This window comes from Youxingia wuxianensis (assembly GCF_014385085.1).
Classification (GTDB): Bacteria; Bacillota; Clostridia; order Oscillospirales; family Ruminococcaceae; genus Youxingia; species Youxingia wuxianensis.
In genome coordinates, this window is the sequence record NZ_JACRTD010000004.1 from 57,672 (window position 1) to 285,531 (window position 227,860).

General features: G+C 48.5%; 236 protein-coding genes and 4 tRNA genes (2 of these 240 only partly in view). 105 read left to right on the forward strand and 135 right to left on the reverse strand.

Annotation, left to right across the window (positions count from 1 at the left end; genetic code table 11):
* On the forward strand, window positions 1-4 hold the 3' portion of the coding sequence (locus H8705_RS06335; protein ID WP_262394991.1) for a helix-turn-helix domain-containing protein. 308 nt of this gene lie to the left of the window's left edge; only the last 4 of its 312 coding nucleotides appear in the window; its start codon lies beyond the left edge, outside the window; its stop codon occupies window positions 2-4.
* Complete coding sequence (locus tag H8705_RS06340) at window positions 1-1,623, forward strand: S-layer homology domain-containing protein (protein WP_262394992.1); 1,623 nt, start codon at window positions 1-3, stop codon at window positions 1,621-1,623. The genes H8705_RS06335 and H8705_RS06340 overlap by 4 nt, the downstream gene beginning before the upstream one ends.
* 223 nt (window positions 1,624-1,846) lie before the next feature.
* Window positions 1,847-2,287, forward strand: a complete 441-nt coding sequence (locus tag H8705_RS06345; RefSeq protein WP_262394993.1) for a hypothetical protein — start codon at window positions 1,847-1,849, stop codon at window positions 2,285-2,287.
* A gap of 47 nt (window positions 2,288-2,334) precedes the next feature.
* Here the strand turns inward: H8705_RS06345 and H8705_RS06350 are convergent, their stop codons facing one another.
* The 4 genes from H8705_RS06350 to H8705_RS06365 form a co-directional block, all read right to left on the reverse strand.
* Window positions 2,335-2,502 carry a hypothetical protein gene (locus tag H8705_RS06350; protein WP_262394994.1) on the reverse strand — a complete coding sequence of 56 codons (168 nt, stop codon included), beginning with the start codon at window positions 2,500-2,502 and terminating at the stop codon, window positions 2,335-2,337.
* On the reverse strand, window positions 2,492-2,875 hold the full coding sequence (locus H8705_RS06355) for a hypothetical protein (protein WP_087393651.1): 384 nt from the start codon (window positions 2,873-2,875) through the stop codon (window positions 2,492-2,494). Before H8705_RS06355 ends, H8705_RS06350 begins: the two co-directional genes overlap by 11 nt.
* A gap of 61 nt (window positions 2,876-2,936) precedes the next feature.
* Window positions 2,937-3,932, reverse strand: coding sequence for a hypothetical protein (locus H8705_RS06360; protein WP_262394995.1), 996 nt, complete (start codon window positions 3,930-3,932; stop codon window positions 2,937-2,939).
* Between the two features lie 399 nt (window positions 3,933-4,331).
* Entirely contained in the window at window positions 4,332-4,802 is a 471-nt protein-coding gene (locus H8705_RS06365; protein WP_262394996.1) for a hypothetical protein, read from the reverse strand.
* Between the two features lie 249 nt (window positions 4,803-5,051).
* On the opposite strand from H8705_RS06365, the gene H8705_RS06370 reads away from it, so the two are divergent.
* Both H8705_RS06370 and H8705_RS13690 read left to right on the forward strand, forming a co-directional pair.
* On the forward strand, window positions 5,052-5,351 hold the full coding sequence (locus H8705_RS06370; protein ID WP_262394997.1) for a cyclophilin-like fold protein: 300 nt from the start codon (window positions 5,052-5,054) through the stop codon (window positions 5,349-5,351).
* 262 nt (window positions 5,352-5,613) lie between these two features.
* Window positions 5,614-5,778: a DUF4368 domain-containing protein gene (locus H8705_RS13690; protein WP_392392077.1), complete on the forward strand. Its 165-nt coding sequence runs from the start codon at window positions 5,614-5,616 to the stop codon at window positions 5,776-5,778.
* A gap of 160 nt (window positions 5,779-5,938) precedes the next feature.
* Here the strand turns inward: H8705_RS13690 and H8705_RS06375 are convergent, their stop codons facing one another.
* The 6 genes from H8705_RS06375 to H8705_RS06400 all read right to left on the reverse strand — a co-directional run bounded on the left by H8705_RS06375 (window position 5,939) and on the right by H8705_RS06400 (window position 12,672).
* Window positions 5,939-6,694: an exodeoxyribonuclease III gene (locus tag H8705_RS06375; RefSeq protein ID WP_262394998.1), complete on the reverse strand. Its 756-nt coding sequence runs from the start codon at window positions 6,692-6,694 to the stop codon at window positions 5,939-5,941.
* A gap of 20 nt (window positions 6,695-6,714) precedes the next feature.
* Window positions 6,715-7,725 (reverse strand): PLP-dependent cysteine synthase family protein, encoded by a 1,011-nt coding sequence (locus H8705_RS06380; RefSeq protein WP_262394999.1) that lies wholly within the window; start codon window positions 7,723-7,725, stop codon window positions 6,715-6,717.
* 21 nt (window positions 7,726-7,746) lie between these two features.
* The gene (locus H8705_RS06385) at window positions 7,747-8,943 is read right to left on the reverse strand and encodes an iron-containing alcohol dehydrogenase (protein ID WP_262395000.1); all 1,197 of its coding nucleotides are present in this window, start codon (window positions 8,941-8,943) and stop codon (window positions 7,747-7,749) included.
* 165 nt (window positions 8,944-9,108) lie between these two features.
* The gene (locus tag H8705_RS06390; protein ID WP_262395001.1) at window positions 9,109-9,954 is read right to left on the reverse strand and encodes a sugar phosphate isomerase/epimerase family protein; all 846 of its coding nucleotides are present in this window, start codon (window positions 9,952-9,954) and stop codon (window positions 9,109-9,111) included.
* Between the two features lie 74 nt (window positions 9,955-10,028).
* Window positions 10,029-11,579, reverse strand: a complete 1,551-nt coding sequence (locus H8705_RS06395; protein WP_262395002.1) for a Na+/H+ antiporter NhaC family protein — start codon at window positions 11,577-11,579, stop codon at window positions 10,029-10,031.
* Window positions 11,580-11,658: 79 nt separating this feature from the next.
* On the reverse strand, window positions 11,659-12,672 hold the full coding sequence (locus tag H8705_RS06400; RefSeq protein ID WP_262395003.1) for an SIS domain-containing protein: 1,014 nt from the start codon (window positions 12,670-12,672) through the stop codon (window positions 11,659-11,661).
* A gap of 414 nt (window positions 12,673-13,086) precedes the next feature.
* On the opposite strand from H8705_RS06400, the gene H8705_RS06405 reads away from it, so the two are divergent.
* The 4 genes from H8705_RS06405 to H8705_RS06420 all read left to right on the forward strand — a co-directional run bounded on the left by H8705_RS06405 (window position 13,087) and on the right by H8705_RS06420 (window position 16,953).
* Window positions 13,087-13,797, forward strand: a complete 711-nt coding sequence (locus tag H8705_RS06405) for a GntR family transcriptional regulator (protein WP_262395004.1) — start codon at window positions 13,087-13,089, stop codon at window positions 13,795-13,797.
* Window positions 13,798-13,808: 11 nt separating this feature from the next.
* Window positions 13,809-14,531, forward strand: coding sequence for a GntR family transcriptional regulator (locus tag H8705_RS06410; protein WP_262395005.1), 723 nt, complete (start codon window positions 13,809-13,811; stop codon window positions 14,529-14,531).
* Between the two features lie 122 nt (window positions 14,532-14,653).
* Window positions 14,654-16,366 carry a hypothetical protein gene (locus H8705_RS06415; protein WP_262395006.1) on the forward strand — a complete coding sequence of 571 codons (1,713 nt, stop codon included), beginning with the start codon at window positions 14,654-14,656 and terminating at the stop codon, window positions 16,364-16,366.
* Window positions 16,367-16,383: 17 nt separating this feature from the next.
* Window positions 16,384-16,953, forward strand: coding sequence for a class I SAM-dependent methyltransferase (locus tag H8705_RS06420; RefSeq protein ID WP_262395007.1), 570 nt, complete (start codon window positions 16,384-16,386; stop codon window positions 16,951-16,953).
* Window positions 16,954-17,191: 238 nt separating this feature from the next.
* Here the strand turns inward: H8705_RS06420 and H8705_RS06425 are convergent, their stop codons facing one another.
* Window positions 17,192-17,908: a response regulator gene (locus H8705_RS06425; protein WP_262395008.1), complete on the reverse strand. Its 717-nt coding sequence runs from the start codon at window positions 17,906-17,908 to the stop codon at window positions 17,192-17,194.
* Window positions 17,898-19,457, reverse strand: coding sequence for a sensor histidine kinase (locus tag H8705_RS06430; RefSeq protein ID WP_262395009.1), 1,560 nt, complete (start codon window positions 19,455-19,457; stop codon window positions 17,898-17,900). Before H8705_RS06430 ends, H8705_RS06425 begins: the two co-directional genes overlap by 11 nt.
* 508 nt (window positions 19,458-19,965) lie before the next feature.
* Between H8705_RS06430 and H8705_RS06435 the strand changes: the two genes are divergently transcribed.
* Entirely contained in the window at window positions 19,966-22,047 is a 2,082-nt protein-coding gene (locus H8705_RS06435; RefSeq protein ID WP_262395010.1) for a sodium-translocating pyrophosphatase, read from the forward strand.
* A 307-nt stretch (window positions 22,048-22,354) separates the two neighbouring features.
* On the opposite strand, the gene H8705_RS06440 is transcribed toward H8705_RS06435, so the two are convergent.
* The 4 genes from H8705_RS06440 to H8705_RS06455 form a co-directional block, all read right to left on the reverse strand.
* Window positions 22,355-22,495, reverse strand: a complete 141-nt coding sequence (locus tag H8705_RS06440; RefSeq protein ID WP_262395011.1) for a FeoB-associated Cys-rich membrane protein — start codon at window positions 22,493-22,495, stop codon at window positions 22,355-22,357.
* A gap of 12 nt (window positions 22,496-22,507) precedes the next feature.
* Window positions 22,508-24,658 carry a ferrous iron transport protein B gene (gene feoB / locus H8705_RS06445; protein ID WP_262395012.1) on the reverse strand — a complete coding sequence of 717 codons (2,151 nt, stop codon included), beginning with the start codon at window positions 24,656-24,658 and terminating at the stop codon, window positions 22,508-22,510.
* 73 nt (window positions 24,659-24,731) lie between these two features.
* On the reverse strand, window positions 24,732-24,953 hold the full coding sequence (locus tag H8705_RS06450; RefSeq protein WP_262395013.1) for a FeoA family protein: 222 nt from the start codon (window positions 24,951-24,953) through the stop codon (window positions 24,732-24,734).
* Window positions 24,954-24,963: 10 nt separating this feature from the next.
* Window positions 24,964-25,173, reverse strand: coding sequence for a FeoA family protein (locus H8705_RS06455; RefSeq protein WP_262395242.1), 210 nt, complete (start codon window positions 25,171-25,173; stop codon window positions 24,964-24,966).
* Window positions 25,174-25,372: 199 nt separating this feature from the next.
* Here H8705_RS06455 and H8705_RS06460 point away from each other — a divergent pair, with 199 nt between their 5' ends.
* Entirely contained in the window at window positions 25,373-25,789 is a 417-nt protein-coding gene (locus H8705_RS06460; protein ID WP_262395014.1) for a metal-dependent transcriptional regulator, read from the forward strand.
* 119 nt (window positions 25,790-25,908) lie between these two features.
* Here H8705_RS06460 and H8705_RS06465 read toward each other — a convergent pair whose 3' ends face one another.
* Genes H8705_RS06465 through H8705_RS06545 form a run of 17 tightly spaced genes read right to left on the reverse strand, consistent with a single transcriptional unit; the run spans window position 25,909 to window position 39,948 of the window.
* Complete coding sequence (locus tag H8705_RS06465; RefSeq protein WP_262395015.1) at window positions 25,909-27,312, reverse strand: sensor histidine kinase; 1,404 nt, start codon at window positions 27,310-27,312, stop codon at window positions 25,909-25,911.
* Window positions 27,313-27,324: 12 nt separating this feature from the next.
* Complete coding sequence (locus tag H8705_RS06470; protein WP_262395016.1) at window positions 27,325-27,762, reverse strand: EutP/PduV family microcompartment system protein; 438 nt, start codon at window positions 27,760-27,762, stop codon at window positions 27,325-27,327.
* 12 nt (window positions 27,763-27,774) lie between these two features.
* Window positions 27,775-28,122: a BMC domain-containing protein gene (locus H8705_RS06475; protein ID WP_262395017.1), complete on the reverse strand. Its 348-nt coding sequence runs from the start codon at window positions 28,120-28,122 to the stop codon at window positions 27,775-27,777.
* 26 nt (window positions 28,123-28,148) lie between these two features.
* A complete protein-coding gene (locus H8705_RS06480; RefSeq protein WP_262395018.1) occupies window positions 28,149-28,694 on the reverse strand; it encodes a BMC domain-containing protein in 546 nt (181 codons plus the stop codon).
* Window positions 28,691-30,046 carry a 4Fe-4S dicluster domain-containing protein gene (locus H8705_RS06485; protein ID WP_262395019.1) on the reverse strand — a complete coding sequence of 452 codons (1,356 nt, stop codon included), beginning with the start codon at window positions 30,044-30,046 and terminating at the stop codon, window positions 28,691-28,693. The genes H8705_RS06480 and H8705_RS06485 overlap by 4 nt, the downstream gene beginning before the upstream one ends.
* Before the next feature lie 12 nt (window positions 30,047-30,058).
* Window positions 30,059-30,331, reverse strand: coding sequence for a EutN/CcmL family microcompartment protein (locus tag H8705_RS06490; protein ID WP_262395020.1), 273 nt, complete (start codon window positions 30,329-30,331; stop codon window positions 30,059-30,061).
* Between the two features lie 12 nt (window positions 30,332-30,343).
* Window positions 30,344-31,006 (reverse strand): hypothetical protein, encoded by a 663-nt coding sequence (locus tag H8705_RS06495; RefSeq protein WP_262395021.1) that lies wholly within the window; start codon window positions 31,004-31,006, stop codon window positions 30,344-30,346.
* A gap of 53 nt (window positions 31,007-31,059) precedes the next feature.
* Entirely contained in the window at window positions 31,060-31,914 is an 855-nt protein-coding gene (gene pduL, locus H8705_RS06500) for a phosphate propanoyltransferase (protein WP_262395022.1), read from the reverse strand.
* A 16-nt stretch (window positions 31,915-31,930) separates the two neighbouring features.
* Window positions 31,931-32,797 (reverse strand): ATP-binding protein, encoded by an 867-nt coding sequence (locus tag H8705_RS06505; RefSeq protein ID WP_262395023.1) that lies wholly within the window; start codon window positions 32,795-32,797, stop codon window positions 31,931-31,933.
* Window positions 32,798-32,832: 35 nt separating this feature from the next.
* Window positions 32,833-33,120, reverse strand: coding sequence for a BMC domain-containing protein (locus H8705_RS06510; protein WP_262395024.1), 288 nt, complete (start codon window positions 33,118-33,120; stop codon window positions 32,833-32,835).
* Between the two features lie 28 nt (window positions 33,121-33,148).
* Window positions 33,149-33,439: a BMC domain-containing protein gene (locus H8705_RS06515; protein WP_262395025.1), complete on the reverse strand. Its 291-nt coding sequence runs from the start codon at window positions 33,437-33,439 to the stop codon at window positions 33,149-33,151.
* 18 nt (window positions 33,440-33,457) lie between these two features.
* Window positions 33,458-34,948: an acetaldehyde dehydrogenase (acetylating) gene (locus H8705_RS06520; protein ID WP_262395026.1), complete on the reverse strand. Its 1,491-nt coding sequence runs from the start codon at window positions 34,946-34,948 to the stop codon at window positions 33,458-33,460.
* A gap of 12 nt (window positions 34,949-34,960) precedes the next feature.
* Window positions 34,961-35,614, reverse strand: a complete 654-nt coding sequence (gene eutL, locus H8705_RS06525) for an ethanolamine utilization microcompartment protein EutL (protein WP_262395027.1) — start codon at window positions 35,612-35,614, stop codon at window positions 34,961-34,963.
* 13 nt (window positions 35,615-35,627) lie between these two features.
* Window positions 35,628-36,494 (reverse strand): ethanolamine ammonia-lyase subunit EutC, encoded by an 867-nt coding sequence (gene eutC / locus H8705_RS06530; RefSeq protein WP_262395028.1) that lies wholly within the window; start codon window positions 36,492-36,494, stop codon window positions 35,628-35,630.
* Window positions 36,491-37,873 carry an ethanolamine ammonia-lyase subunit EutB gene (locus H8705_RS06535; protein ID WP_262395029.1) on the reverse strand — a complete coding sequence of 461 codons (1,383 nt, stop codon included), beginning with the start codon at window positions 37,871-37,873 and terminating at the stop codon, window positions 36,491-36,493. Before H8705_RS06535 ends, eutC begins: the two co-directional genes overlap by 4 nt.
* 24 nt (window positions 37,874-37,897) lie before the next feature.
* Complete coding sequence (locus H8705_RS06540) at window positions 37,898-39,328, reverse strand: ethanolamine ammonia-lyase reactivating factor EutA (RefSeq protein ID WP_262395030.1); 1,431 nt, start codon at window positions 39,326-39,328, stop codon at window positions 37,898-37,900.
* Between the two features lie 29 nt (window positions 39,329-39,357).
* Window positions 39,358-39,948 carry an ANTAR domain-containing response regulator gene (locus tag H8705_RS06545; RefSeq protein ID WP_262395031.1) on the reverse strand — a complete coding sequence of 197 codons (591 nt, stop codon included), beginning with the start codon at window positions 39,946-39,948 and terminating at the stop codon, window positions 39,358-39,360.
* A gap of 1,244 nt (window positions 39,949-41,192) precedes the next feature.
* Between H8705_RS06545 and H8705_RS06550 the strand changes: the two genes are divergently transcribed.
* Window positions 41,193-41,693: a GNAT family N-acetyltransferase gene (locus H8705_RS06550; RefSeq protein ID WP_262395032.1), complete on the forward strand. Its 501-nt coding sequence runs from the start codon at window positions 41,193-41,195 to the stop codon at window positions 41,691-41,693.
* Window positions 41,694-41,881: 188 nt separating this feature from the next.
* A complete protein-coding gene (locus H8705_RS06555; RefSeq protein WP_262395033.1) occupies window positions 41,882-43,006 on the forward strand; it encodes a DNA adenine methylase in 1,125 nt (374 codons plus the stop codon).
* Window positions 43,007-43,110: 104 nt separating this feature from the next.
* Here H8705_RS06555 and H8705_RS06560 read toward each other — a convergent pair whose 3' ends face one another.
* The 9 genes from H8705_RS06560 to H8705_RS06600 form a co-directional block, all read right to left on the reverse strand.
* Entirely contained in the window at window positions 43,111-43,827 is a 717-nt protein-coding gene (locus H8705_RS06560; RefSeq protein ID WP_262395034.1) for a DNA-methyltransferase, read from the reverse strand.
* A gap of 3 nt (window positions 43,828-43,830) precedes the next feature.
* A complete protein-coding gene (locus H8705_RS06565; RefSeq protein WP_262395035.1) occupies window positions 43,831-44,697 on the reverse strand; it encodes a TdeIII family type II restriction endonuclease in 867 nt (288 codons plus the stop codon).
* A gap of 10 nt (window positions 44,698-44,707) precedes the next feature.
* On the reverse strand, window positions 44,708-45,064 hold the full coding sequence (locus tag H8705_RS06570) for an arsenate reductase family protein (RefSeq protein ID WP_262395036.1): 357 nt from the start codon (window positions 45,062-45,064) through the stop codon (window positions 44,708-44,710).
* A gap of 5 nt (window positions 45,065-45,069) precedes the next feature.
* Window positions 45,070-45,270: a YwbE family protein gene (locus tag H8705_RS06575; RefSeq protein ID WP_262395037.1), complete on the reverse strand. Its 201-nt coding sequence runs from the start codon at window positions 45,268-45,270 to the stop codon at window positions 45,070-45,072.
* Window positions 45,257-45,997 carry an alpha/beta fold hydrolase gene (locus H8705_RS06580; RefSeq protein WP_262395038.1) on the reverse strand — a complete coding sequence of 247 codons (741 nt, stop codon included), beginning with the start codon at window positions 45,995-45,997 and terminating at the stop codon, window positions 45,257-45,259. The genes H8705_RS06575 and H8705_RS06580 overlap by 14 nt, the downstream gene beginning before the upstream one ends.
* Before the next feature lie 15 nt (window positions 45,998-46,012).
* On the reverse strand, window positions 46,013-47,173 hold the full coding sequence (locus tag H8705_RS06585; RefSeq protein WP_262395039.1) for an alanyl-tRNA editing protein: 1,161 nt from the start codon (window positions 47,171-47,173) through the stop codon (window positions 46,013-46,015).
* A 21-nt stretch (window positions 47,174-47,194) separates the two neighbouring features.
* Window positions 47,195-47,857, reverse strand: coding sequence for a B3/B4 domain-containing protein (locus H8705_RS06590; RefSeq protein WP_262395040.1), 663 nt, complete (start codon window positions 47,855-47,857; stop codon window positions 47,195-47,197).
* Between the two features lie 117 nt (window positions 47,858-47,974).
* Window positions 47,975-48,370, reverse strand: coding sequence for a hypothetical protein (locus H8705_RS06595; RefSeq protein WP_262395041.1), 396 nt, complete (start codon window positions 48,368-48,370; stop codon window positions 47,975-47,977).
* Window positions 48,371-48,569: 199 nt separating this feature from the next.
* On the reverse strand, window positions 48,570-48,944 hold the full coding sequence (locus tag H8705_RS06600) for an ACT domain-containing protein (RefSeq protein WP_262395042.1): 375 nt from the start codon (window positions 48,942-48,944) through the stop codon (window positions 48,570-48,572).
* Between the two features lie 336 nt (window positions 48,945-49,280).
* Here H8705_RS06600 and H8705_RS06605 point away from each other — a divergent pair, with 336 nt between their 5' ends.
* Both H8705_RS06605 and H8705_RS06610 read left to right on the forward strand, forming a co-directional pair.
* A complete protein-coding gene (locus tag H8705_RS06605; protein WP_262395043.1) occupies window positions 49,281-49,844 on the forward strand; it encodes a sigma-70 family RNA polymerase sigma factor in 564 nt (187 codons plus the stop codon).
* Window positions 49,841-50,416, forward strand: coding sequence for a hypothetical protein (locus tag H8705_RS06610; protein ID WP_262395044.1), 576 nt, complete (start codon window positions 49,841-49,843; stop codon window positions 50,414-50,416). Before H8705_RS06605 ends, H8705_RS06610 begins: the two co-directional genes overlap by 4 nt.
* 233 nt (window positions 50,417-50,649) lie before the next feature.
* Here H8705_RS06610 and H8705_RS06615 read toward each other — a convergent pair whose 3' ends face one another.
* Window positions 50,650-51,138 carry a CYTH domain-containing protein gene (locus H8705_RS06615; protein ID WP_262395045.1) on the reverse strand — a complete coding sequence of 163 codons (489 nt, stop codon included), beginning with the start codon at window positions 51,136-51,138 and terminating at the stop codon, window positions 50,650-50,652.
* Between the two features lie 101 nt (window positions 51,139-51,239).
* Window positions 51,240-51,503 (reverse strand): DNA methyltransferase, encoded by a 264-nt coding sequence (locus tag H8705_RS06620; RefSeq protein ID WP_316248649.1) that lies wholly within the window; start codon window positions 51,501-51,503, stop codon window positions 51,240-51,242.
* A 164-nt stretch (window positions 51,504-51,667) separates the two neighbouring features.
* Between H8705_RS06620 and H8705_RS06625 the strand changes: the two genes are divergently transcribed.
* Both H8705_RS06625 and H8705_RS06630 read left to right on the forward strand, forming a co-directional pair.
* Window positions 51,668-52,558 carry a hypothetical protein gene (locus tag H8705_RS06625; protein WP_262395046.1) on the forward strand — a complete coding sequence of 297 codons (891 nt, stop codon included), beginning with the start codon at window positions 51,668-51,670 and terminating at the stop codon, window positions 52,556-52,558.
* A gap of 91 nt (window positions 52,559-52,649) precedes the next feature.
* The gene (locus H8705_RS06630; RefSeq protein WP_262395047.1) at window positions 52,650-53,033 is read left to right on the forward strand and encodes a helix-turn-helix domain-containing protein; all 384 of its coding nucleotides are present in this window, start codon (window positions 52,650-52,652) and stop codon (window positions 53,031-53,033) included.
* A gap of 43 nt (window positions 53,034-53,076) precedes the next feature.
* On the opposite strand, the gene H8705_RS06635 is transcribed toward H8705_RS06630, so the two are convergent.
* The 9 genes from H8705_RS06635 to H8705_RS06675 form a co-directional block, all read right to left on the reverse strand.
* Window positions 53,077-53,400, reverse strand: a complete 324-nt coding sequence (locus H8705_RS06635) for an MGMT family protein (protein WP_262395048.1) — start codon at window positions 53,398-53,400, stop codon at window positions 53,077-53,079.
* The gene (gene yaaA / locus H8705_RS06640; RefSeq protein ID WP_262395049.1) at window positions 53,375-54,148 is read right to left on the reverse strand and encodes a peroxide stress protein YaaA; all 774 of its coding nucleotides are present in this window, start codon (window positions 54,146-54,148) and stop codon (window positions 53,375-53,377) included. The genes H8705_RS06635 and yaaA overlap by 26 nt, the downstream gene beginning before the upstream one ends.
* The gene (locus H8705_RS06645; protein ID WP_262395050.1) at window positions 54,145-54,747 is read right to left on the reverse strand and encodes an NUDIX hydrolase; all 603 of its coding nucleotides are present in this window, start codon (window positions 54,745-54,747) and stop codon (window positions 54,145-54,147) included. The genes yaaA and H8705_RS06645 overlap by 4 nt, the downstream gene beginning before the upstream one ends.
* Window positions 54,748-54,916: 169 nt before the next feature.
* Window positions 54,917-55,552, reverse strand: coding sequence for a class II aldolase/adducin family protein (locus H8705_RS06650; RefSeq protein ID WP_262395051.1), 636 nt, complete (start codon window positions 55,550-55,552; stop codon window positions 54,917-54,919).
* Between the two features lie 5 nt (window positions 55,553-55,557).
* On the reverse strand, window positions 55,558-56,388 hold the full coding sequence (locus H8705_RS06655) for an L-ribulose-5-phosphate 3-epimerase (protein ID WP_262395052.1): 831 nt from the start codon (window positions 56,386-56,388) through the stop codon (window positions 55,558-55,560).
* A 19-nt stretch (window positions 56,389-56,407) separates the two neighbouring features.
* The gene (locus tag H8705_RS06660) at window positions 56,408-57,061 is read right to left on the reverse strand and encodes a ribulose-phosphate 3-epimerase (protein WP_262395053.1); all 654 of its coding nucleotides are present in this window, start codon (window positions 57,059-57,061) and stop codon (window positions 56,408-56,410) included.
* 88 nt (window positions 57,062-57,149) lie between these two features.
* The gene (locus H8705_RS06665; protein WP_262395054.1) at window positions 57,150-58,649 is read right to left on the reverse strand and encodes an FGGY-family carbohydrate kinase; all 1,500 of its coding nucleotides are present in this window, start codon (window positions 58,647-58,649) and stop codon (window positions 57,150-57,152) included.
* Window positions 58,650-59,022: 373 nt separating this feature from the next.
* A complete protein-coding gene (locus H8705_RS06670) occupies window positions 59,023-59,754 on the reverse strand; it encodes a GntR family transcriptional regulator (protein ID WP_262395055.1) in 732 nt (243 codons plus the stop codon).
* Between the two features lie 41 nt (window positions 59,755-59,795).
* Window positions 59,796-60,515 (reverse strand): GntR family transcriptional regulator, encoded by a 720-nt coding sequence (locus tag H8705_RS06675; RefSeq protein WP_262395056.1) that lies wholly within the window; start codon window positions 60,513-60,515, stop codon window positions 59,796-59,798.
* A 614-nt stretch (window positions 60,516-61,129) separates the two neighbouring features.
* Here H8705_RS06675 and H8705_RS06680 point away from each other — a divergent pair.
* The 22 genes from H8705_RS06680 (at window position 61,130) to H8705_RS06785 (ending at window position 82,389) form a co-directional block, all read left to right on the forward strand.
* Window positions 61,130-61,804, forward strand: a complete 675-nt coding sequence (locus H8705_RS06680) for a FadR/GntR family transcriptional regulator (protein ID WP_262395057.1) — start codon at window positions 61,130-61,132, stop codon at window positions 61,802-61,804.
* 96 nt (window positions 61,805-61,900) lie between these two features.
* On the forward strand, window positions 61,901-63,316 hold the full coding sequence (locus tag H8705_RS06685) for an ABC transporter substrate-binding protein (protein WP_262395058.1): 1,416 nt from the start codon (window positions 61,901-61,903) through the stop codon (window positions 63,314-63,316).
* An 86-nt stretch (window positions 63,317-63,402) separates the two neighbouring features.
* Complete coding sequence (locus H8705_RS06690) at window positions 63,403-64,296, forward strand: carbohydrate ABC transporter permease (RefSeq protein ID WP_262395059.1); 894 nt, start codon at window positions 63,403-63,405, stop codon at window positions 64,294-64,296.
* Window positions 64,289-65,161 (forward strand): carbohydrate ABC transporter permease, encoded by an 873-nt coding sequence (locus H8705_RS06695; RefSeq protein WP_262395060.1) that lies wholly within the window; start codon window positions 64,289-64,291, stop codon window positions 65,159-65,161. Before H8705_RS06690 ends, H8705_RS06695 begins: the two co-directional genes overlap by 8 nt.
* 29 nt (window positions 65,162-65,190) lie before the next feature.
* A complete protein-coding gene (locus H8705_RS06700) occupies window positions 65,191-66,144 on the forward strand; it encodes an acetamidase/formamidase family protein (protein ID WP_262395061.1) in 954 nt (317 codons plus the stop codon).
* An 82-nt stretch (window positions 66,145-66,226) separates the two neighbouring features.
* A complete protein-coding gene (gene dgoD, locus H8705_RS06705) occupies window positions 66,227-67,375 on the forward strand; it encodes a galactonate dehydratase (protein ID WP_262395062.1) in 1,149 nt (382 codons plus the stop codon).
* A 12-nt stretch (window positions 67,376-67,387) separates the two neighbouring features.
* Complete coding sequence (locus H8705_RS06710; RefSeq protein WP_262395063.1) at window positions 67,388-68,170, forward strand: HpcH/HpaI aldolase family protein; 783 nt, start codon at window positions 67,388-67,390, stop codon at window positions 68,168-68,170.
* 233 nt (window positions 68,171-68,403) lie between these two features.
* Complete coding sequence (locus H8705_RS06715) at window positions 68,404-69,123, forward strand: GntR family transcriptional regulator (RefSeq protein WP_262395064.1); 720 nt, start codon at window positions 68,404-68,406, stop codon at window positions 69,121-69,123.
* Between the two features lie 212 nt (window positions 69,124-69,335).
* Entirely contained in the window at window positions 69,336-70,454 is a 1,119-nt protein-coding gene (locus H8705_RS06720) for a galactose ABC transporter substrate-binding protein (RefSeq protein ID WP_262395065.1), read from the forward strand.
* A gap of 83 nt (window positions 70,455-70,537) precedes the next feature.
* Window positions 70,538-72,043, forward strand: coding sequence for an ATP-binding cassette domain-containing protein (locus H8705_RS06725; RefSeq protein WP_262395066.1), 1,506 nt, complete (start codon window positions 70,538-70,540; stop codon window positions 72,041-72,043).
* Between the two features lie 19 nt (window positions 72,044-72,062).
* Window positions 72,063-73,103 (forward strand): galactose/methyl galactoside ABC transporter permease MglC, encoded by a 1,041-nt coding sequence (gene mglC, locus H8705_RS06730; RefSeq protein ID WP_262395067.1) that lies wholly within the window; start codon window positions 72,063-72,065, stop codon window positions 73,101-73,103.
* Window positions 73,104-73,120: 17 nt separating this feature from the next.
* Window positions 73,121-74,896, forward strand: coding sequence for an adenine deaminase C-terminal domain-containing protein (locus H8705_RS06735; RefSeq protein ID WP_262395068.1), 1,776 nt, complete (start codon window positions 73,121-73,123; stop codon window positions 74,894-74,896).
* 12 nt (window positions 74,897-74,908) lie between these two features.
* Window positions 74,909-75,592: a cyclase family protein gene (locus tag H8705_RS06740; protein WP_262395069.1), complete on the forward strand. Its 684-nt coding sequence runs from the start codon at window positions 74,909-74,911 to the stop codon at window positions 75,590-75,592.
* 16 nt (window positions 75,593-75,608) lie between these two features.
* Window positions 75,609-76,640, forward strand: coding sequence for an alcohol dehydrogenase catalytic domain-containing protein (locus H8705_RS06745; RefSeq protein WP_262395070.1), 1,032 nt, complete (start codon window positions 75,609-75,611; stop codon window positions 76,638-76,640).
* Window positions 76,641-76,661: 21 nt separating this feature from the next.
* Entirely contained in the window at window positions 76,662-77,420 is a 759-nt protein-coding gene (locus H8705_RS06750; RefSeq protein WP_262395071.1) for an SDR family NAD(P)-dependent oxidoreductase, read from the forward strand.
* 165 nt (window positions 77,421-77,585) lie between these two features.
* Entirely contained in the window at window positions 77,586-78,692 is a 1,107-nt protein-coding gene (locus tag H8705_RS06755) for an SIS domain-containing protein (protein WP_262395072.1), read from the forward strand.
* Entirely contained in the window at window positions 78,689-79,096 is a 408-nt protein-coding gene (locus H8705_RS06760) for a PTS sugar transporter subunit IIA (protein WP_262395073.1), read from the forward strand. Before H8705_RS06755 ends, H8705_RS06760 begins: the two co-directional genes overlap by 4 nt.
* 11 nt (window positions 79,097-79,107) lie before the next feature.
* Window positions 79,108-79,572 (forward strand): PTS sugar transporter subunit IIB, encoded by a 465-nt coding sequence (locus H8705_RS06765; RefSeq protein ID WP_262395074.1) that lies wholly within the window; start codon window positions 79,108-79,110, stop codon window positions 79,570-79,572.
* 21 nt (window positions 79,573-79,593) lie between these two features.
* Window positions 79,594-80,367: a PTS mannose/fructose/sorbose/N-acetylgalactosamine transporter subunit IIC gene (locus H8705_RS06770; protein ID WP_262395075.1), complete on the forward strand. Its 774-nt coding sequence runs from the start codon at window positions 79,594-79,596 to the stop codon at window positions 80,365-80,367.
* Window positions 80,354-81,157 (forward strand): PTS system mannose/fructose/sorbose family transporter subunit IID, encoded by an 804-nt coding sequence (locus H8705_RS06775; RefSeq protein WP_262395076.1) that lies wholly within the window; start codon window positions 80,354-80,356, stop codon window positions 81,155-81,157. The genes H8705_RS06770 and H8705_RS06775 overlap by 14 nt, the downstream gene beginning before the upstream one ends.
* Window positions 81,158-81,173: 16 nt before the next feature.
* Window positions 81,174-81,662 carry a UTRA domain-containing protein gene (locus H8705_RS06780; protein WP_262395077.1) on the forward strand — a complete coding sequence of 163 codons (489 nt, stop codon included), beginning with the start codon at window positions 81,174-81,176 and terminating at the stop codon, window positions 81,660-81,662.
* A gap of 1 nt (window position 81,663) precedes the next feature.
* Window positions 81,664-82,389, forward strand: coding sequence for a GntR family transcriptional regulator (locus H8705_RS06785; protein ID WP_262395078.1), 726 nt, complete (start codon window positions 81,664-81,666; stop codon window positions 82,387-82,389).
* Window positions 82,390-82,531: 142 nt separating this feature from the next.
* Here the strand turns inward: H8705_RS06785 and H8705_RS06790 are convergent, their stop codons facing one another.
* From H8705_RS06790 to H8705_RS06815, 6 genes are all read right to left on the reverse strand, one after another.
* Window positions 82,532-83,059 carry a cysteine hydrolase family protein gene (locus H8705_RS06790; protein WP_262395079.1) on the reverse strand — a complete coding sequence of 176 codons (528 nt, stop codon included), beginning with the start codon at window positions 83,057-83,059 and terminating at the stop codon, window positions 82,532-82,534.
* Window positions 83,060-83,157: 98 nt separating this feature from the next.
* Window positions 83,158-84,276, reverse strand: coding sequence for an N-acetylglucosamine-6-phosphate deacetylase (gene nagA / locus H8705_RS06795; RefSeq protein ID WP_262395080.1), 1,119 nt, complete (start codon window positions 84,274-84,276; stop codon window positions 83,158-83,160).
* 17 nt (window positions 84,277-84,293) lie between these two features.
* On the reverse strand, window positions 84,294-85,019 hold the full coding sequence (nagB, locus tag H8705_RS06800) for a glucosamine-6-phosphate deaminase (RefSeq protein ID WP_262395081.1): 726 nt from the start codon (window positions 85,017-85,019) through the stop codon (window positions 84,294-84,296).
* 36 nt (window positions 85,020-85,055) lie between these two features.
* Window positions 85,056-85,913, reverse strand: a complete 858-nt coding sequence (locus H8705_RS06805; RefSeq protein WP_262395082.1) for a MurR/RpiR family transcriptional regulator — start codon at window positions 85,911-85,913, stop codon at window positions 85,056-85,058.
* A 6-nt stretch (window positions 85,914-85,919) separates the two neighbouring features.
* Entirely contained in the window at window positions 85,920-86,807 is an 888-nt protein-coding gene (locus H8705_RS06810; RefSeq protein WP_262395083.1) for an ROK family protein, read from the reverse strand.
* Between the two features lie 6 nt (window positions 86,808-86,813).
* Window positions 86,814-87,572, reverse strand: coding sequence for an N-acetylmannosamine-6-phosphate 2-epimerase (locus H8705_RS06815; RefSeq protein ID WP_262395084.1), 759 nt, complete (start codon window positions 87,570-87,572; stop codon window positions 86,814-86,816).
* Window positions 87,573-87,768: 196 nt separating this feature from the next.
* Between H8705_RS06815 and murQ the strand changes: the two genes are divergently transcribed.
* The 7 genes from murQ to H8705_RS06850 all read left to right on the forward strand — a co-directional run bounded on the left by murQ (window position 87,769) and on the right by H8705_RS06850 (window position 94,999).
* Complete coding sequence (gene murQ, locus H8705_RS06820) at window positions 87,769-88,674, forward strand: N-acetylmuramic acid 6-phosphate etherase (protein WP_262395085.1); 906 nt, start codon at window positions 87,769-87,771, stop codon at window positions 88,672-88,674.
* A 27-nt stretch (window positions 88,675-88,701) separates the two neighbouring features.
* Complete coding sequence (locus tag H8705_RS06825; RefSeq protein ID WP_262395086.1) at window positions 88,702-89,820, forward strand: ABC transporter ATP-binding protein; 1,119 nt, start codon at window positions 88,702-88,704, stop codon at window positions 89,818-89,820.
* Between the two features lies 1 nt (window position 89,821).
* Window positions 89,822-90,940, forward strand: coding sequence for an ABC transporter ATP-binding protein (locus H8705_RS06830; RefSeq protein ID WP_262395087.1), 1,119 nt, complete (start codon window positions 89,822-89,824; stop codon window positions 90,938-90,940).
* 64 nt (window positions 90,941-91,004) lie between these two features.
* Window positions 91,005-92,426 (forward strand): ABC transporter substrate-binding protein, encoded by a 1,422-nt coding sequence (locus H8705_RS06835; RefSeq protein WP_262395088.1) that lies wholly within the window; start codon window positions 91,005-91,007, stop codon window positions 92,424-92,426.
* 174 nt (window positions 92,427-92,600) lie between these two features.
* On the forward strand, window positions 92,601-93,527 hold the full coding sequence (locus H8705_RS06840; RefSeq protein ID WP_262395089.1) for a carbohydrate ABC transporter permease: 927 nt from the start codon (window positions 92,601-92,603) through the stop codon (window positions 93,525-93,527).
* Window positions 93,528-93,536: 9 nt separating this feature from the next.
* Complete coding sequence (locus H8705_RS06845; protein WP_262395090.1) at window positions 93,537-94,469, forward strand: carbohydrate ABC transporter permease; 933 nt, start codon at window positions 93,537-93,539, stop codon at window positions 94,467-94,469.
* 17 nt (window positions 94,470-94,486) lie between these two features.
* Window positions 94,487-94,999 carry an L-2-amino-thiazoline-4-carboxylic acid hydrolase gene (locus tag H8705_RS06850; protein WP_262395091.1) on the forward strand — a complete coding sequence of 171 codons (513 nt, stop codon included), beginning with the start codon at window positions 94,487-94,489 and terminating at the stop codon, window positions 94,997-94,999.
* 44 nt (window positions 95,000-95,043) lie between these two features.
* Here the strand turns inward: H8705_RS06850 and H8705_RS06855 are convergent, their stop codons facing one another.
* On the reverse strand, window positions 95,044-95,604 hold the full coding sequence (locus H8705_RS06855; protein ID WP_262395092.1) for a sugar O-acetyltransferase: 561 nt from the start codon (window positions 95,602-95,604) through the stop codon (window positions 95,044-95,046).
* Window positions 95,605-95,857: 253 nt separating this feature from the next.
* Here H8705_RS06855 and H8705_RS06860 point away from each other — a divergent pair, with 253 nt between their 5' ends.
* Window positions 95,858-96,388, forward strand: a complete 531-nt coding sequence (locus H8705_RS06860) for a CarD family transcriptional regulator (protein ID WP_262395093.1) — start codon at window positions 95,858-95,860, stop codon at window positions 96,386-96,388.
* Here H8705_RS06860 and H8705_RS06865 read toward each other — a convergent pair.
* Entirely contained in the window at window positions 96,380-97,534 is a 1,155-nt protein-coding gene (locus H8705_RS06865; RefSeq protein WP_262395094.1) for an aldo/keto reductase, read from the reverse strand. The two genes, H8705_RS06860 and H8705_RS06865, sit on opposite strands and share 9 nt — an antisense overlap.
* Window positions 97,535-97,745: 211 nt before the next feature.
* On the opposite strand from H8705_RS06865, the gene H8705_RS06870 reads away from it, so the two are divergent.
* The 3 genes from H8705_RS06870 to H8705_RS06880 all read left to right on the forward strand — a co-directional run bounded on the left by H8705_RS06870 (window position 97,746) and on the right by H8705_RS06880 (window position 100,018).
* Window positions 97,746-98,135, forward strand: a complete 390-nt coding sequence (locus H8705_RS06870) for a MerR family transcriptional regulator (protein WP_262395095.1) — start codon at window positions 97,746-97,748, stop codon at window positions 98,133-98,135.
* 703 nt (window positions 98,136-98,838) lie between these two features.
* Window positions 98,839-99,054, forward strand: coding sequence for a helix-turn-helix domain-containing protein (locus tag H8705_RS06875; protein WP_262395096.1), 216 nt, complete (start codon window positions 98,839-98,841; stop codon window positions 99,052-99,054).
* Window positions 99,055-99,388: 334 nt separating this feature from the next.
* Window positions 99,389-100,018, forward strand: coding sequence for a zinc ribbon domain-containing protein (locus tag H8705_RS06880; protein ID WP_262395097.1), 630 nt, complete (start codon window positions 99,389-99,391; stop codon window positions 100,016-100,018).
* Here H8705_RS06880 and H8705_RS06885 read toward each other — a convergent pair.
* The 7 genes from H8705_RS06885 to H8705_RS06915 form a co-directional block, all read right to left on the reverse strand.
* Window positions 99,997-100,073: transfer RNA gene (locus tag H8705_RS06885), tRNA-Met, on the reverse strand. The genes H8705_RS06880 and H8705_RS06885 overlap by 22 nt on opposite strands.
* Before the next feature lie 225 nt (window positions 100,074-100,298).
* Window positions 100,299-100,568, reverse strand: coding sequence for a hypothetical protein (locus H8705_RS06890; protein WP_262395098.1), 270 nt, complete (start codon window positions 100,566-100,568; stop codon window positions 100,299-100,301).
* 158 nt (window positions 100,569-100,726) lie between these two features.
* Window positions 100,727-102,241 (reverse strand): 2,3-bisphosphoglycerate-independent phosphoglycerate mutase, encoded by a 1,515-nt coding sequence (gene gpmI, locus H8705_RS06895; RefSeq protein WP_262395099.1) that lies wholly within the window; start codon window positions 102,239-102,241, stop codon window positions 100,727-100,729.
* Window positions 102,242-102,258: 17 nt separating this feature from the next.
* On the reverse strand, window positions 102,259-103,026 hold the full coding sequence (gene tpiA / locus H8705_RS06900) for a triose-phosphate isomerase (RefSeq protein WP_262395100.1): 768 nt from the start codon (window positions 103,024-103,026) through the stop codon (window positions 102,259-102,261).
* 92 nt (window positions 103,027-103,118) lie between these two features.
* Entirely contained in the window at window positions 103,119-104,309 is a 1,191-nt protein-coding gene (locus tag H8705_RS06905; protein ID WP_262395101.1) for a phosphoglycerate kinase, read from the reverse strand.
* A gap of 330 nt (window positions 104,310-104,639) precedes the next feature.
* Window positions 104,640-105,572 carry a DegV family protein gene (locus H8705_RS06910; protein WP_262395102.1) on the reverse strand — a complete coding sequence of 311 codons (933 nt, stop codon included), beginning with the start codon at window positions 105,570-105,572 and terminating at the stop codon, window positions 104,640-104,642.
* 4 nt (window positions 105,573-105,576) lie between these two features.
* Window positions 105,577-106,074: a tRNA (cytidine(34)-2'-O)-methyltransferase gene (locus tag H8705_RS06915; protein WP_262395103.1), complete on the reverse strand. Its 498-nt coding sequence runs from the start codon at window positions 106,072-106,074 to the stop codon at window positions 105,577-105,579.
* Window positions 106,075-106,376: 302 nt separating this feature from the next.
* Between H8705_RS06915 and H8705_RS06920 the strand changes: the two genes are divergently transcribed.
* The 21 genes from H8705_RS06920 (at window position 106,377) to H8705_RS07020 (ending at window position 119,628) form a co-directional block, all read left to right on the forward strand.
* Entirely contained in the window at window positions 106,377-106,877 is a 501-nt protein-coding gene (locus H8705_RS06920; protein WP_262395104.1) for a terminase small subunit, read from the forward strand.
* A complete protein-coding gene (locus H8705_RS06925) occupies window positions 106,870-108,120 on the forward strand; it encodes a PBSX family phage terminase large subunit (RefSeq protein WP_262395105.1) in 1,251 nt (416 codons plus the stop codon). The genes H8705_RS06920 and H8705_RS06925 overlap by 8 nt, the downstream gene beginning before the upstream one ends.
* Before the next feature lie 147 nt (window positions 108,121-108,267).
* On the forward strand, window positions 108,268-109,356 hold the full coding sequence (locus tag H8705_RS06930) for a serine/threonine protein phosphatase (protein ID WP_262395106.1): 1,089 nt from the start codon (window positions 108,268-108,270) through the stop codon (window positions 109,354-109,356).
* Entirely contained in the window at window positions 109,353-110,336 is a 984-nt protein-coding gene (locus H8705_RS06935; protein ID WP_262395107.1) for a hypothetical protein, read from the forward strand. The genes H8705_RS06930 and H8705_RS06935 overlap by 4 nt, the downstream gene beginning before the upstream one ends.
* 13 nt (window positions 110,337-110,349) lie before the next feature.
* A complete protein-coding gene (locus tag H8705_RS06940) occupies window positions 110,350-110,697 on the forward strand; it encodes a hypothetical protein (protein WP_262395108.1) in 348 nt (115 codons plus the stop codon).
* Between the two features lie 46 nt (window positions 110,698-110,743).
* Window positions 110,744-111,754: a phage major capsid protein gene (locus tag H8705_RS06945; protein ID WP_262395109.1), complete on the forward strand. Its 1,011-nt coding sequence runs from the start codon at window positions 110,744-110,746 to the stop codon at window positions 111,752-111,754.
* A 159-nt stretch (window positions 111,755-111,913) separates the two neighbouring features.
* Window positions 111,914-112,273: a hypothetical protein gene (locus tag H8705_RS06950; RefSeq protein WP_262395110.1), complete on the forward strand. Its 360-nt coding sequence runs from the start codon at window positions 111,914-111,916 to the stop codon at window positions 112,271-112,273.
* Window positions 112,274-112,275: 2 nt separating this feature from the next.
* Entirely contained in the window at window positions 112,276-112,620 is a 345-nt protein-coding gene (locus H8705_RS06955; RefSeq protein ID WP_262395111.1) for a hypothetical protein, read from the forward strand.
* Window positions 112,613-113,083 (forward strand): hypothetical protein, encoded by a 471-nt coding sequence (locus H8705_RS06960; RefSeq protein ID WP_262395112.1) that lies wholly within the window; start codon window positions 112,613-112,615, stop codon window positions 113,081-113,083. The genes H8705_RS06955 and H8705_RS06960 overlap by 8 nt, the downstream gene beginning before the upstream one ends.
* A 6-nt stretch (window positions 113,084-113,089) precedes the next feature.
* The gene (locus tag H8705_RS06965; RefSeq protein ID WP_262395113.1) at window positions 113,090-114,112 is read left to right on the forward strand and encodes a hypothetical protein; all 1,023 of its coding nucleotides are present in this window, start codon (window positions 113,090-113,092) and stop codon (window positions 114,110-114,112) included.
* Between the two features lie 25 nt (window positions 114,113-114,137).
* Window positions 114,138-114,515 carry a hypothetical protein gene (locus H8705_RS06970; protein ID WP_262395244.1) on the forward strand — a complete coding sequence of 126 codons (378 nt, stop codon included), beginning with the start codon at window positions 114,138-114,140 and terminating at the stop codon, window positions 114,513-114,515.
* The gene (locus H8705_RS06975; protein WP_262395114.1) at window positions 114,516-114,866 is read left to right on the forward strand and encodes a hypothetical protein; all 351 of its coding nucleotides are present in this window, start codon (window positions 114,516-114,518) and stop codon (window positions 114,864-114,866) included.
* A 15-nt stretch (window positions 114,867-114,881) separates the two neighbouring features.
* A complete protein-coding gene (locus H8705_RS06980; protein WP_262395115.1) occupies window positions 114,882-115,247 on the forward strand; it encodes a hypothetical protein in 366 nt (121 codons plus the stop codon).
* Window positions 115,244-115,609, forward strand: a complete 366-nt coding sequence (locus H8705_RS06985; protein ID WP_262395116.1) for a hypothetical protein — start codon at window positions 115,244-115,246, stop codon at window positions 115,607-115,609. The genes H8705_RS06980 and H8705_RS06985 overlap by 4 nt, the downstream gene beginning before the upstream one ends.
* A 3-nt stretch (window positions 115,610-115,612) precedes the next feature.
* Window positions 115,613-116,578: a hypothetical protein gene (locus tag H8705_RS06990; protein WP_262395117.1), complete on the forward strand. Its 966-nt coding sequence runs from the start codon at window positions 115,613-115,615 to the stop codon at window positions 116,576-116,578.
* Window positions 116,579-116,592: 14 nt separating this feature from the next.
* Window positions 116,593-116,946 carry a hypothetical protein gene (locus H8705_RS06995; RefSeq protein ID WP_262395118.1) on the forward strand — a complete coding sequence of 118 codons (354 nt, stop codon included), beginning with the start codon at window positions 116,593-116,595 and terminating at the stop codon, window positions 116,944-116,946.
* Complete coding sequence (locus tag H8705_RS07000; RefSeq protein WP_262395119.1) at window positions 116,943-118,028, forward strand: baseplate J/gp47 family protein; 1,086 nt, start codon at window positions 116,943-116,945, stop codon at window positions 118,026-118,028. Before H8705_RS06995 ends, H8705_RS07000 begins: the two co-directional genes overlap by 4 nt.
* On the forward strand, window positions 118,029-118,496 hold the full coding sequence (locus tag H8705_RS07005) for a hypothetical protein (RefSeq protein WP_262395120.1): 468 nt from the start codon (window positions 118,029-118,031) through the stop codon (window positions 118,494-118,496).
* Between the two features lie 69 nt (window positions 118,497-118,565).
* On the forward strand, window positions 118,566-118,829 hold the full coding sequence (locus H8705_RS07010; RefSeq protein ID WP_262395121.1) for a hemolysin XhlA family protein: 264 nt from the start codon (window positions 118,566-118,568) through the stop codon (window positions 118,827-118,829).
* 274 nt (window positions 118,830-119,103) lie between these two features.
* Window positions 119,104-119,370, forward strand: coding sequence for a 30S ribosomal protein S20 (gene rpsT, locus H8705_RS07015; protein ID WP_262395122.1), 267 nt, complete (start codon window positions 119,104-119,106; stop codon window positions 119,368-119,370).
* 90 nt (window positions 119,371-119,460) lie between these two features.
* A complete protein-coding gene (locus H8705_RS07020; protein WP_262395123.1) occupies window positions 119,461-119,628 on the forward strand; it encodes a hypothetical protein in 168 nt (55 codons plus the stop codon).
* Window positions 119,629-119,837: 209 nt separating this feature from the next.
* Here H8705_RS07020 and H8705_RS07025 read toward each other — a convergent pair whose 3' ends face one another.
* On the reverse strand, window positions 119,838-120,701 hold the full coding sequence (locus tag H8705_RS07025) for a pyridoxamine kinase (protein ID WP_262395124.1): 864 nt from the start codon (window positions 120,699-120,701) through the stop codon (window positions 119,838-119,840).
* Window positions 120,702-120,822: 121 nt separating this feature from the next.
* Here H8705_RS07025 and H8705_RS07030 point away from each other — a divergent pair, with 121 nt between their 5' ends.
* Window positions 120,823-121,008 (forward strand): hypothetical protein, encoded by a 186-nt coding sequence (locus H8705_RS07030; protein ID WP_262395125.1) that lies wholly within the window; start codon window positions 120,823-120,825, stop codon window positions 121,006-121,008.
* A gap of 53 nt (window positions 121,009-121,061) precedes the next feature.
* Here H8705_RS07030 and H8705_RS07035 read toward each other — a convergent pair whose 3' ends face one another.
* Both H8705_RS07035 and H8705_RS07040 read right to left on the reverse strand, forming a co-directional pair.
* A complete protein-coding gene (locus tag H8705_RS07035) occupies window positions 121,062-122,435 on the reverse strand; it encodes a TrkH family potassium uptake protein (protein ID WP_262395126.1) in 1,374 nt (457 codons plus the stop codon).
* A 9-nt stretch (window positions 122,436-122,444) separates the two neighbouring features.
* Window positions 122,445-122,867 (reverse strand): bis(5'-nucleosyl)-tetraphosphatase, encoded by a 423-nt coding sequence (locus tag H8705_RS07040; RefSeq protein WP_316248645.1) that lies wholly within the window; start codon window positions 122,865-122,867, stop codon window positions 122,445-122,447.
* Window positions 122,868-123,110: 243 nt separating this feature from the next.
* Here H8705_RS07040 and H8705_RS07045 point away from each other — a divergent pair.
* A tRNA-Arg gene (locus H8705_RS07045) sits at window positions 123,111-123,185 on the forward strand.
* Window positions 123,186-123,234: 49 nt separating this feature from the next.
* Here H8705_RS07045 and H8705_RS07050 read toward each other — a convergent pair.
* Together H8705_RS07050 and malQ are read right to left on the reverse strand one after the other, a co-directional pair.
* Window positions 123,235-125,568: a glycogen/starch/alpha-glucan phosphorylase gene (locus tag H8705_RS07050; RefSeq protein WP_262395127.1), complete on the reverse strand. Its 2,334-nt coding sequence runs from the start codon at window positions 125,566-125,568 to the stop codon at window positions 123,235-123,237.
* Window positions 125,569-125,586: 18 nt separating this feature from the next.
* A complete protein-coding gene (gene malQ / locus H8705_RS07055) occupies window positions 125,587-127,086 on the reverse strand; it encodes a 4-alpha-glucanotransferase (protein ID WP_262395128.1) in 1,500 nt (499 codons plus the stop codon).
* A gap of 239 nt (window positions 127,087-127,325) precedes the next feature.
* On the opposite strand from malQ, the gene H8705_RS07060 reads away from it, so the two are divergent.
* Window positions 127,326-128,387 carry a CPBP family intramembrane glutamic endopeptidase gene (locus H8705_RS07060; RefSeq protein WP_262395129.1) on the forward strand — a complete coding sequence of 354 codons (1,062 nt, stop codon included), beginning with the start codon at window positions 127,326-127,328 and terminating at the stop codon, window positions 128,385-128,387.
* 10 nt (window positions 128,388-128,397) lie between these two features.
* Entirely contained in the window at window positions 128,398-128,862 is a 465-nt protein-coding gene (tadA, locus tag H8705_RS07065; protein ID WP_262395130.1) for a tRNA adenosine(34) deaminase TadA, read from the forward strand.
* Between the two features lie 215 nt (window positions 128,863-129,077).
* On the opposite strand, the gene H8705_RS07070 is transcribed toward tadA, so the two are convergent.
* The 3 genes from H8705_RS07070 to H8705_RS07080 form a co-directional block, all read right to left on the reverse strand.
* Window positions 129,078-130,166 carry a nitrilase-related carbon-nitrogen hydrolase gene (locus H8705_RS07070; RefSeq protein WP_262395131.1) on the reverse strand — a complete coding sequence of 363 codons (1,089 nt, stop codon included), beginning with the start codon at window positions 130,164-130,166 and terminating at the stop codon, window positions 129,078-129,080.
* 9 nt (window positions 130,167-130,175) lie between these two features.
* Window positions 130,176-130,880, reverse strand: a complete 705-nt coding sequence (locus H8705_RS07075; RefSeq protein WP_262395132.1) for a nitrilase-related carbon-nitrogen hydrolase — start codon at window positions 130,878-130,880, stop codon at window positions 130,176-130,178.
* A gap of 652 nt (window positions 130,881-131,532) precedes the next feature.
* On the reverse strand, window positions 131,533-131,787 hold the full coding sequence (locus H8705_RS07080; RefSeq protein WP_262395133.1) for a hypothetical protein: 255 nt from the start codon (window positions 131,785-131,787) through the stop codon (window positions 131,533-131,535).
* 146 nt (window positions 131,788-131,933) lie between these two features.
* Between H8705_RS07080 and H8705_RS07085 the strand changes: the two genes are divergently transcribed.
* Entirely contained in the window at window positions 131,934-132,092 is a 159-nt protein-coding gene (locus tag H8705_RS07085) for a DUF6364 family protein (protein ID WP_262395134.1), read from the forward strand.
* A 71-nt stretch (window positions 132,093-132,163) separates the two neighbouring features.
* Here the strand turns inward: H8705_RS07085 and H8705_RS07090 are convergent, their stop codons facing one another.
* Window positions 132,164-133,441 (reverse strand): adenylosuccinate synthase, encoded by a 1,278-nt coding sequence (locus H8705_RS07090; protein WP_262395135.1) that lies wholly within the window; start codon window positions 133,439-133,441, stop codon window positions 132,164-132,166.
* A gap of 158 nt (window positions 133,442-133,599) precedes the next feature.
* On the opposite strand from H8705_RS07090, the gene spoVAC reads away from it, so the two are divergent.
* From spoVAC to spoVAE, 3 genes are read left to right on the forward strand one after another with little or no spacing between them, the layout of a single operon-like run.
* Complete coding sequence (gene spoVAC, locus H8705_RS07095) at window positions 133,600-134,043, forward strand: stage V sporulation protein AC (protein WP_262395136.1); 444 nt, start codon at window positions 133,600-133,602, stop codon at window positions 134,041-134,043.
* Window positions 134,044-134,058: 15 nt separating this feature from the next.
* Window positions 134,059-135,087: a stage V sporulation protein AD gene (spoVAD, locus tag H8705_RS07100; RefSeq protein WP_262395137.1), complete on the forward strand. Its 1,029-nt coding sequence runs from the start codon at window positions 134,059-134,061 to the stop codon at window positions 135,085-135,087.
* A complete protein-coding gene (spoVAE, locus tag H8705_RS07105; protein ID WP_262395138.1) occupies window positions 135,088-135,456 on the forward strand; it encodes a stage V sporulation protein AE in 369 nt (122 codons plus the stop codon).
* 50 nt (window positions 135,457-135,506) lie between these two features.
* Here spoVAE and H8705_RS07110 read toward each other — a convergent pair whose 3' ends face one another.
* From H8705_RS07110 to H8705_RS07150, 9 genes are all read right to left on the reverse strand, one after another.
* On the reverse strand, window positions 135,507-136,169 hold the full coding sequence (locus H8705_RS07110; RefSeq protein ID WP_262395139.1) for an RraA family protein: 663 nt from the start codon (window positions 136,167-136,169) through the stop codon (window positions 135,507-135,509).
* Between the two features lie 18 nt (window positions 136,170-136,187).
* Window positions 136,188-136,937 carry an MBL fold metallo-hydrolase gene (locus H8705_RS07115; protein WP_262395140.1) on the reverse strand — a complete coding sequence of 250 codons (750 nt, stop codon included), beginning with the start codon at window positions 136,935-136,937 and terminating at the stop codon, window positions 136,188-136,190.
* Window positions 136,938-136,951: 14 nt separating this feature from the next.
* On the reverse strand, window positions 136,952-138,100 hold the full coding sequence (locus H8705_RS07120) for a mandelate racemase/muconate lactonizing enzyme family protein (protein WP_262395141.1): 1,149 nt from the start codon (window positions 138,098-138,100) through the stop codon (window positions 136,952-136,954).
* 17 nt (window positions 138,101-138,117) lie between these two features.
* Window positions 138,118-139,134: a zinc-dependent alcohol dehydrogenase gene (locus H8705_RS07125; protein WP_262395142.1), complete on the reverse strand. Its 1,017-nt coding sequence runs from the start codon at window positions 139,132-139,134 to the stop codon at window positions 138,118-138,120.
* Between the two features lie 13 nt (window positions 139,135-139,147).
* On the reverse strand, window positions 139,148-139,990 hold the full coding sequence (locus H8705_RS07130; protein WP_262395143.1) for an amidohydrolase family protein: 843 nt from the start codon (window positions 139,988-139,990) through the stop codon (window positions 139,148-139,150).
* A 16-nt stretch (window positions 139,991-140,006) separates the two neighbouring features.
* Window positions 140,007-140,720 carry a PIG-L deacetylase family protein gene (locus tag H8705_RS07135; protein WP_262395144.1) on the reverse strand — a complete coding sequence of 238 codons (714 nt, stop codon included), beginning with the start codon at window positions 140,718-140,720 and terminating at the stop codon, window positions 140,007-140,009.
* Window positions 140,721-140,733: 13 nt separating this feature from the next.
* A complete protein-coding gene (locus H8705_RS07140; RefSeq protein ID WP_262395145.1) occupies window positions 140,734-141,579 on the reverse strand; it encodes a carbohydrate ABC transporter permease in 846 nt (281 codons plus the stop codon).
* Window positions 141,580-142,506, reverse strand: coding sequence for a carbohydrate ABC transporter permease (locus H8705_RS07145; protein ID WP_262395146.1), 927 nt, complete (start codon window positions 142,504-142,506; stop codon window positions 141,580-141,582).
* Window positions 142,507-142,601: 95 nt separating this feature from the next.
* Window positions 142,602-143,918 carry an ABC transporter substrate-binding protein gene (locus tag H8705_RS07150; protein WP_262395147.1) on the reverse strand — a complete coding sequence of 439 codons (1,317 nt, stop codon included), beginning with the start codon at window positions 143,916-143,918 and terminating at the stop codon, window positions 142,602-142,604.
* Window positions 143,919-144,122: 204 nt separating this feature from the next.
* On the opposite strand from H8705_RS07150, the gene H8705_RS07155 reads away from it, so the two are divergent.
* On the forward strand, window positions 144,123-145,940 hold the full coding sequence (locus H8705_RS07155) for a sensor histidine kinase (RefSeq protein ID WP_262395148.1): 1,818 nt from the start codon (window positions 144,123-144,125) through the stop codon (window positions 145,938-145,940).
* Window positions 145,918-147,459, forward strand: coding sequence for a response regulator (locus tag H8705_RS07160; protein WP_262395149.1), 1,542 nt, complete (start codon window positions 145,918-145,920; stop codon window positions 147,457-147,459). Before H8705_RS07155 ends, H8705_RS07160 begins: the two co-directional genes overlap by 23 nt.
* Window positions 147,460-147,503: 44 nt before the next feature.
* Here H8705_RS07160 and H8705_RS07165 read toward each other — a convergent pair whose 3' ends face one another.
* From H8705_RS07165 to H8705_RS07175, 3 genes are all read right to left on the reverse strand, one after another.
* The gene (locus H8705_RS07165) at window positions 147,504-148,880 is read right to left on the reverse strand and encodes a glycine--tRNA ligase (protein WP_316248646.1); all 1,377 of its coding nucleotides are present in this window, start codon (window positions 148,878-148,880) and stop codon (window positions 147,504-147,506) included.
* Window positions 148,881-149,025: 145 nt separating this feature from the next.
* Complete coding sequence (locus H8705_RS07170) at window positions 149,026-149,922, reverse strand: ribokinase (protein WP_262395150.1); 897 nt, start codon at window positions 149,920-149,922, stop codon at window positions 149,026-149,028.
* Between the two features lies 1 nt (window position 149,923).
* Window positions 149,924-150,874, reverse strand: coding sequence for a nucleoside hydrolase (locus H8705_RS07175; RefSeq protein WP_262395151.1), 951 nt, complete (start codon window positions 150,872-150,874; stop codon window positions 149,924-149,926).
* Window positions 150,875-150,997: 123 nt separating this feature from the next.
* Here H8705_RS07175 and H8705_RS07180 point away from each other — a divergent pair, with 123 nt between their 5' ends.
* Entirely contained in the window at window positions 150,998-152,065 is a 1,068-nt protein-coding gene (locus tag H8705_RS07180) for a LacI family DNA-binding transcriptional regulator (protein ID WP_262395152.1), read from the forward strand.
* A gap of 169 nt (window positions 152,066-152,234) precedes the next feature.
* Window positions 152,235-152,310, forward strand: a tRNA-Pro gene (locus H8705_RS07185).
* A gap of 307 nt (window positions 152,311-152,617) precedes the next feature.
* Here the strand turns inward: H8705_RS07185 and H8705_RS07190 are convergent.
* Together H8705_RS07190 and H8705_RS07195 are read right to left on the reverse strand one after the other, a co-directional pair.
* The gene (locus H8705_RS07190) at window positions 152,618-153,967 is read right to left on the reverse strand and encodes an MATE family efflux transporter (protein WP_262395153.1); all 1,350 of its coding nucleotides are present in this window, start codon (window positions 153,965-153,967) and stop codon (window positions 152,618-152,620) included.
* Window positions 153,968-153,997: 30 nt separating this feature from the next.
* Window positions 153,998-154,432: a MarR family winged helix-turn-helix transcriptional regulator gene (locus tag H8705_RS07195; protein ID WP_262395154.1), complete on the reverse strand. Its 435-nt coding sequence runs from the start codon at window positions 154,430-154,432 to the stop codon at window positions 153,998-154,000.
* A gap of 438 nt (window positions 154,433-154,870) precedes the next feature.
* Between H8705_RS07195 and H8705_RS07200 the strand changes: the two genes are divergently transcribed.
* From H8705_RS07200 to mgtE, 4 genes are all read left to right on the forward strand, one after another.
* Window positions 154,871-155,878 (forward strand): alpha/beta hydrolase family protein, encoded by a 1,008-nt coding sequence (locus H8705_RS07200; protein WP_262395155.1) that lies wholly within the window; start codon window positions 154,871-154,873, stop codon window positions 155,876-155,878.
* A gap of 302 nt (window positions 155,879-156,180) precedes the next feature.
* Window positions 156,181-157,182 (forward strand): glycoside hydrolase family 25 protein, encoded by a 1,002-nt coding sequence (locus H8705_RS07205; protein WP_262395156.1) that lies wholly within the window; start codon window positions 156,181-156,183, stop codon window positions 157,180-157,182.
* Window positions 157,183-157,313: 131 nt separating this feature from the next.
* Window positions 157,314-159,035: a GGDEF domain-containing protein gene (locus H8705_RS07210; RefSeq protein WP_262395157.1), complete on the forward strand. Its 1,722-nt coding sequence runs from the start codon at window positions 157,314-157,316 to the stop codon at window positions 159,033-159,035.
* Between the two features lie 388 nt (window positions 159,036-159,423).
* Window positions 159,424-160,773 (forward strand): magnesium transporter, encoded by a 1,350-nt coding sequence (gene mgtE, locus H8705_RS07215; RefSeq protein ID WP_262395158.1) that lies wholly within the window; start codon window positions 159,424-159,426, stop codon window positions 160,771-160,773.
* Window positions 160,774-160,823: 50 nt separating this feature from the next.
* Here the strand turns inward: mgtE and H8705_RS07220 are convergent, their stop codons facing one another.
* The 17 genes from H8705_RS07220 to H8705_RS07300 all read right to left on the reverse strand — a co-directional run bounded on the left by H8705_RS07220 (window position 160,824) and on the right by H8705_RS07300 (window position 178,729).
* Window positions 160,824-161,795, reverse strand: coding sequence for an ABC transporter permease (locus H8705_RS07220; RefSeq protein WP_262395159.1), 972 nt, complete (start codon window positions 161,793-161,795; stop codon window positions 160,824-160,826).
* Window positions 161,796-161,817: 22 nt separating this feature from the next.
* Window positions 161,818-162,801, reverse strand: coding sequence for an ABC transporter permease (locus H8705_RS07225; protein WP_262395160.1), 984 nt, complete (start codon window positions 162,799-162,801; stop codon window positions 161,818-161,820).
* Window positions 162,798-164,318, reverse strand: coding sequence for a sugar ABC transporter ATP-binding protein (locus tag H8705_RS07230; RefSeq protein WP_262395161.1), 1,521 nt, complete (start codon window positions 164,316-164,318; stop codon window positions 162,798-162,800). Before H8705_RS07230 ends, H8705_RS07225 begins: the two co-directional genes overlap by 4 nt.
* Before the next feature lie 91 nt (window positions 164,319-164,409).
* On the reverse strand, window positions 164,410-165,543 hold the full coding sequence (locus H8705_RS07235) for an ABC transporter substrate-binding protein (RefSeq protein WP_262395162.1): 1,134 nt from the start codon (window positions 165,541-165,543) through the stop codon (window positions 164,410-164,412).
* A 66-nt stretch (window positions 165,544-165,609) separates the two neighbouring features.
* Entirely contained in the window at window positions 165,610-166,302 is a 693-nt protein-coding gene (locus tag H8705_RS07240; protein WP_262395163.1) for an HD domain-containing protein, read from the reverse strand.
* A gap of 494 nt (window positions 166,303-166,796) precedes the next feature.
* Window positions 166,797-168,464: a hydantoinase B/oxoprolinase family protein gene (locus H8705_RS07245; protein WP_262395164.1), complete on the reverse strand. Its 1,668-nt coding sequence runs from the start codon at window positions 168,462-168,464 to the stop codon at window positions 166,797-166,799.
* 2 nt (window positions 168,465-168,466) lie between these two features.
* The gene (locus H8705_RS07250) at window positions 168,467-170,506 is read right to left on the reverse strand and encodes a hydantoinase/oxoprolinase family protein (protein ID WP_262395165.1); all 2,040 of its coding nucleotides are present in this window, start codon (window positions 170,504-170,506) and stop codon (window positions 168,467-168,469) included.
* Window positions 170,507-170,716: 210 nt separating this feature from the next.
* Window positions 170,717-171,115, reverse strand: coding sequence for a D-ribose pyranase (gene rbsD, locus H8705_RS07255; protein ID WP_262395166.1), 399 nt, complete (start codon window positions 171,113-171,115; stop codon window positions 170,717-170,719).
* Between the two features lie 61 nt (window positions 171,116-171,176).
* On the reverse strand, window positions 171,177-171,581 hold the full coding sequence (gene rbsD / locus H8705_RS07260) for a D-ribose pyranase (RefSeq protein WP_262395167.1): 405 nt from the start codon (window positions 171,579-171,581) through the stop codon (window positions 171,177-171,179).
* Window positions 171,582-172,277: a deoxyribose-phosphate aldolase gene (gene deoC / locus H8705_RS07265; RefSeq protein WP_262395168.1), complete on the reverse strand. Its 696-nt coding sequence runs from the start codon at window positions 172,275-172,277 to the stop codon at window positions 171,582-171,584. It abuts the gene before it with no gap.
* Window positions 172,278-172,298: 21 nt separating this feature from the next.
* Window positions 172,299-173,816 (reverse strand): xylulokinase, encoded by a 1,518-nt coding sequence (locus H8705_RS07270; RefSeq protein WP_262395169.1) that lies wholly within the window; start codon window positions 173,814-173,816, stop codon window positions 172,299-172,301.
* A gap of 11 nt (window positions 173,817-173,827) precedes the next feature.
* Complete coding sequence (locus H8705_RS07275) at window positions 173,828-174,811, reverse strand: aldo/keto reductase (RefSeq protein ID WP_262395170.1); 984 nt, start codon at window positions 174,809-174,811, stop codon at window positions 173,828-173,830.
* A 31-nt stretch (window positions 174,812-174,842) separates the two neighbouring features.
* On the reverse strand, window positions 174,843-175,754 hold the full coding sequence (locus H8705_RS07280; RefSeq protein WP_262395171.1) for a substrate-binding domain-containing protein: 912 nt from the start codon (window positions 175,752-175,754) through the stop codon (window positions 174,843-174,845).
* 439 nt (window positions 175,755-176,193) lie between these two features.
* The gene (locus H8705_RS07285) at window positions 176,194-176,391 is read right to left on the reverse strand and encodes a hypothetical protein (protein ID WP_262395172.1); all 198 of its coding nucleotides are present in this window, start codon (window positions 176,389-176,391) and stop codon (window positions 176,194-176,196) included.
* 393 nt (window positions 176,392-176,784) lie between these two features.
* Window positions 176,785-177,810: a LacI family DNA-binding transcriptional regulator gene (locus H8705_RS07290; protein WP_262395173.1), complete on the reverse strand. Its 1,026-nt coding sequence runs from the start codon at window positions 177,808-177,810 to the stop codon at window positions 176,785-176,787.
* A 369-nt stretch (window positions 177,811-178,179) separates the two neighbouring features.
* The gene (locus H8705_RS07295) at window positions 178,180-178,410 is read right to left on the reverse strand and encodes a hypothetical protein (protein WP_262395174.1); all 231 of its coding nucleotides are present in this window, start codon (window positions 178,408-178,410) and stop codon (window positions 178,180-178,182) included.
* A gap of 94 nt (window positions 178,411-178,504) precedes the next feature.
* A complete protein-coding gene (locus H8705_RS07300; RefSeq protein ID WP_262395175.1) occupies window positions 178,505-178,729 on the reverse strand; it encodes a hypothetical protein in 225 nt (74 codons plus the stop codon).
* A 117-nt stretch (window positions 178,730-178,846) separates the two neighbouring features.
* Here H8705_RS07300 and H8705_RS07305 point away from each other — a divergent pair, with 117 nt between their 5' ends.
* Window positions 178,847-179,041, forward strand: a complete 195-nt coding sequence (locus H8705_RS07305) for a ribbon-helix-helix protein, CopG family (protein ID WP_262395176.1) — start codon at window positions 178,847-178,849, stop codon at window positions 179,039-179,041.
* A gap of 108 nt (window positions 179,042-179,149) precedes the next feature.
* Here H8705_RS07305 and H8705_RS07310 read toward each other — a convergent pair whose 3' ends face one another.
* Both H8705_RS07310 and H8705_RS07315 read right to left on the reverse strand, forming a co-directional pair.
* The gene (locus H8705_RS07310) at window positions 179,150-180,673 is read right to left on the reverse strand and encodes a phosphomannomutase/phosphoglucomutase (RefSeq protein ID WP_262395177.1); all 1,524 of its coding nucleotides are present in this window, start codon (window positions 180,671-180,673) and stop codon (window positions 179,150-179,152) included.
* A gap of 22 nt (window positions 180,674-180,695) precedes the next feature.
* On the reverse strand, window positions 180,696-182,195 hold the full coding sequence (locus H8705_RS07315) for a M20/M25/M40 family metallo-hydrolase (protein ID WP_262395178.1): 1,500 nt from the start codon (window positions 182,193-182,195) through the stop codon (window positions 180,696-180,698).
* A 193-nt stretch (window positions 182,196-182,388) separates the two neighbouring features.
* On the opposite strand from H8705_RS07315, the gene H8705_RS07320 reads away from it, so the two are divergent.
* Window positions 182,389-182,928, forward strand: coding sequence for a phosphatase PAP2 family protein (locus H8705_RS07320; protein ID WP_262395179.1), 540 nt, complete (start codon window positions 182,389-182,391; stop codon window positions 182,926-182,928).
* Between the two features lie 16 nt (window positions 182,929-182,944).
* Window positions 182,945-184,507 (forward strand): ASKHA domain-containing protein, encoded by a 1,563-nt coding sequence (locus tag H8705_RS07325; RefSeq protein WP_262395180.1) that lies wholly within the window; start codon window positions 182,945-182,947, stop codon window positions 184,505-184,507.
* A 74-nt stretch (window positions 184,508-184,581) separates the two neighbouring features.
* On the opposite strand, the gene H8705_RS07330 is transcribed toward H8705_RS07325, so the two are convergent.
* The 4 genes from H8705_RS07330 to H8705_RS07345 are packed head-to-tail and all read right to left on the reverse strand — an operon-like array spanning window position 184,582 to window position 187,116.
* Window positions 184,582-185,724: an AI-2E family transporter gene (locus tag H8705_RS07330; RefSeq protein ID WP_262395181.1), complete on the reverse strand. Its 1,143-nt coding sequence runs from the start codon at window positions 185,722-185,724 to the stop codon at window positions 184,582-184,584.
* Window positions 185,725-185,743: 19 nt separating this feature from the next.
* The gene (locus tag H8705_RS07335) at window positions 185,744-186,634 is read right to left on the reverse strand and encodes a DMT family transporter (RefSeq protein WP_262395182.1); all 891 of its coding nucleotides are present in this window, start codon (window positions 186,632-186,634) and stop codon (window positions 185,744-185,746) included.
* A 14-nt stretch (window positions 186,635-186,648) separates the two neighbouring features.
* Window positions 186,649-186,846, reverse strand: coding sequence for a hypothetical protein (locus tag H8705_RS07340; RefSeq protein WP_262395183.1), 198 nt, complete (start codon window positions 186,844-186,846; stop codon window positions 186,649-186,651).
* Between the two features lie 33 nt (window positions 186,847-186,879).
* The gene (locus H8705_RS07345; RefSeq protein WP_262395184.1) at window positions 186,880-187,116 is read right to left on the reverse strand and encodes a hypothetical protein; all 237 of its coding nucleotides are present in this window, start codon (window positions 187,114-187,116) and stop codon (window positions 186,880-186,882) included.
* 301 nt (window positions 187,117-187,417) lie between these two features.
* Between H8705_RS07345 and H8705_RS07350 the strand changes: the two genes are divergently transcribed.
* A complete protein-coding gene (locus H8705_RS07350; RefSeq protein ID WP_262395185.1) occupies window positions 187,418-188,014 on the forward strand; it encodes an FUSC family protein in 597 nt (198 codons plus the stop codon).
* 406 nt (window positions 188,015-188,420) lie between these two features.
* Window positions 188,421-188,882: a hypothetical protein gene (locus tag H8705_RS07355; protein WP_262395186.1), complete on the forward strand. Its 462-nt coding sequence runs from the start codon at window positions 188,421-188,423 to the stop codon at window positions 188,880-188,882.
* Window positions 188,883-188,972: 90 nt separating this feature from the next.
* Here the strand turns inward: H8705_RS07355 and H8705_RS07360 are convergent, their stop codons facing one another.
* Entirely contained in the window at window positions 188,973-191,147 is a 2,175-nt protein-coding gene (locus tag H8705_RS07360) for a sodium-translocating pyrophosphatase (RefSeq protein WP_262395187.1), read from the reverse strand.
* A gap of 765 nt (window positions 191,148-191,912) precedes the next feature.
* Between H8705_RS07360 and H8705_RS07365 the strand changes: the two genes are divergently transcribed.
* Complete coding sequence (locus H8705_RS07365) at window positions 191,913-193,205, forward strand: MATE family efflux transporter (protein ID WP_262395247.1); 1,293 nt, start codon at window positions 191,913-191,915, stop codon at window positions 193,203-193,205.
* A 49-nt stretch (window positions 193,206-193,254) separates the two neighbouring features.
* Here the strand turns inward: H8705_RS07365 and H8705_RS07370 are convergent, their stop codons facing one another.
* From H8705_RS07370 to H8705_RS07385, 4 genes are all read right to left on the reverse strand, one after another.
* A complete protein-coding gene (locus H8705_RS07370; protein ID WP_262395188.1) occupies window positions 193,255-193,638 on the reverse strand; it encodes a desulfoferrodoxin family protein in 384 nt (127 codons plus the stop codon).
* A 96-nt stretch (window positions 193,639-193,734) separates the two neighbouring features.
* Entirely contained in the window at window positions 193,735-194,490 is a 756-nt protein-coding gene (locus H8705_RS07375; RefSeq protein WP_262395189.1) for an SIS domain-containing protein, read from the reverse strand.
* Window positions 194,491-194,544: 54 nt separating this feature from the next.
* Entirely contained in the window at window positions 194,545-195,303 is a 759-nt protein-coding gene (locus H8705_RS07380; RefSeq protein WP_262395190.1) for an amidohydrolase family protein, read from the reverse strand.
* Window positions 195,300-196,061: an amidohydrolase family protein gene (locus H8705_RS07385; protein WP_262395191.1), complete on the reverse strand. Its 762-nt coding sequence runs from the start codon at window positions 196,059-196,061 to the stop codon at window positions 195,300-195,302. The genes H8705_RS07380 and H8705_RS07385 overlap by 4 nt, the downstream gene beginning before the upstream one ends.
* 215 nt (window positions 196,062-196,276) lie before the next feature.
* Between H8705_RS07385 and H8705_RS07390 the strand changes: the two genes are divergently transcribed.
* The 8 genes from H8705_RS07390 (at window position 196,277) to nagA (H8705_RS07425) (ending at window position 205,117) form a co-directional block, all read left to right on the forward strand.
* Window positions 196,277-197,323 (forward strand): LacI family DNA-binding transcriptional regulator, encoded by a 1,047-nt coding sequence (locus tag H8705_RS07390; protein ID WP_262395192.1) that lies wholly within the window; start codon window positions 196,277-196,279, stop codon window positions 197,321-197,323.
* 17 nt (window positions 197,324-197,340) lie between these two features.
* On the forward strand, window positions 197,341-198,129 hold the full coding sequence (locus tag H8705_RS07395) for a glucosamine-6-phosphate deaminase (protein WP_262395193.1): 789 nt from the start codon (window positions 197,341-197,343) through the stop codon (window positions 198,127-198,129).
* 185 nt (window positions 198,130-198,314) lie between these two features.
* On the forward strand, window positions 198,315-199,658 hold the full coding sequence (locus H8705_RS07400; protein ID WP_262395194.1) for an ABC transporter substrate-binding protein: 1,344 nt from the start codon (window positions 198,315-198,317) through the stop codon (window positions 199,656-199,658).
* Window positions 199,659-199,817: 159 nt separating this feature from the next.
* The gene (locus H8705_RS07405) at window positions 199,818-200,699 is read left to right on the forward strand and encodes a carbohydrate ABC transporter permease (protein WP_262395195.1); all 882 of its coding nucleotides are present in this window, start codon (window positions 199,818-199,820) and stop codon (window positions 200,697-200,699) included.
* 21 nt (window positions 200,700-200,720) lie between these two features.
* Entirely contained in the window at window positions 200,721-201,566 is an 846-nt protein-coding gene (locus tag H8705_RS07410) for a carbohydrate ABC transporter permease (protein WP_262395196.1), read from the forward strand.
* A gap of 59 nt (window positions 201,567-201,625) precedes the next feature.
* On the forward strand, window positions 201,626-202,657 hold the full coding sequence (locus H8705_RS07415; RefSeq protein ID WP_262395197.1) for an alpha/beta hydrolase: 1,032 nt from the start codon (window positions 201,626-201,628) through the stop codon (window positions 202,655-202,657).
* A 13-nt stretch (window positions 202,658-202,670) separates the two neighbouring features.
* On the forward strand, window positions 202,671-203,942 hold the full coding sequence (locus H8705_RS07420) for an AGE family epimerase/isomerase (protein ID WP_262395198.1): 1,272 nt from the start codon (window positions 202,671-202,673) through the stop codon (window positions 203,940-203,942).
* Window positions 203,939-205,117 carry an N-acetylglucosamine-6-phosphate deacetylase gene (gene nagA / locus H8705_RS07425; RefSeq protein WP_262395199.1) on the forward strand — a complete coding sequence of 393 codons (1,179 nt, stop codon included), beginning with the start codon at window positions 203,939-203,941 and terminating at the stop codon, window positions 205,115-205,117. The genes H8705_RS07420 and nagA (H8705_RS07425) overlap by 4 nt, the downstream gene beginning before the upstream one ends.
* Window positions 205,118-205,263: 146 nt before the next feature.
* Here nagA (H8705_RS07425) and H8705_RS07430 read toward each other — a convergent pair whose 3' ends face one another.
* The 3 genes from H8705_RS07430 to H8705_RS07440 are packed head-to-tail and all read right to left on the reverse strand — an operon-like array spanning window position 205,264 to window position 208,140.
* Window positions 205,264-205,929 carry a DUF6320 domain-containing protein gene (locus H8705_RS07430; protein WP_262395200.1) on the reverse strand — a complete coding sequence of 222 codons (666 nt, stop codon included), beginning with the start codon at window positions 205,927-205,929 and terminating at the stop codon, window positions 205,264-205,266.
* Entirely contained in the window at window positions 205,926-207,215 is a 1,290-nt protein-coding gene (locus H8705_RS07435) for a hypothetical protein (RefSeq protein ID WP_262395201.1), read from the reverse strand. The genes H8705_RS07430 and H8705_RS07435 overlap by 4 nt, the downstream gene beginning before the upstream one ends.
* Window positions 207,208-208,140, reverse strand: coding sequence for an alpha/beta hydrolase (locus H8705_RS07440; RefSeq protein ID WP_392392078.1), 933 nt, complete (start codon window positions 208,138-208,140; stop codon window positions 207,208-207,210). The genes H8705_RS07435 and H8705_RS07440 overlap by 8 nt, the downstream gene beginning before the upstream one ends.
* 306 nt (window positions 208,141-208,446) lie before the next feature.
* Here H8705_RS07440 and H8705_RS07445 point away from each other — a divergent pair, with 306 nt between their 5' ends.
* From H8705_RS07445 to H8705_RS07455, 3 genes are all read left to right on the forward strand, one after another.
* Window positions 208,447-208,629 carry a hypothetical protein gene (locus tag H8705_RS07445; RefSeq protein ID WP_262395203.1) on the forward strand — a complete coding sequence of 61 codons (183 nt, stop codon included), beginning with the start codon at window positions 208,447-208,449 and terminating at the stop codon, window positions 208,627-208,629.
* A complete protein-coding gene (locus H8705_RS07450; protein ID WP_262395204.1) occupies window positions 208,613-208,801 on the forward strand; it encodes a ferredoxin in 189 nt (62 codons plus the stop codon). The genes H8705_RS07445 and H8705_RS07450 overlap by 17 nt, the downstream gene beginning before the upstream one ends.
* A gap of 209 nt (window positions 208,802-209,010) precedes the next feature.
* Window positions 209,011-209,859, forward strand: a complete 849-nt coding sequence (locus H8705_RS07455) for a class B sortase (RefSeq protein WP_262395205.1) — start codon at window positions 209,011-209,013, stop codon at window positions 209,857-209,859.
* Between the two features lie 166 nt (window positions 209,860-210,025).
* On the opposite strand, the gene H8705_RS07460 is transcribed toward H8705_RS07455, so the two are convergent.
* From H8705_RS07460 to H8705_RS07500, 9 genes are all read right to left on the reverse strand, one after another.
* The gene (locus H8705_RS07460) at window positions 210,026-211,480 is read right to left on the reverse strand and encodes an ATP-binding cassette domain-containing protein (protein ID WP_262395206.1); all 1,455 of its coding nucleotides are present in this window, start codon (window positions 211,478-211,480) and stop codon (window positions 210,026-210,028) included.
* A 22-nt stretch (window positions 211,481-211,502) separates the two neighbouring features.
* Entirely contained in the window at window positions 211,503-212,519 is a 1,017-nt protein-coding gene (locus H8705_RS07465; protein WP_262395207.1) for a sensor histidine kinase, read from the reverse strand.
* Between the two features lie 23 nt (window positions 212,520-212,542).
* A complete protein-coding gene (locus H8705_RS07470) occupies window positions 212,543-214,135 on the reverse strand; it encodes a response regulator (protein WP_262395208.1) in 1,593 nt (530 codons plus the stop codon).
* A gap of 198 nt (window positions 214,136-214,333) precedes the next feature.
* Window positions 214,334-215,149, reverse strand: coding sequence for an N-acyl homoserine lactonase family protein (locus H8705_RS07475; protein ID WP_262395209.1), 816 nt, complete (start codon window positions 215,147-215,149; stop codon window positions 214,334-214,336).
* A 42-nt stretch (window positions 215,150-215,191) separates the two neighbouring features.
* Complete coding sequence (locus H8705_RS07480) at window positions 215,192-216,184, reverse strand: ABC transporter permease (protein WP_262395210.1); 993 nt, start codon at window positions 216,182-216,184, stop codon at window positions 215,192-215,194.
* Window positions 216,184-217,716 (reverse strand): sugar ABC transporter ATP-binding protein, encoded by a 1,533-nt coding sequence (locus H8705_RS07485; RefSeq protein WP_262395248.1) that lies wholly within the window; start codon window positions 217,714-217,716, stop codon window positions 216,184-216,186. The genes H8705_RS07480 and H8705_RS07485 overlap by 1 nt, the downstream gene beginning before the upstream one ends.
* A 122-nt stretch (window positions 217,717-217,838) precedes the next feature.
* Window positions 217,839-218,972 carry a substrate-binding domain-containing protein gene (locus tag H8705_RS07490; protein ID WP_262395211.1) on the reverse strand — a complete coding sequence of 378 codons (1,134 nt, stop codon included), beginning with the start codon at window positions 218,970-218,972 and terminating at the stop codon, window positions 217,839-217,841.
* A gap of 245 nt (window positions 218,973-219,217) precedes the next feature.
* Window positions 219,218-220,432: a Gfo/Idh/MocA family protein gene (locus tag H8705_RS07495; RefSeq protein ID WP_262395212.1), complete on the reverse strand. Its 1,215-nt coding sequence runs from the start codon at window positions 220,430-220,432 to the stop codon at window positions 219,218-219,220.
* Window positions 220,433-220,526: 94 nt separating this feature from the next.
* On the reverse strand, window positions 220,527-221,315 hold the full coding sequence (locus H8705_RS07500) for a hypothetical protein (protein WP_262395213.1): 789 nt from the start codon (window positions 221,313-221,315) through the stop codon (window positions 220,527-220,529).
* A gap of 145 nt (window positions 221,316-221,460) precedes the next feature.
* Here H8705_RS07500 and H8705_RS07505 point away from each other — a divergent pair, with 145 nt between their 5' ends.
* The gene (locus H8705_RS07505; RefSeq protein ID WP_262395214.1) at window positions 221,461-224,652 is read left to right on the forward strand and encodes a UvrD-helicase domain-containing protein; all 3,192 of its coding nucleotides are present in this window, start codon (window positions 221,461-221,463) and stop codon (window positions 224,650-224,652) included.
* A gap of 192 nt (window positions 224,653-224,844) precedes the next feature.
* Here the strand turns inward: H8705_RS07505 and H8705_RS07510 are convergent, their stop codons facing one another.
* The 4 genes from H8705_RS07510 to thrC form a co-directional block, all read right to left on the reverse strand.
* A complete protein-coding gene (locus H8705_RS07510; protein ID WP_262395215.1) occupies window positions 224,845-225,177 on the reverse strand; it encodes a hypothetical protein in 333 nt (110 codons plus the stop codon).
* Between the two features lie 443 nt (window positions 225,178-225,620).
* Window positions 225,621-225,707, reverse strand: a tRNA-Leu gene (locus tag H8705_RS07515).
* Between the two features lie 384 nt (window positions 225,708-226,091).
* Window positions 226,092-227,303, reverse strand: a complete 1,212-nt coding sequence (locus tag H8705_RS07520; protein ID WP_262395216.1) for a cofactor-independent phosphoglycerate mutase — start codon at window positions 227,301-227,303, stop codon at window positions 226,092-226,094.
* 16 nt (window positions 227,304-227,319) lie between these two features.
* A protein-coding gene (gene thrC / locus H8705_RS07525) for a threonine synthase (RefSeq protein WP_262395217.1) crosses the window boundary here: on the reverse strand, window positions 227,320-227,860 show its end. The gene runs 953 nt beyond the window's last position; 541 of the gene's 1,494 nt are visible here — the last part of the coding sequence; the start codon falls outside the window, past its right edge — the gene reads right to left on this strand; the stop codon is at window positions 227,320-227,322.

A 227,860-nucleotide genomic window follows, 5' to 3' on the forward strand; every position in this document is an offset into this window, starting at 1 on the left:
ATGAAAAAAGTGATAAGCCTGCTGTTGGGACTAACAATGTTGCTGTATTGTTCCATACCCGCTTTTGCCACAGACAGTGAAATAGCGGAAAACCCGTTGACTGTTTCCGACCCTGCACCGCCCACTCAACAAGAGCCACCCGCCGCCCCTGTTACCGTTTCCACGCTGGACGAGTTAAAGACTGCGATTGCCGCCGCTCCTAATGTGGCAATCATCTATATCGACAACTGTATTATGATTTCAGACGAAACTGTAAGCACAGAGAAGATAATCACGCTTGCCCGTGCAGATGGATATGCTGGCGACTTAATCTCTCTTGGCAGTAACGGCGGGATTTCTGGCTTTACTTTTTATGACACCAGAGATTTCAGCAATACGATAATCGTGGGTGTAGACGCAGAAAACGCAATGATTGAGCGGTGTATTTTCTCTGGAAATGAAAACGCCCTCACATGGTTTATCTGCGTATGTGGCAGCGCATCTGTTGTCAACTGCTATTTTGCAGACGGCGGGTTTGCAATACAGAATACCGATATTGGCACTGTTACCGTCCGTGACTGTACTGTTGTCGGCGTTTCTTTGCCCGATGGCGAAAGCCCCGTACTCAACAATGGCACTATGACGATGGAACACACAAATGTTTATCAAAATACAAGCGGAGTCTTGAATAACGGCAATCTTACAGTAAACGGCTGTGAGATTGCGGATAATATCAGCACTGGTGGAGTTGATATTGATAACCGTGGTACATTGAGCATATCGGCTGATACCGCAGACAGAGGATTTTATAAAACGGACACAGGCGAAGAAGTGACCTTGCCTCTGTCTGAATATTCCGACCCGACTATGTTTTTATGCTTAACCGAGGAACAAGCGAAAGAATATTTTGCGCCGCCTACAACGCCTGATGAAGAACCGACACCCACGCCCGAGCCTACACCCGAACCAGATGTAGAAGAACCTACTACTACCCCAGAGCCTACACCAGAACCAGAGCCTACACCAGAACCCAGCGAGGATGATAATTATACGCCGCCGAGCCGCCCCAGCAGGCCCAGCCGCCCCGCACAGCCTACCACTGAAAAAGAGCCTGTGACCGAGCAGGACGCCGCCCCTGTGTTTGCCTGTGGTGACGCTGTGATTGATGTTTCCCGCTCCGTAGCGTTGCAAGGATATGGTGACGGACTTCTTCATTTGGAGGACTACTTAACAAGAGGGCAGATGGCAACCATTATCTACCGCCTGTTAGATGATGATACACTGGAAAAATACGATACAGCGGAAAGCGTCTTTTCCGATGTGCCTAAAGATAGTTGGTGCTGCCGCTATGTTTCCACGATTGCCAATGCCGGAATTGTGGCAGGCGTTGGCAACGGAAACTTTAGCCCGAACAGCCGCTTGACATGGGCGCACATTCTCACCGTTTTAACCCGCTTTGTCACGGCGCAGGACTATGCCCTGCAATCTATACGCTATGACGGCTGGGCGCTGAAATCTGTAAAGACAGCCGTTGCTCTCGGCTGGATTGAAGATACTGCAAACTTTAACCCTAATGCGCCCATTACCCGCGGCGAGTTCACCGACCTTGTAAATGGCGTACTTGCCCTGTATCAAACTATATGATTAACGATGAAATGATACAGTACCTTAAAACGGTGCAGGAGAAGAATGTCATAGAGCGCAGAGAACGCCTTGCCAAAATCATATACAAATATCCCAATATTGATATTTGCAGTGGCCGGATTCCAACGCAAGAAGAAATCTATGCAATACAACGGTGTCCGCTATATGACGGTATGTTAATTATCTTCAATCCTTTAGAAAATGAAGAAAAGGAGTAGTAAATATGAGTAGAAGTGTTGCCGTAAGAAGAAAATGGAATAAGCCTGTTGAACTTGCACCCGATGTTCCAATCATCGGAACAAATGGAGCAAAAATTCGTGAAATTGTAGGAGAAACAATTAGACAATGTCCTAAGTTAATTCTTTCGGTTGTCTATCTGCCGTCCTTAGAAGAACTTAGAGCATGGAGAGATGAGGGGGTTTATGATGGTGTGTTAATTATCTATGACCCCATAAAAGGATATGAAAACGGTATAATCAAAGACCTACCTGTTGAAGAACTTGTTGCCATAGCGAAAACCTTTTATAATATGATGGTATATACTACCGATGTCCCCTTGCCCTCTAATAACTGCCTAAAACGCTTTCGTCAAATAAATTATATGCAGGGCGGATTGGTAATTTTTCACAAGAGCGGTAAGGAAATTCCATATGGAAATAGTTAAAGTTAAGAGCGGCTATACAGTATTGCCTACTGTGTAGCCGCCCTTTTTTAGTCCGGTATTTCATCTTCCCCGACAAAGATAATGACCCTTGCGCCCTCTGGCAGTTTTGCCAACTCTGCTCGGCTTGGCTTGCCGAAAAAGACATACTGCCGCCTTTTGCCGTTGGCTTTCCGCTCCATCTGTTTCAGTTTTTTCAAGAGGACTTTACTCTGCATTGAAACATTCCTCCAAACGCTCCATTCTCGCTAAAATATCCCGGCTTTCTGCATAGCGTGAAGTGTAGTTAAAAATCAGCTCCGTTGCCCTCAATCTGGCGTTGATGGTCGCTTTTGGGTCGTTCAGCACCGCAACTACATTTTCAACCGCCGTTTCCAAACTGCTGGATAACTTCGTCCACGCCGCATTGACGATTTTCTCTTTCATATCCTGCAAAGCGGCCTGGAAGTCCTCGTTCTGCAAATACTTGTAGCCCGTATTTCGGTTAATATGGGCTTCTCTGCAAGCGTGAGCGAGGTTATCCGTCCTGGCATACTCAATAAGAAAAATGGATTGTTTTGTGGTCAATCCTGCAATTTTTTCAATCTCCATAAAATCACCCCCTAAAAAGTTTCCTGTTGGTTTATGCTTACTCTGTCCCGTTTCTCTATGCTCACAGTATGCTTACATTCGCAAAGTTGGACTTGCTCTGCCTGCTCTCGTGGCGTTTCTCGCTGTTTTCTGTGCTGTCGGTGGTAGTAACAGCAGAAATATCCTCAACGGCGATCTCGCTTGTTTCTCGCTGTGAGAGCGTGGAGTTTACACTGTCCTCATGTGGACTTTGCTGTGGAACAGCCGTACTTTCTGCCTGTTTTGCACATTCTCTCGTAATCTGCTGGTCTACCGCATAAGGAATATACCCCCATCTGCCGCCCACTTCATTTTTCGCTCTTACAGCATTATCCACTGATACGCTGGTATCTTGGAAATAGATAGTCCCCGCTCGTTCTGACATATCGCGGCTAACCTGTTGCTCTGCTCTCTCTAACATCTTGTTGCCAATAACAGCCGCTTGCATATAAGGCAGTAACTGAGATTGCAGACTATCCAGTTTCGCCGCCTTATCTGCGTCAAAAGCCCTTTCTGCCGCTGTTTTTGCGTTTTTTGACGCAACCTCATAGCGCACCTTTGCATACTTGCCCACCTCATTGTCAGCAGACAAGAACATAATCGCCCTTGCGCCCTCCTGCGTGTCAATATATTCGTCTAAAATACAAAGTGACTGTGTAAGGTCGTTCTTTCCCTCGTTCAAAATGCGAGTTTTGATAAGCGTCTGCATAAACTGCAAATCAGCAAGTTCCTTTTCCGTATAGTTGTATCGAAATCTTGTGTCATTCACTTTGACAATCTTCTGATTGAGTTCTGCAATACACCGATTATTTTCTATAACCGCTCTCTGCACCTTAGACAGCCACTGTCTATTCAGTTCCCACAAATGCTCCCTATACCATTCGTCTGTGTAGCCGTGGTCTTTCTTTGACTGCTGTAAAGCGGCAAGTGCAGACGGATAAGGCTTTTCATCAATAAGCCTTTGCAAAGTAGTCTGCTTGCTGGAAAAAAGTTCGCCCTTAAAAAGTTTCCAGCCTTCAACAATAAACTTTTCACTCATAGTTCCTTATTCTCCTTTCGCTCTTTCCATCATGTTGCTTGTAGTAACTGTCCTCTCTGCCGAGGGGTAAGGCGTGACAGTACATCTTTTCAACGCTTCATCAAAAGACAGTTCCTTTCTTTTCTGCCTGTATATACGCATATACTCCCGTCTGCGTTTTCGCTTTAACTCCTCTGGCTTTTTTGGCCGCGCCAAATTTTTTCGCCCCTTTCTTTTTTTCGCTGTTTATACTGTTTCGAGTTAAAAATAGTCTGTTTACCCAGCCGCAAGCCTGCGAGCCGTAAACGCTCTATTGTTATTACATAACACTTCACCGCCTTTTGCAGACTTCCGCAAAAGCCCCACAGCACAACGGCTTTAGAAAATGCTCCCTAAATGAGAAGCGTACAATTTTGCCCGTTATACACGACGCAAAATTGTACTCTGCCTCTCGATATATTCTGTTGTCTGCGCTATCCGTTCCGCTGTTTTCAAGTGCTGTTTGGAATATTTGCAGTCTGGATGGCTTTTCCTCATGCTCTCTATAATGCGCTCGGCGCAACTGCTTGCCCCGTAGCCCTCCACCATGATATGAAGGTGCGGCGGTTCGTCTGTGCAGGGCGTTACCCGCTCGCCGTTGTGTATGCGCTTTTCAGAACAGATAAAGCGTTTCCTGCCGCCCTCGCTCTTTGGCTTGTCATAACCCATTTTGCCGTACCACTGTGAACTCGTGACAGATAGGCCGAGCAGAAAGGTTATGTCCTCGTCCTGTTTCTTCTTTAGCCTAATACAAACAGCCCGAAGTCGGTTTAATTCTTTCTCTGCCTGTTCTACGCTGTCAAACTTGCGAGGGTCGTTCAGAAAATAGGCTGTATCGACTTTCCTGTTCATTTCACCCCCTCCTGTTTGCTTGGCGTAATACTATTTTACAATCTGAAAAGGGAGAAATAAAGCGGATTTTGCCATATTCCAGCAAGTTCTACGATTACAACAACCGTCCCTCTCATTTTCCTAAGAAAAAAATAGAGCCGAAAACAGCACCTTGCACAAAAGCAAAAAGCAAGCCGCAAATATCTCTGCGACTTGCCTTTAGACCCATTGAGAATACTGCTTTTTTAGCCGTTGATAAACACCGTTGAAATGCAATATAAAACCAATGATATGTTGCCGCTGGAACTGTCCTTTGAAGATTTTAACGGCACAGAGAAAATTGCTTATTTGCCGGACGGACAAAATTTAAGTACTGACGGAATAAATGGCGGTCATGAACCTGCCGTTGGCGATTTGTGTCTCTATGCACCTTGGGGGAATCTCTGTATTTTTTATAAGAATTTTCGTTATTCTGATGATCTCTATTCCATCGGTCATATAGACAGTGGCATGGATGTTCTTTCAGGCATGGACGGCAATTTTACTGTTATGCTGGAAAAAGGGAACTAACTGATGTTGAGGAGAAATCATATGGAATATCGCAATCTACTGAAAGGTAAAAAAATCCGTATGCTGGCTGTTTTACTGTGCATGGGTTTGGGATTAACCGCTTGCTCTACATCGAAATCCGAAGCAGAGCAGACGGAACATACCAAATCTTTTTTTGCAACGGTACGATGTGATATCTGGTAGATATGGGCAGAAACCGTCAGAACTTGGACAGGGGTTAAAATCCATTACCGAGCGCATCAGTGAAATGGGTATGGGGGAAATGTGCATACGTGAGTTTATTGATAAGGCGAAATCTTATATGGAGATGCCAAATCCGACACCCAAACTGCTACGGGTATTTATCCGCAGGGTTGAGGTATACGAAAAGTTCGAAAATTATTCACGCGCTTGCGGAAACCCAATCGTTATCCGCCTTGTGTTCTAACTGCCCGAACAAAACGGTATGCCTGCCTTAGAAAAGGTTATGTTGCCAATGCAAATGCCTGTCTAAAAAGCAGTAACCGGAAGGCGCAAAGCCTTCCGGTTACATACTACATTCAATTACTCCCTAACAACACGAACCATTTTTCGTCAGGGTGTTTTATTTAAAGTTCCATATCCAGTTCTACCGGGCAGTGATCGCTGCCAAACACATCATCCCGAAGGAGGATATCCTTTACTGCGTCTTTTATCCGCCGGGAAACGATAAAATAATCGATACGCCATCCCGCATTGTTGGCCCGGGCGTTAAAACGGTAAGACCACCAGGTGTACCTGCCGGTAGTTTCAGGGTATTTGTCCCGAAATACATCGATAAATCCGCTTTCCAGCAGCTGGGTCATTTTCGCCCTCTCCTGATCGGAAAATCCCGCGTTTCCCCGATTGGTTTTCGGATTTTTCAGGTCGATCTCCTCATGGGCAACGTTTAAATCCCCGCAATAGATCACCGGCTTTTTTTCGTCCAGCCCCAGCAGATATTCCCGCAGAGCGTCCTCCCATTCCATCCTGTAATCAATCCGGGCAAGTTTTTCCTTAGCATTGGGGGAATAGGCATTGACCAAATAAAACTTTTCGTACTCCAAGGTCAGTACTCTTCCTTCATCGTCATGGCCTGGTCTGTCAAAATGACGCTTTACCGCAAGAGGAGAAGTCTTGGTAAATACCGCCGTACCGGAATACCCTTTGCGCACCGCGCTATTCCAATACTGCTCATATCCAGGCAGCTGAATATCCGCCTGCCCCTCCTGCATTTTCGTTTCCTGCAGACAGATCATATCCGCTCCGCTTTGGGACGCATACTCATAAAAGCCTTTGGTGATACACGCCCGCAGACCGTTGACATTCCAGGTAACAATTTTCATTAAACTTTCCTCCCAATGGACTACCGATAGGCTTTCGCACTTACCAGCTGAATATCTTTGGATAGATATTCCTCTTTCATTTTCTGCGGATCGCTGTAATCGGTGGACAAATACTTTTTATTATCATCCGCGAAGGTGGTAGTCATTATACTCTCCCCGCCCAGAAGATTCTGCGCTAGTACGCAGCCCACAAAATTAGCGCCTGAGGAAACCCCTACCCCCAGCCCCAGTTGCTGGGAAAGCATCCGAGCCATAATGAGGGCGTCTCCATCGTCTACAGAGATTACCTGATCCAGTTCCTTTAACTTCAAAAGCTCCGGAATAAACTCATCGGAGATCCCCTGTATCCGGTGGCTTCCAATTTTATATCCGGTGGACAGGGTAGGCGAGCTGAGCGGTTCCAGAGGAAACCCTTTGGCGTTGGGGTTTTCATCCCGCAGCCGGCGGGTAATTCCCATAACCGTACCGCCGGTGCCTACTCCAGCTACCACCCCGTCCGGCACAAGCCCCAGCCGCGCCAGCTGGGAAACAATCTCTTCCCCGGTAGTAAGATAATGGGTCTGGGTGTTATCCTCATTGGAGAACTGGCGGGGTAAAAATACTCCGCCCTTTTTCGCCAGCTCCTCCGTCATCTCAATGGAACCTAAAAAGCCCCCTTCTTCCCGGGATACCAGGCGTACTTCTGCCCCATAGCTCAGCATCAGGTTTTTTCGCTCGGCGCTCATCCAATCGGGCATATAAATCACCACGGGATGCCCTAAAAATCGCCCCATAGCGGAAAAAGATATCCCCGTATTTCCGCTGGTGGCTTCCACAATGGTATCTCCCGGATGAATTTCTCCCTGTTCGTAAGCTTTTTTTAGCACATGAAACGCAACCCGGTCTTTGATGCTTCCGGTAAGATTGTAGTATTCCGCCTTGGCAAAAATCCGTCGAAGTTCTCCTCGATACCGGTAGCAGATTTCCACCATTGGGGTATGGGAGATCATCGGCGCAATACTGTCAAATTTCTTTTGTATCGACTGGTCCATGAAAAGTCTTCCTCTCGCAAATCATTCTTCGTTGGCCGCACAGTAAATATGGTATACATCCTCCATGTCCAGCACCTGAAACGCACCGATTCTGCGGGTGTTTTCATAGGTACAGCGGAAACTTAATTCTCTTAAATCTTCCTCGGTCAGTTCTCCCAGGTTAAGCTCCGGCAGGCATACCGGCATATCCAAAGATTTAAAATATTCTACTGTCTTTTCAATCCCCATGCGGGCTGCTTTCACATCGTCCGTCTCGCACACGCCCCATACCTTCCTGGCATACCGGGCGAAACGGGAGGGCTTTGTCATATATACATAGTTGGCCCAGGCCTTCCATACCGCTGACAGGGACGCTCCATGGGCTACGTCGTATTTGGCGCTGAGTTCATGCCCCAACTGATGGCACGAAAAATCCGTCGCCGCAACTCCCAGGCCGGTAAGGCCGTTATGGGACAGGCTGCCCGCCCACATCAATTCCGACATCGCCTCATAATTATGGCTGTCCTGGATCGCTGTGCTGCCATTTTCGATAGTTACCCGGAGCACTGCCTCCGCCAGCTGGTCGGTAAGCTCATTTCCCTCTTCCTGGGTAAAATAGCGCTCTGTGGTATGCATCATGATATCCACAATTCCGCAGCCAATCTGGTATTTAGGCAGGGTATAGGTGTTTTCCGGATTCATTAAAGCGAACACAGGACGGTTGATATCCAAGTTGCAGGAGCGTTTCAGGTTTCCATCCTGGTTGGTCAGTACGCTGGAGTTGCTGGTTTCGCTGCCCGCTGCGGGAATGGTCAGCACCGCCCCCACCGGAGTAGAGACCGTCGGTACTTTTTTACGCAGATAGTAGTCCCAAATATCATCCTGCGGGTTGGCAAGTCCCAGGGCAACCGCTTTGGCAGTATCCAAAACACTTCCTCCGCCTACCCCTAAAAGGAAATCCACCTTCTCTTTCCGGGCCTCCTCCAGCGCTTCCTTTGCAAATGCAAGGTAGGGGTTGGCGTGTACGCCTCCTTTTACTATATAGCGTATGCCCGCCGCCTTTAAAGAGTCCTCCACCCGGCCAAGCACGCCGTTTCTCACAGCACTGCCTCCGCCGTAAAGAACCATAACGGATTTTTTATTCATCTGGCGGATCAGTTCTCCCGCCCTGGTTTCGGCGCCTTTTCCAAAGTATATTTTTGTTGGTGTATAAAACTCAAATTTTTGCACGCAGTTCATCCTCCCCAGAATGTCATTTCAGTATAATAAACATTAGTTTTCATTATACCATATCCCCCCTCCCTATTCCAGTCCTTCTCCCTCAAAACGGCGAAAACCCGGAGAAAGTTTTCAAAGAAAAACTTTCTCCGGGTTTTTCAGGGGGAGTTGGGTGGAGTGTACCCTTTATTTTGCTGTGTAAGGCAAGTATTTTTTAAGGGTATTAAGTCCCCGAAGCAGATCTTCTTCCGGATGGGGATAGTATGCCTCGTCTCCCAGCTCTAAGGTCATATAGCCTTTGTATCCATGTTTGGACAGAGCTTTGAGATGTTCTTCCAAGGGCTGTTCCCCGTCGCCCCAGGTCATATGTCCCGTAGGAGTACCGTCGTTGAGATGGATATGGGTAATCTTATCCCCCAATACCTGGAAAAACTCCTCCAGAGATTTTCCTTCATTACATACAGGTACCGTATCAATACAGCATTTTGCCATGGGAGAATCCAGCTCCGCCAGCATTTTCTGGGTAGTAGCCAGATTATTCACCAAGTTGGATTCCTCCGGCAGAAGGATTTCAAAAGCGATTTCAACTCCTTCTTTTTCCGCCGTTTTTAAAATTTCCCGAATACTGTCCGCAGAGCGCTTCCACGCCTCGTCTACCGTTTCGTCAAAATTGCCCCAGCCGGAGGTAAGAAGCATCCGCTCCACTTCCAGTTCCGCGGTCTGCTGGACATATTTTTTAAAGTATTCTACGCTGCGTGCGCGGAGAATATCGTCCGCCGCCGCAATATTCACCGGGTACAAGCATTGTTCCGGGGTGACGCATACAATTTTCATCCCTCGCTGCGCTACCATTTTTTTCATTTTAGGAACCGGATTTTCCCAGCTGTCACTGTTGCAAAAATGGGGAGAACCCGCCCACAGCTCAAAGTTTTTTACTCCTAGTTTATCGATAGAATTAATAAAGGTTTCAAAAGAAGTGCGCTGATAATGCATATTCATCGCCGCGACCTGATCAAAGGTAATCGTTTTCATCCACAATATCCTCCCTTATAATAAAGTTTCTCAGCCCGCCCGCACTGCCGGCGGGCGGGCTTAAATGGTTTTAATTAAAAGATAAATCCTGCTACTAAGAAGCAGACAGCTGAAAGGACTACCGCAATTACCGTATATTGAATGGCTGTGGTAGATGCCTCGTATACGTCTGTTTTCGTAGCGGCGGCCGCTACCAGCGCACCGTCAGAGTACAGACATCCCTGACTGCCCCAGATACCCGCGCAGATCAAAGCCGCGATGGTTAAGTAAGGATTGGCTCCTGTGGCTGCCGCCAACGGAATAACAATCGGCAGCGCCATCATGTACAGCGACCAGTTGAAGCTTACCAGGAACTCGGTAATAGCAAATACCACGAAAATGATAAACGGCAGAAGTTTCGGAGAAAGAACATGGGCGGTCAGTCCTACGATATAAGGAGCAAAGCCCATAGCGTCCAGCTGATTTACCAGTACCAAAGAAACTCCGAACAGTACGGTCAGCATAGTCATATCTTTCATTCCGCCTAAAAGGATCTCATTGATGAACTGTTTCGGGGTACAAACTCCCTGAAGCACAAACAGAAGGAAGGTGACCACCAAAGAAGCGATGATACCGACCATAATATCCAGGCCAGCCATCAGAGCGCCCACCAACAGAGCGATTACCGGCAGGAAGAAATTGATCATACGGGGTTTCATATCTGGATTAAGATCTTCCGCTTCGATCTCAGTTTCATCTCCCATTTCCTTGCCGCTGGCCGCCGGAGCAACCGGACCGCCGTCTTTGACACGCTGAACCGCTTTTTTCATCTTGCCAAAGTCCGGAATAATACCCAAGGCGCTCAGAAGACCAATCAGCAGAATGATAATCGGAAAGAACATGAAAGGAACGCATTTCATATATTCGATAACGCCTTCCCCGGAAGCGGCAAATCCACTGGTTTCCAGAAGCACGGCCACGAATACCACCCATGCGCCCAAAGGCCACAAGGTTGCGGAGGCAACGGCGGAAGAACGAATAACAAAAACCGTTTTTTCTCTGGGGATTCCATAGCTGTCCGCCAGCGGGGTGATTGCCGCACCAGCGGTAAAGGCGCTCAACTCGTCGTCCACGGAAAGCCCGCAGTCAAGCAGCCAGATGATAAGCAGAGCCAGCTTGGAACTTTTTGCTTTTTTCTTTGCCCAGTTAGCGAACGCCGTAGCGCCGCCGCCTCTGGACACCGCCGCCAGTACGCTTCCGATGAGGAAATACAGCAGTATCATACGCGCGTTGTCATAATTCAGCAGCGCTCCGATCTGCTCCTCCGTAAAGGCTAATATCACCTCGGATCGGAACCTCATAAATACTGTTAGGAATGAGCTCCAGATAAATGCCTCCAAAAAACTCTTGGTCAGAAGAACAAAGATGAACATCAAAGCCGGTATCATCAGTGTCCATGCACCGTAATCCACCTGGAGTTCTTCCGGAAGCTCTTCGCCCGCATCGAAATCGACTGCTTCCACCGCTTCGGCATAATCATAATAGGACGCTTGCTCATGGGGAGCAAAAAAACCTACAATGATAAATGCCACCAGCATAATGGCGTAGGCCGCAACTCTTTTTCGATCGCTGAAAAAACTAGACATACATATCCCCCTTTTGTTTTTATTAAAGCGGCATACCAAAAGTTCTATATGCCGCAACTCCAACACAGCTCAAACAGTATCAGTACTCTACTACCTTATAATATCTGCGGATATCCAGCGAATGGCCTCTTTGGGCCTCCAGATGGATGCTTACCCGGTCCAAAACCGCTGTCATTATAATAGGGGACAAATACTGACGGAACTCGTCGCTAATCCCCGCAAGCCGGTAATCCGCTGTATCAAATACGGTTAAATTCTTGGTATATCGTTTTGCAAAGTCGATTACCCGCTGGCACATGGGCCGGGTTTCATCCTCGCCCATGATGACAATTAAGCTCATATTATCGTCCACCAGCTCCAGAGAACCGTGGAAAAATTCCGCCGCTTTCACCGACTTTGTTTTGATCCACTGCATCTCTTCCATAACGCACATAGCGTAGGAATATGTCTCTCCCCACACGCTGCCCGCGCCGGTCAGCATATGATAAGGGGCGTCTTTATAACGAATAGCAAACTGCTGCGCCTTTTCATCGCACTGTTTTTTTACCTCTACCAAAGCGTCCGGCAGCTTTGCCAGATTTTCACAGAACTCCTCGTATTTTTCAAAATCCCCATGTTTGTGCATCAGGGAAAAATACAGCATATAAAGAACGATATAATCCGCATCCGAAGCGGAAAAATCGTCCATTTCATTGACAATGGCATAGCTTGCGTCTTTTACAAACGGAACGTCCTCTTTCCCGGAAATACAGATGGTGGTAGCGCCTTTTTCCTTGCAGTATTTGGCCGCCGCCACGGTTTCGCTGGTGGTGCCGGAAGAGGAGGTAAAAATGCAAACCGACTCTTTTCCCAGCTGATTGTGTCCGGAAACTACCAGTTCCGCCGCGATTTCCAGATAGGCGGGAATGGTAGATTTGGTTTTAAGAAAATGCTCAAAGGGCATAAACATAGCCGCCGATCCGCCGGAACCGATTAAAAACAGGTTTTTATATCCTTTTTGTGTTACCGCCGCAGTAATCTCGTCAATGCGGCTTTTCAGCTTCATAGCCCCTTTACCAATACGAAGGTACGTTTCCTCATTAAAATTGATCATCCGTGATCCCCCTACTCAAAATAATGACCTTAAATGGTCGATAATGTATACATTTATTATATTTAACATACCACTTAAGGTTTTATTTGTCAATAACTATATATATTTATAATTCTCTAATAATTTGCATAATTTTTTTGTTGAATTGTACAGTTTCGTTTTAAAGATCAATAAAAATATTTTAATATTTTATTATACCAGTTGCTTTTTTTCTTAAATTGGTATACTATAGTGTCAGTGGTAGTTTAAATATACCATTTTTTCCTATTTCCAGTTTTTTCCCAGCTGACTTGCAATATCGGCCGATTTTTTTCGTTTTTGTTTTTTACGCAACGCATACCACCCCCAGTATTTCTGAAAAAGGTTAGCCTAATTGGTCTTTTCCTCTATACCAACCATAACAGGAGGTGCCCTATGTATAAAAAAATACCTATTTATCAGCAGCTGGCTGAGCTGCTGCGGGAAAAAATCGAAAAGGGTGAATACGCTTTTGGCAGTTCTCTTCCTTCCGAGCGGGAAATCGCAGAAACTTACGAACTTAATCGTATGACGGTTCGTAAGGCGTTGGATCTTTTAGAAAAAGAGGGCCTTCTTGTCCGGATCCAAGGAAAAGGCACCTTTATAAACACTCCTAAAATTGACACCCGGCTGGACACTATCCAAAGTCTGGGCAAATTTTTAACACAAATGGGCATCAGCGTCACCAATAGGGTGCTTTACTGCGGCAGACGCAAAGCGGATTATAAGTTTTCAAAAATTTTTGGGGTCTCGCCGGAGGATGAAATTTATCAAATTTTCCGGCTGCGGCTGGGAAATGGGGAGCCCTTCGCTTTAGAATATTCATATGTACCCTTCGCTTATATTAACGACTGCGAGCAATATGATTTTAAGGTGTATTCTTTACATGATCTGTATGACAAGCATGGGATTGTTTTAATGGAGGACCATCAGCAGCTGGAGATCGTTACCGTCCACAATCCCCAGGCAAAGCTGCTAGATCTGCCGGAAGGAGGACAGGTGTTTATGCTTACCAACGTAAGTATAGACAAGGACGGACGGGTGATTGAGTATACCCGATCCTATCACAGCAGTAAAAAATTCTCTTTCTCCACAATAATGAGTTAGGAGGCGTCCAGATGAGTAAATATACCCAGTTGTTAAGCGAGCAGGCCAGGGAAAAAATCGAGGAATATATTGACAGACAAAAAATTGCCCCTCATACGGCCCTGCCCGCCGAGCGGGAACTGGCGAAAATTTTAAATTTCAACCGGCTCACCCTGCGGACAGCCTTGCGTCAGATGCGGGATGAAGGGGCGATTTATACGATCCATGGAAGGGGAAACTTCCTATCCAGTCCAAAATATCTGGAGGATTCCAAAAGCTTTATCTCCTATACCGCCGGCTGGGAAAGCGACGGATACCAGGTTCACAGCAAACAGATCAGCCTGAAGGTAATGGAGGCCACCAAACGAATCTCCGATAAACTTGACCTTCCTTTGGGAACGCCGGTATATGAACTAAAAAGGGTGCGGTATCTGGATGGAAACGCTTTGTTTTTGGAGACCGCCTATCTGCCGATAAAATACTGCGAGGGACTCCATAACTATCGTTTTGAAAACCGCTCTCTGTATAAAACTTTAGAGACGGAATACCATATCAAGCTGGTGCGGCAGAATCATGTGATCAGCGTTGCCGCCCTCACTCGGGAGGAAAGCGCCTATCTGGAGGCTCCGGAAGGGACAAGCGCTTTCTTTATCCGGGGCGTCACCTACGACGATACCGGACGGGCAGTGGAGTACTGTGTGTCTTTAAATCGAGCGGATCTTTACGCCATCACCAGTTGTTTAGTACCAGAATAATACAAGCCGCTGGAATATATTCCAGCGGCTTTTTGCTGTCGAAAGCACCTGTCCCCCTTGAGTTTTTTCCCTATTGCCACTATACTGAAGGAGTGTATTCTGGTTTGGAAAGGAGTTATTTCATGCGTCAATCTATTGTGCAGCCTCTGATAGCTGTTAGTTTATGTCTGTGCCTTCTGCTGGGAGCCTGTGCTCCGAGAAACGAGACGCCCGGCGCTCCGTTCTTGCCGGAAGCTTCCTCCACTATTTCTCAGCCTTCTCCGGAAAGCTCTTTTGCAGTACAGCCTTATACTCAAAGGGAGATGAATTTGGAGGACTGGTGGGACGAATATCTGTTTGACGCCGCTTACAGTCTGCAGAGCGACTATCCCACTATTCCCCAAATGGATACTGGGGTTATGATCGAATACTGCGGAAAAAAGATGTATCGGGACGGTGTGCTTGCCCAGGCGGGCAAGGGCGTGGGGGACAGTCTTCTTCCAAAAGATACTCTTAATGAATATATGCTTCGTTATTTTAACCGTCCTTTGTCCCAGCTGGATACTTTAAAGCTGGAAAATGAGGATGCAACCGCGCTGCTTTATTATATTAATACCCACGGGATCGATGAGACAGACGAATCTGTGGGCTACTTAAAAAACGGACCTTTCACCCTTACCGACGCTCAGCCGGCAGAGGATGGGAAGTTTCACCTTACCATAGAGGTGGAGGGCTCCCAAACCGAAACCTTTGTAATGGCGCCCCACTTAGACCGGGAAGGGTATTACTTTGAGCAGGTGATTATAGATTATGGCCAAACGCCCGAAAGCATCACCCTGTCTGGAAATTATCTCCAGGTGCCTTCTCTGCTGGGCTTTTCCCCCAGTCACGGATCCGGGCGTTTGTACTCTTACGGGGAAATCGCAGGCAGGATTTTGTTGGTCAGCAGCCAACGGGATTCTTCCCTGGTATCTATGTCCCTTGTAAGTTCTCAGGACCTAAGCGAGATAAAAAAAGAAATTTCCCTTTCTAAAGAGGAAACCTTTATTTCCGCTACCGCTTGTGAAAGTCGAATACTGTTTGTTACCAGCCAGCGGCTGATCACCATGGGGGCGGATTTCTCCGATTACAAGGAAGTTTCTCTGCCCCAGACTTTAATGCGGTCGATACACATGGGAAGTGATGACTATGCCCGCCTGACGTTTAATACGGATCTGAGTCAGGCAGTATACTGTAATCACCAAGGGGTTTGTCTGTATGATTTTCCCACCGATCAGGCGACCCTGCTGTTGGAGCATCCTGATTACAATCCCAATGCCCAAGGAAAAGAAATGATAGCGAATAAAACTTATGGTTCCGCCCAGTTTATCGAAAATGATACAAAAATTCTCGCCAACATCTACGGTTATGAGCATACCGCCGGGCGCACTATTTATGATCTGGCCACGAAAGAAGCTAAAACAGTAGAGGACCCCTGGCTTGCCGATTATCTGGTGGTAGAGGATGGAAAAGGTCTTTCTTTTAATGCGTACGACGAAAACACCGCGGCGGTTTATCACCATTGGACAGATATGGAAACCGGCGAGGAACATCCTATCACCTTTCCCTCCGGACTCAAAGACATCCAGACGATTGTATCTGAGGATAAAGGAACTGTTTTAATCTTTGGCTCCACAGGCAACCGGCATTATGAGCTGTACAAAATGAATTTGCAGACGATGGAACCGGAAAAAACGGATTTTCTCTTTACCGGGACAGATCCTTATATCATCGGCGCCTGCAACAATGGCAATTTCATGTTTCTGTATTTTGATCTTGACGGAGGCCCGGGGGCTTATATTTTAGCTAAAACATAAGAAAGGAGTATCTGATGATGCCGGACAGTTTAAACACCCTAGCGGTAGCTCACCGGTTTATCTCCGAACATGTAAAGCCCGGGGATTTTTGTATTGACGCTACTGCCGGCCGGGGACACGACACCGCTTTTCTCTGTTCCCTGGTAGGGGATACGGGAAAAGTACTCGCTTTTGACATTCAGCAGGAAGCGATAGACAGCACCAACCAAAGATTATCAGAAAACGGATTTTCCCATATCGCTCAGACGCTTTTGGAAAGTCATGCCAATATGGCCCGCTATGCACAGAAGGAATCTGTGGACTGTATCGTTTTTAATTTTGGATATCTCCCCGGCGGCGACCACCATATTTTTACCCGGCCTCAAACCAGTATTCAGGGGATTGAGGCTGGCCTTGAGCTGCTAAAGCCCCGTGGCATTATGAGCCTTTGTATTTATTACGGCGGCGACAGCGGCTTCGAAGAAAAGGACGCTCTAATGGAGTATCTCAAAACCATCGACAGCAAGCGGTTCACCGTGCTTGTAAGTGAGTTTTACAACCGGCCCAACTGCCCTCCCATTCCAGTGGCAATTTTAAAAGAAGGGTAAAAAGCGTTTTAAGGGAAAGAAAATCCTTCTATATATTTAAAAAAAGCAGCGCGGCCTTAAGCCGCGCTGCTTTTCTCTTCTTGCAGATTATTTCGCAGGCGGTTCTCGCCTGTCCAAATGCCTGCGCCTCCCCGAACGCTCAAAGGACATATTCCCGCTCCCTAAAAATCATATTTTACCCTACGACAAATAACAGAAAAAGGACGGGGAAAAGCGGCCGCTTTTCCCCGTCCTTTTTTTATCCTCTTGTCTCACTGTCATTGTCAGTCATTCGGTATCCCACGCCTACCTCGGTCAGAATATACTCCGGCTCGGCTGGATTTTTTTCCAGCTTACGGCGGATATTCGCCATATTAACCCGCAGGATCTGATTGTCTTTCGAAGCGTGGGGGCCCCACACGTTTTGAATGATATAGTCGTAGGTAAGCACCCGCCCCACATGCTGGGCAATCAAAGTGACAATTTTATATTCCACCTGGGTTAAATGCACATCCTTATCGTCTACCAATACCAACCGCCGGTCAAAATCAATAGTTAAACCGCCGGTGGTAAATTCTCCCTGGATAATCTGCGCTTCCCCCCGGGCAGCTTTATGGCGCAGGGCGGTGCGAATTCTAGCCAAAAGCTCCGCTGTGCCAAACGGCTTGGTCAAATAGTCGTCCGCCCCCAAATCCAAGGCCTCCACCTTTTCCCGTTCATGACTGCGGGCCGATACCACAATTACAGGCACCGACGTCCATTTGCGAACAGAAGACAGTACCTCCAGACCGTCAATATCCGGAAGTCCCAGGTCCAAAAGAACCACATCCGGGCAATAAGAGGAGATCAGCGATTGCGCCTCGCTTCCTTTGCCCGCCTTGATTACCTGATAGTCGTTGGCTTTTAGGATCGTGGCGATAAAATTGCTGATAGCCGCCTCGTCTTCTACAATTAAAATGGTTGCTTTATTGTTCATGAACCGTATCCTCCTTGGGAAGCGTAAAATAAAATGTACATCCCTGCCCTGGAGAGGTAATTACCTCAATTTCTCCTCCATGGGCTTTGACAATGGAACGGCAGATAGAAAGTCCTATCCCCATTCCCCGCTTGCCGTCGCTTCGGGTATTGTCCTTTAAGGAGTACCCTTCAAACAAATAGGGAAGCTCCTGTGAAGCAATCCCTTCTCCGTAATCTCTCACAGAAAAAACCACGTCTTGTTTCTCCTGTTTTACTGTCATCTCAATAGGCAAGGGGCTTTTTCCATGTAAAATTGCGTTTTCTATCAGGTTGATAATCACCTGTTCAATCAATGTGCCGTCCATTGGGATCATCAAAAACTCCTCTGGAACCTTTACATTGATTTTCTGTTGGGGATAACGCGCCTTTATCCGTCCTACCGCTTCTGCTACAATCTCTTCTACCGCCTCTGGCTTTTTGTTTACCTTCGCGGTATCTCCCGCGCTGATACGGGTGACAGACAGAAGGTTTTCTACCATGCGGATCAGCCATTGGGAATCTGTCTTAATATCGGAAATCAGCTCCCGAAGAGTTTCCTCGTCCAGCATCCCTCCGCTTTCCAAAATCACCGAGCTGGACCCCTGTATACTGGTAAGGGGCGTGCGCAGGTCGTGGGAAATTGCCCGAAGCAAATTGCTTCTCATTTTTTCTTTTTCCGCTTCCACCAAAATTTCCTGCTGCTGTTTGGTCAGACGCTGGTGTTCCATTGCCATTTCTATTTGAGTAATTACCATGTTTAGGAGGATTTTTCCTTCCGGGTCCTCCCATTGGCGGACATCCCCGCAAAGCCCGATCACTCCCAATGCCCGGTCGGCGAACGTCACTGGGATATAATATCCCATAACGTCACTGCTCACCTTTGTATGACTGCCGGTAATTTCTTGATTTAAATATGCTCTCGCCGCGGCAGGAACTTCTTCTATGGCCTGCAGTTTTTCTTTTTGCTCTTTGGTGCCTTCCATCTGGATCTGGGTGGGCTGGGAGGGATCTCCCAGATAAAAAACCACGCCGCAGCCGTATAGTTTGCTTATATACTCGGTGACAAGGCTCATGATATCCTCAAATCCCCCTGCGGTCACCAAGTTTTTTGTAATTTCATATACCGCGTTGGTCCGGCTTTCCCGGATAGCGGACAACCGGGCCTGTTCTTTGCTTTTTGTGGTTAAGGCGCTGATCATAATAGAAACTATCAGCATTGTGGCAAAGGTCAGAGGATACCCGGTTCGGGTAAAATCGAAAGCCAGATAAGGGTAGGTAAAAATATAATTTACCCCCACTACGCCCAGGATGGAAGCAAGTACCCCCGGCAGATAGCCAGTGGTAAAACAGGAAACAACAGCCACCGCCAAAATATAAATGACCGCCACATGTATTCGTTCAATAAACTGATTATTAAGCAGCGCCGCCAGCAAGGTTGCCAGCGCCATAATCAATCCGGTATAAAGCATATCTACCGGTTTCAAACAAAAAGAGGTATCATCCATCCAATTGCGAATCCCCTCAAACATAATATTACCGCCTCCCGCTCCATTATATTTCTTTTTTATACACTTGTCGAGCGGAAGAAAGGATGATTTTTGCCCACATAAATTTTATTTTATCTCCATGAGGAATTTCTTTCATTATACTGCAAGCCGCTCTCAAGAAACTGTTAAGTATTTTTTTCTCTTATTAAAAAATCGTTAAGAAATGTTTATTTTTATTGAAGGGTTGCCCTTCCAGTGCTATAGTAAAATCAATTTCGGAATTTTTTAAAAGTTGAAAAGATGCTTTCCTATTTCTGGATTTCTGCAGCGCCGTAGCATCTTAAGTTTAGGTATTTCCAGTATTGATTATCTTTTTTAAAAAGGAGGGTATAGGGGATATATTTACTGATTTTATGTGGGGAATAATCGGTCTGTCGGTGTGCGGCAATAAATCCGACCGGCCGGTAGTAGTTGGGTACTGGAGATTAGATGTGACTGCCTGAATAGAAAGCATTCATTCATATATTAAGATTTTTAATGAGGTGTACAAATGAATGCGTTTATGTTCGAAATTATTTCCATTGTAATTGCCTTTATCGCCTTCATTTTTGCTGGTTGGCTGTATAAATGGGTGGAAAAACAGCCTTCTTCCAACGCGAAAATAGCACAGGTAGGCGGATTGATCCGCCAGGGCGCAAAAACTTTTTTAAATAAGGAATATCGGGTCCTTGCCCGCTTTGCCGGGGTTGCGGCTGTTTTAATTTTGGTTTTCCTTCCCAGCCCGATCTGGAAAGGGGAATATATGCAAAATATTCTGATGGCCCTTTCTTATATTGCTGGTACTGTCTTTTCCGCAATCGCAGGAAAGATAGGGATTCAAATTGCTACCATTGCCAATATTAAAGCGGCAGAAGCTGCCAAAAATGGAATTAAACCGTCCTTTATGGCTGGATTCCGGGGCGGCGCCGTTATGGGTATGGCTGTAGTGGGAAGCAGCCTGCTGGGCGTTTCCGCCGTCTTTATGATCACCGGAGATACCACCGCTTTGTTGGGCTTTAGTTTCGGCGCCTCTTCTCTGGCTCTCTTCGCAAAAGCGGGGGGCGGTATTTTTACCAAAACCGCTGATATCAGCGCGGATCTGGTTGGAAAAGTGGAGCTTGGCATCCCAGAGGACGATCCGAGAAACCCAGCGGTTATCGCGGATAATGTGGGCGATAACGTTGGCGACGTGGCCGGTATGGGCGCGGATCTGTTCGATTCCAACGTGGCTTCCATGGCTGCTGCTTTGGTAATGGCAGGGGCTTTGGATGCTCTGTCCGGCGCAGCGATTAATGTAAGTATGGTATTTTGTTACGCTGCCATTGGTCTGCTGGCCTCCATTATTGGCGTTGCTATGGCCAAGATTGGTAAACACGGCAGTCCCACCCGGGCGCTTAACAGCAGTACTTATGTTACCACTGCCATTTACGGCGTTTTGACCGCGGCAGCTACCTATCTTTTTGATTTTTCCTGGCGGATTTGGGGCGCTTGTATTGTAGGGCTATTAGTAGGCGTAATTATTGGTATTGCCAGCGACTACTTCACTGACGACACCAAAAAACCAGTTCATTATGTTGCTAGAGCTTCCAAATCAGGCCCGGCGTTTACAGTGCTTTCCGGTATTTCTTATGGCCTTCTCAGTGTGCTTCCTGCAATGATTGGTATTGCTGTGGCTGCTCTTGCCGCCTATAAGCTTTGTGAGCCTATGGGGGATGGATACGCTATGTTTGGTATCTCCATGGCGGCGGTAGGAATGCTCTCCATTGTAGGTATGATTATCTCCAATGACGCTTATGGTCCTATTGTAGATAATGCCCGCGGGCTTGCGGAAATGGGCAATTTAGGCGATAAAGTTCTGGATATTACAGATGAACTGGACAGTGCCGGCAACACGGTCAAGGCGGTTACCAAAGGGTTCGCTATCGCGGCGGCTGGGCTGACCGTAATTGCTTTGCTGGGCGCTTTCATGAGTGAAGTAAATACAGCGGCGGCCGAACTTGGAGTAGAAGGCCTCGTAGGATTTGATATTATCAACCCGATGGTCTTCTTTGGGCTTCTGATCGGCGCGGCTATCCCGGCGGTATTCTCCGCTATGCTGATGCTTGGAGTGGATAGAAACGCCCAGCGGATGGTGGGAGAAATTCATCGTCAGTTTGATACTATTCCAGGATTAAAAGTAGGGGATCCAAATGCTGTTCCGGAATATGACAAATGTATCGAAATCGCTACCAACGGCGCTATTAAAGAGTTAATTCCCGCTGGACTGATGGCAATTATCGCTACTTTGGGTGTTGGATTCATCGGCGGTGTACAGGCCATCGGCGGCTTTTTAACCGGCAATATTGTCAGCGGTCTGCTTCTTGCTTTGTTTATGTCCAACTCTGGCGGGCTGTGGGATAACGCGAAAAAATATGTGGAATCCGGCCATGAAGGCGGCAAAGGCTCCGACGCCCATAAATCTGCTGTTGTAGGCGATACCGTCGGAGATCCCTTTAAAGATACTGCAGGTCCTTCCATCAACACTCAAATCACTGTTGTTTCCTTGGTATCTTCCCTGCTTTCCACACTGTTTTTGACTATGTCCTTATTCTAATTTCCTTCCCTTTTCCATTGGCATAAAGGGAGGACTGCAATTACATCCTTGATAATTATTTCTCTAGTGGTTAAAAAGCTCTCCCGGCAAACTTGCCGGGAGAGCTTTTTTATGCACAAGACAGGCGGAGTTTTGCAACAAAAAGCAGACGTTCCCAACAGCCGGACGACCATCAGCAAAGGGACAGGCGGACCCAATGGCAAAAACCAGCCGTCCGGCAACCAGGCAGCAAAAAGACAGGCGGTCCCCGGCAGCAGAGAAGCTGCCGGGGACCGCCTGTCTTGTGTTTTAGGGAAGTTGCTTTATCTTAACTTTTGTGGCAAGTCTGTGAATGAGGGCATCCGCTGCAGCCACAGCCGCATCCGCCGTCCTTGTGATTTTTAAAGCTCTTATAAGCTGCGAAAATCATCGCGCCGATCACAATGGTCCCTATAATCCATGTTGCCATAAATAAGCCTCCTTAATTGACCTGCTGTACTGTTTTTACAGGAATATTCCTGTTTGGATTATAGCTTCTAAACATCAGCCATAGGATAGCGATGATACAGACGCATCCCAGAACCGCTCCCATACCAAACCCTTTACCTAAGAAAATCACAGAGCCTAATTGGTTGATAATAAACGCCATAACATATGCAAGCCCGGTTTGGTAAGCCAGGGTAATCCCGGTCCATTTCCAGCCGCCCATCTCACGTTTGATCGCTCCGATTGCCGCAAAACAAGGGGCGCACAACATATTGAACACCATGAAAGAATAGGCGCTTACCATTGTAAACATTCCCGCTACGCTCTGCAACAGCATCGGATCTTCTTCTGTCGCCTCACCAAGCCCAAACAGAACCCCAAATGTACTCACTACATTTTCTTTTGCCACCAGCCCGGTCACAGTGGCAACCGCCGCCTGCCATGTTCCAAATCCCAACGGAGCAAAGATCGGCGCGATAAAAGAGCCAACTGCCGCCAAAAGACTTTGGCTTTCTTCCACCATCCCGAAGTTACCGTTGGCAAAGCCGAAGCTGCTCAAAAACCAAATCACGCCGCAGGCCACAAAGATTACCGTACCCGCTTTGATAATAAAGGCTTTTCCTCTCTCCCACATGTGGATAAAAACGCCTTTGGGAGCTGGGAAATGGTATTGGGGAAGCTCCATGACAAAAGGAGCCGGATCGCCTGCAAAGAGTCTTGTCTTTTTTAGAATAATTCCCGAAAGGATTACCATAGCAATTCCTAAAAAATACATGGAAGGCGCTACCCAGGAAGCCTCTGGGAAGAGAGCCCCGGCAATTAAAGCGATGATCGGAAGTTTGGCGCCACATGGGATGAATGTGGTCACCATAATCGTCATTTTACGATCCTTTTCATTTTCTATGGTTCTAGTCGCCATAATACCGGGGACTCCGCATCCGGAGCTAATGAGCATTGGGATGAAGCTCTTGCCGGACAGTCCAAATTTGCGGAAGATGCGGTCCATAATAAAAGCAACCCTGGCCATATAACCGCAGTCCTCCAGAATGGAAAGAAAGAAGAACAATATGAACATCTGAGGCACGAAGCCGAGGACGGCTCCCACGCCGCCAATGATTCCATCTACAATCAACCCTTCCAGCCAGGGCGCCGCCCCTACTGCCGCCAGGCCCGCAGTTGCCCACTCGGTAATATATCCGCCGAACAGAACATCGTTGGTCCAGTCGGTGACAATAGTACCCAGGGAGGTAACCGACACATAATATACCAGCCACATAACTGCCGCGAAAATGGGAAGAGCCAGCCAGCGGTTGGTCACCACCCGGTCAATCTTATCCGAAAGGGTCATTCCCGGGCGTTTTTTATGTACACAGTTCTGGATTAATTGGCGAATATATTCATACCGCTCATTGGTAATGATACTTTCGCTGTCGTCGTCCAATTGTTTTTCACAATCTGCAATAATATCATCAATCCGCTGTTTTATATCAGAAGAAAGGGTAAAGTAGTCCCCCACCTTTTCATCTCTTTCAAACAGTTTGATCGTGTACCAACGCATCAGTTCCGGTTTCACCTGCTGGCTAATCTGATCCCCTATCGCTTCTAATGCATCTTCTACTACGCGACTGAAGTTATGCTGGGGGGGAGTGTGCGCCCCCTTTTGAGCCAGCATAATCGCTCGGTTAGCTACTTCCATGGATCCAACGCCTTTCAGTGCGGAGGTTTCAACAACCGGGCAGCCAAAGGCTGCCGCCAGTTTTTGAGCATCAATACGATCCCCGCTTTTTTTAACAATATCCATCATATTCAAAGCGATTACCATGGGGATTCCCGCTTCTGCAAGCTGGGTAGTCAGATACAAATTGCGTTCAATATTGGTAGCGTCTACAATATTGATAATCGCATCCGGGCGTTCTCCTAAAAGGAAATCCCGACTTACGACTTCTTCCAGAGTGTAAGGAGAAAGAGAATAAATTCCCGGAAGGTCTACAATCCGTACATCCTTATGATCGCGCAGTTTTCCTTCCTTTTTTTCTACGGTTACCCCAGGCCAGTTTCCCACATATTGGGAACTTCCGGTAAGATCGTTAAACATTGTCGTCTTGCCGCAGTTGGGGTTACCCGCCAATGCTATTTTTATTGACATGGTGCTCCTCCTTTTAGTTAGTTTGCACTAACTTTAGCTTCTAAAATAAACACAGCCTCTGGTCGTGTTTTATCTACTTAACCTCAATCAGATCTGCATCCGCTTTTCGGATAGAAAGCTCATAATTTCTTACCGTAATTTCAATCGGGTCCCCTAACGGCGCTACCTTCCGGACAAAAATCGGAGTGCCCTTGGTGATCCCCATATCCATAATTCTCCGCTTGATGGCTCCGCTGCCATTAATCTTGGTCACTGTCACCGTACTGTTGCAGCCGGTAGTCTTGAGTGTTTTCATATTATGCCTCCTACACCATAATCCGATTTGCCATACTTTTACTGATAGCGATCCTGGCGTCTTTCACATTTACAATCATGTTGCCGCCCATTTCCGCAACCACCGTAACATCACCACCAATAGTAAATCCCAATTCACCTAAAAACCGCCGGGTATCATCTTTACCCTTAATCTGTTTAATCTTATTGATTGTCCCTTGGGGCGCAAATGTCAGCGGCATGATAATAATTCCTCCCTCCAAATTAGCCATAGCTAACCACCATCCCTAAAATTATGAGTTAGTTTTCCCTAACTCATTTAACAGCACTAGTTTACCACGGCTAACTCGACTTGTCAAGCGTCTTGCAAGGAATAATTGTGATCGGAGAAAATTTGTGTTATGATGTACATAAATTCATTGTGCGGAGGCGTCATTTCTCATGAAATTGCAAGAATCTGGGGAAAATTACCTGGAGACAATTTTTATTTTGCATAAACGGACAGGCTTTGTTCGGTCGATTGATATTGCCATGGAGCTGGGTTTTTCCAAGCCCAGCGTCAGCCACGCAGTGGGGCTTTTGAAAAAAGACGGTTATCTTGTGGTAGGCGGAAAAGGGGAAATTTCCCTGACGGAAAAAGGCCGCTTTGTAGCGGAAAAGATTTATGAACGCCATCGTCTATTGCGCCAGTACCTGGTGGCGCTGGGCGTCAGCGAACAGACCGCTGAGAAAGACGCCTGCCGGATTGAGCATGTGATCAGCGAAGAAAGCTTTGAGAAAGTAAGACAGCACGTCCAAAAAGCCTGTGGTCTGTTGGAAAAAGCAGACGGCGGCTATTCCCCGGTTTCCAAAGTATAAAACTAAATTACCGCCGGCCTTTGCGCCTGCGCCGACGGGAACGTTCCTTTCTCTGTACCGCGCCTGCTGTCTGCTGCCTATAAATCAAAAGCCGCCTGGTTTCTCAGGCGGCTTTTCTATTATTCCAGTTTAAAATCGAAGTACGTCTGGGTTCCCCTCTCTCCAGTGGTTACGCGCAGTTTTCCATGAAGATTGTCTTCCACCATGGTTTTGATAATCTCCAGCCCCAGATGATTTTTCCCAATAAGCTCGGGAGTATAACCGCATCCGTCGTCCAATACCGCTGCGGAGCAGTATAAAATTCCCTTGGTCAGCTGGATTTCCACCCGCCCCTTATCCTTTTTGGAAAAACCGTGCTCCAGAGAGTTGGATATCAGCTCGTTTAGAACAATTGCAATGGAAACCGCTCTATCGCTGTCCACAAGCAGATCGTCCCCGCCTACCGAAATTTCAATCTCTTTCCCCTCCGGAACCGCATACCGCAGCAGGTTCTCCCGAATACGCTGAGCAAGGGCAAGCAGACTTATCCGTTCATTGTCCACACTGCCGCACAAAATTTCATGGATTGCGCTGATACTGCCTACCCGCCCGATATTTTCCTGCAGAGCGGCTATCGTTTCCGGGCAGGAGCTGCGTCGGGCCTGCATACTAAGCATGCTGACAATCGTTTGCAGACTGTTTTTAATCCGATGATGCATCTCCTGCACTACCACGGATTTGGAAATCAGCTCCTTTTCCTTGCGTTTAATATCCGTTACGTCCTCTAAAAGCATCACCAGACTAATATCGCTCTCCTGAGAGGGAAGCTTGTATTTTATCTTTAGGGTTCTCTCCCCCACTTCAGTTTCATACTCAGTAATCCTTCCCGCAAGAATGTCGTCGATTTTCCCGCCGCAATCCAGCGACAAGTCGTCAAAGCAAAATCCTACGATTACCTCGCCGAATCCCAGCTCGCCATAAATTTTCCGAGCCTCCGAATTGACAAAAGAGGCCACTCGGTTTTTATTAAAAATTACTATCCCGTCGCTGACATGATTGGTAATAAGGCTGGAGCTTTGCGCGCCGCTCAACAAGTTATCGGTCAACTGTTCGGCAGTTTCTTTGAGCTCCCGAAGTCTTTCGTTCTCTATATAAATATTGGTAAAATCTTTCTCTTTTACAATTACAGCGATAATTTTTCCCTGGTTGTTTTTCACCGGCACAGTGTATTGCTTCACAATCCGATTTTCCTGGGTCACCCCTTTTAAATCCCGTACTACCATATTATTTTTTAACGCGTGAAATACCGCCGGCTCGTTTCGGGGCAATACAATTTCCCCCACAATACGGTTATGATACAAGGATTTCGCCGGTTTGGCGTGGGCGGCTACCACTCCGTATTCTTCCCCAGGAGCAAAACAGTCGATAAATAAGTCTGTCCCCGAAAGATCGGCAAAATACTGCATCTGTTCTTCCAGCCGCTCCAGCTGAAGGATCTCCTCCTGGGTTAGCTGCGTGTACTGCAAACACAGTTTTCTCAGCATCGCTCTCTCCCCTTACTCGGCAATTCCAAGATATTTTCTGACCTCATCCACACCAATGTTTTGAGTACTGCTGATTTTGAACACTTTTTCACATCCGGCCAATTCCAATTTTGCCATGGCCTGCAAAACTTCCTCTTCATTTTGCACCAAATCAATTTTTGTTGCAAGCCCTATTGTGGGACGATTAAACATTCCGCTAATATTGGGGGCGAAAAAGCACTGCGGATCCGTACAGTCCTGCACTAAAATCACCACATCCGCATCGGCGGCGGTAACTACCAGCGCCCGGTAAAGGGCCCGGTTTTCCACATATTCCCCAGGGGTGTCAATCGCGTTGTCGATAATTTCAATCGCCTGGGTCTTTTTATATTTTATCTCATGATGATGCAGCACCTGACAAAAACTGGTTTTGCCGGCGCTGGTGCGTCCTATAAGCATAATTCGTTTCATAAAGGCCACTCCTTAACTGCGGGTCATTGGAGCAGGGGTAAACCCAAGCTGACTGCATAAAACATCCAGCACCGCCGCCAGGGAGGCCTGTACGCTTTCCACATCCCCAGAAATAACCACCGAACCGCTGAACCGGTCTACAAAAGCAATGCTCACCGCCGCGGCCTTGGTAGCTACGTCGGCGGCGATAATCGCCGCTTCACTTGGAGTGATCGTGAGAATGCCGATAGCGCCCTGCGTACCATCTACAATTCCGAGTTTTTTATATAAGTCGGCCACCGGATTGGCGATCAAATGAGCCAGCGTTACCTGTTTTCCAGGAACAAATTCCTGTATTATCCGCTGTTTTTCTTCACTCATCGGCGTTCCCTCCTTTTTAAATTAACTTAGTACAGCGTCTGGAAAATTTCCATATGGGGGCTAGGGATAACCACCTTGCTTACCAGCATCCCGTTCTCTTCTCCCTGTTTTGCTCCAGCATCCACGCTGGCTTGCACCGCGGCCACCTCGCCGGTCATAATCACATAGGACTTTCCGCCGATTCCCGTACCCAGACGTACTTCCAACAGGGTGACATCCGCCGCTTTCACCGCCGCATCCGCACCTTGAATAGAGGCCGTTACGCTGAAAAATTCCAATACCCCCACCGCATTGACCTGTTGGGGCAGGGTTGTCATATTAATCGCCTCTATCACCTGGGGATGAACCCGCGGGATAATCAGTTTATCCACCACGTTCGCCTGGCCGATCGTCTCCCCCGCGTCCAGAGAGGATTGTACCGCCGCTACTTCCCCGCTGATAAGAATATGATATTTCCCTGGGCAACTGGGTTTTGCGGTCACTAGGCGCACCTGGGCCGTCTTGAGCATGGCGTCCGCCGCTTCAATACCTTTGGCGATACTGTTCAGTTCCAAAAAACCGATGGTAATCATTTGGTTTCCCTTCTTTCAATCACAACTCTTTCCCCTACGGATACCACCGTCCCGTCGATACTGGCATGGATATTGGCGCCCAGCGCTTTTTGTGGTTTTTTCCCGATCAGCTGGCCGCATACAACCTTTTCCCCTGCCTTTACTACAGCTTCGCTGGGCGCGCCAATATGCTGTCTCAAAGGAATTTCTACATGGGAGGGCTGTATCTCCTTTAGTTCATCGATCTGGTAATCATAGTATTTTACCACGCCTAACCGGGCGGCGATACGTTTGGAAGGGATCCGCCGGTATTCCCGCTCATCCCGGGCGAAAACCGGCTCTTCCTGAGATTTTTGATATTTGATTTTGGCCTGGGCCAAAGCTTGTTTCACATAAACGTTCACCTGCCGGGGATGAAGCCCCATAGGACAGGCAAAGGTTTCACATACGCCGCATTCACTGCAGATTTGGGCCTGGCGAATATCAAAATCCTCCAGCAGCTCGGTTACGTCTGCATTATAGGCGAGTTTTCGCATAATCTTATGGGGCCGCAGGGGATGTCCGGTTAAGTACCGGGGGCACATCTCTGTGCAGTTGCTGCATTGGATACAAGCGGATTTCGCCCGGTTGAGAATACTGCGCAGCGGCGTCTCCCGCCCGGATACCAGGGCCGCCTGCTTGGGAAGCAGGATAATTCCCGAGGTGGTTTTACTCACCACTTGTGCGCGGGCCTCTTCTTTCCCAAACAATTTCCCCATCAAGGGGCCTCCGGCAATCACCATATAATCCTCCAGCAAAGCGCCTCCCGCCGCCTGAATACAATCCTCAAATCCTGCGCCTAAAGGGGCATACACCACCGTCGGGTGGGCTACCTCTCCGGTAACCGTCAGATATTTATGGGTGAAGTTCTTTCCCTGCATGGCCTCAAACACAGCGTACATGGTGGCAATATTGGAGACCACCGCACCCACATCCAGCGGTATCCCCGCGGGTGGGACCGTACGTCCGGTCACATCGCACACCATGATTTGTTCATCTCCGGCAGGGTAGAAGTTTTTCATTTCATACAAATGAACCGAGCTGTTTTTTTCCTGGATCGCTTTCGTAAGAGAGGCAATCTCTTCTTTGTAAGTGCATTTTAAAGCGATAAATATTTTTTCTGCCCCAATCTGTTTGGCTGTTTCTTCCACCGCCTGGATAATCTGGGGAGCTTTATGAATCATCAGGTACCGGTCGGTACGCAAAAGGGGTTCGCATTCCGCTCCGTTGATAATCAGGTATTCCACCTGGCAGCCAAGTTTTACATGGGTAGGAAAACCCGCGCCGCCGCAGCCAACAATCCCTGCTCCCTCGATAATTTCTAACAGTGACATTCTTCCACCCTCTTATATTCCTACTTCCACACTGTCAATGATACCCACAATAGCCGCGTCAATGGGCAGATTGTCATTTCCAAACGCCCGGCGGGCGGTGCTTCCGCTGACTACCAGTACTTTTTCCCCGATACCGGCGCCTACCACATCAGCGGCGACCAGCGTATTCTCTTTCTTTTTGCCGCTGGCGTGGTCCACCTGCTGCACTACCATCAGTTTCATACCGTTAAGTTCCGCTTCCTTTTTGGTCGCCCATACATGGCCCACCACTTCGCATATCAGCATTTCGCCGCCTCCTTAAATAAATTCTATTTCATATCCCCGCAGCACGTCCCGTGCCAATGGGGTAATCATTGTGCCTCCCGGAAGTTTTATTTTTCCATCCGCCGCGCCGTTTATCAGCTCCTGAGCTTCCCTGGCGCAGAGCACCTTCGACGGACCTTTCGCCGCAGAAGACGCTTTAGGGGAGGCCGGACGGCAGGACAGCCAGTTTTCTATTTCTGCCAGGGACCCGATTTTAATATCAAATTCCCGCAGCCTTTGCACATAACCTTCCAGCACCTGATAAAACCGCTTGTTGGCCGTCTGTTTGTACTGCCGATAGGTTAATGCGCTTTCCAGCAGATACACCGGTATCCCGCACAGCAGCGCTTTTCCCACCGCGCAGGAAAAGGGGCGGCTGTCTCTTGCCAGCGCCACATCGGAAAGCTGAGCGTTGGTAAGGCCGGTGATTATTACCCCCTGATATTTATGAATATCGCCGTCACGAGCGTAATCTTCCTGCTGATACAGCCGGTATTTCTCCAGCAATTTGGCGCCTAACGGCTGCAGTTCTCCCAGCACCAGCACGGGGATTTGCCCTGTACAAACGGTCGGTTCCTGGACACGGGGAAACTCTCCCAGGGCCTTTATCACCTCTTTTGTAATCGCCTCAATAAGCTGCGGGCTAATTTGTGCCATGGGAAAACCTCCTTTTCTTTGCCGGGGAAGCTTCCCCGGCTTATCTTCATGTCTTATAAAAGCAGACTGCCTGTGTTTCCGGTTTGGAAGGCGCAGGCGTTGGCCTCGTCAAAATCGATGTGCATGGCAAGAGAAAATTGATCGCTTACCCGCACAATAACATCCTCAAAAGTTACTGGGCGGGAGGTGTTCATTTTTACCCGCACCGATTGGTTGTCTTTTACCCCAAAGGCCTGTGCGTCTTTACAGGTCATATGGATATGGTTTTTCGCTACAATTACCGATCCGGGCGCCCGCACCATATCTTTATCAGAAAAAATATACACATCCCCGCCGCCTTCGGTATCCCCCGACTGACGCACCGGCACAGCCAGCCCCAGCCCTCTGGCGTCGGTGAAAGAAAGCTCCACCTGGGTGGATTTTCTCACCGGACCTAGGACGGCCACATTTTTGATCTCCCCTTTTCCGGTGATCAAAGTTACCCTTTCTTCGCACAAAAACTGTCCCGGCTGAGAAAGTTCCCGTTTGGGCGTCAGCTGATGACCTATCCCAAATAAGGCGTCCACGTCCTTCTGGGTCAGATGCACATGGCGGGCGGAAACCTCCACCGGTATCTTTCCCGGCTGGGAAGGCGATTCTATGGAACTCTCCTGTTCAGCCTGGGATTTCGGCTGGACTTCCCCTTGCATTTTTACATTGGCCCAGGCAGGAGCATCCATCTGAGCCGCCTGCTGGGGGGTTAGCGTCAGTCCCGCCCATGCCGGCGCGCCGTCCACCTTCGGCAGCTTTGCCGGCATACAGCCGTTTTGTCCAGGACAATGTTTGATCTGGGTGGGAGCGTTTTCCGTTTTAAGGACGTATTCGCCTACTACCTGAGATACGATCTTACGGATCGCTTGTTCCTCCATATCTGCTCCCCCTTTTTTAATTTTCATAATATCCGCTGGCCAAACGCAGCATCAAAATATAAATAGCGCTGCTCAGCCGGTTCATTCCCTGTAAAATATCTTCCCGTTGAATATTCTCCCCTGTGCAGAACGCATTCACCGCCGCAATCTCTGCTTCCCGTGACTGGGTGCGCAGGGAGTTTAGTTTCGCACACAAAGCGCCCAGAGTATAATCCGGCAGAAGATGCCCAATTCCCAGCTGTTCTTTGGGATGGTGAGACATCTGGCGCAGGGCAGTTTCATCCAGGCCCAAAATAGTTTTGTCCCCAAGCTCCTGGTTTTTCACCTCGCAGGAAAGGGTTTGGCGCACATAAGAAAGCACCTCTCCCAGATCGCCGACCAATTTTTCTTTTCTTTCCTGCTGAGCCAATACCTGCAGCTCGATGATCATTGCTTCCAAACTGTCCATCTTCCCGCGAAATAAAATGCGGGGATGATTTTTTGCCACCAGCACATTGGCGTACAGATGCGTCATATGTTCCGGCTTTTCTTCATAGAAACTGCCGTCCAGCCCCACATACGTGTGTCCCTGGGACTGAGCCGCCGCTTGCGCGGCGGGGCGGATTGCTCGGTTTTCCCGCAGATGGGCGCAAGACGGACTTATTTCCTGTCCCTCTTTCCCATAAGAGGCCGGCGCTTTTACACTGTTTCCCCCTCTGGGACAGGGGACGCCGGGCGCAATTTCACAGTCCACCGGCGTGCCGTCCACTAAGAGGGTTAAGTTTTTTTCCCGTATGTAATCTTTCGCCTGCTGAGTGATATAAGCATCCTTATCCGCGTTGATCACGGTAAGTCCATGACGCAGATGAAGCTGGCGCACCGCGTCTTCACTGAGTATCATCATAGCTATCGTTCCTTTCGGCAATCAGACCGAAAGCATTAGCCTTCAATCTTCGGGAGAATACCTTCCACTTCTGCATGAGGCCGTGGGATTACATGCACAGAAATCAGTTCCCCTACCCGGGAAGCTGCCGCCGCGCCTGCATCGGTCGCCGCTTTTACCGCGCCTACGTCCCCTCTTACCATTACAGTAACCAGACCGCCGCCTACGTGCTCTTTTCCAATCAACGTTACATTTGCCGCTTTTACCATGGCGTCCGCCGCCTCAATCGATCCTACCAGCCCCTTGGTTTCAATCATGCCTAACGCTTGTAAATTTACCGCCATTGTTATTTCCTCCTAGCTTTTTTAATTATTATTTTGTTTCAATCTTCGGGAGAATACCTTCCACTTCTGTATGAGGCCGTGGGATTACATGCACAGAAATCAGTTCCCCTACCCGGGAAGCTGCCGCCGCGCCTGCATCGGTCGCCGCTTTTACTGCGCCTACGTCCCCTCTTACCATTACGGTAACCAGACCGCCGCCTACGTGCTCTTTTCCAATCAACGTTACATTTGCCGCTTTTACCATGGCGTCCGCCGCCTCAATCGATCCTACCAGCCCCTTGGTTTCAATCATGCCTAACGCCTGTAAATTTACTGCCATTTCAGTTACCTCCTAAAATTATCTTTGTTTTAATATATTTTGTAAAACCTCTCGGGCAATCCGTTCAATATCCGCCTGGGTAATCCCTTCGCTTTGCACAGGTCCTGCCGCGGGGCTGGAAACGCCCGCGGCAGCTTTCTGCGGCCGCAGCTGCTCTAGTTCCCGTACCCCCCAGGCAACCCTTCGGATATTTATCAAGTTCATCGGCCCCACATTATCGGAAGTTGCACTGCCTCCTACCGCGCCGCAGCCCAACGTTAACGCAGGCGCCAATTTAGTAGTGGCTCCAACCCCTCCCAGTGCCCCGGGAGTATTGACCAGCAGACGGGAAATCGGTTTTTTCAGGGCAAATTCCCGGATAACCGCTTCATCCTGGGAGTGGATGGTCATCGTGTGTCCTGCCCCTTCGTTTTCCAGAATAGCGATGCATTTTTCGCAGGCGCTCTCCCAGTTATCCTCCACAAAGAAGGCCAAAATCGGACAAAGCTTTTCTCTGGAATAGGGGTATTTTTTCCCCACCTCTGTCTGCATGGACACTAAGACTCTGGCTTCTTTGGGCACCTGGATCCCCGCCATATCGGCGATTACCTGGACGCTTTTTCCCACAATGGCCGGATTCATGGTATTATTGGCGCGCATAATCATTTTTTCGACCTTTTTCGACTGCTGCTCGTCCATCAGATATCCGCCTTGCCGCTGAAGCTCCTTTAGCACCTGATCCTGGATACATTTCTCCGTAACAATCGACTGCTCAGAAGCGCAGATAGTGCCGTTATCAAATGTTTTGCTGTCTAAAATATGCTTGATGGCCATGGGGATGTCCGCTGACCGCTCAATAAAAGCCGGCCCGTTTCCCGGTCCCACTCCAATGGCCGGATTTCCGGAGCTGTACGCCGCCTTCACCATCGCTTCGCCGCCGGTAGCCAAAATTACCCCTGTATCAGGATGTTTCATCAGCTCGTTAGTGGCCTGAATTGTGGTTGTTTCTATACATTGGATCAGATTTTTGGGAGCCCCCGCTTTGTCGGCGGCTTCTCTCATAACGGCCACTGTTTCCAAAATACATTTTTTAGCGTTGGGATGGGGGCTGATCACAATGGAATTTCCTGACTTAATTGAAATCAGCCCTTTAAACATTGTAGTGGAAGTCGGGTTGGTAGACGGGATCAGCGCGGCTACTACCCCGACAGGAACCGCAACCTCCATCAGTCCGTTTTCCCGGTCCTCTTTGATAATTCCAACTGTTTTCATGTTTCGCATATAATCGGTGACAATCCTGCTTCCCAGCAGATTTTTTACCACCTTGTCCTGCCAAATTCCAAATCCCGTTTCTTCCGCCGCCATTTTCGCCAGCTTTTCTGCGTTTTCCACACAAGCCTGACAAACTTTTTCCACCAGCTCATCAATCTGAGCCTGGCTGTATTTGGAAAGTTCTTTCTGGGCGGTTTTGGCATTTTTCATTAGATCGCGGACTTCCTGAATGGACTGTAAGTCCTTATCTAACACCATATTATCCTCTCCTTACTGTTCCCTTGGGGTGGCGGCCACTTCCCTCACCATAGCCGCAAACGCGTCGCATGCCGCTTGGCAGGCCGCCTGTTCCCCGGTTAAAAGCGCCCCTGCGAAGTTTGTTTCCGTAGGAGGGCCGTAAAATAACCTAAGCTCCACCTGGGCCATTTTCACCGCCGCATCTACCGCACAGATGGCCTCCACCGGCGGGGCGATTAAATATGCCAAGGAATTTCCCTGCTGAATTTTTGCCTGTTTGGAAAGATAGGAGCCGGTCCGGGAGATACAATGGGCAAAGTAGACGATACTGTCATCCTCGTTGGCGCTGTAAAAACATCCGTCATTTTCAATGAAGGACACCGCGGCATCGATACCGCTTTTTACTTCCTCCGGGTCGCTTCCCGCTAAAATTCCGATAAATTCCCCCGCCAGTTTGGTGGAAGCATTTTTCGCCCCTGCGTACATGGAACGGGCATACACCACCTGCACATCCGCCTTTTTGGTGGCTTCATCCAGCGCTGCATAAGAAACATCGTCGCTGTCGGTGGTAATAATTCCCAAGCTGTTATACCCTTGAGAGGATTTTAAACATTTCAGCAGCACTGGATCCGCATTGGGGAGAAACCGGACTCCCAGCACAGTAGTTCTGATCGGATCGCCTGTCAATACGTTCTCCTCCTTACATCTGCAGATCAACCCCGCTGGCTTTTCTCTCCAGCATGGTTTTTATGACTGTGGCAATATGGGCCCCAGCTTCTACCGCCGGGATACCGCCTTTGTGGATGTTGGACACCACCGTACGCCGGGCTTCCGGCATTCCTACAGCGGCCTTATACGCGATATACGCGCTCATACTGTCCGCCGTAGCCAGTCCCGGACGTTCCCCGATAAGAACACAGGTCACCTGCGCTCCCAATGCCTCGGATATCACGTCCATAGCCGGCACCCGTCCAAATTTTACAAAGAAGGGCGTCCCTGTCTGGATCCCATACCCCTTCAGACCATCCATCAGCGCCGGGAGCACATCCCGGGCATTGGCGTCCACCGCCTGGCTGCTCAGTCCGTCACAAACATAAATCTGCACTGTGGGGGCAGATTCGCATTTGGATTTTAGCTGGTTTATGGTTTCCGGGCTGAACTGCCGCCCCAGATCCGGGCGGGTCAAATGCTCATTTCGCTCGGTACATAAGGTCTGTACCGAAAAAAGGTTCAAATCTGAAAGCACCTGCTCGTCTACATCCCGAAACACGGCGTCTCTGGCGATGGCGTGGTCCGCCCGCAGAGTGAGCATAGTAGCTGTTTTCAGTCTCGGGCCCGCCTTGCCTACGCCGATGCGGGCGGGGGTTTTTGTTTTCATCTGTTCCAGCGCATCCCGGTTGACAGGATGCTCAATATTAATAGCCATCTTGTGAGCTTTGTCGGTAATATCCGCCAGAGGCTCGGTTTCTTCTGCCGACGGCTGCTGTGCCGGGGCCGCCGGCGGCTGTCCGGCAAGCTGGGCCAGCACTGCTTGCGTTACCAGTTCTATGAGCTTTTGATCGGTCATCCCAATCCCCCCTTTCTTTGCGTAAAGAGGGAGGCGTCGCCCGCAAGGGAAGTCAGCTTCCCATTTTCCATAATTCCCAATTTCTCCAGCCACTCCTCAAATTCCCGAATCGGGCGCAGGCCTAAAATTTCCCGCACCGCCGAAGCGTCATGGTAGGAGTTGGTCTGGTAGTTAAGCATAATATCGTCGCTGGCAGGTACGCCGATCACATAAGTACATCCGGCGCTGGCCAAAAGAACCGTTAGGTTTTCGATATCGTTTTGATCCGCCATCATATGGTTGGTATAACAGCAGTCGCAACCCATGGGAATACCGGTGAGCTTGCCCATGAAATGGTCCTCCAGTCCCGCCCGGATTACCTGCTTGCTGTCATAAAGATATTCCGGCCCAATAAAGCCCACCACGGTATTTACCATAAAGGGGGAAAAATGTTTCGCGTACCCGTAACACCTGGCCTCCATAACCACCTGGTCATAACCGAAGTTGGCCCCGGAAGAAAGTTCCGATCCCTGCCCCGTTTCAAAATACATTACGTTCGGCCCTGTGCCGGTGCCATTTTTGCGGAGCATCTCTTGGGCTTGCTTCATTGTTTCAGTGGTGAAACCAAAGGCCTCGTTTCCTTTTTGAGAACCCGCAATACTTTGGAAAATCATATCGGTGGGCGCTCCCTGCCGAAGCGCCTCCATCTGGGTGGTAATGTGGGCCAAAACGCAAATCTGGGTGGGAATCTGCCATTTGTTTTTGACTTCATCAAACCGTTTTAAAATCTCCGCCGCGGAGGCCGCCGTATCGTTTACCGGATTTAAACCGATCACCGCGTCTCCGACGCCATAGCTTAGCCCTTCAAACAGAGAAGCGGTAATCCCTTCCACATTGTCCGTTGTATGGTTGGGCTGAAGCCGGGTGGAAAGGGTTCCCCGTTTTCCCATAGTGGTGTTGCAGTGAGTATGTATCCGAATTTTATTCGCAGCGTACACCAAATCCAAGTTGGACATGAGCTTGGCCACCGCGGCAATCATTTCCGCAGTCAGTCCTTGACTGACCCGGCGGATATCTTCTTCGGTGGTGGCGTAATCCATCAGCCATTCCCGCAGATCGCTTACCGTCCAATTTTTAATCTTGTCATAGATTCGCTCGTTTACCCCATCCTGAATAATTCGGGTCACGTCGTCCTCTTCATAAGGCACCGCCGGATTGTTGCGTAAATCGCTGAGCAGAAGATTGGAAAGCACCTCTTTGGCGGCGATGCGTTCGCTGTCGCTGGCGGCGGCAAGCCCTGCCAATACGTCCCCCGACTTTTGCTCGTTGGCTTTAGCAAGGACCTCTTTGATCGAATGAAACTCGTATACCTGACCCGCCAACAGAGTTTTCAGTCTCAAAATCATTCCCTCCTTTTGTTTTCTCTATCCATAAAGCAATGTTTTTACTACTACCGGCACCGCCATTCCATTCATCAGGGGCCGTCCAATATCGATATAATCCCCAAACTGGACACTGATGCTGTCAATACAAACCAGCTTCCTGTCTAAAAGCCGCCGCTGCATGGCCTGCCCCAGGGCTTTGGCAAAATCTCCCCGGCATAATACCATCACCGTCTGCTCTTTTCCCAGGGCGCTGTCCGCCGTATGGCACAAGGCGTCCGCCAGCAGATTTAGCTGACGGTAGGAAAGGCTATCGATATCCTGGATACAAAAAAGCAGATTATCACAGTCGTTTTGCTCTAAAAACCACTCGGTTTCCTCCCGCAGGTTGCGGTCGTTCCCAGTCAAACACTGGTGTTCTGTCTCTCTCCCCAAAAGAAAAGCGGGAAGGTTTTTTACTGGAAACACGCTCTCGTCTGTATAAGTAATCGTACTTCCGCTGACAGAAGTTGTATAGGAACCCGCTCCCACCACCGTGGCCCGGATCGTCTCCTTGGGGGGGATTACCTGGTAATCCCTCATAAGAGAGCTTTCCCGAATACTGTGGGCCAGGATCGGACCAATGTCCCCAAACCGAAACCAATCCTCCTGGGGAGAATACACACAGTCCGCCACCCCGCCGGAAAAGGTGATATATTCCACCGGCCTTGAAAGGGTCAGACGGCTGCTTCCCGCCGTGCGCATCTCCTCGCACAATTTGGAGGCCGTAAATTTCAGCGTATCTTCCAGCACCTGCGCCATGACCCGACACAGACGGTCCAGCTCCTGCCAGTCAGCCGTCCGGCCAAGTTCCAGCGAAACGCCGGCGGCCTTCATAATCGCCGGCAGCCGGGGACTTAGGTAGGTAACTTTCTTCTGCCTGTCCACCTGCACCAGCCGCCCGCCAATATCCCAGCAGCCTTTTGCGCAGAGTTCACCGCAATGAAACACAGCAATATTGGTGGTACCGCCGCCAATATCCAAATTGGCTACCACACAGCTGTGTTCTTTGGAATACTGCTGTGCACCCGCTCCTTTGGCAGCGATAACACTTTCCAGATCCGGCCCTGCCGTGGCAACCACAAAATCCCCCGCAAAGGAACTTAATGTCTGTGTCACCAAAGAGGCATTCTGTTTTCTGGCGCTCTCCCCAGTGATAATCACTGCGCCGGTTTGTATCATAGAAGGGGTAATCCCCGCTTTGTCATATTCTTTTTCCAGTATTGCCCGAATTTTTTCTGTATCAATCAGTATACCGTCTACCAAAGGGGTGGTATAGATCTCGCTTTTATAAATAATCTCGCTGCCTACAATACACACCTGGGGTACAGAAAAGCCGGAGGCAGTGTTGCGCATCTGGATCCGGCTGAGCACCATGCTGGTAGTAGACGTGCCGATATCAATACCCACGCTTAAAATGGAAACTCCATTCACCCTTCTTCCTCTCCGTTTCTTCTCCCTTTTTATTTTGCGTCCGGCATATCCTGATAACTCAAAATTAAAAGTTCTGCAATCTTTTTCATGGAGGTGCGTTTTTTCATGCTTAAAAGCCGGATATATTCATAGGCGTCTTGTTCGTTGATTTTTTTCTTTTTCATTAGCACGCCTTTGGCCTTTTCAATAACTTTGCGCTCCTCCATCTTTTTTTCTTTGTCCTCAATATCCCGCCGCAGCGTCATCAGTTCCTGACTGCGGGCGATTGCCACTTCAATAGCCGGAATCAATGATTTTTGGTCGATGGGCTTTACTACATAACCCATCACCCCCAGCTCCTTGGCGGTTTTAATAAAATTGTCGTCGCTATAAGCGGTGGAGAGCACCACACAGCCGGCCAAATTTTCCTCGATAATCACTTTGGCCGCGCTCAGCCCGTCAAGCAAAGGCATTTTAATATCTAAAAGCACCAAATCCGGAGCGTGTTGTTTGCATAAGCTGATCGCGTCAAACCCATCCCCTGCCTGGCCCACTACTTCATAACCATGCTGTTGGAGCTGTTCTTTCAAATCCAAGCGAATGATCGCTTCATCGTCGGCAATCACTACCTTATATCCCATAGTTTTTCCCTCTTTTTCAATCTCGGTGATCCCTCTTCATCCTGCATAAAATAACAAAAAGCTTTACCCCTTTTTCAAGGAGCAAAGCCTCGTCGCTTTCTATTTGATACGCCGCTGTACCAAATAACGTCATTTAATTAATAATATTTTACCATAACGCCTAAAATTCGTCAATGATTTTCTTTAAGCTGCCAGATCTCTTTATTCCTCCGGCAGCCCTAGTTTTTACGTCCTTTTCTCAAACCGTCCCCCACATTTTGGGCACGTGATCTCAATTTTCCCTCTGCCTTTGGGAACCCGCAATTTTTGTCCGCAGCGAGGGCACTTAAAATGCCGATGGGTTTTAGAGGTTTTTATTCTTTGGGAGAGCGCCCAAAATTTCTTTCTTATTGGTTCTATTTTACGGACAAACCGTACATTTTCCAGATAGCGCTTCTGAATATTGCGGGAAAACATCCGATAATAGCATATTACCAGTAAAGTGAACGCAATTAGGAAAAATATTCCCCAGCGGCTGAACCTTCCTATCGCTATAAAAAACAAGCTCCCAATCAATAGCGCCCAGCAAAGCTGATCGGTCCCATAACGTCCCGCCATGATCCGTCTTAGCCAGTTCAAACGAAAACTCTCCTCTTTTCCTTATCATTAATTTTAAGGATAGCACAAGCCAACCTAGCTTTCAACCATAAAATGTTTCGAAAAAATCAACTTATTTCTTAAAATTTTTCCTCCTCACCATAAAAATATTGACTTTCTTCTCTTGTTGTACCATAATGATGAGTAGGTAAGAAGTCTTTATCGTATCCAGCAATTTTTAGGAAGACCCCTTTTAAAGTTTTATTATTTTGCCTATCTGTAAGTTATATATAGGGAAAGAGCCTCAAGCTTTCGGGCCGGAGGCTCTTTCCCTGTTTTTTGTAATTGCGTATACGAGAAAGTTCAGGTATAATAAAAACCAGCGGCAAAATATCATTTTGCCCCCGGACCCTGTCCGGCCTTGGTTTCCCTTTCCGGGAAACCATCCTGCCTTTTGCAGCCTGCGCCCAAAAACGCGGTGCGTTTTTCCCAAAAAAGCGAGGCAAATCATCCGAATATTAAAATAGCAAGGATTTATGGCGCTTTGGCGTCCAAGTTCCTTATAGCGAGATAAGGCAATAAGGTCCATCATCATACATAGTCGAAATGGTTGACAAATCAGAGGGATTCAAGTCCCTTTCATTTCATCGACAGTTAGGAGCTCCAAAATGATAGAATTAAGATTAGTTAAATCAGAAGAAATACAGATAGCGATGGAGATTATCAATGCTGCGAAAATCCACTTAAAAGAACAAGGAATTGACCAATGGCAAACGGGCTATCCTGATTATGCTTGTATCGAAAGAGATATTATTGACCAAAAAGGTTTTTTCGTTGTAGATGAAGAAAGTATTTTGGGCTATTTATGTATTGATTACGATGGAGAATCTGCCTATGATAATATGCAAGGCACATGGAATACTTCTGAAAATTATGTCGTAGTGCATCGTATGGCTTTTACTGAAAAGTCAAGAGGAAAAGGTGTAAGCAGTGTTGTGTTTCGTCTGGTAGAGGAATTGAGCAAAAGAAAAGGCATAAATTCTTTCCGAGTAGATACAGATGCGGACAACAAAAAAATGCAGCATATCTTAAAGAAGAATGGCTTTTCGTATTGTGGTACAATTTGGTTTGATAATAGTGAAAAAATAGCATTTGATAAGACGTTTTAAAACGGATAAACCCAAATGACGGAATATACCTAATAAATGAGAGCTGTTTTATCTCATCAATTTATCCGCCAACTTGCCCCCAGGCCCTGTCTGGCCTCGGTTTTCCATGGCTTTTCTTTCCTGCAGAAAATAATAGGTAAAGCGCAGATCATCATATAAAATAATCCTGACAGGCGAGGTGTACTGATATGAAGCCCCTGATTAAATGGCCGGGCGGCAAAGCCGGCGAAATAAAAAAGTTTGAGCATCTGATTCCTTCCTTCGAGCGCTATATTGAACCGTTTTTTGGCGGCGGCGCTTTGTATTTTCATTTGGCGCCTCAAAAAGCGGTTATTAATGATATTTCCCCCTGTTTGATGGACTACTATCGTTTGATTCAGAAGCAGGACGTCATGTTCAAACATTTGCTTTTATGTTATAACGACAGCTTTACCCGGCTATGCAGCGTGTGTGACCGCAAATACGGGGAATTAGGCCGCCTGTTCGCTTCACTTTTAGAAAAAAATATTGAGGAACCCCTTTTGCGCCGGCAAATTTCTTCTTTTATTTGGGACAACCTCTCCCCTGCCGCACTGGGATACGATTTTTTTGACCTGCTGGTATTGGATCCCCAGCAGTTCTTTTCCCACCTCACTACAAATGCGGTGGATAAAATGCTGCGTACTGTAAAAAACCACGAGACTAAGCCATTTAATTCCCAGGACTTGGAGGACAATTTAATCACTGGACTGGCCAGCGGATACTATATGTATTTTCGCCGTGTATTTAACGATATTTCTTTAGGCAATATTGAAAGTCCTTCTTTTGCCTATAAAATCGCTAATTTCTATTTTATCCGGGAATATTGTTACGGCTCTATGTTCCGATACAACGCTGCCGGGGAATTTAATATTCCATATGGAGGCATGTCTTATAACGGCAAAGATATGCGCTCTAAAATTGATCATATGTTTAATCCGGATATGGAGAGGCTGTTTAAAAATACGGGTATTTACTGTTTGGATTTCGAAGAATTTTTGCAGAAGGTGAAACCTACTGAAAACGATTTTATCTTCCTGGATCCTCCCTATGATACGGATTTTTCCGAATATGAAGGCAAGGATTTCACTTTAACCGATCAAACCCGTTTAGCCCAAGTGCTCAGGAGTACTCCGGCGAAGTTTTTACTGGTAATTAAAAATACTGATTTTATCTATCATCTGTACAAAGATCATTTTCATATCGATACATTTGAAAATATGTATACTTACAACGTGCGCAGCCGCAATAAGCGCGCCGCCGAACATTTGATCGTAACCAACCTGCCTTTTTAAGGCAGGTTGTCTGTTTTTGCTAAAGCAAAAACGCGGCGCGCTCCATCCCATATGTCGCCGTATACTATAAGCGCCCCGGCCTATCTATGGCCGGGGCGCTTTCTTTATTTATCTTGTTGTAACGCGTATTTTTCAAGTCTGCTTTCAGCAGCGCAAAAATAGCGCTTATCAATCTCACAGCCGGCAAATCGCCTGCCTAAGCTCAAAGCCGCTTCACCAGTGGATCCGGTGCCCATAAACGGATCAAACACCAAATCCCCCGGCTGAGAAGCAATGGCAACCAAATGTTTTAATAGTTTCACCGGCTTTTGCGCAGGATGCTTTGGATCGGAAATACGTTCCGGCCGCATACAGATAGGGCACTGAAAAAAATTGTGCATCTCATTCTGCTTCGTAAAATTCCACGCATGTCCTTTGTTCCACATGCAAATAATCATTTCACAGCTGTTTAAAAACCCATTTTTAAAAATTTTAGGCATGGGATTTGTCTTGTGCCAGATAAAAAACTGAAAAGTATCAAACCGGCTGTCAAACACTTCATGCCAGCGCCCAATCATATTGTAGCTGACAAAGACAAATATATTTCCTTTTGGTTTGAGTACCCGCACAAATTCATCTGCAAAATCCTCCGGGTTGATATTCACTTTATCCCAATCGGCAATATCATTGTTTACCGGCGCTCTTCCGGGAAGATAAATATTCCCAGTGGAGTAAGGGGCGATATTATAAGGGGGGTCGCAAAGAAGAAGATCCACACTATGATCCTCCATGGTCTTGATATAGTTGTAACAATCCCCAAAATAAAGCTCACAGTGTTCCATTTACTATAAAGTCCCCACACAGTCGCTGATCATGGTCCTGATCCGGGCGTTAAGATCGATCTGTGTCAGCGCCTGTTTATATATTTTTACAAAATTCCGAAAACTAATCTCTTGTGGCAAAATTCTCTCCCAGAACTGCCGGCCGATTAAAAACATTTCAGGATAACTCAGATGGGCTTTCACCCCGCTATTCCAATGAGCCCCTTCTCCGTCCTTATTATAGAGGGTCGCAAAATAGCAGCGGCAGTTTTTTTCCTGCAGGGCGGTATAGAGGAGCAGCAATTTTTCAGCGTTGGAGGGGGCGTTGGAGCTGTCCAATGCGCCGCCCGCCTTTATTTCCATTATATTCCACTCTTCCCCGTCACGAAAACATAAGTCTACCGGTTTTATGTAAATGCGGTCTTCTATATATTTTCCTCCAATTGTCAGCAGCTGCTTTATACTCTCTTGAGTCACTGAACTTTCGATTCTGCTTTTTCCCCTGCCGCGGCCCTTATGTTCCTCTCGAAACTTATTGATCTCCCCATGCAAGGCCGCGCTTTCGATATTGACGTTGGTAATCACCACTTGCTCCCCTTTGGGATTACAAAAGCCGTTTGGCAGAGCCAGCCCCTTGGGATTGACAATCTGCGGGACATTTTCTTCCCCAAACCGAAGCCGGGCAATCCGCTTGGCACAGGCCTGGATGGCGTTTCCGCTTTTAGATTCAAAGCTGCTGACAAATACCATATGGGCAATCATCATTTTGTCCAGTTGGTTTAATAAAAAATTGTGGCGTTTTTTCAAAAAATTGATATGGAAATCCCCTTCAATCGTATGGACCAATTTGGTAAATTCATCAAGAATAATATTTTTGATCTGTTCGTCCATGGCCGTCCTCCTACTTTAAAAGGTGTTCCCACTGCTCCGGGCGAAATCCGACAAGCACCAGCCCCTCTGTTATAATGAGCGGACGTTTTACCAACATTCCATCGGTTGCCAGCAGGTCCAACTGCTCTTGTTCGCTCATGGAAGGAAGCTTATCTTTCAGTTCCAGCGCCTTATATTTCAGCCCGCTGGTGTTAAAAAATCTTTTCAGCGGCAGTCCGCTCCTGTGATGCCACTCTTTTAGTTCCTGAGCGGTGGGATTTTCTTCCACAATGGAACGATCCTCAAATTCTATGTCATGATCTATCAGCCATTTTTTTGCTTTTTGACAGGTGGAACATTTGGGATATTCTATAAACAATACTTTCACTATACTTACTCCTCTACAATTTTCTGTACCCGACCAACCATATTCTCTTCCTCAAGCATTACCTTAATCCCATGCGGGTGGGACGGGCTGTTTGTTAAAATGCGCTTCACATGCCCCCGCGTAAGCTTTCCCGTGGGCTGGTCTTTTTTCAGAACCACATCTACCAAGGCCCCAATTTTGATATCGCTGCGTTTATGTCCGTTCATATGAACTCCTGTTCGCTAAAAAATCTAAAATCGCCTTGTTGGTCTGACCAGGCGCTTCCCCGAAAATATTGTGTCCTGCCTTTGGAATAATTACTAATCTGGCTCCGGGAATCCCTTTATAAATTAACCGGGTGTGTTCCGGCTTAATAATATCCTTTTCCCCTGCCATCACCAGTACAGGGTTATTTATCCGGGAAAGCTCTGCAACGGTATAATGAGGTTCGTTGACCATCAGCCCTAAAATCTTTGCTTTTTCTTTGGCTTTTGGGGAAAAACGTCCCATCTGCCGGCAAAGAAAATAGCCCGCCTCAACAGGACGCTGAGCAATCCCCCTCACTCCCTGGGGATATAAATTGGCCCCGGCCAATACCGCTTTTCCTATCCTCTGGGGATGCTGAATCAGAAGCCCAAGGGCAATATTACCTCCATCGCTGTAGCCCACTACATCCGCTTGATGGATTTTCAGGGCATCCATCACGCATATCACATCATGAACCATAATCGAAATGGAAATCTCCTTGCCCATAGTGGAGCTCCCGTGGCCCCGGCTGTCGATGGCCACTACCCGGTATTCCCGGGAAAAAGGAACTATCTGGCTGCGAAAGCAGCTATAATCCTCCCCATTTCCATGGAGCAGGAGCAAAGTTTTCTCCCCGCTTCCATAAATCCGATAATAAATCTGCGCCGTATCTACTGACACAGACCCGCGTTTTGCCGGCGCCTCCATCCCTGTCCTCCTATTCTATTCTTCCATAACGTTTACAAAAAACGCCTGGATCTTCTCTTTCTCTCCGATAAGAGAACCCTGGACCAGCAAAGGGCTTCCGCCGCCCCGTCCGCCAAACGCCTTATTTAGCTTTCCTCCCAGGGGCCTCACATCCGTTTCTTTTCCTGCCAAGGCATATTTATACCCGTCCCGGTCACTGCCGCAAAAGACCGCCGCCACTCCATCGCATTTCTCACTGAGCAGCAGGCAGTACCGGCGGATTGCGTCCGGGGCCAGCCCTTGCTCAAATCTCAAAATATTCCGGGCTCCCTGAATAACCTGCTGCGCTTTCAAGTCAAGCAACTGATTTTGTACTCCGGCAAGGGTATGTTTCAGGCGGTTATTTTCTTCCAGCATCCGCCTAACCGCGTCTGTTGTTTCCCCTGCTTTGGCGCAAAGAAGCTCCCCTATGGCATAGATATCGTCGTTTTTCTGACAGTAATCCTTCATCGCCTGCCTGCCGCATAAAAGGAAAATACGCATCCCGCCTTTGTACCGCTGGAAGGTAAGGACTTTAACCAGCCCCGCCTCTCCTGTAGTTTTTACGTGAAGCCCGCAGCAGGCGCATACATCGCCGTCTGGAATACGGATGATCCGCACTTGACCGGAAAGTTCTTTCTTACTGCGGTATTCCAGGGTTTCCAGCTCTTCTGCAGTGGGATACAATACCTCTACCGGCAAGTTTTTATAGATAATTTCATTGGTCAGGTCCTCTGCCGTTCGGATTTGTTCCGGCGTCAGCTCCCCGTTAACATCAATACTGATGGCATCGTGGCCCATATGAAAGCCCACATTATCCAATTTATAAAGCCGATGGATCATCCCGGAAAGAATATGCTCTCCCGTGTGCCCCTGCATAAAATCAAATCGCCTTTTCCAGTCCACTTGACCTTGTACCTGTCCGCCTTCCAGCAAGGGCTTGTCCAGTATATGCTCTACTTCTTCTCCCCGGTCGAATACTTCCAGCACCTTTGCGTCCCCCAACATGCCTGTATCCCAAGGCTGGCCGCCTCCTTCCGGATAAAAGGCCGTTCTGTCCAAAGTTACCGCCCAGCGCTCGCCCTTTGGACAGCAGCTGGTAACCTTTGCGGCAAAGCTGGTGAGATAGGCGTCTGCATAATATAACTTCTCTGTCACGTCTTTTCCTCTTTCAAACGATTATTTTATAATCCGCTCCTGTATATTCCGGGCATTACAATATCTTTCCAGCAGCTCTTTGGCCTGCCTTATGGCAGAGGCCAGTCCGTCTTCCCCACTGAAAGAATAAACACACAGCAAAATCTCCCGGGTTTCTGGAGTAATCATCGCCTTTACACTGTCGCTGGTAGGGTTGCCGAACGCCCCTTCCTCATCAAACAGAGCCGGCAAAAACTCGGTATTGATCTGGTCCTTTCCAATTCCCTGATAATGGCTGCCCTGTGGGGCTGGCGCCCAAAAAATCGGCGGCGACAGCTTTTGTACATCATAGGTTCCCAAGGAAAATCCGCTGGTAAGCGAAACCAAATTGTTGACTTCCACCACATTATTGATATGATAAAGTCCTTTTCCCTGCAAAACCCGGCGCATCATAGCCTCACAGGAATTGCGGTACCGGTGAGGATCTTTGCCAAGCGCCTTATAGCCTATGCGGGTATCGGCAATATGCGTCTGGGTAATAATGTCCTCCAGTTTAAGTTTCTCCTGTGCTCTTTGAACAAACACATCTATCTCTCCAAGCAGCTCCGCCGGACTTTTTTCTACGCTCACACAACACTGAATACACCCCAGTACAGCCGCCGGGATTTTTTCCCGCAACTGTTGGGAAATATGGACGTCTATCATATCAAAGATCTCCTTTGCCTGGTAGTTACCCACTTATAAAATCAAACTAGCCCGCCGTCCAAAAGGACTGCTCTCCCTTACACCACAAAGCTGCCCGGGCGAAGGGACGCATCTATTTTACCCGTCCGCTAAATTTTCCTCCTGCATACCGCCGTCTTCCCGCGGCTGGGCAAAGGACGATTCCTGCCGGATATCATCGTCCCTGGAGGACGTTTGTTCCTCTTTCAACAGTACCACTTTTATCGCTGTCACCTGTGCCGGATAGGTTTGCTCTATCGTGGGAAGAATGGTAAAACGAAGTTTCTGACCCGCCATAAGGTTAAAGGGGATTTCCATCTGCCCATCAAATGTTACAATTGCCCGGTCGCAATGATCCCAATCCTCCGTACTGATCAATACACAGTGGTCGTTGACTTCTTCCACCGTCCCTGTAAGAACAATTGTCTCCGGTTCTTTCTGGCATCCGGTCGCAAACAGCAAAAGCATTGCCAGCAATGCTGCCGCTCGTTTCATGGTATAACCTCCAAATATGTAAAATATATCATACGGGGATATAACTATCCCTCTTTTGTCATTTGTATTTTACACTATTTATGGACTATTTTCCAGCAGGTGATGTAAATATTATGTGGCTAAACTGTTGATAAGAGCATTTGATGGTTTCCCTTTCTAAAAGTATCCTTCCGGACACAAAACGCCTTTTTGTTTTTAATCAGCTCATAAAAGCCAAGGCGTATCCTCCTTGGTTCAGCAGTTGGACCGCTTTTTCAAACCGCTCTTCTTTCACAAAAAAATAATCGGTATCATAGGTAGAAACCGCAAATAAGCTAATCCCGTTTTCCGCCAGCAGCGTAGATATTTTTGCCAAAATTCCAATCAAGGAAAACTCCAGCTGTCCTTGGATACGCATTCCCCGCCAGCCGGTTTCTGCTGTTTTGCAGTCCAGCGGCATAACGCTCTTTGGACAAACCAGGGAAAGCTCCCGGTCCGTATGACTGAAAAATACAAACTCCTTTTCCAGCAGCTCCTGCGGCAGGCCGCGCACCTTACATACCGCGAACTCCTGCGGCAATATCTCAATCTTCATAGTTTTCCACCTTTCTCGCTTGGCTGGGGCCCGCGCCGGACAAACCTTTGGTTTGTCTAACCGCCTTCGGCGGAAAAAGCGCCAGGCGCTTTCGGCGCGGGCCGTGGCAGCTGCTGTTAATAAATTTCTCTATAAATAAACCGCTCCGTTTGGATTTCCTCGGGTAGATATGCTTTTCCTTTCCTGTGTCTCCCGGAGGCCGCTGCAAAAGCTGCGAAAGTCGCCGCAAGCAATCTTATCTAAAGTATGATATAATTTTTTTAAAAAAGTTTTGAATTTGATGTAGTATTCGCCGTTAAAACCGTAGTATATAGGTGAAGACAAAAAGGAGGCGATATGATGATGGAAGACGAAAAAATCATTGAAATGTTTTTCATGCGTTCAGAACAGGGCATACAAGAGTTAAACACAAAATACGGCAAAGTTTGTCACAAGCTCTCGTACAACATTGTAAATAGCATTCAAGATGCTGAGGAATGCGTCAATGACGCCTATTTAGGTGCATGGAACGCAATTCCCCCAGCAAGGCCACACCCTCTGTTGACCTATATCTGTAAAATTGTTCGGAACATTTCTTTGAAAAACTATTACAGGAAAGAAACTGCCAAACGAAGCGGTAGCTACACGATTGCTATGGAAGAAATCGAAGCCTGCATAGAAGACCCGAACACAATAGAAATTGAAATTGAGGCCAGGGAGCTAGCTCGAATGATCGAAAACTTTCTGGAAACGCTGACCGTTGAAAACCGCGTTATCTTTATGCGCCGCTACTGGTTTTCTGACAGCTGTAAGGACATCGCGGAATTTGTAGGACTTACGGAGAAAAATATCTCTGTACGGCTGACCCGTATCCGTCAAAAAATGAAAGATTATCTGATTGAAAGAGAGGTATTTATATGAACTCGAAAAAATTTTCCGAAGCTATGAATGAAATAGATGACAAGTATGTGGACGAAGCTATCCAGTACAAAAAAAAGAAACCGCAAAAACCCATTTGGATTAAGTGGGGAGCCATGGCGGCGTGCCTTTGCCTGGTGATTATTGGCGGAGTAATGTTCACTCAAAACAACAATAATATTGCTCCTAATCCTGACTTCGTTCAAGTTCCCAACCCGATCATCACCGTTAGTTCTGTATCTGAGATGGAGGAATATCTTGATTTCGAGGTCCCCACTCTAGATAAAGAGATTGAAGCCTACGAGGTTTTGGTTGTGGACAGCTATCCCACTATGGGCCAGGTGAGATATACTGATGGCTCGGAGTTTCGCATTCTGTACGGAAGTGAGGATATTAGCGGCATCCATGGCGGCTCCCTAGTGGAAACCAAAAATATAGACGATATTGAAGTCAAATACTACGAATATACCGACACCACCTACGCTATTTGGGAACAGAAGGGCTTTTCATTTAGCTATGTATATACCACCGATGGCACTGCAGAGGTGGAAACGTTCATTCAGCAGTTTAAATAAGTTTTCTATATCTCCCAATAAAATACTATAAAAGGAGCTATCTCAATGGATAGTTCCTTTTTTATCGGTGCGCCTGTTTTCCATAAACGCCAATAGCAGCTACCCATTTCCCCGGCAGGTAAAATTTACAAACAGACTTTGCTCCCCGGCTCTTTCATGGGAGGAAAGTAAGGCGTCCTTTTTTTCCTACTCAAAATCGCCGGCAGCAAACTGCCTTATCATTTTTTAGGAGTCTATTCTTCTGTGTTTTCCTGTCTCTTCGCCAATTTACGGCTCCAGTAATGGGACATGCTGTACTCCGGCTCCCAAGTGACCTCCCGCCCCAGAAAGGCAGGCGGCACAAATGCGTTGGCCTCTTCCACAGTGGAAAACTCTACCTCCGCATAGTAAAACTGGGTCTGCTCCCCCTCGTCCACTAAATTACACTCCAGCAGATGTCCTCCTTCCAAGGAATATACCCGATGGTCTTTTTGCACCAAGGGCATGGGGAGCAACGCCTTTAACCGAACAAATATATCCTCGCTAATTGGAAGTTCAATTTCCTCTCTGGCAAGAGTACCTTTTCCTTTAAAACACAAGACAAACTCTTGGGAGGAATGCGTCTGCGTACTTCGTATACGCACCACCGGACTAGAGCACAAATATCCTTGATGCATCTTTTCTCTGCGCAGTTCCTGCAGGTCGGGAAAACCGTCAATTAAAAATTTCCGTTCTATCTCCATTAGTTTCACTTCTTTCCTAAAATGTTTTCCTACAGCAGACAATAAGAAACATGCTATACTGCATACAATATGTATATATAGCGTGTTTCTGCTATTTTTATTCAATATATTGTAGTTTTTTGCAGATTTTTATGCACCGTGATATCGTCAACCCTTTGAATTTCTTCATATTCTGCGTCTTGCCCCAAATTCTTCATCAATTCAATGTGTTTATTGAAATAATCCTTTGAAGCCGGATCGCTGTCGCACATCAAACAATGCCGTCCCTGGGCAATACACACTCTGCCAACCGTTCCGCTTCCAGCAAAGAAGTCAAGGACTATGGAACCGGGGTATGAAAGCGATTTAATGAGGCGGTCAATAATTTCCCCATATTACGGTATAGCACTTTTTCTGCTATTCTTCCAGTGATTTTCACTAAAATTGAGATAAAAAATAGGTTCTATGACCTAAAAATCATTTCAACCCCTTGAATTGCTATTCACTCCGTGGTGTACTGCAGTTAATTCAATATTAAGGGGAGCAAAAAATGCCGGACATCAAGCTAAAAATACAAATTGGCAACGCCAATGTAGAATTGGAAGGGGAAGGAGCCGTCATTCAAACAATCTTTTCCCAACTGTGCGAGAGCGGGCTGGGAGCGCTGGATTCTCAATCGGGGAAACCGCCCATTTCCACCGTACCAGCAGCAAAACCTTCCCCGCCGCTTAAAATCACCGGTGCAGCTGATGCACAGGTCAAAGAAACGTTTCCTTCTATAGAGGTTATCCTTTCAAAAAATTTGCCTCGAACGGAATCAGAATGGATTTTAATCTATGCGTTTTATGCTTCAAAATTCGGGATGGTTCCTGTTTCACGGGATGAAATTCGTGGTGTTTATCGTCAAACCGGCCGCTTGACACGAAGCCGTTCTAATAATTTTTCTTCCAATCTACAAAATCTTCACGCCAGCGGCTATTTATCTAGTTCGGACAATTTGACCTATGCCCTTACCCCGGCTGGCAGCAATAAAATACAGGAAATATTAACCCAGCCTCAGACAGCAAAGTCCCCTTCCCCGAAAAAACGTTCCAAACGTAATCCGCCTACATATCGGCTAGTGAGTCTGCCTTTGGACAACAAGCAAAAAGAGGATCTTAATTTGTTTTATCACTCCATGCACCTTACTTCCCGTGTGGATCAGGTGGTTGTGCTCTTTTATTGGATGCACAAAAATAAACTGCTGGACGTAATCGACAAAGACACCGCCTTTACCCTTTTGCGCATAGTAAAGGAGCCTATTACGTTTAATATTCCCCAGGCTCTGAGCAATGCCAGCACCCGTAATCGTTATATCCGTTCTAATGGTGAAAAGGGCAGGTATCTCCTCGACGAAAAAGGGGAGGACTATGTAACCCATAAATTGATGGATCGGAAATAAGTTGCATTTTTCCCTTTCAAATTCAACTAATCAAAAGTTTGGTGATGCAATACACCTTCCAAGCTACGTTTGAGATATGGTGACAAAATATATGGAAATAATCTTTGCAGCGGTAAATGAAGTTATCGGCCACAACCTGCGCTCAATTCGGGAACATGTCGGCCTAACGTTGGAACAGCTAGCGCATCTGGTCAATTCCAGCCCCTCCCATTTGGGAAATATTGAGCGCGGTATCGCAAATCCCACGATTAATACTTTATGTAAACTGGCGGAAGTTTTAAAGATAAATATCACGAATTTCTTTGAACCTGCGCCAATATTTCCAGGACGTAAAGAAACTATGATTTTTATGGCTAACGGCTATGATCCCGGTGATCAGAGTCAATTTGCATCCCTTCCCAAGGAGACACAGGAAAAAGTATTATCTTTATTAAACCAGTTGCAGCAGCTATTTTATGAAGAGAAAGAGAAGTAACCAAACGGACAAGAAAATTATCATTTTTCTTGTCCGTTTTCTTTTATTCCTGCACCACCTGGCAACCTTCTCCATCCCAGCGGTAGTCCTCCATTTTCACCCGGCCGTCCGGAGTAAATTCTACCCCTTCTGCCTCCAGCATCTGCCGCTGGAAATTTCGGGATCCAATATCAAACGCGTCTGTGGTGCTTCCGTCCTGATGCACTACCCGGTGGCATGGAAGCCCATGGGGAGCCTGCCGCATAGCGTAACCCACAGCACGCGCGGCGCGCGGGTTTCCCGCCAGCAAGGCCAGCTGTCCATAGGAAACTACCCGGCCATAAGGGATTTGCTGTGTAATACTATATATCTTCCTGCGAAAGTTCATTTTCATCCTCCAATATTAAAAAAACATATCTGTCTTTGGTGGACATTTCTTTTAAATACCGGTAATGGTCGGGGGAAAAGCTGTATAGCTTTTCCGGCGTATCGATCCGATTTTTAATGATATACCTGGCCATCCTCCCCCGCGCCATTTTAGCCAGGGTGGGAATACAGATCAATTTTCCCTTGCGCCGGGCCAGAAAATCGCAGGTAATAAACTGATTTTTATACGTTAAATAAGGGGTTATCATCTTCGCATATTCCTTTGACGCAAGATTGATCACCGGACCTCCGGCGGAATAGACTTCGCGGTAGACTATATTGCCCCAAAATTCATACAATTTTTTGTTTTCCACTGTCAATTTACATTCCATCTTTAATCGGTAAGGCTGTATCCCATCGCTTGGGCAAAGCGCCCCATAAAATGCGCTTAATATCCGCAGGTGCTGATCGGCAAAGCTGAAATCATCCGCTGAAAAATCCAAAGGATCCAAATAAATATACTGCAGTCCCTGATAAGAGCACACCGCTGCGCTCCCTAATTCTTGGGGATCGTATTGCTGATAGCGCTCAAACGCCTTCATCCCTTGCTGTGCGCTTTCCTGAAAAATACTTTCCAGCTGCCACGGGCTATATTCTTTCAACTCTCTCCACAGGATATCCGCACGCTTTTTGAATTTCGGCTGTTTTGGGTAAACATGGGCGGTGCATATGGGAATCATATTCTTTGCCGGGGAGATAATTGTCATCATAATTCTCTCACCTCTAACCCCTGGATTACCGGCAAAACCATCTCCTCAAATTCCCCCGGATGCCGGCACCACATCTCTTCTTTTAAAGTGATCCGCTTTCCATCCAAAGTGTATCCAAGAATTTCTTTCTGCCCAAACAGCTCCTTTTTCTTCAGCTCCGGCAGAGGTATCCCGATCATCCTCTCTACCTCTTCCCCAGGAGAAAAAGATGGCTGAAGGGGATCGTAAAGATACACCTGGGCAATTTCCCGGTCATAAAATGTCCCCAAGCGGATTTCCTCCCGGCGTATCCCAAGATAGCGCAGTCTGTCTTTCTGAGGAACCACTCCAATTTCTTCCCTCATCTCTCGCAGCAAAGCGTCCGTCGCTTCTTCCCCGGCATCAATATGTCCGCCTACCGCCAGGTCATATAGCCCTGGAAAATCTTTTTTCTCAAAAGAGCGCTGCTGAAAATACAGCCAAATCTCCTCCCCTTGCCTTGTGGCGACCCAACAGTGCACTACCTGGTGAAGAAACCCTTTCCTGTGCGCCTCTTCCCGGGGCGCCTTCCCGATTTCTTTGAGATCTTCATCATAAATTGCCAGCATTTCCTGCCCCATACCGCGTCATCTCATTCCCATTTTTTACATTTTATCAGCTTTAGTGTAACATCTCTCCGCGTTAAAAACAAGCCAAAAAGGGGCTGGGCGGCGCAGTTAATAACTGCGCCGCCCAGCCCCTTTTTAGGATTATGTTGATAAAGGGTAAGAGTAGGCTAAATATTACGCATTATTGGCCATAATTTCCCCGGTCGGTATCCTCGTCCCGGATCTGCTCCTCTGTAAGCAGATGTACCGGGCCTACCGCCCGGGCGGCCAAATACGCTTTCGCGGATTCTTCTAAGTATACTGCTGTTTCCAGCGCCTCTTCCAAATCTTCACCAAAAGTAATGACCCCATGATTGCGCAAAATTACCGCATTGGCGCCGCCGCAATGTTCTACAGTCAGCACCCCCATCCCCTCGTCGGAAGAAACCGTGAAGGGCGCTACCGGCACATGGTCATGGACAGTATCAATAATGGTAGTAAGACAGGCAGGTAAACAATCCTCCACCAATCCCACTGCGGTCGCATAGGGCTGATGAGTATGAATTACGGCGTTTACCTGTGGTTTGTGCTTGAAAATATACAGCAAGGCCAAGCTGTCGGAAGAAGGGCGGCGCGCGCCTTCCACCACCTGGCAGTTTTCATCAATCATCACAATGTCGTCCACCGTCATGTTATCATACCCCATAGCGGACGGCGTCACCAAAAAACAGCCGTTTGGCATCCGCAGACTTACGTTTCCTCCCGACAGGGCGATCAGATTATAGCGCAGCATCTGCCGGGCGCAGTCGATCAACTGTTGTTTTTCCTTTTCGTACATGGACATCATTCCCCATTCATGATAGTTTCTAAAAATTCCCTTGCCCGGGTAACCACTTGCATATACTGTGGGTTTTCTTCGTTCCACAGCTCCACGGTGATAGGACCGGAAAATCCGGTTTCCTTCAGCGTTTTAAAAATCTCAGGGAAATTTAATACCCCTTCCCCAAAGGGAATATACTCGTCATCCGGCGCCTCCCGCACATGCAGGGCGGCCAGCTTTCCTTCCCCCAGTTTCAATTCCTTCACCGGATCAAATCCCATCATATACAGATTTGCCGTGTCAGGATATACCGTCAGCCACGGAGAACGGATGTTTTTCACCAGTTCCATCGCCTTTCCCACGGAAGTGACATATCTTTCCACCGGCTCAACAGAAAGCATCACACCAGCTTTCGCCGCCATTAGGACGCTTTTAGCCAGATTTTCATCATAGCGTTTTGCCGTATCGGCAGTGCTTGGCTCATAAAATACATCATATCCCGCTACCTGCAGGACCCGTACTCCCAATTCGCAGCAGAAACGGATCCCCTGTTCCATCATCTTCATGGCCCGTTTTTCCACATCCGGGTCGCTGCTTCCTAAGGGGAAGCGGCGATGTCCACTGAAACAGGCGGAAAATATCTGTACTCCGCTTTCCATAGCGGCCTGCTTAACCCTTAAAAAGCGCTCGCTGCTCCACTCCAAGCGGGACAGACGCATATCCGTCTCGTCCAGGCTGATCTCAAAATTATCATATCCTGCCCGGGCCGCGTCATCCAGCATTTCCCACAAAGGCTTGCGGTACAACGCTTTTTCATAAATTCCTAAAGGATAGGGATGTTTATTCAAATCCAATCCTTCCTCCCTCAATCTCTTATAAAGAAGCCGCTGCGTTTCCCATCCCCATCAGGCGAGTATACTCTGCCTGTGGGTCCTTCGCGCCAAAAATCGCTCTTCCCATCACTGCGTGATCTAAGCCGCATTGGGCAAGCCTTGGCAGAATATCCCCAGTGATCCCGCCGTCCGCCCACAGGGAAATATGTTTGGGCAACAACTTTCTTGCTCTTGCAATCTTCTCAAAACAAAACTCCCGGAAAGAAAGTCCCGTATCCCCCGCTTCGCTGGTTTGCAGCAGCACATAATCCAGCTGGTCAAAATACGGTTCTAACTCCCTCACATCCGTTTTGTAATTTAAAGCCAGTCCCGCTTTCTTCCCACGGGCATGAATTTTCCCCAAAGGCTCCGAAGGATAAAGAGTGCTTTCAATATGCGGCGCGATCCATTCCACCCCGCAGTCGCACAGGGGATCGATATATTTCAGCGGGTCGCTCACCATCAGATGGGCGTCCAATACGGCATTGGTGTGTTCGGCTACCGCTTGGATCATGTCCATGCCAAAGGTAATATCCGGGCTGAAGTTTCCATCTTCCACATCCAGGTGCAAGTACCCCACCTTGGTTACCCGGCGCACTTCTTCCCCAATCTCCAGCAGGTTGGAAGAAGCGATGGACGGTACAATCTGTATCATAAAATCCCCCCTCAAAAAATAAATCTTTTCTCCTGCCGGCGCTTATTTGCCGGCAGGAGAAACCGCAATTAGCCGCAGATGAAGGAAATCACTCCTCCGTATAGAAGAAATCCAAAGCCGCCAGAGCCTTTTCATAGGCGGCAAATTTCTTGTTGTAAATTTCCGCTTTTTCCTTATTTGGATAATAAGTCTTTTTCATATGTACCATCTCTTTGACGGCCTCGTCATAGTTTTTATAAGCGCCGCCGGCAATAGCCGCGCACATTGCCGCTCCCAAAGCGCCCGGCTCAGAAGCCGCGGAAACTTCCAGCGGCATCTGGAAGATGTCGCACACCATCTGGGACCAGACTTCCGACTTGGTAATACCGCCGGAAAGTTTTGCAGATTTAAAGGTTTTTCCGCCCTCCATCAGACGTTTTACGTGGACCTTCGAGGAAAATACGATTCCTTCATAGATGGAACGGATCACATGGCCTCGGTTGTTATAACTAGTCAGGTTAAAAAACGCTCCCTTCGCGTCCGGATGGGTAGCGGAGGCAAACAGATATGGAATGAAGATAACATCGCTGTCCTCAGGGGGGATGCTGTCCACCAGTCTGTTGCACTCATCATACAAAGTTCCTTTAGAAACCCCCGGCCGGTCCGGCTCCAAAAAGCTTTCAACAAACCATTCAAAGTTGCTGGCAGAGGTCGGACTGCTTTCTTCTAAAATATAGTAGTCCGGATGATAGGACCGGGCAATGGAGTTGGCTCCATCGATTAACTCCTTGGTTAAATGCTCGTTAATCGACCAGGTACCCGCGATCATACACAGGGTATCGTCGTCCAAAATTCCGCTGGCCAAGGCGCCGGTATTTACATCGTAACAGGACCCCGCCACTGGGATTCCCGCTGTCAGGCCGGTCTTTTTGGCCGCTTCTTCAGTCACCCGTCCGGAAACCTCCGTAACTCCCGCATATTTAGGCATTCTGTCCATATATTCACTCAGGCCCAAAGCCTTGAAAATATCAGGATCATATTCCTGCGTATGAATGTTCATTAACCCATTACAGGTAGTTTCCGTCACCTCATAACAAGGATTTCCAGTAAGTTTCATACGGATAAAGTCTTTGATAGAAAGGACATACGTGGTTTTTTCCAACACTTCCGGCATATTCTCTTTAAACCATACCATCATAATGGCAGTCTGGGCCGGCCAAAATTCCTGGTAGGTCAAATGATAGATCGCATCCTGCACGCCTTCGTCCGCCAGACGGGTGCACAAATCCGCACCGCGGTTATCACTGGATACCACGCCGTTATAAACGGGATTTCCCTCCTTATCTACAAAGCAGATTCCGTTGCCGTAGCCGGTAAGTCCGATCCCTATGATTTCATCCGGGGAGACGCCCGCCTTTTTCACCGCTTCGGAAATCACTTTGGCGTTGCCTTCCCAAACCTCGTTTAAATCTCGTTCCGTCCAGCCCGCCTGGGGCTCGATCAACGGTATGCGCACGCTTGCCACGGCGATCTCATTGCCTTTCAGGTCAAACACCGCGCATTTTGTCATGGAACCGCCGTTATCGATCCCCAACAGATATTTTTTCATGAAAAACCTTCCTTTCTAACAAAAAACTAAAACCCTTTGTGGTTTTGGTCTTATTAAATACATTCCTTGCCGCCTATATTATTTGGATCGTAATTATCCTTTACCTATCTATTTTTCCACCAGTTAATATTGCAAGTATACCATATGGTCTAATTTGAGTCAATGATGGGTGATTTCTTTCAGGGTTTACTACAATATTTTTACCTGTTTGTTAGTAATAACTTGGATTTTTTCGGTATTTTCCTTAAATTTTCAACCATTTTTTAGTCGTTTTGTAAAATGGTATATTTCCGATTAATACTTGTCTAAGTTTTTTCTCACAAAAAAATCGGGATACCCGCCGACAGCGGGTATCCCGATTTTCATTTTCTCTCTATTCGTGGTAATGAACGACAAACGAACACCTGTCTCCACGGACATACGTCCTGGTAAACTCAATCGCGCGATCATCCTGGTCATAGCTAGTACACTCAAACAGCATCACCGATTGCTGCGGGGCGACCCCCAGCATTTTTCCCTCCCGCGGGTCCAGCGTGGTGATATCCAGCGTCTGGTAGGTGCGCATCAGGCGTACGCCATAATACTCAAACGCCTCGTAAGGGGAAAATACTTTTAAATCGATATCCTCCAAATTAGGCAATACCTTTTTCGGTATATACGCGTCCTCCAGGAAAACCGGCTCTCCATCCAGCTTAGTTAACCTGCGGATATAATAGATCTCCTCTTCCGGAAAAAGCCCAAAGATGCTTGCGTATTTCTCCCGGGCCGGACGGACCGTTTTTATCAAAATTCTTGTCTCGTAGGCGTTTCCTCCCTGAGTCACCGGAGTGAAACCGCCCACCGCCTCCAGCTCCCGCGGATTTTTCGGCCCGATAACATAAACGCCTTTTCCCTGGACCCGTTTTAACAGTCCCTCGCTTACCAGAGTGGAAATGGCATTGCGCACAGTCAGCCGGTTGATTCCATAAGTGGCGGCCAGCTCATTTTCTGAAGGAATACTGGTCCCTGGAGGATATTCCCCCTCCTCAATCTGCGCACGGATCACTTCCCGCAACTGCAAATAGATAGGAGATCGGTAACTGATCTGCTCGGTGTGGTCGTTCAATCTAAAGCCTCCTCCGGCAAAATGTTTTTCGCAGGACTCTATCACCGGCGCAGAGTACTGGAGTATTTCAAAAGTTCCGAGCGTACCAGTGATTTATAATATTCCAAAGGGGTCTTTTGTTCATCCCACACCGTACCGCTGAGATAAAACACCCCTGTATTTTCCGGAATTTCTAAAAATTTCGCTTCCATAGGATCCGCATAAGTAATGGATATATTCTCTTCCCCGCCGGTCAGTTGAAAACGATACTGTGTGCGCAAAATTTCATACAACGACCGGGTTTCCAAATTGTAATTTTCCAAGTCGGGAACCTTCTGCGCATCCAAATAAGAAGTATCGATCTCCGAAGGCACTTGGTTGATCATTCGCAGGCGTACCAGCTTATATACCGGGCGCCCCAAGGGAATGTGAAGCTTTTGGGAAAGCTGGCGGGTGCAGGGCATCACTGTAAAAGAAAGGTTCTTGGTTTGCAGCTGAGTTCCTTCTTCCCGGGCATAATCAGTCGGAGACTGAAGCCGCAGCAGATTACGCTGTATCTTTGGCGGGGCCACATAAACGCCGGAACCCGGTCGGCTGTACAACTTTCCTTCCTGAGTAAGGCGCTCAATGGCAGAACAAAGGGTTACCCGGTTAAACGACCACATAGCGCACATCTCCCGTTGGGAAGGGAGTTTATCATGGGGACACAGATTATTTCTTATAATGAAACACTCAATCGTTTCCGCCGCTTCGTCCCGTGGTTTTGGTTTGTAACTATCCAACCCATCCTGCTCCTTTCCCAACATCCCTCTTTTTGCAAAATAATTATTTCTCATTATAACATGGCTTTTAGTTTTGGTCAATTTGCCTTTTGGTATAATTTAATGCAAAGACTTTTCAATTGCTATTGCAAGAGCTTACCCGCACGAGTATAATTTTTTCATAGAATAACATGACTCTGGAAATAAAATAGGAACGATAAAATACGCAATGGGTGTAAGCGTCCCATTGCATTTTTATTTTCAGGCAATGTAAGGCAGGGGAAAATAGTTGTAGGATGAATTTGTCCAAGGGGTTTTCCGGGGAAAAACTCCCGAAGCTATGGGGAATTTCAACAAATCGGCAAATTTTTGAAAGGAGGATAGATCTATGGTTTTTTACGTTTTATTCACAATTTATTCATAAAGTTGTACCATTGCCATGTTCCCGAAAAATGGTTTTTTTTGAAAAGTTGTTCCATCCAAAAAAACCAATTTTTTGTATAATTTGGTTATTAAATTTGGAAAATATTAGTTTTTTATGTGTAAAATATACTAAAATTTTGTTGACAATGGAAACGCAGGTGTGCTATAAAATAAATGAAATCATTGCTTAGCAGTTGAATAAGAGGTAGGACATGATACAAGTTGCAAAGAAAAATCTTGTGACTGAGGTTTACTCCCAAATGAAAAATCAGATCGTTTCGGGAGTTTGGCCCCTTGGAAGCAAGCTCCCCAGTGAAAGCGAGCTGGTGAACACTTTTAATGTAAGCCGGAATACCATCCGGGGCGCGTTACATAAATTAGGAGCTATTGGCATGATTGAAACACGGCATGGAAGCGGAAGCTATGTTTCCCGTACCATGGCCAACAACGATACCTCGGCAATGCAGTTCGAGTTTCTTTCCAAAAGCCGGATTGTGGATATTTTGGAATACCGCCGGATTGTGGACGCGGAGTGTGCCTATTATGCCGCCCTGCGTCGGGACCAGGACGACTTAAATCAAATTCGCGCTGCCGCGCAGCGGATGATGGATAATGTGGAGGATTTCCAGAAATACTCCGAAGCGGATCTGGACTTTCATATGTGTATCGCCAAAGCGTCCAAAAACGAAGTGTTTTATTCTGCGATTATTACCATAAAGCAGACCCTGGAAACCCATTTTGTGGAGATGAACTACAACATCGGCACTCACTTTTCCGCGAAAGACCACTGGAACATCTATCAGGCCATCGAGCAGAAGGATCCCGATCTGGCGAAGCTGCTTATGTCCCGGAATATTGAGCGAAGTATGCAAGTTCTCTCCGAATAATTCGTCGTATAAATAGCTTTGCTCCACGAAAGCAAGGGCCCTGCCTTCAGAGGACAATAAGCTGTTTTTTTGAAAAACAATTTAAGGAGGAAAAAAATGAAAAAGAGGTTAGTAGCATTATTTCTCGCGGTAATCTTCTGTCTGTCCCTGATCACTGGCTGCGGCGGCGGGGACACCCCAGGAGCCGATGCGCCTGCAAGCGATGCTCCGACTGCTCCGGAAGCTAGTTCTGAACAGGATCCTGCTACCCTGACAGAAAAAGACTATTGGAGACAGTGTGAAGGTGAAGAAATTATTTTTGCTACCTATGTAGGCGGCGAGGCGGACTATGTAGACTCCCTGCTTTCTGAATTTTACGATCTAACGGGTATTAATGTCACCATCGAACAATATCCGGAAGATCAGCTGTATCAGAAAGTTCAGATCGATACTGTTTCCGGCACTGGAAGCATCGACTGCTTCACCATGGATATGATGCGGATGCCCGAGTTTGCCAGTTCCGGTTATCTGACGAAGGTACAGGGGTATATTGACAATCCTCAATTTACCGATAAAGAATGGTATCAGCCAGACGATATCTTAGCAGGACCTTTAAGCACTGCTAAGTATAACGGAGAGCTTTACGGTATCCCTTACACCGGCGAAACCAATATCCTCATGTACCGTAAGGACTTGTTGGAAGCTGCCGGCTGCCAAGTTCCCACCAATTTTGATGAGCTGTGGGACGTAGCGTCTAAAATCCACAGCAAGGAAACCGCCGGTATCGCCCTGAGGGGTCAGCGCGGCTCTGGTATGAATATCTATACTTGGACCCAGTTCTTCCGCGGTTTCGGCGGGGAATTCTTTGTGGATTTTCCCAACGACATGACCCCCACTGTCAATACTCCGGAAGCCATCGAAGCCACCAAATACTATGCGGAAATCCTGCAGAACTATGGCCCTCAGGGCGTTGCAAACTGGACCAACATGGAAGTTTATACCGGGCAGGCCAGCGGCAAAGTAGCGATGACTATGGACGCCAACGCCTTCGCGGCAATCATCGAAGATGAAAACACCTCCAAAACTCGTGGCCTGTGGGGCTGCGCTATGGTTCCCGGAGGAAAAGGCGGCTCCTGGCCAGCTATTTACTCCCATACCATGTGCATCAATGAGTTCAGCCAATCCAAAGACGCCGCGTGGCTGTTTGTACAGTGGGTAACCAGCCCGGAAATGACCTTAAAGAGAGGGCTTAAAACTGGCGTACCCGCCCGTGCGTCCTCTTGGGAAGCCCCCGAAATGAAAGAGCAGCTTAGCTATATCTGTGACGGTACATATACCGATGTCTGCTTGGAATCCTTGCAGAAAGCAGATGCCAGCTACCGTCCTATTTTCCCCAACTGGAATGAAATGGGCGATATTTTAGGTATTGCTGTACAGGACGTAATCGCTGGTGGGTCCACCGCGGAAGAGGCTCTGAACAAAGCCCAGGCGGACATTGAAACAATGCTTAAGCAAAAAGGTTATTTAAGCTGATTTGGTTTTTACCAGCAAACAAAGGGGCATGGGCGTTTGACTTTGCCCATGCCCCTTTCACCCGTTTTGTAATGGAGGATAAGGTAATGAGTTTATCTAAAAGAGTTGGCGCCTGGCTTGAAAAGCGCTATATCGGCTGCTTTCTCGCCCCTGCACTATGTATCATGGGGGCGTTCGCCCTTTATATTACCGTGGCGCTGATCTATCTTTCCCTGTGCAGTTGGAATACCACCAGTCCGGCCCCCTCTTTTATAGGTATTTCCAACTACCTGAATATTCTCAAGGACACGGTTTTTTGGAAAAGTTTAGGCCGCACAATGATCTTTGTTGTATGCACGGTGACGGGGGAAATTGTATTAGGGTTTATTGTTGCTTACGCACTTAACCGTAAGATTCGGGGACTCGGAGTTATCCGCACCCTGGTAATTGTTCCCATGGCGGTAACACCGGTTGTGGCCGCTATGTTCTGGAAAATTATGTACGATCCCAGTTTAGGCCCCATCAATTATTTTTTATCCCTTTTGGGAATACGGGGCCCGGAGTGGCTGGGTTCCACTTCTACCGCTCTCATCTCCGTACTTATTGTAAATATTTGGGAATGGATGCCCTTTAGCTTTTTGACTATTACAGCCGGTCTTAACGCCCTGCCCAAGGACGCGTACGAGGCCGCAATGATCGACGGCGCCACCAAGTTCCAGACGCTGTTTAAATTGACGATTCCCATGCTCAAGCAGGTGCTGTTGACACTGATTTTGCTGCGCACCATCGACGCTATGAAAGCCTTCGACCTGGTGTTTACCATGACCCGCGGCGGCCCTGGCGAAAGCACTCAGCTTCTGCCGTACTATATCTATCTGAAGGGATTCCAGTGGTTCGATCTGGGGTACGCGGCCGCCTTGTCGCTGGTACTTTTGCTGATCTGTAACTATGGATTTAAATTCTTTATTAATAAGACAGGGGTGAAAGTATTCTATGACTAACATGAAGAAAACTCTAGGCAACATACTTATCTATTTCATGGTGGCCATCATTTTAATTTTTGCCCTCTTCCCTTTGTGGTGGATCGCCAATATCTCCTTTAAAACCTCGGAGGAAGCCTTGGTAATCCCGCCTAAACTGATCTATGAGCCTACCTTAAAAAACTACAAAGAAGTTTTGTTCGGCGTAGAGCGGGAGGACAACGAGGGACGGTGGGTGCCCTCTACCAAAGGGTTTATGAAACAGGTGGGAAACAGTTTGGTCGTCAGCCTTACGGCTACCTTTGTAGCTATGCTGGCAGGAATCCCGGCGGCATATGCCCTTTCCAAGTTTAAGTTTAAAAAGAAGCAAAATATCAGCTTTTTCGTTTTATCTACCAGGTTTGTTCCGCCCATTGTAATTGTTATCCCATTGTTTGTCGCCTTTCGAAAGCTGGGGTTAATGGATACGAAATTGGGGCTTATTATTCTATATGTATTCGCTAACCTGTCGCTGGTTATCTGGATGATGAAAGGCTTCTTTGATGAAATGCCCAATGAATTGGCGGAAAGCGCCCGTGTAGACGGCTGCGGTCAATTTGGAGCGTTATTTAAAATCGCCGTGCCGGTTACCCTGCATGGGATTGCGGCGTCTGCGATTTTGGTTATGATCAACTGCTGGAACGAATTTTTGTTCGCTGTGCTGTTCACAGCCAAAAACGCCAAAACCGTTACCCTGGCGGTTATGGGATATGTTACTGTCCGTGAAGTTGCCTGGTCCAATATGGCGGCGGCCGGTATTTTAATTACCATCCCAGTGCTGATCTTTACGATTATTTCTCAAAAACAACTGGTCCAGGGCCTTACCGCAGGCGCAGTTAAGGGATAAGTTGTGATGTGTGAAGGAGGTTGCTTTTCATGAAGCTTTTAACCCGTGATCGGGAAAACGTACATTTTTTAATCGACCGGGGCAATCCCCCAAAAATTTCCATTAAACCGGGAGAGAAATTGGCGGTCCAGACTATCCGGGCGGACGATATGTACTTAAGCCGGGAAAATCCCGTCTTCCGGGATCATGATCATGTAATGGAAGTGAGATCTAACCCGGTAACCGGACCAATTTATGTCGAAGGGGCAAAACCGGGGGACCGTTTGGCGGTAAAAATTGAAGATATCCGCCTGGGGGACTGCGGCAATGAAGGCTACTATACTTATGTGCCCGGCCAAGGGCTGTTTGCCAATCCTTTTTACCCAGAGTGTTACCCGCCTCAAACCGAATGGTGCGATGTAAGGGGGGATACCCTTACTCTGCGTATGGGAAACAGGGATATCCCCGTGGAAACCGAGCCGTTTATCGGCACCATCAGCGTGGCTATGAAGGAAGACGTTACTGCTTCCTACTGGTCCAGTAAGGAAATGCTGGGCAACGTGGACTGCCATCACATTAAAAAGGGAAGTACAATTGTGATGCCGGTGAATGTGGAAGGGGCCTTGCTTTCCCTGGGCGATCTGCACGCCAAACAGTGCGCCGGGGAGCTGTTGGGGTGCGCTGTTGAATGCGACGGGGAAGTCACCCTTTCTGTAGAAATCATTCCATGGGACGATCCTTCGTATTTTGATTGGCCGCAGGTCAATACCCCGCGCTTTATCGGGTCTTTGGGATATAAGGACAACAACATTGAGCAGGCCATCCGCCATGCGGTATACGATATTATTAAGCGGGTGGAAAACGATTATCACGTACCGTTCATGGACGCGTACATGGTGGCGGGCCAATGCGTAAATATTGAAATTTGTCAGATGCTTCCCGGCGCCTGCGCCGTGCTGGCTACGTTGGACCGCCAGGTGTTAGCGCCCTTTAGCTGCAAGTAAAATAAAAAAACACAAGCAAAAGAGGTTTTCACTGGATAAACAGTAAATAAATCTTTTTATGTGTCAGAAAGGAACATCTGTAATGCAAATTACAGCGATTAAATTATATACTGTCTTACCCAGATGGCAATTCCTGAAAATAGAAACGGACTCCGGCCTCTGCGGCTGGGGCGAGCCTGTCATCGAGGGCCGTGCTGCCACCGTACGGGCGGCGGTACAAGAGGCAGAAAACTACCTGATCGGAAAGGACCCAATGAATATTGAAGATCATTGGCAGGTGCTTTACCGGGGTGGTTTTTACCGAGGCGGACCAGAAATGATGAGCGCCATTGCAGGAATTGACCAAGCACTTTGGGATATTAAGGGAAAATATTTTAATACGCCTATCTACAATCTATTGGGCGGCAGATGCCGGGATAAATTAAAGGTGTACTGCTGGATTGGCGGCGACCGCCCCAGCGACGTGCTTTCCGCTGCCCGGGAAAAACTGTCCCAAGGGTATTCTGCAGTAAAAATGAATGCCACGGAAGAGATGCACTATATCGACAGCTTTAAAAAGGTAGACGCGGTGCTCCAACGGGTACAGGCGATCCGAGATGGGCTGGGATTTGATATGGATATAGCCATCGACTTTCACGGCCGAGTGCATAAAAGCATGGCCAAGGTACTGGCCAAAGAACTGGACCAATATCGTCCTATGTTTATTGAAGAACCAGTACTAACCCAGAATATCGAGGCTCTGAAGGAGATTGTTAGGTATACCAGCGTCCCCATCGCCACCGGAGAACGGGCATTTTCCCGATGGGATTTCAAAAATATTCTGTCCGCCGGTTATGTGGATGTAATCCAGCCGGATCTTTCCCACGCGGGAGGAATTTCTGAGTGCAAAAAAATCGTGGCAATGGCGGAAGCTTACGACGTGGCAGTTGCTCCTCATTGTCCGCTGGGTCCCATTGCTCTATCCGCCTGCGTGCAGCTAGATATGTGTACCCCCAACGTATTTATTCAGGAGCAAAGCCTGGGCATACACTATAATCAGGGCGGAGATTTGTTGGACTATCTGAAAGATAAATCCCCCTTTGAATACAAAGATGGATTTATTGCGGTCCCCACTTTGCCCGGCCTAGGAATAGACATTGATGAAGAGAAGATCATTGAAATGGATAAGATCGGCCACAACTGGAAAAACCCTCTATGGCGGAATTTTGACGGTACCGTGGCTGAATGGTAATGGGGTGAAGGGATGGAAATAAAACAGTTCAAGCAAAAACTCTCCCAGTACGGCGTATGCGGGCTGTTTATGAAAACCTGCGACGGCGCTTTTGTAGAAGCCGCCGCCGGCGGGGGGATGGATTTCTGTATTCTGGATACAGAACACGGCCCTGTTTCCTATGAAAATATGCAAAATTTAATCCGCGCCGCTGAGTGTGCTGGGATCCTTCCTATCGTCCGTGTCGCAGAGAACACTGAGGAGTACATCGGCAAGGCGCTGGACATTGGTGCGGCGGGAATCCAAGTCCCGCAGGTGTGCGATGAGAAAAGCGCCCGGGATGCCGTCACCTTCGCCAAGTTCTCCCCTCAGGGGCAGCGGGGGGTGTGCCGGTTTGTTAGGGCGGCCAATTATTCCGCCTTGGACAAATTCGAGTATTTCAGACAGGCCAACGAAACTATTGTGATCCTGCAGATTGAAGGAGAAGAGGGCGTTCGCAACCTTCCGGAGATACTGCAGGTCCCTGGGATCGACGTAATTTTTGTGGGGCCCTACGATCTGTCTCAGTCTTTGGGCGTAACCGGACAGGTAACGCATCCTTTGGTGGTGGAGAAAATAAAGGAGATCATCTGTTTGGCCCAGGAGCGCGGGATCACGGTGGGGACCTTTGTAGATTCTGTAAAGGAAGGGCTCCGCTGGAAACAGGAGGGGGTAAAATATATCGCCCACTCTGTGGATGTGGGGATTTTCTATGAAGCCTGCCGGGACGTGGCCAACGGACTTTCCTGTGTTTGCACAAATGGTTCTCTCGTTTAATTTTATTTTTTCTATGGGCGCCTTTCACAGGCGCCTGTTTTTTTATAGGAACATTTTTTCCTTTTTGTTGTGGGAATTTTACAAAGACAAAAACCGATTTACCAAAGGTCCTCCAAACTTTTACTTTTCTGCTTGCGGTTTCTATTTTAGGATGTTATCATAAAAGCAAATAAGGGAATTGTATACAATATGCAAAATGTAATGTTGTCTAAGTTATAGAAGGGGCTTACATAATGGCAAATGAAAATGTAGATCTGATGGATATCCTGCGCATGAATAATGTTTGCTCGGAATACCGTACCCTGCAGGACATCGTGTACGATACTTTGCGGGATGATATCCTTTCCGGCAAGCTGCCCCCGGATTCTCCTTTGAATACCAGTGAGTTGTCCCGCCAAATGAACATCAGCCGTACTCCCATCCGGGAAGCGATCAATAAACTGGCGTCCATTGGGCTGGTGAGCAAACCGAACCACAAGGAAGCCAAGGTTGCCAGCTTTATGTCCGATGAGATACATGAAATTTTTTATGTGCGTTCCGCCCTGGAGGGATTGGCTGCAAGAATTTCCGCCAAGGAGATGAACGAGCGGGATAAAATGCTTTTGACCCAGCTGGTAGACGAGGCGTTTTTGTGCGCCAAAAGCGGCGACGACGAGAAGTTTATGGAGAACGATTATGTTTATCACAGCCTAATTTATAAAAGCATAAAAACTCCCTTGATCCGCTCCTTATGTGAGCAGCTGTATTTGATTACCCGCTGTTACCGTTCCATCGCTTATGGACTTAAAAGCCGCCATCAGCTGGCGTCCCGAAATCAGTTGGTGGCAGAGGAGCATGATATGATCGCCAGATGTATCTGCGCCGGGGACGAGGAGAGCGCGGAAAGGTACGGCATTTTACATCATCAGAATACTGTAAAAATCATCAGCGAAAGCTATCCTTCCAAAAAATAGCTAAAAAGAAACGTTCCTATTTTCCAAAACAAAGTCGGAACGTATTGGAAGATATTGTATCCTGTATACAATATCCAATATTTTATGGTAATTATTTCTAATATTTATACTTTTAATTTATGCAATATACTTATTTATACAAAAGGAGGTGACTACCTATTCCCACCATAAGCCGCTAAAAAAGATGGATAGAAACACAAAGGAGGAAAATAATGAAAAAACTATTAGCCGCACTTTTAATCCTGGTCTTGGTACTAAGCATGACTGCATGTTCTACCTATTCCCCAAATGACAACCCCTCATCCGCTGCGCCTGAACAGAGCGCCCCGGCCGAGGACAGCAGCACAGATGATCAAACGGCGGAAAAGCCGGTGATCGGCGTTTTGGTATTCGATTATTCCAACAATTACTGCACCTACATCCGCAACGCTATTAATTATTATGCTGGGGAAGATGTAGAGATCATTATGCAGGATTCCCAGAACGACCAAGCGAAACAGGCCGAGCAGGTGGATACCCTTCTTCAAAGAGGCGTAGACGCCCTGTGCGTCAATCTGGTAGAGCCGGAATCCGCCAGCACAATTATTGAAAAGGTGAAACCCACCGGAAAACCTTTGATATTCTTTAATAAATGTCCTTCTGACGAAGATATGCTTAGTTATGACAACGCCTATTATTCCGGCTGCTCTCCTTATGACGGCGGCGTGATGCAGGCAGAAATGTGTATCGACGCTGTGAAAGCTAATCCGGCGGCGGATAAAAACGGCGACGGCGTCATCAACTATGTAATTATCAAGGGCGAACCCGGCCATCCAGACGCGGAGCTTTGTACTCAGGCAAACCTAGACACTCTGGGCGCTTACAGCGATGGTATCACCTTCAAAAACCTGGATATTCAGACAGCCAACTGGCGTTCTGACCAGGCGAAAGATGTCATGGACGCTTGGATTGGACGGTTCGGATCTGAGATTGAAATGGTAATCACCAACAATGACGGCATGATGCTTGGTGGTGTGGAAGCTCTGAAAGCTGCCGGCTGGTTCGGCGACGATCCGCAAAAGCAAGTGTTGTTTATCGGCCATGACGCTATTCCGGAAGCCATCCCCCTGATTGAGGACGGCACACTATACGGCTGTATTCTGCAGGATGCGGTCAACGAAGGCCGGGCCACCATCGTGATGGCGAAAAACCTGTGCTTCGGACGCCCTGTTGAGGAAGACTTAGGGGTGGAACTGGGCGCTATTAAGGACTTCCGTTCCCCGTTTATTAAAATTACCAAAGAAAATACTCAAACCGCCGTTGATATCTATAATGTGGCGTTAGGTAACTAATTTCTCCTGTTTGTCCCTGACGGCATGGCGTATTATTTGCCATGCCGTCCGAGACATACTTTTTTTAAAGGAGGGACCTGTGTATGGCAAACAGCGACTATATTTTGGAAATGCGGGATATCTGCAAGGCGTTTCCGGGAGTGCAAGCGCTGGATCACGCTCAGCTTCTTTTACGCCCGTCCTGTGTTCATGCTCTGATGGGGGAAAACGGCGCCGGAAAATCGACTTTAATGAAATGCCTATTTGGAATTTATCAAAAAGACGCCGGGGAAATTTTTTTGGACGGACATCCGGTAAACTTTAATAATCCCTATGAAGCCCTTCAGGGCGGGGTCTCTATGGTTCATCAGGAACTCAACCAGGTATTAGAACAAAATGTTATGGAAAATATTTGGCTGGGGCGCTTTCCTATGAAAGGAATTGTGGTTGACGAGCGGGCCATGTACCGCAATACCAAAGAAATCTTTGATAATTTACATATTGACATTGATCCAAAACAAAAAATCGGGGAGCTTTCCGTTTCCCAGCGGCAAATGGCAGAAATCGCCAAAGCGGTTTCTTGCGGGGCCAAGATTATTGTATTGGACGAACCTACTTCTTCACTAACGGAAAATGAGGTAAGCCATCTGTTCCGCATTGTAAGCGATCTGCGAAGCAGAGGCTGCGCCATCGTATATATCTCTCATAAAATGGAAGAAATTTTGCAAATTTCCGACGAGGTGACCATCATGCGGGATGGAAAATCGATTGCCACCCAGCCCGCTGCAGAACTAACCATTGATAAGATTGTCTCGCTCATGGTGGGGCGGGACCTCTCCCACCGCTTTCCGCAAAAAAGCAGCCGCTGCTGCGAGGATATCCTATTGGAGGTGCGCAATATTAAAGGCGCTTACGCTCCTGCGGTAAAGGACGCCTCCTTCCAGCTGCGCCAGGGAGAAATCCTTGGAATTGCCGGCCTGGTGGGAGCGCGGCGCACCGAACTTGTGGAAACGATCTTCGGGCTGCGCACCCGGGAACAGGGAGAAATTTATGTAGAAGGAAAAAAGGTAGAAAATCGTACCCCTTCTCAAGCCATTGAAAACGGATTTGCTCTGGTGACAGAGGAACGCAGGCAAACTGGAGTATTTGAGGATCTGCCGATTATTCAAAACGCTACAGTGGCCAACTTGGCCAAGTACACTGGAAGACTGGGCGTTCTTGATAATACCGCCATGGTGAGCGACGCAAAATGGGTCGTGGAAAATATGAAAGTAAAAACTCCCTTTTTGAAAACCCATATGGGCAGTCTTTCCGGCGGCAACCAACAAAAGGTCATTTTGGGCCGCTGGCTTCTCACAAACTCCAAAATACTCATGCTGGACGAACCCACCCGGGGGATTGACGTGGTGTCCAAGTTTGAAATTTACCAGCTCATGATCGATTTGGCCCAGCAAGGAAAGGGAATCCTGTTTATTTCTTCAGAAATGCCCGAACTTCTGGGGGTTACCGATCGGATTTTAGTCATGAGCGGAGGCCTGGTGGCCGGTATTGTAAATACCCAGGAAACCACGCAGGAAGAAATCTTAAGCCTTGCGGCGAAATACCTGTAATAAGGGAGGTCCAAAAACGATGAAATCAATCAGCACAACCGCCGTTTCCTGGAAAAAGCAATCTGGGAGCGTATCAAAGTTTTTGTTAAGCAACGCCATCTATTTTGTCCTGGCGGCGATTTTCCTTGTCATGGTAATGATCAATCCAGGGCTGCTTACATTGGATAATATCAGCTTTATATTAAGTCAGGCGTCTACCCGGGTTATTTTTGCGTTGGGAATCGCCGGGATCATCATCTTAGGCCATACGGATTTGTCTCTGGGGCGAATGATTGGTCTTTCGGGGATCCTGGTTTCTTCCCTGCTGCAAAATCTGGATTATCCCCGGCGCATCTTCTCCTCTATGCCCCGGCTCCCCCTATGGCTTCCTATTTTAGGGGCTATGCTGCTTTCCGCTCTTATTATGATCCTGCTGGGGCTAGTCATTGCCAAAATCAAAGTTCCTTCCTTTATCGCCTCGTTGGCTTTTCAGCTGATCGTCATGGGGATTTTGTCCCTTTATTTTGATTATGTCAACGATTCCTCCCCTATCGGCGGACTGGACGACGGATTTAAAGCCTTTGTTCAGGGCGGGTTTATGATCGGTTCTGTAAGATTGCCGTTTCTTGTAATTTACGCCGCAATCGTCACGGCGATCATCTGGTTTATATGGAACAAAACAAAGCTTGGAAAAAACATGTATGCCATTGGCGGCAACCCAGAGGCAGCTAACGTTTCAGGGGTGAAAATCACCAAAAATCTGCTGCTGATCTTTCTTATTGCCGGACTGCTGTATGGTTTGGGCGGCTCCTTTGAGGCCGCCAGAACCGGCAGCGCCTCCAATTCCCTGGGATATGGATATGAGCTGGACGCTATTGCCGCCTGCGTGGTGGGGGGCGTCTCCATGCGGGGCGGCGTGGGAACCATTCCCGGCGTATTGGCCGGAGTGCTGATCTTCCAGCTGGTAAGTTACGGACTGGTGTTTTTAGGCGTCAACCCTTATATTCAATATCTGGTCAAAGGGCTGATCATCCTGCTGGCAATTTCCATTGATACACAAAAATATGTAAAACGCAGATAAGGACAGGAGGGGTAAAAATGAAAAAAGCAACGCCGGCGCAGAAATTACTGCTGGCAAAAACCGCCTTAGGAGAAGTAAAAGCAGACAAGGTCTTTTTAGGGGGAACGTTAATTAATGTTCACACCCTGGAAACTTACCCTGCAGACATCGCTGTCAAGGAGGGGCGTATCGCCTATATCGGGGATGTTTCCCATACCATCGGCCCAAATACTCAGCAGATTGACGTTTCAGGAAAGTATCTTTCTCCCGGGATGATTGACTGCCATTTACATACCGGCGGCAGTCATTTGAGTATGACGGAATGGGGAAAATTAGCCTTGATCCACGGCGGATGCTGTGTTGCCACTGATATGTATGAGATCGGGGTGGTGTGCGGAATTCCTGGTATCCGTTTTTTTGTGGAGGAATTGAAAGCCACCGGTCTGCGTCCGCTGTTTGTCATCCCCATGCCCGCTTTTCACCAGAACGAACTGTTTGAAAATCTTGGCACTTTCACCGAAAGCGATGCCATGGAAGCTCTGCATTGGGAAGATTGCTACGGCATCAACGAGTTAAATCTCAGCAAGATTGTTTCAGGCGATGCAGCGGTGATGCGTATTGTGGACGAATGTCACCGGCTGGGAAAAACCATCGTGGGCCACGCTTCCGAAATGCGGGACAAACGCCTGCAGGCAGCCATGAATTATGTGGGTCTTACCGGAGATCATGAATGTGTCCATTGGGAGGACGCCGTGGAAAAGGCGCGCCTGGGAATGAGTATCCAGGTGCGGGACGGTTCGGTAGGCTCGGATATTGACGCTTTAATCGGTACACAGCCCCAGCAGCTGAACTTACTGGGGGATTGGGCGTTTTCCAGTGATGAAAACGATCCTACCCGGATGTATCAGAAGGGATATATGGATGAAAAAGTCCGTCACGCCATCCAAATGGGGGCGCCGGCCCTTGCCGTTTACCGGGCGGCCACTTTAAATGCGGCGCGTTTTTTCCGCCTGGACGATCAGGTGGGAAGCATCGCCCCAGGAAAATATGCGGATATTCTTGTCATTGACGATTTGGAAAAAGCATCTATCCATTCCGTTTATATGAATGGCGAGCTGCTGGCCCAGGAGGGACGATATTTAAGGGAACTCTCCCAGCCGGATTATCCCGCTTTTTTAAAGAACACTGTCCATTTGGAACCGTTAAGCGCCGGGGATTTCTCTATTCCCGCGCCACAAAAAGAAAAAGTAACCGTCCGGGTAATCGGGCTCAATGACGGTTCCCTCTTTTCTACTCCTATGGAAGAAGAATTTCAGGTGAAAAACGGCCAGCTGTATTCGGATACGGTGCGTGATTTCCTTAAAATATTTACTTTTGACCGGCACCAGCGCACTGGAAAAACCGGCTGTGGATTTATCCATGGACTGGGGCTGAAAGCTGGAGCTATCGCCAGTTGTTACAACCCATGCAGTGAAAACCTCAATGTGGTGGGAACAAATGAGCAGGATATGGCCATCGCCGCCAACTATCTGATTGAAAAGGGCGGCGGATTTGTAGCGGTGAAGGATGGGCAGATACTGCATGCCCTGGATCTGCCGTTGGCCGGGTTGTTTTCCCAGCGTCCTTATGAACAGGTATCCGCCGATCTGATCAGTGTATACAAAGCAATCGAAACGTTAGGCTGTCCCATTAAAAGCCCCTTCCATCAGCTGGCCTTTATGGTTTATCCAGGACACTTCGGTACCTACAAGCTATGTACCTGGGGACTGGTGGACATGGAGAAAAATGCGGTTGTAGATCTGATTGTGAAGTAAGGAGGAGTACCTATGCTGAAAGGCTATACCCAAATAATCGACCTGACCCTTCCCATTACCAGCGGTATGTCTGTTCCTCCTGGAAATCGAAAAACCCTGCCGCCAGTAGAATTTCGGCTGTATAAAGACGCAAAAAGAGACGGCATTCAGGTGGGGTTTTACCAGTCAGGTATACATGCAGGCACCCATCTGGATGCGCCCCGGCATATTGTTCCCGGGGGAAAAACCATCGATCAGCTGCCTTTGGACCAGTTTTTGGGAAAAGGCTGGTGTATTGACTGCAGCATGGTGCAGCCCAACCAGCCGGTCACCGCTGAAATGTTGGAACCTGCAAAGAAATATATGCGTTCAGGGATGATGGTATTTCTTTATACCGGTTGGAGCGACAAAATGTTTGGCACTGACCAATATTGGACCGATTCCCCTTATTTAGGGGAGGATGCGGCCCAATGGCTTGTTGACCAGGGGGCAAAAATTGCCGGGTTCGATTTTTTCCAGGAGATCGGGGCCAAATCCCCGGTCCTCAACCCCGAAACCTTCCAGGTGCATAAGATTCTTCTGGAAAACGGGTGTCTGAATATCGAACATCTTACCAACCTGAGCGGGCTGGTTGGGAAAGAATTTGACGTTATCGCCTTGCCTCTAAAGCTCATCGGCGCGGAAGGTTCCCCTACCCGGGTGCTGGCGCTGAGATGAGGAAAGGAATAAAATTATGCTGCAGAAAACCATGAAAGCCGCCATCTTGAAAGAATTTCATTCAGACCTTATAATAGAAACTGTTCCTATTCCCTCTCCTGGCCACGGCGAAGTTTTGGTCCGGGTGAAGGCCAGCGGGCTGTGCGCTTCCGACCTTCATATTCAGGACGGGATGCTCCCCACAGTAACGCTCCCCTTTACACCGGGACATGAAATGGCCGGCATTGTGGAAGAATTGGGGGAGGGGGTCACCGGGCTGAGCGTAGGGGAGCATGTGGTGTGCGCGATTGACATTACCTGCGGAGTATGCCGGTTCTGCCGCCGGGGAAAACAAAATCTCTGTAAAAGCTTAGTGCGTATTGGATTTGAGCGAAACGGCTCCCATGAGCAATATTGCGTCGTTCCGGCAGAAAACCTTTTTCCTATCCGCAGGGATATCCCCTTTGCCCAGGCGGCGATTATTCCAGATGCGGTGGTATGTATGTATCATGCCATTAAAAACCAGGGCAAAGTGACTGCCGGCGACCGGGTCCTCTTGTTGGGCGTTGGCGGCCTGGGGCTTCAGGGAGTACAGATTGCCCGGTACTTCGGAGCGCAGGTGTATGCCACCAGCCGCCAGGACAAAAAGCTGGAAATAGCAAAGCAATTCGGCGCCCACGGGGTGATCAATACCCGCACCCAGGATTTAATCGAGGAAATCTCCCGGCTTACCCAGGGGGAAATGTGCGATGTTATCTTTGATAATATCGGAATCCAAACTTCCATTGAAACCTGTCTGTCGGTGCTTCGCCCCGGGGGAAAGATTGTGGTGGTAGGATATAATGACTCCCAATTCACAGCTTCCTACCAGGATTTGGTTATCCGGGAAAAAGAAATTATTGGCATTCGGGGAAGCACCCGTCAGGATTTGGCGGAGGCTATTCGTCTGGTGGAAGATGGGATTGTTACCCCCTATGTTTCCAATACCTTCTCCCTGGAGGAAATTAATGCGGGTCTCCACTGCCTGCGCCGAGGAGAAAGTTTTGGCCGTACAGTGGTATTAATGTAATCTTTGGAAGGAAGGTTCGACATGGATTTTAAAGAGCAGGTTGTAGTGATTACCGGCGCAGGGGCGGGGATTGGAAGAGTGGCTGCCGCCAAATTCGGCGCGGCCGGGGCAAAGGTGGTACTCAATTCTCTGTCAGAGCAGCATGCCCTTGCCGCTTGCCTGTCTGTAAAGGAAACCGGGGCCGAGTGCGTTTCCCATTTTGGGGATGTTTCTCAGTCTCATTCCGCCAAAGAACTTATTGAAACGGCGCTTTCCCATTTTGGACGGATTGACGTACTGGTTAATAATGCAGGGATTGTTCCCTCCGGCAATGTGGAGGAAACCTCCTTGGAGGAGTGGGAACGGTGTATGGGCGTAAATGTGCGCAGCGTGTTTCTGCTGTGCCGCTATGTCCTTCCCCATATGCGAAAACAAGGGGGCGGCGTAATTGTAAATAATGCTTCCGTCGCGGCGGTCAAGGGCCTTATTAACCGCGCGGCTTATTCCGCTTCCAAGGGAGCGGTCCTTTCCCTGACCCGGGCGATGGCCTCCGACTATGTAAAGGACAATGTACGGGTGAACTGCGTCTGCCCTGGGACTACTCTTACCCCTTCCTTGGAAGAGCGGATTTCTTCCTCCCCGGACCCTAAGGCGGCGTATGCCGCGTTTACTGCCCGACAGCCTTTGGGACGGCTGGGTACGCCGGAGGAAATCGCCCAGGCCATTCTGTTTGCGGCCAGTCGGGAAAATTCTTTCATGACTGGGGCCAACATTATCGTGGACGGCGGACTGTCCGTGTAAAAACTGTAATATTTACTATGTGGGAGCCTTCCTTTTTGGGAAGGTTCCCTTTTTTGTCCTTTTTCTCTTGACAAAGGAGTCCCCTCCTTTTATCCTAAAACTAGAAACAAGTGGTTCATAAATAAACCACTTTAAGTCAAATCATGTGGAAAGGACGTCTTATCTATGGAAAAGCCAACCGTATTCGGTTATATCTGCGACCAGCCACGGGCGCTGCGTGAGTGCTTTGCCCACAGAGAACAGTTCTGCGCGCCTTTTGCTGAGATATTTAAAAAGCATCCCATTAAAAAAGTGTATCTTCTCGGTTCCGGCACCTCGTATAATGCGTCTTTGGTAGGAAAGACCTACTTCAGTGAACTTCTGGGGGTGGAGGTGGAGGTTTGCATTCCTACGGTATTTACTAACTATGTAAAGGTAAATATCAATGGCATCTATAAGAAGGATGAAATTTTGATTGTCGCTATCTCCCAGACCGGCACCAGCATCTCCACCATCAACGCCCTGAAAAAAGCCTATGAAGAAGGTTGGCAGACTGCGGTACTGACAGAGGATTTAAATAGCCCGATCACCCGCTATGCCCGGCAGATAATTCGTCTTTTGTGCGGGGAAGAGGATGTCATGGTAGAAACCAAAGGATATACTGTCACAGTACTTACTTTATATTTATGGGCGCTGGAAACGGCCCGTGCTTTGGCCAAGCTGGAAAAGGATTCGTATGAAAAACTCCTTTGCCAGCTGCAGGACGTTCTGGCGCAGATGCCAAAAATCGTGGAAAGCAGCATTGCGTGGTATGAAAAACACAAGCAAGAAATGCTTTCCATGGAGTTGGGTGTGGTCGCCGGTTACGGCATCAATCATGCCACTGCCATAGAAGCGGCGTTAAAGGTGGGGGAAACTTTCCGCCGTCCGTTCCAGGCCTACGAGCTGGAGGAGTTTATGCACGGCCCGGATATGGCTTTAAACAACCGGGAATTTATTTATCTGATCTGTTCGGATGAGCGGGAAAAAGAGCGGATGCTTCAGTTTCGGGAGTTCTTTTTGACAGTTACATCCCATGTGTTTGTCATCACCTCGGAGGAGGGGCCTTGGGGGGAAAAAGATCTCCTTCTCCCCTGTAAAACCAGCAAAAATCTCTCCGTCCTGTTTTATTCTGTCCCTCTGCAGGTGTTGGCGGCCCTTTCTTCCCGGGATTCCGGGATCGATACTGCGGTTTATCCCTTTGAAAGCAACGACCTGGCCCACTGCGCCAGCAATCAGGAGGAAAAAGGATGAAAACGATTATACTGCTGTCTCACGGAGAACTGGCAAAAGGTATGGCCGATACTGCCCAGATGATTATGGGCAAACAGAAAAACCTTTATGCCATCAGCGCCTACACAGAAGAAAACGTGAATTTCCCCGCAATGGTAAAAAAACTTATCCAATCCTCCCCAGGAGAAACCGTTCTTGTCACCGACCTGATGGGAGGCAGCGTGAACAATCAAATGATAGAGCTGGCAGCACAAACAGGCGCCCATTTGATCAGCGGCATGAATCTGACGCTGGTTCTCAGCCTGCTTAACGACGACCCTTCCCTTTCCACCAGCCAATGGATCGAGCTGGCTCTCAGCGACGCTAAAAACGGGATTGTTTACTGCAGCCGGCTGTCTCAGCCGGTCCAGGACGACGACTTTTAGGAGGAGTAGGTATGATAAAACTAGTAAGAGTGGATTACCGCCTGCTGCACGGACAGGTGGTATTTGCCTGGACAAATTTTGTAGGGGCAGACTGTATTTTAATCGCCTGTGACGAGGTTGCCCAAAATGAAAACCGTAAATCAGCCCTGCGTCTGGCTAGGCCCGCTTCCTGTAAGTTGGTATTTAAATCTGTGGCGCAGGCGGTACAAGCCATCAACTCCGGCGTTACGGATAAATATAAGCTGCTTATACTGGTGGAAACCATCGGTGACGCCAGAAAGTTATGTGAAGGTTGTCCTTCTATCCGGACGGTCAACCTGGGGCTTTCCAAGCAACGGGAGGGAACCCGGGAAATTGGAAAGGCGGTGTACGCCACACCCCAGGAGGAGGAAGATTTAAAAGCGCTGTCTCAGTCCGGGGTGGTGTTGGAGATAAAGCAAGCCCCCAACGACAAAGGGGAAAAACTCGGCGACTGATAAAAGGAAAGGAGTTTTAAAATGCTTATAAAAGTGGGGCTGCTTTTCCTTGTAGCCTTCCTCGCTTATATGCAGGATTTTTTAGGAACTACCTTTATCGGCAGACCGCTGGTGAGCGGCTGGATAACAGGACTGGTATTAGGGGCGCCTTTGCAAGGGCTGGTGATGGGGGCGGTATTGGAACTGGTATGGATGGGCCTGATGGAAATTGGCGCGGCGATCTCTTTGGATATTGTGGCCGGAGGGATTTTGGGAATCGCCTTGGCTGTATGGGCTGATGGAAATATCGGCTTTGCTCTGCTGTTCGCTCTGCCTGCTTCCATTTTAGGGGGAATCCTAGAAAACTTTTTCTATTCCAAAATCAATTCCGCTTATTGCCGCCGCGCGAAGGAGTACATCGATCGGGGCCAGCTGGACAAAGGCGCCCGGATGCATATTGCCGCCAGCCTTTTTCATCCTTTGGCAGGCGCGGCAATGGTTGCTCTTTTGTTCGGCATGTGCGCAGGCTGGGCGCAAAACTTGGCCTCCTTCCTGCCTCCGACTTTCTTACATGGGCTGTCGGTAGCGGCGATGCTGCTTCCAGCAGTAGGCTTTGCGACCCTGCTAGGTATGATGCTTAACAAAAAAACCGTGCCCTTTTTCTTTTTAGGATTTATTCTGGCGGCGGCCTTGGGACTGTCTATGACCGCTATTGTGATGATTGGATGTATCGCCGGGGGGATAATGTTTATTCTTCTTTCGGAAATCCATCAAAATACATCTGGAAAGGAGGCGCCGGCGGATGAGGACTTCTGAGGGAAAAATAACGAAAAAAGATCTGCGCGGTCTGTTTTTGCGCTCACTGCCTATGGAAGCGTCCTTTTCTTATGAAAGTATGATGTCTATGGCGTATGCTTATTGTATGAAACCAATTATTACAAAGCTGTATGACGACCCCGAAAAACAAAAGGACGCTATGCAAAGGCATATCGAATTTTTTAACTGTACCAGCGCCTGTACCCCTTTTATTTTGGGGGCCAGCGCCGCCATGGAAGAACAAAACGCTATGGATCCGCAGTATGATACTGGCGCGATTAATCAGGTGAAGTCTGATTTGATGGGGCCGCTGGCCAGCTTAGGGGATACGATTTTTTGGGGTGTGCTGCGTATGGCGGCGGCTGGGATCGGCATTTCCTTGGCCTTACAGGGCAGCTATTTGGGGCCGGTTCTTTTTGTGCTGCTGTTTAATGTGCCGAATTTTCTATTCCGGTATTTTGGAGCCGTATTGGGATATGAAAAAGGGCCTTCCCTTATTCGGGAACTGAGCCAGTCTGGGGTAGTGGAACGGCTGACCTGGGCACTAAATATTTTAGGGCTGGTAATTATCGGCGGTATGACCGCCTTTATGGTGCGTGTCCAAACGCCCTTGACCATTGCAGGCGTCTCGGTTCAAGCAGGTTTGGATCATGTTTTGCCCGGACTTGCTGCGTTGCTATTTACCCTGTTGTTATACTGGCTGATGAAAAAAAATGTAAGTTCTAACTGGCTGATCGCCGGATGTCTCCTGCTGGGGGTAGCCGCAGGAATGTGCGGTATTCTTGCTTGAGACGGAGGAAAGTGAAATGTCTATCATACGTACCGACCAGCAGTTCCCTTTTTTATCCCAACTGGCCGGCAGGCAGAGGACACATAGCCGTACTCTGCATTTGGAAATGATCGAATCCAATCGGGAAATCAGCCAGTTTCTCAAGCTTCCTATTGCTACGCCGGTATATTACCTGCGGTGCTTGTGCCTATTGGATGAGGTTCCTTCGGTGTTGGAAAGATGTTGGATCGTCCAAAAACTGGCGCCTGGTTTTGCCGCCCGTTATAACCAAGAGAGCAGTGACGTGTGCGATCTGCTCAAACACGCGTACTCTTTTTCATTTTTCCACGGGGAAGAAGAAATTTCCATTGTCGCGCCTTCTCCAGAGGAGCAGGTTCTTTTGCCTTCCCAGGAATATGTGCGTATGCAGGGCGTTCTGCTTGTAAATGAAACAACACCTGTCGTTTATTACGATCATTTGGCTCTGCCGGAGCTATATGTATTCAGCGCTAGGGAGGGAGGGTAACATGGTTGATTATCATTCCCCCATGTATTTGCAGCTGCGGGAAACTATCCTGGAAAAAATAAAATCCGGCGTCTATCTTCCAGGTCAAGCTATTCCTTCTGAACGGGAAATGGCCTCTTTCTATGGGGTAAACCGAATGACGGTAAAACATGCGGTCTCCACCTTAGTAGAGGAAGGACTGTTATATCGAATACATGGGAGCGGCACCTTTGTCAAAGCCGTCCCCGGCAAAATTGACGTAGGAGCCGGCGGATTCGGCGGGCTTAGCATTGGTATCCGCGCAGCCGGTATGATCCCCCAAAGCAAGGTGCTTTATCTTCATCGCCAACCGGCTTCCCCTGAGATTGCCGCTCTTTTTTCTTGCGATCCCCAAGAGATGTTTTATCATCTTGGCCGAGTGCGTCAAGCAGACAGCCATCCTTTTTCAGTCCAATACGCTGTTTTTCCAGCGGCCTATTTCCCCGGCGCGTTAGAGATTGATTTCTCCAAAGCATCCCTGTATGAATTTATGGGGCAGATGGGCCGCGCTCCGGTTGCTTTTAAAGACAGCGTTCAGGCGGTGGCCGCTTGTCCAAAGCTAGCGAAGCTGTTGGAACTTTCCCCCGGCCAGATCGTTTTTCAGTGCGATTATCTCAGTTATGACAAAGATAATTGCCTTGTGGAACAAAACCGCTCCTTTTTTCGGCCGGACAAAGTAACCTTTAAGCTCCATCTTCATATAGAATAAAAAAGGCCAGCGGCAAAACGTTGTTTTGCCGCTGGCCTTTTTAGCCACGCCTGGCTAATCGAAGTTTTGCCCCCGCCGCAGGCGGGAAACGCTTTGCGTTTTAAGGCGCTAGCTGAAAAATGAGCCTTGTAAATAGGAATTTTTAGGCCGTTTTTATTTCAATCTGGCAGACCCGCATCGCTTCCAACGCATTTTCATGGCTTTGAGGAGTCACTCCTGCGCAGCATGCGGCGTCTACAGAAACCTTTACCTCAGGCAGAAACGCTTTGATCAAAAGAGCGTTGGAAATAACACAAATATCTGTACAAAGACCAACCAGTTCTACCTCTTCTATCTCAGGAAGAGAAGCGATTTTCTGCGCCAGTTCTACGCTTCCAAACGTGGGTTTATCGATTACCGGCGTATCCTCTCCCAAAGCAGCGGCAACTCTCTTTTCAATCTGCCAGCCTGCTGTTTGGCGAATACAATGTTCCACCGGAAGCCGCTCGCCTTCCTGGGTGGAAAGATAGTCGTTCTCATGGGTGTCCCGGGTAGCCATTAAATAAACGCGGCCCTTATTGCTTTTGATCTTATTCACCACCCGCTCAACGATCTGCGAAGCTTCTTTTGTGCCAAGACTTCCATCAATAAAGTCGTTTTGCATATCTATTACAATCAGCGCTTTTTTCATTTTACGACCTCCTTTTTCTTTTTATTATAGCATATTCTTTATTCCTCGCAAGAAAGTCCGGCCGCATATAAAAAATGCGGCCGGACTTTTCTTTCTCATCAAGTCAGCTTCTGCCCATGCAGCAACACCTGTTTTAAATTGAGCTGTTCATCCATCAGCAGCAGATTCGCATATTTTCCGGGACAAATACTGCCGTAGCTATCAAAAATCCCTATGGCCTTGGCCGGATTTACTGCCGCGCATTTAACAGCGCTTGCTAAAGATATCCCTATTTCTTTTACGGCGGTGCGCACACAGTCCAACAGGTTCGTGGAGGACCCCGCCAGAGTTCCATCTGCAAGGGTGCACCGTTTTCCCTTTACCTGTACCGCCTGCTTTCCAAGCTGATATTCTCCATCCGGCATCCCTGTAGCCATTGTACTGTCGCTGATAAAAATTATCCTCTCGTCCCCGAACATCTTCAGCGTCGCGCGCACCACACTGGGATGAATATGTATCCCGTCGCAGATAAGTTCCGCCCGACAGCCAGGACTGTCAAAAGCCGCCCCCACAACTCCCGGAGCCCGGTGGGAGAAAGCGGGCATGGCGTTATATAAATGAGTTGCCTGCTTTGCTCCCCGAAAAAACGCTTCCCTCGCAGTTTCATAGTCCGCCGTGGTATGGGCCACGGACAAAGTTATTTCTTTTTCTAACTCTTGGATCAGCTCCAAGGCGTTCTCCAATTCCGGCGCGATTGCCATCAACCGTACCAGTCCCCCTGCCGCCTCCTGCAAACGATAAAAAAACGCCAGATCCGGCTTTTGTAAGAATGCTGGATTTTGAGCGCCCCTCTTTTCATAAGAAAGGAACGGCCCTTCCAGATGTATCCCCACAAGGTCTGCGCCTTTTATAGGACGGTAAGCAGCGCCGGTCCTGCAAATATGAAGTAAACTTTCTTCATCCAAGGTCATCGTGGCCGGACAGATTGAAGTGACTCCATTCATCGCCTCATATCTGGCGATTTTCTCGATTGCCTGCTGGGTACCATCGCAGAAATCCACTCCCACACAACCGTGAAAATGAATATCTGTCAGCCCGGGAATCGCATAACACCCTTCCCCATCAACGATTTCTTCGCCCGCTTGCGGGCAGGCGGCAAATCGTCCGTCACGGATAAAGATTTCTTTCTCCTCAAAATAGCCGTCCTCATGAAACGTCTGTACATTGGTAATCCTCATCCTCTGTGACCTCCCTGTTATATTTCGGAAAGCGCAGCTTGGTCCCCCAGCAAAATAACATCTTTATGAAGCTGTAAAATAGAAGCGGGCACCCAGGGGGTGACTGGTCCAAAAAACGCCTCTTTTACCATCGGCGCTTTGTCTTTTCCGCTGACAAGCAGCAAAACTTGTCTGGCCTGCATAATAGGCGCCATACCTACGGTAAGCGCCTGGCGGGGAACCTCTTCTTTGTCAGAGAAAAAACGCCTATTGGCTTCAATGGTGCTCTGACTTAAGGCAACACAGTGAGTCCCTTTCATAAACGTTTCCCCCGGTTCGTTAAAACCAATATGTCCATTTCGTCCCAGGCCCAGCAGTTGCAGGTCAATCCCGCCCAATGAGTCGATCAGCCGGTCGTACCGCAGACATTCCTCCTTGACATCCTGCGCCTGCGGGTTTGGGATATGACAGTTTTCCGGAAGGATGTTCACAAAGTCGAACAAATGCCGACGCATAAAATATGCGTAGCTTTGCTGGTCATCTGGGGATAGGCCTTGGTATTCATCCAGATTAACCGCTCTGATTCTGGAGAAGCTTACCTTGTTCTCCTGATATCGTGAGACCAATTCCTGGTAGGCGCCTATAGGGGTGGAACCAGTAGCCAGTCCTAAAACCGAGCTGGGCTTAAGAGTGATCTGGGCACATAGAATATCCGCCGCTTTCCGGCTCATTTCCAAATAATTTTCCGCCAGGATAATTTTCAAGCCAAAGATTCCTCCTTTTCCCGCCAAACGGTTGGGTTACAGCATCTTTTCTGAAATAGACCCTGCCGTTTTTTCCATATTGCGAGTACACTGGTCGTAATTTCGTTTAATATATTCACTGCAAACAACATCCAATACAAACAACTGGGAAATCTTCGCTCCCAGGGAACCTCCATGAAGCGGCCCCTCGTTTGAGCCGCAGGGAAGGATCACATCGCACTGGTCCGCCAGCGGAGAATTGGGATATCTTGTGACGCAAATAGATTTGCAGCGGTTATTTTTTGCGTTTCGGGCAATATTGATCATATCCTTGGTGGCGCCGGAATAGGAAAACATAATCGCCAGATCCGCCGGTGTCAACAAAGTCGAGGACATGGTCTGCATATGCAGATCGGAAACATAAATCACATTGGGGAGTATCCGTAAAAATTTGCACTGCACCGCATAAGCCACCGCGCCGGAGGAGCCAATACCGAAAAGATAAATATTTCTGGCAGTCTTGATCATTTCCACCGCCTGCTCGATCATCTGGTCAGTGAGCAGGGCGCAGGTTTCGTTGAGCACCGCGATATTTTGCGCCAACGTTTTTTTCTTGACGCAATCTACGCTGTCATAAAGCTCGATCTTTTCTCCCAATACATAATTGGTGGAGTTTTGGCTGGCGGAGCTTTGCGCTAAAAGCATCTTAAATTCCTGATATCCGGACAGTTTTAGTGTCCGGCAAAAACGGAAAATCGTCGTATCCGCCACGCCTACCAAATCTGCCAGATCAGAAATGGAGGTATACAGAATATTATTGGCATTGGCAAGGACATAGTCCGCTACCTTTCGTTCCGCTTTGGTAAAACGTCCATAATTTTGATCAATTAAGTCGTACATATTATTTGCATCCATAAATCATCAGCCTTCTGTTAAAAGTTTTTCTGTCAGGTATCTCGCACCCATCAATCCCGCTCGATTTCCAAGCTGGGCCGGGATAATCTGTACCTCTTGATAGCAAGGGATAAGCCTATCATATAACTCTTTTTTCAGGTAGTCAATGATATAGTCCTCATTCATGATGCCTCCCCCTAAAACAATACACGAAGGATTTAATATATGTATGATCGAAAAAAGGCCGCAGACGATCTCTTCCATCCATTCCCTGACAGTTTCTTGTATTTCTTGTTCTCCTTGATAGAAAGCGGTGAAAATTTCTCTGCCGTTCAGCCGTCTGCCGGTGGTTTCCTGTACCGCCTGTACCAGAGCGCTGGTGGAAGCATAGGCTTCCAGGCATCCCCGGTTGCCGCAGGAACATAATCTTCCCCCTTTATGGGTGATCATGTGCCCAAAGCTTCCGACAGGCAGCCCGCCCTGGGTTATCAGCTTTCCTTCGTGTATGAGGGCGCCCCCTATTCCTGTACCGAAGGTCATACATAAAAAGCTGGGATTTTCTCTCCCCCGCCCGTAAGCAGCTTCTCCCAAGGCCGCCGCACACACGTCGTTTTCCACCGCCACGGGAACGCCGAATTTTTCCTGCAGAATTTTTTTGATATTCATTCCTGTATAGTTTGGAAGGTTTTCATTGGCGTACAGAATATATCCATCCTTCACCAGTCCCGCTGTGCTGACTCCAATCCCATCAAAGGGGGCTAATTTCTCTAAGAGCCCTATAGCCCGGTCAATGACATGAGGACCTCCCTTTTTCCCCTCGGTGGGATACTCCTCGCAGGCCTCAATCGGTTTTTCATCTTGAGCGGCAGCAAATTTAATATAGGTGCCTCCGATATCCAAAAGAGCAATCTTCAAACTCTTTCACCCTTCCCATGGATTGGTTGGTTCCAGATGCCCCGGCCGGGAGCTTTTTTGATTGTGGCTTTGAATGTATTCTACAAACCGGCCGGTAATATGTATTGGCCGAGTAATCGCCGTACCCACCACTGCGGTGTGGGCGCCTGCGTCATAACAACTTTGCAGCTGTTGGGGGGTCCATATGCCTCCCTCTGCAAAGATAGGAACCGTTACCTGCCGGCTGATTTCCTGGATCATATCTATTCCCGGGAGCGCCGCTCCCTTAGTATACTCAGTATACCCCCGCAGAGTGGTCCCTACACAATCAAATCCCAGCCGCTGGGCATTAAGAGCTTCTTTTGCCGTGGAGCAGTCCGCCATAAAAATTTTCGTTGGATAGCGGCTGCGGATTTCCCCAAAGAACTCCTCCAGCTCCACTCCCCCCGGGCGCGGGCGAAGGGTAGCGTCCAGAGCGATAATATCGCAGCCGCACTGGGCGAGCTGGTCGACCTCCCGCATAGTGGGGGTGATATAAATGGGGCTGTCCTCATAAACTGTTTTTATAAGGCCAATCACCGGCAGGGGCACCGCTTTCATAATGGCCTTAATCTGAGGGATGCTGTTAGCCCTTATTCCCTTAGCGCCTCCCTGCATAGCGCACAGGGCCATTCTCGCCATGGAATCCGGGCTAAAGAAAGGCTCCCCCTCATACGCCTGACAGGAGACAAAGAGGCTTCCTTTTATTTTTTGGAAAAAATTTTCTTTATAGCTGTTTTTTTCCATAGACATCCCCCTTAAAACAAATTTTATATTCCTATTTTATCCCGAAAAAAAGAAAAAGGCAATAGGAAAATTAAAAAAATTTTTTTATTTTTCTATTGACAATTAGTATTTTTGCTATTATTATGAAGATGCAACAGAAAAATATATGTTATTATTGTGCAAATAAAAAAATTTTTTCAATTTTGAGGGACATTTTATGGAGACATCTTTTGGCCGTCTGGCCACGGAACATTCTAATCCAAGCACCAAAAACCTTCATGAGCTTTCCACCATCCAAATGGTCCAACTGATGAACGACTTGGATTCCCAGGTTCCCTTGGCTGTCGCCCGGGCACAGACGCAGATTGCGCAAGCGGTGGACCTGGCGGTAAAGTCCATCTCCCAAGGCGGACGGCTGGTATATATCGGCGCCGGCGCCAGCGGGCGCATGGCTGCTTTGGACGCCGGAGAGTGTCCGGGCACCTTCGGAGTAACGCCAGATACGGTGATCAGCGTGCTCCCCAAAGGCAAGGCCGCCCGCTTTTGTGTAATCGACGATCCGGAGGACAGCGATAGGCAGGCAAGAGAGGATCTGATGGAAATTTCCCTTTTCAAAAAAGATCTAGTGATCGCCCTTGCCGCCAGCGGGCGCACCCCCTACGCTGTAGGGGCCCTGCTGTACGCCAAAGAAGTCGGCTGCAAAACCGTCTCGATTGCCTGCAATGAAAACGCGCCCCTCTCCCAATACGGAGACGTTGCTGTGGAGGTGCTGACCGGTCCGGAACTGCTTACCGGTTCCACCCGGCTGAAAGCCGGCACCGCCCAAAAGCTGATTGTCAATATGATCAGCACTCTGACCATGACAAAATTAGGAAAAGTGTATCAAAATTATATGGTAGACGTAAAAATTACTAACGAAAAGCTGCTTCACCGGGCGTTGCGGATGATCCAGGAGATCACCGGTGTTTGTGAAGAACAGGCGGAAAATTATCTCCAGCAGGCCGGCGGCCATGTAAAAACGGCTCTCGTAATGATTTTAGGCGATTGTTCGCCTATCCAGGCGGCAAAGCGTCTGGAGTTGGCACAGGGGTTTGTGGGAAAGGCGATTGAGACCCATAATTAAATTTGGATGTGAGGCGGGTGGTCTTGTTTGAAAACAAAAATTGAATTTCGCGGCGTAAGCAAATCTTACGGGGAAGTCCAGGTGCTGCATGATCTGAATTTTTCTATTGAGGAAAATGAATTTTTTGTCTTATTCGGACCGGCGGGCGCTGGCAAAACCACGATTATGAAACTGATCGCCGGATTGGAATTTGTCAGCTCCGGCACAATCCTTATCGATGGGAAAGACGCCACCGCCATCGCCCCGGAAAAACGTAAAATACGCATGGCGTTTGAAAATTTTACCCTTTACCCCCATCTGACCGTGTTTGAAAATTTAGCCAGTCCGCTGCGAAACAATAAATATTCCAAGCAGGAGATAAAAAACAGGGTGCAGAAAACAGCTCAAATGCTGGAGATCGACCCTTATTTAAATCGTCTCCCAAAACAGCTCAGCGGCGGCCAAAAACAGCGGGTTTCCCTAGGCAGGGCGCTGGTGATGGAATCCGGCGTATATCTGCTGGATGAACCGCTGGCTCATCTGGACGCCAAATTAAGAAGCGAGCTGCGCTCGGAATTTCAAAATCTGAAAACTTCTCTGCGCAACTCCACCGTAGTCTATGTAACCCATGATTATACGGAAGCCATGTCCCTGGGAGATCGAGTATGCGTAATTGAGGACAAAAAGATTGTACAGATCGATACCCCGCAAAGCATCTATAACAACCCGCGAAATGTTTCGGTAGCCCGGATGTTTGGCCAGCCGGAAATTAATATTCTTCCTATGGAAACCGACCTACATAAAAAGACTGTTTTTAACCAACTGTTTGAAATTCCCCTGGCAGGCACCCCTCTGGAAGCCCATCTGGATCTGTATGGCAAACCGTCTGTTATATTTGGATGCCGTCCCCGGGACTGGGAGTTCAGCCTGGAACACGGATATTTCCAGGACGGCTTTGTACAAGGAGAAGTGGTGGGGTTTGAAATAAAAAATTTCCGCGGAATTATCCTATCCAGATTAGAAAACGGCCAATATATCTCCGTTTCCTGCGACGAATATTCCCCTGTGGCGCCTGGGTCCAGAATTTATCTTAAGCCCAACCCGGCGGCAGGGTACCTCTTTGACGCGGATACTGAGCAAAATGTAAGCTTGGGGAGGGAGATGTAAAATGGCTTCGGTAACAATGGAAAATGTCAATAAATACTATTACTCTTCTGCAAGATTAAATCACGCGGTCATTAATTTAAATATGGAGATCCAAGATGGAGAACTGGTTTCCATCGTAGGGCCTTCCGGCTGCGGCAAGACTTCCACCATGCGCATGATTGCCGGATTGGAGGGAGTCACCCAGGGAAAGATTTTTTTTGACGGTAACCCCATCAACCACCTTTCCCCCGCCCAGCGCAATGTCGCCCTTTCTTTTGAATCCTATGCTCTTTATCAGCATATGACCGTAAAAGAAAATATCCAATTCTGCCTGAAGGTAAAAAATCTTTCCCCCCAGGAGATGGAAAAACAATGCAACTGGATTGTAGGGCTGCTGGGAATACATAACATTTTGGATCAAAAGCCTGCCAATCTTTCCGGCGGCCAGCAGCAGCTGGTTTCTTTGGCGCGAGCCCTCTCCCGTACACCTTCGGTCACTCTTCTAGATGAGCCAATATCCCATCTGGACGGAAGAGCCCGGCAGGATGTTTCCATTAAAATACGGGAAATCCACAACCAACTGGGACTGACGATGATTTATGTAACCCATAACCAGGAAGAAGCTTTCGCTTTGGCCGACCGGGTAGCGGTAATGAATTTCGGCGAGCTGCAGCAGATCGGCACCCGCCAGGAAATTATTGAAAATCCCGTTAATATGTTTGTGGCGGAGTTTATCGGGGAGCCGTCCATGAACTTTATCCCCTGCCAGGTAAGCAGACAAGGGGAAACTCTGGAGCTGATCTGTCATAAGGACCCAGCCTTTCATCTGCCCGCAGCGCGTAAATACCTGCCTGCCCTTCACAAAGGGCAGTATCAGCGGATCATCATAGGTATCCGTCCCATCGCCTGCCGGCTGGAAGAATTTCGCCGCCCGGATGATTGCAAACTGACTGGGCAGGTTCTGTCTTACGAGCACCTGGGAGAAAAGTCTTTCGTAAAAATACATGCGCTGGAACAAAAGATTTCCGCAGATATTTCTTCCCATTATTTTTACAGCACCGGGGATACGCTGTCCCTGTACGTCAATCCCCAAGAGGCAATCTATTTTGATGAGGAAACGGGGAATGCGTTGCCTTGGTAACCTTCCTGCCGTGCGGCCGCCAGAAAGCGGCCCGATATATCATATTTAAAAAGGAGGAAAACATATGTCTATGGGAAAAAGAGTGGGGTGTCTCCTGCTGGCGGCGATTATAATTTTAGGGCTAACCGCCTGTTCATCCGAATCAGCGGCGCCATCGCAGGATCCGCCGTCCTCTCAGGTCCAAACGTCGCCAAGCGAGGAAAATACCGATAGTTTCGACTGGAAAAAATTTCAGGGAACGGAAATTAATATTGTAGGGGTGGAAGGCGTTTACAACGAGCAGATTTTAGAAGCAATCGAACCCTTCGAAGAAAAAACGGGAATTACCATTGGGAAAGTAGATTTTATCCCGGAAGCAGAATACACCAAAAAAGTACAGCTGCTCGCCTCCTCCAAATCCAGCGAGTACGACGTGTACATGGTCAGTTTTACCAACCTGTTCGACTATGTCCCCTCTCAGTGGATTGAACCACTGGACGGATATCTGAATAATCCGGCAATAACCGATCCGGATCTGAATATGGATGATTTTTATCCCAGCGTGCTTAATTATTGTTACTGGAACGGAGTGAACGGCACTCCCTTGGGGAAGGATACCGAAGGCGCCCAGCTTTACGCAATGCCGTTTGGCTGGATTGTATTCAATCTTTTATACCGTTCGGACCTCTTTGAGAAATACAATATCGAGGTTCCCCGGACAGTGGACGATATTATTGCAGCAGGCGAGCTGATCCAGGAAAAAGAACCGGGCATGTACGGAGTGGCCATGCGGGGATTTAAGAGCGTAGATATGCTGTATGGCGGCATCTGGCAGACAATCTTAAGCTGCGGTGGTTCCGACTTTGATAAGGATCTCAACCCGGTATTCGACAGTGAGGAAAATATCAAGGGACTGGAAAAAATCGCTGAAATGATCAATAAGGTGAGCAATCCCAGCGACTGGGCCAATATGACCTGGTATGAAGTTCTCACCGATCTGCAGTCAGGTAAATGCGCAATGGCAATCGACGCCCCTTCCTTAGCTACTTGGATTGCCGATGGGGAGGATTCCGTGGCCAAAGGAAAAATCGATGTGGCTCCACCGGTATATGTGGATACTGCCGATAAAGCCAAATCTATCATTTTCGGCTGGAATCTGGGGATCAACGCCTTTAGTGAAAAGAAGGACGCCGCTTGGTATTTCCTTCAGTATTGTACTGGAGCGGAGCGTCAGTCCAGCGGCTCCCGTCTGGCATTCCCCACCCGCCGTTCGGCAATGGAAGCGGACAGTTTCAAACAAAGCCTGCAGGACAGCGGTATGGTAAACTTCATCGACTCCTGGAACAAGACCACCGAAGTCGCCGACGTATTGTTTACCCCTGCTACTGGATTTAACGATTACGGCTATATCCTGGCGGGTGAATTGCAAAACGCCGTCTTAGGCACTAAGAGCGCGAAAGACGCTTTGGAAACCGTATCCAAATATTACAGCGACAACTATAAGTAACTGCAAACAACCGCAGTTGCGCCGCAGGGGATATGGCCCGCTATGGGCCATATCCCCTGAAAAGAAAATCAACAGCGCGTATACTGCCGCAAATCCTCTGCGCGGATAAAGTACGCCTGACAGACTGTTTTTAAAGTTTTATGCCGGTGCAGAGCGGCGAAATGGGGTTTTGTGATGATAATTGATAAACTGCGCAGACAAGCGGCTCCTTCTGATGTAGAACAGGCGGTGAACAGGCGGGAAAAGCCTTATATGCTTATCATTTATCCATCCCTTATTGTTACAATATTATTTATGCTGCCATTTCTTTGGGGGATCTATCTAACTTTTACAGACTTCAGACTTGGCGCCGCCCAGACAAACTTTAACTGGTTTGAAAACTACTGGTCGGTCATGACCTCTTCTAACTTTCTGAGGGCTGCCTGGCGCACAACTCAGTTTACTTTAATCACAATTTCAATCGAGCTAGGTCTGGCTTTCGCTTTATCCATCATGATGAATACGGAAACCATCATGGCAAAAGTAATGCGGCGGATTATTTCTTTCCCGCTGATGATCGCCCCTATTTTAGCTACTTTGGCCTTGAAGCTGATGCTCAACAACAAATTCGGGGTGGTCAATTATCTTTTGTCCTTCTTTGGAAAAGAAGATTTTCCCTGGGGCGCCAGCCCTGACACCTCTATGTTTACTGTGATTTTGGTGGATGTATGGATATTCACCCCTTTTATGGTCCTGATTATTTTGGCCGGCCTGCGTTCTTTGCCCAAAGATCCTATGGAAGCAGCGTCGGTAGACGGGGCGTCAAAAAATAATATTTTATTCCGTATTACTATGCCAATTCTTATGCCGACGATTTTAGTGGCTGTCATCTTCCGTTTTATCGACTGTATCAAAGCCTTTGATGTTATCTGGGGTATGACCGCCGGCGGACCGGGAGACAGCACCACCGTATTTTCCATCTTTGGTTATGTGCTTTCCTTCTCATCTATGGATATTGCCAAGGGAAATACAGTGCTGGTAATCGTGTGGCTTATAAATATGTTTTTAGGAACCAAACTGATCAAATTCTGGCAGGCATCCAAAGACCGGATCGGCGGATAGGAGGAGTTTATGAAACACACACGTGAAGAGTTAAAAATTATCCGCAGCATCAAGCGCAGTATGCAGCCTCTCAGCGTGGGAAAGCGAATTTTGGTCAACTTGGGGCTGTTTGTTGCATTTCTGTTTTTTATCGGACCGATTTTATGGATTGTCCTGATGTCCTTTAAAACCCAAAGCCAGATTACCTCCTGGCCTCCAAGTATTTTTTCCTCCTTCACCTTGGAAAATTACGCCAGTATTTTTTCCCGTCTAGGAGGCGCAGCAGTAGAAACCACCAAAGACATGCTCATGCAGAAAAAAGTGGAGAAATTTGTCCAGGCGCTGATAAACACCGCATTTCTCTCCGTGTCCTCGGTAGCCATCTCCTTGGTGGTGGGGGTTCCGGCCGCTTATGGACTTTCCCGGTTTAAGACCAAATCCAAAGAAAGTTTAGCGATGATGTTCATGAGCTTTCGGTTTGTTCCTGAATTAATGACAATCATTCCACTGTATCTGATCTATCAAAAAGTGGGGCTGTACGGCACTACCTTTGGCTTGGTATGGGTCTACATATTAATTTCCCTTCCTATGATCATTTGGATTTCCCGGATTGGATTTGACGAGCTTCCTTATGATTTGGAACAGGCGGCTCTTCTGGATGGATACGGCAAAGCAAAAGCCTTTTTCAAAATCGTTCTTCCTTTGGCAAAACCAGGGATCGCCGCTTCTGTTGTGCTTTCATTTATTTATGCCTGGAATAATTTTTTGTTCGGATTTATTCTTTCCTCCTCGGATAATCAGCCTGTAACAGTAGCAATTCTTGGATTTTACGATATCACGGGGCTGAACTATGGGCGCATTTCTGCAGCGATTGTTCTGGCTATCCTCCCCGCTATCATCGTTTCCCAGGTTGCGTGCAAGCATCTGGTAAGCGGACTTAGCATGGGCGCTGTCAAACGATAATAAAGGAGATTGTTATAATGAAAATCACCAATAAGGACTGCTATGATTCTACCAACGAAGAGGCCTTAAAGCGAGAAGATGGGGTTATCCGCGTTCTCGCCCTGACTTTTACCGGGATGCTTCGGGAGCTGGAGAAAGTATACGGTGAAGGGGTAGTAGATGTGGCGAGAAAAGGATTTTTGGAGGCGAAAATCGGTGCAGATAAGCAGACCTTTGCCACTATCAAGGATAAAACCCTTGCAAATTACTGCACTTGGCTCAATTCTATTCTGCATCTTACGCAGGAGTTTGAAGTAGAGCTGGACGAGGAAAAGCAGGAAGCCAGATATACCTTCCATTACTGTCCTTGGGCCAAATACTTCAACGAGTTCGGCGGCGCTAAATACGGTCATTTTTTCTGTGATGCGGATGAACCTATGGCGCGGGAATACGACCCCAGTCTCGGTTTTAAGATCACCCAGCGTCTGATGGACGGGGACTGCTGCTGCGACCATTTTCTTTACATAAAAAAAGAGCATGACCAAGAATAGGCCTTATAAAAGCCGCCGCCCAAAAAGGGCGGCGGCTTTTGTGCTTATTCCGTAATTTCCCGAAGAACCCGACAGGGATTTCCAGCGGCAATTACTCCCGGGGGAACGTCCCCGGTCACCACGCTGCCGGCTCCGATAATGGAACCGGCACCAATATTTACCCCAGGCAGCACCGTCACATTTCCGCCGATCCATACATCATCCCCTACCCGGATAGGATAAGCGTATTCCAGTCCCTGGGCACGCTGGGATGGGTTTTGGGGATGACCGGCGGTATAAAACCCGCAGTTGGGCCCAATAAACACATTTTCCCCGAAAATGACGTCGGCGCCATCTAAAATTACACAGTTGTGGTTGGCATAAAAGCCCTCTCCAATTTCAATGTGATACCCATAATCGCAATAAAACGGCGGCTCGATTACAAACCTCTCTCCTGTTTTCCGAAACAGCTTTTTAATCAGCATCCGGCGTTTTTGATCTTGTTTCGGAGGCGCCTGGTTGTAGTGAAAACAAATTTCTTTGGCCACAATGCGTTCCTGCTGTAAGGCAGAGTCATAATTGGCGTTATACAGCTCTCCTTTGGCTGCCTTTTCCTTTTCAGTCATCTGATCCCTCCTATAGGATATGCGGTTATTATACCATAAACGATACAAATTATCGCCACATGCAAAGGCCTTTCGCAAATAGTTCTTACATTTTGATGCCAAAATGTGCTATAATAAGAGTACAGCGTGTAGTTCTGACGAACGTAAGTCCGGTTGTCAGTGCTGCATGCTTTTCTTTTTATATCGGGTATTACCAGAAATCAGGGTCTAAATTCAGCCTTGGAAAAATATGAAACCTGGGAGGTAAGGTATTATGTATGAAGTTGGAGATGTGATTTTTTATGGAAATACAGGGGTTTGCCAAATTCAGGATATTACTGTCCCGAACATCGCCGGCGTGGACAAGTCTCAACTGTATTATGTCCTCAGGCCCTTCTTCCAAAGCGAAACTATTTATTCTCCCGTAAATACAAAGGTGTTTATGCGCCCAGTCATCTCTGTCCAGGAAGCTCATCGGCTGATCGATATGATCCCTACAATCCAGGCGCAGGTTGTCTGTGATTCTAAGGCGCGCCAGTGCGCGGAGCATTATCAATCTATGATTCATACCCACGACTGTGAAGATTTGATAGAACTTACCATGTCCATTTATGCCAAAAAACAGCAGATGGAGCAGCAGCGAAAAAAATTCGGCGCTGTGGATGAGTGGTTTATGAAGCGGGCGGAGGAGCTGTTATTTGGAGAACTTTCTATCGTCCTGGGAATTTCTAAAGATGACATACCGGAATATATCGCGGCCCGGGTGCGGCTGATCCAAGATCAGCAAAAAGAAAAGTCACTTTAAAAACAGTTGGGCAGCCTGTTTCATTTTACTGATTACATCCACGCCAAATGGACAGTTTTTCATACATTTGCCGCATGCGATACATTCTCCCGCGTGATGTTCCAATACAGCGTAGTGGTCCCGGAGAGTTTCCGGGACATTTTTTTGCGCCAAAGCAAGATCCAAATATTTATTTACCGCGGCTATATCAATTTTCTTTGTGCATGGCGCGCAATGACCACAATACATACAATGGCCGTGGAATGCTCGTCTGGGCGCTTTGGCCAGGACCAGGCTGTAATCTTTTTCCTGTTCCGATGCCGTTTCATACGCTAGAGAAGCCTGCAGCTCTTTCACACTTCCCGCTCCTACTGCTACGCTGGCTACCGCTGGGCGGCTCAGACAGTAATGCAGACACTGAGCGGGAGTCATCCCTCTTCCAAAGGGAGACTGTTTTTCATCCAGTAAGACCCCTCCGGCATACCCTTTCATCACTGTAATAGCAACGCCGGCGTTTTCACAGGCCTGATAAAGCTGCGCCCGTTTGGGGTGGATTCCTTCATAGGTAATCTGGCTGAAGGTACTTTCCTCAAAGAGGATATCCACATCCTCACTGGCGGGAAGCATATCATAGGCCGCATTGATACTGAACAGTATTACATCAATCAGTCCGCTTTCCACAGATTTTAACGCTATATCCGGATTGTGTGTGGAAATTCCAAGACAGCGGATTTTTCCATCGGATTTTAACTTTTGGGCATACTCCATAATTTCCCCCTGAAAGACCGTATCAAAATCCTTTTGGTCATCCACATAGTGCAGCATCCCAATATCCACATAATCTACTCCCAGTCTGGTGAAAAAATCCTCATAAGCTTCTTTGACTTCCCGGATATCTCTGCTCCTGCGGTATTGCCCGTCCTCCCATATAGAACATAAGTGTCCTTCGATTACAAACTGCTCCCGGGGATATCTGCCGATAACTTTTCCCACGTTGCTGCGCATCTGGGGATTAGAGTTGTAAATATCGATAAAGTTCATTCCCCCCGCCACTGCACAGTCGATTAGCGTCTGACATTCTTCGTAGCTTTTTCCTTCCAGCCCTTCGCCGCCGATTCCAATTTCACTGACTTTGATCCCTGTACGTCCTAATTCCCGATAATTCATAGCTTTCTCCTTTTCTTCCTGACCGTTTTTAATTAAAGAATACTCCTTAGAGCAGGCTCCCTGTCAAGGGGTTTTCTAAAATATTTTAAAAAATCACTATAAATATCCAATTTCCTGCATACGGCTGTAAAAAGACTTGACTTGGACCCCACTCTAAGGTTTACAATATAAAATATCGACAGCTATTTTCCAAAGAAAGGAAGTTATTTATATGACAATCGCACAGGTCAGCAAAGAGTATGATATTGCCGCAGATACCCTTCGTTATTATGAGCGGATCGGCCTGCTTCCAACAGTAAACCGTTCTAAAAGTGGATTTCGGGACTATCTGCCGGAGGACTGCCGCTGGGTTGAGTTCATTAAGTGTATGCGCCGGGCAGGGATACAAATTGAAGCTCTCATCGAATATGTGTCTTTATTCCAGCAGGGAGATGAAACCCAGGCCGCCCGCAAACAAATTTTAATTGAGCAGAGATCCCTGCTGCAAGGACGAATTGAGGAGATGCAGCAGACCTTAGCCTACCTAGATAAAAAAATCGATCATTATGAACAATGGAATCCCGTGCTTGAAAATGATATGCTTTCTGGAAATGGGCAATAAAAAAGCAGCCGCAAAACAATGTTTTGCGGCTGCTTTTTATTTTTGGAAAGCTACGCTTTCCCTAGCTATCCGTCCTAATGTCAGAGCCAAGGAATGGCTACGTCTCGGCACGGTCAAAGGATAACCCACCGTCTTAATTGCTACCGCAATATTTTTTCAGAGGTAATGGCCCATATCACACAGACGTTTTCGGCAGCACCTCCTCCAGGCGCTGGTCGACTTCTTTCATTTGTGCGGCTAATTCTTTCATATAAACACTGTCCTAAGAACTGCATCATATCCAGCATTTCTTTTGTTGTCATGAAAAATGCTGCGTTTCGTAGGATCGTCCGAAAAAAGTTGACAGCGAAGATGGGCTGTCGTGAGAGCGCTTGCAACCCGGCAGATTAGCGGAGCGTGACTTCTTCCAGAAAAGGAGGAGCAGCGACGGGGCGCGCTCTGACTAAAGTTAGGGCAAACGACACATGGCTTATTCCGATATGGTTGCGGGGATACACAATATAGTTTTCCTGAAATATTATTCGGGTATTTTTATCGGATACCCGCTATCCCACCTAAAAAGAACGAAACGCTGTCTGACAAGCCTGTAAAAGACGGCTTTAAAAGTATAGATAAACCACCTTAAGGGCAAAAGAAAAACGCAAGGGGGCAGCCCTGCGTTTCTCTTCCCTTTACTACTTGACAAAATAAAGGTGGTTATAAAATGGATATATGTAAAATTGTAGGCGATAACATTAAAAAGCTTCGCTTGGAAAAGCACCTGACACAAGAACACCTTGCCTTTTACTCGAAAATGTCCTGTGCCCATTTGGCTAAAACAGAAAGAGGACTGAATAATCCAACCATTCTCACCATACAGAATATTGCGGACGCCCTGGGGGTGGACCCAGAAGAGCTTTTCCGCAATTCTGGGAGATAAAATTTCGAACTGCTCCTGCCGCCGCGGGAGCAGTTCTATTATGTAAAAAAAGATTGAAAAGCGCAACGCTATCCCCCGCCACCTTATACTTTGCGGCCTCGCCTGCGAATTGGCCCATTCCGTAAGAAACCGGATGCGCCTGTTTGGCGGTGATATTGGCTTGTTTCAGCCCGGATAATGTTTCCTCCAAAATCGCAGGATCTGTATATACGCTTACAGTCTCCAAGAAGAAAAGCAGCGGGAAAACCGCAGAAAAAAGCCTAATGCTATTAGAGTAGAAAACGCTTTGCCGGTTATCATTGACAAGGCGTTATATGAGGAGGTGCAGAGTATTATGAATAACCGCAGGCAAACAGGGGTAAAAGCCGGATATTTGTGTAGCGGCTTAGTGTATTGTGAATGCGGCGCAAAAATGCACGCTATGAAATCAAAACGCAAAGGCCATGAGTATCATTATTTCTATTGTTCTAAAAAGTGCGGCAGACCAGTAATTCATATGGAAAAAGTGGATGACTGCGCTATTAATTACTTACATGACCTGCTTTCTCCGAAAAATCAAGAACTTATCAGCCGTTCTTTACAGGAATATCAGGGGAAAGAAAATAATCGGATCAATGATTTTAATACTGTGATCCAGCGTAAGATAAAAGAAAAACAAAAGCAGTATCAAAATCTGATGGGAAACCTTTCCAGCGGATCGCTGCCCGCAGAGGTGGTCGCTGATATCGGGGAACAGATGCGTATATTGAAGGAGGAAATCGCTCATCTGGAAAACACCGCCCCGCCTGAGGATTTTACTGTAGATCAGATCAAAACGTGGCTGCAGACTCTTAAAGCAAATCCCGACGAAAAGGCCGTGCATCTTCTCATTGAGCGGATGGATATAAAAAATAAGACGGACATTAACGTAACAAGTACATTAAAATCCGTCTTAGGTGAAAATGGTTGCGGGGATAGGATTTGAACCTACGACCTTCGGGTTATGAGCCCGACGAGCTACCGAACTGCTCCACCCCGCGATATATCAAATTATTTAATTGTGACATCCCTGCATTCTACTGCAAATACGGTTTTTTGTAGACGTAAAAAGCCTTTAAACAAGCCATCCGGAGCGTCCAATTTTTTGAATGCTTGATTATTATATCATATAGTATTGGAAAAGGCAAGTGCTTTTGCGTATTATTTTATACAGAGTATAGAAGCTGCCGGTGAACCAATTTTCACCGGCAGGCTAAAAACACTTTTTATTCTTCCACAGACGTTTCGTCTTCCTGAGTTTGCTCTGACGGGGCCTGCCCTTCGGATGTCTCTTCAGAAACATCTTCCTGTTCGTCGTCCTCTACTTGAGTGGCATAATAATCCAAATCATTCATATCGTCGTCCAACATATCATCATCAAAATCATCGCACAAAACGCAGCTTTTCCGTTTAAAGTAAGCGGCCAGGGCGATGAGGGTACCTGCAATAGCAACCAGCAACGCGATTATCGCGATAAATGTGCTTCTTCTCATCATTCGATCCTCCTGTATTTTTTAAAACCTGAATTTAAGGTTATTATTAAAATTAGTATAATACTTTTCCCTGCTTTTTACAATAGATTAGCATTATTTTATGCGGTTTTCTTTAAAAAATACAGCTCCTATTGGATTTGATCCAATAGGAGCTGTTTCTATTATAAAATAATAGATTTTCCATCCATTTCTCCTGGCTGTTCCAGCCCCAGGATTTTCAACATAGTAGGTGCAATATCCGCTAATTTTCCGCCTTCCCGCAGGGAGCATTCCTTCCCAACTACCATAAATGGCACTGGATTGGTGGTATGGGCGGTAAATGGAGAACCATCCGGTTCATACATCTGGTCCGCGTTCCCATGATCTGCAGTCACCAACGCTACTCCGCCATGGGAAAGGATTGCGTCTATCACTTTACCCAGGCAGGTATCTACCGCTTCAACAGCGGCCTTCGCCGCGTCAAATACGCCAGTATGACCTACCATATCGCAGTTGGCAAAGTTCAAAATGATTACATCATATTTGCCGCTGTCAATCCGTTTTACCGCTTCGTCCGCTACTTCATAAGCGCTCATCTCCGGTTTCAGATCGTAAGTAGCCACTTTCGGAGAAGGAATTAAAGCCCGGTCCTCCCCTTTGTACGGAGCTTCCACACCGCCATTGAAGAAAAAGGTCACATGGGCGTATTTTTCTGTTTCTGCGATACGCAGCTGGGTGAGTCCATGATTGGAAATATATTCTCCAAAGGTATTATTGAGGACCTGCGGATGGAATGCTACCTGTACATTAGGCATGGCCACATCATATTGGGTCATACACACATAAAATACTTTCTGGCGTCCGCCTTTTCTCTCAAACCCTTTAAAATCATCATCCACTAAGGTTCTGGTGATCTCCCTGGCTCTGTCCGGACGGAAGTTAAAGCAGATTACCGAATCCCCGCTTTTGATCTGTGCGTCTTTTAAACAAACAGTAGGGATCACAAATTCATCGGTAACTTCTGCTCCATAGGATTTCTCCATCGCGTCCACAGCCGAAGGATTAAAGTTTCCTTCCCCATATACCATGGCGGCATATGCTTTCTCTACTCTTTCCCAGCGGTTATCGCGGTCCATGGCATAATAACGTCCCATAACGGTAGCCACTTGACCCACGCCAAGCTCGTTCATTTTTTCTTCCAGCTCAGCAATATAATCCCGTCCGGAAGTAGGCGGCACATCACGTCCATCCATAAAACAATGAACATATACCTTGGTAATGCCGTATTTCTTCGCCATTTCCAGCAGCCCATACAAATGGGTGTTATGGCTGTGTACCCCTCCATCGGACATAAGTCCCATGAGGTGAAGGGCGCCGCCACTCTGTTTGCAGTTTTCCATGGCTGCTTTCAGCGCAGGATTTTCAAAGAAATCACCATCTTTAATTGCCTTGGTAATCCGGGTCAGCTCCTGATAAACTACCCGGCCGGCGCCGATGTTAGTATGTCCGACCTCGGAATTTCCCATCTGCCCGTCGGGAAGCCCCACATCCATACCGGAAGCGCCGATCAGGGTATGAGGATTCTGAGAAAATAATTTTTCTATGTTGGGCTTGTTTGCAGCCTCAATTGCATTGCCATAGTTATTAGAGTTATATCCAAATCCGTCTAAAATGATTAAAGCAAGTGGTTTTTTCATGGTGGTTCTCCTTCTGATTATTTGCTGGCCGCTTTTACAATGACAGAAAAGTCAGCCGCTTTCAAAGAGGCTCCGCCGATAAGCCCTCCGTCCACATCCGGCTGGGCCAGCAATTCTTCAGCATTGCCCGCATTCATGGAACCGCCGTACTGGATGGTCATGGCGTCCGCTGCATCCTGGCCGTACAGCCCCCCAACCACGGTGCGGATATAATGGTTCACTTCGTTGGCCTGCTGAGCGGTAGCGGTTTTCCCGGTACCGATTGCCCAAACCGGCTCATAAGCGATAATAATCTTCTTTAGTTCTTCTTTGCTGACCCCGCCAAGAGCTACTTTTGTCTGCATCCCGCAAACTTCTTCGGTAATCCCCTGTTCTCTCTGCTCCAGCAGTTCTCCTACGCACAAAATTACATTCAGCCCCGCGTCCAACGCCGCGCGTACTCTTTGATTAACGGTGGCATCCGTCTCGCCAAAATACTGGCGCCGTTCGCTGTGGCCGATCACCACGTATTCCACACCCATTTCTGTGAGCATATCCGCAGAAATCTCCCCGGTAAACGCGCCGCTTTTCGCCCAATGACAGTTTTCCGCGCCTACTTTAATATTAGTTCCTTCCGTGGCCTGCAAGGCGGTTTCCAAATTGGTATAGGGAACGCAAATGACAACGCCGCAGTCCGCCCCTGCTACCAACGGTTTCATTTCTTCAATTAAAGCTTTTGCTTCCTTACGGTTTTTATTCATTTTCCAGTTGCCGGCAATAACTGCTTTTCTTAAAGTTTTATTCATTCTACTTGACCTCCGGTTGTTATTATTTCATCCACTTTATCAAACGAAAAACCACACAGGGCGGGGTTTGCCCCGCCCTGCCAAACAATCCTTTATTTATCGTTGAGAGCCGCGATCCCAGGCAGTTCCAAACCTTCTAAAAATTCCAAAGACGCACCGCCGCCGGTGGAAATGTGGGTCATTTTATCTCCAAATCCCAATTTTGTCACCGCCGCTGCGCTGTCGCCGCCGCCGATGATGCTTACCGCGCCGCTTTCCGCTACTGCGGTGGCAACTTTCAAAGTACCGCCGGCAAATTTCTCAAATTCAAATACGCCCATCGGTCCATTCCAAACAACTGTACCTGCACCTTTGATCGCGTCACAGAAAAGCTTTTCTGTTTCCGGCCCGATATCCATTCCCATCCATCCGTCCGGAATACTTTTCGCGTCGCAAACCTTCATTTCACAGTTGGCGTCAAATTTATCCCCAACCCGGTTATCAATGGGAAGTAAAAATTTAACTCCTTTGTCTTTGGCTTTCTCAAGCATTTCTTTTGCCAGCTCCAGCTTATCGTCCTCGCACAGAGAATCGCCGATAGACGCGCCCTGGGCCTTAGCGAAGGTATAAGCCATACCGCCGCCTACAATAAGAACATCCACTTTGTCCAGCAGATTTTTAATAACGCCGATTTTATCGGACACCTTGGCGCCGCCCAAAATCGCCACGAAGGGGCGCTTTGGATCAGAAAGTGCTTTGCCCATGATGGTGATTTCTTTTTGAATCAGGTAGCCGCATACCGCAGGGATGTAGTCCGCCACACCGGCAGTGGAAGCGTGGGCCCTGTGAGCAGAACCAAACGCATCGTTTACAAATACATCCGCCAGGGACGCGAAATCTTTGGCCAGGGCAGGATCATTTTTAGTCTCCCCGGGTTCAAAGCGGACATTTTCCAACATCAGCAGCTCCCCATCCTTCAGGGCCGCCGCTTTGGCCTTGGCATCCTGGCCAACAACGTCTTTTGCCATTTCTACCGGTTTTCCCAGCAGTTCGCTCAAGCGGGCCGCTACCGGGGCCAGGGAAAATTCCGGTTTTACTTCTCCCTTGGGCCGTCCCAGATGGGAGCAAAGAATAACCTTAGCGCCTTTGTCCATCAAGTATTTAATGGTGGGAAGCGCAGCTACAATTCTCTTGTCGCTGGTGATTTGCCCATCCTTTAAAGGAACGTTAAAATCGCATCTGACCAGCACCCGTTTTCCGGATACGTCAATGTCTTCCACAGACTTTTTGTTATAAGATGTCATTTTTTTGCCACCCTTTCATGTAATTATATAATTTTCGTCTCAACCGTATTGTTAAGAAAACATCAATCCTAAGATATTTTAAATCATAATGCCCACTTTTTCAAGGGGTTTCGGGAATTTGTCACCCTTTTTTCATGGGTTTTTCCCAACTTTTCTTCCATTTTCTTCTTACCCCCCATACAGATTATAAATCACATCCGCAAAACATCAGATGCTCTTTATGGCCTGCGCCCTAAAACGCAAAGCGTTTTCCCGCCAGGGGCGGGTACAAATCTTCGATTTGTCAGGCGCGGCTATAAAAAATGTCCGCTTATAGCGGACATTTTGATTTTATTGCTCTTTTGCTAGTGTATCCAATTTTTTCTCGCTCATACGGGTATTCACCCGTTTGGCGCCCCGTACAATAATGCCCACTACCTTAGGTCCAGCGTTGATCGCAATGGAAGCTCCCGCCTGGTAAATCGCTTTTGGCTTATGGCCGAACACCTTCTTGGCCTGACGAAACGCGTCGTCTCCGCAGGTCGGGTCGCATCCGCATACAATCGCCGTAGGTGCGTCTTTATCCACGCACCGGCTGCGGGCATAATCCAAAATTCGGGGAATCAGATTTTTATCTCCCCGTACTTTCTCTACAATGGTCGTTTTTCCATCGATAATGCTGATAATAGGGCGCAGTCCCAGCATATCGCCCACAAACGCCGCCGCTACGGGAATGCGCCCGGAGCGCTTAGCGTATTCCAAACTGTAAGGAGCAAAGTGGATTTCCACCGTGGAGAAAAAGTCCTCCAGATAATCCACAATCTGTTCAAAACCGGCACCCTTTAAATTCATTTTTGCCGCTTCCACCAAAGGATAGCCATATCCAAGAGTATACGATCCGGAATCCAGAACTTTAATTTCCATTTTTCCCACCGCTTCTGGATGCTCCTCAAAAAACTGACGTTTTCCAGTCACCGCCGCTACAAACATGTTGGAGCCTTCCGAAGTGATGGTTACGTTAATCACATGGGTATATCCTCTCTCAAACGCATCCTTATAGGCCTGTTCATAGGTAAAAGAAGAAATGTGGCTGGTCACTGGAAGTTCCTTAGAAGCCGCCAACCGGTCATAAAACTCCTCTGTCGTAAAATCCATCCTCTCCAGATACCCTTGGCCATCGATGGTGATTGGTATAGGAAGCATCATAATTTCGCTGGCAATAAGATCTTCATCCGCAATATCGCTCGCGGTATCGGTCATCAACAATATTTTTTCTTCACTCATATATTTACTCCCACTTAAATTTCGTAAGCTGCCCTTCATTTTGCAACTCGGGGAAATTCCACTGGCGAAGGACTTCATACACCCCCACCGCCACGGTATTGGAAAGGTTCAGGCTGCGGGCTCCTGCGATCATCGGAATACGCACGCACTGCTTTCCATTGGCGTACAAAAGTTCCTCCGGCAATCCTGCGTCTTCCCTTCCAAAAACAATATAGGCCCCGTCCGGATAAAGAACATCACTGTAAGTATGCTGTCCTTTGGTGGTAAAGTAGTAAAATTCCCCTTGGTTTTTTTCAAAAAATTCTTGCGTATTTTGGTAATAGCTGATATCCAACAGATGCCAATAATCTAATCCCGCCCGTTTTAATTTGGCGTCATCAATACGAAATCCCAATGGTCCTACCAGATGAAGCCTTGCCCCCGTAGCCGCGCAGGTACGTGCGATATTTCCGGTATTCTGTGGAATCTGCGGTTCTATCAATACGATATTTAACGATGCCATTGTCTGTCTTCTCTCGTTTTTTAATCATTTTATGCCATTTTCATTTGTATATCACACCAACATATAATTTACCATTTTTCCGGTAGTTTCGTCAAGTATCATACGTTACATTCCATAAAAACGATGCGTTTTTTTGCATCATTTGCAGCATGTATATGAAATTTTAAAAAAACTTTCGAAATTAGGCCAAAATGTCGCATTTTTTTGCATCATTTGGCCGTTTTTGCACCATTAGTGAAGGGATATTTTTATTCATTCGATTTTTCGAGGTGAAATTTATCGGTAAGTTTGATCAAAAAACCATGCGAAATTTATTCTGCGTTTTTTCGGCTCAGGGATATAGTCCTCCCTTAGCCGCCCAAAAAGCAGGCTACCCTTTGGAAAGCTGTGAGCAGCAGGGTGCTTTGCTGTTATTGGAAACCGGTATCCAGAAAAAGATTTCTTCCCTGCGGCGGCGGCTGTTTGGTGAGGACACCCTTCTTCTTGCCAAGGCTCTGCTTTTACAAATTGCCTTCGGGGAAGAGGGCCAGCTCTCTTTTTCCAAGGACGCACAGCTGACAGGTGAGGTTTCCTGTGCGGGTATATCGGAAATCCGCCGCCCCAGCTCCGGCGGCACCCAGCTGAAATTCTGCGACCGGCTACGGGCGCTGGAGCTACTGGTCCAGTTGGGCCAGCAGCAAAAGACCGACGTTCCGTCGGGCTTTTTCGCCGCGCTGAGCGCCGCCGCGGGCGCTCAGAAAAGCGGCGATCCAGCGCCCCCCGTCATCCAGGAAACTGCCGATGGGGCGGATGAGAATGCCTAACTTCGTACCTTTTTCCGAAAAACAGCTGAAAGCCATGACCTGGTGGTGTCCGCAAAGTCCGGATCATGACAAAGACGCCATTATCTGCGACGGTGCGGTACGCTCCGGAAAAACCCTGTGTATGTCGGTAGGATTTGTCAGTTGGGCAATGGCCAGCTTTCAAGAGCAGGCTTTTGCCATGTGCGGCAAAACAGTCCTTTCCCTGCGGCGCAATGTAGTATCCCCCTTGCTCCCCATATTAAGCGAGTTGGGATTTTCCTGCCGGGAAAACCTCTCCCGGGGATATATTGAGGTTTCTGTGGAAGGACGTAAAAACCGGTTTTATCTGTTCGGCGGACGAGATGAATCTTCCGCCGCCTTGATCCAAGGCGTTACTCTCGCCGGGGTGCTCTTTGACGAGGTCGCGCTTATGCCTCGTTCTTTTGTGGAACAGGCGCTGGCAAGGTGTTCAGTAAACGGTTCAAAGTTTTGGTTCAACTGCAATCCTCAGCATCCCCAGCATTGGTTCTATACCCAGTGGATTTTAAAAGCCTCTCAAAAAAACGCGTTGGTACTGCATTTTGTAATGGAGGACAACCCTTCCCTTTCAAAAAAAATGCTGCGGCGGTATCAATCCCTATATTCCGGAAGCTTTTATGATCGGTTTGTCCTGGGTAAATGGACTTGCGTACAGGGCGCGGTATATCCAATGTTCGATGAAAAAATCCATGTGGTGGACAGTATTCCTTCATGCAGCCGGTATTATATTTCTTGCGATTACGGCACCATCAATCCCGCTTCCTTCGGTTTATGGGGAGAGTCGGATGGCCGCTGGTACCGGATACGGGAATATTATCATTCTTCCCGGCTCACCGGAGATTTAAAAACCGATGAGGAGTACTATGAAGCATTGGATCGCCTAGCCGGGGAGTATCCGGTCCAGGCTGTGGTTGTAGACCCTTCCGCCGTCAGTTTTATGGAATGTATCCGCCGCCGGGGAAAATATCAGGTTTTGGCGGCTAACAATGATGTTTCTGACGGTATCCGAACGGTAAGCTCCCTGCTCAAGCAAGGACAGCTTTTGTTCAGCAGAGACTGCAAAGACATTTTGCGGGAGTTTTCCCTTTACCGTTGGGATGAGAACGCCGGCCATGACTGCCCGCGCAAAGAAAACGACCATGCTATGGACGATCTGCGTTATTTTGTGATGACCGTGGCCCGTCAAAACAGCTGCGGATTTTGTTCCTTGGCGGTAGAACGCTAGTTTTATAACGCTAGTAATTTAAATCTAAATATCCCTTCAAAATATTCCATAAAAAGGAGGTCGGTTTTTATCAAGGGTTTAAAGGACTTATTTAAACGGGAGACCGGCGCCGCCAGCGTACAGACCCTGCGGGACAATACGCCAAGCTTGCTTGCCTGGAATGGGGCGCTGCCGCTGTATACCCGGGACTGCGCGCTGTACGACACCCTCAGGCAAACGGTGCCGGTGATTGACGCCGCCATTGATAAAATTGGCAGATTGACCGGCGGCTGCGAACCGAAGTCCACCAATTCCGCTGCTCAAAAAGAATTGGAGACCTTTTTTGAAACAGTGAAAGTAGGGGCCATGTCCCAGGGGATTGACAGTTTCTTACGCTGTTATCTTGACAGTCTGCTTACCTACGGCAGCGCTGTAGGAGAAATTGTTCTTACCCCGGACGCCAGCTCTATTGCCGGGCTGTATAACGTCCCTATTAAAAACATTTATTTCAAAAAATCAGAAAACCCCTTCGGCGTAGTAATCTGCGCCGCAAAAAACGGAATGGATCCACAGCCTATCCCCTATCCCCAACTGGTGGTTTATTCCGCGTTAAATCCCAAAGCGGGCCAGGTTTGTGGCACTTCAATTTTAGAATGTCTGCCCTTTGTCAGCGACGTACTGACAAAAATTTACCACTCCATCGGCCAAAATTTTGAGCGTATCGCTAATCTGCGCTACGCCGTGACCTACAAACCCAGTTCCTCTTCCTTAGACCGGGCGTATGCCAAGGATATTGCCGGCAATATTGCCCGGGAATGGGCGGATGCGATGAATTCAGTCAAAAGCGGTCAAATTAAAGATTTTGTGGCCGTAGGGGATGTGGACATCAAAGTCATCGGTGCAGATAACCAGATGATTGATACCGAGGTTCCGGTGCGCCAGATGTTGGAGCAGATTGTGGCTAAACTGGGGGTCCCCCCCTTCCTACTGGGGCTAAACTGGTCTACCACCGAACGCATGAGCGCCCAGCAAGCAGATATTTTAACCTCTGAGTTGGACAGCTACCGCCGTCTGCTTACTCCGGTGCTGATTAAGATTTGCACCCTTTACCTGCGGCTGCGGGGATATACCAGCGACGTGGCTATCCAATGGGATAATGTCAATTTGCAGGATGAGGTAGAGCTCGCCAACGCCCGGTTGATAAATATCCAGGCGGATCAGTTAGAAAGCCAGATAAAGGAGGAAACCAGACCATGAAAACAGCATCTGTCATAAAGTGTGCGGACCAAAGCCCGGTAACACAAGAACAGTTGGCCCAGATCAACCGGTATTCCCGCCGGGAACTGACAGCGCAGGAAGTATACGTATTTTCCCTGATTTTGTGCGACAACGAAATTGACCGGGATTACGAGCGTTTTACCAGCCACGGCCTGCAAAAGCTATCCCAGCTTTTTTTAGGGAAAACCGGTATTTTTGATCACAACCCCAAAGGGGAAAACCAGATGTCCCGGATCTTCGCCACTCAGGTGGTGGAGGACACCTCCCGCGTTACCCAGATAGGAGAGCCTTATTGCGCTTTAAAGGCTTGGGCCTATATGGTGCGGTGTGAGAAAAACGCCGATCTGATTTTAGAGATTGACGCGGGAATTAAAAAAGAAGTCAGCGTGGGGTGCAGTGTGGAAAGGACGGAATGTTCCGTCTGCGGTGCGGATATCCGTGCCGGCGCTTGTTCCCATGTTGTCGGAAAGGAATACGACGGTATGCTTTGCCATCGTATCCTGATCAATCCTACCGACGCGTATGAATGGTCGTTTGTGGCGGTACCCGCTCAAATGTCCGCCGGTGTAGTAAAAGGGCGCCTCCCTTCTTCTTCAGTACCTGAGGGCGACCTGTTGAAAGCGCTGGACGGCAGCCGGGATGTTACGCTCACAAAAGGTCAAGTACAGCGTCTTAAGGATCATATTCATTCCCTGGAGGGACTGGCACAGGCGGGGGAAGAGCATCTTCTTTACCTGCGTAAAAAAGCGGTTGCCATGTCCGCCTTGGCCTTGCCGGGTTTGGATTCAAAGCTTGTGGAGGAGATGGTGAGTCCTATGGATCTTGCCCACTTAAAAAAATATGTGGACGGGGTTTGCCATACTGCCAACCAAACTTTGGGGCTTCAGACGCAATTTTCCAGCGAAATCCAAGGCGCGCCGTCACAGGCGGTTTATGACAACCATGAATTTTTAATTTAGGAGGAGTTCTTTTATGAAACTGAGTTTAAACGGCTATAACGCCAAATACGCCACCTTTAAATTAGCGGCCAATTCTGCCGCAGCAGAGGGAAATATGGTAAAGGTCACCGGTTCCTATACTGTGGACAAAGCAGGAGATGGGAATGTATTCGCTGGACTTTTAATCCATAAAACAGGTTCTGCCGCTTTAGTTCAGACCGGCGGCTATATGAACGTACCTTATACCGGCACCGCTCCTGCGTATGGATATAATATCATCGCCTGCAACGCAACTGGAGGAATTAAAACCAATTCCACCGGTATCGGCGTCACGGTAGTAGACATTGATACCGATAATTCTACTGTGGGCATTATCCTGTAAAGGACGCCAACTTTGATAACCCAAATTATTAGGAGGTAATTCATTTATGGCTAATTATCAAAATATTAAACTGGACAAATCCATGTATAAATCCGGCGCCAGCTTTTCTGCCCAGTTGGAAAAACTGGATCCTTCCTCTGGCTACACCGGTACCGAACTTGCCAATCTGGACGCTTTCCAGCGTCAGCTCAAACGCTTTGACATCAAAGTAAGCGGCGCAGGCAGCGACAGTATCTCCAAATTCTTTTCCACTGTTGATTCCGCCGCCCTGTTTCCTGAATATGTCGCCCGCGCAGTAGCTCAGGGCGCGGATGAAACCGCTACTATCAATAATATCATCGCTTCTAAAACAGTAATCCATTCTATGGATTACCGCACAATTACGACTGATAACGGCGAGGAAGTACAGGCGGCGGACGTAGCGGAAGGGGCGTTTATCCCCCAGACCACCATTAAGCTGAATGAGAACCTGGTGCGTATGATCAAACGGGGCCGTATGCTGGTAGCTTCTTATGAAGCGGTAAAATTTCAGCGCATTGATCTGTTTACCGTAACCTTAAAACAGATAGGGGCTTATATCACCAAAGCCCAGCTGAAGGATGCGGTGGACGTACTTATTAACGGCGATGGCAACAGCAATGCCGCGGATTCTATTACCACCTCCGCCTCCGGCGCCTTGGCGTACAGTGATCTGCTTAACCTGTGGAGCCAGTTTGATGAGTTTGAAATGAATACTCTGATCGTCTCCCCAGATATGATGCAGAAAATGCTTGGCCTTGCTGAACTCAAAGACCCGGTAGCGGGACTGAACTTTAACGGCACCGGTATGATCGGTACTCCTTTCGGCGCCAATGTCATCAAATCCAAAGCTGTTCCGGAAGGCACTATCGTTGCTTTGGACAACCGTTTCGCCCTGGAAATGGTCACTGCCGGCGATATTACTGTGGACTATGACAAATTGATCGACTGCCAGCTGGAACGAGCCGCTGTGACTTCGATTAGCGGTTTCGCGAAAATCTTCCCGGATGCGGTAAAAGTTCTTACCTTAAAAGCTTAATTTCCCCAAGACGGGAGCTCCGGCGGGAAAGCGGCGGGCTTTGCCCGCCGAAGGCGCCCAAAGCGCCATGCGCGGCCTGCCGGCCGCGCCTTTCCCGCCGCAATGGGGGTACGGGGGAAATGTGTTCCCCCGTACCGCTGAAAAAAGGAGGTACGATTTATGATCGATGAGAACAAAGTTTTTGCACAGTTTTGTCTGTACGCAGGACTAAGCCTATCCGCAGCAAAGGATTGGCTCCCCTTATGTCAGGGAGCGATCCAAAAAATCGGCCGCTGCCTTGCGCCAGGGGCAGACGTCAGCGATCCCCGTTTAATATTGGCAGCGGCGGCAGAAAGTTATTATCAATATTCTCTCTGCCGTACAGGTACAAACGCCCAGAGTATTTCCATTGGAGATATCAGCGTTTCTGACAGCAGCGGCGCATCCGGTACGGAGGCCATCCACCGTCTGCGGGAAGAGGCCCTTGCCGCGGCGTCTGATCTGCTGACTGTAAACAGCATGTGCTTTAGGCAGGTGTAGTTATGGATGTTGTAAAAGCCATCGACGGCGCTATCCAGCAATGCGGGCGGCCGGTAAGCCTTATTTATGAAGGTGTGGAATACGTCTTTACCGCCTGTATTATGCCTACATCCTACTCCACTCTAAAGCATGTTCAGGTGCCGCGTTCTCCCTTCGGACAGATCGATGAAAAACAGTATGTCTATTATGGCCCGCTTTCCAACGGAGGAGAATATGTGCTGAAAGACACTCTGTTGTCTGTGGGGAAGCGCACTTATGCGGTGATCCTCTGCCACGATTTTCATTACCAGCAGCAAGCGGTATTCCGCCGGGCAATTTTACAGGAGGTGATCGAAGGCAATGGATAATTTTACCCAGCTAAAAAAGGAAATTACCAGTTATCTGAAGGCCGCAATCCCACTGGATGGCCTGTGTATTGTAGAAGAGTTTCCTCAGCGGTATAAACAGTTCCCCTTAAAGGACAGCTATATCGCGGTAGGGATCGGCGCGGTGCAGCTCCCTGGCGCGTCCGGAGAATTTTCTTGTCCCGCGGGGCTGATCAATATCACCCTTCGTTTTGACATTCTTTGCCCCCAATCACAAGGCGAGCTGTCCTGCCACCATCTGTTCGACCGGGTATGTGAAAGTTTTTTCTTTCGCGAAAATAACTTTGGCGTTCAATCTATTGAGTGTTCGGAAACTTCCTTCGACGCTTCTCTTTCTTCTCTTCGGCTTACTGCAACCGCAAAGCTCACCGGAAGAATGACCGCCGCTTTGCAAGAGGCGCAAACCTCCCTGTCCGACATTGTTATTGTTACAAAAGGAGTGTGATTTTCTTTGTATATTGTTCCCGAAACTATGCGTCCCGGTGTATACACCTACACCCATATTTCCCCGGCGTATGCCAAAAAAAGTTCCCGTACCGGTGCGGTTTTAATCGCGCCGGCTTCCACAGGGGATACCGATGTTGTCCATAAAACCGCAACTCTGGCGGAGGTTATCACCCTATTTGGAACGGACGCAGACGGTACTGTTCTTTCGTCCATGGCGCAGATATTGCTGGATGCAGGCGTCTTTCCCCTTTACTGTATTGGTATGGGTACGGACATCGACGCCGCTCTGGCTGCCGCACAGCAGCTTTGTGATATTGGAGCGGTCATTTTAGGCAGCGCTCAGAAAGACGATCTTACCGCGCTGTCCGCCCATGTGCAGTCGTGTTCTAAAGCCGCAAAAGAACGAATTGGCGTCGCTCCGGTCTCCCTGGACAGCGCCTGTACCTTAGCGCAGGCCCTCAACGACCCTCATATGGTCCTATGCTGCGACGCAGGCTCCGCCACCCATCTAACCGCAGCGGCATTAGGGGCCAAAATTCTCACAAGCGATCCTTCCGCTAATTTTAACGGCATTTCGGTTCCGGTCGGAGGGACGTTCGATGGAACCCTCACTGCCCAGCAGGTGGAAAATCTGTTAAAAAGCGGGGTAACCCCCTTTGAAAAAGTTGGTTCTGACGTGGTATGTATCCGGGCGGTCACCACCTGTACCCAGCAGGACGGGCTTGCGGACAATACCTTTTCCAGTCTGTCCACGGTATTGGCGGCGGACGAGGTGGTTTCTTCCATTCGGGCAGCGCTGAAAAAACGGTTGCACGGATTAAGAAATAATCCCGCTACCCGAGAAAGCATCGCGACGCAGATCACTATTGAACTGGAGGCAAAAAAGTCGCTGGGGCTTATTGACAGCTATCAGCTTCCGACCGTTTCCGTCCATCCCCAGGACAGCGGTATCTGTGTGGCACAGCTTGCTTTTAAAGTGGCCCCGGAAGTAAGCCAGATTGTAATTATGGCAGAAATTCAGATGTAAAAAAGGAGGATGCCCAGTGGCAATAATGACCTTTCCTACCAGCAAAGATATCTATATTGAAATTGACGGGAAACGCCTGGCGGTAGCCCAAAGCTACAAGGCCAAAACTACCCGGGAGAGCCGGTATGTGGAAGCGTTCGGTTCTCTGGAACCGGTGGGTACCGTAGGCGGGCGGATCAAGCATGTACTGGAGCTGACGAGAGTGTATGTCATCCACACCAACGAGACAGAAAACATCGATTTCCACGGAATTGAGGATTTTAACGTGGTTATTGTAAAACCTGACCGTAAAATCATTTATACCGGCTGCCAATGGTCCTCCATTGACGAGTCCGTAGCCTTAAATGATATGGTGTATGAAACCCTGACAGTGATCGCTAAAAACCGTATGGAGGTAAAATAAATGGATCGCTTAAACGGGGCCTATGACAGCAAGCAGATGGTTCACGAAATGAATAAATTTACCGTGGAGTACCGCGGCTATCCCTTTCATTTCGTCCGTCTGTCCGCAAAAGAGGAAGCATTAATGGATTACCGGGCCGGCCAGGTTCTCTGCGAGCTGTCCGGCTATGGACTAAACGCGCAGGAGGCTACCGCTCTGGCCTACAATACCGCCCTGCTTTTTATGGCCCTGGCGGAAGAGGACAGTCTGGATTTTGTCTGTGAACCGTTATATTTCCTTACTCTGTCTCAAATTGCTGATTTGTGCAGACTGTACCATGAACATATACAGGAAATGGATGGTATATCCTAATGGGAGGAAGATAACATGTTTAATATCCAAGCGGACCTGGAAAAAAATCTCCAGGTCTATAGGGAGTTTACCCAGTCTCGGTCTTCGGTAAATACCCCGGCAAAGGTAGACGTGCCTATGGTGTGGGATATGTATATGGATACCCAAACCCCTGTAGGCGCTCCCCTGCAGGCGCCGCCGCAAACCCAGCCGGACCTTGCCCCCCTGACAGTACAGGAAACGGAGGTCTCTTTTGTTTCTTATCCGGAACCGACCCCAGTTACCTATTCGTCCGCCATTTCTGGAGACATGGACATATTAGGTCTGGTAAACGACCGTCTGAAAACCCAGGCCCGCCGGTATCCCCACCCCATCACCAATGAAATGGAGGAGATCGGTTGAGTAATTTACAATTCGGAGCTTTTGTGTTTGAATACAATCCCAGAAAAATTGAAGTTTCCCTGGGGTCGGCTATGGTTTCCCATCTGCTTCCCGGTTATGGAAACCTTGTCCAACATCTGGGGCCAAAGTGCCGTGTGGTGCGGTGTGAAGGGGAAGTATTTGCCCCTACCGCCGATCAGACCAATGCTAAACTCTCCCAGATAGCAGATTTGTGCGGCGGGGGAGAGGACGCGTTGTTTCTTCCCAGCGGCCAACGCATGCAGGCGTATGTTTCCCGGTTCAGCTACAACGCTCAAGGGGATGGACGGGTAATCAGCTATATGCTGGAGTTTACCGAGGCTTCCAGCGGCGGGGAGGAATAAAAGATGACCAGCACCCTGCTTTTTACCTTTTATGACCTTTCGGACAACACCTATACTTTACAGCATCCCATAGAATTTGAAATTGTAAAGTCCTATGATTCCCCCGCCCAATCCTTTGAAGGGATTTTTCCCTGCGACGCAGATTATCCTGAGTTTTACCGGATGCAGGTTTCCTTAAATGGGAATATCCTGTTTAAAGGCCGGCTGGACGAACAGACCGAAACCCATAACGATCAGGGCCGCCGCCTAACAATTATGGCCCGGAGTCTGGGAGCGCTGCTGCTGGACAACGAGGCTCTGCCCCAAACGTATACCAACGTGTATTTATCCGATTTGTTTGACGAACACATCCGTCCTTATGGCTTTACGTCTTTGACAGCGCCGCAGGATGTGTTCTTTAACCAGTATCAGGTGGTAAAAGGCATGAGCGTATGGGAGGTTTTTTATAATTTTTTCCGTTCGTCTGCATTAGGACTCGCCTATGTGGACGACGATGATAATATAATCTGTCAGTTTGGCCCCCCTATGGGCGAAACTTATACCTTTTCCAACCTTTCGGACACCGCTATGCATTACAGCAGCCTAAAGGTGACCCGCAACCGGTACAGCGATATTTCCAAGTATGTGATCCGCAATAGTGAAGGCGTTTATGACTCCAGCTATATTTCGCCCAACACAGTATCTTGGAAATTAAACCGCACCCGGTATCTGATCCCCTCCCCGGAGTTTTCTCTGTTTGAAAACGCTCCCCGGCAGGAGGCTATCCTGCGTATCCGCCGGGCCCATATGGGGCGGTTTGTCGTGACGCTAACCTACCCTGGAATATTCACCGCCAAGGTGGGGGACCGGATCAATCTGAACACCGGGCTGCATGAATACACCGGATTGTTCGCTCATCAGGTGCGTATGCGCATGTCGGCGGCTGGGATGACCACCACGTATACCCTGCTTGATCCCACTTATGTGTAAAGGAGGAAAACGCCATGGATATTATGCTTAAAAATGGCGACCAGGTATTTGACCGTCAAGGGGCGCCGGTAATGTTAAGGGGAAAGGAAGAACTGCTCCAGCAGGCGGCCCTTCGCTTATCCATCCCCAAAGGAACGCTGCCCTGGGCGCCCCAGTTTGGAAGCCAGCTTCATACGCTCGCATTGACAGGGCGGGGAACCGCCCTTTCCCAACGGGCGCTTAGCGTATGCCGCCAGGCGCTGCTGCCTGTAAAGGGACTTTCCCCCCAGGCGGCTGACTGCCGGTTTGATCCGGGCAGCGGCCGGCTGCTTATTAAGGTATCGCTGAAAATTTCAGGAGAAGAATATTCTTTGGAGGTGAGCACATGACAACTAGTGATTTTTCTCAAGTTTATTTTTATAATCGTATGAAAGAAAAATATACGGAGCTGTCCGGTTTTGTTCCTGACGACGCTTCGGATATCTGTCTGCGGTTCGGCGTATTGGCCGGAGAATTGGAGACTCTCTGTGAAAAAATCACCGCTTTGGAAGGCCAGTATTCCCCTATGGAAAGTGCCGGCGAAGTTCTGGAACGTTTTGCTATGATGCGGGGCCTTGCCCGTAAGCCGGCCTCCTTTGCCACCGGTTCTCTGCGGCTTTCCCGGCTGGCTGGGGATGGGACCACGGTACAGGTGCCTTCCGGCGTGATCTGTAAAACGCCGTCTGGCATACGTTACAAGACCACCCAGAGCGGGACCATCTCCCCTTTGGGCAACAATGTGGTGGTAAGCGCTGTCGCTCTGGAGCCTGGCAGCGCCGGCAACGCTTTGGCGGAGACGATCACCATTTTGGAGGACAGCGTTCCCGGAATTACCGCGGTTACCAATCCACAGCCTTTCTCCGGCGGCGAGGACCTGGAGGGGGACGACAGTCTGCGCAGACGCTTAAAAGCCAGTTACGCTTTTCCCTCCAACGGGGTAAATACCGCTTTTTATGAACAGGCCGCCCTTTCGTGCGCCGGGGTTTCCTGCGCAAGGGCGAAGGCAACCGAAGGCGCGCCCGGCGCGGTGACAGTATATGTAAGCGCCGATAAACAGGAAAGCGTGGGGGAGGCGGTGCTTTCCACAGTAGGGGAGAAACTTTCTTCCCTGCGGGAGCCAGCTGTCACCGTTACAGCCGCCAGCGCCCAAGCGGTTTGCCCGGATATCGCCATATCGGTGACTATGACCCCGCTGTACAGTGGAAGTCAAGCCTCTGCCGCGGCTATCGGGCGGCTAACGCAGACGATCCAGTCCTACATAGAATGTTTGGATATTGGATCGCCCCTTACTCTGGCCAAGCTGGGCAAACTGGTTATGGATGCGGGCTGTTTTGAAAATTATACGATTACCGCCCCGGAGCAGGACGTAGTTCCTGAGCCCCTGCAGGTGTTGCGCCCAGGGGATATCGTTATTACAAAGGCGGTGGTGTAGATGGCGCTGCTTTCCCGCATGGCAAAGCTGGGGATCTATCGGTTGTCCGACAGTTCCCATGTATACAAAGAGACCCTCTCCTATCAGGCGGCATTGGATGAGGCAGATCATTTTATCCAGGCTACTTTAGGAAAACTGTTTTTACAGTATGCCGAAAAAAAACAGCTCTTGGAGTACCTTTCTTATGCCGGGATCTACCTGCCTGAAAACTGTTTGGAAGAGCGGCTGCGGAAAGTCGCCTTGTTTTTACACAGCGAGGACGCCCAGCACTGTTCTCCCGCCGCCCTGGAAAAATTTCTTTCCCTCCTGGGCGCCCAGGTAACAATCACAGAAAACATGGCCGCCCGCAGCATCTCCGTATCCGTCCAGAGTTATTCCGACTTCTGCCCGGATCAGACAAGACTGCTTGGTTATTTGGCCCGCCTTGTGCCTGCGGGTATGGCGGTGACTGTCAGCGAAAGCGCATAGAGGAGAAAAGGAGGCCCACAAAAATGACCAATTTTTCTGAAAAAATCCAATGGGCAAGGGCGGGCGGTTATGGATATTGAAGATATGAAGTATCGCCTGGATCGAATGGAAAAGGATATTGACAGCCTTTTTAAAAAGACCAACGCCGCCGCGGTCGCCCAAGCCGCAGTGGACGAAAAGCTTTCCAGCATGATGTCTACATTGGCGGAACTCAAAGAAGGGGTAAGCCTATTGCAGCAGACCCCCCTGAAACGATATGAAGCGATTATCGGTGCGGTAATTACAGCCTTCGTATCCGCCTTTCTTGGATTTTTCTTTGGCAAATGGATGTAAAACAGACAACCGGCGGCAATATGCCGCCGGTTGTCTGTTTTATATGGGTTGCTTTGTTGAGGAGGTCACCTGAGCTGATATGCCGCCAATTTGAGAGCAGCGGTTCTTTCCCTGCTAAAATAAAAAAATTTTGCTTTTCCCCTTGCAATTTTCTGAAAAAGATGGTATTATAACTTGTACTGTCTACTAGTGGCCGTAATCTGCCTCTGACCCCTCATGTCAGGCTTCAACGCGGCTTACGGACAACGGAAGTTTGTTTGAGGAGGTGTAAGTTATGCCGAACATTAAATCTGCGAAAAAAAGAGTTTTGATCGCTCAGAAAAAGACTCTCCAGAATAAATCCATCAATTCCAACCTGAAAACTGTCATTAAAAAAGCCAATGCGACTTTGGAAGAAGGTTCCGTTGAAAATGCTCAGGCGGCGGTTCGCGTGGCTGTGAAGAAAATCGATCAGGCTGCTGCGAGAGGGATCATGCATAAAAACGCGGCGGCTCATAAAAAATCTGCGCTGGCGTTAAAACTCAATGCTCTCGCGAAATAATCTGGTATTCTTGTTTTGATATTCGTAACACTGCCATCTTTGATGGCGGTGTTATTGTGTTACTTTCCCAAATGAAAGGTGGCCTTGTATATGGAAGAAAAAAAGGTTCCCGCCGGGGACATGCTCTCAGTGATCCTTCCGCTGCTTATCGCGATTATGCTGCTGCTTTCGGCGGCAGGGTGTGCTATATATCAATATGCCAGCGCCAAGGCTTACCGGGAAAAATGGAAAGACTATAACGACTGCGGGCTGGCGTAAAAGCGGCGGCCCTGTCTAGGAATATACATAAAGCTGTCCGCCGGCAGGGCGGACAAATCTATGGACAAAAATTAAACGGCAACGGGACTTCCCGTTGCCGCTTTTTTTGATATATCAGATTTTCACAGCCGTCCAGAAGCCGGCGGTCATCGTTATCCAAGGTCTTGGAAAATGACAGCCTTGCAGTCATCCATAAATGGGAAAACTTCTTAAAGCAGCTCGTAATTTTTCAGCACCTCTCGATGGGTGAGCCACTCCAGACATTTTTCCAGCATCACTCCATAGCGGGTGTCCGTACCATAGCTGAATGTGGTTTTAATCGCCAGCTCGATAAACCGGGTAGCCCGGTCCATGGCAATAGGAAAGCTGTCCCCTGTAATCATCGCCCCCGTCATCACACTGGCAAAAATATCTCCTGTGCCTGGATAGGCGGCCGGAACATAATCATACCGCACACACCAGAAGGCGTTTTCTTCCCGGTCATACCCTACATTGGCCATTTCTCCGGAAACCAGCGCCGCCCCAGTGATCACTACATACCTCGGTCCCAATTCAGACAGACGCGCCAACATGCTTTTCAGCTTTTGCCGGGTAAACGGCTCATGGGAAAACGGTTCCCCCAATAAAATAAATGCTTCTGTGGGATTGGGCGTAATAATATCCGCAACCTTTACCAACTCACTCATGCGCGCCATCAGCTCGGGGGTACAGGTTCGATATGCTTTGCCGTGATCCCCCATTACCGGATCCACCACCGCCAGCGCTTTGGGATAAGCGGCGAAAAATTCCTTGCAATAGGTCACTTGGGCAGAGTTGGACAAAAAGCCGGAATAGATGCTTTCAAAATCCAATTCCAGCCGTTTGAAATGTTCTATGCAGGGACGGATATAATCCGTTAAGTCCCGAAACTCCACCTCTCCCAGCCCGCCGGTATGGGTGGAGAGCACCGCCGTAGGCACTGGGCATACCTGTACGCCCATAGCAGAAAGGGTGGGGATCACCACGCTCAAGGAGCTTCTTCCAAACCCTGGAAGCCCATGGATGGCGGCGACTCTCGGAGGTATGTTTCCCATAAAAATTCCGTCCTTTGTTTAAAAAATTTTAAAAAATTCCATTCGATATTTTCCCCTGAAACGGAGAAACTAATTTTAAGACAAAAATTCTGATAGATTTATAAAAACGGAGGCAACGCACATGAACAAAGCCACAGGCACCGCAGTTACCGGAATCGCTGTAGCGATGGCGGCGGGCACCGCCGCATATATGCTCAGCCATAAAAGAGGACATTCCTCTACCAGCAAAAAGTTAAAAAAGAACGCTTCCAAAGCGATTAAGACTATGGGCAACATTTTGGACAGCGTAGATTACATGATCCACTGACAAAACAAAAAATTGCCGTCCGTTTTATGATAATTAAAAACGGACGGCAATTTTTATCCTATCATAATTTTGCCTTCCGGAATAATTTCTTTCCTGCTTCCCGGAGGTCTCATGGCCATGGAAAGCACAAACGCCACCGGCCCTACGCGTCCCACAAACATAGAAAAGATCAGCAGAAACCGGCAGATCACCGGGGCCGTTTGAGAAATTCCCACAGAAAGGCCCACCGTCGCAAAACCAGACACCGCTTCAAAGAAAGCGTCCACGCCGCTTACATTGTACTCTTGAGACATGGTAATGATAATCCCGGCGGTGGTAGCGGTTACTACCAGCATTGCCAGCACCAATACCGCCAAGGATTTGTATACTGCGTTTTTATCCACCTTGCGGTGCATAATGATCGTGTCCTCATATCCCTTGGCAACGCATACCACCGTCATAAAAATCACCGCCAAAGTAGTGATTTTTATACCGCCTCCCGTAGAACCCGGCGCGGCGCCAAAAAACATCAGAATGGAAGAGAACACCTTGGTATCGTCATGCATCGCCGCCAGATCAATCGAGTTAAATCCTGCCGTACGGCAGCTCACCGACTGAAACAGAGATGCGGTAAATTTTTGTCCGATCCCCGGCAGAGAACCAATGGTACTCGGGTTGTTCCACTCGCTCAGAGCAAACACCAATGTCCCGGCGACAATCAAAATCCCTGTTACAATCAATACCACACGGGTATGAAGGGTCAATTTTTTCGTTTTACGATATTCCAGTACGTCATGGATAACAATAAAGCCGATTCCTCCGATGATAATCAGCAGCATAATAGTATACATCACCACAGGATTGCCATTATAATTCATCAGGGAGCAAAACTCCCCTTCCCTGCCTAAAATATCAAATCCAGCATTGCAAAAAGCGGAAACAGATAAAAAGATGGAGATAAAAATTCCTTCCGCCCCATATTTTGGAATAAAGCTGGTCGCCAAAAGCGCCGCACCGGCAAGCTCAACGATCAGCGCCGTCATAATCACCGTTTTAATCAGTTTGGCAATATCCGTCTGTCCCAGGGAGCTGACGGATTCCTGCGCCAGATGCATACTGCGCAGCCCCATTTTTTTGCCGATTACAATATTAAAAAATGAAGTCAGCGTCACCAGCCCCAGCCCGCCGATTTGAATTAAGGCCAAGATGACACACTGGCCAAATATAGTCCAATGGGCATAGGTATCGTAAACAATCAAACCGGTCACGCAGGTGGCGGAGGTCGCCGTATATAGCGCGTCCACAAAGGACGTGACTACACCGTCCTTATTGGAAATCGGCAGCATTAAAAGCAGCGTCCCTGTGAGAATCACCACAAAAAAGCTGACAGAAATCATTCTGGCCGGCAGCGAAAACAAATGTTTATGCATAGGTTTTGGAGTATCCAATGGTTTCCCCTACTCTTTCTCGATTAAGAATTTTTTTGCTTGGCTGATAAGGTTTTTGTCGTTTTTAAACGTTACCATGCTGTCCGCCTGTTCCAGCGGGCACCAGCGGTATTCACTAATTTCTTCCTCCTGTTTTTTTACTGTATCATTCTCTGGGTATCCTAAAAAATATACCACCTGTTTTTTTACATGGGGTTTTGGGTAATATTCCACACTCTGACGAAACCCTTCCCTTAAATTCACATCCAGACCGGTTTCTTCTTTAATCTCCCGCAGCGCGGTTTGAAGTTCATTTTCTCCCTGCTCCACATGGCCTTTCGGGAAGGACCAATGGCCGCCGTACCTGTGTTTTATAAGTAAAAGCTCATACTTATCCTGTTTTTTGCGGTACACTAGCGCACCGCAGGATTTTTCCCGAATTATAACAATCACTCGCTTTCCCAGGACTACTGCCCAGCCAGGCGTCCATCGCGCCCGCTGTTCTCCCAAGCCCTTTTCTCAGGCACAGTATCCTTTACACCATTTAATATATAAATTATAATATACCACTTTTCCTATGATTTTAAAAGGGTGTTTATCTTATTTTCACATCTTTTTTATCCGGTCTGATCCAATAGGGACCGCCGGTTGTTGACAAAAAATCCTTGGGGCTGTAAAATAATACTTGTTCTTTTTGCCCCCATAGTTAAATGGATATAACAAGCCCCTCCTAAGGGCTAGTTGTAGGTTCGATTCCTACTGGGGGTGCCAGCAAAAAACATCAAAAGGCCGGTGAATGTGTTCACCGGCCTTTTTCTTTTTATCCGATATCCCATATTTCATTGGCATATTCCATAATAGTGCGGTCGCTGGAAAACTTCCCTGCATTGGCGGTGTTTAAAAAACACTTGCGGGTAAAAGAAAGCCGGTCGGCATAATCCCTATTTACTTTCAGTCTTTGCTCACAGTAGGGGATAAAGTCCAGCAGCAGATAATACTGATCCGCTTTGTGCCAGTCGGCCCCTTCCAAAAGGGAATCATACAGCTCTTTGAACATTCCGGTTTTACCGTCGCTGAATGTGCCGTCAATCAGAGTGTCCACCACCCGCTTGATCCGGGGATTTTCCTCATACAGTTTTTTGGGATGATAGCTGTCCCGCGCCTCCTCAATCTCCTGTACCGTAGCGCCGAAAATATAGTTGTTTTCCTCGCCGGCCCGCTCCACAATTTCAATGTTCGCCCCATCCAAAGTTCCTAGGGTGACCGCGCCGTTTAACATAAATTTCATATTGCTGGTACCGGAAGCTTCGGTGCCCGCGGTGGAAATCTGCTCGGAAATATCCGCTGCCGGAATAAGTTTCTGGGCATAGGAAACGTTATAATTCTGGACAAACAGAACCTGCATCTTTCCTTTCATCTTTGGATCCCCGTTAATCAGCCGGGCAATTTCATTGATAAACTTAATAATTCCTTTTGCCCGGTAATAGCCTGGAGCCGCTTTGGCTCCGAAAAGAAATACTGTGGGATAAAAGTCCTTTACCCGCCCGTCCTTCAGACCAAAATAAATATCCAAAATACAAAAGGCGTTTAACAGCTGGCGCTTATATTCATGCAGGCGTTTGATCTGCACGTCAAAAATAAAGTCCGCGCATAGCTGTACCCCTTCCTGCTCTTTAATATAGGCGCAGAGTTCTTTTTTCTTTTCCGCTTTTATCTCCATAAACTGAGCGAGAACCGTGCTGTCATCCGCCAGCGGGCGCAGCCTTTCCAGCTGGTCCAGATCGGTAATCCACCCGTCTCCAATCTTTTGTGTGATAAAATCAGCCAACGGACGGTTGCATAAAGCCAGCCAACGGCGTTGGGTAATCCCGTTGGTCTTATTGTTAAACCGGTCGGGATACAGCGAAAACCATTCATGCAGTACCCGGTCTTTTAAAATTTCTGTATGGATACGCGCCACCCCGTTGGTGGAATGAGTGGCATAGATAGCCATACGGGCCATATGCACCATATTTGTGCAGACAATTTTATACTTTTCCTGATCGCCGCCTAAAATTCCGCAGGAGCGCAGTTCCCGTTTCAGGCTGTCATCGATCATCACCACGTAAGGGTATACGGATGGCAAGACGGATACGAACAGGTTCACATCCCATTTTTCCAGCGCCTCCGCCATAATGGTATGATTGGTGTAAGCGAAAGTATCCTTTACAATGGTAAACGCCTGGTCAAAGGGAAGGTGGTATTCTCCCATCAAAATGCGCAGCAGTTCCGGGATAGACACTGTGGGATGGGTATCGTTAAGCTGAATAGCGTATTCCTGGGAGAAAAAAGAAAAGTCTTCCCCATGGCGGGCTACATATTCCCGCAGAATGCTCTGCAGGGAGGCGCTGGAGAAAAAATACTGCTGTTTTAGCCGCAGGCGTTTGCCTTGGGGGGTATCGTCGTTGGGATAAAGCACCGCGGAAATCCATTCCGCCTCATCCCGCTCTTTCACCGCCAGCTCGTACTGCTGTTTATTAAACAGATCAAAATCAAATTCATTCACACCCTGAGCCTCCCACAGCCGCAGGGTGTTGATTGTTTTTCCTCCAAAACCGATCACCGGCATATCATACGGAACCGCCCAGACCTTCTGGTCGCCAAACTCCACCATCACTTTTTCCTGGGGACGGCAAACGCTCCAGGGATCTCCAAAACGAAGCCAGTCGTCGGCGGTTTCCTTTTGAAAACCGTCCTTAAAATACTGCTTGAATAGCCCGTAACGGTAGCGGATGCCATACCCGTCCAAAGGCAGGTTATGAGTGGCGGCGGAATCCAAAAAGCAGGCGGCCAGCCGTCCCAGCCCGCCGTTTCCCAGAGCGTCGTCCTCAATCTGTTCAAACACCGCCGGGTCTATGCCGTGCTGTTTAAGATAGTCCTCGCATTTTTCCAGCAGCCTTAAATTCATCAGGTTGCTGTATACCAGCCGCCCCACTAAAAATTCCGCGGAAAAATAACAGGCCCGTTTTTTCCCCGGCTGCTTGTGCCAGCTGGGAGCCAAAAAACGCATAGCCGCTTTGGACACGGCGTTATATAGCTGTGTCGGTGTGGCGTCCTGGGGAGTTTTCCCATACTCCAGTTCTAAAAACGAACTGATTTCTTTTTCAAATTTCATCGCTTTGTTGCCTCCCATTTATCTCGCGTAAAGTATCGTTAACTGTTTTATCTTTTGGGCCAGTTCAGGGGTCAGCTGTTCTTTTAACAGCCGCCAGCGCCAGTTTCCTCCCAAAGTGGAAGGGGTGTTCATCCGGGCGGTGTTATCCAGCTCTAAAAAATCCTGCATCTGGAAAATAGCGGTGTTGGCCGCGCTGGCATACCCCGCCCGAATAACCGCTGCCGGAAGCTGGCTGTTTTGGTTAACTCCCAGATACTGCCGGGCAAACTGCTGTACCTTTCGCTTTTGGCGGGGGAAAAATCCCGCAAGGGTTTCATTATCATGAGTTCCTCCATATACTACGCAGTTTTTTTCATAATGGCAGGGGAGATTTTCGTTGGAACTGTCCCCGTCAAAAGCAAACTCCAGTACTTTCATTCCAGGATAGCCACTTTTTTTCTGGATTTTGCGCACCTGGGGAATCACAATCCCCAAATCCTCGGCGATCACCCGCTTTTTGCCCATCACCTGGCTGATAGCGGCAATTAATTCTTCCCCCGGTCCGGTAATCCACACTCCATGCTCGGCCGTAGGGTCCCCAGCGGGAATGGAGTAGTAATGGGCAATCCCCACAAAATGGTCAATACGAATGACGTCGTATAACCGGCAGGAAAAGGACATTCGTTGTTTCCACCACCAAAAGTCCTCCTTTTTCATCCGATCCCAGTCATACAGCGGATTTCCCCACAATTGTCCGGTGCGGGAAAACAAGTCCGGCGGCACCCCCGCTACACGGGTAGGCTGTTTTTCCTTATCAAGCTGAAACAGTTCCCCATGCTCCCATACATCAGCGCTGTCCAATGCCACATAGATGGGGATATCTCCGATAATTTCAATTCCATTTTCGTTGGCGTATGCCTTCAGCCGATCCCATTGGCGGAAAAATTCAAACTGGCAGTATTGCCAGAACTGGGCTTCCTTTTGCAGCTTCAACTGGTATCCCTTTAATGCTTTCGGCTGGCGCAGGCGGATATCCTGCGGCCACAGCAGCCATTCCTTGCCTCCAAAATAGGTTTTTACCGCCATATAAAGGCTATACTGTTCCAACCAAAACTTATTTTCTTCATAAAACTGCTTAAACTCTTTTGTCTGCTGATGCCTGCTGCGGGAAAAGGCGGTCATTAATACTTTAAAACGGGCTTTATAAAGGGATTGGTAATCTACCTGTCCCTCATCCCTGCCCCAAAAGGGCTCCTCTATCTCTTCCTGGGTAAGCAGGCCCTGCTGCCGCAATAAGTCCAAATCAATAAAATAGGGATTTCCCGCAAATGCGGAAAAACTTTGATAGGGACTGTCCCCATAGCTGGTAGGTCCCAAAGGAAGCACCTGCCAATATTTTTGGCCCGCGGATTTCAAAAAATCCACAAACTCATAGGCAGCCTGCCCAAAGGCGCCTATTCCATAAGGGGAGGGCAAACTGCTCACCGGCAGCAGTATCCCGGCCCCCCGTTCCATTGGCTTTTGTTTTTTTATTCTCATGGCTCCCTACCTTCCGTTATGAAAATTTTTCGCTGTCCGCTAATCAAAGTATATCCACCGGAAAGTTTCCTATTCTTACACCCTTTCCCTTGGAAATTTGCGTCCTAATTTTAACATTTATTTTCCACAAGTACAATATATTCCCATTTGTATCAAGGTTTTCATACAAACAGCCCTTCTTTTTTTCATCATTTGTGGTATACTTTTATTATCTTATATTAACAGGAGAAGTTCCCTCTATGAACGACTACTATAATGACCGGCAGCCGGAACATTCTGATTCCACTCCGCCGGAGTATCCCCCGTCTTTCCGCGGCGGCGCTTTGCCGCCTTATTCAAATGATTTTCTTGAGCGGCACAAATGCGCACTTGTTTTAAAAGGGCGCAGCAACGGGTTGGCGCTTACGATTATTGTCAGCCTGCTTATTCTTTATCTCTTTCAGCTGTTTGGATTTCAAATAGCTTATTTTCTTTTGGATCTCTTTACTTTCCAGCTGCTTCCAGTGAATACCGTATATGAAATGTGCAATACCGCGCTGTATGTCATCGTTTTTTTCCTGCCGTATCTGGTGTATGCTGCGGTTATAAAGTATCCCTTTATGCAAATACCCCATGACCCGCCTAAAGTGAAAATTCTGCTCTCCTGTACCGGCGTTACGTTGGGGGCCTCCGTAGTGGGTATGCTCACCGCGATGGTGGCGGCGGTTTTCTTTTCCCTTTTCGGACTTTTCCCGATGGAGGTGCCTTTTTATCTCCCGCCGGAACCTTCTGCCGCCGTGCTGTATATACTCAACTCTACCCTGGTGCCGGCTGTAATTGAAGAGGCCGCTTACCGGGGGATTGTGCTGGGGTCCCTGCGTCAGTTCGGCGACCGATTTGCCATTGTGGTTTCCGCCTTGCTGTTCGGCCTCCTTCACCGGAATATGACCCAGTTTCCCAACGCTTTTCTGCTGGGAATTTTGTTGGGGTACTTTATGGTAAAAACAAATTCTATCTGGACTTCTATGTTTATTCATTTTACCAACAATTTTCTCATTATCCTGTTTACCATCGCCACCTATCACCTTTCCCAGGGACCTTATCTGGCGGCTCAGGGGGCGCTGTATCTTTTCTACCTGTGCCTGGGAGGCGCCGGCATTTTCTATCTTACAAAAGTAAGGCGGCTGGATATGACTTTGTATCGGATCGGCTGTCCTCTAAGCGAAAAGGAGCTGTACCGCCGTTACCTTGTTAATGTTCCGATGATTATGCTGATGCTTCTGTTTGGCTGGCTGATCTATTTAAATTTTACCAAGTTCTAGGAGGAAAATAATGGGGTTTGACGACGAATATTACATGTCTCTGGCGCTTTTGCAGGCACAAAAAGCCGCTGATATGGGAGAAGTCCCGGTGGGGGCGGTGGCAGTGTGGGAAGGGCAGGTGGTCGGCGTCGGCTACAACCGCCGGGAGACGGGCAAACATGCTCTGGCCCATGCGGAGCTGGAGGCAATCGACGCCGCCTGCCGCAGTCTGGGCGGATGGCGCTTGCATAAATGCGATTTGTATGTCACCCTGGAGCCCTGTCCCATGTGCTGCGGAGCGATTATAAACGCCCGTATCCGGCGGGTGATCTACGGAGCCCGAGATCCGAAAGCAGGTTGTTTAGGGTCTGTATGCGATTTCTGCCAGCTTCCCTTTAATCATAAGCCAGAGATTATAGCCGGGGTGATGGAGACGGAATGTTCCCGTATTTTGTCGGAATTTTTCCGTGACTTGCGGAAAAACCGGGGAAAGTAAACCGACAGCCACAATATCTTGTGGCTGTTCATAATTTGTTCACCAAATAGAAATGGGGGCATGGTATAATGACTTGCAAGGACTTAAGTGTTCTGAAGTTAATCCCCCTCCTTTATTTTATCTCCTTATACCTTGTGTGACGGGCCGTTGGGCTCGTTTTTTTTGTGTTAAAATATCAGCCGGCAAAAGAGGTTTCTTTTGCCGGCCTTTTTCTTTCAGGATGATATCTCTTCCATTTGCTGTCTGTGCTTTTCCTGGTCAAAGAGCGGGAGTTTCCCACTGTAGCAATAGCTGTGCAAATAATCCCCCTGCAAAAACTCTTTGTTGGGATCATTGTAGTAAATATCAAAGTTCTTTTCCAGTTTGGGCAGGTTGAGCCGTGCTGTGAGCATCTGCGTTCCCTGTTCCTTTTCCCTGGCCACGATTCCATCCTTTTCTGGCGTAATTTCAAGAGGGGCGAATATCCCCGCTTGTTCGTTGTCTGTAAAGTTCAAGGGAGAGAACAGAACATATTGGCCGTTTTCATTGGCCCGGCACCGAAGAATATCCCCTAGCGCCCCAATCTCACCAATACCAGGCGCGGCGATAATTTTCGCTCCCCGGGCCTTGGCGATTTTAAAACATTCAAAATAATATGCGTCGCTTCCCAACACTACGCCCAATCCACCAAAAGGGGTGGGGATCACTTCGATTACATCAGAGGCAGCCACGCCCAAAAGCTTGTCTAAGCCGATGCTCGCGGTTTTATCCTGGGAGCCGACCGGCTGCCCGTCTGGACCAAACACTACACACCGGTTATATAGACTTCCTTTTTCATAAAACAAGCTGGAGCCTGCCACAATATAAATCTTTTGATTTTTTGCAATGGCGCTGAACGCATACATATACACTTCATAAATAAAATTATGGAATGCTTCCACCGCCTGTTTTAGCTTAATTTCATCGAACTTTAGCTCTTTCAGATTTTGCATAGAACCCTGCTCTATAATATGGGAAAGTACTTTTTTGCAAAAAGGGACCAAGCCTAAGCAGGTAAGACCTATGTATTCTGGAAACACTACTACCTGGGCGCCGGCCTGGGCGGAGTTTTGGGCGAACTGTGTCCATTCCCCAATGAGTTCCTTCAAGCTGCGGCAGGAATCCATCTGTTTTTGCATCACACTGCACCGGATCAACTCCGGGCTGACAAATTCCAAGTTGTTTTTTTCTCGGGAGCCAAAACTGTCCACAATCTTTATGATTTTAATCGGGGTCACTTTGACGGACATAACAAAAGACAGGAAGCCTAAAAATAAATTCCACATCACGTCTCCCTACCTTCCCAATTCCTCACTATAGTTGGTCACTAGCCGCGTATTGATATTCTCCATAATCTGCAGTTGATCCCGCACTTCATCCAGCTTGTCCAGGTTTAATCCGAACCGAATAGAGGATTGGATGCCGCGGCGAAGAATATATCCATCCTTCCCCCTGGTCAGGGCGACCGGACAGGCAACGGTACAGCTGTTTGTTGTAAGGTTGATCACATATACATTGTTGGACTGAGCACAGTTCCATACGGAGCACATCAGCCGTTCCGGGACTTCATCCACCGGATCGATAGACTGAATGGATATCACCACATCCGCCCCTTTTAAGGCGGCTGTCCGGGATACTTGGGGATGATAAATATCGCTGTCAACACACAAAGCCAAATTTCCCAAATCGGTATGGTAGACCTCTACCATATCGTCTGCATGCAGGCGTCCCACCATGGACAAGGGCAGATGTAAAGCAAGCTGGCTTCCCAGCAGTGACCCATTCGGTCCAAGCAGGCACAAACAGAGATACCCTTGAAACTCTATCAGAGGCGTCACTAGATATACCTTATGCTGGCGGGCATACTCAGCACAGTCCTTCATGTGCTTTGTTACTGCCAAATGGCTTTTGTGGATGTCCTTCTCAAAAAAGATCACCAGTTTTGTGTCCGCGCTGGGGGCACGAAAGGCAGGAAGAACTTCCGTAAAAAAAATATCCATCTATTCGCCTCCTTGAAAGGTCAATTTTTACGCCTGTAGAACACACAAGACAACCTTATTTTTATAGTCCCGCCCGGCAAATCGAAGATTTTCCGCCGCCGCAGGCGGAAAAACCCTCCGGGTTTTAGGGCGTCGACTGCAAACAGCTCCTCATGGTTTCGCCCAAATGCGAAACCTTCCCCGGACACCGTCCGGGGGCAAAACCCTGTTTTGCCGAGGTTTTTTATAGTCCCGCCCGGCAAATCGAAAATTTGCCGCCGCCGCAGGCGGAAAAACCCTTCGGGTTTTAGGGCGTCGACTGCAAACAGCTCCTCATGGTTTCGCCCAAATGCGAAACCTTCCCCGGACACCGTCCGGGGGCAAAACCTTGTTTTGTCGAGGTTTTTTATAGTCCCGCCCGGCAAATCGAAAATTTGCCGCCGCCGCAGGCGGAAAAACCCTTCGGGTTTTAGGGCGTCGACTGCAAACAGCTCCTCATGGTTTCGCCTAAATGCGAAACCTTCCCCGGACACCGTCCGGGGGCAAAACCTTGTTTTGCTGATATTTTTATTATAACTCACTTTTTCCCCGGGCACAACAAGCCAAAATATTTTTACTTGAAAAATTAACTTTTAAATGAAAAGGATCCACACTTTACCAGTGCGGATCCCAGTTATTTCCCTCTTGCTCTCAGCAGCACCTTTTTTAAAGTATAGGCATCCGCCAGCTTTGGAAGCCGGTAAAGGCGCTCCCCTTCCTGATGAACCAGTCTTTCCAAAGTAAGGTACATCTGTTTATACATCTCTTCCCCGTCTCCCTGCCCATGAATGTACATTCGCTCGGTTGCCTGCTGTGCCCGTCGAAATTGTTCTATCTCTTTGCTAATCTCATTGAATAATGTATAGTATTGTTCTTTGTAGCTAAGCACTGCTTACACCCTTTCCTATGTTTGTATAAAACAATTACCTATAATAATACTATATAATACTTTGTAATACAATATAAACTTTGTAATGTATTACGACGTATTATAAAATTTAAATAGAAATTAATACCGAAGTGGGTGTTTGGAACATGGGCGTCGAAAAAAAGGTTTATAGTTTCCGGCTGGAAGAGCGTATGGTGGAACAGCTTAAGTCCTGTGCGGAAAAAGAAAACCGTACCCTTTCCAATATGGTGGAGACCATACTGAAAAGTTATCTGGAACGCAAACTTTCTCCCCGTAAACCCTAACCTGACCCTTCTCTGATAATACGAGAAACAGGCGGCCGTCTCTTCGAGACGGCCGCCTGTTTTATAATTTATTATTCTCTTTCCAAGTTTTGTTCCCTGGACGGGCCAACACCGACCATTTTAATTGGACAGCCGCACACTTCTTCCAGTTTCTCAATATACTGCTTGCACGACTTGGGAAGCTCGTCATAGCTCTTGCATTGACTCAGATCCCCCGAAAAACCGGCAACCGTTTCATACACCGGCTCGCATTGGGCAAGTTCCTCCAGGCAGGCGGGGAAATCTTTGATAACCGTGCCGTCTTTTTTCTTATACGCCACGCAGATCTTCAAATCCCCCATATCGCTCAACGTATCAATCTTATTGATCGCGAGCCCTGTCAGCCCATTACAGCGCACCGAATGGCGCATAATCACAGAATCAAACCAACCGGTTCTTCTGGGACGCCCGGTAACAGTGCCGAACTCATGCCCCCGATTACGAATAGTATCCCCTACCTGATCAAAAAGCTCTGTGGGGAACGGACCTTTTCCCACCCGGGTAGTATAGGATTTAGCCACGCCGATTACCTCGTCAATCATGGTCGGTCCCACCCCGCAGCCGGTACATACGCCGCCGGAAACCGGATGAGAGCTGGTTACATAGGGATAAGTGCCCACGTCGATGTCCAGAAGAGTTCCCTGGGCTCCTTCAAACAGCACCTTTTTTCCGGCTTTGATCGCCTCAAAAGCAAGAACCGATACGTCTTCCACATAAGGTTTCAGCCGCTGGCCATAGGCCAGATACTCCTGGATAATTCCATCTATTTCTAACGGCTCTTGCCCATAATATTCTTTCAGCAGGCGGTTTTTCATCTCTCCTGCCAGCTTGGCCTTTTCTGTGAAAATTTCCGGATGGATCAAATCATACATTCGAAGCCCGCTTCTTTCCGCCTTATCCATATAGGTAGGGCCGATCCCCCGGTGGGTGGTGCCGATATCCCCGCTGCCCCGAAGTTTTTCACTCAATCCGTCCAACTGGATATGCCACGGCATCACCAGATGGGCGCGGGGATCGATATGCAGATGATCGCAGCTCACACCCCTGGCCTGTAAGCCGTCAATTTCCCTGAGGATATCCTTTGGATCCACCACCACGCCGCAGCCGATATAACATTCTGTCTTGGGATACAAAATACCCGACGGGATCAACTGAAGCTTGTACACTTCGCCATCATTTTCCACGGTATGCCCCGCATTGTTTCCCCCCTGGGAACGGATAACCACATCTGCGCGGGACGCCAGGATATCAATAATCTTTCCCTTTCCTTCGTCCCCCCATTGTACGCCGACGACTACGGTTGTTGGCATGCAGAATACCCCCCTATTGCTTTTATAATGTAAATTGCTACTGTCCTGCCACGGATAATTCTATCAAAAAAACTCGTCAAATTCAACTGAATAATTTATGTGTAAATGTAGAAAATAGTTACTGCATTATGAAATTTACTGTGAAATGAGTGATTTTTTTGGCTTTTACTCCGGAAGAATATAATAAAATGAGTCAAAAGGCGTCTCCTAACTCTAAATCCTATAAAAATATCCCTATGGCATTTTTAATCGGCGGCCTGGTCTGCGCCTTGGGTCAGGGGCTGATGATTCTGTATCAAAACGCCGGATTGGAAAAAGACACCGCCTCTACCGCTGTATCGGTCAGTCTGGTGTTCTTGTCTGTACTGCTGACCGGTTTGAACGTATATGATAATATCGCCAAAGTAGCCGGCGCAGGCACCTTGGTTCCTATTACCGGTTTTGCCAACGCCATGGCTTCTCCGGCTCTGGAGTTTAAAAGCGAAGGTTTTATTTTGGGCCTGGGGGCAAAAATGTTTATCATTGCCGGCCCTGTTATTGTATACGGCATTTCCGCCAGTATACTGTATGGTCTGATTATTTATTTATTTCGTCTTTATTAAAAGGAGGGGGAGCTTATGGCGCAGCGCAAAGGAAAATACACGATTGTCTTTGACGATCCTCCCATGATCAAAAGTTCCGCGGCTATCGGTTCTAAAAAAGAAGCCCAGGGACCATTGAAACATATTTTCGACGTGATCAACGAGGACAGCTATTTTGGGCAAGCCACCTGGGAAAAAGCGGAAAGCCGCATGCAGCAGGACACCGTCACAAAAGCTTTGGAAAAAGGACAGCTTTCCGCCTCTCAGGTGGACTGTGTGTTTGCCGGGGACCTGCTTAATCAATGCGTAGGTTCCACCTATGGTCTGCGGGATCTGGGAATGCCTTTTGTGGGACTGTACGGCGCTTGCTCCACCATGGCGGAAAGCTTGATGGTCTGTTCCGTCTTTTTGGAAGCGGGCGCTATCCAGCGGGGGGTGGCGGTGACTTCTTCCCATTTCTGTACCGCGGAGCGCCAGTATCGTTTTCCTTTGGAATATGGCGGCCAGCGCACTCCCACCGCCCAATGGACCGCAACCGCCTCCGGCGCAGCGGTATTGGAAAAGGGGGACTGTCCTCCGTTTATCCGGGCGTGCACCGTGGGAACCATTGAGGATTTGGGCGTTACTGACGCCAACAATATGGGCGCCGCTATGGCTCCGGCAGCGGCGATGACCATAAAGCATTTCTTTGAGGATACCAAAACCAATGGGGACAACTACGATCTGATCATCACCGGCGATCTGGGCAAAGTGGGCACCCGGCTTTTGCGGGAACTGCTTCTCCAAGACGGGTATAATATTGAACATGCCCATACCGACTGCGGACTGATTTTATATGATATGGACAAGCAGGACGTTCACGCCGGCGCCAGCGGCTGCGGCTGCAGCGCCTCCGTGATGTGCGGACATTTTATCCCTTTGATCAAATCAGGCAAGCTAAACAACGTATTGTTTGTGGCTACCGGCGCTTTGCTTTCTCCTACCGTGGTCCAGCAGGGGGAAAGCATCGCCTGTATCGCTCATTTAATCTATCTATCCTCCCAAAAAGAAGGAGGGCGCGTATAAATGGAAATTTTCATACCCTTATTAAAGGCCTTTTTGGTGGGAGGCGCCCTATGCGCTATTGGTCAGGTATTTATTGATTATACCAGCCTCACTCCAGCGAGAATATTGGTTTGTTATGTGGTGCTGGGGGTTATTCTGGGCGGGATTGGCATATACCCCATGATTATTGATTTTGCCGGGGCGGGAGCCACGGTCCCCCTCACCGGTTTCGGCAGCCTGCTTGCCAAGGGAGTAAAAGAAGCTGTGGCCAAAGACGGGCTGTTGGGTGTGCTCACCGGCGGTTTTACCGCTTCCGCGGCGGGCATTGGCGCGGCGGTTTTTTTCTCCCTGCTGGGAGCTCTGATCTTCAAGCCAAAGGACAAGTCTTAATAGAAAATCCCCTTCCGGCGGTATCGCCGGAAGGGGATTTTTATACACAGTTATAACGCGCCGTATTTGGCGTATACTTCCGCTAAGGTTTTGCCTTCCAGCAGCTCCTTGCGGGATATATTTTCCTTGTTTGCTTTTTCTCTCGCCAGTTCGAACACCTTGGCTTCCACCTCTTTTGGCACAACCACTACGCCGTCAAAATCCGCATATACAAGATCCCCCGGATTTACCAGCACATCGCCGCAGCGCACAGGAACATCATAGTCCACCACAAGACCGCGGCCCTGGCTGTCCAGGGGGCGGATACCGGTATAAAACACTGGGAACCCCAGTTCTTTAATGCGCATACAATCCCTGATCTGGCTGTCGCATACGCAGCCCACGGCTCCCCGCATTTTAGCGGCGGTAGACATCAATTCTCCCCAGGGAGCGTTGGTGCCGGCGCTGTCTGTAGAATGGATAGCCACGTCGTTTTCCTTTAGGCTGTCCATGGCCTCAATTTCTTTGCCGTATGGATTTTCCTTTACGATATAATCGGTTTCCAGCCAACGGAAGGTGCGCGCCCTTCCCACAAATACGCAGCAGTTTTCGTCCAAAGGACGCAGCCGCTGGTGCATGGCCTGATTGCGGTATCCCAGGCTGTCCAGAATATCGCATACTACCGGTACATATAAATGTTCTTTAATCCAGGCAAATAATTCCTTGTCGTTCATGATAAAAAACCGCTCCTTCTACCACTCAAATTTTTCTAAAGGCTTTAAAATAACACATCGGTCCCCAAATCCTGTTTCCTCACAGAAATACCGAAACGCCTGGGGATTTTCACTGTTTAACGCCATCACATCATAATGATGGGGTATAACAAACTTGGGATTTACCCGCTTTGTAAGAGCGGCCGCCTGTTCGGCCCCCAGATTTCCAAACTTTCCGTTAATCACCGGCAAAAGCACGTCCGCCGAAGGGGCGGCATCCAAAAGCAACTGACAGAACGCCGTGTCCGACGTATGATACACGCTTTTTCCGTTTTCAAAAGTAAGTTTGTATCCGGTGGTATCCACCACATCCGCCCCGGTGCCTAAAGCGAAAATTCCCTGGATCTTTACCCCGTTTATCACCGCCTGGTCCCCATGATCCACTACTGTGACATTCTTCTGAGGCACTCCAAGGCTTACCAGTTTTTCGGCGCTGTGCCGGGGAGACACAAACTGGGTTTGCTCTTTATAAGCATAAGCGCGGATGGTCTGAGGATCCAAATGATCCAGATGATCGTGGGTTACTATAAAAATATCCGCCTGGATCTCCTGGGGAGCCACCGGCACTGGATACGCCCTGGAAAAAGGCGGAGTCGCTTCTCCCACGCTGTCGCTGAGATAGGGATCAATGACCGCCGTCGCCTTTGCGCACTTAAAATAAAATCCTGATTGGCCTAAAAACCATAAGGCGGCTTTTTCTTTTCCGACAGGAAGATCAAAAAAGGCCATATTGCTCCTCCTTCTCAGTTGATGCGGTATTTTTCCACCGCTTTTTCATTGATAATAATTCCAAGTCCCGGTCCTTGCGGAACCTCCATCATGCCGTTTTTGTCCATCTGAACAGGATTTTCGATAATTTCCCGCAGCATGGGACTGGAACTTACATTGTATTCCAAAAACAGGCTTCTGGGCAGCACCGCGTTTACATGAAGGCTGGCGGCGGTAAGCAGATCGGTCAGCCAGGCGTGAGGACATACGTCAATGCCGGCTACCTGGGCTTCCCAAAGAATTTTTCGTATTTCTGTAAAGCCTCCGCACCGTGAAATATCCGGCTGCGCCACATCGATCTTTCCCTTCTGGATCAGCTGGCGGAATCCCCAGCCGCAGGCCTCTTGCTCTCCGGCAGCAATCCGGGTCTTGACCCCTGCTTCTTTTACTTTTGCGTAGCCCTGATAGTTTTCCGGATGTAAAAAATCCTCCAGCCAGAAAATCCGATACGGTTCCAGCTCCCGCAAAAGCTCTATGGCGTCATAGGCGCTGCGGTCCACCTTCCATCCCGCATCCACCATCAGCTCCACTGTGTCGCCTACCGTTTCCCGGGCGGCCTTGACCAAAGCGATATCGTTTTTCCGATTCTGACCAAACACCCCCCAGCCGAATTTAATGGCGGTAAATCCTTTGGATAGGTAAAACTCACAAGCTCTCTTAATGTCATCCGGGGTGGGCCGGAATAAAGTGGAAGCGTACGCCCGCACCTTGTCCCGCCGGGCGCCTCCCAACAGCTTATATACCGGACGTCCAATCGCTTTTCCCATAATGTCATGGCAGGCGATATCAAATCCGGACATCACCTGTATGGCTACTCCCCGCCTGCCATAATAGGCTGTGCCCCGATACAGCTTATCCCACAGCCTTTCCACGTCAAAGGGATCCTCCCCTACCACCAGTTCCCGAATGCCTTCCATCATATCGCAGCCGGTGAGAGGAGCTTTGATCAAAGACTGGGCCACATGAGGAGCCGTCTCCACATCCGACCATCCAACAATTCCTTCGTCGGTAGTCACCTTCACAAGAAAACAATACGCTACCCCGGAAGCCTCTTCACTGGCGGAAGGATTCAGATATTTCTCAGGGGACTGCAGAACAATTCCCTCTACATCAGTAATTTTCATTGCCTTTCCTCCCTGTTTTACTCAGAAAATGTCATAGACACCTTGACCGCCTCATCTTTGCCCCGTTCCGCGAGGGTCAAAGCTTTTTCCCACTGCGCAAAGGGAATCTGATGGGTAACAATCTGGTCCATACGAAGATCTTTTTCCTGCAAAAGCGCCAGCGCTTTGTCCAGACAATCCATATCGTTGCAGGAACCGCAGATATTCAGTTCCTTTACATGAACTTTAAACAGGTCGATCGCCGGTTTGGGCTGGACCGCTGAAAAAACAGACAACGTCCCCCGGGAACGCAGACTGGCAATGGCTGTGTCCACCGCCAAAGCGGTGCCCACGCATAAAATAGCGCTGTCGATGCCTTCTCCATCGGAGGCTTTCATTATTTCATGTACAATATCCTGAGTATTATGTTCATTTATGGTAACCGCCCCTGTAGCCAAGGCCATGCGGAAAGGATGCCGCCCTGTAAGGATTACTTTTCTGGGGTGGTAGCTTTGGAGCAGCTTCGCGATGATAATGCCAAAAGGCCCGTCGCCGATGATCAATACGTTGCTGCCCTCTTTCACCTGAGCCCGCTGGATAGCCTCGATACATACGCATACCGGTTCCATCAGACTCGCCATGGCAAAGGACATTCCCTGGGGGACTTTTCTTGACCGGTCCGCCCGGATGCAAAAATATTCGGCGAAAACGCCTCCTTTATTTATCCCCAGATGGGTCATATCATCACACAGATGGGAAAGTCCCCGCTGGCAGGAGGTGCATTTTCCACAGGGCATTACCGGATGGGCGGTAATTTGATCCCCAACAGAAAAATTTTTTACCCCTTCTCCTAACGCCTCTACCACCCCGGCGCCTTCATGTCCCATAATCATCGGCAGGGCGATATCAAAGGCGTTGTGTTTTATATCATTGAGATCGGAAGTGCAGATAGTAGCGGCTTTTGTTCTTATCAGCAGTTCCCCCGGCCCCGGAACCGGAACGGGACATTCTTCCATCACAAGGCGGCCAGGTTCATGCAGTACAAGTGATTTCATAGCTTTCCTCCGATTATACAATCTCTAGTATTTCCAGTGGATTTCTGTTAAGAATCCCCTCCACCATGTCCATAGATACCTCCGGCAGACCGGTGCCCTTAATAATCTGGTTAACGCCGCGCACTCCCGCAAGGGACCCGGCAGTGGTAGTAGCGGGAAAATCCGAACCAAACAAAACTTTATTTCCCGCCCCATATTCCTGTAAAAGCCGCATGGAATTATAAAACTGCCACGGACGGTAGTATAAAGCGGACAAGTCCGCATACAGGTTGGGCTGATGACGGATAGCGGCGATACATTCCCCTTCCCAGGGATGGCCCAGATGGGCCATGACAATTTTCAGCCCGGGAAAGTCGCACGCCACTGTATCCATATACACCGGCCGGGCCCATTCCAGAGGCACGCCGCTGGAAAAGGTGGTGGCCATATGGGTTAAAATAGGCAGACCATGCTTTTCACAGTAGGCGTAAATTTCATAATATTTCGGATCCAAAGGATGGAGTCCCTGATATACCGGACCTAATTTTACCCCCTTGCAGTGAAGCTGCTCATAATCATAGCGCAGCTTCTCCATAAAATCCTCCTCCAGAGGATCGATGGAGGTGAAAAAAAGATATTTTTCCGGATGCTCCCTTACAAACCGGGCAACATTTTCATTGTCCGCCTGCCAGCCGGTCTTTTTTCCCCGCAGGCCGAACACCACCACCCGATCCGCCGCCGCGGTGCCCTCCAGATATTCCTGTTGGGTGTAGTCCCATTCCTTGGAGGAAATACCGCACCGTGCAAGATCGCTGTAAAAAGGCTCGGTAAAATCCGTTTTATAATTTACTAAATGAGTATGTAAATCTACGATCATAAAAGGACCTTCTTTCTTACGGCAGGACGCTGTAGCCTTTGACAAATCCTCGGGTCCTCATAGGCCGGAACGCTTCTCCGTGAGCGCCGCCGCACTGTTCCCCCCGGCGGGCGGATGTCTGGCACATCCACGCTGCGATTCCAAAGTCCTCCCCGAATCCCGCCTTAAAAGCTTCGTCCTGGCTTTTATGAAACGCAGCCAGGCGGATTTTTTCATCAATAACGTCGCTGATATCCACCCAATGGGTAGGCTCAAACTCAAATCCCACCGATGGCTCCACCTGGAAGATGGCCGGGGAGACGTCGGTCGGCGGATATTCGGTTTTAATCATAGGGAAGGTCATCTGCATAGCGCACTGACGAACCAGGCGGTTAACCGTCATATGATCCAGATTATAATCCACCTCGTTGTGAGTAAAAATGACTTCCGCCTTGGTTTTGCGAAGAGCGCCGATTAAGGCGATGCGCACCTCTTTCGTATCATATAAAAACTCGTCCTCAAAGCCCAGACAGGTATAGGTGCCCCCTACCGCTTCCACTAACGCGGTCATTTCCCGCCGGCGGTGCTCCGCCGCTTCTTCCACCGACATTTCCGGGCAATGAACCATTCCCGTCTCCCCCCGGGTCAAACAGATAAAATGAAGCTGATCCCCCCGGGCCTTCATTTTCAGCATGGTTCCTAAACATACCAGTTCATCATCTTGATGGGCCATCACCGATACCACATTCATCACAAAATCCTCCTTATCCCTTGATGCTTCCCGCCATAACGCCCTTAATAAAAGATTTCTGCATCAGCAAAAACAAAATTACCATAGGCAGACAGACGATCAGCGCGCCAGCGAATACCAGATCAAAATTTCCGATACGGGACTGCGCAAACACATACAGCCTCTGCTGCAGCGTTTGTTTGGCCGGGTCGTTGATGACAATCAGCGGCACCTGCAGGTCGTTCCATACATAAACTCCCCGCAATACCAGTACAATCCCGGTAATAGTTTTTAGCAGCGGCATATAAATATGTACATACGCCTGGAAGTAGGAACACCCGTCAATCCGGGCGCTCTCCATAATTTCCATAGGCAATGAACGCATAAAGCCGGTATACAAAAATACGATAAAGGGCATAAACATGGCTGAATACACCAGCGCCAGCCCCAAATAACTGTCTGACAGCCCTAAATTTTTAAGCAGGGATACCAGCGGCACCATCGCCGCCTGAAACGGCAGGGCGATCAGGGAAACAAAAAATACATACAAATAGTTCAGCCATTTATTGCCGGAGATACAAATTCCATACGCAGTCATAGACCCTACAATTACAAAGATGGTACAGGACAATACCAACACAATCAAACTGTTTAGAAAGGTGGTGGTGTAATTCATCTTCTCAAACGCGGAAATAATACTGTCAAAGGTAAAAATTTCCGGACGGATGGTAAAGGGCTGCAGGGAAATATAGGATTTCTCTTTAAAGGCGTTGTTGATTACATACCAGAAAGGAAGCAGGTAAAAAAGCATGATTAAAATCATAATACCGTTGGTGAGAATCACCTTGGCTCGTTTTCTCCGCTTAATGGAAGATTTCATTTAATAGTCCTCCTTTCTGCGCAGGAAAAACAGTTCCACAATGGAAAATAGGATTGTTATTATTGTCAGCATTACCGCCAGCGCCATTGCTTTTCCCTGGCTCATGGCTTTAAAGGCATATTGATAGGACATAAGCGCCATGGTTTGGGAAGCGTAACCCGGTCCTCCCTGGGTAAGTACATACGGCAGGTCGAAAAGGGTTAAAATTGCGATGGTGGAAACGATAATATTTATTGTAATTGACTGAGCGATCAGGGGAATGGTAATCTTAAACAGCCTTTGCCACCAGCTTATTCCATCCACATCCGCGGCCTCATACAATTCTGCCGGTACAGTGGAAAGCCCCCCTAAATAGATCAGTACATAAAATCCAACAGCAAACCAGATAATCGATACGCTTAAAGCGGGCATTACCGTTTGTTTCTGGCCGATCCAGTCCTGGATCAAAAAGCCCAGCCCCACCTTATCCAAAATAAACGCCAATGGCCCTGTAGCAGGATTATAAATGGTCCTCCAGATAAATCCCACCACCACCATGGAGATAATGTTGGGCAGAAATAAAATGACTTTATATACATTGGCCAGCTTGCCGATGTCATAAATAATTACCGCAAATAAAAGCGCTAAAATATTTAAAACCGGCACATACAGGATGATAAGATAAAACGTATTCTTAAACAGGGTCTTAAACTCGCTGGACGCGATTACATTTTTAAAATTTTCAAATCCAATAAATTGATATTCTGTAGAAACTCCGTTCCAGTTGGTCAGACTGTACCGAAACGACATGATCACTGGTAGCACTAAAAATACCAAAACCAAAGCCAGCGCCGGAAGCACAAACAGGATGCCGCTGACAAGCTTTTCATCGAGCTTTCTTTTTTTGAGCGCGCCGCTGCCGGCTTCCAATTTTCTTGCAGACAGCATACCAAGTCCCTCCTTTTTTTAAAAAGTCTTAAGAAATTATCCCCCCAATACCGTCGGTAAAGGGGTATTGAGGGGATAAGTCAGGTGATCTAAGCTTATTGGGCGGTATACAGATCCTGCAGGGTCTTCGCCGCCTCCTGCGGGGTAATTTCATTGGTGGCTACCTGCTGGAAGGTCTGCGGCAGACGGGCATAGACCGACGGCGGCAGGATCTCGAACCAGTAAGCGCCTGTGGTTTTAATCTGAAGCAGTTTTTCTACATAAGCTTTCACATCGTCCGTCATTTTTACTTTGCTTTCATCGTATTCGATCAAAGACGGGATGCTGCCTCTGGACTGCTGATAGGTGTAGAAGCCTTCTTCATTGGCGATATAGTTTACAAATTTAATCCCAGCTTCTTTGTTGGGGCCTTCCGCTACGGCAAAGCCAGTTTCTGTTCCCAGCACTACCGCCTGTTCCTGGCCTTCCATATTCCATGGGGGAACCATCATGCCAACTTCAAACGGGCTTTCCATGAAAGCGCCCGCCATCCAGATTCCCTGGAAGCACATAGCCGATTTTTCCTGTTTAAAGGAGTCCAGCAAGGTGGTTACCATGGCGCTGACCGAACCGGTGAGCAGATAATCGTTGTCGTTTAAAATCTTTACTCTTTCAAAGATTCTCGCCTGTTCCGGGGTATCAAAATTATAAGTTCCGTTAGCAATTTTCTCTATGTACTGGGGATCTGTAGCCGCAATTTCCACTGCGTTTCCAGTGCTCCAAGCGGTGTTGGAGATAGCGCCGTCGCCCATGGCTACCGACAGGGGAGCGTATCCGGCGGCTTTTAGTTTTTCACAGGCCGCTAAAAATTCATCCCAGTTTTTCGGTTCTTCCGTGATCCCCGCGTCCTCAAACATCGCCTTATTGTAGTAGATCAGAGTGGAGGAAAGGCCTCCCGCTACGCCGAACAGTTTGCCGGAGGAAGAGGTAAATACCGGTTTGAGGCTTTCGACCATGTTTTTAGCTGCGTCGATTTCCGCCAGGTCGATAATCAGCCCGTTTTCTGCCAAGTCCGCTCCAAAAGCGCCGGCATTGATGGACATTACATCCGGAAGGGAACCGGAAGCCGCTTTCGGCTGTAAGTATTCCTCTACTTCACCAGGCATCGGGGTATACTCTACTTTAATGCCGTATTTGGCGGTAAAGTCCGCGGCGATTTGCTCCGCAGCATCCAGCCAGTCGTTGGACATCAGAGCCACGGTAATGGTAATATCTTCCGCGGGAGCCTCTCCTGCTGCCGGAGCGCTGTCCGCCGGGGCCGCATCGCTGGAAGTATCCGGGGCAGGGGTGTCCGCCCCGCCGCAACCTGCCACCAGGGTCAGCAGCATTGCCAAGGCTGCGATCATTGCGATTATTTTTCTCCTGTTCATCATGTTTTCGACCTCCTAATAGTTTGGTTTTTGGGTCATCTAACGTATCTTTATTGTACCCGTTGGATTTACAAAGTCACAGATAACAAAATTATAAAAAGGTTCACAATTTTATAATGTTTTGGTCATATCCGCTATTTTTTTCCTTTACGGATGCAAATTACTGTGCTAAAATGAGGATAAATTTCGGGCAGGGAGGATATTTTTATGAAAAATTGGTATTTCAATCTGAGTATCAAATACAAACTCCTCCTGCTTTTTTATTTCTTTTTGGCTCTTTTTTCCACCTGTTTTTATTTATATAATACCCGCACCGCTTCTCAAAATATTATGGATAAGGTAGGCTCCGCCAACCTGTATCTTTTACAGCAGATCAGCTCAAATGTGTCGTTTATGCGTCAGGAAATTGAGGATATGTCCACCCAGCTGGTGATCCAGCCCCAGATTCAGGCATACATCCAACCATCTGAAAAACAGGATGATTATGTGCAGAAGCTATATGTGGACAGCAATGTGAGAAATGCGGTCAACTTGATTGTGTCTAAGGATTACATCTCTTCCCTGTCCATCTGTGGATTTGAAAACAATTCTGTGCCCTTCCTGCGCAGTATTGACAGCCGTTTTACTCTGCCGCCGCTGCAGGAACTGTCCCAGATGGATTTTTTCCAGCAGGCCGTAGACGCCAAGGGCAAACCTATCTGGCTGGAAAATTCGGAAGAAACCTACGTTTTTGCCGCTAACAACCGATATAACCGTATTTTTATGGCTCGGGTTATCCGGGAATATAACACCTATGAAAATCTGGGGCTTCTGGTGATTGGAATCAGCGAGCCCGCCCTGCGCCAGGCGTATACCCGTGGGATCGATGTGGATGAATGTGCTATCGCCATCCTGGATAAAAACGGGGAGCTGATTTCCAGTGCGGGCAGAGAGGCCTTCTCTTCCCTTTCTCCCAAACTGCTTTCCCAGATCGCCCAAACCCGGGAGGGATACCGGACACAGACGCTGGAGGGGCAGGAAATGCTTCTTTCCTATACTTTGGATAAAGTTACCGGCTGGACCTATCTGTACGCCGTGCCTATGGCTCCCCTTACCCGGGAGATCAACAGCTCTCAAAACTATATTCTCATTTTCCTGTTGGCGGCGGCTCTGCTTTTCTTCCCCCTGCTTATGTTTGCCACCGATATGATTATTCGTCCTATCCGAAAGCTGCTGGGCGCTATGCGCAGTTTCCAGACAGGGGACTTTGACGCGCGGATTACCTTCCGTTACAAGGATGAAATCGGTCAGTTGGGGAGCGGGTACAATGAAATGGTGGATAGTATTAAACGACTGATTGATCAGGTGTATGTTCTTCAGATCAAAGAACAGGAAGCGGAGTTTACCGCTCTGCAAAGCCAGATCAATCCCCATTTTTTGTATAATACCCTGGACAGCATCTATTGGAAAGCCACTAAAAATGATCAAAAAGAAATCGCGGAAATGGTCTGGTCTCTCTCCAATCTGTTCCGCATCAGTTTAAATAAAGGCAGCCGGTACAACTCGGTGGAGCATGAATTTGAGTTTTTAAAACAATATTTGCGGCTTCAGCAGCTTCGCTATGGGGATAAGATCAATTATGAAATCCAGCTGGATCCCAACGCGCGCACCGTCGAAATCCCCAAATTAATCCTGCAGCCGTTTGTAGAAAACGCCATTTATCACGGCCTGGAGCAAAAGGATGGCCAGGGCACAGTCACCGTCAGCTGCCAGCGGACGTTTGATTATCTGATCTTCCAAATCGCTGATAATGGCAACGGTATGGACAATCAAACTTTGACTCAGCTGCAAAGCGGCGCGTTTACCGCTACCAAAACCAGCGGGTATGCCATCCGCAACATCCAGGAACGTTTAAAGCTCGTTTATGGAGAAGATTACCGTCTGAACATCTTAAGTTCCCCTGGGGAGGGGACAACTATTCAGCTCTATCTTCCAATAACGCATCCGAAAAGGAGGGAGCAGGATGATAAAGCTTCTGATCGCTGACGACGAAAGAGATACCCGCAGTGTTATCCGGGACATGGTCCCTTGGGAAGAAAACGGTATCCGTGTGTGCGGGGAGGCTTCCAACGGAAAGGAAGCGATTCATACCATTGAAACCCAGCGCCCGGATATAGCCTTGTTGGATATCCGGATGCCTTTGGTGGACGGACTGGGGGTGGCCAAATATATCTATGAAAATAAGCTGGATATGGAAAGCGTTATTCTCAGCGGCCACAACGAATTTGTTTACGCCCAGCAAGCCATGAAATACGGCGTGTCCGACTATCTTCTAAAACCCTGCCGGCCGGAGGATATTTTAGCCAGCATCACCCACTGCAAACAGCGCCTGGAGCAAAACCGCCAAAAGGAAAATCTCCTGTCCAATATGTCCAATCAGCTTTCGCAGGACAACTCTGCATTAAACGAGCACCTGCTTCTCCAGCTGCTTTCCGGGGCGGGGGCGGCTCCCGGTCTCCTTTCCCTGTTCGAACAAAGCGAAAACTGCTGTTTTTGCGCGGCGGCATTTCTGCCCCAGCGCAATATCACCCAGGACGTCACCGCCCGGGAACTGATTTTAGGGGAGTTGTATAAACAGTTTCTGCATTGCGAGACTGCCCGGACAAACGGGCATATCGCTGTGGTAGTGCAGATGAAAACGGATGACCCCTCTTCTTTGTACAACGCCTGCCTGCGCATACGGGAAAAATTCCTCTCGGAGGATCTGCAGGTTTCTATCGGTATCGGCATGCCGGTGTCCGCCTTGCCTTTGCTGCCTTCCTCTTATCAAAGCGCCCTTTTTATGCTGGAAAAACAGTTCTTTTCCTTCCCCGGGCAGGTGCTGTCAGGCTGTTGCGAGGATGATTTTTCCCATCTTCCCTATCTGCGTCCGGACGAGGAGGAAAGCCGGCTTCTCAGCGCTATACGCACCGGCGGCGAAGAACAGGTTTCCCCCATCGTAGAGGAGTTTTTTCAGCTGTTTCAAAGCCATCCCTGTACCAAAGCCAATGTGATCAACGCCGTTCTTACCCTGCTGCTGGAAGTATACCGTATCTGCGAAACCTGCGGCATCCCTGTCCCGGAAAATATGGAAAATTACCTGCTTTACGAGCAGCTGGAAGATTTTTCTACATTGGAGGAATTAAAGCGTCTGGTACTTTTGTTCGCCCAGGACACGGCCCTTAAAATCCAAGGAAAATCCAGCGGCAGCAGTCCGATTCATGCAGCTTTGAAATATATCGAAGAGCACTACCGGGAAAATATCGATCTGAATATTCTGGCTTCCCATGTACATATTACCCCCAGCTATTTAAGCCTGATGTTCAAGCAAACCACCGGGGTAAACTTTATTGATCATCTCAACAATACCCGGATACAAAAGGCGTGCGAGCTAATGAAAAATCTGGAGCTGAAAGCTTACGAAATTTCTTATATGGTGGGCTATAACGATGAAAAATATTTTTCCCGGGTGTTTAAGAAGGTTACCGGCATGAGCCCTTCCAAATACCGCAAAGTAAATATCTGAACAAAAAAGCGGGAGACTTATGTCTCCCGCTTTTTTCAGTCGTATTAAAATTCCAGTTTCTCTTTGATGTAACCGGCCAGTTTTTCTATAGAAATCCGCTCCTGAGACATCGTGTCCCGGTCCCGGACAGTAACACAGCCGTCTGTTTCGGAATCAAAGTCGTAGGTGACGCACACCGGAGTACCGATCTCATCCTGACGGCGATAACGTTTCCCGATGGAACCGGCGTCGTCATAATCCACCATAAACTCTTTTCTCAAAGCGTCGTACACCTTGCCCGCGCCCTCATTGAGTTTTTTGGAAAGGGGCAGGATGCAGGCTTTAAAGGGAGCCAGCGCCGGATGCAGACGCATAACGATACGGGTGTCCTTTTCGTCGATTACCTCTTCATCATACGCATCGCACAAAAACGCCAATGCCACTCGGTCGGCGCCCAGCGAAGGTTCTACCACATAAGGAATATATTTTTCATTGGCTTCCTGATCAAAGTATTCCAAAGATTTGCCCGAATGGTTGGCGTGCTGGGTCAAATCATAATTGGTGCGGTCGGCAATGCCCCACAGCTCGCCCCAGCCAAAGGGGAACAGATACTCAATGTCGGTGGTAGCTTTGGAGTAGAAAGACAGCTCCTCCGCAGAATGATCCCGCAGGCGCATATTTTCTTTTGCAAGGCCCAGGGACAACAGCCAGTTCTCACAGAAACTTCTCCAATACTGGAACCATTCCAAATCGGTGTCCGGCTTACAGAAGAACTCCAGCTCCATCTGTTCAAATTCCCGAATCCGGAAGATAAAGTTTCCCGGAGTAATCTCATTGCGGAAGGACTTTCCAACCTGCGCTACACCGAAGGGAATTTTCTTGCGGGTGGTGCGCTGGACGTTGGCAAAGTTTACAAAGATACCCTGGGCGGTTTCCGGGCGCAGATACAGCTCGCTTTTCGCGTCCTCCGTAACCCCCTGAAACGTTTTAAACATCAGGTTGAATTTGCGGATATCGGTGAAGTTTTCGCTTCCGCAGTTAGGACATTTGATATGATGCTCTTTGATATAAGCCGTCATTTCCTCATTGGACCAGCCGTCGGCCAGCTCTCCGGCAGCGTCCTCAATCAGTTTATCCGCCCGATGACGGGTTTTACAGTCTTTGCAGTCCATCAGCGGGTCGGAAAATCCGCCTACATGGCCGGAGGCTACCCACACCTGGGGATTCATCAGTATGGCGCTGTCCAGCCCAACGTTATAAGGGCTTTCCTGAACAAATTTTTTCCACCAGGCACGTTTTACATTGTTTTTAAATTCCACCCCTAGCGGGCCGTAATCCCAAGAGTTGGAAAGGCCGCCATAAATCTCTGATCCGGCATATACAAAGCCTCTGTTTTTACAAAGGGCTACTACCTTATCCATGGTTTTTTCCGTATTTTTCAAAATATCTGCACCCTCTCGTTTTCAGTATCAATCGGTGGTTGCTCTAAAGTTATATTCTATATGGAACTGTCTGTGAAGTCAAGGTTTTGCAGGCAAAAACACAGCCAAAGAAGGTTGTTTTCGCCTTCTTTGGCTGTGTTTTTATTTATATCAGCGTTAAATTGCTGAAGTTTACCTCCTGCCAAGTTGGAATAGAAGGCGCCGCACCTTTGCGGGAGACCGCAATGGAAGAGGCGATAGACGCGGCGCGCAGCGCCTCTTCAGGGGTGTTTCCCTGCATAATACTGCCAATGAAGAATCCGGTAAAGGTATCTCCAGCGGCGGTGGTGTCCACCACCGGCACATCATAAATCCCGTGGGAGAGTACCTGCTCCCCGTCTTTGTATTTTACCCCCAGTTTACCCAAGGTCAAAACGATTTTTGCCTGGGGATACTTTTCTCCCAGCGCTTTCATAGCGTCCTCCGGATTGTTTGTGCCGCTGATATCCTGCGCTTCTACCTCGTTGATCATAAAATAATCCACCAGCTCCAACGGCAGGTCCAGGATCTTCTCGTTCATGGGGGAGGGATTGAGGACAATTTTCATTTTCTGCCGGTGGGCGGCGCAAATCATACAGCCAATCTCATTGATCTCATTTTGCAGAACCAGAAAATCCCCCGCCTCAAACTGGGAAATCGTCTCTTTCGCCTCCCACTCGCACATAGTCTGATTGGAGCCGCCGTAGGCCAGGATACAGTTGTTTCCAGAGCGGTTTACCTGGATAATGGCATTGCCTGTTCCCACCTGGGAGCGCACCCGTAAATATCGGGTGTCCACCCCGTTTTCCTCCAGCAGACGGCGAAGCATCTCCCCGTCTTGTCCGATGGCGCCTGCATGATACACCTGGGCTCCCGCCCGGGACAAAGCAATCGACTGATTTAATCCCTTGCCCCCTGGAAATACCTGACGGTCCAAGGCAATCATAGTTTCCCCCGGCCGGACAAAATGATCCACCCGGAATACATAATCTAAATTTAAAGACCCGTAGCTTAATACTTTCATATCAGCGCTCCCTCTCCTCATCATATAGGCGAATACCGTTTTCCACCAGATCCCAAAACCGGGGGGCGTCCAGCGTCACCGCCACATTGACATTGGGTTTCTTCTTCATCACCTCATAATAATCGCACACAGACCTGCCGTAGTTCATCCCCTGGACGGTATCCACCTGAACATACATGGGTTTGGTTTTAATACATGCGGGGTCTATCAGGTAAGCAATACAGGCGGGATCATGAAGAGGGCCCCCCTGCATCCCGTATTGCTTTCCTTCCCGCTCCAGATAAAAACTCATCGTATCGCAAAAAAGCTCCGCCGCTTTATTGCTGGCTTTTTTCATCCGCTGCACAGTCTCCCAGGTGCAAAGGGCTTGGGCGGTTAGATCCAGCCCCATCATAGTCATAGGGCAGCCGCTGTTCAGAACAATCCGGGCGGATTCCGGGTCGCAGTAAAAATTAAATTCCGCAGCGGGGGTAACATTTCCCAGCCCATAAGCGCCCCCCATAAACACAAGCTCTTTGATCTTCGAAGTAATCTTGGGTTCCAGCCGCATCGCCAAAGCGATATTGGTCATGGGACCGCAGGAAACCAGCGTAATATCCCCCTGGGAGGCCATCAGCGTTTCAATCAGATACCATACCCCATGCTGTTCTTCCGCCTTTTTTGCCAAAGGGGCAAATACCGGTCCATCCAGCCCGCTCTCACCATGGATCTCTCCGGCAGTAGCCTGTGTTTCCCGCACCAAAGGCCGGCTGGCTCCAGCGTAAACGGGTACTTCCAGCCCCAGATGCTGAGTTACGTGAAGAGCGTTTTTGAGCGTTTTATCCAGGGTTTGATTGCCTGCTACCACAGTGATCCCCAACAGCTCCAGACGGGGATGTCTTCCCGCCAGCAGGATGGCGATAGCGTCGTCCTGTCCTGGGTCGCAGTCCAAAATAATTTTTCTTCTGTCCACAAGCCTTCCCCCTTTGTCTAAATCTCCTATAGTAAAACGATTTACCATACTGAGTTCAGTGTAATATAAAATTTGGCTTCTGTCAACGGAAAACCGCATTTGCAATCAAGGGAAATATCCGTTATGATAAAAGCAAATAAATCGTTTTATCTTGGGAAAATACAGGTGATGATTATGCGCCCTACAATGAAAGACATCGCTCAAAAAACCGGACTTTCCGTAACTACTGTGTCCCTGGCTTTAAACAACAAGCCCGCCAATATTCCCCCGCGTACCCGGGAACTGGTACTGAACGCCGCCCGGGAATTGGGATACCGGCCCAACAAACTGGCGGCAGGACTTCGGGGAAAGTGCACCAACACCCTGGGACTGATTCTTCCGGATATCCGCAATGTGTTTTTCTCTTCCCTGTGCAAAGGGGCGGAGGACGCCTGCCGGGAGATGGGGTGGAATGTAATCTTATGTAATACCAGCGATTCTCACCGGCGGGATATGGAATATATCCAAATTCTTGCCGACCGCAGCGTAGACGGTATTCTTTATTGTATTTCCTCGGACAGCACCCTCCTGCAAGCCCAGGAAAGCTGTAAGCTTCTGGGAAGCTTATCCATGCCTTTTGTCCTCTTGGACCGGGATGCGGGCATCGCCGGCTGTGATCTGGTTCTAACCGACCACCGCCAGGGAGGATTTTTAGGGGCGCGGCATCTGCTTTTCCTGGGGCATCGCCATATCGCCCTGGTAACAGGGCCTTCCCACTTAAACGGGTGTAAACAGCGGCTGGACGGCGTCAAGCGCGCCTATGAGGATGCGGGGATCGTATTTGATCCCGCTTTGGTATACGAGGGAAATTTTCGTTTGGAGAGCGGCGAAGCATCGGTGGATTTCTTGCTGAACAAAAAAATTTCCGCGGTTTTTGCCTTTAACGATATGATGGCGTATGGTATTTATAAGGGCCTGCGCCGCCGGGGGCTGCGCGTACCCAGAGATCTGTCGGTGATCGGATATGACGATGTGTTTCCTTCTGATATTGTCGGCGTGCCGCTGACCAGCGTACGCCAGCCGGTGTATGAAATGGGGAAGGCCGGCGCCCGCCGAATGATTTCCCGGATACAGCAGCCGCAGATTTTGTGTGAAACCAAGCTTCTTTCCCCTGTTCTTGTCCTTCGGGAAAGCACCGCGCCTTTTAAGTAATTCTCTCAGTCGTCCGGGCGTTGGATAAGTTGACAGAGCGCTGTTTTTAGTGTATAATAACTTTCGCACTGTAATACAGCGCTTTTATTTTTGATGTTTTTAAAGACACCGCTTCCTTTGGTTTAAGGTTTGCTTTGAAAATGGATAAAATGAGTGCAGTTTTATATTTCGGGGTGTAGCGCAGTTGGTAGCGCGCCTGCTTTGGGAGCAGGATGCCGGGTGTTCGAGTCACCTCACTCCGACCACGTCGCCGCAAGCTTTGTATCGCTTGCGGCGACTTTTTTGTAAAAAGTCACGCTCTGCTCGGTTGCAAGCGCCCTCGCGACGGCTCCCTGTCGCTGCCAACTTTTTGCGGGCGCGGTCCCCTCACACTCCTCTTTCCTTCCAAAAACAGAAAATTTCGCGGCGTCTTTTTCTCCCCATAGACGGCACCCCAAGGCAAAGTCCGCCTTGCTTCTACGCTTTTTATGCCTTCAGCGCCAGAAAACAAAAAGCAGAGGACATCCTCTGCTTTTTATAGGTTCTATCGTTTCTTATAGCGTTTTGTTCCGGCTAATTTTGAACCACGTCTTCCTTGTTCAGTTCATTGCGGATCTTTACCAAAATAACCAAAGATACCACCGCGGCAAGCACCGATGTCCCGGCAAAGTTTAACCATAGCCCGGTCAAACCCAAAGGCCACAGCAGAATAACCAGCAGTACCGGGAAAACCAGCGCAGTTGAAACCGAAATAACCGACGCCGGTACCGGTTTATCTATGGCAAGCATATAACTCTGCGTAGCAAAGGAGAGCCATCTGGTAAGGTAGGTAAGCCCAAACAGCTTCAGCGCTATCAAAGCCATATTTAAAAATTCCACATCCGTATGGTCCATAAACATGCTAACAATCTGCCGCGGGAAACAAAAGATCACTAAGGAGGAAAGAAGGGATAAAGCGCCGATTGCAATAAAACAGCATTTCTCAATAGCCCTTACCCTGGAATACTTCCCTGAACCCCAGTTATACCCCACTGCCGGCTGCAGCGAATCGCACATTCCATACAGAAGGGACTGAATAAATCCCTCCACATACATCAAAATGCCATACACGGATACCGCCATCTGTCCGCTGAGGCGGACTAAAAGCACATTGATTAAAATCGATGTGATACGCCCTGCAATATTATTCAGAAATTCCGGGCTTCCGCAGGCAATAATCTGCTTTACCATCCCAACACTAAAATGGGGCCTGCACAAACGAAGCTGTACGGTTCCCCGGAGAAAGGGCGTCAAAGCGATCAGAGCGCAAATACACATTCCCAGACAAGTGGCCAGAGCGGCTCCCCAAATTCCCCATTTGAAGATAACCAGGAATAAAAACTCCAAAACAGCGCTCAGCGCCGACATAAGAATATTTAAGAACATGCTGCTGCGGATTTTCCCGCAGATACGCAGGTAGTTGTCCATTGCGAATACAATCGTAGTCAAGGGGGAGCAAAGGGCGTACACCCGCAGATATTGCACCGCAAATTCAGCGAATTGGCCCTGCGCGCCCATAAGACTAATAAGCGCGGGGGCGCAGGCAAATAAAACACCTCCGATTAAAACCCCTGTTCCTACAATCATCAAGCAGGCGCAGGTAAAAATATTATTGGCTTGCTCTTCCTCTTTGCGCCCCAAGTTAATAGAGATGGGAACAGAGGAGCCAACACCAATCAAGTCCGCCAGAGAAAAGTTGATAATGACAAATGGCATCGCCAAATTTAAGGCGGCAAATGCTGTTTCCCCCAAAAACTGCCCGACAAAAATCCCATCGATCATCTGATAAAGGGCCGAAGCTAACATACTGACCGCCCCAGGGACTGCGGCAATAAAAAACAGCTTTAGGGGCGGAGTATTGGAAAATAAGGTGTGCGAATTCATATATTATGTCCTCTCCATAGGTTCATTCTATTATTCTTTTTGAAATTCTTCATACAGCCGGTCCGCAAAGAAATCCAGCGCGTCCGCAAACAAAGAAGGAAACTGCTGTAACGTTTTCTCGATTGCCCGCTGTTCCGCTGCATAAACGCTTTTCATAACCTTTTGCGTATAGGCCTTCCCGCTGTCGGTTAGGCGGATGTTCTTTTCTCTTGTCTTTCCCCGCGCCAAAAGCGTTATATAGCCGGCTTCTATGAGTTCTTTTACAATCGTATTAATTGTGGTTTTGGGGATCAGCCACTCTTCACAGATCTGTTTCTGGGAGTGCAGATTTCCATCGTCCAGCGCATAAAGCAGCGCCAGCATGTTCTCGTTAATCCCCAGCTTTTTCGCGCTCAAATAATAAGTGCCGTCAATTTTGTTCATAGCTACCGCAATCCGCCGGACAATTTCAAAGTTCTGATCCATGCAAACCCCTCCCAGTACGAAATCGTACTTATTGTAATACGATTTCGTACTGTTGTCAAGGAAATTTTTTTCCTAAAACTATGCCGCTTCCTGAGGCGCCGGCTGTAAAAGCTGTCCGCGGCGAACGTTGATCTGGCCGGCGGACGCAAACCGGCTCAATGTCCCCCGGCGGACCGGGCGTTTTCCGCGCTTTTTCCGCGCTGATCGGCCGGGAATATCCAAACGCTAACTTTGCCGGGTATTCCGCCTCTACCGAAACGCCGATTTTTATGGTAATATTATTAGGAGTATTATCCGCCTGTCTTTTATCGGCGGCCGCTCTTGCGGCAGCCGTCTTATTGGAACTGCTGTCTATGATAGCGCTGTTTGCCTTCCCGCAAAAAATTTGCAGAAGGTATGGCGGCCAGCGCCACGAAATAAAATTGCGAGGTGTCAACTATGAGAAATCACTACCCCCACAAGCACAACCATCAGCTGCTGTGTGAAACCGTTCCTTCCCTGCGGTATCAGGAGGGCGAGGACTTTTTTAAATGGCAGGAAACGGCCAGAACAAAATTAGCACAGCTTCTGGGGCTTCCGTTTGAAAGGTGCGACCCGGAATTTCAGCTGGACTACGTCCAGGATAAAGGTCCTTATACCGATACCCGTTTTTCCTTCCAAAGCGAAAAGGGGTATTATGTCCCCTGTCATCTGCTCCAGCCAAAAACACTGGACCCCAAAAAACCGGTGTTTATCTGCCTGCAGGGGCATACTACCGGCATGCACGTCTCCTTAGGAATAGAGAAAAATCCGGTTGACAAGGAAGATATTGTGGATGTAGACGCGGCTTATGCCCTGGAAGCTTTAAACCGCGGATATTGTGTGATTTTATTGGAACAACGCAACTTTGGCGAATGCGGAGGGAACGAACAGGGGCCTGACTGTTACCTTTCCACAATGACCGCTCTGCTTTTGGGGCGCACTACCATTGGGGAACGGGTTTGGGACGCCCAGCGGATGATCGATGTTTTGGAAGCCAATTTCCCCGATTTAAACCTGGAAAAGCTGGCTTGCCTGGGGCTCTCCGGAGGAGGTACCGCCACTACCTACATCTCATGCCTGGAGCCAAGAATTAAATATATTGTGGTGGCAGGGGCCTTGTGTACCTTTAAACATTCCATTGCCGCCATGTACCATTGCAGCTGCAACTATGTGCCAAAAATCGCCGAATATTTTGATATGGGGGATTTAGGCGGGCTGTTCGCTCCGAGAAAATTTTTAGATGTAGCGGGGGACGTGGACCCCATCTTCCCAGTCGAGGGCGTGATGGAGGCTTATCATCAGATTGAAAAACAGTATCAGGCGGCAAACGCTCCAGACGCCTGCAAAATGCTCGTAGGACACGGTCCTCATCGTTTTTTCAACAAGGAAGCTTGGGACATCATCGATTCTTTTTTTAAGGACTGAATGCTGGCGATTAATCCTGTGATCCAATGAAAAAAATAGCGAAAGCCTTGAAAACTGTCCTGGCAGTTCGGATAAAACGCTCCGCCCCCAACACCGGAAACTGGGGGGACGGGGCGTTTATTTTTGTCTTAACTGAGCTCCAAAAAAGCCCCTTTCTTTTATGGGCGATTGGTGTTTCCTTTATTTTCTAATTGTAAATTTTGTCGAATATTGTTGAAAAATCTTTCCGGAAACGATACAATTAATCGTAATATGGCTGGGTTGCTTCTTAGCAATAACGATATATCGCCAGGAGGTTTGATATGGGAAAAAAACTATCTGTTAAGTTTGTCTGCGCCCTTTTGTGCGCCGCGATACTGACGGGTGCGCTTGCTATGCCGGCAGCGGCCCAGGATGGTCAGATTTCTACTGATTTATTGGAAGAAGTCGCGGAAGATTATGAAGTGAATGAGGATTTTTTGGAGCTGATTTCCCGGTATTATTGGCTCAAGGAATCCACTTTTTTGGACTGTGCGGTAAAGTATAAGCTTCCCGCCCAATACGTCCAGCGTTTTGTAGAGGATTATTTCGTTTTCAAAAAAGGGGATGACTTTGAGTATATCCCGGTGGATCACAGCCTTCCGAAAAACTCCTATGATTGGAGCCTCCTTGTCCGGGGGGACGAGGACCATGAAGTGTGGTATGAGCAAAACGGCGTCCCTCTTGCCCGAAAGGGAATTGACGTTTCCGAATTTCAGGGGGATATCAATTGGGAGAAGGTAAAAGCCCAGGGGATTGATTTCGCTTTCATCCGGCTGGGATACCGAGGATACAGCACTGGAAAAATCAATCTGGACAAAAAATTCAAAAAAAATATGGAAAATGCTATAAACGCGGGAATACAGGTAGGGGTGTATTTCTACTCCCAGGCAATCACCACCAAAGAAGCGGTGGAGGAAGCCCAGTTCGTTTTAGATTATCTGGACGGATACGATATTGCCTACCCGGTAGTGTTTGACATTGAGGGCGCTCCTTCCGCCAGCGCCCGCACCAACAAACTCACCCCGCAAAAGGCGTCTAATATTGCCATCGCCTTCTGTGATGAAATCCAGCAGGCGGGGTACGAAACCATGGTGTATTCTTATACAAAATACTTTGTGGAAAAAATGGACCTTTCTCTTCTTACCCAGTATAATACCTGGCTCGCCCAGTATTATGAACAGCCGTTTTTTCCCTACGAGTTTGATATTTGGCAATACACTAGCGCTGGCAAGGTCAATGGTATCAAAGGACATGTGGATATGAATCTGCATTTTATAGATTGATAGTTTTGGGGGCGCCATGGAAAAAAGGCGCCCTTTTTTCATTAAATTTTATGTTTTCGACTTTAAAAAACACGCATAATATGTTATTCTAATGAATAGAGGAAATATAGCTGAGAAGGGGAAATTAATCTATGGATCTTGCAGAGTTGATCTGCCGTCTCAGCGGCGATGGGGACCTTAAACAAGCATGTATTGAGTTTTTTGATATTCTGCCCTGCGGAATTTGTCAGGTGCGGATAGACGAAGAGCTCTCTTTCGTATACGCCAATGAATTTTTTTATCAGACATTTGGGTTTTCTTCCCACAAGGACGCCTCACAGATTAGCCGTGCCAAAGATTTAGTTCACCCTGAGGATTTCTCTCTTGTCAGAGATCAGATCAAAAATAATATTGCCCAGGGAATCTATAGTTTTGAGTTGGAGCACCGGCTTTTTCATAAATCCGGCAAGCTGATATGGGGTCTTATCCGGTGCCGGTACAGTCCAAGTATGCCAAAACAGTTAATCTGTGTGTTTCTGGATATTTCCCAGCGAAAAAATACCGAGGAACGGCTGCGTATCAGCGAAGAAGAAAACCGGATTGCCTTTGAACTTACGGACACTACTATGGCCATTTACAATCTGGCCGCCAAAACCCTCATTCTTCCTCCTAAAGCGGCATATGATTTAAATCTTCCCATTGTGGTGGAGGACGTTCCTTATAGTATTGTGAAACGCAAAATGATCGCTCCGGAATCGGAGGAGGAATATATTTTCAATTTTCAGCAGATACAAAGCGGCAATCCAAACGGCGTTTTTACCCTTCAGGTGAAGGACAGAGACGGGGTGTGGCGTTGGCTGCGCTCCAAGTACGCACTGATCTTTGATGAAGGCGGAAACCCTTTGCGGGCGGTAATCACCCTCGAGGATATCACCCGGCAGCGGGAAAATGAGTTGGCTTATCAGAAATGGGTCCAATATTTTTCCGTGGAACGGGAAAACAGTATCGGTTATTACGAATATAATCTTACACGGGACTTGTACGCGGGAAACCGGGAGGAAAATATCTGGCAGCTTCCGCCGGAAATCTCTACGTTTACCGGTGCAGTAAACTATGTAAAGGAACATCTCATTTACGAAGAGGACCTGGCAAAATACACCGAATCCTTTTGTCGGGAAGCGCTGCTTACCAAATTTTACAGTGGTCAGCAGGAGGTCATCTTGGAACACCGGCGCAAACGCAAGGATGGTTCTCCCTTTTGGGTATTGGGGACTATCCAGCTTCTTTCGGATCCATATACCAGTGATATAAAGGCGTTTGTGTTAATTAAGGACATCGATGACTATAAAAAGATGGAGCTTTCTCTGCAGAACTTGATTGAACAGGACGCTTTGACCGGACTGCTCAACAGAAGCGCGTTTATTGATAAAGTAAAAAGCGTACTGGCCCGGGACACCAGCGCCAGGCATTCCCTGATCATGCTGGATATTGATCACTTTAAGCGCCTGAACGATACTCTCGGCCATCAGTTCGGCGACCAGGCTCTCGTCCATTTGGCGGGGCTTTTAAAGAGTACTTTGCGCGCTGGGGATTTGTGTGGACGCTTGGGGGGAGACGAGTTTATGGTCTTTCTGCGGGATGTGCCCGCGGACGTGGATATCCGCCCCCGGCTGGAAAATATCCGGCAGATTATGCGTCAGGAGTATAAAGACAACATCCAGGTTTCCGCTAGCATGGGGGTTTCTTATTTCCCCCAGGACGGCGAGTCCTTTGAGGTTTTATACCACAAGTCCGACGTGGCCCTATATGAGGCTAAACGCTCCGGCCGATCTTGTTATATGATTTATTCTCCAGATATGGAAGCCCCGCAATAGCAGCCGTGTTATCCAGCAGGCAGACCTCTGCCTGCTGTTTTCTTTTCCCCCGCGGTTTTGAAACCGTGCATTTGTGTAAAATTTGAAAGAAACCGCTTGAAAAGTGAAAGGCAAAGTGGTATTCTCAATAAGCGGTCAAATCTGACCGATTTTAGTAAAAAGGAGGAAAAATAGGTGGACATATGCGGCCGAAGCGCCAAAATAGGCAGTGATATTCATTTGTGCAGGAAACGCGGCCGGGCGCCGCTCATTTTTCCCTTGGCATAGCCGTCGTTTTCGCGGAATGTCTATCGCTCCATGGGATAACCGGCAGGTCCGGTTGTTTTATGGGGCGGTTGCTGATTTTTGGGCTTCCTTGCTGTACTCTCAAAGACAGGAGGAATAACCAATGGAAAAAGAAAACAAATTTGACTTGCTCAACGATTTGTTGGAGCACAAGGATTTCCACCGCTTCCGGGAAGCAATTTCTCGGATGAACGAAGCGGATATCGCGGATTTTATCGAGGGCCTCTCCCAAAACAACGCTACTCTGGCTTTTCGTACCCTGCCAAAAGGATTGGCGGCGGAAACCTTTTCCAAACTCCCCCCGGAAACCCAGCGGACAATCATAAATTCCATCACAGAACAGGAGCTTTCCTTTATCGTGGAAGAGCTTTCGGTGGACGATGCGGTGGATATGCTGGAAGAGCTGCCCGCCAATGTGGTAATCCGGGTGCTGGAGCATGCGACCCCCGAAACCCGTAAGGTAATCAACGAATTTTTAAACTATCCAGAAAATTCCGTGGGCAGCATTATGACCGTGGAATACACCTCTCTGCGGGCGCATATGACCGTACAGGACGCTATTAAGCATATCCGCCGGATAGGGGAGGATCGGGAGCTGATCTATACCTGTTATGTGACGGACAACCGCCGGATACTGGAAGGAGTTGTCACGGTAAAAGAGCTGCTTTTGGCCCAGGATAACCAGCGGATTGAGGACTTGATGGAAAGGAATGTCATCTGTGCAGCAACCACCGAGGATCAGGAGGACGCCATCCAGCAGATGATGAAATACGACTTTATTTCCCTTCCGGTAGTGGATCTGGAAAAACGGCTGGTGGGTATTGTCACCGTAGACGATGTCATGGATGTGATGCAGCAGGAGGCCACGGAAGACTTTGAAAAGATGGCGGCTATGGCTCCATCGGAACGACCTTATTTGAAAACTACCGTCTTTTCCCTGGCAAAAAACCGGATTGCCTGGCTTTTGGTGCTGATGATTTCCGGCATGGTTACCGGAGGAATTTTGGGGAAATACGAAGCGGCGTTTTCCACCATGCCCCTGCTTGTCACTTTTATCCCCATGCTCACCGATACCGGAGGCAACGCCGGCAGCCAGAGCAGTACCTTAGTTATTCGGGGAATGGCGGTAGGGGATATTAAATCCGAGGATTTTTTGCGGGTCTTATGGAAGGAACTTCGGGTCAGTATTTTGGTCGGCGCGGTGTTAAGCGCAGTGAACTATCTGCGGCTGATGATCTCCTATCCCGGGAACAAAGGCGTCGCTCTCACAGTATCCCTGGCCATGTTCGCCACAGTGATGATGGCAAAAACCATCGGCGGCGTTTTGCCCATGGCCGCCAAAGTGCTGCACGCGGACCCGGCAATTATGGCCGCTCCCCTGATTACCACTATTGTGGATGCCGGTTCGCTGATTATTTATTTTACTATCGCCCAGCGACTGCTGGCTTTATAAAAGAAAGGTTTGGGCCCTTAAGGGCCCAAACCTTTCTTTTTTTCAGAGGTCTAATTTTTCTTTTGCTGGGAATAGGAGAATACCAGCAAAAGAATGATAATACCCTGTACTACCTGCCGTCCCGCCTGGGAGATATTGATGATAACCAGTAAATCGTCGATCACCGTCATAATGATAGCTCCGGCGATGGTGCCGCCGTAGCCGCCCCGGCCGCCGGTAATCGCGGTTCCGCCGATAACCACTGCCGCCAGGTTTGTTGTAGCGTATTTGGTCCCCGTATCCAGATAACTGGTGCCGGTAAATCCTACTAGCAAAAATCCGGTGATCGCGGCCGTAATACCGGAGATAATGTATACCGAAAAGATAATTCCGCTTACATTGATCCCGGAAAAACGAGCGGCCTTTTGGTTGATTCCCACAGCGTAAATTTTCCTGCCATAAGGGGTGAACTTCAATACAGTAATTACCACCACTGACAAAATAAACCACAGCACTAAAATTCCGGAAACCCTGCCGAAAATATTGTTTCCGCACATCTCCCGCAGCAGCGGCGCCGTATTACCTTTGGGCGCGCCGCCCGAATAGATCATATAAATTCCCTGTACAATGGTGCCCACGCCCAGCGTCATAATAAACGGCGGTATCTTTAGAAACTTAATACCCATGCTGTTGACCAGTCCTACTCCCGCCCCCACAGCCAAAACTGTCAAAACCGCCGCTGGCAGGTTTTGGTTTTCCCCATACATCACCTGGGAACCGACAATATTGGCGAAGGTAATCACATAGGCGATGGAAAGATCAATTCCTCCCGTAAGTACCGCAAACGTCTGGCCGATGGAGGCGATCCCCACAAAGGCCGCAAGACGCAGCATGGTCAGGATATGATCCATTTTTAGATATCCGGGGGAAATGATCTGGGCGATAATTAAAATTGCCGCCAGACCGATGTAGACAACTGCCTGAGGTCCGCCGATTGCCATCAAATTCCCTGCGCGGCCTCTTTTTAAGGTTTTCTCTGCCATAAATTATCCTCCTTCCCCCGCATCAATTCATCGCCCGCTTTTCTTTAATGGCGGGCAGGGAGAGCACCACGATCAAAATCAGTCCCTGGAACACAAACTGATAATAGGAACTGACCCCGATCAGGTTTAACATGTTGTTGATCACTGAGATGATAAACACCCCCGCTACCGTTCCCATCAAATCTCCTACCGCCCCAGTGAGCAAAATACCGCCTACCACCGATGCGGTTACCGCATTCATGGAGTACTGCTTTCCTAAGCGGGGATCGGCGGAAAACATCTGTGCCGACAGAAATATCCCGGCCACCGCCGCCAGCAGGCTGCCTAAGATATACACCTTGATTTTTATTCGATCCACCTTGACACCGGTAGAATAAGCAGCGCTTTCATTCCCGCCGATTGCTCGGAGGGCTTTTCCATAAGGGGTGTAATTAGTAAGGGTGCGTACAAAAAGAAATATGAGTATCAGCAAAAACAGCGCCACCGGTATATGAAAGACATCCCCCGTTAAAAATTTTGCGAACGGCCGGTGGATTTTTCCTCCCGGTTCGTTCATCAAAAGAAGCGCCGCACCCTCGTAAATAGCGGTGGTCGCTGTGGTGGTGATAATCGGCGGGATTTTCGCTTTGCTGATAATAACGCCGTTAGCTATTCCGCAGCACAGCCCCACACCCAGTCCGCCGAATATGGGCAGAACAAACCCCACCGGGCTGTCCGGGTTCATCAGCAGCACGCAAGCCACGTTGGAAAGAGCCACCGTAGCCCCCAGAGACAGATCAATCCCGCCGGTAAAGATAATCATTCCCTGAGCGAAGGCCACCATTAAAAGGGGGAAACTGGTAAGCAGCAGATTTTTAAAGTTTCCCACAGTTAAAAAATTCTCGTCAAACAAGCTTGCGGCCACAATCAGCGCCAGCAAAAAGGCGTAAATAAGCATTACATTTCCGTACCGGTTCTGAAAATATTTATCTTTGAATATGTAATTGCACGCTGATTTTATTTTCATAGGGTCCTTTCCCCCTTATTTGCCAAGCTAGCTCCGTAGGCGCAGTACATAATATTTTCTTCGGTGATCTCTTCCCCTTGAAGTACCGCGCTAATTGTCCCCTCATACATGACCGCCACTCGGTTGCTCATTCCGATTACTTCCATCAGGTCGCTGGAATACATGATTACCGCCACGCCGCTACGGGCCAGATCGTGCATGATATTATAAAACTCCCGCTTGGCTTCCACATCGATTCCGCGGGTAGGCTCGTTGAATAGCACCACCTTGGGGTTGATGGCCAGTTCCTTGCCTAAAACCACCTTCTGCTGATTGCCTCCGGAAAGGCTAGCGACTTCATTTCGCAGGGAGGCCAGCTTGATGGCCAGTTTTTCTTTCATATCCAGAGAGAATTTCTTCTCTTTTTTCCCGTCAATGAAAATTCCCAGCTTTTTACGCTGGTCAAGACTAATAATCGCCAGATTTTCACGGATGGATCGCAGCAAAAACAACCCTTCGTTTTTCCGGTCCGCCGGGACCAGCGCCAAGCCCTGTTTAATCGCTTGCTTGGCGTTTCCTATTTTAAGCGATTCGCCTGCTGTGATAATTTCCCCTGTTTCTCTGGGCAAAATCCCATAAATCGCGTTAAAAAGCTCCGTCTGCCCATGGCCCTGCAGACCGGCAATTCCTAAAATTTCTCCCCTGCGCACAGAAAATGAAATATCACGAAGGTGCTTAGGGACATTTAAATTCTTTACCTGGAAAATAATTTCCTGTTCCGGCTGGGTTTTTTCCGGAAAGATATTTTGTAGCGACCGGCCCACCATCATTCGGATCAGGTCGTCCTCAGTAATTTCGGAAATTTTTTTGGTATCCACATAGCTTCCGTCTTTAAATACCGTCACTCGGTCGCCGATTTCAAATACCTCTTCCAGTCGGTGAGAAATAAAAATAATGGTCTTCCCCATGGAAATCATCGACCGGATAATTTCATACAGTTGGGTCACTTCCTTCCTTGCCAGGGCGGAAGTAGGTTCGTCCAGGATAATTAGTTCCGGCTGGCGGATAAGGATTTTTACAATTTCCGCCATTTGCTGCTGGGCCACCGGCAGGTCTTTTACCATGGTCTGCAGATCCAGCTCGATCCCGTATTGGCCCATTACCTCCTGGATACTGGATTCAATTTGTTTGCGGTCCACCAGCCCAAATTTTTTGGTAGGCTCAATACTCAGGTAAATATTTTCCGCTACGGTCATTTCATTTACCAGCGTCAGCTCCTGATACACCATAGCGATCCCCATCTTTTGGGCCTCCAGCGGATTTTTTATCTTTACCGCCTTCCCATTAAAAAAGATTTCCCCACTGTCGGCCTGATAAAGCCCGGAGAGGATTTTTAGTATTGTGCTTTTCCCGGCACCGTTTTCCCCCGCCAGCACCATTACTTCCCCTTTTTTACAGGAAAAATCAACCTCTTTCAGGGCCTTGACGCCAGGGAAGGATTTGCAAATATGGCTCATCCTCAAAATTTCTTCCGACAAAGCAGTTCCTCCTTTTTTCCACTTTACATAAAGATGAGGGCCTTCGCGGGCGGGATAGAACCTCTCTCTTCCCGCCCTGGACCGATATCATTTATTTGGAGTACAGTTCTTTGAGCTCTTCCTTGGTTAGATCGGTTTCGCACCAATAGCTGTCCGGAAGCTCAGGATCATAATAATCATCGATGTTTTCCTGTGTAATCACACCTAATTCCATCTGGATAATCGGTTCCGCCTCGGTGCCCTGCAGGTCCGCAATACAGGCGTTGAGAGCTACTCTCGGGGTAGCGGTGGAAATCACCGGCGCTACAGAAGAAAATCCTTTCTCCGCGTTTTCTTTCCAGGCGCGCAGGAATCCATTGTTGCCCTCTCCAGACATGGGCACCAAGGGACGGCCTACGGAATTAAACACGTCGATTGCGGCTTGGGTCATGGCGCCGCCCTGACTCCAAATGGCGTCGATCTCTTCAAAAGCAGACACATAGCTTTCCACGATGCCTTTGCCTTTGGCATAGTCGCAGTCACCGTTGGCTTCCGCCAAAATTTCAATGTCCGGATACTGGGAAAATACACTTTCCGCACCTTTACGGCGGTATTCGTTGGAGGTAACGCCGGCGGTAGCGTTCAGAATACAAATTTTTCCTTTGCCGCCGATAGCGTCCGCTATAAACTGAGCGCCCAGGCGCCCGAATTCTTCCTCATCCTGTTTGATAATAGTGGTCTGATTTTCCGTATCTACGAAGTTATCAAAAGACGCTACACGGATCCCTTTTTCAAAGCATTCTTCCACTACCGGGACCAGCGCCGTGGAGGACGCCGCATCAATCAGGATAATATCGCAGCCCTTTGTCATCAGGTCTTTAATATCGCTGATCTGTTTGGCAACGTCGTGGTTGGCATTGGTGGTGTAGTACTCGCTGATAACCCCTTCGGCCTTGAGTTTCTCCGCCTCAGAGATAAACTCCTGGTTTTGCTGCACCCAGAAAGAGATCGACAGGGCGTTACAGGACATTCCTACCTTGTACGGGCCTTCCTTGCAGGGTCCGCTGCGGGTTTCGCTCTGCGCGGCGGCAGCGTCGTCCGCGGGAGCCGCGTCGTCCGCCGGGGCGTCAGCGCTGGCCGGCGGGGTATCGGCCGCGGGCTGGGAAGAGGAACAGCCGGCAAAGACGCCCAATACCATTGTCATTGCCAAAAGTAAAGCGATCACCATTGTTGTTGTTTTTTTCATTTTTGTCACTCCTTTTAATCGTTATATACACCCGCTATGTTTTCAAAGCGGGAACTTGCGCCAAGTTTACTCCGAAAGCCGGATCCCTTTTAAAAAGTTTTCCTCATAGTTGGTTTTGTTCTGGTAAGGGGCTAAAATTACATCCGCATAGGGGAAAGAAGCATCCAGCTCTCCCAGCACCTTCATGCAATCCCAATACATCCAGTCCGCATAATGGACGATGGTAGCGGCGATGCTACGTTGTATTCCGTGAAGTTCCCCTTCCGTACAGTGCACGCCAGGAATACAGGCCAACTCCAGCGGAAGTTCCAGCGCCATACAGATGTAGTATCCGTACAGAGCGTGGCTTACGGGCGGGTTTCCCACTAAGTATGGTTTTTCCATCCACCGGCGGCGATTATCTTTGTTGTATTCCGGCGGCTTGCCCACGTCGTGAAGCAGTCCCCCGGCCACCAGCAGGTCGATATCGATGGGCAGGGCGGGGTACATGGCCAGCAGCGCCTCCCCGATCCCCTTGGAAATTTTTGCGGTTCCACACAGGTGCGCCGCCTGGCTGGCGTTTTTCTGCACCAGCACATCCAGGGCGCCCGACCCCTGTAGCTCATGGACGGCGGTAAAGCCGTTAAGAAACAGGGACGCGGCCCAGGCTTCCACCACATAATCCCTCATCTGGGGATCCTTGATTTCCCCCAGCATAGGGGACAGGTCCTCCTTTACGTTGGCGCGAATGGAATCGGGAACCGGAAATGGTTTTTTCATCAATGCCTTTACCTCCTTACTTCTTTTATCAATTGGGCTATCAATCTATTTTAATGGTACCGGTTCCATATTTTTTAAAAAATAATATTGAGGGAATACGTCCTGAATAGATTCCGCCTTCTCAACCGCGGCCTCAATCCAAGAAGAGAAAAATTAAACGCTCTATATGGAACCGGTACCATTTTTAAATAAAGAAAACATTTTCTTTTCTTTACAAGGCATCTCTGATCAATTTCACTATAATTATTTTAATAACTTCTTCTTTTTTATTAATTATATTCGAATAAACCAATTATGTAAATCGATTTTTATTCGTATTTGAACTAATTATTACTGCATTTTGTGATATTTTATATAAAGACAAACGAAACAGAACGGCATCTCTGCCATCCTGTTTCGTTTCCGGGGGTATTCTAGTATAAGGTATGGAACCTGGGACGTGAGACAATCACATTCCAGGAAGTGTGGGCAAATAACTATGGAACAGCGGTTTTCTACCCTTGATAACCGTACAGTTCCCTTGCTTTTTCCAAAGAAACTTTTTTGCGGCGGATGTCGCTTTCAATTTCTTCTTTGGGACGATCCTTGGGGTTTCCGTAACCGGCGCCGCCGCCGATAGCTACCAGCATCCGATCGCCTTTGTTCAGCACCCGGCTGCCTTTGGACGGAAGATCCTCTTGCGTTCCATCGGCATGGTACAGCTTAATATACGCCTTAGTGCCGTCCTGTCCGCCCGCTACCCCTTTCGCAGGGTATTTAAACCGGTCGGAGTATACTGTCATATTTACATTGTCTTCCAAAATTTCGTATTCCCTATACGCGCCCAGCCCGCCTCTGTGTCGGCCGGCTCCGCCGCTGTCGCAGCGCAGATCGTACCGGGTAACGCGGAAATATTTCTGCTCGATTTCTAAGCTTTCTACCGGGGAGTTGGTGCAGTTGCCCAGCGGGTCATCCAGTTGGTCCGCACCGTCGTATTTGATGCTGGCTCCATAGCCGCCGCCCAGCTGATCGCTGATGGCAACAAAGCCTTCCTTTTCATCCCCTGCCCACTGCAGGTTTACTTCGGTACGCTGATCGTACCCCTGAGCGGGTACCCTTTGGGGAAGCACATCTTCAAAGGCCTTCAACACTGCCTGGAATACACGCATAATGATAACGTTTCTTCCTTCCACCGGGGCAAATTCCTTGGGGTTCAGCAGGCACCCCTTCGGGGCGAAGATGTGCACCGGCCGGTAGGAGCCGTCGTTGATGGGGAAGGAGGGGTCGGTCATAATCATTTTCAGCATGGTATAAGTGGCGGAAACCGTGGAGGAGAAGGGGCAGTTGATCGCCGTTGTCACCTGCGGGCAGGTACCGGTAAAGTCTACCCATACCTCGCTGCCTTCTACAGTGACCTTGGCTTTGATCACCAGCGGTTCGTCGTGGATACCATCGTCGTCCGCCATACATTCCCCGTAATACACCCCGTCGGGAATTTCCTCTAAAGCTGCGCGCATTACTTTTTCTGCGTAATCCAAAAACTCTTCGCAAATCTCCATAAAGGTATCATATCCATATCGCTCAATCAGCCCATGCACCCTGCGCCGGCCGGTTTCATTGGCCACCAACTGGGCGTTGATGTCCCCGATGGTATCCCTTGGGATACGCAGGTTGGAACGCAGCACCTGTTCTAAAATACCGCCGTTCCAGTCGCGGCTGACAGAGAACACCATGGGGCAGAAACGGAACCGTTCCTCAAAAATATCCCTGGCGTAAAGGTTAAAACCAGCCGAGTGCCCCAGATCCGCATGATGGCCGGTGGTACCCGCAAAGGCTACCAGCTTGCCGTCGTGAACGATGGGGGAGAAAATATAGATATCCGACTGATGCTGGCCGCCGCTGTAAGGATCGTTTAGGATAATCGCGTCGTCCTCAGTCAGGTTGGTGGCGTCGATCTTGCTCAGCGCCCCGGTAAGCGCCCGGCTTACCGAATTCATGTGCAAAGGCTGATCCTGAGGCTGGGCCAAAATCCGGCCTTTCGCGTCCGCCAGGAAGGTAGAACAGTCCGCCGCTTCACGGATAACCACCGAATAGGCGCTGCGCAAAAAGTCCGCGCTCATCTCTCTGGCTACCGACATCAAATTGTTGGTAAGTATATTAAATAAAGCAATATCTTTTGCCATAATTAATTTTCCTCCTTCTCTAAGATCAGGCTGCCGTTCTTCTGAAGTTTGGCGGTCCAGGTCTGGGGAACCACGCAGGTGGAAGTTTCATCCTCGATTACCGCCGGGCCCTGGATAACCGCATCCTTGGGAAGCCGGGACCAGGTATAGAACCGGCAGTCTTTCCACTCGCCGCCCATGAGAGCTTTTTGGACTACATATTCTTCTTTGTCCACCGCTTCATCGTATTTCATGCCGCTGAGCAGATCATTGTCCTGGGGAACAATCGTTTTCAAGCGGTAGTTTACAATCTCCACCAGATTCTGAGGGGAGTTAAAGCCGTAACGGGCGCGATGCACTTCGTGGAACGCGTTGGTAATCTCTTCCCCATTTTCCGGAATATGATCAAAGTCCACCTGAAGCTCAAACGCTTGGCCTTGGTAACGGGCGTCCACCGCATATTGGAATTTCAGGTTTTCCCGTTTGAAGCCGTAGTTTACCATATCTTGGACCGCTTTATCCTGCATTTTTTCAAACTGATTTTTCAAATCCTCCGGGGAGGTTTCCACACACAGGGAAACCTTGGTCTGCACATAATCGCGGATAATATCCGCTACCAGCAGTCCGAAAGAGGACAACAGGCCTGCGTAGCAGGGAACCAAAACCTTTTTCATCCCCAGCTCGCCGGCGATGGACGCCGCCATCAAAGCGCCCGCGCCGCCAAACGCCACCATGGTGTAGTTTCTGGCGTCGTAGCCCCGTTCGGTGGAGGCAAGGCGCACCGCCTGCATGGTGTTGGCCTCCATTACCCGGCAAATAGCCTCCGCCATTTCGTCTGGGGTAGTTCCCAGCTGCTGCGCAATTTCTCCGATGACTTTCCGGCTCTTCTGTGGATCCAGCTTATAGTTGCCTCCGGCAAAATGATCCGGACGAAGCAGTCCCCGATAGGCCATGGCGTCCGAAAGGGTAGGCTTGGTACCTCCCCGGCAGTAACATGCCGGGCCTGGATCCGCCCCAGCGCTTTGAGGGCCAACCTGCAGCATTCCACCTCCGTCTACCCAGGCGATGGAACCGCCGCCCGCGCCTACGGTGACAATATCCAGCATGGGTACCGCAATCGCGTTTCCATCGATTTCATTGGTAGTGGAAACCAGCGGATTTCCTTTGTTGATTAAACATACGTCGGCGCTGGTTCCGCCGATATCCAGGGTGATAATATCCTCTATTCCCACCTGTTTTGCCATAAACACCGCGCCGGTAACGCCTGCCGCCGGTCCGGAAAGCAAGGTCCGGGCAACTTCCTTGCGCAGAGCGTCCATAGGGATAACACCGCCATTGGATTGGGTGATGAAGATTTCTCCGCCGAACCCGCGCGCCTGCAGCTGATGATACAGACTTTCTATGTAACGGATCATAACTGGAGCGATATAAGAGGTAATGGCTACCGTACTGGTTCTCTCATACTCGCGGAATTGAGGAAGGATTTCATAAGACGCGGTTACGATACAATCGGAAATTTCCTCTTCGATAATTTTTTTCGCCATTTTCTCATGTTTTTCACTGGCGTAGCTGTGAAGGAAGCATATCCCCACAGATTTTACCCCCTGCTCTTTGAGCTGGCCGGCGATCTGCCGAATTTGGGCCTCTGATAAAGGAATAATCACTTCTCCCTGGGCACTCAGACGCTCGGTTACCGGATATACCAGATTTCTTGGAACCACCGGCGCTGGACGCTGATAAAACAGATCATAAATATTGGTTTTGTCCCCTCGAAGAATTTCCAGCGTATCCGCAAAGCCTTCGGTCACCAAAAGGGCGGTTGATACGCCTTTGCGCTCCAGAACAGCGTTGGTGGCTACGGTAGAACCGTGAAGCATTTCCGCCGTATTGGACCAGTCTTTCATCAATTTGTCCGCGCCCTCAATAACCGCTTCTTCCGGATGGGAAGGCGTGGATGCAACTTTGAGGGTTTTTAACTGGGTTTTTCCGTTTACATCTTCAAACAGAATAATGTCGGTAAAGGTACCGCCAATTTCCGCCGCGAATTTCTTTTTTATACTCATGTCTCGCTTTCCTCCTGCAAAATTTTAAATGGTAAGGTTTCGGGGGGCAAGTTTGTTTGATGCAAGTTGCTCCTATCTCACGCGCCGAAAAGCGCGATACTATTCAAACCGCATAGCTGCTCAGAGTCAGTATAAAAATATTGTACCATATCGTCACTTCTTCCGGCGCGGGCCTTCCCAGAGAAAAACCCGCGCCTTTTTTAGTACAAATTAATAAGGACAGCCGCAAACCAGCAGCACCGAAGAATAATGGAACTGAGTTTCGCCGGTACGCAGGCAAACTCGGGAGTTTTCACTCATTTCACAAAGCTTTTCATGAGGGACCAGTTCGATGGGAATATCGCCGAACAATTTTCTGTACTCTTCCAAAAGAGCCGGAGACGCTTTTTCAATCTCGTTGGCTATATATACTTTTTCAATAATGCATTCTTCCAGGATCCCCTCAATCACCGGTACCAGTGGAGGGATTCCCAGAGTAAAGGCCAAATCAACCCGTTCTACCCCCTTGGGAAGCGGCATGGCCGCGTCTGAAACCAACATAGTATCCAAATGAGTCATTTTGGACAGCGCATTGTTTACCGCAGGATTTAAAATTCCCTTTTTAATCATCTCGATCTCCCTTTCTATCTTTTCTGTTTTACTAGTTGCTTACATCAAACAATTTAAACAATCAATAGGGGCATCCGCTTACTAAAATAACGGAAGAATAATGATAATGGAACTCGCCGGTACGGATGGCTACTGAAACTTTATCTGCCAGCCTGCAAAACTCGGTGTGAGGCACACATTCGATAGGAATGTTGTACTGGCCGAGAATTTTTTCATACTGGGTATAAAGCTCAGGGGAATGTTCTTTCATTTCACTAGCCATATACGCCTTCTCTATGATACATTCTGCCAGCATACCTTTTACCACTGTGGTGATCTCCGGGACCCCCGGAGTATATGCCAGATCCACACGATTGATATGTACCGGCAGCTCCATCGCGGCGTCGCTGATCATCATGGTATCATGATGGGCCATTTTAGATACATGATAATTGATCTCCGAGTTGACAATTCCACTTTTAAACATTTACTTTCCCTCCTGTAATATGGTTTTATATTGCTCTATAATTTCGCATCCCCGGCTGGTTCCAATCCGGCTGGCACCTGCCCCGATCATAGCAAGGGCCTGCTCAGCTGTACGAATCCCGCCGGCAGCTTTAATTTTGATTTTACCGCCTACCCAGTCTTTCATTAACGCCACATCCTGTACAGTGGCCCCTCCTGTGCCAAACCCGGTGGAGGTTTTGATAAAATCAGGCAGCACCTCCAGAGAAATCTCACAGAGTTTTTCCTTTTCTTCCTGTGTGAGATAACAGTTCTCAAAAATCACCTTTGAAGTAGTTTTTCTGTCCCTGCACACTTCCACAATCCTGGACATCTCCTCCTGAATATAAGCCCAGTTGCGGTTTTTCACTTCCACCAGGTTGACCACATAATCCACCTCGTCCGCCCCTTTTTCAATGGCGTCGACGGTTTCAAACACCTTGGTTTCTATTGTGCACTGTCCCAGCGGAAAACTGACCGCCGCATCGATGAGTACGCCCTTTCCCTTGATAATAGAAGCACAGAAAGGAATGGGTGCGTTGTTGATAGCCACGGTTTTAAACCCGTACGCAACCGCCTTCTCACAGTGGGTCCGCAGCTCCTCATTGGAAACATAAGGTTTCAGCAAAGTCTGATCGATACATTTGGCCAGCTGGGTCACCGTTAACTTTTCTCCCATAACATTTCTCTCCTTTTGGGCTTACATCTTGGCAAGCCGGCGGTAAATTGGTTTTAAGGCGTAATAGGCAGCGTTAAACACTTCCTTATAGGAACGGTAAACCGACTGGGCCTTGATATCAGGGAGGGCAGTTTCCTCCAGTCGGATAAAGTCCTTTACCCTGCCAAAGTCCTCCAGCGCGCCTACGCCTACCCCGGCGGTTACCGCCGCACCGATGGAGGTAGCCTCTTCCAGATAATTGAACTTTCCGATTTCACACTCCAGCACATCCGCCAAAATCTGCCGGATCACCCTGCCTTTAGCCAGGCCTCCGATCAGACGGATAGCGTCAATTTGAGCATGGCCGCAAAATACGCTGAAAATAATTTCCAGGTTCATGGCTATTCCTTCCGCCGCGGCCCGCAGCAAATCGCACCGCTCATGTTCCATTTTAAGCCCTATAAACGCTCCTCTGGCGTCCGGGTTCCATCGGGGACTTCTCTCGCCTAAGAGATAAGGCAGGAAAATCAGTCCCTTGGCCCCCATCGGGGAATTTTCAATCTCCCGGTCAATTAACTGGTATACGCTTTTTCCTTCCTGCCGGGCAGCCTTTATCAGATCCTTGCAGAGAATATCTTTCATAAAAGAAAGGGAGTTTCCCGCCGCTTGCATAGTACCGGTGGGGGCGTAGTATCCCGGCAGAATATGCGCCCAGTTAAAGGTGCGCATTTCTTCGTCGTACACCGGCTCCCTGGCTGTATACGCGATCCAGGAGGAGGAACCTAAATAAGCGTACGCCTTGTTTTCCTCCACCGACCCCGCGCCTACGGCGGCGCACACCCCGTCCCCGCCACCGATAATTACCGGTGTGCCTTCCAGCAGCCCACATTCCCGGGCGGCTTGGGGGGTCACCTTTCCCGCCATATGAGTGGAGGGAAAGGCCTGTGGGAACAGTTCCTCCCGTATCCCGGCGCACTGCAAAATCTCCCGGGACCAGCACAGACGGTTTAAGTCAAAGGCGTTGGTGCCGGAAGCGTCCGAATAATCGGTAACCAACTGGCCGGTAAGCAGCCAAATAACATAGTCCTTAGGGTTGAGCACTTTATGGATCTTTCGAAAGGTATCCGGCTGATTGTCCCTTATCCACATCAGCTTTTCCAAACTGTAGGCCGGACTGATTCGGTGACCGGTAATGTGGTAAAACTCCTTTTGGGAGATCCGGGCGCCCAAGTTATCCGCCTGTTTGACAGCCCTCTGATCCGCCCAGATGATCCCGTCTCCAAGAAGCTCCCCCTGTTTTCCCAGGCACACACATCCCATCATCTGGCCGCTGAATGAAACAGCCGCCACCTGGCTTTTGTCCACGCCTTCCAGCAGCTGCCGGCTTGTCTCACATACCGCCTTCCACCAATCCCCCGGATCCTGCTGGGCCCAGTTACCGTTAAAATAACTGGTGGGATAGCTGTAAACCGCGCTGTTTATCAATTCTCCCCGGTCGGTAAAAAGGGTGGCTTTGTTTCCAGTGGTCCCCAGGTCGTGAGCAATGAGATATACTGCCATAGCTTCACCTCTTATATATTTTCAAAAGGGGCGATTATTTTTTCAATTTCCTCAAACATCTCCTCCGTCAGCTCCCATGTCAAACACTGTAAATTTTCCAGCAGCTCTTCCGGGGTGTCCGCGCCGGCAATAATGGAGGTTACCTGTGGGTTCTGACGCAACCAGTTCAGGGAAATTTCATTCAGGGGATGGCCGATTTTCTGAGCAAACCGGCACAACTGCTCGGAGGCTTCATAATATCTGCTGAACAGCGGATCTCTGAATTTGGGGTTTTGATTACGAATATCCGCCTGAGAAAAATTGGCGCTTCTTTTAAATTTTCCGCTGAGCAGTCCCTGGAACATAGGGCTGTACGGCATAAACGCTTGACCGTGCGCTTTTACGTAAGGAAGCACCTCTTTTTCCGTTTTGTATTCCAAGGGGATGTTATGATAACTGTCCGTGTTGCGCTCCAGCATATTATATAAGGACTGCTGGGAATTGATCTCTACCATGGATTCAAAGGTTTCCGCATCCTTTTGGGAAAAGTTGGTCAGCCCGATATAGCGGATTTTTCCTGCCTTTTTAATCTCTTTCAGGGTGTCCACTGTCTCTTCGATAGGAGTATTGTGGTCTGGCCAATGAAGCTGGTAAATATCGATATGATCCGTCTGAAGTCTTCCCAGGCTCTGGTCGATCTCCCACAGGATGCTCTCCCGGCTTAAATCGTTGCGGGTGACCTTGTCACTCCCCCAACGAAGGCCGCACTTGCTGGCGATAATAACTTTATTCCGGAATCCATGTTTTTTCATAATCTTTCCCAATACGGCTTCCGAATGGAAAAAGCCGTATACCGGGGCGATATCAAAAAAATTTATTCCGTTCTCCAGGGCGGTCAGCACGATTTTTTCCGTGTTTTCATCGCTGGAACCATCCCAGTCCCCGCCGAAATTCCAGCAGCCGATGCCGATGGAAGATATTTCTTCTTTGATTTTTTCTACCTTTTTATAAATCATACGTTCACTCCTTTCCTACTGTACCCTTGCCTTACTGGTTGGGGTAAAGGAGCTTATGCACCTTGGGATCGTCAATATTGGCTTTAGTCACGATGGTCGCGCCAGTGTCCACCACCTTGGGTACCTGCCGGTTTTCTAAGGCGTCCACAGCGAACATAGCGCTTTTATATCCGATGCCAAAGGGATCCTGCACCACCATACCGGTGAGCACGCCGTCTTTTACCGCCTGGATTTCCACATCATTGGCGTCAAAGGCGTATCCCATGACTTTTCCGGCGGCGCCCGCCGCGGCGATACCTTTAGAAATGCCCACGCCGGTCATATCATTGTCCGCGAAAATACCAATTAAATCCGGGTTGGCCTGGATCAGTGTCTTGGTCACATTCTCCGTAAGTACCGGATCATTTTCCACATACTGAACATCCAGCATAACCATGGAAGGAACCAGCGCTTTCATCCGTTCCATAAATCCTCTGTCCCGGTCCTGGTCCACCTTGGATGCTTTGGAAGAATTGATCACCAAAAATTTCTTTCCCTGAGGGTCAATGCCTGCCGCTTTCCAGTCTGCCAGCATGGCATCGGCGGCTCCGGCGGCGGCGTTGACGCTGTCGGTAGCTAAAAAGGACACATAATTGTCCGAGCTGATCTGGTTATCCATCGTTACGACCGGAATACCTTTGCTCATAGCCTCATCGATCGCCGGAATGGTCAAATCGTTGCTAGTGGAGGCGATGGCGATACCGTCCGGGGCTTCTTTTACTACCTGCTGTAAAATTTCTACCTGCAAGGCCACGTCGGTTTCCTCCGGAGGCCCATAGGTGGTCACTTTTAATAGTTCAGGATGCTCCTCGGCAGCTTTTTTGGCTCCGTTGAGCATGGTCTGCCAAAAGTCAGAGTTAAGCGCTTTTACAATAACCGCGATATTATAAGGTTTTTTGCTCATTTTCAATATCCTCTTTTCTGTTAAATTTTACTGTGAAGTAAGAAAAATGGAACCGGTACCACATAACTTAAAATAAATAACCGATTTCAACTTGCTTTCGGTTATCCATAAAACACAATACGGCGCAGACAGCCCAAATCCGCCGTTCAAACCGTCCAGGCGTCTGTCCCGGACAGGGCTTATCAATATGGATGTTTTTCCCTTTTTTGTATGCCAAGTTTATTAATCAGCTTTTTTCGACTTATATACTTTATAGAAAACCGGTTCCACTCTTGTATTATACACGGAAAAAATTTTCATGTAAATAGCTTTTATTCACTAAAATATCAAAGCTTCTTTATTCATCTTTACCACTTTCTTATGCAGTGTCCCTCAAAGGACGGTAACCCAGGCCCGCGTCACCTTTACAGACAGGCGGCGCGGGGGATCCTTGACTCGTCTATATCTCCGGACAGCTCTTCCAATTGCCCAGCCCCGCGGCGATAAGCTTCATTCCGCTTAATGTGCTGGTTTCCCTGCCCGGTTTTTCTTCTCCGGTGTTGAAATAAATCGAGTTAAGGTTATATACTACTACCTTCCCCGTATCCATCACCGTTTGGATATTGCGTACAACGGTTGCAATACTGTTATCCATCATATTCCCTCTTTTCTGGTTAAATTGTTTGTCTCCAGCTAACGATTTTTTGTAGCGCACACCTCCATTCCTGGGCTGATGTTAAAAGTATATAAGTCAATTAAAAATAGCTTTTAAGGATAATGTCCTCAACAGCAGGGGGACCACCGTTGAAGGAACCGGTTCCCTCAATAAGGATAAAACTGCTTTTTTTGCAGCCGGGAAGACTTTATAATCCTGATTTGCAGGCACTCAATACCCTCCTTAAAGGAACCGGTTCCTTTTTTTGAAAAAAATAAATTGCTTCCAGTAAGAACCCTTTTTCACTTCTTCACCTTCCACAATGTTTTAAAAACCGCCGGCATCCTTTCCCGGTACCTGCCGAGGCCGATTCCCGGCGGTTTTTACTGCACAATCCTATTTTTTCTTTTCTGATCCTTTGAGCACCAAATGCGCAGGAATAATATGTTCTCTTCTGGGCAGCATAGGTTGCTCGATCCGGTCCAGAAGCATCTGCATGGCCATTCGCCCCATGTTGATTGTATCCCGTTCTACATAACTGAAGTCAACATTTAAAATATCCAGGGTGTCCACATGGTCGAAACCCACGCAACAGATGTCCCTGCCCAGTTCCATCCGGGCCTCAAAAATCGCTTTTACAAAACCGATAGAGGTCAGGTTGTTGCTTAAAAAGATAGCCTCGGGCATCTCTCCGGAAGCGATCATTTTCTTTGTAATCTCATAGGCGGTCTGGGTAGTAAAGTCCCCTTTATACACATATCTGGGATTCAGAGAAAAGTCGTTGTCAAAGATCGCCTGTTTAAAACCGTTGAAACGTTCCCGGCCGTGAATCTGCCGCAGGTCGCCGGTAATGGTGCCGATTCTTTTATGCCCCGCCTGAATTAAGGCTTCGGTTGCCTTGTATCCGCCGTTAAAGTTGTCATAATAAATTCCGTCCCATTGGGGATTTTCTACCCGGCGGTCCATGAGAACCACCGGAACCTTCAGGTTATCCAGTACCCGTTTGAGCTGTTTAGCTTCGGTGGGGGAGCTATAGTCGGCAGTAGGGGTCAAAATTAACCCGCGCACCCGCTGCTCCTCCAGCATATGAAGCGCCTTTTGCTCTTTGTGCTGATTGTTTTCTGTATTGCAGAAGATCATTGTCAGGTCGTTTTTATCGACGATTTCGCTAATCCCCCGCAAAGCCTCCCCGAAAAAGGTGTTGTCCGCCTCCGGAATTACCACGCCGATGGTATTGGATTCCTGTTTTGAGAGGCTTCGGGCGGTGGCGGATGGGAGATAATTGCTCTCGGCAATAATCTTTTCCACCTTTTTCCTTGTCTCTTCCCCAACATAACCTGAATTGTTCAAAACACGTGATACCGTGGACTTCGCTACGCCTGCCCGTTGCGCAATATCTTTAATCGTTAAAATTTTCTTCACGCTCATTTCTATATGGGAACGGTTCTATATATATAAGTTATACTATAATTTTAAAATTGTCAATGATTTTTTATAAAATATTACCTTTCCCACAAATATAATTTTTCCGACCCGCTTCTTCCTCTACTGATAAAACGCTGAAAACCCTATTGGACCGGGGTTTTTGCTTGGCCGACGGTTCTATTTTATCATATCCTTCTTTGTTTGTCGATGAGGAGGTACCAGTGTATTTTTGTCTAATTTTCACAGGATCGCTGCTTTTTATCAACGCATAGCTAGAACCGGTTTTTTATGATAAAAACAGCTTGTCTTTTTTTGGCTGAAAGCACCCCTTATTCAAGCGCCCTTATGTAAGCTGCCCCGTTGGGGTCAGCCCAGTATTTTCATAATACTGACAATTTTATTAATGGAACCCAGGGGATCTTGGGGATTAAACAGCTTTCCTAAAAGGCCGTTAGGTAACTGCTGAGATGGTTGGCTGTACTGTCCCGTATCCTGCTGGCTCTGGGGCTGCTGGCCGTAATTCTGCTGGCTGGAAGAATAGTACCCGCCCCTCTGCACCGGCCGGCGTCCCGGTCCCATTGGGTAGTTGTTCATCATAACTTATCGCCTCCCTATGCCATCTTATGCCAGCCCCCAGGGATTGTTTCCCTGGGGAAAATGAAAAACGCCTTAGAAAAGGCGTTTTACTAAATTATTCTCTGTTTTCCTGGTTGGAGAGGCTTGCTTTAAGATGATGCAGCAGGCGAATATCCTCCTGCAAAAATTCCAATAATTTTTCATATGCCTGATCATACGGAAACTCTTCGTCCCGGAAGTCTGGACGGCATCGGGAAACTATCCCATTGAGCCGGGCGGCCTGATCGCAAAGCCCTCGATATAAGACCAAATAGTCTTTTTTTGATTCTTCTCTGCCCAATAGCATTTCCTCTTTTCTTTGATAACATGATTTTATAACACATATAATAACATATCAAAGGTTACCACGTCAATATTATACTTTTTTTAGTGAGAAAAATCGGGGAGGGGCGCAAATATGGGAAAAGATAAACTCAAAATCACTCCCAAACCGCTGCGGGGCGACGATGGATACCGCACATTTTCCATTCGAATCCGTGAGGAAGCTGTAGCAAAAATCGATGAGATTGCGTCCATCAGCGGACGAAGCCGCAATGAATTGATCGGGATGTTTATCGACTATGCCATTAAAAATTGTGAAATCGAAAAGTAACCGCCAAGGGGCGCCAAAGAAAATATTTTTCTTTGGCGCCCCTTGACCGTGGGATAAAACGCCCGCCTATGGAAAATTTGCCATAGGCGGGCGCTTTTTTATAAGTAATTATTTTAACACACTGGTATCCAGCCGCTCAAAGGAAGAAAGCAGTTTTTTTCCAATCTCCAGCAGCTTATCGCAGTCCCCCGGGCGGTTTCCCTCAATATTAAAGGGCATCAGCGGATCGTGCAGAGAAAGCCGCAGAAGCATCCAGCCCTGTACTTCCTCCCCGCCAAAAGAAAGGCGCACTCCTTCGTAGGAGTTGGGAGCCACGTCATATCCTGCGGCCCTGGCGTTTTTCTCAAACGCCTCCAGAACCATGCCCCCATATTCTTTAAAGTCTTTGCCGTGAATGTTCATCCGGTACTCCCGACATTCAAAACTGGGTTTGAGATCGGCGATCAAACTGTCAATCTTGCGGCCGGATTTTTTGGCAAGCGCCGCGGCAATCAGCATTTTTACCGCCATATAGGCTCCGTCGTCCAAAAAATAGTTTTCTTTTAAGGCTCCGTGACCGGAGGTTTCAATCGCCAGCGGAGTAAGGACCTTTTCCCCATTGAGCCGTTTTGCCTCGTTTATGACGTTTTTATATCCCCTTTTGAACCGATGATGATGAAGCCCCAGGCTGTTTTCCAAAAAGTCGGTAAGTTTGTCTGAGGTAACGCTGTCGGTGACAATCGTGCTTCCTGGATAATCCGGCGCTAAAATTGCCGCCATCATAGCGATAATTCCATCCCGGTTGACTTCTTTCCCATCATCCAGCACAGCGGACATCCGGTCCACATCCGTATCAAAAATAATTCCCAGATCCGCGCGGTTATTGACCGTAGCGGTCTGAATGGCTTGCATGGCCTGCTTGTTTTCCGGATTAGGGATGTGGTTGGGGAAGGTCCCGTCCGGCTCCAGGAACTGGCTGCCTTGGGTATCCGCCCCCAGAGGCTTGAGCACTTTTTCCACAAAAAACCCGCCGGCGCCGTTGCCTGCATCCAATACTACCTTTAACCCCTGCAAAGGTTTATCATAGTCCTGTGCGGCCACGCCCAAGCGAATTTTCTCACACAGGCTCTCCGCATACAACGACAGCAGGTCCACCTCTTCCACCTGGGAAATGTCCGCGTCTCTGCTTTCTAGTTCACAAGCCCTTTCCAGCAGATCTGTGATATCCGCTTTTTCCAGGCCGCCGTCCCGGTCAAAAAACTTCAAACCGTTGCGGTTAAAAGGCAGATGGCTGGCGGTGATCATAATAGAACCGTCGAACGCGGTTTCCGGATATACGATAGACATAAACATAGAGGGCGTAGAGGCCAGGGAGCAATCATACGCTTTTACCCCGGCTGCGCTCAAGCCCCTTAATACCTGCGTTTTCAGCTGGGGGGCGGAAATACGGCTGTCATGCCCCACGCCGATACGCAGTTGACCCGCCTCTTTGGAATGAATTTTTTCCGCAAGCCACATAGCGAACGCTCCCGCAATGCGGTTGGCCGCCTCCCCGGTAAGATTTACCGGCTGGCCTTCCACTCCGTCGGTAGCCACTCCCCGCACATCGCTGCCGTTTTGCAGGGACATCATCACTTCTTTGGAAATTGACATATTCTATCTTCCTCCTACTGCGCTATTTGCTCTTTTTCTGCCGGCCCTCAGGGGAAATCTGCTGGGGTCCGGTATAATTTTTAATCAGCCCGGCGTAAAATCCCACCGCTTTCGCAAGGCTGTCAACATCCAAGTTTTCTCCAATTCCATGAGCGCTTTTCATCTGCTCGTTGGTCATAATTAAGGGCACAAACCGCAGCACACAATTACATATCCGGGTATAGTGCCGGGAGTCTGTCCCTGCCAGCATTACATAGGGAGAAATAGGAATTTCCCCGAAGGTGTCCCGGATACGCCGCAGGACATATTTATATTCATAACTGTTGGTATCCGCAGGATTGCACACGTCATACCCGCTGATAATCTGCGTGCTGATATCGTATTTTCTGGCGATTTTGGCCACTTTGTTAATCGAAGGCCCCATCCGTTGATGCGTCATAAAGCGCATATTGGCCGTTACACTGGCCTCCATAGGAATCACGTTGGCCCCGTTGCTCCCCTGGGCCATAGTAAAGACGCAGGTGGATGCGATCATCGCGTTGGCCTGCCCTCCCATTTTTGGAAGCACTAATTTTAACAGCGGCCCGAACAGCCATAAATTTCCTAAAATAAACCGGAAAGGAAAGTGCATATAATGAGCCATAGAGTGATACATCTGTTTTACCGGTTGTGTAAACTTGTGTTTAAAAGGCGGGCGCTTTTCTATCCGATTGACAAACGCCGCCAGCCGGGCAATGGGGGTGTTTCTTTGGGGGATACTGGCATGTCCGCCCGTACTTTCAGCGGTAAATTTTACATTTGCCCGCCCCTTTTCCAAAACACCTACCATGGCCACTACAAGGTCGTGTTCCATTCCCGGCATCGGGCTTCCGATCATCGCGCCCCCTTCATCCATCACCAAGCCTAAGGTAATTCCCTGGGCCTGCAGGTAATCTACCGTTTTCACCGCGCCGTCACCGGTAATCTCTTCATTATTGGACGAAGCGATATACACATCGCAAGCCGGAGTAACGCCTTCTCCCAGCAGATATTCTACCGACTCCAGGATAGCGCACAAAGCGCCTTTGGTATCCACCGAGCCCCTGCCCCAAATCGCCCCGCCGGATATTTCCCCATCAAAAGCTCCCCAGTCCCCGCCAGCCTCCACCACATCCATATGGGACATTAGAAGGATGGGTTTCAGGGAAGGATTGCTTCCTTTCCATTTGAACAGCAGCGCACCGTCGATATCTTTCTTTTCCAAGGTGGCGTGAAGCTTGGGATACAGCCGTTCAATCAGCCGGTGGAACTGGTAGATTGTGGTCATATCCTTATTTCCCCGCCGGCTGACCGTTGGAACCTGTATCATTTGGCTAAGATGCGTAGCGTAGATGTCCTTATTCTTCAGCCACTGGGACATATCCGATTGAGGCACTGGCTTGAGTTCCGTTCGCATAGCTGCCGTATGTATCAGAGCAATGATCAAAAGCACCAGCAGGACGCCCAAAAGGACGCCTAAAATTGTTAGTATGATCTGTAGCATATGATTTCTACCGCCTTATAGTTTGACTAGGGTGTGGTATTGTACTTCCTATTTCGGGGCGCAGGCTGCAAAGCGCGTCCCAAAGTCATTGTTCGTTTTTTATTATATCATAACTTTTGTATTTTTGCGCATAAAGATTGATTGTTTCCCCCAGTTTGTGATAAAATTTAAGAACCTTTAAAAGGAGGTTGGCATGGATACAATTTTTCAAGCGGATCTGACGATCGTTACCTGGATACACGAGCACCTGAGCTGTGCTTTTTTGGACTGGCTGCTTCCCTTTATCACTACCTTGGGAAACAGCGGCTTTATTTGGCTTGTCTTTTCCGTACTTCTTTTGTGGAGCAAAAAAACCCGGCCTTATGGAGTGATGTGCGCCCTTGCTTTGCTTATGACTACCTTGATCGGCGAGTTCGCCATAAAAAACCTGGTGGGGCGCCTGCGTCCATTTTCTCATCTGCCGCAGCTTACGCTGCTCATATCTCCCCCAAGCGGCTTTTCTTTCCCCTCGGGACATTCCTCCTCTTCCTTTGCCGGAGCGCTGTGTATCTATTTTATGGATAAAAAGCTCGGCCGCTGCGCCCTTGTGCTGGCAGGCCTGATCGCTTTCTCCCGGCTGTACCTCACGGTCCATTATCTCACCGATGTGGCCTGCGGAATTGCCTTAGGAATTGCCTGCGCTTATCTGTCCCGGCGGATATGCCGAAAATTTTCGTGGGGAAAAAATTTGTAGGAAAAGGGGAAGCAGTATGCCTACCATGAGCCTGTATATGGGAAAGGAGCATTGTTCTTTTTCCTTTGAAGCGCCCGCTTTGATCTCCCAGGAGCTTCAGGAGCGGGGGGTTGGGTTCGCCCTGCCCTGCGGGGGAAACCGCACCTGTAAAAAATGCCGAGTCACTGCTTATGGGGAGCTTTCTCCCCTTTCTTTGGAGGAAAGGGAAGCCTTTTCCCCCGCAGAACTGGAACAGAATCTGCGCCTTGCCTGCTGTACGGTGGCTCTGGGCGACTGTACGGTAGTGCTTCCCAAAGGGACAAGCTTTTTTGCGGATACCTTTGAGGAGCTTCCCTCTGTCGGCGACGCCTCCCCTTTCGGCAGCCAGGGAGTTGCCGCCGCTGTGGATATCGGAACCACTACTATCGCCGTTTATCTTGTAGATTTAACCGATTCTCATATTATCGCCCGGTTGGGGGAGGAAAACCAACAGAAATGTTTTGGCGCGGATGTGATCTCCCGGATTGCCTGCGCTCAGGAAAAACCCGGTCCGCTGCAAAAAACGGTCTGCTCCCAGCTGGACAGGATGATCGGCCTTCTCCTTGCTCAAACAAACATCCCCAAGCAAGCGGTAAAGGGAATGGCCATTACCGGAAATACCACTATGCTTCATCTTTTATGCGGTCTGGACGCCAGCGGTATTGCCGCCGCCCCCTTTGTTCCCCAAAGCCTATTTGGGGTCATGTACAGTGCCCGCGAGCTTTTTCGCAGCCTTCCCGCCTCTTGCCCGGTGTACCTGTGTCCCTGCGTCAGCGCATATGCGGGCGCGGATTTGGTTTGTGCCGCTCTGTCCTGTAAAATGGAGGAAAACTCCCTGGTGGTGGATATCGGAACCAATGGAGAAATGGCTCTTTTTCGGGAAGGCCGGCTGCTGTGCGCGGCGGCGGCGGCTGGTCCCGCCTTTGAAGGGGCGGGCCTTTCCATGGGAATGCCCGCCAAAAATGGGGCGGTAAAAGAAGTTTCCTATCAGGACGGCAGGCTTTCCTATCAGGTGGTGGGCGCTGGTCCGGCACAGGGAATTTGCGGCACCGGGGCTGTGGACGCTTTGGCGTTCTTGCTGGAGCAGGGGGCTCTGGATGAAACCGGTCTGCTGTTAGAGGAGGGGCATCCTTTTTCCCCTTTGATCCGTAAAACAAAAGAGGACACCGCTTTCCTGTTGGGAGACAGCGGCGTTATGATAACCCAGCGGGACATCCGCCAGCTTCAATTGGCAAAAGCCGCGATCGCCGCCGGGATTGATACCTTGCTCTACCGCGGCGGCTGTCAGCCCCAGGACATCACCTCTGTTTATATCGCCGGCGGATTTGGAAGCTGGCTCAATCCGTATACCGCCGGAAAAATTGGCCTTTTGCCCCCAAGCTTAATCGACCGATGCCAGTCCGTGGGAAACGCCGCGGGGGCCGGGGCCTGCCTGTGCGCATTGTCGGAAACTTTTTTGGTCCAGGCCCAGACCCTTGCCCAAACTGCCCAGGAGGTTTCCCTTTCCCAAGATCCTTATTTTATGGAGCAGTATATTCACAGGATGCTCTTTTATGCGTAAGCAATCCAAAAGCCCTGCGGAAATTTTCCCGCAAGGCTTTTTGGCCGCTGTAAAGCTTCTCTTCATGCGCGCTTTTATACTTCTTTTTCCGGTTCGGGCGATTGCCGGGACGGAGCGCGCTGATAAACCGCCTCCCGTATCAGCCGATAAATGACAGCAAATACCGGGGTTCCCAAAATCATGCCCAATACTCCGAAAAGGCCTCCGCCTACCGTAACGGAAAACAGCACCCATAAGGGCGGCAGCCCCACCGATTCTCCAATGATCTTCGGGGCGATAATATTGCCGTCGACCTGTTGGACAATAACCACAAATAAAATGTACCACACCGCTTTGAGCGGATCGATCATAAGGATAATGAAAAATCCGGGAACCGCCCCAATAAACGGACCGAAAAACGGGATCACATTGGTAATTCCCATGACTACGCCGATAAGCATAGCATACGGGAATTGTAAAATTGATAATCCAATAACACTGACCACCCCGATAATCAAAGCGTCGGTAATCTGGCCGGTCACATATTTCCCAAAGGTTTCCACAATCACCCTGCTTATACGGGAGGTTTGGCGCGCCGCCGGCTGGGGCAGAAATGCCCGGTTGATCATGGAAACTTGGTTCACCAGCTTTTCTTTGCTCAGCAGAAGATAAATCGAAACGATCATCGCAATCATAGTATCCATCACTCCGCCGCTGACAGAGATCACCAAATTTATCATCCGGGGCATGGCGTCGATAATAAACTGCAGCACCCATTCCACCGCCTTGTTGAGCTGTTCCATCAGCTGTTCCCAAATCTGCGGCTGGATATTCAGTTTTGTGATCAGATCTTCCACCATCTTCTGCAGGGAATTGAGATAGGAGGGCACGTTATTGGCTAAGGTAACAATACTCGTGGCCAATTGGGGGATTACTACCACCAACAAAACAGAGATCCCAATAATTAAAATCAGATAGGTGGACACTAAGGAAATCGGCCGTTTAAACTTAGCCGCCCGGGGATATTTTTCCCACACTGGCCGGTACAGCTTTTCTTCAAAAGCGCACAGCAGGTAATTGAGCACAAAGGCAATTACCATTCCTAAAATAAAGGGCATAAACAAACTCAAACCGGCCTTAATAGTTTTCGCCAGGGCGTCCAGGTTGGTAAGCCCTAAATAGAGCAGTACTGTAAAGGCGGATACCAATAGATAACCTTTGATTTTACTTTTGTCCAAAATTTCACATCCCTGCAATTTATGATACATCCGCGGTCTTGCTCTGCTTCTGGGCCAGGTATACGCCCAAAAGAATCAGCGCCGCGCCTAAAATCGAGTAAAGGGTAACCACTTCATGAAGCACGATCACCGAAGCGATCATTGTTACTAAAGGATTAAAATAGATAAAGTTATTGGCCTTTACCGCTCCCAGTTTATCCACTACAATATACCATGTGACATAACATAGAGAGGAAGCGATCAGCCCTAAAAACAGCAGGTTTAGATAAACCACCGGCTGACGCAAAACCTGAAAAGAGACCAGTTTTCCATCAATGGCAATACAGGGGAGCATCGTAAGGATGGAATAGAAAAAAATCTTGCGAGTCATATACAGATAGCTGTGTTCCTGATGAATATTGCGTATAATCAGCGTATAAAACACCCAGCTAAATGCGGCGCCCAGCGCCAGCAGATCCCCCAGCGGATTTAATTTTAAGATAAAATTGCCGTTGAACACTACCAGACAAATCCCCGCCATAGCCACCAAAAAGCCAAGCACAATATTGCGGGTGAGCTTTTCATCCCCTGCTAAATGGGCGGTGATCGACGTTAAAATAGGAACGGCGGCAAGCAGCAGGCTCACATTGGAGGCCTGAGTATAGCTGACGGCATAATTTTCCGCTAGAAAGTACAAGGTGCTCCCGCATAAAGCCGCGCCTAAAATAAGTATTTCCTGGCGCAGACTGGCTGGTTTATGAAACTTTGGATAGAATATCCAAAGAGCAATATAAGCAATCACATATCGGCTGAGCATAATCTGTACCGGGGTCATATAGGCCAGCAGTACCTTGCTGGAGACAAAAGTAGTTCCCCAGATGGCAATTGTGATCAGCGCCAAAGCGGCATAACGTTTTTCTGCGGTGTTCATAGGTTCTCTGTCCTTTACTGGGAAGCGACGTACTGCGACTGGGAATCGGCCGAACCGAAGTTTTCCCAAAATCCCTTATCGTCTGTGACCTCCCGCACCTGAAAAAACAATAGTAATCCAAGGATGACAGCCGCGGCGATCACTGCCAGGAGGATCACAGACTTTACTGGTTTTTTCTTTTTTGGCGGGATTCCCTGAAAATAATCATTCATAATTGTATTCCTTTAATCTGCAGGAGCGGAAGATCAGCCGTCCTTTTGCTGCACTATCATCCGATAAAAAATATATACATAAGAGCCAATAGCTACTATCCAAAGCAAAGGCGCCAGTTTTTTTAACTTTTTGGAACAATAAATTCCAATCAAAGCGCCGATGGACAGAAGGCACGTTTTAAATACTGCTACGTCAGCCACATTGAATTGCTTCCATCTTTCCATACCCCAATTGACAAATCGTTTGCAGGCACACATACAGTTTTCCATAAAAGCACCTCCATTATTAAAGCGGCGGTTTCCTGTGCGGTCTGTTTTTATTTTACCATAGGAGTTATATTTTTGCACGTTAATTTTTTCGGGGGCGGCGGGAAAACGCTTTGGGTTTTAGGGCGCGGCTGCAAAGGGGGCGGCCTGGTTTCGCCAGTCGGCCGGCTGCAGCCCCATAAAACAATGTTTATCGGCTCTTAACTATGCCCGATAAAGGCAGTTTCTTTCGTTATGTTACCGCTTTTAAAGCGCATACTAAAAGAAAAAGTTTTTTCTCCCCATAATAGAAAAGGAGTTTTGTATGAAGAGTTTTCATCCGGAATATCTAAAACCCGGGATGCGCAACTTAAAAACCGCCATTGCCATCCTGCTGTGTCTGCTTTTATTTCAGGCGTTCGGCGGAGATCCGGGAATTGCCTGCATCGCGGCCTTGATTTCTATGCAGGGCAGTGTAGAGGCTTCCCTGATCCAGGGAAAACATCGGATTATCGGTACAATTATCGGGGGTGTTATGGGAGGAGTATTAATCAATCTCTTTTATTTTATACAAAATCCCTATCTCTGTATCCTGATTATAGCCTCCGGCGTCAGTCTGCTGATCTGGGTCTGCAATTTGATCGGCCAGCAGCCTTGTATTGTGATCGGGTGTGTAGTTTATTTTGTCATCGTCCTGGGTAATACGGATATCAGCCCCTGGGCGTACGCTTTTTTCCGTACCAGCGACACCTGTATCGGCATCCTGATCGCTGTAGCGGTAAATGCCGCCATCCCAGTAAAACAAAAAAATAAAAGGAGAATCCCTTCGCTTTTACGGGCGTCCCCTTTTCTTGGCATTCGGCGGGACGGGGCGCCTTCTCCGTTATTGGGAAAGGCGCGCTTTGCCCCGGCGCGGCTATAAAAAAATCCCCGCAAAAACAAGTTTTTGCCCCCGGACATCCTCCGGAAATGGTTTCGCTTTTGGCGAAACCATGGGGATGTTCTTTGCAGCCTGCGCCCCAAACGCAACGCGTTTTCCCGCCTGCGGCGGCGGCAAATCTCTGATTTGCCCAGGCGCGGCTATAAAAAAACCCGCAAAAACAAGGTTTTGCGCCCGGACCTAATAAGAATACCTGCCATTCGAGAGCAGATGCACTTGCCAACGGCGGGCGAAGCCCATTTATCTTGACCGTTAACAAGGGCGGCCGGCTTTACTATTCTCTGTAACAACTCAAACAAAAGCGGTAGAAAAATTTATATACGAATGATATAATTTTAGCTGTAGCAGACACCGATAAATCAGTTTGGTTAGGGAAGGAAGAAAGCTAATGTTAACAAAACCGATTTATGGCTGGAGTGATTTTCATCTCGAAGGTACTTCTACATACGGATTGAGTTATATTGATGATATAGCGTTTGAATGGGTGGACCAGGCAATAAATGGGCTTGAAACGATGTTGCCTTTTTGTGTAAAAGGATTTTTAGAACCCAATCGCTTTTTGTGTACTGTAAGTTATTGGAATTGTCATATTGTATGTGAAGATGAAGAACGTTACCCTTTAAATAAAGAGGATGTAATAAATGAATTTTCTCATACAAGTATGTTGCAATTTTGCCAATATCTTTATGACGATATCAGTCAGAATATAAATGAGTGGGTTTCATTTATTGATTATGAAGATATAGATGTTGCAAAAAGAAATAAAGATCTTGCCCAAAAACTGGTACGTCTAAAAAAGCTAATTGCTGAACGAGAAGAGTGGTTTCGTAAAAACCGATGTTTTCTCTAAAAGATAGTTTTTAATTTTCAAAAAGGGTTTAGGATATTCTCAATAAGCAAAAACCCCCGGCAAAACGCTCGTTTTGCCGGGGGTTTTTTATTATTTCAGTAAGGAACTCAAAATCTCTAACAGGTTATATTTGCTGAAGATGGAAACCGCAACCAAGGATACCACCGACATAATTTTAATCAAAATATCCAAAGAGGGTCCGACCGTATCTTTCAGCGGATCTCCTACCGTATCGCCAACGACCGCGGCGTCATGAGCGGGAGAGCCTTTTTTCTGTCCGGCAACGGCGCCGGATTCTATGTATTTTTTAGCGTTGTCCCAAGCGCCGCCTGCGTTGCCGGTAAAGATCGCCAGCATAATAGCGGAGATTGTAGCGCCCAGCAGCGCGCCGCCTACAAAATACGGTCCGAACAGGAACCCTGTGGCCAGCGGGAACAAAATGGACATCATCGCCGGAATTTTCATCTCCCGCAAAGCGCCTTGAGAGGAAATTTCAATACAGGTTTTATAATCCGGTTTTGCCTTGCCTTCCAGCAGACCGGGAATATCATGGAACTGACGGCGTACTTCTGCCACCATTCTGCGGGCAGCCTTCGCTACCGCTTCAATCAACATGCCGGAGAACAGATAAGGCAGCGCCGCGCCTACTAAAGCGCCCGCCAAAGTCAAGGGATTGATCAGGTTCAGGATGATATCCTGATCGGGCGGAGTAAAGGAGTACAGATAAGAAACCATCAAAGATAACGTCGCCAAGGATGCGGAACCGATAGCAAAGCCTTTTCCTATAGCGGCGGTAGTATTTCCTACGGAATCCAGCTTGTCAGTGATCTCACGCACTTGGGGGTCCAGTTCGGACATTTCCGCAATACCGCCGGCGTTGTCCGAAATCGGCCCATAGGTGTCTACAGATACCGTAGCGGATACAAAGGACAGCATCCCGATAGCCGCCATCGCCACACCGTACATGCCGGCGAAATAATAAGCCAGCACCGTGGCTAAACCTAAAATGATCAAAGGAGCCATGCAGGATTTCATTCCCACTGCCATACCCTGGGTAATGGTAAGCGCCGCCCCTTCTTCCGAAGCGCTGGCGATCAGCTGTGTGGGTTTATAATCATAGCTGGTGTAATATTCCGCAATCAAGCCAATAACAATACCAGCGATTACGCCTACCGCAGCGGAAATCCAAGGAGAAATCATGCCATATTTAAAGGAAAGGCCTTCAAAGCTCTGGCCGTTGAAGAAACTCCAGGTAAGCGCCAGACCAAACACCAAAGTCAGGCCGGCGGAAATCCAGGTAGCGCCGTTCAGTTCACCATGAGGATTATCGTCGGACACCTTTTTAAAAATCAGCCAGGCAATACCGATCACACAAGCCAGCAGTCCGCCGGCGGCAAAAGCAAGGGGATATAAAAACATCTTTTGCAGCACCTCGGAGGTCATTCCAGTATTGCTGGCCTGGGAGCTGAGGAAGAGAGATACCGCCAGCACAACTGCGGAAACGATCGCGCTTACATAGCTTTCCAGCAAATCGGAACCCAAGCCGGCCACGTCGCCTACGTTATCTCCCACGTTGTCGGCAATGGTCGCCGGGTTTCTCGGATCGTCCTCTGGAATGTGGGCTTCGGTTTTACCTACAAGGTCCGCGCCCATGTCCGCCGCTTTGGTATAAATCCCGCCGCCGACACGGTTAAACATAGCGATAATCGAGCATCCCAAAGCATACCCGGAAAGAGTCATAGTAAAGGGAACAAAGGAAATCCCCAGCCAGTTGGTATAGGAAACAATATTTTCCAAAGAAAGCTGTCCTAAAAGCCTTCCGAAGATCAGATAAACCAGGCACAGTCCAAACAGGGCAAATCCGCCCACGCACAGTCCCATAACGCTGCCGCCCTGGAAAGCCACTTTCAGGGTCTTGCCCAATTTCTTGGTGGTACGGGCGGTATTGGAGACACGTACATTAGCGTAGGTGGCAATCTTCATCCCCACATACCCGGCCAAGGCGCTCATGCTGGCGCCGATCAAAAAGGCTGCTGCCGGCTGCCAAGCCACAAAAAAGGCCAGCGCCGCAGCGATTGCCAACGCCACGATGGAAATAATTTTGTACTCGTAATTGATGAAAGCATTGGCTCCAGTCCGAATAGCAGACGCAATTTCCTGCATACGGTCGGTACCCTCGTCAAGTTTGCGCACCACCATAAAGTTAAACGCCGCAAATCCCAGCGCAATAATGGAGGCGGGGCATACAAATGCCATTATTGTCATTTCAAAAACACCCTTTCAAATATCATCCGCGTATCCCAGAGGCGCCCGGATCCCCCATCCGGCGCAAGAGCAGAATACACAATCCACGCTCAAATAAAACAAAACGAAACGAAAAAATTACGCCATAGGGTACCCCCTTCTTCCGAATACAATTATTTAAAAAAAGCGACGTCTGGCTGACGTCGCTTCACAGGCAAATTTGATTGTCTTTCACATGCGCGCAGCAGTGTTTTCGTTGAACAAGCGTTGATTTTCAATTTTTAAAAATAAGAAATATTCACAAAATTTTTACAATAGTTAAAATTTTGTCAAGATTTTGATAATAAGTACAAGTCAAAAAGCTTATTTTTAAGGGGGTTTAGGGAAAATATTCTATTGGTTTTTTCCTAAAACGAAAGCGTAACCGCTTTCTAAAATATTTCCAACTTCTCCCTCATTTTACATTATACAAAAATATATTTTTCTGTCAATGGTTTTTTGAAATATTTTTGTTTTTGAAAGAAGTTTTTTATCCTTCTTGTGTTCTCAGCGCAAACACACTATAATGAATTAAAAGGCAGCCGCGCGCTTTTCATCCGCCCGGCCCGGGTGGTTTTTTGAAGGGCAAGCCTCCGTTATTGTACCGTAATCCAGCTCTCCAAAACGCGTCGGCCCTTTTTTACCGCAAATAACATACCAGGAAAGGAGATCGCCTTGAACACAGTATCTAATCCAGCTTTCGATTTAAAATCATTCTACAAAACGGTGTTTTCCCTGGTCTTTCCTATGGCCCTGCAAAACCTGATCAACGTAGCCGTCACCTCGGCCGACGTGATTATGCTGGGCAGGGTGGGGGAAACCGTACTGTCCGCCTCCTCCCTGGCGGGGCAGGTCCTGTACATTCTGACGTTGGTGTTTTACGGACTGACTTCCGGGGCGATGATTCTCACCGCCCAATATTGGGGAAAGCGGGATGTGCGCACCATTGAAAAACTCATGGGTATCTCCATGCGAATCGCTCTGACCGCATCCCTGATTTTCATGTTCGCCGCTTTGCTTTTCCCCGGTTTAATCATGCGGATTTTTACCAACGACGAAGCGGTTATCGCCGAAGGAATTCAATATCTGCGCATTGTCGCCCTTTCCTATCCCTTTATCGCCGTTACCATGGTATACCTCAACATTATGCGCAGCGTGGAGCGGGTAGTGGTTTCCACCGTCGTATATTCCATCTCCCTGCTGATCAATATCGCCTTGAACGGGGTTTTGATTTTCGGACTTTTGGGGTTCCCGGCGCTGGGAATCCAAGGCGCGGCCATCGCTACTGTAATTGCCCGTGTGGCGGAAGTGGGCATGGTGTTTATTTACGATAAAAAGTTCAATCGTGTAGTAAAAGTACAGCTGTCCGATCTGTTTTTGCGGGAAAAACTGCTCTTCCGGGACTATCTCACGTATACCGTTCCCGTAACCATGAACGAAATCCTTTGGGGGCTGGCCATGTCTATGAACAGTGTGATCATTGGTCATCTGGGCAGTTCTGTGGTCGCCGCCAATTCGGTAGCCCAGGTCACCCGTCAGCTGGCTACGGTAGTGGCTTTCGGCATTGCCAACGCCGCGGCTGTGATGATTGGAAAGGCCATCGGGGAAAACAACTTCGAGTGCGCCAGGCTGTTCGCCCGGCATATGATCTACCTCTCCCTGGTGTTTGGGGCCATCGGGTCGGTGGTGGTGCTGATCGTGCGCCCAATCGCCATCGCCAGCCTGAACCTCACCCCTTTGGCGCAGGAGTATCTGTCCGCGATGATGTATGTAATGTGTTATTTTGTTTTCCTGCAAAGCTATAACACCACCCTGATCGTAGGGGTGTTCCGCGCCGGCGGGGACGCGAAATTCGGCCTGTTCGTGGATATCGCCACTATGTGGGGCGGCTCGGTGCTGCTGGGTTCTTTGTGCGCTTTTGTGCTGAAATGGAGCATCCCGGCGGTATATGTAGTGCTGTTGTGTGATGAAATTCTGCGCACTCCCCTGACCACCTGGCGGTATCGGGGCTTGTCTTGGCTGCGAAACGTCACTCGGTAAATGCTATATCAACCGCCCCGGGCAAATTTTGCCCGGGGCGGTTTTTTCCTTAAATCTTCGTTTTCCAAAGCCCATGCAGGTTGCACCAGGCATACGCCTCCAAAGGTTCGTCCCCGCCGCAGACGGTAAAGCATGCTTCCGGCAGCTGATGAGATTCCAGCTGTTTTATTTGTCCTCCCTGGCGGGTAGCTAGATAGATCCACTGGATGCTGTGTTCTTCACTCATAGGGTGGCTGACGCTTCCCACCTGCACATGAATTTTGTCCCCCTCTTTTTTTACCACCGGCAGATGTTTTTCCGAGGCTCCCTCGCTGGTATTCGCCTCCAGCCGCGTCATCGGTTCGCCGCAGCAGCTCATCTCCTTTTCTCCTCCCTGCAGGAGCACTGCCAGATTTTCACAATGTTTGCTTTTATAAAATATCGGCTTGCACATATAATTTGCCTCCTAAAAATAAATTTTCCATTAGTTTTCCCAGAAACGGCTGAAAAAACAGCGGGCGATCCTTTCGCCCGCTGTTTGATTAAAAAATTATAAGTAACGTATTTTCCCTCTAAAGCGATCAAAGAATTTTTGATTCCATTCATCGCCGCCGGAAGCGTTTCCGCTTTTCCAAAGAGGCGGGTCCATCCCCTCGGCCGCCAGTTTTTCCACCACCTGAATCACAATCGACTGAAGGGTAAAGGAATTAGCGAAGGTGGATAAGGCCCCTGTAGGCTGGCTGGCCCCTTCCACCTGAACCAAAGCGTCGCCTACCGGTATTTTAGTGTCCACATGATAATCCACCACTTCATGGAGGTTCTTTTTGCTGGGATGACGGGCCGGATGCTCTTTCGGGGTGTTTTGCGCATGTTCCACTGAGCTGATGCCAATCACCTTGGCTCCCAGGCGTCTGGCCTCCAGCGCCGCGTCGATCGTGGCTGAATTGATCCCATAGGAATTGGCCACAATCAGCAGATCCCCTTCCCCAATGTCATTGCTATTAACCACCGCCGCCCCATAGCCAGGCAGCCGTTCAATTTTGGTGGAACGCTCGGCCCCGTTGGAGAGCAGGGTCCCCTCGTCTAAAATAGCGCTGAAATAAGCGATGCCTCCCGCCCGGTAAAACACCTCCATCGCCGCCATATTGGAGTGACCTCCCGGTCCCCAGATGTACACCAGTTTGTCCTTTTTAATCTGGTCGGCGATCACCTGGGCCGCTTTGTCCATATGTTCTTTCTCCTCGTCCATAATCCGCTTCATATATCCGCAGACCGAACGATAATACCCTTCTACATAATTTGACATGTTATTGTCTCCTCCTTTTCACCGGTTTTTCCCGGTCATTTTACCGCATAAATCTCAGCGAAACGCTTTGCAAAGCAGCTCCCGCAGGTTTTCTCCGGCAATTTGTTCTTTTTCCCGTTGGGAAATATCCGACATTTCCACCACAGCCGCTGCGGCGCCAGCACTGTAAAGGGGAAGTCCGCTTCCGAACAGCAGACGCTGGGCGCCAAAGTTTTTGCAGTATGCCTCCAGCCCTAAAAACCCTTTTAGCCCGGAGGTTTCCAAATAGATATTGGGGCATTTTTCCATAAGAGGATACAGCCACCGATCCGCCCGATAGTTCAGATTGGTAAGCAGGAGAGGAAGTTTTGGATTTTCCCTGCCCAAGGCATAGATCTGTTCCCAGGGAAGCTCCCCCATATCCAGCGCCAGCGGTATATGACAGCCGGCCAACACATCCAGCAGCTCCCCGCTCACCCAGCGGGCAAGGGAAAAATGATGTTTTCCCGGAGATGGGAACGCTTTTACCATTTTGACTCCGGCCTCTTTCATCCCGTCCGCCAGCGCTTGCCCCCGGGGGAACTCCCCCGTGTGCCCCGGCAGTACCACCCATACCGGATGAAATCGGGAGTTTTCACGGCAGAAGTTCACTATTCTCTCATTTCCCGACGACGGATGAAACGCCACAGCGCCAACATGAAAGGCCATCGCCTGCTCTATTCCGCATCGGTCCATCACTGCCAGCAGCTCCTGCGGGCGGTAAATGCTGTATTCCTCCAGGGAATTTGGCCGTCCTATCATCACATTGCAGTCAAAATAAGAAAGCCCGCTCATAACTTCACCCCCGCCTGCTTTAAAATATCCAGAGCGTTTAAAAAGAGAATTTTCTCCTTTTGCGCGTCGGCCAGGCGGCTGTAAACAATCCGCCCGACAGCATGCTTCGCATCATAGAAGGGGATGTCGCTCCCAAAGAGAATCTGCTGCGCCCCCACCTGGTCAACCATCCACTCCAACATTCCTTCCATCATGTAAGAGCTGGTGAGGTCCAGCATCAAATTAGGCACTCCCTTAGCTGCCTCCACCGCTTCCCGGTAGGCGTCCGGCCCACCGCAATGCCCCATTAAGAAGATCATATGTGGGTAACGCAGCGCGATTTTTCGGCTTTCCATCGCCTCTTTTCCTCCCCAGATATGCGCCAGTACCGGACATCCCATTTTGTCGGCAAACTCAAATACCGGCTGACATTTAGACGCCAGGATACTGTAACTGTTGTTCTGAGGGTGAAGCTTGAGCCCTACCACCCCCTTCTTTCCCCAGCAGGCGGCAAGCTGCTCGCGCATATCCTCCGAATAGTGGGGGTTGATCCCCACATACCCGTACAGCCTTCCCGGAAAAGAGGCAATTTCCTCCAGCATCCGCTGGTTGCCGTAGGAGGTTTCTCCGGTAATGGCGGACAGGTGGGAGACCACCATTTTATCAATTCCGCACCGATCCATGTCGGCTACAATATCCCGCGTGGTGTGAGCAGGGGTGCTGAAGTTAAACCATTTTCCCAGGTGTCCGTGTAGGTCCACAATTTTGGGCTTATTCATTGGGGTTGCCTCCAGACTTAATAAGTAATCGTTTACTTTAAAATATCATTCAAATCCGCCAAAGTCAAGGAATTTCATTGAATTTACTGTACATTTTTCCACTAAATCTTTGTGAAAAATAGAAAAATTGCTCTTTTTTAATTGCATTAAGAAAATTGCCATGCTATACTTGGAACGGAATTACAGATTACGTTTACTATAGAGGAGCGAGTAAATTGGCAAAAAAAACCCGGGGCGTTACCATCCCCGATATCGCAAAAGCCGCCGGCGTCTCCACCGCTACTGTTTCCCGCGTTCTCAACGGCGTGGATTATCCCGTGCGCCCCGAGTTGAAAGAGCGGGTGCTGGAGGTCGCCAAGGATTTAAATTATACCCCTAATATCTTCGGCAGAATGTTAAAAGGGGGAAAGAGCAACGATATCGGGATTATTATCCCTACCCTGACCAACCCCTTTTATGCCCAGGTGGTTTCGGGAATCGAGCGGGAATGCCGCAAACGGGGATATAACCCTATCTTCTGCAGCAGTTACAGCGACCCGGAAAAAGAACGGGAATTTATTCACCTGCTCATGCAAAAACGGGTGGAAGGGATGCTGATCTCCACCATCAATCAGGACAGCACCTTTTTAAAAAATGTGCTCAAGCAGCAAAGCAATATCGTGCTTTTTGACCAGCAGACGGAGGACCTTCCCTGCGACAATATCTCCTTTGATTTCTTCGAGGGGGGAAAATTGGCCGCCAATTACCTGATTGAAAACGGACACCGGGATATCGCTTTTTTGACCTTATCTTTTGTGCGCAAAAGCCGCCAGTCGATTTACGACGGGATCAAAGCGGCCATGAAAAGCCACGGACTTTCCCTAACGAAGGAGCGCACCTTTATTCTTTCCATCAAAAACGAATATGAGGACAGCATCGATGAGTTTGAAAATGGACGGATGCTGGCCCGGCAGTTCATTGAAGCCAACTGTCCCGCCTCGGCGATTATCGCTATCAACGATATTACCGCCTTTGGCATTATCCGCGAAATGAGCGATCACGGAGTGGATATCCCAGGGGATATTTCCATTATCGGCTTTGACAACATCAGCACCTCCGCTATGATTAACCCGCCGCTGACCACCATCAACCAGCCTTCCTTCGAGACCGGACGGCTGGCAGCCCGGGTTTTGATTGAAAAAATCGAACAGGAAATTGACATGAATTCCAACCTGCTGCTGAAACCGTCGGTGGTGGAGCGGAAATCAGTTAAAAGAATTTAAAACAAGGAGTGTTGTGTATGACGCAGAGATTTTCCGTAGACAAATTGGCGGTGAGTCTCTATGCTAACCGACAGGAGATGGGTAAACAAGCCGCCAAAGAAGCCGGAGATTACCTCCGGCAGGCGTTGGAAATAAAAGACAGGCTGAATATTGTATTTGCGGCCGCGCCCTCGCAAACGGAGTTTCTAGACTGCCTGTCCAAGGAGCCGGGGATCGACTGGGGCCGTATTTACGGGTTCCATATGGATGAGTACATCGGGCTCCCCACAGGTTCTACCCGGTCGTTTTCCTACTTTTTAAAAACCAATATTTTTGAAAAGGCGCCGTTTGCCGGCGTGAATTATATCAACGGAGCCGCGCCAGACCCCCAGGCGGAATGCGAACGCTATGGAGATCTTCTCAAAGAAGACGGGATTGATATTGTGTTTATGGGGATCGGGGAGAACGGACATATCGCTTTTAACGATCCTGGAGTCGCCAAGTTTCACGATCAAAAGGTAGTAAAGACTGTTCAGCTGGATGAAATTTGCCGCCATCAGCAGGTAAACGACAAGTGTTTTCCCACTTTGGAGGATGTTCCCAAGGAAGCGATCACTCTGACGGTCCCCACTCTGTTGAGTGCAAAAAAGCTGTTTTGTATTGTTCCTTCCGCCACGAAGGCCAAGGCAGTGCGGGATACTTTGGAGGGCCCTGTGAGCGAGTCCTGCCCGGCGTCGATTTTGCGTATCCATGAGGACGCTTCTCTTTACCTAGAAAAAGACAGCGCCCGTCTGCTTACTCAAACGCTTTCAAAAGTTTGTATTTAAAAGGAAATATTTTTTACAAAAAATAGTAAAGGTTTACTATTTTCGCCGACATGTTTCGACCTTCTTCGGGAGGGCGCCCGTACACCCCAAAAAGTAAACCTTTACTTATCAAAATAGGTCGAAAATGGCCGAAAGGCTGTTTAAAATATTCAAAAAAGTAATAAAGCAATTAAGGAGGATGAACCATGAAAAGAATATCTTGGCTTGCTCTGCTGGTATGTATTATGATGATCGTCACATCCTGTGGCACATCCAATCCGCCGGCCCAGACCCCGTCCAGCGACGCTCCCGTGTCTGGCGCGCCTGCCGAAGGCGAAACTCCCGCACCTTCTGCGGAAAAAATGACTGTTACTTACATGCAGTCCGGAATTAACGACGAAGCGGCCAAAGCTCTTGCCGCCAAGTTCAAAGAGGAACATGGGGTGGAAGTAGAAGTTGTCGCCTTTCCCTGGGATGTGCTTCGTCAGAACAACACCACGGATATCCTTTCCGGCAACCATCAGTACTCGGTAATGTCCGGCGGCGCTTATCTGGTGGATATCTTCTCCCATATGACTCCCCTTACCAGCTATATTGAAAAAGATGGCTTTGGCGAGGGATTGATTCCCGGCCTGATGGACAAAACCAATTATTATGAAGGCGAAGTAATCGGTATCCCTTACAACTTGGATGCGTATGGCATCGTTTACCGCAAGGATCTGTTTGAAGAATATGGCATCGCGCTTCCTACAACCTGGGCGGAATTTTACGATTGCTTAGAACAGCTCAAAGCCAAACTGCCGCCGGAAATCGCTCCTTACGCTTTTGCAGGCGGCGCCCCGGAGCAGGTAGGCAATCTGTTCCTGGCAAGATATGCGGGATATTATATTAATAGCGACGGCAATTATGAAATCGAAGAAGAAAAGGCTGCCAAGGCGATTGAGGACATTATTAAAACCTACAGCTACGGCCCCAATAACATTTCTTCTTTAAGCATTGATCAGGCAAACGCTCTGTTTCTGCAAGGCAATGCGGCTATGACCGAGTGCTGGCCGTCCTTCCTGTACGGCGCGGCGACAGATCCTTCTCAATCTTCGGTCGTTGGTAAATGGGGCATCGCCCCTTATCCCACCGACGGCGGCGTTCCCTTCCTGAGCTGCTGGAATATGTTCATCCCCAAGGAAATTGAGGATACTGACACCGCCTGGCAGTGGGTAAAAGAATTTGCCAGCGAAGAAAATGCACTGGACTTCTTCCTGGATTACAATATGGCCCCTATTTACTCCAGCGTTTATACCTCTCCGGAAGTGGTTGAAAAGTTCGGAGAAGGCGCTTTTGACGGCCATATGCAAAATGTAGCCAACGCTTTCGATTTCCCAATGAGCGGCGAGGGCCAGGATATTATCTGTCGTATTGTAGGCGATGCCCTTGTTGGAAAAATCACCTCCGCGCAGGCTGCTGCTCAAATCAATCAAAACCTGAGCTCCCTGACGGTAACTCCTCAGGTACTGGAATTGGCGGCCCGCGATCCCCGGTTTATTCAAAAATAAACTGCGCCTAACCCTCCAGTAAGTAAACCTGATGGCTTCGGGCCCGGCGCGGACGCGAACGCGTCCGTACCCGGCCTGCAAAGCAGGCCTGCCCCGCCGCCTGCGTGCGGCGGGCGCCGGGCCCTGTGCACCAAATCTGATTGAGAGAGGGCAACTATCATGCTTACAACCAAGAAAGACCGAAAATATCTTTGGCTGCTGGTAGCTCCAGCGCTGATTATCATTTTAGTGGCCCAGGCCTACCCGCTGATGTATTCCCTGGTTGTTAGTTTTCGGGAATGGGCGCTGGCCACTTCCGATGTCCCTTTAGGCTTTACTTTGGATAACTATGCCAAAGCGCTGACCAATCCAAATTTTTTGTATTCCTGTAAAATCAGTCTGCAATTTATGGTAAGAACCATTATAATTGAATTGGTCTGCGGTTTTTCGCTTGCTTATTTGTTTATCGGTTCTTCCAAAATTATTAAACTATGCCGCACGGTTGTTTTAATCCCTATGTCTATTGCGTCCGTTGTCTGTGGTAATATGTGGCGGATCTTTTTTGATACCAATACCGGAATGGTAAATTTAATGTTGTCGGCGGTGGGTATTCAAGGACCAAACTGGCTGGGCGATCCTAATTGGGCAATGACAGCGGCAATCATTTCTTCCATCTGGCAGTATGTCTCTTTTTCTTTTTTAATTTATACTGCCTCTATGACTTCAATCCCTGACGATTTAATAGAGGCGGCAAAGATTGACGGCGCTACCCGGCTTGGAATTATCCGCAAAATCTTTATTCCTATGACAATGCCCGCTACCCTGCTGATATTAATTTTCCGCATTATTGACTCATTTTTTGTATTTGACCAAATTTACACCTTGACTTTCGGCGGACCCGGCACCAGCACCCAGGTAGTATCTATGTATATTTATAACCAGGGGCTGAAGTATTACAATATCAGCTATGCTTCCGCATGTGCGTGGGTCGTAATGATATTGGCGTTTTTCATCTGCGGATTGCTTTTGCAATTTAAAAAGAGAGTGGAAAACAGCTTTTAACGAAAAGGGAGGCAAGGATTTATGAATGAAAAAAAATTCTCGGCCTACCAGATATTTCGGTGGCTGATAATTTTACTGGCGGTAGCGTTGGTAGTACTGCCCATATTATTCTTATTTTTTACCAGCGTAAAACCTCAAAGTGAACTTTATAACAACCCGAAAATTCTCCCCACACAATTTCTGTGGGACAATTATAAATCGATTTTTACCTTTGAAAGCTTAAACAGCGGTATCTTATTTTATCTTAAGAACACGATTATTGTGGCTTTGGTATCCACCCTGATTACTGTAGCCTTTGGTTCTATGTGCGCTTACGGTTTGAGCAGGCTAAGAAAAGGAAAGCTGATCGCTATAATAACTGCAGTAATTGTAGTGGTACGGTTTTATCCTAAAATTACTGTTATTTTGCCTTATTTTCTTTTAATGAAGAATTTGCATTTGCTGGATACATTAAGCGCCATCATCATCTCCCATATATCCATCGGCATTCCATTAACCGTTATGATGATGACCACCTTTTATAACGAGGTTCCCAAAGAAATGGAAGAGGCCAGCCGGGTAGACGGGGCTTCGGTACTCACCACCTATTTTAGAGTCGTAGTGCCCACCACCTTAAGCGGCATGGCGGCCACCGCGATACTGATGGTAATGACCTCATGGAATGAATTTCTTTTGGCGTCCGGTCTGGCTTCCAACCACGCCAAGACTTTTCCCATCGTTATCGCCGGCTTTGTTACTGACAAGGGTACCGACTGGGGCGGTATGGCGGCGCTTAGTATTGTCGCCATGGTCCCTATGGTATTGATTGTTTTGTTTACACAAAAATATTTAATTCGTGGACTGACCGCAGGCGCGGTAAAAGGATAGCTCCTGCCGCCGGCAGGGGCTATTGCCCTTTAACACAGTTTTAAGGAGGGACCCGCATTATGCAGTGGCCTCATTATTCTATCGGTTCACCGGGAGGGGAGATTAACCTTCCCTCCTTGCTCTTCCCTGGGGAGCGGTTATACGATTGGCAGGTAAAAAGAAAAGAGATCCTCTGCCGGGTAAAGCAGGTCCTTGGACAGTTTCCCCCGCCGTGTCCATTGCGGTGGGAAATCCTTTCCCAAAAAGAAGAGAACGGCGTTCTTATCCAGCGGATTTCCTATGACAGTTGCGATGGAGAAAAAGCTTCCGGCCACTTGTTGGTTTCCCCTAATGCCAAAGATAAAAAGGCGCCTGCTGTACTGGCTCTGCACCCTACGGATATTGATTATTCCCGTTCTTTGCTGCTTTCCCGTCCTGGTTCTGACGAGGACTACCCTTATGCTTTGGAACTTGCGAGGCGGGGCTTTGTTGTGCTCGCCCCAGATATTTGTACCTGTTGGCAATACCCCGACGCCAAGACGGTAGCTCAGGGATACAATACTCAATTTTTCATAGATAAACATCCCGCCTGGTCTATGATGGGACGGGCGGTATACGATCATCAGAAGGCCGTGGATCTTCTCTGTTCCCTGCCTTATGTAAATCAAGAGCGCATTGGCGTTCTGGGCCATTCCCTAGGAGGCACGAACGCTATGCTGCTGTCCGTTTTTGATGAACGGATCAAGGCCATCGCCGTCAGCTGCTGTTTTAGCAGTTTCTGCTGCCATCCCAATATCCGGGTTTGGTGCCGGGAAGAAGGTTTTTGCTATTTCCCGGCCTTGCGCAAAACTATTGACGAAGGTTATGTGCCCTTTGAGTGGTATGAGCTGATCGCGGCCGCCGCGCCGCGCCCGTTTTTCGTCTTTCAGGCGAAAAACGACGTTTGGTTCAAACGCTGGGACGGCGCGTCCCAGGGCGCGGCGCGGGCGGGCGAGGTTTACGCTTTATACGGGGCGGAGGAAAAGCTCCGCCTGGAGCTTTGGGACGGCCCCCACAGTTTTCCGCCCTCCGCCAGGCAGCGGGCTTACGGCTTTTTGGAAAACAGTCTATGAGGGAGGAGTACTTATGATAGCATACAAAAAGGAACTCTTGTTTTACCAGGAGCATCTAGTCCATAATCTGCTTGCCTTTTGGTCGCAGTCATACGATCCGGTACATGGCGGGATTTTTACCTGTTTTAATAATACTGGAGAGCAGCTGGTAAGCCGTGATAAGTACGTCTGGTCCCAAGGACGCATGGCCTGGGTATACTCCCGTATCGTTCAGGACATTGACCAGGGTCTTCTTCCAGAGCTCGAAAAATCTGAATATCTGGAAAAAGCCCGGCGCACCTGCTGTTTTCTGCGGGATCATGCTATCCTGCCGCCGGCGGATGGGGTATGCGCCTATCTGCTGACCGAGGAGGGACATAAAAAAGAAAGCATCCCCGGAAAAGGATATTACACCAGCTTTTTCGTGGACTGCTTTGTAATTTTAGGTTTTTGTGAGTATGCCCTGGCCTGCAAGGACGAAGAGTTTCTCACCCTGGCCCTTTCCCTTTATGACCGGTGTACCGCCCTGCTTGCCCAGGGAAAGATTGTAACCGAGCCTTACCCCATTGCCGAAGGGTTTGTTTCCCATGCGGTAGATATGATTTTAAGCTGTACTTCCAACCATCTTTGGCGGGCGTTAACCGCCGCGGGGCATCCCAGAGCGCAGGAAATAAATGAAAAAAGCCTTGCTCATGTAACACGGATTTTAAATGTGTTTTATTGGGAAGATTTTGGCGTCATCCAGGAATTAAAACCTCTTTCCCCCCAGCTCGAGGACACCTTTTCCGCCCGGCATATTATGCCTGGGCACGCGTTGGAATCCATGTGGTTCTGCCAGCATATTTTGGCTCAAAACCATCTGCCTGCGGATAAAAAAATTTTTACTGTATCCGCAAACAGTCTGTTCTTAGGATGGGATAAACAATACGGCGGATTATTGCGCTGTGTGGACGTAACAGGCGGCCCTCCCCGCGGGCGCCGGCTGGCGGGGGACCCTTATGAGAGCTTAATGGCGGATACCTGGGACAGCAAACTTTGGTGGCCTCATTCGGAAAGCTTGTATATGACGCTGCTTTGTTATACTCTTACGCAAGATCCCTTGTTTGAGGAGTACTATAATAAAACAGCCGCCTATGTAAAAGAAAAATTTATTAACCCCAATAAAGATGTTGGGGAGTGGATACAAATTCTTGACCGTCAGGGCCGGCCTATGGAAAAGGTCGTTGCTTTGCCGGTAAAGGATCCTTTCCATATTCTTCGCAACGTGCTTCTTCTTATTGAGCTGTTATCGGAGGAAATTGTATGATTACAGTAATAAAAAACGGAAAGCTTATCACCCCCTCCGGGGTGCTCAAAGACCATCTGCTGGTCATTGAGGACAGTAAAATTCTGGGGATTTATCCTAAAGAAAAGCTTCCCCAGAAATATTACAATGAGCCTGTCGTAGACGCTTTGGGGGAATATGTTTCCCCAGGATTTATTGATATCCATGTTCATGGGGGCGGCGGGGTGGAAGCCAGCGGCAGTTCGCCTTCACAAATTGTGAAAATGTGCGCGGCTCACGCCGGTTACGGCACTACCTCCCTGCTTCCCACCACCGTCACCAACCGGCTGGAAAATATTCAGCAAACCGTCTATGCTATCCGCGATGCCGCTCAGTTATGCCATGAATGTAATATCCTGGGCGCTCATCTGGAAGGACCGTATTTTTCTCCCGCCCAGTGCGGCGCCCAAAATCCGGATTTTATCATCCAACCAAAACCCGAGCAGTATCTGCCCCTGTTGGACAGCTGGGATGGAATAAAAATTGTCGGAGCCGCTCCGGAGATTGACGGCGCCCTGGAGCTGGGGCAGGAACTGCGCCGGCGGGGAATACTTGCCTCGGTGGCCCACTCAGACGCCACCTTTGAGCAGGTGGAGGAGGCTATGATTTACGGTTACAGCGATATTACCCATATTTATTCCGGCTGCTCCATGGTCCATCGCGTGAACGCTTACCGTATTGCTGGAATTGTGGAGGCGGGTCTTTGTTTAGAGGGCCTGACTGTCCAGGTAATCGCCGACGGCAAACATCTGCCCGCCTCCCTGTTGAAGCTGATTTATAAATGCAAAGGGCCCTCTCACATTTCCCTGATCACCGATGGATTATGCGCCGCGGCCACACAAATGGAAGAGGGCGCCGTCGTTCACCAGGACAACGGCCTGGATACGATCTATGACGACGGGGTTATGAAGATGATGGATAAACAGGCGTTTGCGGGAAGTGTGGCTACTATGAACCGGTTGGTATGCAATATGATCACCTTGGCCGGGGTGCCTCTGGCCGACGCGGTGACTATGGCTACCCTTACCCCAGCCAAAGTCATCGGGATGGACAAATGCAAAGGGAGTCTTTCTCCTGGCAAAGATGCGGATATTATCTTTTTTAACGAGGATATCCAGGTAAGTACAGTAATGGTTATGGGGCGCAAGGTAAAATAAAAGGTTCCCGCCCGGCCGCAGAACCGCGTTCAGCGCTCCCAAAATCCAGGCCCAGCGCCTCCCTTTCTCTTCTGTTTACACTCCCATAGACCCTCATAATGAAACGGCGGTTTTGAAGTAAAACAATCAAAACCGCCGTTTTTCTTTTATAAATGAAGTCTTCGTCTGAGTTCCGCCCGCATCCCGGCGCCTTCAAACACCAAAAGGGCAGTGAGGCAGATCAGGCTTACCGCGACACAGAACAAGGAAGGATAGTCCACCTGCACAATCCCAGCCAATATAAAAACAGCCGGAATAATTCCAAACAAAATAAAGATGCAGCAATAAATAAGATATGTGTTTTCCGGCATTTTCATCACCTTAGCCAAAATAGGCAGCGCGATCATAACCGCCATAAACAGGCAGGGAATGGCATATTCCACCGACCAGCCCCGCCAGCCGGTAAATTTATCCCATAAGACGCTTAATATCCCAACTACCACCGTCTGATAAAGTATATTTTTAAGAATACTGTGGCGTTTGCGCACAGCAATGAATAAAACAACCCAAAAACACGCGATTGCCGCCACTACAAATAGGGACCAGTACCCGCTTTGGGGAAGCATCCGGTTGATCACCAGACAGAGCAGCCCTGCGGCCACAGAACCCAAAATGAGCAGCTTAAAAAACAGGCTGTGCTGACGATAAATGGTCGGTACCAAGGGAAACACTTGCCGCGACGGGCCCAGCGCCGGCTGTACCGTCCCCTGACAAAGCGGGCAGCGCTGGGTATCCTCCCCAATAGACACGCCGCATTTTTTACAATATTTCATTTGCTTTCCCCTCCTGTGTAAATATGGTTGGAGACCACTTCTACCGGAATGCCCATATCTACAAACGTACGGAAAAACCTGCGCGGGATATCTGTACTCTGAAAGACCGAAGTGAAACTGAAATTCAGCTTGTTTTCAAACGAGCAGGCGCATGCCTGCATACTGGAAGTACTGGTAAACACATCAAACAGCCGGATATAAGGACACAGCTCTTTTGGCATATTCACCTTTCCTACGTTGGAAAGGGAAAAGGTAAACTGCCGGCGGTTCAAATCATGGGCCATTTTCATAAAAACATTTTTTAAAACCAGCGGCGTCACTCTGGCGAATATATTGTGTTCCAGCGCCGCTAAAGCATTCATCCGTTCCTGAAGGTATTCTTCATTGAGGTAAGTTTCAAAATATTCCTTTACCCGGGAGATAATCTCCTCCAGCTCCGGGGATTGGTTTTTAAAATCATAGCCTACGTTAAACACGCTGAAAAAATTCCTGGCGGATTGGGAACTGAAATATTTGCGCAGATTTACGGGTATGGTAACCACCACCGGACGTTTCCTTTCCCGAACGTTCATCTCTTCATAGATGGAGCGCATAATAACCGCTGTTAATAAGACAGTCAATGTTGTGTCGTATTCCCGGGCTTTTTCTAATAAAAGATCTACCGGCATTACCCCTTCAATAATCCGCAGGCGGTATTCCGGGTTTTTCGCCCCGTTTAGCCGAAAGGCTTTGGGCGCTTTTTTCTTGTTGTTTTTTTTCGTTTTGGGCCGGCCGGCGTAATACTTATCAAAACTGTCATCCATCTTCTGGAAAGCAGAGGCGTCATATTCCATTACCGGCGGATTTTCCGAGAACGCATCTGCGTGTTTTATCAGCAGATAATGGTATACCATTGCCTGTAAAAACAGCAGCGCCCCGGTGCCGTCGGTCAGGGCATGGTATACCTCCAGGTTGATTCGCCTATGAAAATATGTCACCTCAAAAAGCAAAGACCGGGAATCCTTATAAATCAGACCGCAAGGCGGATTTTCCTCTTGATGTACCAAAGGACGCACGGGCGTTTCTTCCAGGTAGTACCAAAACAGCCCTCGCTTTAATACGCATAAAAAATTTGGAAATTCCTCCAGGGTGTCCTGCAGCGCGCGCTGCAGCACATCTTCCTCCACCTCTTCGCAAAGCTCACAGGAGAACCGAAACACCTTTGGGTCCTGTTTGTTGCTGCTGGCTGGGAAAATCTTCGCGGCATTATCCAATTTTATCCAGCGTCTAGGCGTGAGTTTACTCACAGGTTTCCACCTCGCTTAAAAATTGGTTAATATATTGATAGCATCTCTTCACCTGCACAAATCTGGGAGGCAAAGAGAAAAAACCGTGCAGGGCGTCCCGGATACGGTGCAGCTCCACCTGGTTTCCATCCTTCATCAGCCGGTGGGCATACGCTTCCCCTTCATCCCGCAAAGGATCGTACTGCGCGGTGATAATCAATGTTTTTGGCTGGTCCTTCAAATTTTCTGACAGCAAAGGTGCGAAATAAGGGTCGGTCAAATCCTTGGGGGAGTTCATATATAGCTCCATATAATCCTGCACCCGTTTGGAAGTGAGCAGATAATCGGTACCGTTTTCCCGCACGGAAGGGAAGGGGGAATGTTCCGTATGATCGTTATAGGTAGCAGGATAAATAAGGATCTGACGCTCAGGGAAAAATTCCCCTTTATCCCGCGCCATTAAAGAGACTGCCGCGGCCAAGTTTGCCCCGGCGCTGTCTCCGATCAGCGTAATCTGCTCTGGCCGGATATGGAGAAGCCCGCTGTTTAAAAACAGTTCCTTTGCCACTTCATAACAATCCAGCAGTCCGTTGGGGTACCGATGTTCCGGCGCCAAACGGTAATCTACCGACACTACGATATGTTTTGTCAATTTGGCCATGGTGCGGCAAACTTTATTGTAGCTGTCGATATTCCCAATCACCCAGCCGCCGCCGTGGAAAAAAAGAAGAATTGGAAAATCGCGCAGGGTCTCGTCCGGAGAAAAAATTCTCACCGGAATTACATGGTCTCCCCGGGTTACCGTATGGTCCCATGTTTTGTAAAAAGGTTTAGTCACATCCATATGGGCCGCGTTTTCCAGCTGGCGGACAATTTTATAATTATTTTTAATATCGATGTCCGCATAGGAAAGGGTCTTAAGCGCCGCGCGCATATATTTGTTAATCGCCATAAGGCACCTCAGTTCTCTTAATGTAACAGGCGGCCCCGCCTATTATTGTTTATTCTTTCAAATCCTTGTCTTATACCTCTCAGATTTACCTCCGCCCCCGGCGGAAAACCCTTCGGGGTTTTGGACGCTGGCTGCAAAATGTATCCTGCGGTTTCGCTTTTGCGAAACCCGCTCCGGACAGTGTCCGGGGCAAAACAACGTTTTGCGGATACATTTTATTATACCATATCTCCCATATAAAAGTAATCCCGCTATGAATATTTTCCTTTTCTCAAGCCATCCTACGAAAGAGGTGATCTCATGTCGCTAGAAGATATTTTATCCAGCCCGGAAATGTGCCGGTATTTTGAAAACCTCCCCCATGATGTACAGACGAAACTGTATTCCCGCGGGGATGAAATTCATTCATCCAATGATTTATACATGCTGGGGGAAAAGTTTATCGCTTCAAAAGGAGATGATAATTATGAAGGCTTCTATTGACCGCGAGGGCTGTATTGCCTGTGGACAGTGCGTAGAAATTTGTCCGGAAGTATTCGCACAGGATGAGGATGGTATCGCTTATGTCCATCAAGACGTCCCTGCCGAGGCGGAGGAAGGCGCCGTTACCGCCCAGGAAAGCTGCCCGGTTTCTGTTATTACTGTAAACGATTAAAAAAAGAAGGCTCTCTTTGAACTAGAATCAAAAAGAGCCTTCTTTTTTTAAGATCAGAACGGTTTTTCGGCGCGCCCGCCAAAAAACGCACAGCCATTTCACAAGAGGGTCTATAAAAAAAATAAAAAGCCCTTCTGTTAAAATATAAAAACCTGCATACAATAACACTGTTTCTTTTTTAAAACGGCTGTTTTATTGATAGGAGGTTTATGATGATTGCAAATACAAAAAGAGGATTAGCGCTTGCGCTGGCTATATGTTTTCTTTTGTGTCTATCTGGCTGCTCCGGAAAAGACGACAAGCAGCCGCCGGCTTCTTCCCCTTCTGGAGAATATGATGAAAACGGCGGTTTTCGCCCGTCTGTACCTGATAGAAAACAAGAACTAACTCAAGCTGTCCAGGAAAACGGCGATTCTGTAGCTTGGCTTACTCTTCCCAATACAGAGATTGACGACGTGGTAGTCCAGGGAGAAAACAATGAATTTTATCTGCGTAAGGACGCGAAAAAAAATTACTCCTACGCCGGCTGTTATTATATGGATTATGAAAATACGGTAGGGGAAGATGAAACCGATTTTTCCCAGAACACCATAATTTACGGGCACAACCTAGGAAAACCTATGGGGGTAAAGGACGATCCCAATGGGGATAAATTTGCCCAGCTGTTAAAACTGACCTACCCGGAAACAGCTAAAAACACCCCTTATATTTTCCTTACTACAAAAAACGGCGAATATATTTACGAAATCTTCGCGGTATTTTACAGCGAAGCGATGACTAAACCTGTTCCTTATCACCTGGTAAATTACAGCGAAGACGATTTTAACGAACTTATTGAGGACGTCAAATCCCGCTCTTTATATCTTTACGATACCCAGGTATCTGCCCAGGATAAGGTTCTGACTCTATCCACCTGCTCTTATAAGTACGGAAGCTACAGCCAAAATCCCGATCAGCGTTTTGTGGTCATGGGCCGGTTGGTACAGGAAGGAGAACCTTATTACGAACAGGCCCAGATGATGGTAAACGATATGCCCCGGGAGCCGGAGTTTGATTAAAGTTTCCGCAGCTATTTTTCGGCCCTCTGGCCTATCCCCGGCCATGGCTGTCAAAATAAGGCCTTTTGCAGGCCGGCGCCCCCAAAACCTGAAAGGTTTTGCCGCCAGCGGCGGGAGCAAATCTTTGATTTGCCGGGCGCGGCTTTAAAAAAACAGCCTTCGGCCTTTAACAAGCCGATGGCTGTTTTTCAATTAATTCTCCTGTGATCCGGTTGTTTTTCATTACATATACCCGGTCGCATACCTTGCGGATCTCGTTGGGGTTATAGGATGTGTAGATGATCCCCATATTCCGCCGCTTGGCCGCGCTGATAAAATCATAGATGCTGTTGTGCATCAGCATATCAATTCCGGAAAAGGGGTTTTCCATCACCACGATATTCATCCTGGCTACTATCCACTTATAAAGGGCTACATTAAGCTGCGTCCAGTTGTCCGCGTAATGAATATCCTGATGGATAAGCGCCGGATCGATTCTCATGGTTTCCACAAAATTCTTTACCGCAAACTTTTCCAGCGCCACATTCAGCAATCCCCCTTTTTTCTGAAATCGGCTCAGGGCGGCAATGGTCAGATTGTTTCCTAAGGAGAGATTGCGAAATAAACTGTTTTTATAATAACCGATATACCCGATCCCGTGTTCAATCATCGACCGGCTGTCCATGGGCAGGCGCAAAGGGGTGCCATCCAAGGTGATCTCTCCGCTCCACACCGGCGCCAGCCCCCGAAGCAAGCGTACGACAGACGCACATTCTCCATCTTCATCCAAAAAACCTACGGCTTCCCCTTTTTTTACATAAAAGCTAATATCCGCAAGCTCAGAGGTGTACACGCTGTTCACCCCTAAAAGCACCTGATTGCTTTGCGCGATGGGCCGTACCTGCCCTGCGGTAAACTCCTCCCCGATAAGGATTTTTTCAATCCGCCCCGAATGAAAATCCTCCTGAAAGAAAATTCCTTCCTCCCGGCCGTTTTTCAGCACTACAATCCGATCGGCAAGGCGGGTAATTCGCTCCAGCTTGGATTCAATAATAATCAGCGAAATCCCTTTTTCTTTCATTTTTTCTAAAAAGAGCGCCAAATTCCAGTATTCCCGGTCGGTGTAATTCATCATAATATCATCTAAGATAACCACTTTGGCCTTATCCGCTACCGCCCGGGTCAGCTCCACTATATGGCACTGGGCAAGAGAAAGATCTTTCCCCTTGGCGCTGGGGGATAAATCCACCCCCAGCTCCCCCATCAGACTTTTTGTAATAAAATTGGTAAACTTGGGGCGTATAAACCAGCCCTGCTGTTTTTCTGTGGGAACGATGCATAAGTTTTCCGCCACGGTACACGCCGGAAAAATATTGGTTTTTCCCTGAATACAATAGATTCCATACCGATGGGCATCCTCCACCGAATGAATAGAAACCGGCTTTCCCTGGACATACACCTGTCCCTGGCTCACCTCGTCCAGCCCGCATAGCGCGTGGGCAAGGGTTGTTCGCCCAGAACCGTTTAACCCTACCAACCCTAGGAACTCCCCTTCATAAAGGCTGAAATCCAGGTTGTTCAGCACCAGGCCGCCATGTTTTATTTTTGTAAGGCCCTTGCACCGCAAGATTTCCTGTTTCACTGTTTCCCACCTGCCGCTCCCATTAGCTCTGTTTTTTCGGCAAACTGATCTCCACCGTAGTTCCCGCGCCAGGGGCGCTGTATACCTTCAGCCCGTATTCCGAGCCAAAATAGAACTTGATCCTCTGATTTACATTAATCATAGCGATCCCCATATTTTTTCCCTTTGAGCCGCTGGAGGGAGAACCTTTGCCCTCCATAGCCTGCTGAATTTCCTTCAAACGCCCTTCGCTCATTCCCATACCGTCGTCCATAATATAAATCATCAGCCGGTCCTGGGTAGTAAATGCCCGCAGGGTTATCGTCCCGGTTCCCATTTTTGTTTCCAACCCGTGATGAATCGCATTCTCTACAATGGGCTGGATCGTCAGGATGGGCAATTTATAAGAAAGAACGCTTTCCTCTTCAATGCGTTTGACAAACACAAACTTTTCCGGGAAGCGGTACCGCTGGATTAAAAGATAGTTTTGTACATTTTCCAGCTCTTGGGCAAAGGTAGCCATTTCTCCTGCCTGACTGATACTGTAACGGAATAGGGTAGCCAGCGCTTCGGTCATCTCCGCAATTTCAGTGGATTGGTTACTGATGGCATGGCTTCGAATCGTCTCCAGAGTATTGTATAAAAAATGGGGATTGATCTGGCTTTGTAAAGCGTGCATCTCCGCCTGGGACTTCAGCATCTGGGAAGTATAGTCGTTATGCAGAGCGGTAATTACCCGGTTGATCAGCCGGTCCAGCTCCGAACCTTCCCCAATAGCGTCCCGTTTATCATAGTCATCCTTGGTCTGCTGCAGATCGCTGGCCTCCACAATCGCCGCCAATTTTTCCAGTTCCCGAATGGGAAAAAGCAGCTCTTTAATTTCATAATAAAATACCAGCGCATGGCCGATCATCAGGCAGGCGGCTAAAATAAGCAGGGTGGCGTGATCCCGGCTTCGGAACATCAATACCACAATTACCGCCAGGGCCGCCACAGAAAGAGCCGCGTCAATGAACAAAACCAGAGCCGCTTTTTTGCTGGTGTTTGTATTTTTTATCACGCCGGGGCCCCCCTTCTTTTTCCTTAGGAGTAAAACTTACGAAATTCCACAGGTTTAATTCCCACTGTTTTTGTAAACAGCTTGCTGAAATGCTTCGCGTCGTTATATCCCACCATCCGGGCAATTTCCGCGATTCCAATGGAAGTTTCCTTTAACAGCCTTTTTGCCTGCTCTATCCGTACATCCGTAAGATAGGTGGTAAAGCTCATTCCCGTTTCTTTTTTAAACAGGGAACTGATATAGACCGGATTTAAATACACCAGCTTGGCCATATCCTCCAAAGCAATGCTTTCCGCATAATGTTCCGCCACATACTGCTTAATTTGGCGGATAGGTTTGCTGTCCTGGTTCTGGCGGGTCTGCACACATTTTTCCAATATCTCTTCCGTGCGGCGGCAGACCGTCTCCTGAAGCTGGGGCACCGTATAGCAGCTGTCCAGCTCTTCCCATACTCTGCTTTCCTGGGGGAAGGGGACCTGGGGCGTGATCTTTTTCACTTCCTCGTAAATCGTCCCCAGCATCTGCTGGCACAGACCGTATAGTTTAAAATTGTTTTTTTCCTCCCGGTTTTCCGAAATTACCGACCGCACTGCCGCTAACGCTTCTGGAATATCTAAAAGTTCCACCGCCCTGGAAAGACGGGCGGCCTTTGCCGCAGCCAGCGCCGGCTCCTTCTGACGCTGGATGGGAAGCCGGTCGTATAAGGTGACGTTTTCCGGGCCGAAGTCAATTCGATTGCGCAGGGCGATCACCGCGGTAGTATAAGAATAGGGGAGCTGATGCAGATCGGAAACTACCGCTCCCACTCCCACAGAAATATCAAAAAAATCATATTGATAAAAGTCGTTGCGCATCAAATCGGTAAGATATGCCTTTTTTTGTTCCAGTGTCTGGTGGCGTCTGTCCGAAAAATTAATCAAAATATATCCGCTGGGACCTCGGCAGACGCTTTCCGCATCAAAACAGTCCTCCCGCAGCTTGCGCATAAATTTTTCCACAAACACCTCAGAAACAGAGGAGTAAGCGGGCTTTTCTCCGCTGGCGCCGGTGTAGTCCACCTTTACCGCTATAACGCAGAAGCTCCCGGCAAAAAAGTTAAAAATATGCTCCATGGCTTCCTGCTGGACCGGATTAATCTCCCGACGTTCGATAATCTCCCAAAAGGTATTTTTGCGAAGCAGGGAATTGCTTACATCCAGCCGCTGCTGAATTTGAATAACCTCATTTTTCTGATTCATCTCATGCGCTACCTTATCGCTGATGCGGGAAAGCAGCTCATTGAGTTCCGATTTTTTAATCGGTTTAAGCAGATAGTCGATTACCCCAAATTTCAGGGCGGCCTGGGCATACTCAAAATCCCGATAGCCGCTGATTACCGCAAAAGCGGTTTCCGGACGCACGGCCTTTACCTTTTCAATCAGCTCCAGCCCGGTGAGCCCAGGCATACGGATATCTGTAATAACAAAATCCGGCTTCTTTTCTAAAATCATATTATAGGCGTCTACACCGTTTTGTACCTCGCCTACAATAGTTACCTCCACCAGATCATAATCTATTAGATTTTTAATCAGCTCTATTACGCCTCGCTCATCATCCACGATCATGATAGAAAGCACGCGACTTTCCCTCCTCCCGCCTGTAATCCAAGCGACCGCCAAACATCAGCTTTTTGTAGTTTGGCGGCCTTTCAAGACGATTTATATATAAAAATATTATAGCATATTATAAGCACAATAGGAACAACAAAAGGCATCATCCGATAGGAAAAAACTAAGCGGATTATGCCTTTTGCAAAAGTATATTAAGGAGAAAACTTAATCATAGTACCCTTGATCCGATTTAATCAGGGTATCAAACTGTTCGGCGTCGTGTCCACACCAAACTTGAGCGTTATACTCTTTCTGAAGTTTATGAATTTTCTTGATGGTATTAATAAAACCAATCGAATCATACGGGATTCCCGGCAGACGAATGGGCGGCCCAAGATTTACTCTTGTATTGACCGCGTCCGAGGCCAAAATTACATTTCCAGTGTTGGGAAGACTTACCATCAGCGCCAACATCCCCGGCACATGCCCCGGTCCTAAATTGATCACCCGGATTCCGGGCAGAAGCTCAAAGTCCTCCTGATCCGCCGCAACCAGCTCCCAATGAAGCTTGGCGTCAATCCAGTGAGCAATATCCTTGCGGATATAAGGGCCTTCGTCCTGTCCCAGACCATAGTTCTTCATGGTTTCAGTAAATTCTGTCTCATGAACGATAATCCTGGATTTTGTAAAATATTCCAGGTTTCCGCCGTGATCCTCATGCAGATGGGACGCCACTACAATATCGATATCATCCGGCGTGTATCCCAGGCGTTTTAATGTGTTAAGCAGCCGCTGATCCTCCCGGCAATAATGGGGAGTCGCCGCAAACTGAGCGGCAGGCCAGCGGGTGGGGGTATCCGGGTGACAGGCGGTATCGAACAATACCAATCCATCGGGATGCTCGATAAGCGCGGTGTATACCGGGGCTTTTACCCATTCCGCAGGAGGATTTTTATCCGCCGCGGTAGCCTGGTGAGGCATGGCAACCAGACAGGCCAAGTCGTTTTCATTCCAGCCGTTGTCCATAATGTAAAGCTTCATAAGCGCAAGCCTCCTTTATAAATCCATAATGTAAAATAATACTTACTGATTGGAATGGCGTTTTGCAGACAGAGTATCCATGCTGACCGCCACGATAATAAAGGCGCCGATAACCACCTGATGCCACAAGGGACTTACCTGCAAAAGGTTCAGGCCGTTTCTGACGGTAGCCATCAGGATGGCGCCGATAATGGTGCCCACCAGATTGGCTTTACCGCCGCTCATGCTGGTGCCGCCGATAACCGTAGCCGCGATTACGTCCAGCTCATATCCGTTGCCCGCTTCCGCCACTGCCGCTTCCGAACGGGAAGTAAGCAGTATGCCGGAAATCGCGCACAGCAGGCCGGTAAGGGTGTATACCGTCAGTTTTACCCGGTCGATATTAATACCCACCAATTTGGCCGCGTCCTCGTTGCTTCCGATGGACAGGGTGTAGCGTCCCAAACGGGTCCGGTACATCAAAATGTAAAAAATACCCAACAGAACTAAAAGGATAATAATCGGGAACGGAACAAATCCGATAAAGCCCTGAGCCAGAAACTGAAACTCAGGAAAGCGCAGGCCGTATACCGGAATACCCTGGGTGTAAACCATGATAATTCCCCGCAGGATACTCATCGTACCCAAGGTGGCAATAAACTCTGCCAAGCGCAGTTTGGTAATCAAAAGGCCGTTGATAAATCCAAAACACATTCCGGCCACCAGCGCGATTATCAGCGCAAGATAAATATTCATGCCGCCCTTAATCAAAGCCGCGACAATAACGCCGCAAATTCCCAGAATGGCGCCTACCGACAGGTCGATGCCTCCCATGGCAATAATAAACGTCATACCGATACCCATGATCGCAACCCACACCGCCTGGCGGATAACAATCAGGATATTGTCCAGCGTAAAAAAGTACGGCGTTGCAATGCTTAAAAAGATAACCAGCACGGCATAAGCCAGCACAACGCCGGCGCCGTTGGCGGAAAGCAGCTTTTTAACCGTTCCCGCAAATTTGTTTTCCTTAGAGAGTTCTACTTGATTTCCCATCAGCAGCTCGCTCCTTCCGTATCATCCGCAGAATCATTGACAGAATAGTATTTTATCTCTTCCAAACTGGCGCTCGCTGCGTCCAGCACCTTGTTGATTTTGCCGTTTCTAACTACGATAACCTTATCGCAGATCCCCAAAACTTCCTCTTCTTCCGAGGACACCATGACTACGCCCTTGCCCTGCTGTACGTATTGGGTGATCAGTTTATATACCTCAGTTTTTGCGTTTACGTCAATTCCGCGGGTAGGCTCTTCCAACAACAGAATGTCTGGATTGGTCTGCATCCAGCGGGCCAGCATTACCTTCTGCTGATTGCCCCCGGACATCCTGGAGATCAACTGAGACGGGGTGTTTACTTTAATGGAAAAGTCCTCCACACATTTGCGCGCAATCGCAGTTTCCTTTTTCGTGCTCACCAGCCGGTTGGTTAAAATCTTTTCCATGGAGGCGATGGTAGTGTTCCACGCCATGGATTGGATGGGGAAAATGCCTTCCACTTTACGTTCCCCCGGCAAAAAAGCAAATCGATTGTTCATAGCGTCCCGGATATTGTGAAGTCTCAAACCTTTTCCTTTGTAAACAATCTCCCCGGCGTCATGAGGACACAAACCGAACAACGTGCGCAGTATCTCATTTTTACCGCAGCCTTCCAGTCCTACAATACCAATAATTTCTTTTTCGTGCAAGGTAAAAGAAATATCTTCATACTTTTTGCGGCTGGAAAGATTTTTTATCTCCAGCAGGGGCCCGCCCAGTTCAAACTTCACTTTTGGATACTGATTTTCTACTGATTTACCGATCATCGCGCTGATCAGGTCGTTCATATTGATATCTGATGTTCTTTCATCCAAAGCATTATGGCCGTCCCGAAGCACTACTACACGATCGCAAATACTCATCACCTCATCCAAGTGATGGGAAATAAAGATAATCGCCTTGCCTTGGGCTTTTAAATCCCGCATTACCTTGAAAAGCTGCTCTTTTTCTTTTGTCTCCAAGGTGGTCGTAGGCTCATCCATGATAATAATGCTGGCGTCGGAATATACCGCGCGGGCAATCTCTACCAGCTGACGCTGCGCCAGAGGAATTTCTTCAATCCGCCGGGTCACATCCAAATCTACTGATAATCTATCGTTTAACACCTTATGGGCTATCCGGTTCATCCCTTTGATATCCAAAGGCATGATCAGCCCTTTATGGTTTTTATATCCAATTTCATTATGCATAAAGATGTTTTCCGCAATGGTCATTGTGGGAAACAGGCTTAATTCCTGGTAAATCGTACGGATACCCAGTTTTTGAGCGTCTTCCGCATCTTTAATATTGACTTTTTTTCCGTCGAGGATAATGTCTCCTCCGTCTTTGGGATAAACACCGCATAAAATTTTAATCAGCGTAGATTTTCCCGCTCCGTTTTCCCCCATCAACCCTACGATTTCCCCACGGTTTAGTGTCAGATTAACCTTTTCCAGCACAGGAACGCGGTTAAAACTTTTTTCAATATTCTCCATGGAAAGAATCGGTGTCATATTCTCCAAGCAACTCGCCTCCTTTTATTTAGGAACCTGGCGTGAGATCCGGTCTTTTGCAGGTGGCGGGGCCGGACAACGCCAGCCCCGCCGCCTCAGTAGACAGATCTTAACTTAACAGATTATTCCTCTACTTTTTCACGAGGAACATAGATGTAGTTTTCAACATCGAAAGTATCGATGTTTTCCTGATCATATACTACCAGAGTGGAGTTAATCTCTTTTTCCACTTCTTTGCCCAGGACTACATAATCTTTGATCGCTTTGATAATATTGATACCCATTTCTTTGGAAGCGGTATCAACAGTACAGGTCAGCTCGCCTGCTTTGATGGATTCATAACCGTCTTTGGTGTTGTCGTAACCAGCGATTTTGATCTGATCCAGCATGCCTTTGGCTTTTACCGCGGCAACTGCGCCCAGAGCCATTTCATCGTACATACCAAAGATAAAGTCGATATCCGGATTAGCGGTAATGATATTTTCAGTTACAGTCTGGCCTTTTTCACGGGTCCAGTCAGCCGCCTGAGAAGCGACGATCTGCAGATTATCATGACCTTCCAATGCGGATTTGAAGCCTTCCAAACGCTGGGTGTTCAGAACGCCCGGGAAACCTTCCAGTACAGCGATCTGTACGTCAGGGGTATCGCCGTATTCTTCCACTACCCATTCGCCGATGCTCTTGCCCGCGTCAAACTGGGAGAAGCCTACGCTGGTGATATACCATTTGTCTTCCGGAGCCAGGGTAGCCATGTTAAACAGGAATACCGGGATTCCCTTTTCCGCCGCCGCTTCAATATAAGGAAGCATCGCTTCTTCATTTTCAGTGGAGAGGGCGATCGCGTCTACATCCTGCTGCAGCAGATTTTCAAGGATGTTGGTCTGCTCCTGGATGGTGGAGGTGTTGCTGGAAGGAGCCTGAACCAAAAACTCAGCGAATTCTTCGCCGCCGTTGCGGTCGATTTCTTCTTTACATCCGCTGATAACCATATCATACATGGTGTTCATAACAACCGGTACGAAAGCAATTTTAATGGGTTTTTCTTTTGTGGTCGGCGGCGGAGCCAAGCTTTCCGCTGCGCCATCGTCCGCAGGAGCCGCATCGTCTGCAGGAGCTGCATCGTCGGCGGGAGCCGCGTCGGAAGCGGGAGCGTCAGTAGACGGAGTGTCCGCTGCGGGAGCCTGATTGGATGTTTGACAAGCCGCCAGAGAGAGGGCCATTGTCAAAGCAAGTACTAAAGCCAATAATCTCTTCATTTAAAATTTCCTCCTTTTTAATAAGCAGGGGTGTTTAAAACACGTATTTAAAACACCGCGCCCTGCTTTGTCCTACTCATTATAGATGACATCTCCCTCCGCTTCAATGCGCCCCTTTTAAGATTTAGGGGGGTGATTTTAACATCTTTTTATTCATTTTTTTCTTTTGTTCCAACAATTTTATTTATTTTTTGTGCAGCATGTATAAAAAGCCATCCGGTCGATTGGACCGGATGGCGGTTAAATTATATTAAATTTTCCTCGATAAAGGCCCGCGGCCTTTCACACCGGCTTTCCAGCGAAATAAACCGGCTGTCCTGCCCGCTGCGGTGGAACCCTTCCATAATCTCCAGCACATGCAGCCCCAGCCGCCCGCCGGCCCTGGCGGGCTCTCCCCGTTTTATCGCCAGCGCCATTTCAGTCAGCCCCAATCCCCGGCTGTTTTCCCAATACTGATTTGCCATTGAAACCTGCCCGGGCGTGGGATCCACGGCGCTTCGGAGGAGCACCGGTCCCTGGTAGGTGTTGGGGTCAGGCCCCACTATAGTGCCTTGAGTTCCATAAATCTCCAAAAAGGGCAAAGGGGTTTCCCACACATCAAACGTGGTAATAACCGTGGCCACCGCCCCTGTTTCAAAACGGATGGTCCCGGTGATATGGGTGGGTACCTCCACCGGAATGGACTGTCCTTTTCTGGGTCCGCACAGGATAGTGCGCGTCTCAAATCCCCGGCTAGTCATGGCCGCTACCTCTTTGGCCGGGCCCAGCAGGGAAACCAGCGCCGAAATATAATACGGCCCCATATCAAACATCGGCCCGCCGCCGGTGAGATAATAAAAATCCGGATTTTGATGGGCTCCTTCCCAGCCGTGGCTCATCATAAACGCGGTGGCCGCCAGCGGTTTTCCAATGGCCCCGTCATCAATCAGCTTACGGCAGGTCTGCAGTCCCGCCCCCAGGAAGGTATCGGTGGCGCAACCGATATACAGGCCTCTTTTTTCCGCCAGTTCCAAAAGCCGCTTGCCTTGGGCATAGCTTAAGGACAGGGGCTTTTCCGTATAAATATGCTTTCCGCCCAAAAGCGCTTTTTCGCATATTTCAAAATGGACCCGAGGGGTGGTTAAATTCAATAAGATATCAATTTGCGGGGAATCGATCATCTCCTGGGCGGACATCACCTTTGGAATATGGTATTTCTCCGCCTGAGCCGCGGCCCTGTCCTGGGAAAGGTCGGAAACCGCCATCACCTGGACAGCATGGCCGAACCGCCCGGTCAGGTTGGTCAGGTAGATGTCGCTGATCATCCCGCAGCCTACAACGCCAATTCTTGTTTTTTCCATCATAAGATCTTCCCTTCTGTCATAGTTTGTGTGCCCCTGTTTACAGGCAGAACTATAGCCCCCTGCGATCATCGGGAACACAGCCTGTTTTCCGATGATCGGGAGCCGGCATACAAACATATCAGGGAATTCTCATCCATATCATTATTTTATCATGCCCGCGGGGCAATGTCCAGAAAAAAAGCCGGAAGACCCTCTGGTCTCCCGGCTTTTTTCAATTTTCTGTCCCTACAGGCGCAGGCAGTCCGGAAACTCCCTCCTCATAAGGCCACACTTCCCAGGCGGTGGACTGGGGAGGAAGGCTTCTGGTGGAAGCCGGGTCATGAAAAACCGCTACCTTTTTGCCTACATAGGCGGCGGTGCTGTCTTCAGGCGCCAGATAAAATTGGGTGCTTTGATCATAATGAAACAGATATTCTCCGCCGCCGTCCAAAATGCTTTCCACCAGCAAATCCCCTTGGGAGGCATTCTGCGGATCAGAAGTCGCTTGCGTTATCGTGCCGCAAAACAAAACAAGCTCCGGAGCAGGCAGCTTGTTTACCGCCGCGGCGGTTACCAGAGGAATCTGGTCTTGGGAGGTCTGGGGAATTTCTCCCCCATAATATACCTCCAGATAAGTACCGTTTCCTATCTGCTCACTTTCGTCATAACCCAGCTGAGTGGCGCTGTCCAGGGCGACCTGAAGCCTGGGCGCGCCGAAGTCTACCCCTTCCAGCTGATTTAAAATCCAAACGGTGCGGCCCTGATCGTCCACGGCAAAATCTTCCACAACTCCCCGGTACATTCCCGCGTCCGCCACATACAGGCGTTCTTGACTGCCGGCGGTTTCCTCCTCAAGGGGCTCTTCCTCTTGGGAAGAGGGCGCTTCTTGGGAGGACGCCTGGGAAGAGCCGGCGGCGCTGTTTTCCTCTTCTGGAGCGGCGGTCTGACCGGCGCAGCCCACCATTCCCAAAACTATCGCCGCGCCCAGCAGCAGGGCATACATCTTTCTTTGTAAACTCATATGTTCATTCTCTCCTATCTTGTTCTCAACCTATTGCTTTTGTCTGTAAAGACGTTCATATAGTGCGCCGAATTTTCAGAATTCTTGCATCCCGAAAAAAAAGAGGGTATGATAGTATTATTAAAAAACAGATGAGGGAAACGCCATGTTTATTGCTGATCTACATACCCATTCCAAGTATTCCCGCGCCACCAGCCGGGAATGTATCCCGGAATATCTGGATCTGTGGGCCCGCCGCAAGGGGATCGATCTGATTGGAACCGGGGATTTTACTCATCCTGCTTGGCGCCAGGAGCTAAAAGAAAAGCTCACCCCTGCCGGTCAGGGGTTATATCAGCTGAAAAAAGAGTTTGTTCTGCCGGATGATACCGCCGGCGCAGGCGCTTCGCCTCATTTTATCCTCAGCGGGGAAATCAGCTGTATCTATAAAAAGAACGGCCGGGTGCGCAAGGTGCACAATGTGATTTTGCTCCCCTGCCTGGAGGCGGCCGAGATCCTTTCAAAAAAACTGGAGAGAATTGGAAATATCCATTCGGATGGGCGGCCGATTTTAGGCTTGGACAGCCGGGATTTGCTGGAGATTGCTCTGGAAACCTGTCCTCAGGCAATTTTTATCCCCGCCCATATCTGGACGCCTCATTTCTCTTTGTTTGGAGCGTTTTCCGGGTTTAATACCATAGAGGAGTGTTATGAGGATCTCACCCCTTATATCCACGCCTTGGAAACCGGTCTCTCTTCCGATCCCCCTATGAACTGGCGGCTGTCCGCTTTGGACCGTTTCACCCTAATTTCCAATTCGGACGCCCATTCTCCCCAAAAACTGGGGCGGGAAGCCAACATATTTGATCTGCCGCTGTCTTATGACGGTCTGGCTCAGGCGCTGCGGGACAAAGAAGGGTTTATGGGGACGATTGAGTTTTTTCCAGAGGAAGGAAAATATCATTTGGACGGCCATCGAAAATGCAGCGTCTGTCTTTCCCCTTCCCAAACCGCATCTCAAAACGGCCGGTGCCCGGTATGTGGGGGCAAGCTGACCATCGGGGTCCTGCACCGGGTGGAGGAACTGGCCGACCGGGAGGAAGGATTTGTCCCTGAAAATTCCAGGCCTTATGAAAGCCTCGTGCCCCTGCCGGAAGTGATCGCCGCCTCCACCGGTCTTACCCCCATCAGCAAAAAGGTGAATACATGGTATGGGGCGATGCTCCAAACTCTGGGGCCGGAGTTTTATATTCTGCGGCAGGCCCCTTTGGAGGAAATTCAGCGGTTCGCCGGTCCCTGTATCACCGAAGGGGTGCGCCGAGTGCGGGCCGGGGAAATCACGGCTCTTCCCGGGTATGACGGAGAGTTTGGAAAAATCCAGATTTTATCCCCTGAGGAAGTCGAAGCTTTTTCGGGACAGACAAGTCTGTTCGGCGTTCCTGCTGCAAAAAAGAAAATCATTTCCAAACCCTCTCCACTCAAAAAGGAAAAAAGCGCCCCAAAAGAGAACAAGGACGCTAAGGCTCCCTCCCTTCTTTTTGGCTTAAACGACCAGCAGCAGGCGGCGGTCAACAGCACCTCTCCTGTTACTGCGGTTATTGCCGGGCCGGGTACCGGCAAAACTAAGACCCTAATCGCCCGGATCGCCCATTTGATCCAGGAAGAAAAGGTTCCCGCGTCCCGGATTACCGCCGTTACTTTTACCAACAAAGCCGCCCAGGAAATGCGCCAGCGGCTGGACGTTCATTTTCAAGGGAGGCGCGCGGCCAAAAACGTCACTATCGGAACCTTTCACAGCGTATGTTTGGAGCTGCTGGGGGATGTGAACATCCTGGGGGACGCGGACGCTTTGACCCTGGCTCATCAGGTCCTTCAGGAATGTGGACTTAAGCTGTCTGCCAGGAAATTCTTATCCCTGGTTTCCCAGAGAAAAAACGGCGTTTGCACGGAACATTCTCCCCTGACGGACAGCGCTTATGAAGCCTATGAAGAAAAACTGGCCCAGTACCAGGTGCTGGATTATGACGATATTCTGCTCTGTGCCCTTGCCCTGCTGCGGCAGGGCAAAGAAACCCGCACGTCTTTTACCCATCTTTTGGTGGATGAGTTTCAGGATACGAACCCTTTGCAGTTCCAGCTGATAAACGCTTTCAGCCAGCAGAGTAAAAGCCTGTTTGTTATCGGCGATCCGGATCAGTCCATTTATGGCTTCCGAGGCGCCGGTGCCCAGTGCTTTGAGCGCCTGGCCCAGGAGCGTCCCGATTTGGAAACCATCTATTTGTCAGAAAATTACCGTTCTACCCCCCAAATTCTAAGCTGCGCCCTGCCGGTCATCGCTAACAATCACGAAGGAGTTTCCCCTCATTTGACCGCCCAGCGGCCGGCGGGGGCAAAGGTTTCTTTTGTAAGGGCCGGCGACGAATTTCAGGAAGCGCTTTTTATCGCCAAAGAAATCAACCGGATGGTCGGCGGTATTGATATGCTGGACAGCCAGTCTCTAGCCGGAGGCAAACGGGAATTTTCCCGTCCCATGGCCTTTTGTGATATTGCTGTGCTTTATCGGACGCACCGGCAGGCGCAGCTGCTGGAAAAATGCCTTTCCATTGAGGGAATCCCTTATGTGCTCACCGGCCGGGAAGATTTTCTGTGCGAGCCCTTGATCCGGGGGAGCGTCGGCTTCTTCCGCTTTCTGATGAACTCAGGAGACCTGCTTTCTCTTTACGCCTGCCTAACGGAAGTGATGGGTCTGTCCCAAAAACAAGCGGAGGAAGTCACGGACAAATTTAAAAAAACCGGGAGTTTTCCCCAACAGACGCCTCCGCCTGCTGGAATGGAAAAATTTCTTTCCCTCTATGAGAAATTTTCCCAAAAGGCAAACAGGGAAAAGCCTCAAAAGCTTCTGGAGGCCTGGGCACAGGATACCGGACTGGCGGAGGATCCCTCCTTGGAAAAGCTTATCAATATTTCTGTTTTTTATAAGGAGCTGGCTCCTTTTCTGCGGGCGCTGGCCCTGGGCGGCGAGGGAGACGTCCATCGCAGCGCGGCCAGAAGATATTTTTCCGACGCGGTATCCCTCGCCACTCTCCATGGAGCCAAAGGGCTGGAATTTCCGGTGGTTTTTTTATGCGGAGTCAAACGAGGCGTTCTTCCTTTCCAGCTTCCTGACAGGGAAAGCGATCTTTCGGAAGAGCGGCGCTTATTCTATGTGGGGATGACCCGCGCTCAGGAAGAGCTGATTTTATTATCCCCTGGAACCCCTTCCTTGTTTTTGGACGAGCTGCCTGCGCAGGAACTTTCTTTTGAACAGGCAAGGGAATGGAAAGAACCTTCCAGCGGAAAACAATTAAGCCTCTTTTAAAAAAACAGCCGGGGCCTTTCGGCCCCGGCTGTTTTTCACTTTTTATTTTCGCAATATAGGTCTCTATCATGGTTGCTTCTCTGCCCGCAGGCGGCCTGAGCAACGCATATCGTTCGCTAAACATTGCCTACTACAAAGAACAAAGGATTTACCGTAAACGGAAAATAAATTATATATTTGGATTTTTTCATATCAGTCACCCCATATCAGCTCTGAATTTTCAGCAATAGCAGCATAGCTAATCACCGATCCGTCTAATTTAAATTCACCATAATATATCTGATCAATTTCATCTTTTTCCCCTAAACAAAAGGTATCTTTAAAATCATCTTTTTCAAAAATTGGTTGAATATATTTTGACCACGGTGTTTCGTAATAGTAAAATATTGCTATATTTTTTTCCTTTCCATTGATTGTTGCTTTTGAGGGCGCAAGAGATACTGTTCCTCCTAAATTTTCGTCTTGATAGGTAGCATAAAGTTTACCATCCGCTATTGTATTTGCTGAAGAATTACAAGCAAACAACTATTTAAAAATAATGGAATAGAAGTATTCGCCCGCAGGCTCACGCTTGCGGGCTTTTTATTTTCCGGTGAGATTATTCCTCACCTTTCGGTGACACTTCTGCGACAAGGCTGTTTTATTGGTTATTTCGGTACAAGTGTCGTAATGGTGTCGTAAATTAATACTAAAACAACAATCCCAAGAAAAGAGAAAACCCGCCTTACATAGCCTAAACTGGCTTGTAAAGCGGGGCTTTGCGTGTCCACCGGAGATAAAAAAGACGCCTCGCGCCGCAGGCAGGCCCGCAAAAGGTTGATAGCGGCAGGGAACCGCCGCGAGGGCGTTTACAACCGAGCAGGCGAGCCGAGCGTGACCTTTTGCGGAAAAGGAGGAGCAGCGGCATGAGCGCGCTGCGATTTTTTCAATAAAAAATCGGAGCAAGCGATATGAAGCTTGCTCCGACGTGGTGCGGATAACAGGACTTGAACCTGCATGAAGTTGCCCTCACTAGAACCTGAATCTAGCGCGTCTGCCAATTCCGCCATATCCGCATACTTTATTTTCAAGGATAATCATGCTTGATTATTATATCATCCCCCGTCAAGCTTGTCAATACAAAATCTTGCGGTATCATCCAGCAAAGATTTTCGGTTTTCGCTCCGCAGAAAGTCTATTTTTCAAGTATTTGAAGGCCATCGCACAGAAGGCCCGAAAATTTAATTTTCTTGCTCTTTTAAAAGAAATCCGGTATTGGGGGAACCCATAAAATACATATCTCCCCAGCTTCGACAGTCAGAAAGGAGATCCTTTCCAGCGGTTTTGGAGGGTGTGAACGGCCGTCCGACGGTAAAAAGGGACTGGCTCGCCTCATCCGCTTTTTAGACTGGCGGCCGGCCCCTTTTTCTCAATCTAAAGGTCCTTATCTCTTTTCTGTTTTATCCTTTGATCAGACGATCCATCATAGTATACCCGTTTTCTACAAACAGTCCCGTTTCCCCGGAGAGAAGCTCCGTATATCGGGAAGTAAAAGGGGTCCCATGCTGGAAGCTGCGGTAAAGCACAAATGGCACCGGCTCAGCCGTATGGGTACGGATGTCCAGCGGCGTAGGATGATCCGGCATTAACAGGATAGAAAATTCTTCCCCATCCTCCCGCATGGCCCCAATAACCGGGCCTAAAATCTCTTCATCGATCTTTTCAATGGAACGTACTTTATTTTCAATCTCATGGCGATGTCCACATTCATCCGGCGCTTCTACATGGATATACACAAAATCATACCCATTTCTCAAAAGGTCAATAGCCGCCTGGCCTTTGCCTTTAAAATTGGTGTGGATATTTCCAGTCGCCCCTGGAACATCCACGCTTTTCAATCCGGCGCAAATGGCGATTCCTTTGATTAGATCCACCGCAGAAATTACCCCGCCCTTAATCCCATATTTCTCCTCAAATGAGGATAAGGCCGGTTTGACTCCTTCTCCCCAAAACCATACGGAGGTGGCCGGATGGAGTCCTCTTTCTATTCTGGCTTTGTTTACCGGGTGGTCTTTCAGCAGCTGGCGGGAACGTTTCATCATATCTAAAAGCAAATCCCCATATCTTCCCTTAGGCAAATATTCAGCGATCGGCCTGCCGCTGATATCATGGGGAGGAGTACAGTCGCTTCCTGTTTTAGCGTCTTTTAACACTAAACAATGACGATAGCTGATCCCAGGGTACAAATTGCATTTCTCATTTTTAAAATGGTCGTTTAAATAGTTTACGAGAATCGTGGATTCCTCTGTAGAAATTTCGTCGCAGGAATAATCCACCATGCTGGCCTGCTCATAGTTTTGGGCGTCGGATAAGGTAACCAGGTTGCACCGGAAGGTAACGTCAGAGGGCTGCAGTTCAATACCGATGCTTACCGCCTCCAGGGGAGAACGTCCAGAATAATAAATAGCCGGATCATATCCCATCACAGACAAATTAGCCGTATCGCTGCCCGGCGGATACCCTTCCGGAATGGTTTTTACCATCCCCACCGTCCCGTTTTGAGCAAGAAAATCCATATTCGGTTTTTTTGCCGCTTCCAGCGGCGTTTGATCTCCCAGCTGAGCGACAGGATAATCTGCCATCCCATCCCCCAGCATGACAATGTATTTCATCTTCTCAGGCTCTCCTTTATTTTACGTCCAGCCAGCCGGCTACCGCGTCTTTCATCTTCTTTGGTTCCACCACAGCGGTAAACCGCTCCTGTTTATTCTTCAGCTCTGTCAGCGCCGGCGGCGGAGTCCGTTGGGTTTTTTCCGCCAACGCCCACAGCAAATCAAAGTCATCCCCCTGAGGTTTTTCCCCCAGGGCGGGCAGCACGCTTCCCGCAAATTTAAAGGGGCTGGCGGTGGACGCGATTACCGTAGGGGTCTTATCCCCGGTCGCGGCCCGGTATTCTTCATACACCCGTACAGCTACCGCCGTATGAGTATCGCAGAGATATCCGGTTTTTTTATAAACTTCTCCAATGGTTTCAAACGTTTTGCCATCGTCGGCGCAGCCGCAGGCAAACTCCGCTTTTATCTTCTCCCGGAGAAGATCGTCCACGGTGTATCTGCCGCAGGATACCAGTTGATTCATCAGCTCCCGGATTTTTTCATCTTCCTGGCCGGAAAGCATAAATAACAGCCGTTCCAAGTTGGAGGAAATCAAGATATCCATGGAAGGAGAA

What these genes read in the sequence shown, in the direction of transcription:
- H8705_RS06665 (WP_262395054.1), bottom strand. Translation starts at nt 58,649, where the DNA reads ATGAAAAAATATCTGTTGGGGATCGATAACGGCGGTTCCATGACAAAA.
- rbsD (WP_262395167.1), bottom strand. Translation starts at nt 171,581, where the DNA reads ATGTTTAAAAGTGGAATTGTCAACTCGGAGATCAATTATCATGTATCT.
- H8705_RS06370 (WP_262394997.1), top strand. Translation starts at nt 5,052, where the DNA reads ATGCAATATAAAACCAATGATATGTTGCCGCTGGAACTGTCCTTTGAA.
- H8705_RS06940 (WP_262395108.1), top strand. Translation starts at nt 110,350, where the DNA reads ATGAAACTGAGTTTAAACGGCTATAACGCCAAATACGCCACCTTTAAA.
- H8705_RS06360 (WP_262394995.1), bottom strand. Translation starts at nt 3,932, where the DNA reads ATGAGTGAAAAGTTTATTGTTGAAGGCTGGAAACTTTTTAAGGGCGAA.
- H8705_RS07410 (WP_262395196.1), top strand. Translation starts at nt 200,721, where the DNA reads ATGAATGAAAAAAAATTCTCGGCCTACCAGATATTTCGGTGGCTGATA.
- spoVAD (WP_262395137.1), top strand. Translation starts at nt 134,059, where the DNA reads ATGGCGCAGCGCAAAGGAAAATACACGATTGTCTTTGACGATCCTCCC.
- H8705_RS06785 (WP_262395078.1), top strand. Translation starts at nt 81,664, where the DNA reads ATGGTTGATTATCATTCCCCCATGTATTTGCAGCTGCGGGAAACTATC.
- H8705_RS07405 (WP_262395195.1), top strand. Translation starts at nt 199,818, where the DNA reads ATGCTTACAACCAAGAAAGACCGAAAATATCTTTGGCTGCTGGTAGCT.
- H8705_RS06365 (WP_262394996.1), bottom strand. Translation starts at nt 4,802, where the DNA reads ATGAACAGGAAAGTCGATACAGCCTATTTTCTGAACGACCCTCGCAAG.
- rpsT (WP_262395122.1), top strand. Translation starts at nt 119,104, where the DNA reads ATGCCGAACATTAAATCTGCGAAAAAAAGAGTTTTGATCGCTCAGAAA.
- H8705_RS06890 (WP_262395098.1), bottom strand. Translation starts at nt 100,568, where the DNA reads ATGATGAGAAGAAGCACATTTATCGCGATAATCGCGTTGCTGGTTGCT.
- H8705_RS06350 (WP_262394994.1), bottom strand. Translation starts at nt 2,502, where the DNA reads ATGCAGAGTAAAGTCCTCTTGAAAAAACTGAAACAGATGGAGCGGAAA.
- H8705_RS06715 (WP_262395064.1), top strand. Translation starts at nt 68,404, where the DNA reads ATGGCAAATGAAAATGTAGATCTGATGGATATCCTGCGCATGAATAAT.
- H8705_RS06815 (WP_262395084.1), bottom strand. Translation starts at nt 87,572, where the DNA reads ATGGAAAAAAACAGCTATAAAGAAAATTTTTTCCAAAAAATAAAAGGA.
- H8705_RS06440 (WP_262395011.1), bottom strand. Translation starts at nt 22,495, where the DNA reads ATGGCAACATGGATTATAGGGACCATTGTGATCGGCGCGATGATTTTC.
- H8705_RS06735 (WP_262395068.1), top strand. Translation starts at nt 73,121, where the DNA reads ATGAAAAAAGCAACGCCGGCGCAGAAATTACTGCTGGCAAAAACCGCC.
- H8705_RS06765 (WP_262395074.1), top strand. Translation starts at nt 79,108, where the DNA reads ATGATAAAACTAGTAAGAGTGGATTACCGCCTGCTGCACGGACAGGTG.
- H8705_RS06995 (WP_262395118.1), top strand. Translation starts at nt 116,593, where the DNA reads ATGGATATTATGCTTAAAAATGGCGACCAGGTATTTGACCGTCAAGGG.
- H8705_RS06435 (WP_262395010.1), top strand. Translation starts at nt 19,966, where the DNA reads ATGAATGCGTTTATGTTCGAAATTATTTCCATTGTAATTGCCTTTATC.
- H8705_RS07315 (WP_262395178.1), bottom strand. Translation starts at nt 182,195, where the DNA reads ATGCTACAGATCATACTAACAATTTTAGGCGTCCTTTTGGGCGTCCTG.
- H8705_RS07375 (WP_262395189.1), bottom strand. Translation starts at nt 194,490, where the DNA reads ATGTCAAATTATGTAGAAGGGTATTATCGTTCGGTCTGCGGATATATG.
- H8705_RS07285 (WP_262395172.1), bottom strand. Translation starts at nt 176,391, where the DNA reads ATGATGGATAACAGTATTGCAACCGTTGTACGCAATATCCAAACGGTG.
- H8705_RS07340 (WP_262395183.1), bottom strand. Translation starts at nt 186,846, where the DNA reads ATGAATGATTATTTTCAGGGAATCCCGCCAAAAAAGAAAAAACCAGTA.
- H8705_RS06395 (WP_262395002.1), bottom strand. Translation starts at nt 11,579, where the DNA reads ATGTCTAGTTTTTTCAGCGATCGAAAAAGAGTTGCGGCCTACGCCATT.
- H8705_RS06460 (WP_262395014.1), top strand. Translation starts at nt 25,373, where the DNA reads ATGAAATTGCAAGAATCTGGGGAAAATTACCTGGAGACAATTTTTATT.
- H8705_RS07060 (WP_262395129.1), top strand. Translation starts at nt 127,326, where the DNA reads ATGAACGACTACTATAATGACCGGCAGCCGGAACATTCTGATTCCACT.
- H8705_RS06835 (WP_262395088.1), top strand. Translation starts at nt 91,005, where the DNA reads ATGTCTATGGGAAAAAGAGTGGGGTGTCTCCTGCTGGCGGCGATTATA.
- H8705_RS06745 (WP_262395070.1), top strand. Translation starts at nt 75,609, where the DNA reads ATGCTGCAGAAAACCATGAAAGCCGCCATCTTGAAAGAATTTCATTCA.
- spoVAE (WP_262395138.1), top strand. Translation starts at nt 135,088, where the DNA reads ATGGAAATTTTCATACCCTTATTAAAGGCCTTTTTGGTGGGAGGCGCC.
- H8705_RS06875 (WP_262395096.1), top strand. Translation starts at nt 98,839, where the DNA reads ATGGATATATGTAAAATTGTAGGCGATAACATTAAAAAGCTTCGCTTG.
- H8705_RS06455 (WP_262395242.1), bottom strand. Translation starts at nt 25,173, where the DNA reads ATGCCGCTGACATTTGCGCCCCAAGGGACAATCAATAAGATTAAACAG.
- H8705_RS06415 (WP_262395006.1), top strand. Translation starts at nt 14,654, where the DNA reads ATGCGTCAATCTATTGTGCAGCCTCTGATAGCTGTTAGTTTATGTCTG.
- H8705_RS07400 (WP_262395194.1), top strand. Translation starts at nt 198,315, where the DNA reads ATGAAAAGAATATCTTGGCTTGCTCTGCTGGTATGTATTATGATGATC.
- H8705_RS07050 (WP_262395127.1), bottom strand. Translation starts at nt 125,568, where the DNA reads ATGAAATTTGAAAAAGAAATCAGTTCGTTTTTAGAACTGGAGTATGGG.
- H8705_RS07145 (WP_262395146.1), bottom strand. Translation starts at nt 142,506, where the DNA reads ATGCTGTCTGCAAGAAAATTGGAAGCCGGCAGCGGCGCGCTCAAAAAA.
- H8705_RS07520 (WP_262395216.1), bottom strand. Translation starts at nt 227,303, where the DNA reads ATGAAATACATTGTCATGCTGGGGGATGGGATGGCAGATTATCCTGTC.
- H8705_RS07495 (WP_262395212.1), bottom strand. Translation starts at nt 220,432, where the DNA reads ATGTTTGTATGCCGGCTCCCGATCATCGGAAAACAGGCTGTGTTCCCG.
- H8705_RS07025 (WP_262395124.1), bottom strand. Translation starts at nt 120,701, where the DNA reads ATGGGAAACATACCTCCGAGAGTCGCCGCCATCCATGGGCTTCCAGGG.
- H8705_RS06385 (WP_262395000.1), bottom strand. Translation starts at nt 8,943, where the DNA reads ATGAACTGCGTGCAAAAATTTGAGTTTTATACACCAACAAAAATATAC.
- H8705_RS06520 (WP_262395026.1), bottom strand. Translation starts at nt 34,948, where the DNA reads ATGGTGTTAGATAAGGACTTACAGTCCATTCAGGAAGTCCGCGATCTA.
- H8705_RS06755 (WP_262395072.1), top strand. Translation starts at nt 77,586, where the DNA reads ATGGAAAAGCCAACCGTATTCGGTTATATCTGCGACCAGCCACGGGCG.
- nagA (WP_262395199.1), top strand. Translation starts at nt 203,939, where the DNA reads ATGATTACAGTAATAAAAAACGGAAAGCTTATCACCCCCTCCGGGGTG.
- H8705_RS06430 (WP_262395009.1), bottom strand. Translation starts at nt 19,457, where the DNA reads ATGTTTGAGGGGATTCGCAATTGGATGGATGATACCTCTTTTTGTTTG.
- H8705_RS06480 (WP_262395018.1), bottom strand. Translation starts at nt 28,694, where the DNA reads ATGATTACCATCGGTTTTTTGGAACTGAACAGTATCGCCAAAGGTATT.
- gpmI (WP_262395099.1), bottom strand. Translation starts at nt 102,241, where the DNA reads ATGAAAAAACCACTTGCTTTAATCATTTTAGACGGATTTGGATATAAC.
- H8705_RS07365 (WP_262395247.1), top strand. Translation starts at nt 191,913, where the DNA reads ATGGCCCTGCAAAACCTGATCAACGTAGCCGTCACCTCGGCCGACGTG.
- H8705_RS07200 (WP_262395155.1), top strand. Translation starts at nt 154,871, where the DNA reads ATGAGAAATCACTACCCCCACAAGCACAACCATCAGCTGCTGTGTGAA.
- H8705_RS07320 (WP_262395179.1), top strand. Translation starts at nt 182,389, where the DNA reads ATGGATACAATTTTTCAAGCGGATCTGACGATCGTTACCTGGATACAC.
- H8705_RS07115 (WP_262395140.1), bottom strand. Translation starts at nt 136,937, where the DNA reads ATGGCCTTTTTTGATCTTCCTGTCGGAAAAGAAAAAGCCGCCTTATGG.
- H8705_RS07455 (WP_262395205.1), top strand. Translation starts at nt 209,011, where the DNA reads ATGATGATTGCAAATACAAAAAGAGGATTAGCGCTTGCGCTGGCTATA.
- H8705_RS07135 (WP_262395144.1), bottom strand. Translation starts at nt 140,720, where the DNA reads ATGAATGTGGTATCGGTGATGGCCCATCAAGATGATGAACTGGTATGT.
- H8705_RS06425 (WP_262395008.1), bottom strand. Translation starts at nt 17,908, where the DNA reads ATGAACAATAAAGCAACCATTTTAATTGTAGAAGACGAGGCGGCTATC.
- H8705_RS06690 (WP_262395059.1), top strand. Translation starts at nt 63,403, where the DNA reads ATGAGTTTATCTAAAAGAGTTGGCGCCTGGCTTGAAAAGCGCTATATC.
- H8705_RS07500 (WP_262395213.1), bottom strand. Translation starts at nt 221,315, where the DNA reads ATGAGTTTACAAAGAAAGATGTATGCCCTGCTGCTGGGCGCGGCGATA.
- H8705_RS07355 (WP_262395186.1), top strand. Translation starts at nt 188,421, where the DNA reads ATGTTAACAAAACCGATTTATGGCTGGAGTGATTTTCATCTCGAAGGT.
- H8705_RS07010 (WP_262395121.1), top strand. Translation starts at nt 118,566, where the DNA reads ATGGATATTGAAGATATGAAGTATCGCCTGGATCGAATGGAAAAGGAT.
- H8705_RS06805 (WP_262395082.1), bottom strand. Translation starts at nt 85,913, where the DNA reads ATGGATGCAAATAATATGTACGACTTAATTGATCAAAATTATGGACGT.
- H8705_RS06645 (WP_262395050.1), bottom strand. Translation starts at nt 54,747, where the DNA reads ATGGGGCAGGAAATGCTGGCAATTTATGATGAAGATCTCAAAGAAATC.
- H8705_RS07020 (WP_262395123.1), top strand. Translation starts at nt 119,461, where the DNA reads ATGGAAGAAAAAAAGGTTCCCGCCGGGGACATGCTCTCAGTGATCCTT.
- H8705_RS06920 (WP_262395104.1), top strand. Translation starts at nt 106,377, where the DNA reads ATGCGAAATTTATTCTGCGTTTTTTCGGCTCAGGGATATAGTCCTCCC.
- murQ (WP_262395085.1), top strand. Translation starts at nt 87,769, where the DNA reads ATGGAGACATCTTTTGGCCGTCTGGCCACGGAACATTCTAATCCAAGC.
- H8705_RS06550 (WP_262395032.1), top strand. Translation starts at nt 41,193, where the DNA reads ATGATAGAATTAAGATTAGTTAAATCAGAAGAAATACAGATAGCGATG.
- H8705_RS06990 (WP_262395117.1), top strand. Translation starts at nt 115,613, where the DNA reads ATGACCAGCACCCTGCTTTTTACCTTTTATGACCTTTCGGACAACACC.
- H8705_RS07000 (WP_262395119.1), top strand. Translation starts at nt 116,943, where the DNA reads ATGACAACTAGTGATTTTTCTCAAGTTTATTTTTATAATCGTATGAAA.
- H8705_RS07075 (WP_262395132.1), bottom strand. Translation starts at nt 130,880, where the DNA reads ATGGATATTTTTTTTACGGAAGTTCTTCCTGCCTTTCGTGCCCCCAGC.
- H8705_RS07360 (WP_262395187.1), bottom strand. Translation starts at nt 191,147, where the DNA reads ATGACAATAATGGCATTTGTATGCCCCGCCTCCATTATTGCGCTGGGA.
- H8705_RS06870 (WP_262395095.1), top strand. Translation starts at nt 97,746, where the DNA reads ATGACAATCGCACAGGTCAGCAAAGAGTATGATATTGCCGCAGATACC.
- H8705_RS06515 (WP_262395025.1), bottom strand. Translation starts at nt 33,439, where the DNA reads ATGGCAGTAAATTTACAGGCGTTAGGCATGATTGAAACCAAGGGGCTG.
- H8705_RS07245 (WP_262395164.1), bottom strand. Translation starts at nt 168,464, where the DNA reads ATGGCAAAAGATATTGCTTTATTTAATATACTTACCAACAATTTGATG.
- H8705_RS07240 (WP_262395163.1), bottom strand. Translation starts at nt 166,302, where the DNA reads ATGAAAAAACCATTTCCGGTTCCCGATTCCATTCGCGCCAACGTAAAG.
- H8705_RS06945 (WP_262395109.1), top strand. Translation starts at nt 110,744, where the DNA reads ATGGCTAATTATCAAAATATTAAACTGGACAAATCCATGTATAAATCC.
- H8705_RS07295 (WP_262395174.1), bottom strand. Translation starts at nt 178,410, where the DNA reads ATGATGAACAACTACCCAATGGGACCGGGACGCCGGCCGGTGCAGAGG.
- H8705_RS06700 (WP_262395061.1), top strand. Translation starts at nt 65,191, where the DNA reads ATGAAGCTTTTAACCCGTGATCGGGAAAACGTACATTTTTTAATCGAC.
- H8705_RS06615 (WP_262395045.1), bottom strand. Translation starts at nt 51,138, where the DNA reads ATGGAGATAGAACGGAAATTTTTAATTGACGGTTTTCCCGACCTGCAG.
- deoC (WP_262395168.1), bottom strand. Translation starts at nt 172,277, where the DNA reads ATGGGAGAAAAGTTAACGGTGACCCAGCTGGCCAAATGTATCGATCAG.
- H8705_RS07275 (WP_262395170.1), bottom strand. Translation starts at nt 174,811, where the DNA reads ATGATTTATAAAAAGGTAGAAAAAATCAAAGAAGAAATATCTTCCATC.
- H8705_RS07110 (WP_262395139.1), bottom strand. Translation starts at nt 136,169, where the DNA reads ATGAACGACAAGGAATTATTTGCCTGGATTAAAGAACATTTATATGTA.
- H8705_RS07190 (WP_262395153.1), bottom strand. Translation starts at nt 153,967, where the DNA reads ATGAATTCGCACACCTTATTTTCCAATACTCCGCCCCTAAAGCTGTTT.
- H8705_RS06790 (WP_262395079.1), bottom strand. Translation starts at nt 83,059, where the DNA reads ATGAAAAAAGCGCTGATTGTAATAGATATGCAAAACGACTTTATTGAT.
- H8705_RS06470 (WP_262395016.1), bottom strand. Translation starts at nt 27,762, where the DNA reads ATGAAACGAATTATGCTTATAGGACGCACCAGCGCCGGCAAAACCAGT.
- tadA (WP_262395130.1), top strand. Translation starts at nt 128,398, where the DNA reads ATGGGGTTTGACGACGAATATTACATGTCTCTGGCGCTTTTGCAGGCA.
- H8705_RS06340 (WP_262394992.1), top strand. Translation starts at nt 1, where the DNA reads ATGAAAAAAGTGATAAGCCTGCTGTTGGGACTAACAATGTTGCTGTAT.
- H8705_RS06660 (WP_262395053.1), bottom strand. Translation starts at nt 57,061, where the DNA reads ATGATACAGATTGTACCGTCCATCGCTTCTTCCAACCTGCTGGAGATT.
- H8705_RS07180 (WP_262395152.1), top strand. Translation starts at nt 150,998, where the DNA reads ATGATAAAAGCAAATAAATCGTTTTATCTTGGGAAAATACAGGTGATG.
- H8705_RS07420 (WP_262395198.1), top strand. Translation starts at nt 202,671, where the DNA reads ATGATAGCATACAAAAAGGAACTCTTGTTTTACCAGGAGCATCTAGTC.
- H8705_RS06410 (WP_262395005.1), top strand. Translation starts at nt 13,809, where the DNA reads ATGAGTAAATATACCCAGTTGTTAAGCGAGCAGGCCAGGGAAAAAATC.
- nagA (WP_262395080.1), bottom strand. Translation starts at nt 84,276, where the DNA reads ATGAGGATTACCAATGTACAGACGTTTCATGAGGACGGCTATTTTGAG.
- H8705_RS06740 (WP_262395069.1), top strand. Translation starts at nt 74,909, where the DNA reads ATGCTGAAAGGCTATACCCAAATAATCGACCTGACCCTTCCCATTACC.
- H8705_RS06975 (WP_262395114.1), top strand. Translation starts at nt 114,516, where the DNA reads ATGGATCGCTTAAACGGGGCCTATGACAGCAAGCAGATGGTTCACGAA.
- H8705_RS07005 (WP_262395120.1), top strand. Translation starts at nt 118,029, where the DNA reads ATGGCGCTGCTTTCCCGCATGGCAAAGCTGGGGATCTATCGGTTGTCC.
- H8705_RS07085 (WP_262395134.1), top strand. Translation starts at nt 131,934, where the DNA reads ATGGGCGTCGAAAAAAAGGTTTATAGTTTCCGGCTGGAAGAGCGTATG.
- H8705_RS06380 (WP_262394999.1), bottom strand. Translation starts at nt 7,725, where the DNA reads ATGGACCAGTCGATACAAAAGAAATTTGACAGTATTGCGCCGATGATC.
- H8705_RS07490 (WP_262395211.1), bottom strand. Translation starts at nt 218,972, where the DNA reads ATGAAGAGATTATTGGCTTTAGTACTTGCTTTGACAATGGCCCTCTCT.
- H8705_RS06600 (WP_262395042.1), bottom strand. Translation starts at nt 48,944, where the DNA reads ATGAAGATTGAGATATTGCCGCAGGAGTTCGCGGTATGTAAGGTGCGC.
- H8705_RS06575 (WP_262395037.1), bottom strand. Translation starts at nt 45,270, where the DNA reads ATGAACGGACATAAACGCAGCGATATCAAAATTGGGGCCTTGGTAGAT.
- H8705_RS07070 (WP_262395131.1), bottom strand. Translation starts at nt 130,166, where the DNA reads ATGTGGAATTTATTTTTAGGCTTCCTGTCTTTTGTTATGTCCGTCAAA.
- H8705_RS06970 (WP_262395244.1), top strand. Translation starts at nt 114,138, where the DNA reads ATGACCTTTCCTACCAGCAAAGATATCTATATTGAAATTGACGGGAAA.
- H8705_RS06935 (WP_262395107.1), top strand. Translation starts at nt 109,353, where the DNA reads ATGAAAACAGCATCTGTCATAAAGTGTGCGGACCAAAGCCCGGTAACA.
- H8705_RS07090 (WP_262395135.1), bottom strand. Translation starts at nt 133,441, where the DNA reads ATGCCAACAACCGTAGTCGTCGGCGTACAATGGGGGGACGAAGGAAAG.
- H8705_RS06450 (WP_262395013.1), bottom strand. Translation starts at nt 24,953, where the DNA reads ATGAAAACACTCAAGACTACCGGCTGCAACAGTACGGTGACAGTGACC.
- H8705_RS06855 (WP_262395092.1), bottom strand. Translation starts at nt 95,604, where the DNA reads ATGACTGAAAAGGAAAAGGCAGCCAAAGGAGAGCTGTATAACGCCAAT.
- H8705_RS06610 (WP_262395044.1), top strand. Translation starts at nt 49,841, where the DNA reads ATGAACTCGAAAAAATTTTCCGAAGCTATGAATGAAATAGATGACAAG.
- H8705_RS06650 (WP_262395051.1), bottom strand. Translation starts at nt 55,552, where the DNA reads ATGTACGAAAAGGAAAAACAACAGTTGATCGACTGCGCCCGGCAGATG.
- H8705_RS06830 (WP_262395087.1), top strand. Translation starts at nt 89,822, where the DNA reads ATGGCTTCGGTAACAATGGAAAATGTCAATAAATACTATTACTCTTCT.
- H8705_RS07150 (WP_262395147.1), bottom strand. Translation starts at nt 143,918, where the DNA reads ATGATGAACAGGAGAAAAATAATCGCAATGATCGCAGCCTTGGCAATG.
- H8705_RS06595 (WP_262395041.1), bottom strand. Translation starts at nt 48,370, where the DNA reads ATGAAACGAGCGGCAGCATTGCTGGCAATGCTTTTGCTGTTTGCGACC.
- H8705_RS06375 (WP_262394998.1), bottom strand. Translation starts at nt 6,694, where the DNA reads ATGAAAATTGTTACCTGGAATGTCAACGGTCTGCGGGCGTGTATCACC.
- H8705_RS06680 (WP_262395057.1), top strand. Translation starts at nt 61,130, where the DNA reads ATGATACAAGTTGCAAAGAAAAATCTTGTGACTGAGGTTTACTCCCAA.
- H8705_RS07130 (WP_262395143.1), bottom strand. Translation starts at nt 139,990, where the DNA reads ATGATCGTAGATTTACATACTCATTTAGTAAATTATAAAACGGATTTT.
- mgtE (WP_262395158.1), top strand. Translation starts at nt 159,424, where the DNA reads ATGGAAAAAGAAAACAAATTTGACTTGCTCAACGATTTGTTGGAGCAC.
- H8705_RS06915 (WP_262395103.1), bottom strand. Translation starts at nt 106,074, where the DNA reads ATGGCATCGTTAAATATCGTATTGATAGAACCGCAGATTCCACAGAAT.
- H8705_RS06555 (WP_262395033.1), top strand. Translation starts at nt 41,882, where the DNA reads ATGAAGCCCCTGATTAAATGGCCGGGCGGCAAAGCCGGCGAAATAAAA.
- H8705_RS06950 (WP_262395110.1), top strand. Translation starts at nt 111,914, where the DNA reads ATGATCGATGAGAACAAAGTTTTTGCACAGTTTTGTCTGTACGCAGGA.
- feoB (WP_262395012.1), bottom strand. Translation starts at nt 24,658, where the DNA reads ATGTCAATAAAAATAGCATTGGCGGGTAACCCCAACTGCGGCAAGACG.
- H8705_RS06860 (WP_262395093.1), top strand. Translation starts at nt 95,858, where the DNA reads ATGTATGAAGTTGGAGATGTGATTTTTTATGGAAATACAGGGGTTTGC.
- H8705_RS06845 (WP_262395090.1), top strand. Translation starts at nt 93,537, where the DNA reads ATGAAACACACACGTGAAGAGTTAAAAATTATCCGCAGCATCAAGCGC.
- malQ (WP_262395128.1), bottom strand. Translation starts at nt 127,086, where the DNA reads ATGAGAATAAAAAAACAAAAGCCAATGGAACGGGGGGCCGGGATACTG.
- H8705_RS06405 (WP_262395004.1), top strand. Translation starts at nt 13,087, where the DNA reads ATGTATAAAAAAATACCTATTTATCAGCAGCTGGCTGAGCTGCTGCGG.
- H8705_RS07220 (WP_262395159.1), bottom strand. Translation starts at nt 161,795, where the DNA reads ATGGCAGAGAAAACCTTAAAAAGAGGCCGCGCAGGGAATTTGATGGCA.
- H8705_RS06960 (WP_262395112.1), top strand. Translation starts at nt 112,613, where the DNA reads ATGGATAATTTTACCCAGCTAAAAAAGGAAATTACCAGTTATCTGAAG.
- H8705_RS07160 (WP_262395149.1), top strand. Translation starts at nt 145,918, where the DNA reads ATGATAAAGCTTCTGATCGCTGACGACGAAAGAGATACCCGCAGTGTT.
- H8705_RS06720 (WP_262395065.1), top strand. Translation starts at nt 69,336, where the DNA reads ATGAAAAAACTATTAGCCGCACTTTTAATCCTGGTCTTGGTACTAAGC.
- H8705_RS06725 (WP_262395066.1), top strand. Translation starts at nt 70,538, where the DNA reads ATGGCAAACAGCGACTATATTTTGGAAATGCGGGATATCTGCAAGGCG.
- H8705_RS06850 (WP_262395091.1), top strand. Translation starts at nt 94,487, where the DNA reads ATGAAAATCACCAATAAGGACTGCTATGATTCTACCAACGAAGAGGCC.
- H8705_RS07195 (WP_262395154.1), bottom strand. Translation starts at nt 154,432, where the DNA reads ATGGATCAGAACTTTGAAATTGTCCGGCGGATTGCGGTAGCTATGAAC.
- H8705_RS07480 (WP_262395210.1), bottom strand. Translation starts at nt 216,184, where the DNA reads ATGGGAAATCAAGTAGAACTCTCTAAGGAAAACAAATTTGCGGGAACG.
- H8705_RS07280 (WP_262395171.1), bottom strand. Translation starts at nt 175,754, where the DNA reads ATGAGCAAAAAACCTTATAATATCGCGGTTATTGTAAAAGCGCTTAAC.
- H8705_RS07345 (WP_262395184.1), bottom strand. Translation starts at nt 187,116, where the DNA reads ATGGAAAACTGTATGTGTGCCTGCAAACGATTTGTCAATTGGGGTATG.
- H8705_RS07415 (WP_262395197.1), top strand. Translation starts at nt 201,626, where the DNA reads ATGCAGTGGCCTCATTATTCTATCGGTTCACCGGGAGGGGAGATTAAC.
- H8705_RS06545 (WP_262395031.1), bottom strand. Translation starts at nt 39,948, where the DNA reads ATGGGATATAAGGTAGTGATTGCCGACGATGAAGCGATCATTCGCTTG.
- H8705_RS06590 (WP_262395040.1), bottom strand. Translation starts at nt 47,857, where the DNA reads ATGATAGACGTCCATATTTCCCAACAGTTGCGGGAAAAAATCCCGGCG.
- H8705_RS07350 (WP_262395185.1), top strand. Translation starts at nt 187,418, where the DNA reads ATGAAGAGTTTTCATCCGGAATATCTAAAACCCGGGATGCGCAACTTA.
- H8705_RS06495 (WP_262395021.1), bottom strand. Translation starts at nt 31,006, where the DNA reads ATGGCACAAATTAGCCCGCAGCTTATTGAGGCGATTACAAAAGAGGTG.
- H8705_RS06510 (WP_262395024.1), bottom strand. Translation starts at nt 33,120, where the DNA reads ATGGCGGTAAATTTACAAGCGTTAGGCATGATTGAAACCAAGGGGCTG.
- H8705_RS06685 (WP_262395058.1), top strand. Translation starts at nt 61,901, where the DNA reads ATGAAAAAGAGGTTAGTAGCATTATTTCTCGCGGTAATCTTCTGTCTG.
- H8705_RS07450 (WP_262395204.1), top strand. Translation starts at nt 208,613, where the DNA reads ATGAAGGCTTCTATTGACCGCGAGGGCTGTATTGCCTGTGGACAGTGC.
- H8705_RS07310 (WP_262395177.1), bottom strand. Translation starts at nt 180,673, where the DNA reads ATGTCAATTTCCAAAGAAGTGATGATGTCCCTGCAAAACGGCAGCGAT.
- H8705_RS07485 (WP_262395248.1), bottom strand. Translation starts at nt 217,716, where the DNA reads ATGACACCGATTCTTTCCATGGAGAATATTGAAAAAAGTTTTAACCGC.
- H8705_RS06925 (WP_262395105.1), top strand. Translation starts at nt 106,870, where the DNA reads ATGCCTAACTTCGTACCTTTTTCCGAAAAACAGCTGAAAGCCATGACC.
- H8705_RS06400 (WP_262395003.1), bottom strand. Translation starts at nt 12,672, where the DNA reads ATGATCAATTTTAATGAGGAAACGTACCTTCGTATTGGTAAAGGGGCT.
- H8705_RS07430 (WP_262395200.1), bottom strand. Translation starts at nt 205,929, where the DNA reads ATGAAATATTGTAAAAAATGCGGCGTGTCTATTGGGGAGGATACCCAG.
- H8705_RS07140 (WP_262395145.1), bottom strand. Translation starts at nt 141,579, where the DNA reads ATGAAATCTTCCATTAAGCGGAGAAAACGAGCCAAGGTGATTCTCACC.
- H8705_RS06910 (WP_262395102.1), bottom strand. Translation starts at nt 105,572, where the DNA reads ATGAGTGAAGAAAAAATATTGTTGATGACCGATACCGCGAGCGATATT.
- H8705_RS07475 (WP_262395209.1), bottom strand. Translation starts at nt 215,149, where the DNA reads ATGAAGCTTTACATTATGGACAACGGCTGGAATGAAAACGACTTGGCC.
- H8705_RS06475 (WP_262395017.1), bottom strand. Translation starts at nt 28,122, where the DNA reads ATGAGTGAAGAAAAACAGCGGATAATACAGGAATTTGTTCCTGGAAAA.
- tpiA (WP_262395100.1), bottom strand. Translation starts at nt 103,026, where the DNA reads ATGAATAAAACTTTAAGAAAAGCAGTTATTGCCGGCAACTGGAAAATG.
- H8705_RS07120 (WP_262395141.1), bottom strand. Translation starts at nt 138,100, where the DNA reads ATGAAAATTACTGATGTAGAGGGAATTGTTCTGCAGTCCCCTGAGAAA.
- H8705_RS06635 (WP_262395048.1), bottom strand. Translation starts at nt 53,400, where the DNA reads ATGAACTTTCGCAGGAAGATATATAGTATTACACAGCAAATCCCTTAT.
- H8705_RS06695 (WP_262395060.1), top strand. Translation starts at nt 64,289, where the DNA reads ATGACTAACATGAAGAAAACTCTAGGCAACATACTTATCTATTTCATG.
- H8705_RS07395 (WP_262395193.1), top strand. Translation starts at nt 197,341, where the DNA reads ATGACGCAGAGATTTTCCGTAGACAAATTGGCGGTGAGTCTCTATGCT.
- dgoD (WP_262395062.1), top strand. Translation starts at nt 66,227, where the DNA reads ATGCAAATTACAGCGATTAAATTATATACTGTCTTACCCAGATGGCAA.
- H8705_RS07030 (WP_262395125.1), top strand. Translation starts at nt 120,823, where the DNA reads ATGAACAAAGCCACAGGCACCGCAGTTACCGGAATCGCTGTAGCGATG.
- H8705_RS06490 (WP_262395020.1), bottom strand. Translation starts at nt 30,331, where the DNA reads ATGCTGATATGCGAAGTGGTGGGCCATGTATGGGCGACCAAAAAGGAA.
- mglC (WP_262395067.1), top strand. Translation starts at nt 72,063, where the DNA reads ATGAAATCAATCAGCACAACCGCCGTTTCCTGGAAAAAGCAATCTGGG.
- H8705_RS07155 (WP_262395148.1), top strand. Translation starts at nt 144,123, where the DNA reads ATGAAAAATTGGTATTTCAATCTGAGTATCAAATACAAACTCCTCCTG.
- H8705_RS06880 (WP_262395097.1), top strand. Translation starts at nt 99,389, where the DNA reads ATGAATAACCGCAGGCAAACAGGGGTAAAAGCCGGATATTTGTGTAGC.
- H8705_RS07305 (WP_262395176.1), top strand. Translation starts at nt 178,847, where the DNA reads ATGGGAAAAGATAAACTCAAAATCACTCCCAAACCGCTGCGGGGCGAC.
- rbsD (WP_262395166.1), bottom strand. Translation starts at nt 171,115, where the DNA reads ATGATTAAAAAGGGAATTTTAAATCCTGCGGTAAACAATGCGCTGTCC.
- H8705_RS06465 (WP_262395015.1), bottom strand. Translation starts at nt 27,312, where the DNA reads ATGCTGAGAAAACTGTGTTTGCAGTACACGCAGCTAACCCAGGAGGAG.
- H8705_RS06955 (WP_262395111.1), top strand. Translation starts at nt 112,276, where the DNA reads ATGGATGTTGTAAAAGCCATCGACGGCGCTATCCAGCAATGCGGGCGG.
- H8705_RS06630 (WP_262395047.1), top strand. Translation starts at nt 52,650, where the DNA reads ATGGAAATAATCTTTGCAGCGGTAAATGAAGTTATCGGCCACAACCTG.
- H8705_RS13690 (WP_392392077.1), top strand. Translation starts at nt 5,614, where the DNA reads ATGTGCATACGTGAGTTTATTGATAAGGCGAAATCTTATATGGAGATG.
- H8705_RS06505 (WP_262395023.1), bottom strand. Translation starts at nt 32,797, where the DNA reads ATGATGATACTCAGTGAAGACGCGGTGCGCCAGCTTCATCTGCGTCAT.
- H8705_RS06710 (WP_262395063.1), top strand. Translation starts at nt 67,388, where the DNA reads ATGGAAATAAAACAGTTCAAGCAAAAACTCTCCCAGTACGGCGTATGC.
- H8705_RS07370 (WP_262395188.1), bottom strand. Translation starts at nt 193,638, where the DNA reads ATGTGCAAGCCGATATTTTATAAAAGCAAACATTGTGAAAATCTGGCA.
- H8705_RS06980 (WP_262395115.1), top strand. Translation starts at nt 114,882, where the DNA reads ATGTTTAATATCCAAGCGGACCTGGAAAAAAATCTCCAGGTCTATAGG.
- H8705_RS07205 (WP_262395156.1), top strand. Translation starts at nt 156,181, where the DNA reads ATGGGAAAAAAACTATCTGTTAAGTTTGTCTGCGCCCTTTTGTGCGCC.
- H8705_RS07125 (WP_262395142.1), bottom strand. Translation starts at nt 139,134, where the DNA reads ATGAAATCACTTGTACTGCATGAACCTGGCCGCCTTGTGATGGAAGAA.
- H8705_RS06865 (WP_262395094.1), bottom strand. Translation starts at nt 97,534, where the DNA reads ATGAATTATCGGGAATTAGGACGTACAGGGATCAAAGTCAGTGAAATT.
- H8705_RS06605 (WP_262395043.1), top strand. Translation starts at nt 49,281, where the DNA reads ATGATGATGGAAGACGAAAAAATCATTGAAATGTTTTTCATGCGTTCA.
- H8705_RS06485 (WP_262395019.1), bottom strand. Translation starts at nt 30,046, where the DNA reads ATGTCACTGTTAGAAATTATCGAGGGAGCAGGGATTGTTGGCTGCGGC.
- H8705_RS07380 (WP_262395190.1), bottom strand. Translation starts at nt 195,303, where the DNA reads ATGAGCGGGCTTTCTTATTTTGACTGCAATGTGATGATAGGACGGCCA.
- H8705_RS06760 (WP_262395073.1), top strand. Translation starts at nt 78,689, where the DNA reads ATGAAAACGATTATACTGCTGTCTCACGGAGAACTGGCAAAAGGTATG.
- H8705_RS06390 (WP_262395001.1), bottom strand. Translation starts at nt 9,954, where the DNA reads ATGAAAACGATTACCTTTGATCAGGTCGCGGCGATGAATATGCATTAT.
- H8705_RS07335 (WP_262395182.1), bottom strand. Translation starts at nt 186,634, where the DNA reads ATGAACACCGCAGAAAAACGTTATGCCGCTTTGGCGCTGATCACAATT.
- H8705_RS07170 (WP_262395150.1), bottom strand. Translation starts at nt 149,922, where the DNA reads ATGAAAGTATTAAGCTACGGGTCTTTAAATTTAGATTATGTATTCCGG.
- H8705_RS07225 (WP_262395160.1), bottom strand. Translation starts at nt 162,801, where the DNA reads ATGAAAATAAAATCAGCGTGCAATTACATATTCAAAGATAAATATTTT.
- H8705_RS06750 (WP_262395071.1), top strand. Translation starts at nt 76,662, where the DNA reads ATGGATTTTAAAGAGCAGGTTGTAGTGATTACCGGCGCAGGGGCGGGG.
- pduL (WP_262395022.1), bottom strand. Translation starts at nt 31,914, where the DNA reads ATGGAGGAACAAGCGATCCGTAAGATCGTATCTCAGGTAGTAGGCGAA.
- H8705_RS06580 (WP_262395038.1), bottom strand. Translation starts at nt 45,997, where the DNA reads ATGGAGGCGCCGGCAAAACGCGGGTCTGTGTCAGTAGATACGGCGCAG.
- H8705_RS07325 (WP_262395180.1), top strand. Translation starts at nt 182,945, where the DNA reads ATGCCTACCATGAGCCTGTATATGGGAAAGGAGCATTGTTCTTTTTCC.
- H8705_RS07270 (WP_262395169.1), bottom strand. Translation starts at nt 173,816, where the DNA reads ATGGCAGTATATCTCATTGCTCACGACCTGGGGACCACTGGAAACAAA.
- H8705_RS06840 (WP_262395089.1), top strand. Translation starts at nt 92,601, where the DNA reads ATGATAATTGATAAACTGCGCAGACAAGCGGCTCCTTCTGATGTAGAA.
- H8705_RS06905 (WP_262395101.1), bottom strand. Translation starts at nt 104,309, where the DNA reads ATGACATCTTATAACAAAAAGTCTGTGGAAGACATTGACGTATCCGGA.
- H8705_RS06420 (WP_262395007.1), top strand. Translation starts at nt 16,384, where the DNA reads ATGCCGGACAGTTTAAACACCCTAGCGGTAGCTCACCGGTTTATCTCC.
- H8705_RS06775 (WP_262395076.1), top strand. Translation starts at nt 80,354, where the DNA reads ATGAGGACTTCTGAGGGAAAAATAACGAAAAAAGATCTGCGCGGTCTG.
- H8705_RS07235 (WP_262395162.1), bottom strand. Translation starts at nt 165,543, where the DNA reads ATGAAAAAAACAACAACAATGGTGATCGCTTTACTTTTGGCAATGACA.
- H8705_RS07210 (WP_262395157.1), top strand. Translation starts at nt 157,314, where the DNA reads ATGGATCTTGCAGAGTTGATCTGCCGTCTCAGCGGCGATGGGGACCTT.
- eutC (WP_262395028.1), bottom strand. Translation starts at nt 36,494, where the DNA reads ATGACCGATCAAAAGCTCATAGAACTGGTAACGCAAGCAGTGCTGGCC.
- H8705_RS07445 (WP_262395203.1), top strand. Translation starts at nt 208,447, where the DNA reads ATGTCGCTAGAAGATATTTTATCCAGCCCGGAAATGTGCCGGTATTTT.
- H8705_RS07385 (WP_262395191.1), bottom strand. Translation starts at nt 196,061, where the DNA reads ATGAATAAGCCCAAAATTGTGGACCTACACGGACACCTGGGAAAATGG.
- H8705_RS07505 (WP_262395214.1), top strand. Translation starts at nt 221,461, where the DNA reads ATGTTTATTGCTGATCTACATACCCATTCCAAGTATTCCCGCGCCACC.
- H8705_RS07250 (WP_262395165.1), bottom strand. Translation starts at nt 170,506, where the DNA reads ATGAGTATAAAAAAGAAATTCGCGGCGGAAATTGGCGGTACCTTTACC.
- yaaA (WP_262395049.1), bottom strand. Translation starts at nt 54,148, where the DNA reads ATGATGACAATTATCTCCCCGGCAAAGAATATGATTCCCATATGCACC.
- H8705_RS06780 (WP_262395077.1), top strand. Translation starts at nt 81,174, where the DNA reads ATGTCTATCATACGTACCGACCAGCAGTTCCCTTTTTTATCCCAACTG.
- H8705_RS06560 (WP_262395034.1), bottom strand. Translation starts at nt 43,827, where the DNA reads ATGGAACACTGTGAGCTTTATTTTGGGGATTGTTACAACTATATCAAG.
- H8705_RS06565 (WP_262395035.1), bottom strand. Translation starts at nt 44,697, where the DNA reads ATGGACGAACAGATCAAAAATATTATTCTTGATGAATTTACCAAATTG.
- H8705_RS06770 (WP_262395075.1), top strand. Translation starts at nt 79,594, where the DNA reads ATGCTTATAAAAGTGGGGCTGCTTTTCCTTGTAGCCTTCCTCGCTTAT.
- H8705_RS06345 (WP_262394993.1), top strand. Translation starts at nt 1,847, where the DNA reads ATGAGTAGAAGTGTTGCCGTAAGAAGAAAATGGAATAAGCCTGTTGAA.
- H8705_RS06355 (WP_087393651.1), bottom strand. Translation starts at nt 2,875, where the DNA reads ATGGAGATTGAAAAAATTGCAGGATTGACCACAAAACAATCCATTTTT.
- H8705_RS06625 (WP_262395046.1), top strand. Translation starts at nt 51,668, where the DNA reads ATGCCGGACATCAAGCTAAAAATACAAATTGGCAACGCCAATGTAGAA.